At 54.9% G+C, this 230,686-nt stretch carries 200 protein-coding genes, 1 tRNA gene and 4 pseudogenes (2 of these 205 only partly in view); 139 read left to right on the top strand and 66 right to left on the bottom strand.

The annotated features are described in order from the left end of the window. Window positions 1–131 carry the 5' end (the start) of a methylated-DNA--[protein]-cysteine S-methyltransferase gene (locus CFI10_RS13225; protein WP_206835159.1) on the bottom strand. The gene continues 379 nt to the left of window position 1, outside the view, so only the first 131 of its 510 coding nucleotides appear in the window; its start codon is at window positions 129–131; its stop codon lies off the left edge, out of view. A 101-nt stretch (window positions 132–232) separates the two neighbouring features. Here CFI10_RS13225 and CFI10_RS13220 point away from each other — a divergent pair, with 101 nt between their 5' ends. From CFI10_RS13220 to CFI10_RS13200, 5 genes are all read left to right on the top strand, one after another. Next, on the top strand, window positions 233–478 hold the full coding sequence (locus CFI10_RS13220; protein ID WP_091825049.1) for an HP1242/YdcH family protein: 246 nt from the start codon (window positions 233–235) through the stop codon (window positions 476–478). Window positions 479–984: 506 nt separating this feature from the next. Then, window positions 985–2,391 (top strand): group II intron reverse transcriptase/maturase, encoded by a 1,407-nt coding sequence (ltrA, locus tag CFI10_RS13215; protein ID WP_242529989.1) that lies wholly within the window; start codon window positions 985–987, stop codon window positions 2,389–2,391. A gap of 125 nt (window positions 2,392–2,516) precedes the next feature. Continuing rightward, window positions 2,517–4,310 carry an ABC transporter ATP-binding protein gene (locus CFI10_RS13210; RefSeq protein ID WP_206835157.1) on the top strand — a complete coding sequence of 598 codons (1,794 nt, stop codon included), beginning with the start codon at window positions 2,517–2,519 and terminating at the stop codon, window positions 4,308–4,310. Window positions 4,311–4,324: 14 nt separating this feature from the next. Next, window positions 4,325–5,440: a phospholipase D-like domain-containing protein gene (locus CFI10_RS13205; protein WP_206835155.1), complete on the top strand. Its 1,116-nt coding sequence runs from the start codon at window positions 4,325–4,327 to the stop codon at window positions 5,438–5,440. An 11-nt stretch (window positions 5,441–5,451) separates the two neighbouring features. After that, window positions 5,452–5,916, top strand: a complete 465-nt coding sequence (locus CFI10_RS13200; RefSeq protein WP_091825056.1) for an outer membrane lipoprotein — start codon at window positions 5,452–5,454, stop codon at window positions 5,914–5,916. A 60-nt stretch (window positions 5,917–5,976) separates the two neighbouring features. On the opposite strand, the gene CFI10_RS13195 is transcribed toward CFI10_RS13200, so the two are convergent. Continuing rightward, window positions 5,977–6,558 (bottom strand): YecA/YgfB family protein, encoded by a 582-nt coding sequence (locus CFI10_RS13195; protein WP_206835153.1) that lies wholly within the window; start codon window positions 6,556–6,558, stop codon window positions 5,977–5,979. 109 nt (window positions 6,559–6,667) lie between these two features. Here CFI10_RS13195 and recQ point away from each other — a divergent pair, with 109 nt between their 5' ends. The 5 genes from recQ to CFI10_RS13170 all read left to right on the top strand — a co-directional run bounded on the left by recQ (window position 6,668) and on the right by CFI10_RS13170 (window position 12,343). Beyond that, window positions 6,668–8,806 carry a DNA helicase RecQ gene (gene recQ / locus CFI10_RS13190; RefSeq protein WP_206842143.1) on the top strand — a complete coding sequence of 713 codons (2,139 nt, stop codon included), beginning with the start codon at window positions 6,668–6,670 and terminating at the stop codon, window positions 8,804–8,806. After that, the gene (locus tag CFI10_RS13185; RefSeq protein ID WP_206835149.1) at window positions 8,803–9,228 is read left to right on the top strand and encodes a YqaA family protein; all 426 of its coding nucleotides are present in this window, start codon (window positions 8,803–8,805) and stop codon (window positions 9,226–9,228) included. The genes recQ and CFI10_RS13185 overlap by 4 nt, the downstream gene beginning before the upstream one ends. 7 nt (window positions 9,229–9,235) lie before the next feature. Then, window positions 9,236–10,036 (top strand): hypothetical protein, encoded by an 801-nt coding sequence (locus CFI10_RS13180; protein ID WP_206835146.1) that lies wholly within the window; start codon window positions 9,236–9,238, stop codon window positions 10,034–10,036. Between the two features lie 279 nt (window positions 10,037–10,315). Continuing rightward, window positions 10,316–11,647: a KamA family radical SAM protein gene (locus CFI10_RS13175; protein WP_206835144.1), complete on the top strand. Its 1,332-nt coding sequence runs from the start codon at window positions 10,316–10,318 to the stop codon at window positions 11,645–11,647. Between the two features lie 114 nt (window positions 11,648–11,761). After that, window positions 11,762–12,343 carry a PhnA domain-containing protein gene (locus CFI10_RS13170; RefSeq protein ID WP_206835142.1) on the top strand — a complete coding sequence of 194 codons (582 nt, stop codon included), beginning with the start codon at window positions 11,762–11,764 and terminating at the stop codon, window positions 12,341–12,343. A gap of 52 nt (window positions 12,344–12,395) precedes the next feature. Here the strand turns inward: CFI10_RS13170 and CFI10_RS13165 are convergent, their stop codons facing one another. After that, window positions 12,396–14,375 (bottom strand): methyl-accepting chemotaxis protein, encoded by a 1,980-nt coding sequence (locus CFI10_RS13165; protein WP_206835140.1) that lies wholly within the window; start codon window positions 14,373–14,375, stop codon window positions 12,396–12,398. Window positions 14,376–14,628: 253 nt separating this feature from the next. On the opposite strand from CFI10_RS13165, the gene CFI10_RS13160 reads away from it, so the two are divergent. Further along, window positions 14,629–16,614 carry a methyl-accepting chemotaxis protein gene (locus tag CFI10_RS13160; protein ID WP_206835138.1) on the top strand — a complete coding sequence of 662 codons (1,986 nt, stop codon included), beginning with the start codon at window positions 14,629–14,631 and terminating at the stop codon, window positions 16,612–16,614. 70 nt (window positions 16,615–16,684) lie between these two features. Here the strand turns inward: CFI10_RS13160 and CFI10_RS13155 are convergent, their stop codons facing one another. The 3 genes from CFI10_RS13155 to CFI10_RS13145 all read right to left on the bottom strand — a co-directional run bounded on the left by CFI10_RS13155 (window position 16,685) and on the right by CFI10_RS13145 (window position 21,376). Next, on the bottom strand, window positions 16,685–18,265 hold the full coding sequence (locus CFI10_RS13155; RefSeq protein WP_206835135.1) for a methyl-accepting chemotaxis protein: 1,581 nt from the start codon (window positions 18,263–18,265) through the stop codon (window positions 16,685–16,687). Between the two features lie 149 nt (window positions 18,266–18,414). Next, window positions 18,415–20,670 carry an arginine/lysine/ornithine decarboxylase gene (locus CFI10_RS13150; RefSeq protein WP_091825075.1) on the bottom strand — a complete coding sequence of 752 codons (2,256 nt, stop codon included), beginning with the start codon at window positions 20,668–20,670 and terminating at the stop codon, window positions 18,415–18,417. Window positions 20,671–20,752: 82 nt separating this feature from the next. After that, window positions 20,753–21,376: a glutathione S-transferase family protein gene (locus CFI10_RS13145; protein WP_206835133.1), complete on the bottom strand. Its 624-nt coding sequence runs from the start codon at window positions 21,374–21,376 to the stop codon at window positions 20,753–20,755. 150 nt (window positions 21,377–21,526) lie between these two features. On the opposite strand from CFI10_RS13145, the gene CFI10_RS13140 reads away from it, so the two are divergent. Further along, window positions 21,527–22,435, top strand: coding sequence for a bestrophin family protein (locus CFI10_RS13140; protein ID WP_206835131.1), 909 nt, complete (start codon window positions 21,527–21,529; stop codon window positions 22,433–22,435). 107 nt (window positions 22,436–22,542) lie between these two features. On the opposite strand, the gene CFI10_RS13135 is transcribed toward CFI10_RS13140, so the two are convergent. The 5 genes and pseudogenes from CFI10_RS13135 to CFI10_RS13115 form a co-directional block, all read right to left on the bottom strand. Continuing rightward, window positions 22,543–23,208, bottom strand: coding sequence for a porin (locus CFI10_RS13135; RefSeq protein WP_242529988.1), 666 nt, complete (start codon window positions 23,206–23,208; stop codon window positions 22,543–22,545). Beyond that, a pseudogene (gene tnpC / locus CFI10_RS13130) lies at window positions 23,162–24,649 on the bottom strand (IS66 family transposase); the annotation flags it as partial. The gene CFI10_RS13135 and the pseudogene tnpC (CFI10_RS13130), both read right to left, overlap by 47 nt. 223 nt (window positions 24,650–24,872) lie before the next feature. Then, a complete protein-coding gene (tnpB, locus tag CFI10_RS13125) occupies window positions 24,873–25,208 on the bottom strand; it encodes an IS66 family insertion sequence element accessory protein TnpB (RefSeq protein ID WP_206835047.1) in 336 nt (111 codons plus the stop codon). Window positions 25,209–25,240: 32 nt separating this feature from the next. After that, entirely contained in the window at window positions 25,241–25,558 is a 318-nt protein-coding gene (gene tnpA, locus CFI10_RS13120) for an IS66 family insertion sequence element accessory protein TnpA (RefSeq protein ID WP_206835049.1), read from the bottom strand. Then, entirely contained in the window at window positions 25,515–27,983 is a 2,469-nt protein-coding gene (locus CFI10_RS13115; RefSeq protein ID WP_206835125.1) for a Tn3 family transposase, read from the bottom strand. Before CFI10_RS13115 ends, tnpA (CFI10_RS13120) begins: the two co-directional genes overlap by 44 nt. A 96-nt stretch (window positions 27,984–28,079) precedes the next feature. Between CFI10_RS13115 and CFI10_RS13110 the strand changes: the two genes are divergently transcribed. Both CFI10_RS13110 and CFI10_RS13105 read left to right on the top strand, forming a co-directional pair. Next, a complete protein-coding gene (locus CFI10_RS13110) occupies window positions 28,080–28,388 on the top strand; it encodes a toxin-antitoxin system TumE family protein (RefSeq protein WP_206835124.1) in 309 nt (102 codons plus the stop codon). Continuing rightward, window positions 28,381–28,743, top strand: coding sequence for an HVO_A0114 family putative DNA-binding protein (locus tag CFI10_RS13105; RefSeq protein ID WP_035458177.1), 363 nt, complete (start codon window positions 28,381–28,383; stop codon window positions 28,741–28,743). Before CFI10_RS13110 ends, CFI10_RS13105 begins: the two co-directional genes overlap by 8 nt. A gap of 257 nt (window positions 28,744–29,000) precedes the next feature. On the opposite strand, the gene CFI10_RS13100 is transcribed toward CFI10_RS13105, so the two are convergent. Further along, window positions 29,001–29,198, bottom strand: a complete 198-nt coding sequence (locus tag CFI10_RS13100) for a hypothetical protein (protein ID WP_035458175.1) — start codon at window positions 29,196–29,198, stop codon at window positions 29,001–29,003. Window positions 29,199–29,414: 216 nt separating this feature from the next. Here CFI10_RS13100 and CFI10_RS13095 point away from each other — a divergent pair, with 216 nt between their 5' ends. The 6 genes from CFI10_RS13095 to CFI10_RS13070 all read left to right on the top strand — a co-directional run bounded on the left by CFI10_RS13095 (window position 29,415) and on the right by CFI10_RS13070 (window position 37,043). Then, a complete protein-coding gene (locus CFI10_RS13095; protein WP_035458174.1) occupies window positions 29,415–29,831 on the top strand; it encodes a hypothetical protein in 417 nt (138 codons plus the stop codon). Window positions 29,832–29,848: 17 nt separating this feature from the next. Beyond that, complete coding sequence (locus CFI10_RS13090) at window positions 29,849–31,087, top strand: TolC family protein (RefSeq protein WP_035458172.1); 1,239 nt, start codon at window positions 29,849–29,851, stop codon at window positions 31,085–31,087. A gap of 15 nt (window positions 31,088–31,102) precedes the next feature. Next, a complete protein-coding gene (locus CFI10_RS13085) occupies window positions 31,103–32,509 on the top strand; it encodes an efflux RND transporter periplasmic adaptor subunit (RefSeq protein ID WP_206835121.1) in 1,407 nt (468 codons plus the stop codon). A 15-nt stretch (window positions 32,510–32,524) separates the two neighbouring features. Further along, window positions 32,525–35,722 (top strand): efflux RND transporter permease subunit, encoded by a 3,198-nt coding sequence (locus CFI10_RS13080; protein WP_206835119.1) that lies wholly within the window; start codon window positions 32,525–32,527, stop codon window positions 35,720–35,722. Between the two features lie 62 nt (window positions 35,723–35,784). Beyond that, window positions 35,785–36,702 (top strand): cation diffusion facilitator family transporter, encoded by a 918-nt coding sequence (locus tag CFI10_RS13075; RefSeq protein WP_068435067.1) that lies wholly within the window; start codon window positions 35,785–35,787, stop codon window positions 36,700–36,702. A 14-nt stretch (window positions 36,703–36,716) separates the two neighbouring features. After that, window positions 36,717–37,043 carry a YnfA family protein gene (locus CFI10_RS13070; protein WP_020743634.1) on the top strand — a complete coding sequence of 109 codons (327 nt, stop codon included), beginning with the start codon at window positions 36,717–36,719 and terminating at the stop codon, window positions 37,041–37,043. A gap of 16 nt (window positions 37,044–37,059) precedes the next feature. Here CFI10_RS13070 and CFI10_RS13065 read toward each other — a convergent pair whose 3' ends face one another. Continuing rightward, on the bottom strand, window positions 37,060–38,085 hold the full coding sequence (locus tag CFI10_RS13065) for a tyrosine-type recombinase/integrase (protein ID WP_020743633.1): 1,026 nt from the start codon (window positions 38,083–38,085) through the stop codon (window positions 37,060–37,062). Between the two features lie 205 nt (window positions 38,086–38,290). Here CFI10_RS13065 and CFI10_RS13060 point away from each other — a divergent pair, with 205 nt between their 5' ends. Next, window positions 38,291–39,340 carry a DNA-binding protein gene (locus CFI10_RS13060; protein WP_114324239.1) on the top strand — a complete coding sequence of 350 codons (1,050 nt, stop codon included), beginning with the start codon at window positions 38,291–38,293 and terminating at the stop codon, window positions 39,338–39,340. A 421-nt stretch (window positions 39,341–39,761) separates the two neighbouring features. Here CFI10_RS13060 and CFI10_RS13055 read toward each other — a convergent pair whose 3' ends face one another. Next, complete coding sequence (locus tag CFI10_RS13055; protein ID WP_206835114.1) at window positions 39,762–39,995, bottom strand: hypothetical protein; 234 nt, start codon at window positions 39,993–39,995, stop codon at window positions 39,762–39,764. 34 nt (window positions 39,996–40,029) lie between these two features. Continuing rightward, entirely contained in the window at window positions 40,030–40,665 is a 636-nt protein-coding gene (parA, locus tag CFI10_RS13050; RefSeq protein WP_206835111.1) for a ParA family partition ATPase, read from the bottom strand. Window positions 40,666–40,841: 176 nt separating this feature from the next. Between parA and CFI10_RS13045 the strand changes: the two genes are divergently transcribed. After that, a complete protein-coding gene (locus CFI10_RS13045; protein WP_206835109.1) occupies window positions 40,842–41,132 on the top strand; it encodes a hypothetical protein in 291 nt (96 codons plus the stop codon). A 72-nt stretch (window positions 41,133–41,204) separates the two neighbouring features. Then, window positions 41,205–41,924 carry an HNH endonuclease family protein gene (locus CFI10_RS13040; RefSeq protein WP_206835106.1) on the top strand — a complete coding sequence of 240 codons (720 nt, stop codon included), beginning with the start codon at window positions 41,205–41,207 and terminating at the stop codon, window positions 41,922–41,924. 213 nt (window positions 41,925–42,137) lie between these two features. Here CFI10_RS13040 and CFI10_RS13035 read toward each other — a convergent pair whose 3' ends face one another. From CFI10_RS13035 to merR, 11 genes are all read right to left on the bottom strand, one after another. Continuing rightward, window positions 42,138–42,812 (bottom strand): NYN domain-containing protein, encoded by a 675-nt coding sequence (locus CFI10_RS13035; RefSeq protein WP_206835104.1) that lies wholly within the window; start codon window positions 42,810–42,812, stop codon window positions 42,138–42,140. A 257-nt stretch (window positions 42,813–43,069) separates the two neighbouring features. Beyond that, complete coding sequence (locus CFI10_RS13030; protein ID WP_206835101.1) at window positions 43,070–43,351, bottom strand: hypothetical protein; 282 nt, start codon at window positions 43,349–43,351, stop codon at window positions 43,070–43,072. A gap of 105 nt (window positions 43,352–43,456) precedes the next feature. Further along, window positions 43,457–43,672 (bottom strand): transposase, encoded by a 216-nt coding sequence (locus tag CFI10_RS13025; protein WP_206835098.1) that lies wholly within the window; start codon window positions 43,670–43,672, stop codon window positions 43,457–43,459. Window positions 43,673–43,847: 175 nt separating this feature from the next. Next, complete coding sequence (locus tag CFI10_RS13020) at window positions 43,848–47,003, bottom strand: type I restriction endonuclease subunit R (protein ID WP_206835096.1); 3,156 nt, start codon at window positions 47,001–47,003, stop codon at window positions 43,848–43,850. A gap of 25 nt (window positions 47,004–47,028) precedes the next feature. Then, entirely contained in the window at window positions 47,029–48,021 is a 993-nt protein-coding gene (locus CFI10_RS13015) for a virulence RhuM family protein/type II toxin-antitoxin system death-on-curing family toxin (RefSeq protein ID WP_206835094.1), read from the bottom strand. After that, window positions 48,008–49,552 carry a restriction endonuclease subunit S gene (locus CFI10_RS13010; RefSeq protein WP_206835091.1) on the bottom strand — a complete coding sequence of 515 codons (1,545 nt, stop codon included), beginning with the start codon at window positions 49,550–49,552 and terminating at the stop codon, window positions 48,008–48,010. Before CFI10_RS13010 ends, CFI10_RS13015 begins: the two co-directional genes overlap by 14 nt. After that, window positions 49,542–51,257, bottom strand: coding sequence for a class I SAM-dependent DNA methyltransferase (locus CFI10_RS13005; protein WP_206835090.1), 1,716 nt, complete (start codon window positions 51,255–51,257; stop codon window positions 49,542–49,544). Before CFI10_RS13005 ends, CFI10_RS13010 begins: the two co-directional genes overlap by 11 nt. Before the next feature lies 1 nt (window position 51,258). Then, window positions 51,259–52,950: a type I restriction-modification system subunit M/S gene (locus CFI10_RS13000; RefSeq protein ID WP_206835087.1), complete on the bottom strand. Its 1,692-nt coding sequence runs from the start codon at window positions 52,948–52,950 to the stop codon at window positions 51,259–51,261. Then, on the bottom strand, window positions 52,937–53,224 hold the full coding sequence (locus tag CFI10_RS12995; protein WP_206835086.1) for a hypothetical protein: 288 nt from the start codon (window positions 53,222–53,224) through the stop codon (window positions 52,937–52,939). The genes CFI10_RS13000 and CFI10_RS12995 overlap by 14 nt, the downstream gene beginning before the upstream one ends. A gap of 64 nt (window positions 53,225–53,288) precedes the next feature. Beyond that, window positions 53,289–53,843, bottom strand: coding sequence for a recombinase family protein (locus CFI10_RS12990; RefSeq protein WP_206835083.1), 555 nt, complete (start codon window positions 53,841–53,843; stop codon window positions 53,289–53,291). A 197-nt stretch (window positions 53,844–54,040) separates the two neighbouring features. Next, entirely contained in the window at window positions 54,041–54,475 is a 435-nt protein-coding gene (gene merR, locus CFI10_RS12985; protein ID WP_000429838.1) for an Hg(II)-responsive transcriptional regulator, read from the bottom strand. A 71-nt stretch (window positions 54,476–54,546) separates the two neighbouring features. Here merR and merT point away from each other — a divergent pair, with 71 nt between their 5' ends. The 6 genes from merT to merE are packed head-to-tail and all read left to right on the top strand — an operon-like array spanning window position 54,547 to window position 57,664. Further along, a complete protein-coding gene (merT, locus tag CFI10_RS12980; RefSeq protein ID WP_001294667.1) occupies window positions 54,547–54,897 on the top strand; it encodes a mercuric ion transporter MerT in 351 nt (116 codons plus the stop codon). 15 nt (window positions 54,898–54,912) lie between these two features. Then, window positions 54,913–55,188 (top strand): mercury resistance system periplasmic binding protein MerP, encoded by a 276-nt coding sequence (merP, locus tag CFI10_RS12975; protein WP_000735441.1) that lies wholly within the window; start codon window positions 54,913–54,915, stop codon window positions 55,186–55,188. A 2-nt stretch (window positions 55,189–55,190) separates the two neighbouring features. Beyond that, window positions 55,191–55,436 carry a mercury resistance system transport protein MerF gene (gene merF / locus CFI10_RS12970; RefSeq protein WP_023083081.1) on the top strand — a complete coding sequence of 82 codons (246 nt, stop codon included), beginning with the start codon at window positions 55,191–55,193 and terminating at the stop codon, window positions 55,434–55,436. Further along, on the top strand, window positions 55,433–57,079 hold the full coding sequence (gene merA / locus CFI10_RS12965) for a mercury(II) reductase (RefSeq protein ID WP_000136268.1): 1,647 nt from the start codon (window positions 55,433–55,435) through the stop codon (window positions 57,077–57,079). Before merF ends, merA begins: the two co-directional genes overlap by 4 nt. A 16-nt stretch (window positions 57,080–57,095) precedes the next feature. Continuing rightward, window positions 57,096–57,461 (top strand): mercury resistance co-regulator MerD, encoded by a 366-nt coding sequence (gene merD, locus CFI10_RS12960; RefSeq protein ID WP_003465059.1) that lies wholly within the window; start codon window positions 57,096–57,098, stop codon window positions 57,459–57,461. Then, on the top strand, window positions 57,458–57,664 hold the full coding sequence (gene merE / locus CFI10_RS12955) for a broad-spectrum mercury transporter MerE (protein WP_206835079.1): 207 nt from the start codon (window positions 57,458–57,460) through the stop codon (window positions 57,662–57,664). The genes merD and merE overlap by 4 nt, the downstream gene beginning before the upstream one ends. Window positions 57,665–57,746: 82 nt before the next feature. Here the strand turns inward: merE and CFI10_RS12950 are convergent, their stop codons facing one another. The 5 genes from CFI10_RS12950 to CFI10_RS12930 form a co-directional block, all read right to left on the bottom strand. Beyond that, complete coding sequence (locus CFI10_RS12950; protein ID WP_000904941.1) at window positions 57,747–58,361, bottom strand: recombinase family protein; 615 nt, start codon at window positions 58,359–58,361, stop codon at window positions 57,747–57,749. An 87-nt stretch (window positions 58,362–58,448) separates the two neighbouring features. Beyond that, window positions 58,449–59,639 carry a TniQ family protein gene (locus CFI10_RS12945; RefSeq protein WP_038612209.1) on the bottom strand — a complete coding sequence of 397 codons (1,191 nt, stop codon included), beginning with the start codon at window positions 59,637–59,639 and terminating at the stop codon, window positions 58,449–58,451. Then, on the bottom strand, window positions 59,636–60,544 hold the full coding sequence (locus CFI10_RS12940; RefSeq protein WP_038612208.1) for a TniB family NTP-binding protein: 909 nt from the start codon (window positions 60,542–60,544) through the stop codon (window positions 59,636–59,638). The genes CFI10_RS12945 and CFI10_RS12940 overlap by 4 nt, the downstream gene beginning before the upstream one ends. 2 nt (window positions 60,545–60,546) lie before the next feature. Further along, window positions 60,547–62,229: a Mu transposase C-terminal domain-containing protein gene (locus CFI10_RS12935; RefSeq protein ID WP_010791757.1), complete on the bottom strand. Its 1,683-nt coding sequence runs from the start codon at window positions 62,227–62,229 to the stop codon at window positions 60,547–60,549. Between the two features lie 494 nt (window positions 62,230–62,723). Continuing rightward, entirely contained in the window at window positions 62,724–64,028 is a 1,305-nt protein-coding gene (locus CFI10_RS12930) for an IS1380 family transposase (protein WP_206835077.1), read from the bottom strand. Window positions 64,029–64,121: 93 nt separating this feature from the next. On the opposite strand from CFI10_RS12930, the gene CFI10_RS12925 reads away from it, so the two are divergent. Together CFI10_RS12925 and CFI10_RS12920 are read left to right on the top strand one after the other, a co-directional pair. Then, on the top strand, window positions 64,122–64,409 hold the full coding sequence (locus CFI10_RS12925) for a hypothetical protein (RefSeq protein ID WP_206835074.1): 288 nt from the start codon (window positions 64,122–64,124) through the stop codon (window positions 64,407–64,409). A 91-nt stretch (window positions 64,410–64,500) separates the two neighbouring features. Beyond that, window positions 64,501–65,175 (top strand): class I SAM-dependent methyltransferase, encoded by a 675-nt coding sequence (locus CFI10_RS12920; protein WP_242529987.1) that lies wholly within the window; start codon window positions 64,501–64,503, stop codon window positions 65,173–65,175. Here CFI10_RS12920 and CFI10_RS12915 read toward each other — a convergent pair. Beyond that, window positions 65,141–66,880: a sensor domain-containing diguanylate cyclase gene (locus CFI10_RS12915; RefSeq protein WP_206835071.1), complete on the bottom strand. Its 1,740-nt coding sequence runs from the start codon at window positions 66,878–66,880 to the stop codon at window positions 65,141–65,143. The two genes, CFI10_RS12920 and CFI10_RS12915, sit on opposite strands and share 35 nt — an antisense overlap. Window positions 66,881–67,114: 234 nt before the next feature. Between CFI10_RS12915 and CFI10_RS12910 the strand changes: the two genes are divergently transcribed. The 5 genes from CFI10_RS12910 to CFI10_RS12890 all read left to right on the top strand — a co-directional run bounded on the left by CFI10_RS12910 (window position 67,115) and on the right by CFI10_RS12890 (window position 72,889). Beyond that, window positions 67,115–67,876, top strand: a complete 762-nt coding sequence (locus CFI10_RS12910) for an SDR family NAD(P)-dependent oxidoreductase (protein ID WP_206835068.1) — start codon at window positions 67,115–67,117, stop codon at window positions 67,874–67,876. 14 nt (window positions 67,877–67,890) lie between these two features. Beyond that, on the top strand, window positions 67,891–69,042 hold the full coding sequence (locus CFI10_RS12905; RefSeq protein WP_206835066.1) for an acyl-CoA dehydrogenase family protein: 1,152 nt from the start codon (window positions 67,891–67,893) through the stop codon (window positions 69,040–69,042). A 57-nt stretch (window positions 69,043–69,099) separates the two neighbouring features. Further along, complete coding sequence (locus tag CFI10_RS12900; protein ID WP_206835063.1) at window positions 69,100–70,281, top strand: thiolase family protein; 1,182 nt, start codon at window positions 69,100–69,102, stop codon at window positions 70,279–70,281. A 440-nt stretch (window positions 70,282–70,721) separates the two neighbouring features. Beyond that, window positions 70,722–72,005 carry an AAA family ATPase gene (locus tag CFI10_RS12895; protein ID WP_206835061.1) on the top strand — a complete coding sequence of 428 codons (1,284 nt, stop codon included), beginning with the start codon at window positions 70,722–70,724 and terminating at the stop codon, window positions 72,003–72,005. After that, window positions 72,005–72,889: a hypothetical protein gene (locus tag CFI10_RS12890; RefSeq protein WP_206835058.1), complete on the top strand. Its 885-nt coding sequence runs from the start codon at window positions 72,005–72,007 to the stop codon at window positions 72,887–72,889. The genes CFI10_RS12895 and CFI10_RS12890 overlap by 1 nt, the downstream gene beginning before the upstream one ends. 55 nt (window positions 72,890–72,944) lie before the next feature. Here CFI10_RS12890 and CFI10_RS12885 read toward each other — a convergent pair whose 3' ends face one another. Further along, window positions 72,945–74,150 (bottom strand): IS256 family transposase, encoded by a 1,206-nt coding sequence (locus tag CFI10_RS12885; RefSeq protein WP_206835055.1) that lies wholly within the window; start codon window positions 74,148–74,150, stop codon window positions 72,945–72,947. A gap of 217 nt (window positions 74,151–74,367) precedes the next feature. Here CFI10_RS12885 and CFI10_RS12880 point away from each other — a divergent pair, with 217 nt between their 5' ends. After that, window positions 74,368–75,084 (top strand): YebC/PmpR family DNA-binding transcriptional regulator, encoded by a 717-nt coding sequence (locus CFI10_RS12880; RefSeq protein WP_206835051.1) that lies wholly within the window; start codon window positions 74,368–74,370, stop codon window positions 75,082–75,084. A gap of 186 nt (window positions 75,085–75,270) precedes the next feature. Here the strand turns inward: CFI10_RS12880 and CFI10_RS12875 are convergent, their stop codons facing one another. Genes CFI10_RS12875 through CFI10_RS12855 form a run of 5 tightly spaced genes read right to left on the bottom strand, consistent with a single transcriptional unit; the run spans window position 75,271 to window position 78,941 of the window. Beyond that, window positions 75,271–75,996 (bottom strand): methyl-accepting chemotaxis protein, encoded by a 726-nt coding sequence (locus CFI10_RS12875; protein ID WP_242529986.1) that lies wholly within the window; start codon window positions 75,994–75,996, stop codon window positions 75,271–75,273. 59 nt (window positions 75,997–76,055) lie between these two features. Continuing rightward, window positions 76,056–77,678 (bottom strand): IS66 family transposase, encoded by a 1,623-nt coding sequence (tnpC, locus tag CFI10_RS12870; protein WP_206834804.1) that lies wholly within the window; start codon window positions 77,676–77,678, stop codon window positions 76,056–76,058. A 46-nt stretch (window positions 77,679–77,724) separates the two neighbouring features. Further along, the gene (gene tnpB, locus CFI10_RS12865) at window positions 77,725–78,060 is read right to left on the bottom strand and encodes an IS66 family insertion sequence element accessory protein TnpB (RefSeq protein ID WP_206834807.1); all 336 of its coding nucleotides are present in this window, start codon (window positions 78,058–78,060) and stop codon (window positions 77,725–77,727) included. A gap of 32 nt (window positions 78,061–78,092) precedes the next feature. Continuing rightward, complete coding sequence (tnpA, locus tag CFI10_RS12860) at window positions 78,093–78,410, bottom strand: IS66 family insertion sequence element accessory protein TnpA (protein ID WP_206834810.1); 318 nt, start codon at window positions 78,408–78,410, stop codon at window positions 78,093–78,095. 30 nt (window positions 78,411–78,440) lie between these two features. Beyond that, a complete protein-coding gene (locus tag CFI10_RS12855; protein ID WP_242529985.1) occupies window positions 78,441–78,941 on the bottom strand; it encodes a HAMP domain-containing protein in 501 nt (166 codons plus the stop codon). Between the two features lie 208 nt (window positions 78,942–79,149). Here CFI10_RS12855 and tnpA (CFI10_RS12850) point away from each other — a divergent pair, with 208 nt between their 5' ends. From tnpA (CFI10_RS12850) to tnpC (CFI10_RS12840), 3 genes and pseudogenes are all read left to right on the top strand, one after another. Next, a complete protein-coding gene (gene tnpA / locus CFI10_RS12850; RefSeq protein WP_206835049.1) occupies window positions 79,150–79,467 on the top strand; it encodes an IS66 family insertion sequence element accessory protein TnpA in 318 nt (105 codons plus the stop codon). Between the two features lie 32 nt (window positions 79,468–79,499). After that, window positions 79,500–79,835 (top strand): IS66 family insertion sequence element accessory protein TnpB, encoded by a 336-nt coding sequence (gene tnpB / locus CFI10_RS12845; protein ID WP_206835047.1) that lies wholly within the window; start codon window positions 79,500–79,502, stop codon window positions 79,833–79,835. A gap of 223 nt (window positions 79,836–80,058) precedes the next feature. Next, window positions 80,059–81,546 (top strand): annotated as a pseudogene (gene tnpC / locus CFI10_RS12840) (IS66 family transposase); the annotation flags it as partial. 16 nt (window positions 81,547–81,562) lie between these two features. Here tnpC (CFI10_RS12840) and CFI10_RS12835 read toward each other — a convergent pair. After that, entirely contained in the window at window positions 81,563–82,357 is a 795-nt protein-coding gene (locus tag CFI10_RS12835; RefSeq protein ID WP_206835044.1) for a cache domain-containing protein, read from the bottom strand. 148 nt (window positions 82,358–82,505) lie between these two features. Then, on the bottom strand, window positions 82,506–83,510 hold the full coding sequence (locus CFI10_RS12830) for an AraC family transcriptional regulator (RefSeq protein WP_206835041.1): 1,005 nt from the start codon (window positions 83,508–83,510) through the stop codon (window positions 82,506–82,508). A 241-nt stretch (window positions 83,511–83,751) separates the two neighbouring features. Between CFI10_RS12830 and CFI10_RS12825 the strand changes: the two genes are divergently transcribed. From CFI10_RS12825 to CFI10_RS12810, 4 genes are all read left to right on the top strand, one after another. Next, window positions 83,752–85,401 (top strand): AMP-binding protein, encoded by a 1,650-nt coding sequence (locus tag CFI10_RS12825; RefSeq protein ID WP_206835037.1) that lies wholly within the window; start codon window positions 83,752–83,754, stop codon window positions 85,399–85,401. Between the two features lie 65 nt (window positions 85,402–85,466). Then, window positions 85,467–86,219 carry an electron transfer flavoprotein subunit beta/FixA family protein gene (locus tag CFI10_RS12820; protein WP_206835033.1) on the top strand — a complete coding sequence of 251 codons (753 nt, stop codon included), beginning with the start codon at window positions 85,467–85,469 and terminating at the stop codon, window positions 86,217–86,219. After that, entirely contained in the window at window positions 86,216–87,145 is a 930-nt protein-coding gene (locus CFI10_RS12815) for an electron transfer flavoprotein subunit alpha/FixB family protein (RefSeq protein ID WP_206835030.1), read from the top strand. Before CFI10_RS12820 ends, CFI10_RS12815 begins: the two co-directional genes overlap by 4 nt. 49 nt (window positions 87,146–87,194) lie before the next feature. Continuing rightward, complete coding sequence (locus tag CFI10_RS12810) at window positions 87,195–88,046, top strand: M48 family metallopeptidase (RefSeq protein WP_242529984.1); 852 nt, start codon at window positions 87,195–87,197, stop codon at window positions 88,044–88,046. A gap of 68 nt (window positions 88,047–88,114) precedes the next feature. Here CFI10_RS12810 and CFI10_RS12805 read toward each other — a convergent pair whose 3' ends face one another. Next, entirely contained in the window at window positions 88,115–89,218 is a 1,104-nt protein-coding gene (locus CFI10_RS12805) for a phosphoribosylaminoimidazolesuccinocarboxamide synthase (RefSeq protein ID WP_206835025.1), read from the bottom strand. Between the two features lie 58 nt (window positions 89,219–89,276). Beyond that, a complete protein-coding gene (locus tag CFI10_RS12800) occupies window positions 89,277–89,840 on the bottom strand; it encodes a hypothetical protein (protein ID WP_206835023.1) in 564 nt (187 codons plus the stop codon). Window positions 89,841–90,132: 292 nt separating this feature from the next. Here CFI10_RS12800 and CFI10_RS12795 point away from each other — a divergent pair, with 292 nt between their 5' ends. From CFI10_RS12795 to CFI10_RS12785, 3 genes are all read left to right on the top strand, one after another. Then, window positions 90,133–90,699, top strand: a complete 567-nt coding sequence (locus CFI10_RS12795) for a TMEM165/GDT1 family protein (RefSeq protein ID WP_206835020.1) — start codon at window positions 90,133–90,135, stop codon at window positions 90,697–90,699. A 53-nt stretch (window positions 90,700–90,752) separates the two neighbouring features. Further along, a complete protein-coding gene (locus tag CFI10_RS12790) occupies window positions 90,753–91,193 on the top strand; it encodes a hypothetical protein (protein WP_206835017.1) in 441 nt (146 codons plus the stop codon). 128 nt (window positions 91,194–91,321) lie between these two features. Beyond that, window positions 91,322–93,061 carry a putative bifunctional diguanylate cyclase/phosphodiesterase gene (locus tag CFI10_RS12785; RefSeq protein ID WP_206835016.1) on the top strand — a complete coding sequence of 580 codons (1,740 nt, stop codon included), beginning with the start codon at window positions 91,322–91,324 and terminating at the stop codon, window positions 93,059–93,061. On the opposite strand, the gene CFI10_RS12780 is transcribed toward CFI10_RS12785, so the two are convergent. Both CFI10_RS12780 and CFI10_RS12775 read right to left on the bottom strand, forming a co-directional pair. Further along, window positions 93,046–99,408 carry an AAA family ATPase gene (locus CFI10_RS12780; protein WP_206835014.1) on the bottom strand — a complete coding sequence of 2,121 codons (6,363 nt, stop codon included), beginning with the start codon at window positions 99,406–99,408 and terminating at the stop codon, window positions 93,046–93,048. The genes CFI10_RS12785 and CFI10_RS12780 overlap by 16 nt on opposite strands. Next, window positions 99,405–100,139: a response regulator gene (locus CFI10_RS12775; RefSeq protein ID WP_091826713.1), complete on the bottom strand. Its 735-nt coding sequence runs from the start codon at window positions 100,137–100,139 to the stop codon at window positions 99,405–99,407. The genes CFI10_RS12780 and CFI10_RS12775 overlap by 4 nt, the downstream gene beginning before the upstream one ends. A gap of 229 nt (window positions 100,140–100,368) precedes the next feature. On the opposite strand from CFI10_RS12775, the gene peaA (CFI10_RS12770) reads away from it, so the two are divergent. The 9 genes from peaA (CFI10_RS12770) (at window position 100,369) to CFI10_RS12730 (ending at window position 110,483) form a co-directional block, all read left to right on the top strand. Further along, window positions 100,369–101,970 carry a quinohemoprotein amine dehydrogenase subunit alpha gene (gene peaA, locus CFI10_RS12770; protein WP_206835012.1) on the top strand — a complete coding sequence of 534 codons (1,602 nt, stop codon included), beginning with the start codon at window positions 100,369–100,371 and terminating at the stop codon, window positions 101,968–101,970. A 47-nt stretch (window positions 101,971–102,017) separates the two neighbouring features. Next, window positions 102,018–103,448, top strand: a complete 1,431-nt coding sequence (gene peaB, locus CFI10_RS12765; protein ID WP_091826709.1) for a quinohemoprotein amine dehydrogenase maturation protein — start codon at window positions 102,018–102,020, stop codon at window positions 103,446–103,448. Window position 103,449: 1 nt separating this feature from the next. Then, complete coding sequence (gene qhpC / locus CFI10_RS12760; protein ID WP_091826707.1) at window positions 103,450–103,773, top strand: quinohemoprotein amine dehydrogenase subunit gamma; 324 nt, start codon at window positions 103,450–103,452, stop codon at window positions 103,771–103,773. A 12-nt stretch (window positions 103,774–103,785) separates the two neighbouring features. Then, window positions 103,786–104,904 (top strand): quinohemoprotein amine dehydrogenase subunit beta, encoded by a 1,119-nt coding sequence (peaD, locus tag CFI10_RS12755; protein WP_091826705.1) that lies wholly within the window; start codon window positions 103,786–103,788, stop codon window positions 104,902–104,904. Window positions 104,905–105,002: 98 nt separating this feature from the next. Next, the gene (locus CFI10_RS12750; RefSeq protein WP_206835010.1) at window positions 105,003–106,730 is read left to right on the top strand and encodes an ABC transporter ATP-binding protein; all 1,728 of its coding nucleotides are present in this window, start codon (window positions 105,003–105,005) and stop codon (window positions 106,728–106,730) included. Further along, window positions 106,720–107,418: a subtilisin-like serine protease QhpE gene (qhpE, locus tag CFI10_RS12745; protein WP_091826701.1), complete on the top strand. Its 699-nt coding sequence runs from the start codon at window positions 106,720–106,722 to the stop codon at window positions 107,416–107,418. The genes CFI10_RS12750 and qhpE overlap by 11 nt, the downstream gene beginning before the upstream one ends. Next, window positions 107,411–108,766, top strand: coding sequence for a flavin-dependent monooxygenase QhpG (gene qhpG, locus CFI10_RS12740; protein WP_206835008.1), 1,356 nt, complete (start codon window positions 107,411–107,413; stop codon window positions 108,764–108,766). The genes qhpE and qhpG overlap by 8 nt, the downstream gene beginning before the upstream one ends. Next, the gene (gene sfsA, locus CFI10_RS12735) at window positions 108,756–109,478 is read left to right on the top strand and encodes a DNA/RNA nuclease SfsA (protein ID WP_206835006.1); all 723 of its coding nucleotides are present in this window, start codon (window positions 108,756–108,758) and stop codon (window positions 109,476–109,478) included. Before qhpG ends, sfsA begins: the two co-directional genes overlap by 11 nt. 48 nt (window positions 109,479–109,526) lie before the next feature. Beyond that, a complete protein-coding gene (locus CFI10_RS12730) occupies window positions 109,527–110,483 on the top strand; it encodes a sensor domain-containing diguanylate cyclase (protein ID WP_206835004.1) in 957 nt (318 codons plus the stop codon). Window positions 110,484–110,486: 3 nt separating this feature from the next. On the opposite strand, the gene CFI10_RS12725 is transcribed toward CFI10_RS12730, so the two are convergent. Then, entirely contained in the window at window positions 110,487–111,605 is a 1,119-nt protein-coding gene (locus CFI10_RS12725) for a GNAT family N-acetyltransferase/peptidase C39 family protein (protein WP_206835002.1), read from the bottom strand. 146 nt (window positions 111,606–111,751) lie between these two features. Between CFI10_RS12725 and CFI10_RS12720 the strand changes: the two genes are divergently transcribed. The 5 genes from CFI10_RS12720 to CFI10_RS12700 all read left to right on the top strand — a co-directional run bounded on the left by CFI10_RS12720 (window position 111,752) and on the right by CFI10_RS12700 (window position 117,187). Next, the gene (locus tag CFI10_RS12720) at window positions 111,752–113,251 is read left to right on the top strand and encodes a RimK family protein (RefSeq protein WP_206834999.1); all 1,500 of its coding nucleotides are present in this window, start codon (window positions 111,752–111,754) and stop codon (window positions 113,249–113,251) included. 15 nt (window positions 113,252–113,266) lie between these two features. Then, entirely contained in the window at window positions 113,267–113,680 is a 414-nt protein-coding gene (locus tag CFI10_RS12715) for a hemerythrin domain-containing protein (protein ID WP_206834997.1), read from the top strand. Further along, window positions 113,664–114,371, top strand: a complete 708-nt coding sequence (locus CFI10_RS12710; RefSeq protein ID WP_242529983.1) for a DUF2238 domain-containing protein — start codon at window positions 113,664–113,666, stop codon at window positions 114,369–114,371. The genes CFI10_RS12715 and CFI10_RS12710 overlap by 17 nt, the downstream gene beginning before the upstream one ends. A 93-nt stretch (window positions 114,372–114,464) precedes the next feature. Then, window positions 114,465–115,481, top strand: coding sequence for an amino acid ABC transporter substrate-binding protein (locus CFI10_RS12705; RefSeq protein WP_206834995.1), 1,017 nt, complete (start codon window positions 114,465–114,467; stop codon window positions 115,479–115,481). Between the two features lie 86 nt (window positions 115,482–115,567). After that, window positions 115,568–117,187: a GGDEF domain-containing protein gene (locus tag CFI10_RS12700; protein ID WP_206834993.1), complete on the top strand. Its 1,620-nt coding sequence runs from the start codon at window positions 115,568–115,570 to the stop codon at window positions 117,185–117,187. Window positions 117,188–117,249: 62 nt separating this feature from the next. Here the strand turns inward: CFI10_RS12700 and CFI10_RS12695 are convergent, their stop codons facing one another. Next, complete coding sequence (locus tag CFI10_RS12695; RefSeq protein WP_206834980.1) at window positions 117,250–117,801, bottom strand: cysteine hydrolase family protein; 552 nt, start codon at window positions 117,799–117,801, stop codon at window positions 117,250–117,252. Between the two features lie 93 nt (window positions 117,802–117,894). On the opposite strand from CFI10_RS12695, the gene CFI10_RS12690 reads away from it, so the two are divergent. After that, complete coding sequence (locus tag CFI10_RS12690) at window positions 117,895–118,872, top strand: GlxA family transcriptional regulator (protein WP_206834977.1); 978 nt, start codon at window positions 117,895–117,897, stop codon at window positions 118,870–118,872. Window positions 118,873–118,891: 19 nt separating this feature from the next. Here CFI10_RS12690 and CFI10_RS12685 read toward each other — a convergent pair whose 3' ends face one another. Next, entirely contained in the window at window positions 118,892–120,382 is a 1,491-nt protein-coding gene (locus CFI10_RS12685) for an aldehyde dehydrogenase family protein (RefSeq protein WP_206834974.1), read from the bottom strand. A 424-nt stretch (window positions 120,383–120,806) separates the two neighbouring features. On the opposite strand from CFI10_RS12685, the gene peaA (CFI10_RS12680) reads away from it, so the two are divergent. From peaA (CFI10_RS12680) to CFI10_RS12660, 5 genes are all read left to right on the top strand, one after another. After that, window positions 120,807–122,396, top strand: a complete 1,590-nt coding sequence (peaA, locus tag CFI10_RS12680; RefSeq protein ID WP_206834971.1) for a quinohemoprotein amine dehydrogenase subunit alpha — start codon at window positions 120,807–120,809, stop codon at window positions 122,394–122,396. A gap of 72 nt (window positions 122,397–122,468) precedes the next feature. Continuing rightward, a complete protein-coding gene (gene peaB, locus CFI10_RS12675; RefSeq protein ID WP_206834968.1) occupies window positions 122,469–123,899 on the top strand; it encodes a quinohemoprotein amine dehydrogenase maturation protein in 1,431 nt (476 codons plus the stop codon). Window position 123,900: 1 nt separating this feature from the next. After that, a complete protein-coding gene (qhpC, locus tag CFI10_RS12670; RefSeq protein ID WP_206834966.1) occupies window positions 123,901–124,227 on the top strand; it encodes a quinohemoprotein amine dehydrogenase subunit gamma in 327 nt (108 codons plus the stop codon). A gap of 18 nt (window positions 124,228–124,245) precedes the next feature. Continuing rightward, entirely contained in the window at window positions 124,246–125,370 is a 1,125-nt protein-coding gene (gene peaD, locus CFI10_RS12665) for a quinohemoprotein amine dehydrogenase subunit beta (protein WP_206834963.1), read from the top strand. 106 nt (window positions 125,371–125,476) lie between these two features. After that, window positions 125,477–126,805 carry an alginate export family protein gene (locus tag CFI10_RS12660; RefSeq protein WP_206834960.1) on the top strand — a complete coding sequence of 443 codons (1,329 nt, stop codon included), beginning with the start codon at window positions 125,477–125,479 and terminating at the stop codon, window positions 126,803–126,805. A gap of 56 nt (window positions 126,806–126,861) precedes the next feature. Here the strand turns inward: CFI10_RS12660 and CFI10_RS12655 are convergent, their stop codons facing one another. After that, window positions 126,862–127,374, bottom strand: a complete 513-nt coding sequence (locus CFI10_RS12655) for a Slp family lipoprotein (RefSeq protein WP_091826668.1) — start codon at window positions 127,372–127,374, stop codon at window positions 126,862–126,864. 104 nt (window positions 127,375–127,478) lie between these two features. Between CFI10_RS12655 and CFI10_RS12650 the strand changes: the two genes are divergently transcribed. The 3 genes from CFI10_RS12650 (at window position 127,479) to CFI10_RS12640 (ending at window position 132,401) form a co-directional block, all read left to right on the top strand. Beyond that, window positions 127,479–129,440, top strand: coding sequence for a sigma-54-dependent Fis family transcriptional regulator (locus CFI10_RS12650; RefSeq protein WP_206834957.1), 1,962 nt, complete (start codon window positions 127,479–127,481; stop codon window positions 129,438–129,440). 157 nt (window positions 129,441–129,597) lie between these two features. Further along, a complete protein-coding gene (locus CFI10_RS12645; protein WP_206834954.1) occupies window positions 129,598–130,911 on the top strand; it encodes an alginate export family protein in 1,314 nt (437 codons plus the stop codon). 74 nt (window positions 130,912–130,985) lie between these two features. Next, window positions 130,986–132,401 carry an aldehyde dehydrogenase family protein gene (locus CFI10_RS12640; protein ID WP_091826663.1) on the top strand — a complete coding sequence of 472 codons (1,416 nt, stop codon included), beginning with the start codon at window positions 130,986–130,988 and terminating at the stop codon, window positions 132,399–132,401. A 100-nt stretch (window positions 132,402–132,501) separates the two neighbouring features. Here CFI10_RS12640 and CFI10_RS12635 read toward each other — a convergent pair whose 3' ends face one another. The 4 genes from CFI10_RS12635 to CFI10_RS12620 all read right to left on the bottom strand — a co-directional run bounded on the left by CFI10_RS12635 (window position 132,502) and on the right by CFI10_RS12620 (window position 140,219). Beyond that, window positions 132,502–133,893, bottom strand: a complete 1,392-nt coding sequence (locus CFI10_RS12635) for an MFS transporter (RefSeq protein WP_206834951.1) — start codon at window positions 133,891–133,893, stop codon at window positions 132,502–132,504. A gap of 140 nt (window positions 133,894–134,033) precedes the next feature. Next, complete coding sequence (locus tag CFI10_RS12630; protein ID WP_206834948.1) at window positions 134,034–135,419, bottom strand: sodium-dependent transporter; 1,386 nt, start codon at window positions 135,417–135,419, stop codon at window positions 134,034–134,036. A 95-nt stretch (window positions 135,420–135,514) separates the two neighbouring features. Continuing rightward, the gene (locus tag CFI10_RS12625) at window positions 135,515–136,708 is read right to left on the bottom strand and encodes an amino acid aminotransferase (protein ID WP_206834945.1); all 1,194 of its coding nucleotides are present in this window, start codon (window positions 136,706–136,708) and stop codon (window positions 135,515–135,517) included. Further along, window positions 136,701–140,219: an indolepyruvate ferredoxin oxidoreductase family protein gene (locus CFI10_RS12620; protein ID WP_206834942.1), complete on the bottom strand. Its 3,519-nt coding sequence runs from the start codon at window positions 140,217–140,219 to the stop codon at window positions 136,701–136,703. The genes CFI10_RS12625 and CFI10_RS12620 overlap by 8 nt, the downstream gene beginning before the upstream one ends. Before the next feature lie 211 nt (window positions 140,220–140,430). On the opposite strand from CFI10_RS12620, the gene CFI10_RS12615 reads away from it, so the two are divergent. Together CFI10_RS12615 and CFI10_RS12610 are read left to right on the top strand one after the other, a co-directional pair. Next, a complete protein-coding gene (locus CFI10_RS12615) occupies window positions 140,431–140,898 on the top strand; it encodes an Lrp/AsnC family transcriptional regulator (protein ID WP_206834939.1) in 468 nt (155 codons plus the stop codon). Window positions 140,899–141,027: 129 nt separating this feature from the next. Further along, a complete protein-coding gene (locus tag CFI10_RS12610; protein WP_206834938.1) occupies window positions 141,028–143,883 on the top strand; it encodes a bifunctional diguanylate cyclase/phosphodiesterase in 2,856 nt (951 codons plus the stop codon). A 25-nt stretch (window positions 143,884–143,908) separates the two neighbouring features. Here CFI10_RS12610 and corA read toward each other — a convergent pair whose 3' ends face one another. Next, complete coding sequence (gene corA, locus CFI10_RS12605; protein ID WP_206834936.1) at window positions 143,909–144,853, bottom strand: magnesium/cobalt transporter CorA; 945 nt, start codon at window positions 144,851–144,853, stop codon at window positions 143,909–143,911. 13 nt (window positions 144,854–144,866) lie between these two features. Further along, the gene (locus CFI10_RS12600; protein WP_206834935.1) at window positions 144,867–145,847 is read right to left on the bottom strand and encodes a calcium/sodium antiporter; all 981 of its coding nucleotides are present in this window, start codon (window positions 145,845–145,847) and stop codon (window positions 144,867–144,869) included. Window positions 145,848–146,054: 207 nt separating this feature from the next. On the opposite strand from CFI10_RS12600, the gene CFI10_RS12595 reads away from it, so the two are divergent. From CFI10_RS12595 to CFI10_RS12550, 10 genes and pseudogenes are all read left to right on the top strand, one after another. After that, window positions 146,055–146,142, top strand: a tRNA-Ser gene (locus tag CFI10_RS12595). 100 nt (window positions 146,143–146,242) lie between these two features. Further along, window positions 146,243–146,368 (top strand): annotated as a pseudogene (locus tag CFI10_RS19465) (hypothetical protein); the annotation flags it as partial. Between the two features lie 234 nt (window positions 146,369–146,602). After that, a complete protein-coding gene (locus CFI10_RS12585) occupies window positions 146,603–148,318 on the top strand; it encodes a site-specific integrase (protein WP_206834931.1) in 1,716 nt (571 codons plus the stop codon). Between the two features lie 179 nt (window positions 148,319–148,497). Beyond that, window positions 148,498–149,889, top strand: a complete 1,392-nt coding sequence (locus CFI10_RS12580; protein WP_206834926.1) for a plasmid recombination protein — start codon at window positions 148,498–148,500, stop codon at window positions 149,887–149,889. A gap of 350 nt (window positions 149,890–150,239) precedes the next feature. Next, window positions 150,240–151,052, top strand: a complete 813-nt coding sequence (locus CFI10_RS12575) for a hypothetical protein (protein WP_206834923.1) — start codon at window positions 150,240–150,242, stop codon at window positions 151,050–151,052. 320 nt (window positions 151,053–151,372) lie between these two features. Next, a complete protein-coding gene (locus tag CFI10_RS12570; RefSeq protein ID WP_206834921.1) occupies window positions 151,373–151,648 on the top strand; it encodes a hypothetical protein in 276 nt (91 codons plus the stop codon). 460 nt (window positions 151,649–152,108) lie between these two features. Continuing rightward, window positions 152,109–154,280 (top strand): site-specific integrase, encoded by a 2,172-nt coding sequence (locus CFI10_RS12565; RefSeq protein ID WP_206834918.1) that lies wholly within the window; start codon window positions 152,109–152,111, stop codon window positions 154,278–154,280. A gap of 154 nt (window positions 154,281–154,434) precedes the next feature. Beyond that, window positions 154,435–155,835, top strand: coding sequence for a plasmid recombination protein (locus CFI10_RS12560; RefSeq protein ID WP_206834915.1), 1,401 nt, complete (start codon window positions 154,435–154,437; stop codon window positions 155,833–155,835). A 347-nt stretch (window positions 155,836–156,182) separates the two neighbouring features. Further along, window positions 156,183–157,313, top strand: a complete 1,131-nt coding sequence (locus tag CFI10_RS12555) for a hypothetical protein (protein ID WP_206834912.1) — start codon at window positions 156,183–156,185, stop codon at window positions 157,311–157,313. After that, window positions 157,310–158,374, top strand: coding sequence for a DNA cytosine methyltransferase (locus tag CFI10_RS12550; RefSeq protein ID WP_206834909.1), 1,065 nt, complete (start codon window positions 157,310–157,312; stop codon window positions 158,372–158,374). Before CFI10_RS12555 ends, CFI10_RS12550 begins: the two co-directional genes overlap by 4 nt. A gap of 126 nt (window positions 158,375–158,500) precedes the next feature. Here the strand turns inward: CFI10_RS12550 and CFI10_RS12545 are convergent, their stop codons facing one another. Continuing rightward, window positions 158,501–159,070, bottom strand: coding sequence for a recombinase family protein (locus CFI10_RS12545; protein WP_206834907.1), 570 nt, complete (start codon window positions 159,068–159,070; stop codon window positions 158,501–158,503). 231 nt (window positions 159,071–159,301) lie between these two features. Here CFI10_RS12545 and CFI10_RS12540 point away from each other — a divergent pair, with 231 nt between their 5' ends. Further along, window positions 159,302–160,183, top strand: coding sequence for a hypothetical protein (locus CFI10_RS12540; protein ID WP_206834904.1), 882 nt, complete (start codon window positions 159,302–159,304; stop codon window positions 160,181–160,183). Window positions 160,184–160,437: 254 nt separating this feature from the next. After that, window positions 160,438–161,880, top strand: a complete 1,443-nt coding sequence (gene tnpC, locus CFI10_RS12535) for an IS66 family transposase (RefSeq protein ID WP_206834310.1) — start codon at window positions 160,438–160,440, stop codon at window positions 161,878–161,880. 915 nt (window positions 161,881–162,795) lie between these two features. Here tnpC (CFI10_RS12535) and bfr (CFI10_RS12530) read toward each other — a convergent pair. After that, a complete protein-coding gene (gene bfr, locus CFI10_RS12530; RefSeq protein WP_091826643.1) occupies window positions 162,796–163,263 on the bottom strand; it encodes a bacterioferritin in 468 nt (155 codons plus the stop codon). Window positions 163,264–163,265: 2 nt separating this feature from the next. After that, window positions 163,266–163,739: a bacterioferritin gene (gene bfr, locus CFI10_RS12525; protein WP_206834902.1), complete on the bottom strand. Its 474-nt coding sequence runs from the start codon at window positions 163,737–163,739 to the stop codon at window positions 163,266–163,268. A gap of 214 nt (window positions 163,740–163,953) precedes the next feature. On the opposite strand from bfr (CFI10_RS12525), the gene CFI10_RS12520 reads away from it, so the two are divergent. The 4 genes from CFI10_RS12520 to CFI10_RS12505 all read left to right on the top strand — a co-directional run bounded on the left by CFI10_RS12520 (window position 163,954) and on the right by CFI10_RS12505 (window position 169,028). Continuing rightward, window positions 163,954–164,127: a hypothetical protein gene (locus CFI10_RS12520; RefSeq protein WP_206834890.1), complete on the top strand. Its 174-nt coding sequence runs from the start codon at window positions 163,954–163,956 to the stop codon at window positions 164,125–164,127. A 303-nt stretch (window positions 164,128–164,430) separates the two neighbouring features. Continuing rightward, window positions 164,431–164,856, top strand: coding sequence for a YccF domain-containing protein (locus CFI10_RS12515; RefSeq protein ID WP_242529982.1), 426 nt, complete (start codon window positions 164,431–164,433; stop codon window positions 164,854–164,856). A 96-nt stretch (window positions 164,857–164,952) separates the two neighbouring features. Further along, window positions 164,953–165,996 (top strand): efflux RND transporter periplasmic adaptor subunit, encoded by a 1,044-nt coding sequence (locus CFI10_RS12510; protein ID WP_206834888.1) that lies wholly within the window; start codon window positions 164,953–164,955, stop codon window positions 165,994–165,996. Then, window positions 165,993–169,028, top strand: coding sequence for an efflux RND transporter permease subunit (locus CFI10_RS12505; RefSeq protein WP_206834885.1), 3,036 nt, complete (start codon window positions 165,993–165,995; stop codon window positions 169,026–169,028). The genes CFI10_RS12510 and CFI10_RS12505 overlap by 4 nt, the downstream gene beginning before the upstream one ends. A gap of 176 nt (window positions 169,029–169,204) precedes the next feature. On the opposite strand, the gene CFI10_RS12500 is transcribed toward CFI10_RS12505, so the two are convergent. After that, window positions 169,205–169,780: an IPTL-CTERM sorting domain-containing protein gene (locus CFI10_RS12500; protein WP_206834882.1), complete on the bottom strand. Its 576-nt coding sequence runs from the start codon at window positions 169,778–169,780 to the stop codon at window positions 169,205–169,207. A gap of 103 nt (window positions 169,781–169,883) precedes the next feature. Here CFI10_RS12500 and qhpR point away from each other — a divergent pair, with 103 nt between their 5' ends. The 9 genes from qhpR (at window position 169,884) to CFI10_RS12455 (ending at window position 177,560) form a co-directional block, all read left to right on the top strand. Further along, entirely contained in the window at window positions 169,884–170,921 is a 1,038-nt protein-coding gene (gene qhpR, locus CFI10_RS12495; protein ID WP_206834879.1) for an AraC-like transcriptional regulator QhpR, read from the top strand. Between the two features lie 128 nt (window positions 170,922–171,049). Next, complete coding sequence (gene glnT, locus CFI10_RS12490; RefSeq protein ID WP_242529981.1) at window positions 171,050–172,432, top strand: type III glutamate--ammonia ligase; 1,383 nt, start codon at window positions 171,050–171,052, stop codon at window positions 172,430–172,432. Window positions 172,433–172,446: 14 nt separating this feature from the next. Then, the gene (locus tag CFI10_RS12485; RefSeq protein WP_206834877.1) at window positions 172,447–173,307 is read left to right on the top strand and encodes a phytanoyl-CoA dioxygenase family protein; all 861 of its coding nucleotides are present in this window, start codon (window positions 172,447–172,449) and stop codon (window positions 173,305–173,307) included. Then, the gene (locus CFI10_RS12480) at window positions 173,307–174,041 is read left to right on the top strand and encodes a type 1 glutamine amidotransferase (protein WP_206834875.1); all 735 of its coding nucleotides are present in this window, start codon (window positions 173,307–173,309) and stop codon (window positions 174,039–174,041) included. Before CFI10_RS12485 ends, CFI10_RS12480 begins: the two co-directional genes overlap by 1 nt. A gap of 215 nt (window positions 174,042–174,256) precedes the next feature. After that, on the top strand, window positions 174,257–175,180 hold the full coding sequence (locus CFI10_RS12475; RefSeq protein ID WP_206834873.1) for a LysR family transcriptional regulator: 924 nt from the start codon (window positions 174,257–174,259) through the stop codon (window positions 175,178–175,180). Between the two features lie 68 nt (window positions 175,181–175,248). Continuing rightward, window positions 175,249–175,581 carry a DUF7352 domain-containing protein gene (locus tag CFI10_RS12470; protein WP_091826629.1) on the top strand — a complete coding sequence of 111 codons (333 nt, stop codon included), beginning with the start codon at window positions 175,249–175,251 and terminating at the stop codon, window positions 175,579–175,581. A 102-nt stretch (window positions 175,582–175,683) separates the two neighbouring features. Then, entirely contained in the window at window positions 175,684–176,127 is a 444-nt protein-coding gene (locus CFI10_RS12465) for a phosphate-starvation-inducible PsiE family protein (RefSeq protein WP_091826627.1), read from the top strand. A 30-nt stretch (window positions 176,128–176,157) separates the two neighbouring features. Beyond that, window positions 176,158–177,006, top strand: coding sequence for an SDR family oxidoreductase (locus CFI10_RS12460; RefSeq protein WP_206834871.1), 849 nt, complete (start codon window positions 176,158–176,160; stop codon window positions 177,004–177,006). A 140-nt stretch (window positions 177,007–177,146) separates the two neighbouring features. Further along, a complete protein-coding gene (locus CFI10_RS12455; RefSeq protein ID WP_206834869.1) occupies window positions 177,147–177,560 on the top strand; it encodes a hypothetical protein in 414 nt (137 codons plus the stop codon). Here CFI10_RS12455 and CFI10_RS12450 read toward each other — a convergent pair. Continuing rightward, window positions 177,540–178,238, bottom strand: coding sequence for a cupin domain-containing protein (locus tag CFI10_RS12450; protein ID WP_425270397.1), 699 nt, complete (start codon window positions 178,236–178,238; stop codon window positions 177,540–177,542). The two genes, CFI10_RS12455 and CFI10_RS12450, sit on opposite strands and share 21 nt — an antisense overlap. 205 nt (window positions 178,239–178,443) lie before the next feature. Here CFI10_RS12450 and CFI10_RS12445 point away from each other — a divergent pair, with 205 nt between their 5' ends. The 40 genes and pseudogenes from CFI10_RS12445 to CFI10_RS12250 all read left to right on the top strand — a co-directional run bounded on the left by CFI10_RS12445 (window position 178,444) and on the right by CFI10_RS12250 (window position 222,971). Then, window positions 178,444–178,881 carry a DsrE family protein gene (locus CFI10_RS12445; protein ID WP_206834866.1) on the top strand — a complete coding sequence of 146 codons (438 nt, stop codon included), beginning with the start codon at window positions 178,444–178,446 and terminating at the stop codon, window positions 178,879–178,881. Window positions 178,882–178,894: 13 nt separating this feature from the next. Continuing rightward, window positions 178,895–179,455, top strand: coding sequence for a rhodanese-like domain-containing protein (locus CFI10_RS12440; RefSeq protein ID WP_206834863.1), 561 nt, complete (start codon window positions 178,895–178,897; stop codon window positions 179,453–179,455). Between the two features lie 96 nt (window positions 179,456–179,551). Further along, window positions 179,552–180,829, top strand: coding sequence for a hypothetical protein (locus CFI10_RS12435; RefSeq protein ID WP_206834860.1), 1,278 nt, complete (start codon window positions 179,552–179,554; stop codon window positions 180,827–180,829). A gap of 135 nt (window positions 180,830–180,964) precedes the next feature. After that, entirely contained in the window at window positions 180,965–182,263 is a 1,299-nt protein-coding gene (locus tag CFI10_RS12430) for an NAD(P)/FAD-dependent oxidoreductase (RefSeq protein WP_206834858.1), read from the top strand. A 4-nt stretch (window positions 182,264–182,267) separates the two neighbouring features. Continuing rightward, window positions 182,268–182,954, top strand: a complete 687-nt coding sequence (locus CFI10_RS12425) for a thiosulfate oxidation carrier protein SoxY (RefSeq protein WP_206834856.1) — start codon at window positions 182,268–182,270, stop codon at window positions 182,952–182,954. A 191-nt stretch (window positions 182,955–183,145) separates the two neighbouring features. Beyond that, entirely contained in the window at window positions 183,146–183,643 is a 498-nt protein-coding gene (locus tag CFI10_RS12420; RefSeq protein WP_206834854.1) for a Na+/H+ antiporter subunit E, read from the top strand. After that, entirely contained in the window at window positions 183,640–183,942 is a 303-nt protein-coding gene (locus CFI10_RS12415; RefSeq protein WP_206834852.1) for an MrpF/PhaF family protein, read from the top strand. The genes CFI10_RS12420 and CFI10_RS12415 overlap by 4 nt, the downstream gene beginning before the upstream one ends. Beyond that, window positions 183,935–184,255, top strand: a complete 321-nt coding sequence (locus CFI10_RS12410) for a cation:proton antiporter (protein WP_206834851.1) — start codon at window positions 183,935–183,937, stop codon at window positions 184,253–184,255. The genes CFI10_RS12415 and CFI10_RS12410 overlap by 8 nt, the downstream gene beginning before the upstream one ends. Beyond that, complete coding sequence (locus CFI10_RS12405) at window positions 184,248–184,526, top strand: Na(+)/H(+) antiporter subunit B (protein WP_206834848.1); 279 nt, start codon at window positions 184,248–184,250, stop codon at window positions 184,524–184,526. The genes CFI10_RS12410 and CFI10_RS12405 overlap by 8 nt, the downstream gene beginning before the upstream one ends. After that, complete coding sequence (locus CFI10_RS12400) at window positions 184,526–185,224, top strand: MnhB domain-containing protein (RefSeq protein ID WP_206834846.1); 699 nt, start codon at window positions 184,526–184,528, stop codon at window positions 185,222–185,224. Before CFI10_RS12405 ends, CFI10_RS12400 begins: the two co-directional genes overlap by 1 nt. Then, on the top strand, window positions 185,221–185,544 hold the full coding sequence (locus CFI10_RS12395) for an NADH-quinone oxidoreductase subunit K (protein WP_206834843.1): 324 nt from the start codon (window positions 185,221–185,223) through the stop codon (window positions 185,542–185,544). The genes CFI10_RS12400 and CFI10_RS12395 overlap by 4 nt, the downstream gene beginning before the upstream one ends. Beyond that, window positions 185,541–187,004 (top strand): complex I subunit 5 family protein, encoded by a 1,464-nt coding sequence (locus tag CFI10_RS12390; RefSeq protein ID WP_206834840.1) that lies wholly within the window; start codon window positions 185,541–185,543, stop codon window positions 187,002–187,004. Before CFI10_RS12395 ends, CFI10_RS12390 begins: the two co-directional genes overlap by 4 nt. Continuing rightward, complete coding sequence (locus CFI10_RS12385) at window positions 187,001–188,494, top strand: complex I subunit 5 family protein (protein WP_242529980.1); 1,494 nt, start codon at window positions 187,001–187,003, stop codon at window positions 188,492–188,494. The genes CFI10_RS12390 and CFI10_RS12385 overlap by 4 nt, the downstream gene beginning before the upstream one ends. Then, window positions 188,491–190,176, top strand: coding sequence for a complex I subunit 5 family protein (locus CFI10_RS12380; RefSeq protein ID WP_206834837.1), 1,686 nt, complete (start codon window positions 188,491–188,493; stop codon window positions 190,174–190,176). Before CFI10_RS12385 ends, CFI10_RS12380 begins: the two co-directional genes overlap by 4 nt. Before the next feature lie 126 nt (window positions 190,177–190,302). Further along, a complete protein-coding gene (locus CFI10_RS12375) occupies window positions 190,303–191,493 on the top strand; it encodes a response regulator (protein ID WP_206834834.1) in 1,191 nt (396 codons plus the stop codon). Window positions 191,494–191,701: 208 nt separating this feature from the next. Continuing rightward, window positions 191,702–195,286, top strand: coding sequence for a PAS domain S-box protein (locus CFI10_RS12370; protein ID WP_206834831.1), 3,585 nt, complete (start codon window positions 191,702–191,704; stop codon window positions 195,284–195,286). Window positions 195,287–195,385: 99 nt separating this feature from the next. Then, window positions 195,386–195,964, top strand: a complete 579-nt coding sequence (locus CFI10_RS12365) for a response regulator (RefSeq protein WP_206834828.1) — start codon at window positions 195,386–195,388, stop codon at window positions 195,962–195,964. A gap of 42 nt (window positions 195,965–196,006) precedes the next feature. Continuing rightward, the gene (locus CFI10_RS12360) at window positions 196,007–197,035 is read left to right on the top strand and encodes an HDOD domain-containing protein (RefSeq protein ID WP_206834825.1); all 1,029 of its coding nucleotides are present in this window, start codon (window positions 196,007–196,009) and stop codon (window positions 197,033–197,035) included. Continuing rightward, window positions 197,028–197,258 carry a histidine kinase dimerization/phospho-acceptor domain-containing protein gene (locus CFI10_RS12355; RefSeq protein ID WP_242529979.1) on the top strand — a complete coding sequence of 77 codons (231 nt, stop codon included), beginning with the start codon at window positions 197,028–197,030 and terminating at the stop codon, window positions 197,256–197,258. Before CFI10_RS12360 ends, CFI10_RS12355 begins: the two co-directional genes overlap by 8 nt. A 254-nt stretch (window positions 197,259–197,512) precedes the next feature. Next, window positions 197,513–198,955 carry an IS66 family transposase gene (tnpC, locus tag CFI10_RS12350; protein ID WP_206834310.1) on the top strand — a complete coding sequence of 481 codons (1,443 nt, stop codon included), beginning with the start codon at window positions 197,513–197,515 and terminating at the stop codon, window positions 198,953–198,955. A 58-nt stretch (window positions 198,956–199,013) separates the two neighbouring features. Then, window positions 199,014–199,610 carry a sensor histidine kinase gene (locus tag CFI10_RS12345; protein ID WP_206834816.1) on the top strand — a complete coding sequence of 199 codons (597 nt, stop codon included), beginning with the start codon at window positions 199,014–199,016 and terminating at the stop codon, window positions 199,608–199,610. A gap of 7 nt (window positions 199,611–199,617) precedes the next feature. Further along, on the top strand, window positions 199,618–201,912 hold the full coding sequence (locus CFI10_RS12340; RefSeq protein ID WP_206834813.1) for a sensor histidine kinase: 2,295 nt from the start codon (window positions 199,618–199,620) through the stop codon (window positions 201,910–201,912). A 30-nt stretch (window positions 201,913–201,942) separates the two neighbouring features. Continuing rightward, entirely contained in the window at window positions 201,943–202,260 is a 318-nt protein-coding gene (gene tnpA / locus CFI10_RS12335) for an IS66 family insertion sequence element accessory protein TnpA (RefSeq protein WP_206834810.1), read from the top strand. A gap of 32 nt (window positions 202,261–202,292) precedes the next feature. After that, complete coding sequence (gene tnpB, locus CFI10_RS12330; protein WP_206834807.1) at window positions 202,293–202,628, top strand: IS66 family insertion sequence element accessory protein TnpB; 336 nt, start codon at window positions 202,293–202,295, stop codon at window positions 202,626–202,628. Between the two features lie 46 nt (window positions 202,629–202,674). Next, the gene (gene tnpC, locus CFI10_RS12325) at window positions 202,675–204,297 is read left to right on the top strand and encodes an IS66 family transposase (protein ID WP_206834804.1); all 1,623 of its coding nucleotides are present in this window, start codon (window positions 202,675–202,677) and stop codon (window positions 204,295–204,297) included. A 348-nt stretch (window positions 204,298–204,645) separates the two neighbouring features. Beyond that, a complete protein-coding gene (locus CFI10_RS12320; protein WP_206834801.1) occupies window positions 204,646–205,554 on the top strand; it encodes a PhnD/SsuA/transferrin family substrate-binding protein in 909 nt (302 codons plus the stop codon). Beyond that, a complete protein-coding gene (locus CFI10_RS12315) occupies window positions 205,551–208,886 on the top strand; it encodes a response regulator (RefSeq protein WP_206834797.1) in 3,336 nt (1,111 codons plus the stop codon). The genes CFI10_RS12320 and CFI10_RS12315 overlap by 4 nt, the downstream gene beginning before the upstream one ends. A gap of 48 nt (window positions 208,887–208,934) precedes the next feature. Beyond that, window positions 208,935–210,290 (top strand): IS1182 family transposase, encoded by a 1,356-nt coding sequence (locus CFI10_RS12310; protein ID WP_206834794.1) that lies wholly within the window; start codon window positions 208,935–208,937, stop codon window positions 210,288–210,290. A gap of 156 nt (window positions 210,291–210,446) precedes the next feature. Further along, window positions 210,447–210,935 carry an Hpt domain-containing protein gene (locus CFI10_RS12305; protein WP_206834789.1) on the top strand — a complete coding sequence of 163 codons (489 nt, stop codon included), beginning with the start codon at window positions 210,447–210,449 and terminating at the stop codon, window positions 210,933–210,935. 107 nt (window positions 210,936–211,042) lie between these two features. After that, the gene (locus CFI10_RS12300; RefSeq protein WP_206834486.1) at window positions 211,043–212,128 is read left to right on the top strand and encodes an IS5 family transposase; all 1,086 of its coding nucleotides are present in this window, start codon (window positions 211,043–211,045) and stop codon (window positions 212,126–212,128) included. Window positions 212,129–212,271: 143 nt separating this feature from the next. After that, window positions 212,272–214,305 carry a putative bifunctional diguanylate cyclase/phosphodiesterase gene (locus CFI10_RS19370; protein WP_206834786.1) on the top strand — a complete coding sequence of 678 codons (2,034 nt, stop codon included), beginning with the start codon at window positions 212,272–212,274 and terminating at the stop codon, window positions 214,303–214,305. A gap of 28 nt (window positions 214,306–214,333) precedes the next feature. Further along, complete coding sequence (locus CFI10_RS12290) at window positions 214,334–215,428, top strand: methyl-accepting chemotaxis protein (protein ID WP_206834784.1); 1,095 nt, start codon at window positions 214,334–214,336, stop codon at window positions 215,426–215,428. 197 nt (window positions 215,429–215,625) lie between these two features. Then, complete coding sequence (locus CFI10_RS12285; RefSeq protein WP_341868554.1) at window positions 215,626–216,555, top strand: HDOD domain-containing protein; 930 nt, start codon at window positions 215,626–215,628, stop codon at window positions 216,553–216,555. A gap of 9 nt (window positions 216,556–216,564) precedes the next feature. After that, entirely contained in the window at window positions 216,565–216,921 is a 357-nt protein-coding gene (locus tag CFI10_RS12280; RefSeq protein WP_206834779.1) for a DUF3135 domain-containing protein, read from the top strand. Next, complete coding sequence (locus tag CFI10_RS12275; RefSeq protein ID WP_206834778.1) at window positions 216,914–217,243, top strand: protoglobin domain-containing protein; 330 nt, start codon at window positions 216,914–216,916, stop codon at window positions 217,241–217,243. Before CFI10_RS12280 ends, CFI10_RS12275 begins: the two co-directional genes overlap by 8 nt. Before the next feature lie 73 nt (window positions 217,244–217,316). Next, window positions 217,317–217,634, top strand: a complete 318-nt coding sequence (tnpA, locus tag CFI10_RS12270) for an IS66 family insertion sequence element accessory protein TnpA (RefSeq protein WP_206834776.1) — start codon at window positions 217,317–217,319, stop codon at window positions 217,632–217,634. 32 nt (window positions 217,635–217,666) lie between these two features. Continuing rightward, the gene (gene tnpB / locus CFI10_RS12265) at window positions 217,667–218,002 is read left to right on the top strand and encodes an IS66 family insertion sequence element accessory protein TnpB (RefSeq protein ID WP_206834773.1); all 336 of its coding nucleotides are present in this window, start codon (window positions 217,667–217,669) and stop codon (window positions 218,000–218,002) included. A 235-nt stretch (window positions 218,003–218,237) separates the two neighbouring features. Continuing rightward, window positions 218,238–219,734, top strand: a pseudogene (gene tnpC, locus CFI10_RS12260) (IS66 family transposase); the annotation flags it as partial. Then, a complete protein-coding gene (locus CFI10_RS12255; protein ID WP_341868532.1) occupies window positions 219,625–221,403 on the top strand; it encodes an EAL domain-containing protein in 1,779 nt (592 codons plus the stop codon). The pseudogene tnpC (CFI10_RS12260) and the gene CFI10_RS12255, both read left to right, overlap by 110 nt. A gap of 14 nt (window positions 221,404–221,417) precedes the next feature. After that, window positions 221,418–222,971, top strand: coding sequence for a methyl-accepting chemotaxis protein (locus CFI10_RS12250; protein WP_206834765.1), 1,554 nt, complete (start codon window positions 221,418–221,420; stop codon window positions 222,969–222,971). A 76-nt stretch (window positions 222,972–223,047) separates the two neighbouring features. On the opposite strand, the gene CFI10_RS12245 is transcribed toward CFI10_RS12250, so the two are convergent. From CFI10_RS12245 to CFI10_RS12230, 4 genes are all read right to left on the bottom strand, one after another. Further along, window positions 223,048–224,433 carry a dihydrolipoyl dehydrogenase gene (locus CFI10_RS12245; protein ID WP_206834761.1) on the bottom strand — a complete coding sequence of 462 codons (1,386 nt, stop codon included), beginning with the start codon at window positions 224,431–224,433 and terminating at the stop codon, window positions 223,048–223,050. A 38-nt stretch (window positions 224,434–224,471) separates the two neighbouring features. Next, a complete protein-coding gene (locus CFI10_RS12240; protein ID WP_206834757.1) occupies window positions 224,472–224,837 on the bottom strand; it encodes a hypothetical protein in 366 nt (121 codons plus the stop codon). 72 nt (window positions 224,838–224,909) lie between these two features. Continuing rightward, the gene (locus tag CFI10_RS12235) at window positions 224,910–225,239 is read right to left on the bottom strand and encodes a NifB/NifX family molybdenum-iron cluster-binding protein (RefSeq protein WP_206834754.1); all 330 of its coding nucleotides are present in this window, start codon (window positions 225,237–225,239) and stop codon (window positions 224,910–224,912) included. A gap of 206 nt (window positions 225,240–225,445) precedes the next feature. Continuing rightward, window positions 225,446–226,099 carry a peroxiredoxin gene (locus tag CFI10_RS12230; protein WP_206834752.1) on the bottom strand — a complete coding sequence of 218 codons (654 nt, stop codon included), beginning with the start codon at window positions 226,097–226,099 and terminating at the stop codon, window positions 225,446–225,448. 401 nt (window positions 226,100–226,500) lie between these two features. Here CFI10_RS12230 and ttcA point away from each other — a divergent pair, with 401 nt between their 5' ends. Together ttcA and CFI10_RS12220 are read left to right on the top strand one after the other, a co-directional pair. Then, window positions 226,501–227,424 carry a tRNA 2-thiocytidine(32) synthetase TtcA gene (gene ttcA / locus CFI10_RS12225; RefSeq protein WP_206834750.1) on the top strand — a complete coding sequence of 308 codons (924 nt, stop codon included), beginning with the start codon at window positions 226,501–226,503 and terminating at the stop codon, window positions 227,422–227,424. Between the two features lie 77 nt (window positions 227,425–227,501). Further along, entirely contained in the window at window positions 227,502–228,281 is a 780-nt protein-coding gene (locus tag CFI10_RS12220) for an enoyl-CoA hydratase (protein WP_206834748.1), read from the top strand. A 63-nt stretch (window positions 228,282–228,344) separates the two neighbouring features. Here CFI10_RS12220 and cydX read toward each other — a convergent pair whose 3' ends face one another. The 3 genes in view from cydX to CFI10_RS12205 are tightly spaced (at most 21 nt apart) and all read right to left on the bottom strand, a layout consistent with a single transcriptional unit that may run on beyond the window. Then, window positions 228,345–228,443: a cytochrome bd-I oxidase subunit CydX gene (gene cydX / locus CFI10_RS12215; RefSeq protein WP_206834746.1), complete on the bottom strand. Its 99-nt coding sequence runs from the start codon at window positions 228,441–228,443 to the stop codon at window positions 228,345–228,347. A gap of 13 nt (window positions 228,444–228,456) precedes the next feature. After that, window positions 228,457–229,599: a cytochrome d ubiquinol oxidase subunit II gene (gene cydB, locus CFI10_RS12210; RefSeq protein WP_091826563.1), complete on the bottom strand. Its 1,143-nt coding sequence runs from the start codon at window positions 229,597–229,599 to the stop codon at window positions 228,457–228,459. 21 nt (window positions 229,600–229,620) lie between these two features. Continuing rightward, a protein-coding gene (locus CFI10_RS12205) for a cytochrome ubiquinol oxidase subunit I (protein ID WP_206834744.1) crosses the window boundary here: on the bottom strand, window positions 229,621–230,686 show its 3' portion. 515 nt of this gene lie beyond the right edge of the window; the window shows 1,066 of its 1,581 coding nt (coding positions 516–1,581); its start codon lies beyond the right edge, outside the window — the gene reads right to left on this strand; it ends in the stop codon at window positions 229,621–229,623.

Genomic DNA, 230,686 nt, shown 5'->3' with positions numbered 1-230,686 from the left:
TGCAGGACAGGATGCTCAGGGTTTTGAGAGGTGCTGCGCTGACCAAAATCGACTCTGCACAGGCCTTTGGCATCGGCCTGCAGCGTCAGGGGCCCGACCGGGGTGTCAGCAAGGACAAGTGTGTGGATCATGTGGGCCCCCGCGAATAGCTATTGACGCCTGTCATGGAAAACCTATTATGCCTGAAGGATAGTGAAACTGTACCGTGACAACAACCTCAGGAAATATGTTGATGACTATTGAACACCATGATCTCGTCCATGAACTGCCCGAATACCGTGATCAGATTCACACTCTGAAGATGGAAAATGCGCATTTTGCCAAGCTGTTCGACGAATATCATGTGATCACCAAAGAAGTGGAACAGATGGAAGCAGAAACCCTTCCGGCTTCGACTCGCACGGAAGAAGAGTACAAGCTGAAGCGTCTGCAGTTGAAAGATCAGCTGTACGCAATGTTGAAAGACGCCGGCAACTGATAACGCCGGACCAGTCGCTGAAAACACCCGCTGATCGCGGGTGTTTTTCTTTGCGTGCGCCAGGCATGGCGCGTAGCGCCGTGACGGGCGCTGTTCCGATGCGCGTGGTGGCGGTCGGATGACTTGGAGGTGCAAGTCCTCTGTGGGCCCGGCAAGGGGAACCACTAGCCGAACGGCAAGGGTGTCCATCGCGAGGTGGAATCTGAAGGAAGCCGAAGGCAAAGCACTGACCTGACGAACAGAAATCGCATACGAGGCGGCAGCTGTGGGTGAGGAGTCTACTATCTTCAAAGCCCGGTACTTGCACGGAGCGGCGGTCGTAAATGCGGCAGGTATAAGTGTGAAGGTCGCGCGTCTTACCCTGGGAGGTCTGTTGTCCTGCCTTTGGCTACGGCTGTCGTGAGGCGGCCGGATGGGACCACAGAATTCAGCAGACGCCATAGTAGGTGACTTACCGGTCACTGAAGGGCTGAACATGATAAACGAATCGGGAGCCCTGCCCCTTGATGACCCTGAACAACACTGAACAGATGGCTGAGACGCCATCACTTGCCGAGGCGGTGACCGGGCAGAACCCGGTTGCGGTCCCGTGCGAGGTGTTGCCGGTTACAGCGGGCGCAGGATCACTGCCGAGCGAGGCTGACAGGGATCTGATGTCAGCGGTACTGGCCCGCAGCAACATGCTGCTGGCCTACGATCGGGTTCGTCGCAATAAAGGCGCGCCCGGGGTGGATGGGATGACAGTCGAGGCGCTCAAGCCTTACCTGAAAACCCATTGGCCCGAGATCAAACAGCAACTGTTGGAGGGGCGGTACACACCCCAGCCGGTGCGCAAGGTTGAAATCCCCAAGCCCGGGGGAGGCATCCGTATGCTGGGTATTCCCAGTGTTCTGGATCGCCTGATCCAACAGGCATTGCATCAAGTGCTTAGTCCACGCTTTGAACCCACGTTCTCTGATCACAGCTACGGCTTCCGACCGGGACGCAGTGCTGCTCAGGCGGTATTGCAGGCCCGGTCCTACATGGAAGAGGGGCGTCGCTGGGTGGTCGATATCGATCTGGAAGCGTTCTTTGACCGGGTCAACCACGACATCTTGATGTCGCGGTTGGCGCGCGGGATCACGGATACACGTGTCCTGAAACTGATCCGTGCCTATTTACAGGCCGGGATCATGGAGGGAGGTGTGGTGACGGTACGGCAGGAAGGCACGCCACAAGGCGGCCCTCTCTCGCCGCTGCTGTCCAATATCCTGTTGACGGATCTGGATCGAGAGCTGGAACGGCGGGGCCACCGGTTCTGCCGGTACGCGGACGACTGCAACATCTACGTGAAAAGCCGGAAGGCGGGAGAGCGTGTGCTTGCATCATTGACCGACTATCTTGAGCAACGACTCAAACTTCGCGTCAACCGGGGCAAGAGCGCGGTCGATCGACCCTGGAACAGGAGTTTTCTGGGCTATAGCGTGGATAACCGCAAGCGGAATATCCGGCTCAAAGTGGCAGACAAGTCTCTGAAACGGCTCAGAGCCACGATCAAGGGGGTGCTTCGCAGAGGTCGAGGACAGAGGATCTATCGGACGGTCGAGATACTGACCCCGAAACTGCGGGGCTGGATCAACTACTTCCGTTATAGCGATGTGAAAGGGAGCTTCGAGGCGCTGGATGGCTGGATTCGCCGGCATCTGCGCAAAATCCTCTGGCGTCAATGGAAACGGCCGTTCACCCGGGCCAAGATGCTGATGCGACTGGGGCTATCTGAAGGCAGGGCTTGGCGCAGTGCCACCAATGGGCGTGGTCCTTGGTGGAACTCATGCGCCTCGCACTTGAATCAGGCGCTGCCGAAGAAAGTGTTTGATCGAATCGGACTGGTATCGCTAATGGATCAATATCACCAGCTTAAATGTGTATCATGAACCGCCGTATGCGGAACCGCACGTACGGTGGTGTGAGAGGACGGAGGTCGCAAGACCTCCTCCTACTCGATGCGGACGGCGTACATTTGTAGTGCAACTACAGGTCTGTCGATAGGGAGTTTCGGGTGTCCGCCACTTCACCATCCAGTTATGACTGGCGCTACATCTTCAATATTGCATTGCGCCACCGCCGTGAGTTGATACTGGCCAATCTGATTGCCATCCTGGCGGCCACCTTGAGTGTGCCCTTGCCTCTGTTAATGCCACTTCTGGTTGATGAGGTGCTGCTGGAGCAGCCCGGAGTTGTGGTTGCCACCGTCAACAACCTGTTTTCTGAATCCTGGCAGGGACCACCCCTGTACATTGGGTCGGTTCTGGTCTTGACGGTCCTGCTGCGACTGCTCTCTCTGGGGCTTAACGTGCTGCAGGCACGCCAGTTTACGATCATCTCCAAGGATGTGATCTATCACATACGCGCCGGTTTGCTCGAACGGTTGCAGCGGATCTCCATGGCCGAGTACGAAACGCTGGGCAGCGGCAGCGTAGCATCCCACTTTGTCACGGACCTGGATACGGTTGATCGCTTTGTCGGCAGTTCGGTTAGCCGCTTTCTGGTAGCTGTGCTATCGATTATCGGTACCGCCGTGATTCTGCTCTGGATGCATTGGCAGCTGGCACTGTTTATTCTGTTTCTTAACCCCTTTGTCATCTGGCTGACGATGGCCGTAGGCAAACGGGTAAAGCATCTCAAGGCGCGGGAAAATTCAGCCTATGAGCTGTTTCAGGGGGCTCTGACCGAGACTCTGGATGCGATCCAGCAGATCCGTGCAGCCAATCGTGAGCAGCATTATCTGCAGCAGCTGATTGAGCGCGCCAGACAGGTGCGCAATCACTCCTCCAGTTTTGAATGGCGTTCTGATGCGGCTAACCGCTTCAGTTTCATGTTGTTCATGGTCGGGGTGGATCTGTTCCGTGCCGTTTCCATGCTGATGGTAGTATTTTCTGACCTGTCTGTGGGGCAGATGATGGCCGTGTTCGGTTATCTCTGGTTCATGATGGGGCCGGTGCAGGAAATTCTGGGCATGCAGTACGCCTGGTTTGGTGCGCGGGCAGCGCTGGAGCGGGTCAATCGATTGCTGGCTCTGAATCTGGAGCCGCGATATCCACAGCTAGAGAACCCCTTTGAGTCCCGCAAAACGGTTTCCATCAGTCTGCGTGATGTTCATTTCAGTTATTATCCGGGGCAGGAGGTGCTGCGCGGCATCAGCCTGGATATTCCGGCGGGGCAGAAGGTGGCGCTGGTCGGTGCCAGTGGTGGCGGCAAATCCACGCTGGTACAGGTGCTGCTTGGGTTGTATCCACCACAACAGGGTGATGTCTGTTTTGATGGGGTTTCGGTGCAACGGATCGGGTTGGAGCGGGTGCGTGAGCATGTCTCCACGGTACTGCAGCAGCCGGCTCTGTTTAACGGTTCTGTACGTGATAACCTGACGCTGGGGCGTGACATTTCAGATGATGCTCTATGGCAGGCGCTGGATGTTGCCCAGCTGAAAGACTTTGTCATCGGGCTGGAACAGGGGCTGCATACCATGGTGGGGCGTCAGGGAGTTCGGCTTTCCGGCGGCCAGCGCCAGCGTCTGGCGATTGCGCGTATGGTGCTGACCGATCCGGCGGTGGTCATTCTCGATGAGGCGACCTCGGCTCTGGATACCCAGACAGAGTTTGCCCTGCATCGGGCCATGTCCGAGTTTCTCAGTGGCCGTACCACCGTGATTGTGGCGCATCGCCTCAGTGCGGTACGTCAGGCGGATAAGGTCTATGTCTTTGAAGATGGAAAGGTTATCGAACAGGGCAGTCATGATGAACTGCTTGACCAACAAGGGCTGTATGCGAAGCTTTATGGTCAGCGCCAGCTCTGAAATGAGGAAGGTCGATGCGGCAGCGCTTTGAGTGGCGTGGTGGCAATCGGGTCTCGCTGATGGTGGATGGGGAGTGCTTTTTCCCACAGATGCTGGAGGCTATTGAACAGGCCCACTCCAGCCTGAGGCTGGAGTTCTATATGGTCAGCTCAGGCAAAATTCTGGATCGATTCATTCAGGCGCTCACTGATGCGGTGTTGCGGGGTGTTGATGTTCGCTTGTTGATCGATGGTTTTGGCGGTCGACATCTGGCCCGGGCTGACCGTGAGCGGCTCCGGGCAGGGGGTGTTCAACTGGTCCTGTACAATCCGTTGCAACTGTCTAAATGGACTCGCAACTTTGCTCGTGATCACCGCAAGCTGTTATTGGTGGATGAGCATAAGGCATTCATCGGTGGGGCCGGTCTGGCCGATGAATACTGGCTGTCTCAACGTACGGGCTGCCCCTGGCATGAGATCATGTGCGAGGTTCAGGGGCCAGTGGTCGAGGATCTGGCGTGCCTTTTCAACCGTCTTTGGTTGCGCTGCAGCGGCCAGGCGTTGTCTCCGCCGTCTGCTCAGCCTGAAGTGGGTGGCGCGCGTATGCGTGTGACCACTGTGCAAGGGCTGTATCAGCAGGATATTAAAGTTGCCTTTCTCAATCAGGTAAATGGTGCTCGACACCGTGTCTGGCTTGAAACCGCCTACTTTCTGCCCTCTTTGTCGATTCGCACGGCACTGCGTCGTGCGGCGCGACGAGGGGTGGATGTGCGCATGATCGTGGCGGGGCCTTACACAGATCAGTTCTGGGTCTATCATGCCTCAAAGCGTTACTACCGGCGTCTTCTCAATGCGGGTGTGCGAATTTACGAATATCAACCGCGCTTCCTGCATGCCAAGGTGGGGTTGGTTGATGACTGGGTATCATTGGGGTCCTGTAATCTCGATCATTGGAACCTGCGCTGGAATTTAGAGGCTAATATAGAGGTAGAGAACCCTGAGCTGACGGCTCAGGTGGAACAGCTGATCAATGTCGACATGGAGCAATGTCACGAAGTGACAGCTGAAGAGTGGTCACGTCGCCCATGGTATCGCAAGGCGAAAGAACTTGTCTGGGCACTGTTGAGTCAACTGGTATTGAAGATCAGATAACGGAGAGTGTCATGAATAAAGCCATTATTCTAACGACCGTGCTCACTGCCAGTCTTTTGAGCGGGTGCGCCCAGCAGGGGCTGTATGGCACAAGCTACAGTCGTGATCAGGTGCGTCAGGCTCAAACAGTTCAATATGGCACTATCGAGTCAGTGACGCCGGTGGTGATCGAAGGACGTGACGATGGCGTTGTGGGTGCCGGTACCGGTGCTGTTGTCGGCGGTATTGCCGGCAACCAGATCGGTGGCGGCAGTGGGCGGACTTTGGCCACGGTGGTCGGGGCTGTTGCCGGTGGTCTGGTGGGGCAAAGAATCGAAAAGTCGGCCACGACCCGGCAGGGACAGGAATTGACCATCCGCCTGGACTCAGGCCGTGTGGTCTCTGTCGTACAGGAAGTGGATAACGGACAGTTTTTCCGTCCGGGTGATCGTATCAGAGTGCTGGGGCAGGGCAGTTCACTGCGTGTGACCTACTGAAGCACAGGTAAATATGGCCGGGCGCTGCGCCCGGCCTGCCCGCGGATCAGTGAACCGAAATCATTTTTCCGGGGCGTGGAAATGCAGGTAGAGGTCGATCAGGACTTCAGGGATCTGCACGCACATCTCTTCACGTAGCGCTCGGTCCTGGCTGATGTCACGGATCTCTTCGTCTTCAAACAGGTCTGAGGCCACCATAATCGGCAACAGCAGGCCTGCTACGGTTTCTTCATCGGCACCGAACCACTGCTCTTCCTTCAGGAACACGCCCTCCATAAAGGACTGTGCCCAGATGGTCAGCTCGGTCATCTCTTCATCTTCTTCAGGCTCAAGACTCAGCTCACAGGGCAGCAGAATCTCCTGATCGTTGTACAGGTCGTTGCCGATGGTCTGGTACAGCTTGCGCAGCAGTGCCAGGATTTCGGTTTTTTCTTCAGCATTGGCCCATTCGGGTTCACCGTCGAACAGCTGCTCAAGCCACTCGGATTCGGCAACCGGCTCGGGGCTGATGTTCAGGGCACACAGAAAGCCGTGGGCGCCGATCAGGTCCAGGGCTTCGTCGGACACGGCATCGGAGAACAGAAATTCCTCCAGACGGTCCAATTCCTCTTCGGTAATCAGGGCAGGCATGTTCGCATTCATGGTTCACAGCATCCGCAAGTTCAGGTCAACGGATGATTCTACCCTGAAGCGTGCCCCGGGGGTATGGCTGTGGATGACTTCATGCCAGTGATCGCGGATAATGCCGGCCATGATAGAGCGCGCCCGACAAATACTGGCCGATGTATTCGGCTTCGAGTCCTTTCGCCACCCGCAGGAAGCTGTGGTTGAAACCCTGATAAATGGCCGCGATGCACTGGTGGTAATGCCCACGGGGGGCGGCAAGTCACTCTGCTATCAACTGCCGGCACTGGTACGCGAAGGCTGTGGGGTCGTGATTTCGCCCCTGATAGCCCTGATGCATGATCAGGTCAGCGCCCTGTCACAACTGGGCATACGTGCCGGCTGTCTCAATTCCGCCATGACCCTTGATGAGCTGCAGCAGACTGAAGCGGCTTTGCGTAGCGGTCAACTCGATCTGCTCTATGTTGCCCCCGAGCGCTTGCAGCAGCCGCGCACTCGTCAGCTGCTGAGTCAGTGTCGTGTGGCACTTTTTGCCATCGATGAAGCCCACTGCGTATCTCAGTGGGGGCATGACTTCCGTCCCGAGTACATGCAACTGAACGAATTGCGTGAACTGTTTCCCGGGGTGCCGCGCATTGCGCTGACGGCAACCGCTGATGCGCGTACTCGCCAGGAAATCATCGACCGGCTGGCATTGACCGACGCCGCTGCCTTTGTCTGCGGCTTTGACCGCCCTAACATTCGTTACCGTATCGGCCAAAAGGACCGGGCACGTGAGCAGTTACTGCGTTTTATCCGCGATGAACATCCGCAGGATGTGGGTGTGGTGTACTGCCTGTCGCGCAAGCGGGTAGAGGAAACCGCTGCCTGGCTGTGCGAACGTGGTTTCAATGCGTTGCCTTATCACGCCGGGCTGGACGCAAAACTGCGCCAGCATCACCAGCACCGCTTTCTGACTGAAGAGTCGATCATCATGGTGGCCACCATCGCCTTTGGCATGGGAATCGACAAGCCCAATGTGCGGTTTGTGGCGCATCTGGATCTGCCACGTTCAATTGAAGCCTACTACCAGGAAACCGGACGCGCCGGCCGGGATGGTCTGCCGGCGAATGCCTGGATGGTGTATGGGCTGCAGGATGTGATTTTTCTGCGCCAGATGCTGGAAGGTTCGCAGGCGGAAGCGGCCCAGAAGCAGGTCGAACGGCAGAAGCTGGAAGCGATGCTGGGGCTGTGTGAAATCACTACCTGTCGGCGTCAGGCTCTGTTGAGTTACTTTGGTGAACATGCGCACCAGCCTTGCGGCAACTGCGATACCTGTCTGGAGCCGGTACCGGTCTGGGATGGTACTGAAGCGGCACGTAAGGCCCTGTCGGCTGTGTACCGCAGCAGTCAGCAATATGGGGTCAACTATGTCATCGATATCCTGCGTGGCCAATCCAGTGACAAAACTCGCCAGCGCGGGCATGAGCAGTTGTCAGTATGGGGCATCGGCAAGGACCTGGATCAACAGCAGTGGCGTTCGGTATTTCGGCAGCTGGTGGCGCGGGGTTACCTGAATGTGGACCCGCAAGGGTTTGGTGTACTGCATTTGAGTGATCGTTGCCGACCGTTACTGAAAGGTGAGGAAACGCTGGAACTGCGCCGCGATTTGAAAGTGTCCAGTGCTGCCGGCAAGCGCACGGGTGGGAGCCGTTCCTCGGCCACGCAGCAGAAACTTGATCCGGCCGAGCATCGTCTCTGGGAAGCGTTGCGCGCTCTGCGGCGCCAATTGGCTCAGGAGCAGGATGTACCGCCCTATGTCATCTTTCATGATGCAACCCTGATGGAGATGGTGCTGTATCGACCGCTTACCGGCGAGCAGATGCGTCGTCTGAGCGGAGTGGGAGAACGCAAGCTGGACCTGTATGGTCAGCCCTTCCTGGAGTTGATCGCCGAATTTCAGGATGAGCCCTCCAATAGTCAACAGGCACAGGCGGAAGAGTCACTGCTGCTGTATCGCTCAGGCATGACTGTTGAGCAGGTGGCGCGGCAGCAGAAGCTTTCGATCAATGTCATCTATGGACACCTTGCCCATGCGATCCGCGAGCGCAAGATCAGCGTAGACGAAGTGGTTGAGCTGCCGGCCGGTGAGCGTGCTGAAATCGAGAAAACCATGCGTTTTTGTCAGCAACAGTTTGGTGATTCACTCAAGGCGGTACATGAGGCGCTGGCAGGGCAGTATGAGTACGGTCTTTTACGCTGTATTCGGCAAGGGCTGAGTATGTGAGCGATCTGCTGCTGAATCCGCTGGGACTGTTTCTCAGTGCGCTGATCTCATCCACTCTACTGCCCGGTGGTTCTGAAGCCCTGTTGGCCTGGCTGGTTGCTTCCGGCGAGCATCCATTGTGGTTACTGCTACTTATGGCAACCGTTGGCAATGTGCTGGGCAGCCTGATTACCTGGGGCATGGGGTACTGGGTAGCGCATCGTTTTCCTCTGCGTGCATTGGACAAGCCCGAGCATCAGCGTGCCAGACACTGGATTGAGCGCTATGGAGCGCTGGTGTTGCTGCTGGCTTGGCTGCCAGTGGTGGGTGACCCGCTTTGCTTCGTGGCCGGCTGGCTTAGGGTCAATCTGTTTGCCAGTCTTGTCGCCATTACACTGGGCAAGCTGCTGCGCTATGCTGTCATCATCGGAATTTTCAGTTGAGATTCGGATGAGCAAAACGTCACTGCTATATGGTATCCAGCTGTTTCTGTTGTTGATTCTCCTGCTGCTGTTGGCCAACGTCTGGTTCAGCCGCAGCAATGAAGTCTGGTGGCATCAACCGGTGCGCCTTGCCATCTATCCGGTCAATGCGGATGGCGAAGCCTTGACCCAGGCCTGGATTGATCAGCTGCGCGTTGAGCAGTTTCAGGATATCGAGCTGTTTTTCAATCGTGAAGCTTCTCGATACCGTTTGCCGCTGGAGCAACCGGTACGGGTGCAACTGGCGCCACAGGTTGAATCCATCCCCCCTCAGGTTCCTGAGCACCCCAGCATTCTGGATGCGATCTGGTGGTCGCTCAAAATGCAGCTTTGGGTCGTATTCAATGACACTCTGTCGGATGATGAGGTCGATGCCCGCGTCTTCATGAACTTTCACCTGCCGCATAACGAGGTTGGCATGCGCCATTCGTTGGGGCTTCAGCGTGGGCTGATAGGACTGGTGAACGGCTATGCGGGGGTTGACTACCAGGGGCGCAACAACCTGATTGCAACGCACGAATTCCTGCATACGCTGGGCGCCAGTGACAAGTACAATGCCGAAACGACCGAACCACTCTGGCCGGATGGCTATGCCGACCCCACCAAGGTGCCGCTGTTTCCACAAACCCGAGCCGAAATCATGGGCGGCAGGGTGCAGGTATCGCCGGGCTGGGCGTTGCTGCCACCCAGTCTGGAGCATGTGGTGGTGGGAGCGGCGACCGCGATTGAGATTAATTGGCTTGCGGCTCCGGCCGAGCCACGTTCTTGACCCCTGCAGTCCCCTGTAGGACAATCCATCTTCTGCATTCAGGATTTGGAGGATAATTAGCGGGTTTATCGCGGTTTTTGGCGTTTTTTTACGCCCTTTTTGCTGCTTTTCGTGTGTGCAATCTTTCTTGTGCAAATGCCCGTTACAACGGACCTTTGTCCTCTTGGTGGCTGGTGTCATGGCCACTGCTTCTGGATGCTCCCATTCATCTGTTTTACACACAGTTGCTTCAGGCTTTGAAGCTGACTGTTGAATCCTATCAAGCTTGCAAGGGAGCCCATGAATTCACAAACGCCTATCAACCTAATCCAGGCCACCGAGGCCGATATAGCCCCCGCTTTTAAAGTCTACACGGCCCGTCATCTGGCGCAGATTCCGCAGTTGCAACGACTTCCATCCCAACTCAGGCATGAGATGGAAGTGGTTGCATCCGTTCTGCCGTTTCGAGTCAATAACTATGTGATCGATCAACTTATCAACTGGGATGATGCGATCAACGACCCCATGTTTCAGCTAACCTTCCCTCAGCGCGGCATGCTCAAGCCCGAGCATTATGCGGCGGTGGAGGCGGCGCTGGAAGCAGGTGACAAGACCGAGATCAAGCGCGTGGTCGATGAGGTACGTCAGGCGTTGAATCCGCATCCGGCGGGTCAGCTGGAACAGAACATTCCACGAGTGAACGGCGAGCCGGTCAACGGCATCCAGCATAAGTATGGCCAGACCGTATTGTTCTTTCCCAGCTCCGGTCAGGTCTGTCACAGCTACTGCACTTTCTGTTTTCGCTGGGCGCAGTTTGTCGGTGATCAGTCGCTGAAGATTGCGGCCAAGGAGTCCGGTCAGCTGTGTGACTACCTGCGAGAACACCCTGAAGTGACCGATGTACTGATCACCGGTGGCGACCCCATGGTGATGAAAACCAAAAACCTGCGCGCCTATCTGGAGCCACTGCTGGAACCGGAATTTGACCATATCCGCACTATTCGTATCGGCTCCAAGGCACTGACCTTCTGGCCTTACCGCTTTGTCACGGATGAGGACAGCGATGATTTGATGACACTGTTCCGTGACATCATCGCCGCAGGAAAGCATCTGGCCTTCATGGCGCATTACAACCACTGGCGCGAGATGGAAACCGATATTCACCGTCAGGCGGTGGCACGCATCCGTGAAACCGGTGCACATATCCGCAGCCAGGGCCCACTGCTCAACCACATCAACACCGAAGCTGATGATTGGGCAAGAATGTGGCAGGCACAGGTAGAGATGGGTATTCAGCCGTACTACATGTTTGTCGAGCGTGACACCGGTGCTCAGCACTACTTCGAAGTACCGTTGGCACAGGCCTGGAACACCTACCGTGATGCCATGAAACAGGTCAGTGGTATCGCCCGTACCGCACGCGGCCCGTCCATGTCAGCGACACCGGGCAAAGTAGAGATTCAGGGCGTGACCGAAATCAACGGTGAGAAGGTGTTTGTGCTGCGCTTCATTCAGGGTCGCAATCCGGATTGGGTGCAGCGTCCGTTTTTCGCCGCCTACGATGAAAACGCCACCTGGTTGAACCATCTCAAGCCGGCGTTTGGTGAAGAGAAATTCTTCTTCGAAGAGTAATCGATCTGTTGTGAACATCAATAAAAGGCTGCCTACAGGCCTTTTACGTTCAAGGCCACAAAAACTGCGCGGTTTCTGGCATAATGCGCCGCTTCATTAACAGGAGGGTCGATCATGTCAATCGAACAGGCGCTGCAGGCTCGCAGCGAATCCAAGTGTGAACTTTGTGGCGCAACCGAAGATCTGGCGGTGTTTGCGCTTCCTCCATCCTCGGATAACAGTGTCGATCAGTCTGTCCTCCTGTGCGACACCTGCCGCAACCAGATCGACAATCCGGAGCAGATGGATGCCAACCACTGGCGCTGCCTCAACGACAGCATGTGGAGCCAGGTGCCGGCGGTACAGGTTCTGGCCTGGCGCATGCTCAACCGTCTGCGTGGTGAGGGTTGGCCGCAGGACCTGCTGGACATGATGTATCTGGATGACGAAACACTGAGCTGGGCTCAGGCGACAGGTGATCACTTGTCAGACGACGAAGTTGTACGTCATCTGGACAGCAATGGGGTGGTACTTGAGGCGGGTGATACCGTTACCCTGATCAAGGATCTGAACGTGAAGGGCTCAAGCCTGACGGCAAAACGTGGAACCGCGGTGCGCAACATCTCACTGGTCCCGGATAACCCCGAACACATCGAGGGGCGGGTTGAAGGTCAGCAAATCGTGATTTTGACCAAGTTTGTCAAGAAACAGAAGTAACCCGCCTGCACTGGACTCATCCGGACCACTCTGTCCGAATGAGTCCAGGGTTTCAGATCGAGAAGCGCTTCAGCAACTCTTGCTGTTCATGGGCGTAACTGAGTAGCTCACGACTGCTGCCGGACGCCTGACGCGCGCCTTCGGTTGTTTCGCTGGCGGTGGTATTCAGCCCGTTCAGCGTACGGCTGACTTCTTCGACTGCATCGGTTTGCTGGCGTGCTGCCTCTGTAATCTGTGTACTCAGGCTGCCAATATGGGCGATGGCGGCATTGAGAGAATCCAAAGAGGTTTGAGAGGCATGGGCGTGTTCTACACAGCTTTGCGTCTGGTGGTAGCTTGATTGCATCACGCTCACGACCTGCGTGATGTTTTTCTGCATATTTTCCACCATCTCCTGAATCCGCCCTGTGGAATTCTGGGTTCGACTGGCCAGCTCGCGCACTTCATCGGCGACTACCGCAAAGCCGCGACCATGCTCACCGGCCCTGGCAGCCTCGATGGCGGCGTTCAGTGCCAGCAGGTTGGTCTGTTCGGCGATATCCCGAATGGTAGACAGAATACTGTCAATCTCCGAGCCGTAGCTGGCAAGCTGATCACTGACGCTGACTGCCTGTTGGATACCACTGGCCTGCAGTTCGATGCTTTGTAGGGTTTCACGGACATTATCTGTCAAGCTGACACTAAGGGACTCGCATTCATTGACGGCATCCAGTGTGGTATGACTGTGATTGGCCACTTCGGCCACACTGCTGGAAATTTCGGTAGCGGCGGATGCCGTTTGATGCAACTGATCACTTTGATGAGCCATCGCCTGAGTGGTCTGCTCACTGATGGCTGAGTTCTGGCTGGCAACGGATGCAAGATGCTCAGAACCACGGGTAATAGTGGTGACGATTTCGCGCAGGCCCTTGACCACATCGTTGAGGGCTTCGCCCAGCTCACCGAACTCATCCTTGCGCTGATCATCAAAGCTGATACGCAGATCACCCTGACGCAGCCGCCCCAATTGCTGGCGGATCTCGGCCAGGGGTTTACGCAGCGCGTTAATGGTCAACAGCGCTATCACGATCGCCAGTACGATTGCGGCGGAGGCGATTATCAGGATAACCGTATTGCTCAAAATAATCGCCTGTTGTCCTTTCTGACGGGTATCGGCTGCCAGTGTACGCGCTGCCTCGACCATGCTGGCAGACTCTTTGCTGGACGCTTCCATCAAGGCTGACAACTGTTCCAGCGTTTGGGTCAGTTCAATATCAGCGGCGGTAAGCTGGTTATACAGCGACAGTACGCCATCATCACCGTAAAAAGCGGTTTCAAGATTTTGCACCAGCGGCTCGACCTGGTTGGCGCGGGGTTCAGCTTCAGCGAAAAACTTATGTGCCTGGACCAGGCTGGCTCGATTATCTTTGGCATCACTGCGCAAGCGTTCGATATCCTGATTGCGCTGGTAATTGAACAGCATGAATCGGTAGCTGTTGGCTGCGCGGGTGACGGAGCGGATGCGCAATATGCCTTCATCGCTGGTTGCTGTGGAAAGGTAGTTGCGTGCCCAGCTGGCAAGGGCATCATTCTGAGTCATGAACTTGACTGAGATGTCACTGACTGCCGCTTGCAGTCGCCGCTGTTCCTGGTGCAGTGCGAACAGTTTTTCCGACAAGCCTTTAAGCTCTACTGCATTATTGCGAATCCGCTTTACAATGGGGGCCAGTTCGGTGTGGTTATCAAGCCGAAGCTGGAGTTGATCCAGCTGCTTACTGAAACGGTCGAAGCTGGTGTTGAACATCTCTCGATAGCTTTCAAATCGCTCCGGCTGGCGCTGAGCCAGGGCACCGTAAAGATCCGTGGTTGAGTTACCCAAAGCAAGTGTCTGGGCGTAGCTGTCATCAACCAGTGGCAACACGTCTTCCGTGACGGCACTCAAGCCGGCACTGACTGTTCGGCTACCGTACAGTCCGCCAGCACCGACCAGCATGATGAAGACGACCAAGAGGCCGAAACCGATGGCAATACGTTGTGTTATATAGATTTTCATGCCGTGACCCAGATTCTTGTTATTGGTGGGTTTTTACTTAGGGTATTTGCTTATTTGGAAGCTGTAAACCTGTAAATTGTCTGTCACCAAATACAGTCATTGTGCAGCAGGTCAATAACCCTGTCTGAATACGTTTACACTGACTGTCAGGCACGATTTAATGACTGCTGGAGACAAAAACCGTTAAAGTCCGCGGTTCGTCAGGGTTAGCCCAACGATTCACCGATGCTGCCAGCCCCAGAGGAAGGTAAAGATGTTCAAATATTCTCCCGATACAAAATCGATGCGCTACCGCGCCGGCAAACTGCTGGAGCGGTTACTCGAGCTGGTTGGCATGCGCTCGCTCGATGCCCAGTTCATGTTTTCCTATGTGATCATCTTTGTGCTGACTGCAGTGATTGGCGCTGCCGTTTACCTTTCTGACAATACAGATGCATCCGCAATCAATGTGGCGGGCGCCCAACGCATGCTGAGCCAGAAAATGGCCAAGGAAGTGCTGCTGCTGTCTCAGGATGTCGGGGATCGCAGCGGAGTAACAAAGACCATGAATGCGTTTGAAAGCGCACACCAGGCATTGCTGAATGGCTCTGCCGAGCGAGGTATCAAGGCTGCGGAGGATGCAGAGATCCGTTCTCGGCTGGAGCAGGTGGGCACACTCTGGAACAGTTATCGTGCAACGCTGAACCAGTATCTGCAGCAACCGGATACTGCCTTGTTGCCAAAGCTGGAGCAGCAGTCACTGACACTGCTCAAGGAAATGAACAACACCGTTGGGTTGATGGAATCCAAAGCATTGGGACAGCAGAAATTGCTGCAGCAAATCGCGCTTTGGGTAACCGCTCTGGTGCTGCTGCTGATCGTGATGGGCCGTTCTTTTGGCCTGACAGTCATGTTTCGTCAGATCAAGAACCTGCGTGACCATCTGCGGGTACTGGCGCAGGGCAATTTCTCGATTCCGATTGAAATCGATAACCCGAGAAACGAGGTAGGTCAAAACTATACTGCCTACAACGAAATCATCCTCGAAATCGGCGAACTGTTGCATCAGGTAACTCAGACTGCAGGGCGTATCAGTACAGGGGTGGGGCAGGTGAACTCGGCGTTGTCGGACACCGACCGTGGTGTGACCAATCAGCAGTCGCAAATTGATCAGGTAGCGGCAGCGGTGACCGAAATGGCGTCCACGGTGCAGGAGGTGGCTCAGAGTGCATCCAGCGCCGCGTCCTCGGCCGAGGCGGCCAAAGACTCTGCCAAGGGTGGCCAGCAGCTGGTGGCACAGGTTAGCGATCAGATCGGTGGTGTGGCGGATCAGGTACGTCACTCCGGTGAGGTCATTCGTGAGCTGGCGAAAGACTCAGAAGAGGTCAGCCAGATTCTGGATGTGATTACCGGTATCGCCGAGCAGACCAACCTGCTGGCACTGAACGCCGCCATTGAGGCTGCTCGCGCCGGTGAGCAGGGGCGTGGTTTTGCCGTAGTGGCTGATGAGGTTCGTACGCTGGCTCAGCGTACCCAGGAATCAACTGAAAATATTGCACGTATCGTTGAGCGGTTGCAGAAACAGTCGACCTCAGCGGTACACTCAATTGAAACCAGTCAGCGTATGGCCGAAGAGAGTGTGGCGCAGGCTGAAGAGGCGCGCAGTGTCATTTTGAGAATCGTGGATGCGGTGGGCGTCATCACCGACATGAACACCCAGATCGCTACCGCTGCCGAAGAGCAGAGCCAGGTGGCACACGATATGGATCGCCATATTACCGGTATTGCGGATCAGGCGCGCAGAACCTCCGCGTATTCAAAGCAGTCGGTTGAAGTGACCAGCCAGATCAGTGGTTATGTGGAAAGTTTGTTGAAGGAAGTCAGTCGGTTTGAAACCAATGTACAGGGTATCGACCTGGGTGCTGCCAAGGCGGCCCACCTGTCCTGGAAAACACGGCTGCGCAGCTTTCTGGATGGCAAGTCAAGCCTGACAGAGAAAGAGGCCGTATCGCATATGGATTGTGCTTTCGGTAAGTGGTACTACTCGGAAGGCAAAGAGAAATATGGCAGCCTGCGCGAATTCACCAGCATTGAATCACCGCACGAGAAGCTGCATGCACAGGTGAAGGAAGCGATTCGGTATCGTCAGGCCAAAGAGTTTGATCGTGCTGAAAACTGCTACGATCAGGTTGCGGCCATCTCTGCCGAAATCGTACAAAAGCTGACGGCGCTGGAAGACAAGGTGCAGCAGCGTAAGTAATAGATAAACTTGGCTGAGGTGAAACGCCCCGCACTGCGGGGCGTTTACGTTCTGGAAAAGGGTTGCTCGCTCAGGCTTTCACAACCCAGAAATTGGTGGATAGTTGCTTCAGGTTGCGTGACAGTCCTGCCATCTCTTCGGCCGACAGCTGTGTCTGCCGGCCATCGCTGAGGTTGTTTTGTGCCACATCACGGATCAGTCCCACGTTGTGCTCGATCTCACCGCTGACACTGAGTTGCTGCTCCACGGCAGAGGCAATCTGCGTGTTCATGTCCGTAATCTGATTTACCGCTGCGGTAATCTCCTGCAGTGCGTCTGCAGCCTGCAGTGCCCTCTCAACGGTGTGGCGGGCCTTGCTCTGACTCTGACGCATGGCATCGGTCGCGTTGCGAGAGCCGAGCTGTAGACTTTCCAGCAGCGTTTGGATTTCACCGACCGACTCCTGGCTGCGTTGTGCCAGATTGCGAATCTCTTCGGCTACCACGGCAAAACCACGTCCATGTTCACCGGCGCGGGCGGCTTCGATGGCGGCGTTCAGTGCCAGCAGGTTGGTTTTTTCGGAGATGCCGGTGATGACTTCCAGAATGCCATGGATGTTATCGCTGCTGGTCGCCAACTGGTCAATAACGCCAGTGGCATTTTCGATTTCGTCAGTCAGAGACAGGATCGCTTCGCGTGCATCGGCCATGACGGCCTGACCGTTACTGGCGCAGGTATTGGAGCCCTCTGCACTGACCGCTGTCATCTGTGCATGACGTGCGACCTCCTCGATACTGGCGACCATCTGGGTGACGGCCGAAGCGATCTGTTCCGTTTCCGATTGCTGGTGGTTCAGTCCCTGGCTGCTGCGCTCAACGGCGGATGCCAGCCGTTCGGCATTCTGACCCAGCTGCTCGGCACAATCATTAATACGTCCGGCAATTGCACGGGCTTCTGAGCGCAGACGGAACAGAGCGAACTTTAGTTGGCCGGCTTCATCGTCGCGGCCGGTGTAGATACGCCGTGCCAGTGCATCATCAGAGACGCTTTTGCGTGTCTGCTCAATCACCTGGTGGATAGGCTGTATGATCAGCATAGACAGCAGGCTTGCCAACATGGCGGCAATCACAATCGCTGCAGTGCCATCGGTGCCGGCAACACCTGATTGGTGCAAACCCAGTGCCGCCAGTGTCGACAGTATACCGGCCCCCAGCAGTCGCCAAGGCAGCCGTATGCGGCTGGCCAGGCTGGGCTTGAACTCTTTTCCGGCCGACAGGCGAGCATATAGTTGACTGGCTCTGGCAATCTGTTCTGGCTCGGGACGGGTACGCACCGACTGGTATTCGATGACCTTGCCATCCTCGGTGATCGGCGTGACGTACGCGCTGACCCAGTAGTGATCACCGTTTTTGCAGCGGTTTTTCACAATTCCCATCCAGGAGTTACCTGTCTGCACCGTATCCCACAAGGACTGGAAAGCAGCCGGGGGCATGTCAGGGTGGCGTACGATGTTGTGGTTTTTGCCTAACAGCTCATCCTGGCGGAAGCCACATATCGTGATGAAGTCCTGATTCACGTAGGTCACCTGACCTTTAAGGTCGGTGGTGGAGAGGATGTTGGTGTTGTTGGGGAACTCAACCTCGCGGTCGGTAATGGGCAAATTCTTTTTCATGGCACCTGTTATCCTTATTATTGCCGTATGGTCCCTCACGAACCTCCGACTCAATATAGATTACCTACAAACTGTGTGCCAAATAATTCATGTATAAAAAAAGCGGCTTCTGTAAGCCGCTTCTGTACGTGCTGTTTGTTGTACGTTGATCAGTCTTTGACCACATCCACGAAGTACGCATCTCTGCCGTTTACCTGCTCACGTACGAGGCCATGAACATCGGTCTCGAAGCCAGGGAAGCGAGAGTTGAAATCGCGTGCAAACTGCAGATAGCGCACGATGGTCTTGTTGAAGCGTTCGCCCGGTACCAGCAGTGGGATGCCCGGTGGGTAGGGGGTCACCAGCATGGCAGTGACGCGGCCTTCGAGGGCGTCGATGGAAACCCGCTCTACCTCACGGTGCGCCATTTTGGCCCAGGCATCGGCCGGTGTCATGGCCGGTTCGATGTTGGACAGGTACATTTCGGTGGTGATGCGAGCCACATCATACTGCTTGTAGACGTTATGAATCTCGGTGCAGAGATCACGCAGGCCGACGCGCTCATAGGTGGGGTGACGCTGGGCAAATTCGGGCATCACACGCCACATGGGCAGGTTCTGGTCGTAGTCATCCTTGAACTGCTGAAGTTCGGTGACCATCGAGTTCCAGCGGCCCTTGGTGATGCCGATGGTGAACATGATGAAGAAGGAGTAGAGGCCGCTTTTCTCAATGATAATGCCGTGCTCGGCCAGATATTTGCTGACGATGGCGGCTGGAATGCCGACTTCGTCGAACTCACCCTCAAGATTTAGCCCCGGTGTGATGATGGTAGACTTGATCGGGTCCAGCATGTTGAAGCCTGAGTCGATCTTGCCAAAGCCGTGCCAATCATCGTTGTCATGGATGATCCAATTGTCACGGTCTCCCAGGCCTTCCTCAGCCTGTACATCCGGCCCCCAGACCTTGAACCACCAGTCGTCTTCACCAAACTCCTCATCCACCTTGTGCATGGCGCGGCGGAAATCGATCGCTTCCAGCAGTGACTCTTCGACCAACGCTTTGCCGCCCGGCGGCTCCATCATGGCGGCTGCCACGTCACAGGACGCAATGATCGCGTACTGCGGGCTGGTAGAAGAATGCATCAGGTAGGATTCGTTGAAACGGTGAGTATCCAGCTTTCGGCTGGTGCCGTCCTGTACCAGAATCTGGGAAGCCTGCGACAGCCCTGCCAGCAGCTTGTGAGTGGATTGGGTCGCAAATACCAGAGTTTCATCCGAGCGTGGACGATCCGGCCCGATGGCATGCATGTTGTGGTAGAACTCATGGAACGATGCGTGCGGCAGCCAGGCCTCATCGAAGTGCAGGGTGTCGATGGTATTGCCCAGCATCTCCTTGATCGTTTCCACGTTGTAAACGATGCCGTCGTAGGTGCTCTGGGTAATGGTCAAGATACGTGGCTTTTTGTTCTTCGCCTCGCGGGCAAAGGGGTTGGCCTCGATCTTCTTGCGGATGGTTTCAGGGTCGAATTCACTTTTGGGAATCGGACCAATGATGCCGTAGTTGTTGCGGGTCGGCATCAAGAACACTGGGATCGCACCGGTCATGATGATCGAGTGCAGAATCGACTTGTGGCAATTCCGGTCGACTACGACGATGTCACCCGGCGCTACGGTAGAGTGCCACACGACCTTATTGGAAGTGGACGTGCCGTTGGTGACAAAGAACAGATGATCGGCATTGAAGATGCGTGCGGCATTGGACTCACTGGCTGATACCGGGCCGGTGTGGTCCAGCAGTTGGCCCAGCTCTTCTACGGCGTTGCACACGTCGGCGCGCAGCATGTTTTCACCGAAGAACTGGTGAAACATCTGGCCTACAGGGCTTTTCAGAAAGGCAACACCGCCTGAATGGCCGGGGCAGTGCCAGGAGTAGGAGCTGTCACTGGCGTAGTCCATCAGCGCCTTGAAGAAAGGCGGGGCCAGGCTTTCCAGATACTTGGTCGCTTCGCGAATGATGTGGCGGGCCACGAACTCGGGTGTGTCCTCGAACATATGGATGAAACCATGCAGCTCGCGCAGGATATCGTTGGAGATATGGCGTGAGGTGCGGGTTTCACCGTAGAGGAACACCGGAATATCAGCGTTGCGCTTGCGCACCTCACCGATGAAGTCACGAATTGATTTCAACGCCTTATCCACATCTTCATCGGAGCCGGAACCGAACTCTTCGTCATCGATGGACAGGATAAAGCAGGAGGCCCGACTGGCCTGCTGTGCGAATGATGTCAGGTCACCGTAGCTGGTAAATCCGACCACTTCCATGCCTTCGCGACTGATCGCTTCAGCCAGATCCCGGATACCGGAACCTGAGATGTTTTCGGAGCGGAAATCTTCGTCGATGATGACGACGGGGAAACGAAACTTCATGCACACATCCTGCAGGTTGAGGGCGGTTCCTAAGAGTTCAGGTCAGCAATTGTAGCAGTGGCAGGGTCAGAGTAAAGCTACATCAACGGTCCTGCTGACCGGCAACTGAGGGACGCTTGGCCATCTGGCTAAGCCACTTTTGCAGGTTTGGCAAACTATCATCGACCTGTAGTTCCAACCGAGGCAGGAAGCGGCACAGGACCCAGAGCGTGATATCGGCGATACTGAAATGCTCTCCTGCAACCCATGAGTGGGTACTCAACTGCTGATCCACAACAGGCAGAAATGCGTTTACCCTTTTTTGTGATTCCTCTCCCCAGCTTTTGACACAGGTTTCCCGGTCACTGAAGAACCCTGTCAGGTTGCGAAATGCTTGAAAAGCGGGCACTAAACCCTGTAATTCTACTATCCGCTGCCACATTTCAACGCGGGCCTGCTCCAGTGGCGTATCGCCAAACAGAGCCTTGTCGTTGGGTGTAATGGCGTCAAAGTAGCGACAGATTGCAAGGCTTTCGCAGATACAGGTGCCATCATCGAGCTCCAGCACCGGAATCAGCCCATTGGGCGCTTTCTGTAAAAACGTCTTGGTACGGTTTTCGGCGCCTTTGGTATCAACCTGTTGGCGTTCCACTTCGACTCCCAATTCTTTGAGAAAAATGGCAACACGCAGAGCGCTCGGGGTGGCAGAGTTTTCAAGCAGTTTCATGTTGGGCCTCTGTATTGTTGTTATTCGGCAATAATTAAAACTGTTCACGACACGGGTTCTGGTCAACACTATCGCCCACATACAATTTATGCCAGATGCATTTTATTCAGGCGAGTCAAAATACAACTCGCTGTCGGGAGTTAATCTGAAATGATCGTTCGCAAGCGCCCGGGCGCCATCGGCCTGATGCTGGCCTGGAAAGGCTCGGTTGTACCTCATGTGTTGCCTCATATCATTCTGGTCGGGCTGTTCGCTCTTGCCGTTACCTGGGGCATGAGGCGGCATTATCTTGATGGGGTTGTCGAGTACAGCCTGTTGCCGTTTACGCTAATCGGTATTGCCCTGTCGATATTGCTGAGCGTGCGCAATACCGCAACCTATGACCGTTGGTGGGAGGCCAGAAAGCAGTGGGGGCACATGGTGTATGAAGTGCGCAGCCTGGCGCGTGCCAGTGGTATCTATTTGGCAGACGGGGAGCGTCGACACCTGCTGTCATGTGTACTGGCGCACAGTCACCTGTTGCGGGGTCAACTGCGTGGCGAAGATGTACGTGATGATCTGCCATCGGACCTGCCGGCTGAAGTGATCAATATGGCGCTTTCGAAACGCAATCCGGCGGAGTTCATGCTTCAGCAGGCGGGGTTACAGGTTGCTCAGTCGCTGCAGTCGGGACAGATCGATACCATCGCGGCGGCGGCCCTGGATCGTCACCTGCATGAGCTGGCAGGGATTCAGGCTGCATCTGAGCGGATTGCGCATACACCCTTGCCTTTTGCCTACACACTGTTGGCACATCGGACAGCCTATATTTACTGTTACCTTCTTCCGTTTGGGTTGGTCGGTGCCGCTGGCTGGTTTACCCCGGTGTTTTGCGCCATCGTGGCCTACACGTTTTTTGGGCTGGACCGACTATCCGAGCAACTGGAATTTCCTTTCGGGCGTGAAAGTAATGACCTGCCATTGGATGCAATATGCCGCATTCATGAAATCAGTATCGCAGAAGCGTTGGGAGAAACCGCACCTGAACTTCTGCAGCCCGTTGAGTTTCTGCTGCAGTAACCCCGGAACCAGGTCAACCAACGAAAAAGCCGGCTCAAGAGAGCCGGCAGTGAGCCGTGACCGTTCAGGCCCGAAGGGGGTAAGGCGTGAACGGCTACGCTAGTCCATTAGAATTTGACGCGCATACCTGCCAGGTAGCCCATGTCGGCGCCATCTTCGTCAGAGTCAGCGATTTCCGCAAACAGGCTAACGTTTTTCTGAGTCGGGAACTTGTAGGTTACGTTGGCGTACCATTCAGTGATGTCGTCTCCGGCATCAAAGTCTTCGTTAACCATACCGATAGCCATGCTGGTAGTGCTGGCGACCGGGAACGACACGGCAATGTTGTACAGGTCCGCGATGTCATCAGTGCTGCTGTAGTCAGCTGCGAAAGTAGCAAAGCCGGCGTCATAAGAGGCACTGACACCCCAGGTGTCATAAGAATCGGCACCGATCGCTTCCTTTGCGTTCTGATAGGCCGCTGCCAGTGTCAGATCACCAAGGTTGGTGGATGCGAAAAGATCGAAATACTCACCGTTTTCGCTGTCTTCACCTTCGGCATCCATCTCGTAGGACGCAACCAGATAAACATTCTCCAGCTCGATGTCCATACGGATAGTGTCATCACCGTCGGTAGACATGCCATCGAAGCGGTCTTCGCTTACGGTTTTCAGTTCGTAGGCTTCCTCGATACCGAACTCGTCAGATGCAAAGTTCGTATCCGCCGTTAAAACGACCCACTTGCCCTTAACTGTACTGCGCCACTTTTTTTGAAGTCCGCTCCAGTTCAACATTCCAGGGCAGCAGTCGCTCCAGCTTTTCCAGCGTGTCGGCATCGGCGATGCGCTCCAGTACATGCCGGATATAGGCCGAGGGTTCCAGGTCGTTGGCTTTGGCCGTTTCGATCAGGGAGTAACAGGTGGCACTGGCGTGAGCGCCCTGCGGAGTATCCGCGAACAACCAAGCTTTGCGCCCCACGGCGAACGGGCGGATGGCATTCTCGGCCAGTACGTTGCTGATGTGCAGGTCACCCCGCTCACAGTAGCCGATCAGGGTGGGCCACTGGTTCAGGGTGTATTCCATAGCTTTGCGAGTTAGCCCGCCTTTCATCACGCGATCCACGTTGGCGTCCAGCCAGGCCTTGAACGCTTCCAGTCGAGGCAGGCTCGACGCCTGACGGATCCGGTAGCGTTCGGCCACGCTCAGGTCCTTGATCTGACGTTCGATGGCATACAGTTTGTTGATGTGACTGAGTGCCACATCCGCTTTGGACAGCTTGGCCTGTTTGCCTTTACCCGCCGGCTTGGCCGCTTTGGTCGCTTCGATGAACTTGCGGCGGGCGTGATCCCAGCAGCCAATGCGGGTCAGCTCATTGGCTGAACAGATCTGCGCATAACCGGCGTAACCATCCGCCTGCAGCACACCCTTGAAGTCATCGAGCAGGCGCACGGGCACCGCTCCACTTCGAGAGGGATCATAGGCGAACAGGACGGAAGGTTGGCCGGGTGGTCCGCCTCGGGTCACCCACATCCATTTATCGGATTGGGCAGCCTTGCCATCCTCTTTGAGTACCTGGATCCGGGTTTCGTCAGCCTGCAGGTAGGCCGCACTGTTCTGCGACTCCCGCATCAGGTTGATCAGCGGTTTGAACACCTCATCCAGACGGATGATCCAGTGGGCCATGCTGGTGCGGCTCAGCTCATGGCCCAGACGCTTGAACATCTGCTCTTGCCGGTACAGCGGCAGACCATCGGCATATTTGGAGGTGATCAGGTAGGCCAGCAGGGCCGGGGTGGCGATGCATTTGCCCAGCGGGTGTGTCGGGCGAGCCGCGGCTACGATCCGCTCGTCGCCGTTCGTCTCGAACACGGCTTTTTCCTGCCAGTATTCCAGTACTTTGAGCTGAGCCGGGATATAGTCCAACTCTTCCTTCACCTTGGTGAAGAAGGTTTTGACGGCCCCGGCCTTCTCTTCATCACTCAGCAGCAGCTCGATGCGCTCACGCAGCAAGCTATCGGAGAAGCCGCGCTGACGGCGTTTGGGTGCAGGCGTGGCAGCGGGCGTCTCATCTTCAGCGACGTCAATATCATCCGGGAGCTGATCCCGCAGCTGATCGATCTCGGCTTCCAGTTCTGACTCATCGAAGAGGTGGATCTGGTGGGCCGTTTTCTCACTGCTGGCCGAGAACCGCTGGATGCGCTGCAAGCGCAGCATCTCTTCCAGCAACAGGATGTACTGCTCGCGCTGCTGGAGTTGCCGGTCACGCTCTTTGACGACCTGATCCCGCTGCTCAAGCTCATCCTCTTTCGAGGCCAGTTGCTGCTGCAGCCCGGCCACCATCGACAGCAAGTCAGCGGTCGATAAACTGCTGATATCAGGCGTCTTTGAGGTGGTTTTGGGCTGTGTTTTCATGGGCAAAATTATATCAAAAACAGCCAGTTGAAGCACCCAAAACCCGCTATCCAACAGCCTCATAATGCACGGTTTTATGGCCTTGCAGCAGGCTGATGTCATAACCATCGAGCAACCAGTTGATCTGTTCGCCGGTCAACGGCATGAGCTCATCAGCCGGGCTGGGCCACTTGAATTTCTCTTCGGCCAGCGCCTTGTAATAGAGGATAAAACCGTTGTCTTCCCACATCAGGCACTTGATCTTGTTACGCTGCCGGTTGGTGAAGGCATACAATGCACCGGTAAAGGGGCTATGTCCCAGCTCCTGCTCAACCAGCACCGCCAGACCATTGGCCTGCTTGCGAAAATCAATGGGCTCACGGTACAGATATATCTCCGGCATTGACCGAGAGGGACGAAGATACCGTGGCTTCATCAGAGCTGCCTCAGGATCGCACCGAGCAGATCGACATTACCGGCATGCAGCCCTGTAATGGCCATGCCACCCGGAAGCCTCAGGGTCAGATCACTCGACACCGGTGAAGCGGCCACCTGGGTGACGCGAGCAAAGCCAGATGTTGGTGAACGCTCGGTATCGGTCGCATCATCTGTACCTTCGAGCTTGCGGCGCCAATAAACAAACTGGTGATAGGACAGTGATTGCTGTTTGCAGAAAACAGCGCCGGATAGCCCGGTATCACGCCAGTGTTCAATGTGCTGTTGCCAGTGGCAAGTGCGCTCGGCTGAGTTCATGGTGGATTCCTCGCGTAGGTGACGATGGAATCAGTGTGCGGCGGTCAGTGGCTGGAAAAAAGGTGCTGATTCTCTGGCGCTTACGCTTGATGCCCAGCAGGTAAGCGAGCCCGAACACCGCTTCACTCTGGGATTGGGTATCTCCATGTATGGTATCGGGCTGAATGTCTGACTGATTTTTCAATAATCCATCGAGGATATACACGGCCTCATAAACACCACAGGGAATGAAGTGGCTGAATAACGCAATATAGGTATCAGACAAATGATAGTAGCCGAGGCCACCGGTACCCAAATACCGCAAATGGTGTTCACTCAAAAGATTTTGCTCGTAAAGATCCCATTTGGTGCCGTCGGCTGACGCCGTCTTGCCGGTACCCCAAATCTTCGGTAGGGAGAATCGATTGTAGGCATTGATGACCTTGGTAATGGCCTCATCGATCTTCTCCTCTGTCGAATGACGCAGGTTCAACCACGCAATCTGGCGACGGTTAATGCCCTCAATGGAACGGGAGGTTTGTGTGGGCCCCAGGTTGCAGCCGAAACAAAATAAGGTAACGATAAAGCGACGCTGATGATCGGTGAGTTTGGTTTCATGCCCCGATAATGGCTTGAAACCCTTGCTTAATCCCAGCCATTTTTCCATATCAATTAATACGTCGAGGATGCTGGTTTCCGACAGCCGGTCATCCAATGCACGATTGATTCTTTCCAGTGCGGCGGGAATGGGTTTGCGTTTAACGCGCTGAATGACCAACTCACCTTTTTCAATTCTGACCTGATCATTGCCCGGAAATTTTTTATCGGTTTCATTCGATGACTTTCTCAACCAACGTTTAAGTTCGGCAATAAGCGCTTTGGGGTCGGTAATGATGCCGGCCAGTTCACCGTACTCGGCGATCTGTTCGTGATACTCCTCCCAGCTCACCAACTGGTCTCTAAAATCGCCATATTTATCACTGCCCATGATCACCACGTCGCCAGACTTCAACTCCTGGGCCAGCGTTGTTAACAAGCAGAGTTCGAAATATTTTCGATGCACTTCCGTGTTGTTTCTGTTGCGGGTCGTTTTTCCAGTGACCAGTTTTAACCATTTATCGGGTATCCACGACAGATCAAGCGGCTCGCCCTTGGCATTCACGGCATCCAGAGTCGGCTTACGACTACGACGATGCCCCATGATTAAGGCCAGAGCATCGAGCGTCGATTGATCCTGAGTCGTCGATTGTAAATCCATGTGGGCAACGCAATCGAACAACAGAGCCCGCTTGCTCCGGTAGAGTGACAGCATAAAGGGCAGATAATTATTGTTGGCATAGGCCAACTGCTCGTCACAGCGCTTTTTAAGTTCGTCGGGTTCTCCCTGAAATGCCTGGGCAATCGCGTCGAGGCGCTCTATCTCGGTACCGGGAATCTGATACGCCTGGATAACATCCCGTAATGCCGCGATTAGAGCGTCAACCTGCTGAGTTTGTGAGAGCTGATGCTGTTTAAGGGCTTCATTGGCGTGATTGATCAGATTCTGGACGATACGGATAAAAATGTCGGCAATGTCATCAGAGGCTTTTCCTGTCTGGGCGCGAATGAAAAGTGCCGCCAAGGCATAGCGCTTATGCTCGGCCAACTCATTCATGTTGGCGACGTTGAGGGCTCTAGCTTCAATGACAAAGCGCTTGAGCTTGGGCGCGGGTAGCATCAGGTCTTTCGGCAGACAATCGTCAAAGGTTCTCAACCAGCGGAGGTGGTCTACAAACTCTTTCACGTTGCTGACCGTCGGCTTTCGTGGCTCCTGCTTGATGAGGTCCCAAAGGCTCTTGGATTGGCTCGTTTTCGTAGTGGGCGTCAGAACCTCTTGAATACGGGTTTTGGCGCTTTCAGACAGGTCATGGTATACAGCCTCGAACAACTCACGATTGACCTGTGCTCTCGCTGCTTTTGCCTCACGCACGAAGGTACCAAATGCTGGCAGTTCGTACCGGGCCTTTGCCATCGACTCCAGGCCCACGTTGATGATATCCGGGATCTCGTCTTTGGTGGTGGCCGCCTCACGCAAAGCAGACTTGAGAAACTCAAGAGTGGTGTCGCTAACCGGGGTAATACCCAGGAAGTCTCGGATCGACTTGAGATGCCGCTGACGAGTGCCGGAAGTATCGTAATTTTCCAGAGGAGCGGCCTGACTTTTGAGTTCCAGGCACGTCATCAGATGGTTCAGTATTGCCTCCGGCACTTCAGCAATGGGAACAAAATAGCCCAGACGCTGAAAGGTCTTTAGTAACACCATGAATCCCAAGCGAGCGGTAGGCTGGCGAGTCTGGGATCGAACCAGCTCAAGCTCTTCCTGGTTCGGCGTATAGACGGTAACCAGATCCTCAGGTGTCGGCTGAGACTTTAACCGCGGATAAGCGGTTTCATGTAAGGCGGTCATGATTATTCTAGATTTTTATAACGTCGGTTGCATTCCACAGAATTCGATACTATACACCACTATCACGCATATACGCCATATGGTATCATTAGCCATATGAAAGCAGAATTACTCTTCAGGGACAAGTACGTCTACCGGGACGGCGCCATCCGCGAAATGGTGATCTGGCGACTACCGGCTCCCGACGCGGAGCGACCACATGGGTTGAAATACCGGCTCTATTACGGCCAGTCCGGCCACTGCCTGGTCCGCTATGACAATGAGCGCGGCAAAGGGGATCACCGGCATTACGGAGACACTGGAGGACAAGAGCACGAAGAGAATTACACCTGGATCTCCGTACAACAACTTATCGCCGACTTTAAAGCCGACATCGAACGACTGCGAGGTGAACAACATGACTAAACAGCATATCCATATTGGCACTGAAAATCCTGACAAAGGGTTTGATCGCTTTGTGGATGCCTGGCAACGGGCAGAACGCGGCGAGAAAATCGATACAGAGGTTCACTTGAATTTCGAAGACCTCTCCATGCTTCTGGCGGTGATCACCCCTCGACGTCTGGAGGTGCTGAGGACGCTCCGCCAACAGGGCCCGATGAGTGTACGGGCGCTGGCAACCACATTGGCGCGTGACTACAAGAATGTTCATGCCGATACCCGCGCCCTGGAGGAAGCGGGTTTGTTGAAGCGGACGGAAACCGGCGCCTTGCAGGCCCCTTGGGATGTCATCGATGCCCACTTGAACCTGGTGGCATGATGGTTTGCGTTGTATACAATTGGATACTGTCTAATGCGGCAACCGTTAATGTCGAGACCCTCTGCTTCAGCTCCCACCTAAATGCAGGAGAAGCTGCTGTGGTGATTAATGCACGCTGTAGAACGGTCTACTCGGAAAAGACTGAAGAAACTTTTCTATAATATGATAGTCTTTAGCAGCTAGTGTTTTGAACCTGACAGCATAAGGGCTCCACATTCCACATGAACATCCGCCATTACTTAACTTGTCTACTGGCCTTACTGATTGCCCTGCAATCTGTGGCTGCCATGGCGGACGTTCACCAGCTTCATCAATCCGGGACGGAGCACCTGGAATTCGACCATTCGCATCAATCCACTGCCACTGATACCCACAACGACAATCTGCTCGCCAAGCAGACACCCGATCAGCCCGGACAGTCTGTATATGACTGCCACCATTGCTGCCATTGTCATGGCCACGGCTCTGTCGTTCTGATCGGAGCCACTTCACACTTAGCCGATTTATTCTCAGAAAACGGACAAGCCGACTATCAGGCCAACCTCACCTCTGGTATTCCCCCCTCTCTGTTTCGCCCTCCAATCGCCTGATCGCGCCTCAACAGCACGTCATCAGCCTCTGTAGCCTTGGGTTACAGCGAACAATTGGTATTTATTTTAGGGTGAAACATCATGAAACAGATCGCTATTGGGCTCGCGCTTGTCAATTCCGCTCAGGCCGAAAACAGCTTGCCTGAAATTGAAGTCGTCAATACCGACAACCAACGCTGGCATTTCCGCCAGGTGACCGTGAACCATACCGCCGCGGAGCTGACCGTCTTCGGACGGATGGATGCTCACCTGCGCTACGGCCTTCCCCGAGGCCATGTAGACATCGCAGCCTGGTCTGCTGATAACGAATTGATTGCGGAAACAACCACTGATTACTCACCGCGCCTTCTCACCAGACGCGCATCACGCAAGGGCGGCGTGCGTTTTTCTGCAAAGCTCCCCGCCTTGCCTGGTGATACCGTAATAAAGGTCGCCTTTCACCGGGATGAACCCCAACAACGGCAAAATCCGGTGCACGACCAAACCGTCGCACGCTGAATTTCAGGAGCATCAATATGAGACGATTTGACTGGCCCAGACGGGCCTTGCTGGGCGCGTGCGTGCTTTTTCTGCCCATGTTTGCTTACGCAGAGACATCGAGTTGGAGCGCCTGGCTCGCCTCCCAGATACAACAACACCCCGAGGTGCTTGCCGCCCGCGAGCAATTGCTGGGCTCCAACGCCAGCGCCGATGCGCTGGAGCAGCCGCTTTACAACCCGGAGCTGTCCACCGATTTGGAGCGTAATGGAGAGGAAGACAACTACCGGGTCGGCGTTCAGCAGACCATCGACTGGTGGGACAGACGGGGTGCAAGACGGCAGCAGGCGGGCTTTATGCGAAGCGCCGCCGAAGCGCTGTACCAGCAACAAGTGTTGGACAAAACCGCCGAGGCGCTTGCCGCACTGGTGGAGTGGCATGCCGCCAACCGCGCCGCCGCCATTGCCCAAGCGCAACAGCAGCAACTTAACGCCTTGCTCGAACAGGTGGATAAGCGCCAGCAGGCAGGTGATCTGGGCAGCATCGATGCCGAACTCACCTTTCTGTCCCTGTCACAGCAGCTGGCTCAGGTTGCCGAGGCCGAAGCCGCGATACAGAAAGCCGAAATCCGGGTTCGCGAGCTGCTGCCCGCATGGGCGCCCACGCGAGGCGGCATTCCTGATGATTTCTGGCCCTCCCAGCCAGACTTGACCTCGGATCAGGAGTTACTGCAACACCCGGCCGTAGCCAGCGCCCACGCCCGCTGGCAGTCGCTGAAGGAGGAAGCTGAAGTGACACGGCGTACCGCCAAGGCGGAGCCCACCTTTGGCGTCAATTCCGGTCGTGATGGTGGAGAGAGCGTTGTCGGGCTGACCTTCTCCATCCCGTTGAATGTCCGCAACAACTTCAGTGCAGAAACTCGCGCCACCGAACGCATAGCGCTGGAGGCCGAGGCTCGTTTTCAGGCTATCTACCGCAAGCAGCGCTTTGACTGGCAGGCTGCACAGGCCACCTGGCAGCGCTTTGAACAGCAATATCGCCGCTGGCAAGAGGTTGTTCAGGGTCGGGTCGAGAACAGCGCCGAACTGCTGAAACGGCAATGGCGCACGGGTGATCTGTCCACCACTAATTATCTGCTGGCCTTGAATCAACGCACCGAAAGCCTGCTGGCAGGCATTGAGCTGGAAAAGCAGACACGGCTTGCGCTCACCGAAGCACTTCAGCAATCGGGCCACCTGATCAACGCAATAAAGTCATCGACCGCGTCAACGAATTAAACAGGAATGATAAACATGAATAAAACACTGGTAGCCATCTTGGTGGCGGGTCTTGCGACCGCAACCGCCAGCCACGCCAAAGAATCTGAGTCTGAGCATGCACGTGAGCATGGGCAGGAAAAAGCGATAACGGCGGCACCCCATAGCGAACAGGATAATCATGACGATCATCGTGAGGAAAACCATGAAGAGCATGATGACCATAAGCCTGACACCGAGCACGGCCACGCGGAACACGGCGAGGACGTCAATAGTGATCACAAGGATGCGCACGATGATCATGGCGACGAAAATCATGATGAACACAGCGCCCACGACGAGCACAACTCCGGCTCAGAACACGGACATGAAGAGCATAGCGAGGGCGGTGACCACGGTGATCATGGTGGGCATGGAGGTCACCAAGAAGCTGCTTCTGCGTCACTGAACCCGGCGCAAATGACCCTGGCCGATATTCAGATCAACCCACTGACTCCCAGAAAGGTCGATTATCAGCTTTACGCACCGGGGGAGATCCTTTCCAACGGTTACACCAGTTACCGAGTATCGCCCCGGGTGCCTTCCGTGGTGCTGCGCCGCCATGTCGCCCTCGGCGATCACGTCGAACAGGGTCAGCCGCTGGTTACTCTGTTCAGTGAAGCCGTGGCGCAGGCACAAGCCAATTACCGCACGGCCTGGCCTGAATGGCAAAGAGTAGAGGAACTTGGGCGCAAAACCGTGGGTGAACAGCGTTACATCACGGCCAAAACCAGCCTGGAGGCAGCCCGGGCGACGCTGCTGGCCTACGGCCTTTCGGCCTCGGACTTGCAAGCGTTGGTCGCTCCTCAGCAATCTGTTGCATTAGGGGAGTATATCCTGCATGCCGAGATTGACGGCGCGGTGCTCAGCGATGATTTCGAGCAGGGGCAGCGCATCGAGGCGGGCGCGCCCTTGATTGCGTTGGCCGATGAAAAGCAACTCTGGGTGGAGGCCCACCTGCCCGCCGATCTCTCCCTGACGCTGGGCGCGGGAACAAGAGCGGAAGTGGTGGCTGGGGATGTCCGTGTAAACGCCAAGGTCACTCAGGAGGCGCACACCATTGACCCCATCACCCGTACCCGTACCGTGCGCCTGTTGGTCAATAACCCGGAACACCGCCTGCACCCCGGCCAGTTCGCCGAGGTGTATTTCCGATTCCAGACTAAAAGACCCGTGCTGGCGGTACCCGAAACCGCACTGATGCGCGGCGCAGACGGAGATTGGACGGTATTCGTGGAAGACCATCCTGGCGAATTCCAGCCAGTGGAGGTGAAGCTGGGTCGAGCGCTCGGGCCGCTACGTGAAATTAGCGGTGTCGGTCCGGGGGCTCGCATCGTCACTCAGGGCGCTTTCTTTGTTGCCTCTCAGATCGCCAAGGGCGGCTTTGACCCCCATAACCACTAAGCAGTAGGAGACCCCATGTTTAACCGAATTATCGATTGGGCGGTCATCAACCGATTGCTGGTGGTGATAGCCCTGATCACACTAACGGTCAGTGCCGTTTTTATTATTCCAAAACTGAATCTGGATGCTTTTCCGGATGTGACCAACGTGCAGGTATCTGTCAATACCGAAGCACCGGGGCTGGCTGCCGAAGAGGTGGAACAGCTTATTACCTATCCCATCGAAGCCGTGATGTACGCCTTACCGGATGTGGAAGAGGTGCGCTCCATTTCCAAAACCGGCCTGTCCGGCGTCACCGTAGTCTTTAAAGAAGGCACCGATATCTATTTTGCCCGGCAACTGGTATTTGAGCGGCTTCAGGCTGCCAAGGAGCTGATCCCCGATGGCGTCGGCACGCCGGAAATGGGCCCGAATACTTCCGGTCTGGGTCAGGTCTATCAGTATCTTCTCGTGGCCGAACCCGATGCCGGTTTCGATGCCATGGCATTGCGCAGTTTGAACGACTGGGTGGTGAAGCTGCTATTGATTCCGGCCGAGGGTGTGACCGATGTGCTATCGTTCGGCGGTGAGGTGCGTCAGTACCAGGTAAACCTGAACCCGTCCCGACTGTTGGCCTACGAGCTGACCCAGGACGAAGTCATGATGGCACTGGAGCGCAACAACACCAACGTCGGCGGCTGGTATATGAACCGGGGCCAGGAGCAACTGGTGATCCGGGGTACGGGTTGGCTGGATCATGGTGAGAAGGGTTTGGAACAGATCCGTCAGGTGCCACTGAAAACCGTGGACGGTACTACGATCACCGTGTCCGATGTGGCGCAAGTGGCGCTGGGCAGTGAGATCCGTCAGGGCGCGGTGACCATGACGCGCAAGAACGCCGACGACAAGGTGGAGAATCTCGGCGAGGTGGTGTCCGGCATCGTGCTCAAGCGAATGGGGGCCAACACCAAGGCCACCATTGATGGAGTCAGTGCGCGCATTGAGCGTATTAACCAGGCATTACCGGAAGGTGTTCGCTTCGAGGCATTTTACGATCAGGCGGATTTGATCACGCAGGCGGTGCAGACTGTGGTCAATGCCCTGCTGCTGGCGTTTATTTTCATCGTCGTGATCCTTGCGCTATTCCTGATGAACCTGCGCGCCACCTTTCTGGTGTTGATGTCCATCCCGATCTCCATTGGAATCGCTTTAATGGTGATGGCGTGGTTCGGATTGTCGGCCAATCTGATGTCGCTGGGGGGGATTGCGGTCGCCATTGGCATGTTGGTGGATGGCTCCGTAGTGATGGTGGAGAACATGTTTAAACATCTGACGCACCCGGATGCTGAACATGATACCAAGAGACAATCGCGGGTGGATTCCGATGACGTGGACCCTTTTGATGTGGCCCACGACCGTCATGGTATTGCCTTGCGCCTGCAGGAAGCCGGTAAGGAAGTCGCTCGCCCCATCTTTTTTGCCACGGCCATTATTCTGGTTGTCTTCATGCCGCTGTTTAGCTTTGAAGGTGTCGAAGCCAAACTGTTTCAGCCCATGGCCATCAGTATCATGCTGGCTATGCTCTCGGCAGTGTTAGTGGCCTTGATCATCGTACCTGCACTGGCCACCTACCTCTTTCGCAAGGGTGTGCGTCAACGCGATAGCTTTGTGTTGAAGCCGCTCGACAGGCTCTATCGTAAAGGATTAGCCTGGGCGATGGGGCACAGCAAAATGGTGGTGGGTGTTGCAGCCGTTATGGTGATAGCGGCTGCGCTGGTGCTGCCCCGCCTGGGTACGGAGTTCGTGCCCGAACTGGAGGAAGGTACCATCAATCTGCGTGTCACCCTGGCACCTTCTTCCAGTCTGGACACGGCCCTGGAAGTGGCCCCCAAACTGGAGGCCAAGTTGATGGAATTCCCGGAGGTAACCTATGCGCTGTCGCGCATTGGCCGGGCTGAAATCGGCGGCGATCCTGAGCCGGTGAATAACATCGAGATCTATATTGGCCTTAAACCGGTGCCGGAATGGACCAGTGCAGACAACCGATATGAACTCCAGTCATTGATGGAACAGAAACTGGAGCAACACCCGGGCTTACTGTTCAACTTCTCGCAACCCATCGCAACCCGTGTGGACGAGTTGCTCTCAGGTGTCAAAGCGCAGCTGGCCATCAAACTGTTTGGTCCCGATCTTGCCGTGCTGGCCAATAAGGGCCAGGCCATTGAGGCCGCAGTAAAAGAAATCGAAGGTGCCCGCGATGTGGCCATGGAGCAGATCGCCGGTGAATCTCAACTGGTCGTGAAACCGGATCGCAGAGCCTTGTCCCGTTACGGTCTGGCCGTGGGCGACGTGATGGAGCTGGTACGCGAAGGGCTGGGAGGTGCCAGTGCCGGCCAGATCATCAATGGCAACGAGCGTTACGACATCTACGTGCGGCTCGCTGAGCGGTTTCGCGAAGACCGTGAAACCATTGCCGACCTGCGTTTACAGGCCCCGTCAGGTGCCTGGGTTCGCCTAGGGGATGTGGCGGAAGTCAGTATCGCATCTGGTCCACCGCAGGTGCGTCGTGATGACGTGCAGCGTCGAGTGGTGATTCAGGCCAATGTTCATGGACGGGACATGGGTAGCGTGGTTGCTGATATTCGTCAGGTGATTGCCGAGCAAGTGGACCTGCCCACCGGTTATTCCGTCGATATCGGTGGCCAGTTTGAAAATCAGCAACGAGCGCAAAAGCGTTTATCCCTGGTGGTGCCGGTTTCGCTGGGATTAATTGCTTTGTTGCTTTATTTTGCCTTTGCCTCGGTTGGCCAGGCCATGCTGATTCTGGTGAATGTCCCGCTTGCGGTGATTGGTGGTGTGTTTTCACTCTGGATTTCCGGTCAGTATTTGTCGGTGCCCAGCTCAGTGGGCTTCATCACCTTGTTTGGGGTCGCTGTCCTGAATGGCGTTGTCATGGTGGAAAGCATCAATCAACGGATTGCGGATGGCTTGAAAGTATCGGATGCGGTGTTTGATGGAGCGGTTTCAAGGCTAAGGCCCGTGCTGATGACTGCTATTACCTCGGCACTGGGTCTGATCCCCATGCTGCTGTCGAATGGTGTCGGCGCAGAAATCCAAAAGCCTCTGGCGAGTGTGATCGTGGGCGGATTGGTAACCGCTACGTTCTTGACGCTGTTTGTATTGCCGGTGCTGTTTGCCTGGTTTTCAAAAGGCAAGTTAAGCGACATGGCATAAACGTTTTGCCTGCCCTTATCGTTACGGTCAGGGCAGGTACATTTATTGTGTAAGGGTTGCTTATGCATCAACACGATCATTCACACCACAAAGATGAAAGCGCAAGCCGCATAGCAATGGCGTTCTTTCTTAATGTGGGCTTTACCATCATCGAATTCATCGGCGGCTGGCTCACCAACAGCACGGCTATCATGGCCGATGCGGTGCACGATCTGGGTGACAGTCTGTCCATTGGCAGCGCCTGGCTCCTGAACCGGCTGGGACGTAAATCCGCCGACACCGAATTCACCTATGGCTACCGGCGGTTGTCCCTGTTCGGCGCCCTGATCAACGGCCTGGTATTGATTGCCGGATCGCTGTGGGTATTAAGCGAAGCAATTCCCCGACTGGCCAATCCAGTGATGCCCGTCACCGAGGGCATGTTAGCGCTGGCGATTCTGGGCGTCACCGTCAACGGTATTGCTGCTTATCGTCTTAGCAAGGGAAATACGCTGAACGAAAAGGTATTGAACTGGCATTTATTGGAAGATGTGCTGGGGTGGGTGGCAGTGCTGATTATCTCAATCGTTTTGCAGTTTGCCGACTGGCCTATTCTCGACCCATTGCTATCGGTGGGCTTTACTCTCTTTATTCTGTTTAATGTGTGTCGGAATCTTTGGGGAACCGGCAAGCTTTTCTTTCAGGCTGTTCCAGATAAGGCGCTTCACGAGGAGATCCGGCGAACACTAATTGGCATTGATGGCATCAGCGGAATTCATCACCAGCACCTCTGGTCCCTGGATGGTGAACAGCATGTACTGACGGCCCATATCGTAGTGGATCACGAGGGAGTTTTTGGTCCTGACGAATACTGCGCCATCAAACAATCCATTGCTATGGCGCTCGAACAATACCCGCTGGCTCACACCACAATTGAAATCGAGCTGACCGAAGAAGCTTGCCGGGATCAACCCGTGCCCAGCCAAACGGATCAGCACTAACAAGAGAACTTCGTATGTCCATACTTTCCACGCTCGGTTTGTTCATCATCACCGCTATTGCGGAAATAGTTGGCTGTTATCTTCCATACCTCTGGCTGAAGAAGTCGGCATCCGCATGGGTTTTGCTGCCGGCAGCGTTCAGCCTAGCGCTGTTTGCCTGGCTACTGTCTCTTCATCCAACCGCAGCGGGCCGGGTTTATGCGGCCTATGGCGGCGTCTATGTTTCGGTGGCCATACTGTGGTTGTGGGGTGTGGATGGGATTCGCCCGCATCTGTGGGATTTTGTAGGCGTGGCCATCACCTTGTTAGGGATGGGCATTATCATGTTTGCGCCGAGATGATTTCGATCCTGCGGATTTACTTTCCCTTTTTTAGGGATTCAGCGTTCAGCAACAAGCTCATTTTTTCCATCAGAATGATTGATGCGTTATTATTGAACTGCTGTCCTTCCTCAATGTACTCCCAAACGGTAGCATCACTTTTCCAGCCTCCTTGCTTTTTAATCAGTTCAAAGTCCACGCGCTCCCGTGCCGCCGAGGTAGAGAGGCCGCGACGAAAACTATGACTGCTTAAGTCGGGTGCAAAATCGAACTGGCAGGCCTTGCCCAAGGTTTTGAGAAGATCGTTTACCGCCCCTGGATTCAGCGCTCTTTCCTGAACATGGTCCCAGCGGTTGATGGGCCTGAAGAGGGGGCCCTCATTGATACCAGCTACTCTAATCCATGCTTCGATCGCTGTAGCCGGACAACAACTTTCAGCCCCAAAAGGTAAAGCACGAACCAACCCCGTTGATTGCTGATCGGTTTTGGAGCGAGGCAACCGAATGATCAGACCTTCCGGCTCCCAATTCACATCACTGGTTTGAATCGCAACCAGTTCGCTGCGGCGGAAAGCCCCAAAAAAGCCGGTTAATACCAGCGCAATGTCCCGGTGCTTTTTTTTGCTGTCTGGGAGTTGCCGCATGTGATTCACCATTTCGGCGATGTGCTCCAGACGCAGTGTCTTGGCTTTGCGCTTGGGCTGACCATGAGTGCGACGGATGCCTTCCATGGTTTTGCGGACCAACGGATCACTTATCGGATCAATGAGTCCTTGGTAATGGTGCCATTGGCTAATGGCGGTCAGGTGCAGATCCAGGGTCCGGGTGTTGAGCGATTCGGCTCTGCCCAGCAGGTACCGGACGACAGTATCCCGGTCTGTGGGCAGGCGACCACCCCATTTTTCAAATTGCCGAATGGCCGAACGGTAGGCTTTACGCGTGTTGTCGGACGTCGCTGCCTGGAGGTATTGCCGCAATGACTCGGATTCCTGGCGTTCAACCAGGGTCGAATCCTCATTACGTAATGACAAGTCGTTAGCCTGTTTTGGTGGTTTGTTGTTCATGAATAGGATTTCCTTCGATGTCACCCAAAAGGCGGCTATGTACCGGTGTTACAAGTCGAAAATTTATGGCTCAATCCATTAACCTACGATAATGAGCATTATCGTAGGTTAATATTATAAATTCAAACCGTCTTTAAAAGCTATATAATTATGTTATATTACGTGTTACGTAATACGGTATTAAATAATCTGAAAGGAAATTCCTATGGCCCGCGCCGGAGTCACATATCACGATGTCGCCAAAGCCGCCGAAGCCATCAAAGCTCAAGGCCAGGAGCCAACGGTGGATCGGGTTCGAGAACATTTGGGCACCGGCAGCAAAAGCACGATCGCGCCACTACTCAAGCGCTGGCGTTCCGATAACGGGGACGCGGCCGATACCAATGGACTCCCGAGCGACTTGGTGGAGGTCGTGAAATCTCTCCACGAACGAGTGCAGCAGATGGCCGACCACCGCATCGAGCAGGCCCGACAGGAGTTCAAAGGGCTGAATGAAGATCTCCGGAAAAAGCTCGACGACGCCAGCAACGCGATTACGCAGCTCACTGCCCGCCAGAAAGATTTAGAAATCCAGATCGGGCAACTTACCAACGAAGTAGACCAGAAAACTCAGGCTCTGGAAGATACACGCATCAACCTGACCAAGGCAGAGATGCAACGGGACGAGGCTATTGCCCGGACCGCCGATTTGAAAGAAACCGTCACGGAACTCAAGCAGGAAAACCGGGATATCCGTGACCATTTCGAGCATTACCAGCAGCGAACAGCCGAAGATCGTCAACAGGAGCGCGAACAATTTCGTTCGGTTAACCAGGGATTGAAAGACCAGATCCTGGATCTGCAACACCGGCTCACCCAGGCCGAGTCAAGATCGTCCGAGCTGTTGGATGCCAATGCGCAGTTAGAAAACAATGCCGATAAACTTGAACAGGCCAATGCAACGCTAAACAGGGACCTAAACGGAAAGGTAGATGATATCCAGAAGCTGAAACGCGACCTTGAAGACGCCATGACGAAGAACCGGAAAAACCAGCATAAAAATGAGCAATTGGCAGAAAAAATATCTGCTCTCACTGTTCAGAAAGCAGAAGTCGATAAGGAAGTGGCCGTGTTATCACAGGCTTTGGAGGCCACCAAAACCGAATTGAAAACCACACAGGATAAAGTGACGTATCTGACCGACGAGAACAAAGCAATTCTTCAGGAAAAGGCGGTGATCCAGGGGCAATTTAAACAGCTCCAGGGTTCGCTATAATTATGGTCAAACTTGTCAAATTTGGAGGTTCTTCCACAAGGAAAATGGCAGGTTAGCGCTTTTGTACGAAAACCTACACTTGCAAGGACTCAAGAGGACTGAAACCGCAGGATCTGATTCTGACCAATAAACGACCATCTGGCTGTTTAATGAAGTAATCGTTGCCGACCCTCTATTGTTGCGTTTAGAGAGACGGCACACGGCAACATCCATGACGTTTCTGCTATCACGGGTGCCCACGTCATACAGCTGAGGGATGAAAAAGTCTGCTTGGTGGTCACCAGGAGGGGGGGAGCGCATTGTTGATGTACACTTATGATCCGTCCCCTCCAGCTGTTCTCTCTCAAGAAAAGTTCCAATATCCTTATCGACTTGGTTTGCCATAAGTAAGCCTCATGAAATGTAAATTATGTGTATTAACTCATTTGAGTATATACTCATCATCAAGGTATCCCTGTATCAGCCTTACAATCGCCTCTTTCATTCCATTGATGTCCCCGCTTTGAGCAACTTTTACCTTAAGTGCAGTGTGCATTGATATCGGTATGTCACAGTTCAGCCGTTTAGTCGGCTCACGAGTAAGTTCATCCAGTGCTGCTACCTTCTGGCTTTTGGCTTCGCTGACGCCAGAAGTCTTTTTGATAGATAATGCCATAACTAAAACCTCAAATACTCATTTGAGTAACCACTCAAATACCTATAATGTTGCAGACTTCTGTGCGAATAGCACGTATTTCGTCAGAAGCAGCTGATGCTCCTGACAAAACGGTTTTACCTTCAGAGGCGGTAGAGGCGTATGCAACTCGTTGCGTAGTACCGCTATTGAGTACTGGTAGTTCATAGCCTTTTAGTACTTCAGCAACTTCACCGCTGAGTTTAGTGCCCTTGATTGCACGCGATACCAAAAAAGCGGCTCTTAGGTTGTCATCAATTGACATCCTCGTTTTAACCAGATCAACAAGGTCAGCGGCGGCCCACAGGTCATAGGGCGAAGGTTGGACGGGTATTAGAACTAGGTCACTCGTCTTAATAGCAGCAGCAGCCAACCGGGTAACTTGAGGGGCCCCATCAATGATAACGAGCTGATGGTCGCCAACGATGTGGGGAAGGTCTGTTGCCAATGTGTCGCGATCCAGACCGATAACAGGAAAGCCTGAGGTTCCTTCCGATGCTGCATGCCAATCTCGGGCGGAGCCTTGAGGGTCAGAGTCAACCAGCATGACTTTAACGCCTGCTTCGTGGAAAGCTCCCGCAAGATTTACAGACAGCGTGGTTTTTCCTACGCCACCCTTCTGGTTGAGCACAGATATCACGTAGCAACTCATGCTATCTTCTCTCCTAATGAGTTTTGAATCATTTAATCATTTAATCATTTACTCATTTAAGTGTAAACTTAAATATCAGAGTTATTTCGATCGTTTTAATCGGCACCTAGTGAGTACTAGACTTGGTGGAGTAACCGAAAACTTGTCAAAGAGTGAGCTTAGGTGATCGGCATAATATGCTAAACAAACGTATCAACCACGCATGCGGCGAAGCCTTGGAAAAGGTCATAATCAATGATATTGATCTCGTTCGAGCAGCAGACATCGACCAGTTACCTGAAGAGCTGCGGCAGGATTTCTGGGGCTGGATGGCAGGCCAGACGATGCCGCTGATTGATGGTGAGCCTTGGGTGTACGGTCACGACTGGCGTCGGTTTTTACGCTGGTACAGCGCAAAAACTAGCCGTAAACCTGGGCGCTTATCTGGCAAAATTCATATAGGAGATGACTTCGACGACCCTATTTGAACTTCAAAAACACAAATGAAGCTATGATCATTGCCTCATATGATCATAGCCGCATAGATTCAAGGAAGATTCATGCTCAAACGCTTTACATTGATACTGGCGGCGACCGCCGCAATAGCAACCACCAGCAATGCTTCCACCGTCAAACAATCCTCTTCCGGCATCTGTCACGATCAGAGCAGCTCCTATTATGAACGAACAAAACGCTTCAAACCGTTCAATTCCCTGGACGCTTGTCTTCGTGCCGGTGGCCGTTTGCCAAAGGGATACAGCAGCAGCTCAGCCTCATCCAGCAACGCACCGACGAGCGGTAGTGGCTACAGCCGCGAACAGTTCGGCAGAGGATGGGCCGACACGGACGGCGACTGCCAGAACTCAAGACATGAGGCACTGATCGCCCAATCGACCGGACAGGTGCGCTTCAAGACCGGACGTGAGTGCCGCGTGGTAGCAGGTCGCTGGATTTCACCCTTCACCGGTGCTGTCATCCATGACCCCAGTGCCATCGATATCGACCACGTAGTGCCATTGAAATGGGCATGGGATCGCGGCGCAGCTAACTGGTCACGTGCCCAGCGTGAACGCTTTGCGAATGACCCGGCAAACCTGCTGTCAGTCGAAGCCAGCCTAAACCGGCAGAAGGGCGCGAAAGGCCCCGATCAATGGCTACCGCCGGCAAACCAATGCCAGTACGTCCTGCGATTCACTCGCGTCATGAAAACCTACAAGTTGGAGCTATCACCAGCGGAAGAGCGCCGGCTGACGCAAACCCGCAGCAGGGTATGTAACTGAAATGGGATATGGACCGGATATAAAAACGACGAAGTCGCCTGATCAGGCGTCAGCCGCCTTCTCAGCACCAAGAAGATTGACGAACCTGAGATCGAATCGCTCCGACAAGAAATGAAGCAAGACGTACTCAAAATGCAGGAACACCTGAAGACAAACGGTGTGGCGGAAAGGCTACGCCATGAGCTGGAAGAGAAATGACCTTATTGATAGCTACTACCAGTAATCTGGTCGCTTGATGGGCTTCTTCCGGGTTGGTACCAGCTCAGGGAGCTGTGAGTTTTTCAGCTCTTCTTCCAAAATATAGCCTCTAACCCAGTTTGCGTACTTACCCAAAGACGCGGTAGGTGCCCGGTGATTGTCCTTACGCCTCGGCACTATTACTCCAATACTCACTGCGTCTCCGAAATCCTCTCGAATTGCTCGCAATGATGGCTCTATATCGGAGTCATTAGTGACAAACACAAGCTGTTGGGCCAGGTTCTTACTGACATCTCGATAGGCTTCAATCGCGATATTTACATCCGTTTGCTTCTCTTCTAACCGCCAGACAGTAACCCGGTCCGTCTTGTCTGGTGGAATCTTAAACACGGGAAGGTTAGCTCTTTCAAGGCTGTAGTAGCCTTTTATGATGTCAATTTTCCCAGGGTACAGGAGCTCAAGAGCCTTGTGGTAATTTTGCTGTGCAATCTGGGCTCTCTGTCCCTGTGATGCGACCTTCGCTTTTACATCAGCGGTGAAAAACTTGATCACTCCCAATTCAGCCTTTGGGTCTTGGGAGTGCAGGATATGGTCAACGAGGAGGGCTTTTTGATCAAGCCACTTGTAAGGAGTGTGTTTCAGACAGCCGTAATAGAGGTTGTACCCATCAACGTAGAAGTTTGTTCTCATGAAACGGTGCATCCTGCGGAGGAGAGACTGGCCTAAAATGAAAAAACCGCCACGAGGGCGGTTTTTTCGCCCCAAGCTAGTAGCAACCTAATGCTCCAGCAAGGGGTGAGTCGTGACTTAAATGTACGTATATTTTACAAAGTCGTCAACCAATATCACCACTGCCCTGGTGGCATCCAGCGGCACCGAAAACCACTCTTTCGGGTGATAGGCCTTGCCGTCCTTCCCGACCATGGTCCACACAGCCTACGCTTGCGTCAGCGCAGTAACGGGATATTGCCAGGCGCGAATTCACACATATGCAACCGCATCCGGCTGATACCCATGGTTCGGATCAAGCCGGCCGCTGCGTTGAGTGATTTGAAGGTGCGGGCACCGCCGCGTTTCTTTTCCAGCCGGTGGTCCGTACCATTGGTGGAGCGGGCGACGATATGGAACAGCCCATCCGGGTCTTCAACCAGGAACACATCAAGGATGGAGCCGGCATCGATCAGCGAAGCCAGGACGGGCTCAGAAACGTATTTGGTGGGTCGAGACACTATTAGGCTCCCAAAACTGACTTTTGGGAATCATACCGCTCACCCTGTCCAACCGCCATCGGCGCCCTGGTCGGGTGTATTTACCGTAACCGCCAATTATACGCATCAATGCGGATCTGTGTATGGCATCGGGAGCGGTGTATTGGCGCGTTCGGCTTCTCGCATCCAGCGCCGTACCATGTTGGCGTTAAGGCCATTATCCAGTGCAATCCGTGAAACGGATACGTTCGGCTGGCGGCATTGCGCCACGATCTCGGCCTTGAAAGCGGGCGAAAAATGACGGCGTGTACGTGGGGCTTGGGATACTCTTAATGAGGTCATTGCTAGTGTCCACTTAAAAATAAGTGGACACTATCGGATGGTCAGCCTGTTGAGCTCAAGATGGGTTCACCGGACGCTTACCCATCACCAGGCGTTTTGTCAGGTGTCCGGGCGTAATCGGGACAAAAAAGCCTGCCATAAGCGCCCAAATACCTGACATCAGCTGGAATAAAGCTCAATGCGTCCATTCATTCGATAGCACTTCCGCCTGCTTCAACACGAGCTCGACAGCGTCCGGTGCCTGATCGGGCGGGTACTTGTAGCGTTGCAGGGTGCGACGCACCAGAATACGCAGCTTGGCACGCACGCTTTCGCGTACCTGCCAGTCCACGGTGGTGGACCTGCGCAGTTTGTCAGTAATTTCGACGGCTATTTTCTTCAGAATGGCGTCTCCCAGCTCCCGAACGGCACTCTCGTTGTTGGCCAATGCGTCGTAGAAAGCAATCTCATCGCTATTTAGACCCAGTGCGGCTTCACGAGCCATCTCTTCCTGGAACTGTTTGGCCATGGCAATCAGCTCTTCGATTACTTGAGCCGTTTCGATAGCGCGGTTGTTGTACTTGCGCAACGTTTCCTGCAGCCGGTCGGCGTACTTCTTCTCCTGCACGACGTTATTGCTAGTTTTGGCCTTAATGTCATCCTTCAGCAACTTCTCCAGCAGCTCCACCGCGAGGTTCCGATATGGCATCTGACGCACGTCTTCCAGGAACTCATCAGACAATAGGCCGATGTTAGGCTTGTCTAAACCACATAGTGCGAACACATCGTCGACACCCTCCGCGATGATGGCGTTATCGAGTATCTGCTTCAGGGCCGAGTTCTTCTCTGCCTGGGTCAATTTACGATCAACACTTGTGCCTTTGGTAATGGCGGCCTTTACGGCGGATAGAAATGCCACTTCTTTCTGTAGCGCACGGGCTTCGTCCAGTGTGCCGCACAGTGAATACGCCTTGGTCATGGCCAGTACAGTATCGAGGAAGCGCTTCTTGCCGTCGGGCAGACCCAGTATGTAGTTAGCGGCACCGACCAGCAGTTTGTGGGCTTGGGTCTCGAACGCGCTGTAGTCGAAACCGTTGCCCTGAGGCCCCTTGGCGAACATGCCATGGATGATGTCCAGCTTCTCTATCAGGATGGAGTAGGCTTCTTCGGCGTTGTGTGTTGGTGCGCCCTTACCTTTGGAGTCGGTGTAGGTCTTCAGTGCCTGTTTCAGCTCGTTGGCTATGCCGATGTAGTCGACCACCAGCCCGCCAGGCTTGTCCTTAAACACTCGGTTCACGCGGGCAATCGCCTGCATCAGATTGTGCCCCTTCATCGGCTTGTCGACGTACATGGTGTGACAGCAGGGCGCATCAAACCCGGTCAGCCACATATCACGCACGATCACGAGCTTCAGCGGGTCGTTCACATCCTTGAAGCGTTTCTCCAGCCGCTTTTTCGTCTTCTTATTATGGATATGTGGCTGTAGTGCTGGTTTATCCGATGCAGAGCCAGTCATGACGATTTTGATCGCACCTTTCTCTGGATCATCATCATGCCATTCGGGGCGTATATCCACGATGGCATCATACAACTGAACACAGATATCACGACTCATCGCGACAATCATCGCCTTACCATCAATGGTAGCGGTACGGGCCTCAAAATGGTTGACCAGGTCTTCTGCAACCTGCAGTACACGAGGCTCAGCACCGACTAACTTCTCCAGGCGGCTCCACTCACCCTTTGTGCGCTCACGGGTACTGACATCTTCCTCGTCTTCAACCACCTCCTCCACCTGATCGGAGAGCTCTTCAATCTGGGCGTGGTTGATATCCAATTTTGCCAATCTGGATTCGTAATAGATGGGCACGGTAGCCCCATCGGCCACGGCGTCCTGAATGTCGTAGATCGACACGTAGTCGCCGAATACGGCGCGGGTGTCCTTATCGTCGCTTGAGATGGGGGTACCAGTAAACCCGATGAAGGAAGCGAAGGGCAATGCGTCACGCATGTGTTTGGCATAGCCGAACTTGTAACTGCCGTCCTGCTTCAGTGTGGCTTTCAAGCCGTACTGGCTGCGGTGGGCTTCGTCCGAGATCACCACGATGTTGTGACGGTCGTTCAGGACTGGGTGCCCGGATTCGCCTTCCAGCAGTGCGAACTTCTGCACAGTAGTGAAGATGATGCCACCGGACTCACGTTCAGCCAGCAGCTCACGCAGGGTATCGCGGTCTTCCGCTTGTACCGGTGTCTGTTTTAGCAGTTCCTTGGCAGCGCTGAAGGTAGCGAAAAGCTGGCCATCCAGATCGTTGCGGTCGGTGACGATCACCAGCGTGGGGTTATTCATCTGCGGCTGTTGCAGCAGCTTGCCTGCGTAGCAGCACATGGAGATGCTTTTGCCGGAACCCTGTGTGTGCCAGACAACCCCGGCTTTTTTACTACCTGGCACCACACGTTCATTTTCGGTAGCACGCTGACCACCGGATCCTTCAGGAGCCTCAGCAGCGATGACTGTGGCTCTAACGGCTTCGCGCACCGCATGGAACTGGTGATAACCGGCAATTTTCTTGATTAGGTGATCGGAATCCGTTTCAAAGAGAACGAAGTAGCGGATGTAATCCAGCAATAATTTACGATCAAAGAAACCACGTACCAGAGTCTCCAGCTGCCACTCCAACAACGGCTTGTCGTCTTCGTTCTTGATTGTCCGCCACGGCAAGTAGCGTTCCTGGTTGGCTGTCAGTGACCCCAAACGTGCCGTGTAACCATCACTGATCACCAAGGCTTCGTTGTATACAAACAGATCTGGCACTTCATCCTTATAGGTCTGGATCTGGTTGAAGGCGTCCCAGATGTCGGCGGTCTCGCTGCTTGGGCTTTTCAGCTCTAGCACCGCAATAGGAATACCATTAATGAAACACACCACATCAGGGCGGCGCAGCTGCTTACTGCCTTGAATAGTGAACTGGTTAATAGCACGGAAGCGGTTGGTATCTAACGATTCGTGCTCGAAATCAATCAGGAAGGCGTGATCGTGCACCGGCTTGTCGTCGCGCTTGTATTCGACAGGCACGCCTTCCAGCAGCAAACGGTGAAAGGTGCGATTGCTGGCCACTGGGTCCAAACTGCCGGGCTTGCTGACTTGCGCCATAGCTTGCTCAACCGCCGAGTCCGGCAGGTGTGGGTTGATGCGACGAATGGCCGCCTCCAGATCAGCAGGTAGCAACACTTGTCGGTAGTCCGGTCGCTCTGGCGTCGGGCCATCACAGGCGATGTCCGGCCCATGCGCAATCTCCCAGCCGTTGTCGGCAAACCATTCGAGACAGAGCTGTTCCAGTTGATCTTCATTCATCAGTCATTCCCTTGGTCGGTCATGCCTACTTGAGCAGGATAAAGTGCTCAATCAGGCGAATCATCAATTCTTTCTGGTCCGGTAGGCTCTCGGCAACCAGTAGGGCCAGTGCTACCAGTGTGTTGTCGTTGATTAGCTGTTCCACCGGGCGTGCCAGCAGGTGTTGGTTCAGGCGCAAATACCAGAGAAACAGAAAGGAACCGCTGCGCTTGTTGCCGTCGGCCAGCGGGTGGTTCTTGATCACGAAGTACAGCAGGTGGGCAGCGCGGCTGGCCACGTTGGGGTAGAACAGCTCATCGCCGAAGCCTTGTTCGATGGTGGCCAGCGCCGATGCCAGCCCGTCACCGCGCAGCTTGCCGAACAGTTCCGTGGCTTCGTCTTTGGCGATCAGCGTCTGCTTAAGCGCAGCAATCGCGTCCAGCACGTCATCCAGTGCCAGCGGCTGCATGCTGTCCTGACGCACACCAACGTCGCTCAGGCTCTGCTCGTCATACCCTTGCAGCAGGCTCCACGAACGGGCGTAGTCGCTGATCACTTGTACAACAGCCTCACCGGATGGGGCGATCAGCTGCTGGTTGCTGAGCGTGCGTGACAGCAGTGCTACCGCCTGTTCAAACTCGACGCCTCGCTCGGCCAGCCGCTTCTGGTTCAGCGTATAGCCCTGCACCAGATACTGTTTGAGCACGCTGGTAGCCCATTGGCGGAACTGGGTGGCGCGCAGTGAGTTGACGCGATACCCCACCGAGATGATGGCGTCCAAGTTGTAGTGCTTGGTACGGTAGCGCTGACCGTGTTCGGCCATGTGTTCCAAAATGGAACACGTGGTCTGCTGGTCTAGTTCACCGCTTTTGTAGATGTTGCTCAAGTGCTTGGTGATGGCTGGGCGCTTGGTGCCAAACAGCTCGGCCATCTGTGCCTGACTGAGCCAGACGGTTTCCTGATCCAGTGCGACTTCAAGCTGAGCTTGGCCGTCCTGTGAGATGAACAGGTGAACCTGTTGCTGGTTAGACTGCGGCATTGGCAACGTCCTGTAGCTCGGCTTGAGTGACTTCGGTGTAGGGCAGGGTCAGCTCGCCGGACAGTAGTTTGGGAAGGATAGCGTCTCTAACCTGCCCTAAGAGGCGGTTTTGAGCTTGGTTGGTCGTTATCTGGCGGAGCACCGAACCCAACGCTTCCTTACTTCGCCTGACCAATGCCTCTGTTGGCATTATGACTTGAATGTCTTTGAGGTTGGCTAAGCTAGCGTTAGCTTGAACACCTTGGACAACCTTCGAGGCAATATCATCTTGGACTCGTTGAGACTTTAACGTCTGCCAAATAAGCGGTAAGTGGGCTGCCTTGTCATTGAGTCGAATGATTCCCACCGCTTGGTTTGTGTTGCAATCATGTAGCTCAGCATCAACTATGGCAACTCGACCTATAGTCCCCGCAATCGAGAATAGAACGTCATCAGTCTCAAGAATCGAGCGCTTGAGCGGGGCGGTGTGGATGGACCGTGGAATGAGTTCTAAGCCCTCTCGTAAGATTTCACCATTATCAGCAATGTCCTTTACCTTGATGAATAGGACCGTGGCCGAATCTTCAGCAGCTGCTATTTCTGGTTTTCGGGGGGTTGTCCCTTTGGTCACTGTGTCGGTCAGAGAGGCGAGACGTACAACCTCCCACCCCTCCGGTATATCACCCAGCTCACTGTCCTGCATGGCGGAGGGGAAGAGTTTGGCTGTAGCGCGCAGTTCGGCGTACCGCTCCGGCTGTTCGGCCTGCATCTGGGTCAGCTGGCCAGCGTCCTTACCGGAGATTACCTGCATGGCGGCGAGGTTCATGTAGGTGTCTAGGTCAACGGTGATGAGCTCACCTTTCAGTTCACCTGCATAGCAGACGGGCGAAGCGGACTCGTTCTCGGGTTGCAGGGCATGCCAACGCTCACGGGCCGCAATCTTGGCCTTGACCGGCTCGAAGTCGACGAACCAGCTTCTGAATATCGCCTGCGCCATCTGTTCGAGGGTCTGGTTGATCCGGTGGTTGAGCTGGATTTTGTCGTCAATGGCTTTCAGGCACGTTGCGATTGAACCTTGCTCTTGCAGGGACGGAATCGGTAACAGCACCTTGCGTAATTCGCTTTGCTTGATTCCCTTGACGGTAGAGCCAGATGCTCTCGATTCGAGTTGTCCTTGGACATAACTGCCTTGCATCGCATAACGCAGGTAGTCATTGAGCAGAAGGCCTTTAGCTCCCCGAAGGGTAACTATTCTTTGGGCAAGTGCAACATTAGCATCTGTTAATTGGGCAACTTCTCCAAGTGGTGCCTCCGTGGTAACTACGACATCTCCGACTTCAGGCAAGCCTCGAACCATCCATGACTCATAGTTTTCTTCCGCGATGTATTCCGTCGCCGGTGACAAGGTGCCGCCTTTGACGATTTTCGCTGTAACCAAAGGAATTCCGCTATCGGTCTTCTTGGGTGTCTTGCCACGGTAATCAATGAGAGCCTCAACTGCCTCAGCTAACGGCATCACTTGCCAGTGAGCAGGGAACGTATTAGAGCTCATACCCCAACCCTCCCAGATTCCGCTTGATCTCAGCCTCCAGCCGTTCACTCTCAGCAAACTGCACCCGCAGCTGTTCGGTCAGCCGTGCCATCTTCTCCGCGAAGGGCTCGCCGTCGTCTTCCTGATCGGGCGCACCGACGTAGCGACCCGGTGTTAGCACGAAGTCGTGTTTTTCGATCTGCTGGAAGTCGACTGTTGCACAGTAACCGGCAACGTCTTCGTACGCTTCACCACGCTGCCACGCATGGAAGGTGTCGGCCACCTTGCGGATGTCGTCAGCGGTGAAGTCACGCAGTACGCGGTCACGCATGTAGCCGAGGTTGCGGGCGTCGATGAACAGCACCTCGTCGCGGCGGTCACGCTTTTTACCGTCTTTACCGGACTTGTCCTTGGTCAGAAACCAGATACAGGCGGGGATCTGGGTGTTGGTGAACAACTGCCCCGGCAGGGCGACCATGCACTCGACAAGGTCTTCTTTGATCAGGCGCTTGCGAATCTCGCCCTCGTTGTTGGTGTTGGAACTCATGGAACCGTTGGCCAATAGCAGTGCCATGCTGCCGGTGGGGGCAAGGTGGTGCAGCATGTGCTGCATCCATGCGAAGTTGGCGTTGCTCTTGGGCGGTGTGCCATACTTCCAGCGTGCATCTTCGGCCAGTGACTCGCTCCACCAGTCTTTCGTGTTGAACGGCGGGTTGGCCATTACGAAGTCGGCACGCAGATCTGGGTGTTGATCACCAGTAAAGGTGTCATCGTTCTTTTTGCCGAAGTTGAAGTCGATGCCCCGAATCGCCATGTTCATGGCGGCCAGCTTCCATGTGGTGGGGTTGGACTCCTGCCCGTAGACGGAGATGTGTTTCTTCTGCTCGGCGGCGTCGTAATGCTGCTCCTTGGCGTGCTCCTCAATGAACTTGTCGCTGGAGACGAAGAAACCGCCAGAGCCCATGGCCGGGTCGTAGACACGCCCGCTGTAAGGCTCCAGCATCTCGACGATCAGGGTCACGATGCTCTTGGGGGTGTAATACTGGCCACCTTGCTTGCCCTCTGCCAGTGCGAACTGGCCAAGGAAGTACTCATACACATGGCCGAGGATGTCCTTGCTGTGCAGGCTCAGCGACTTGCCGTTGTACAACGGCTTGGTGAACGACGTGTCGGAGAAGGTGTTGATCAGTCCCAGTAGCTTGTCGTTGTCCAGCTGGTACTGACTGATACGGTTCAGGATGCCCTTGAGTTTGGCGTTGCTGCGCTCAATCTCTTCCAGTGCATTGTCGACCAACCACGATATAGAGCTCAGCTTCACGTCTTTACCGGCATCGTTCTGCCAGAGCACTGTCCCCATCGGCAGTACCGCTTTCTCCTTTAGCGTGCTCCAGCGAGCCGCTTTGGGCACCCAGAACACGTTGGCTTCACGATAGTAGTCCAGCACTTCCAGCTCGTCGCGCAGCGCCTGCTGGTAATCCTCATCGCTGTCGAAGTCGTCACGGGGGAGGTAGTAGATGTTGTCGTCGGCGTCGGTCTTGAACAGCTCCAGCAGAGACTCCTGACGCTCCTCGAAGGCATCGGAGACGTACTTGAGGAAGATCAGTCCCAGTACCACGTGCTTGTAGTTTGCGGCATCCAGGTTGGAGCGCAGCTTATCAGCAGCCTTCCACAGCTTGGCATCCAGGTCATTCAGGAATTGCTGTTCATGATTAGAAGATGTAGTCACGTTATGACGCTCCCTGTTCTGTGTTCAATGTCCAGTATTCGGACTTCAAGCGACGGATTGTGTCGTAATGCTCATGTATAGCGGCATATTCGTCTTGAATAGCCCGGTAATTCCGCTCGACCTGGGCCTGGGTGCTTGCACTCATCAAAGGTATAGGTATATCAGCCACATCTGCAGCCTTCAGCATCTTCATAGCCACACCTGTTGCCCGCTCAGCGAGATATTGCTGCACTAGGTCTGAAGACAAGAAGCGATACAGGTAGATGCCTGAGACTGTTTTCTTCGGACGAATGATCACGAAGGCCTGTCCAGCAATCCAATTAGTGCCGCAGTTGTCCCCGATCAGAGCAACGCGGCCGACTGTACCTTTGATGGCCAGCAATATATCGCCTGCCTTTAATCGTTGACTGTTAACCCGCTTCTGTTGCTTCTGATCGACCTTGATGCACTTGTCAGGTGAACAAAGCTGCCCCGATTCATCAATGTCCTTTATCGCAACTTCTATATATGAATCCGGTTCACTTGGCTGTGCTGGCTCTGACTTCAGGCTCTGTGCTCGGATGATATCGGCAACGCCATCTAGTGAAACCGTATCTTCCAATGCATCGATGGCCGCGGTTGCATCGTCTAAGAAGTAACGATTCACAGTCAGGTCATAGCTTTTTTCACGAACCTGATCCAGTGTTCCTAAGACTCCGTGGCTACCTGGTGCACGATCATGCACGGCAGCGACTAAATCACGGTATTTTTCAGAGGTAAGTATCGTGTCCAGCCCGTAAAACTGGATTGGATCACCCTTCTCACGGTGCTTATCAAGGACCAGCAAGACAGGTGGAGCAGCTGCAAAATCCAACTGACCTTTCGGAAAACCAATGACAGCTTCGAGCAGATTATCTTCAATCAGCAGTTCACGGATCGCTGATGATGAGCGCTGGAATAAAAAGCTCGGCGGGACCAGAACAACCGCTCGACTTTCCATTTCCTTCGCTGCACGATAAACCCCTGCCTCGTGGGAGAAACGATAGGAATCACTTTCTATAGCAGCTCCCAAAGGAGGTACTGAAATAATGTAACTGGCTGAGTCAGAAGCCGAGTTGTACACGCTGCTTACCTCCTCCAGAGGAGTTTCCAACAGGGCGCAGACTGCAACATGAAACGGACTGGCTTCTTTCACACGCACAAGAATTGAGCCGGTTCCCTTCAGGTTTGGCAAGGCAGCCAAGCTCATGCCGTGGTAAAGAGCAGTTGTACAAACGCGATCAGAGGCAATGACTGGCCGAACGAGATCTGCCATTAGGGAGCCCAGTGCATCAGAGAGTAAGTAGTACGGTTCATCTGGTTCAAATTCACGCACGACTTCTAGCAGGTATTCGATACACTCTAAACTGTCTGCCCAGTCCAGCATGTTCAGCCGCTCTACAACCTGGTTAATAAGGGGGGTAGGACATACTTCATATAGGCGTGATTGAGTAAAGACGTGTCCAGCAGGGTAACGATTGGACATGTCTTTGTAGGCATACTGTATGTCTGGCTGCTGCTCATGGAACGCAACATCCCCAAACTGCTTATACGACCAGCACGCCCAAGTCGCTAAAAGGGATACTTCAACAATAATCTGAGCGCGATTAACGAAAGACTGAGCTCCTAAAAGCTGCGCGACTGCACGCAACTGATTTTTGTTAGTGTGCTGCATGACAACCTCCTGTTGCGCGACGTGAGTAGCTATCAAGTGCGTAAGTCGTGATTTGAACACCGTTCTGCTCAACAACCACAACACCACCTTTTGCCTGAATGGCCAGTAAGTCCTGACGCATGGCATCCATTGCCTTCAGTAAGGCTTCGGTGTTTTTGCGATCCAGAACAACCTTATCGCCATTATCGACGCCGTAACGAGATACCAAATCGATCAGACGACCACTGATGCCACGCTGTGACATCCGCTGATGAATATGCCGAGTGCGAGCCATGCCAAACCCCTAATGTCTTAATCATTAAGTGTAGTTTGGATCAAACTCAAAATTCATGCAACAACTATTTTGTTTTGTTTAGATGTGCATTCAGCGTTGTCCGACTTACAGAGAAGTGCCGAGCAACTTCTGCTTTGGTCATGGTGGGATCCGATAGCATGGCCTTAGCCTTCCTCACATCATGACTGGACATTGATGCAGGGCGGCCTCCCTTCCGGCCCCGAGCCCGTGCCGCTGCCAATCCTGCCTTCGTTCGCTCCAGGATCAAACTGTGCTCAAACTCAGCCAGCGCACCAAAAATGTGAAAAACGAGCTTCCCGCTGGCACTGGTCGTATCAATGGATTCAGTCAACGACCGGAATCCAATTTCACGCTTGTGAAGGTCTTCAATGATCTCAACCAAATCCTTCAACGAGCGAGCCAACCGATCCATCCGCCAAACCACCAGAGTATCGCCCTTTCGGAGTGTACGCAGGCATAGCGACAGTTCAGGTCGCTCCCGAAGGGTGCCGGTCATTTTTTCCTGGAAAATCTGTTCGCACCCGGCCTGATCGAGTGCATCGAGCTGGAGTTCAGGATGCTGGTCATGGGTACTGACCCGTGCGTAGCCAATAATCATCAGAAAACGTACCTTTTATGTTCGTAGATTATTAGACGGGTTTATGGTCACCAAAGCAAGGCAAAAAGGCAGGTTCGGATGTCACTTTCAGAAGGCGACAGCACGAAATATCAAAAGTCGACCGCACGGTCTTTTCTGACGTTGGAGTCGCCTCAGAAAACGGAAAATAAAGCACGCTAAGGCGTAGTTCCCTCGGGCTACACCGCGTCCGCACTGCGCGGTTCTTTCTTCCCTTGCAGTGACGCAATCAGCGGGCAGGAAACGTTCCCCTTCCGCGCATGGCAGGCGCACACCAAATCAGACAGCACGGCCTCCATGCGCGCCAGGTCAGCCATCCTCTCGCGCACGTCCTTGAGCTTGTGCTCGGCCAGGCTGCTGGCTTCCTCGCAATGGGTGCCATCCTCCAGCCGCAGCAGCTCGGCGATCTCATCCAGGCTGAAGCCCAACCGCTGGGCTGATTTCACGAAGCGCACCCGCGTTACATCCGTCTCGCCATAGCGGCGAATGCTGCCGTAAGGCTTGTCCGGTTCCGGGAGCAAGCCCTTGCGCTGATAGAACCGGATGGTCTCCACATTGACCCCGGCCGTCCTGGCGAAAACGCCAATGGTCAGGTTCTCCAAATTGTTTTCCATATCGCTTGACTCCGTACATAACTACGGAAGTAAGCTTAAGCTATCCAATTCAGATTCGAAAGGACAAACGTATGTCTGAACCTCAAAACGGGCGCGGCGCGCTCTTCACTGGCGGGCTGGCCGCCATCCTCGCCTCGGCTTGCTGCCTCGGGCCGCTGGTTCTGATCGCCTTGGGGTTCAGCGGCGCTTGGATCGGCAACTTGACGGTGTTGGAACCCTATCGCCCCATCTTTATCGGCGTGGCGCTGGTGGCGTTGTTCTTCGCCTGGCGGCGCATCTACCGGCCGTCAGCCGCCTGCAAACCGGGTGAGGTTTGCGCGATTCCCCAAGTGCGAGCTACTTACAAGCTCATTTTCTGGGGCGTGGCCGTGCTGGTTTTGGTCGCGCTCGGATTTCCCTACGTCGTGCCATTTTTCTATTGATCACAGGAGTTCACCATGAAAAAGCTGCTTTCCGCCCTTGCCCTCGCTGCCGTTGTTGCCCCCGTGTGGGCCGCCACCCAGACCGTTACGCTGTCCGTACCGGGCATGACCTGCTCGGCCTGTCCGATCACTGTCAAGAAGGCGATTTCCAAGGTCGATGGCGTCAGTAAAGTTGACGTGACCTTCGAGACGCGCGAAGCGGTGGTCACCTTCGATGATGCCAAGACCAGCGTGCAGAAACTGACCAAGGCTACCGAGGATGCGGGCTACCCATCATCAGTCAAGAACTGATCATGAAAGACCCGAAGACACTGCTGCGGGTCAGCATCATTGGCACAACCCTCGTGGCGCTGTGTTGCTTCACCCCTGTTCTGGTCATTTTGCTCGGTGTGGTCAGCTTGTCCGCGCTGACCGGCTATCTGGACTATGTGCTGCTGCCTGCGCTGGCGATTTTCATCGGCTTGACCATCTACGCCATCCAACGAAAACGCCAAGCCGATGCCTGCTGCACCCCGAAATTCAATGGAGTAAAAAAATGACCGAAATCACCGTGAATGGCATGACCTGCACATCCTGCGCCACCCATGTCAAAGATGCTTTGGAAAAGATTCCCGGCGTGAATGCCGCTGTGGTGTCCTATCCAGAAAGCCGCGCGCAAGTCATGGCAGACACCGCCGTGAGCCACAACCAACTGCTGGCCGCCATCGCCGCATTGGGTTATCAAGGCTCGATCCGGGTTGGTGATTTCAAAGATGAACCAAAAATCCGTGATGCACTTGAGGGCGCCGGTTTGCATATCGCCATCATTGGCAGCGGCGGGGCCGCGATGGCGGCGGCGCTGAAGGCCGTCGAGCAAGGCGCGACGGTCACGCTGATCGAACGCGGCACCATCGGCGGCACCTGCGTCAATATCGGCTGTGTGCCGTCCAAGATCATGATCCGCGCTGCCCATATTGCCCATCTGCGCCGGGAAAGTCCGTTCGACGGCGGTATTGCGGCAACTGTGCCTGCGATTGACCGCAGCAAACTGCTGGCCCAGCAGCAGGCCCGTGTCGATGAACTGCGGCACGCCAAATACGAAGGCATCCTGGACGGCAATCCAGCCATCACCGTTTTGCACGGTGAAGCGCGTTTCAAGGACGACCAGAGCCTGGTCGTCCGTTTGAACGAGGGTGGCGAGCGCGAGGTAACGTTCGACCGCTGCCTGGTCGCCACCGGTGCCAGTCCGGCCGTGCCGCCGATTCCGGGCCTGAAAGAGTCACCCTACTGGACTTCCACCGAAGCGCTTGTCAGCGACACCATTCCCGCACGCCTGGCCGTGATCGGTTCGTCGGTGGTGGCGTTGGAACTGGCGCAAGCCTTTGCCCGGCTCGGCAGCCAGGTCACGATCCTGGCACGCAGCACCTTGTTCTTCCGGGAAGACCCGGCCATCGGCGAGGCCGTGACAGCCGCTTTCCGCGCCGAGGGCATCGAGGTGCTGGAGCACACGCAAGCCAGCCAGGTCGCCCATGTGAACGGCGAATTCGTGCTGACCACCGGACACGGTGAATTGCGCGCTGACAAGTTGCTGGTTGCCACCGGTCGGGCACCGAATACGCGCAGCCTCGCGCTGGACGCGGCGGGGGTCACTGTCAATGCGCAAGGGGCCATCGTTATCGACCAAGGCATGCGCACGAGCAACCCGAACATCTACGCGGCCGGCGACTGCACCGACCAGCCGCAGTTCGTCTACGTGGCAGCGGCCGCCGGCACCCGTGCCGCGATCAACATGACCGGCGGCGACGCAGCCCTCAATCTGACCGCGATGCCGGCAGTGGTGTTCACCGACCCGCAAGTCGCCACCGTGGGCTACAGCGAGGCGGAAGCGCACCACGATGGCATCGAGACCGACAGTCGCACGCTGACACTCGACAACGTTCCGCGAGCGCTTGCCAACTTCGACACACGCGGCTTCATCAAGCTGGTCATCGAGGAAGGTAGCGGACGGCTCATCGGCGTGCAGGCGGTGGCCCCGGAAGCGGGCGAACTGATCCAGACGGCGGTGCTCGCCATCCGCAACCGCATGACGGTGCAGGAACTGGCCGACCAGTTGTTCCCCTACCTGACAATGGTCGAGGGGTTGAAGCTTGCGGCGCAGACCTTCAACAAGGACGTGAAGCAGCTTTCCTGCTGCGCTGGATAAAAAAAGGAGGTTTTCAATGAGCGCCTACACCGTGTCCCGGCTGGCCCTTGATGCCGGGGTGAGCGTGCATATCGTGCGCGACTACCTGCTGCGCGGATTGCTGCGTCCGGTGGCGTGCACCCCGGGCGGCTATGGCCTGTTCGATGATGCCGCCTTGCAACGGCTGTGCTTCGTGCGGGCGGCCTTCGAGGCGGGCATCGGCCTGGACGCGCTGGCGCGGCTGTGCCGGGCGCTGGATGCTGCGGACGGCGATGAAGCGGCCGCGCAGCTTGCCGTTCTGCGCCAGTTCGTCGAGCGTCGGCGCGAAGCGTTGGCCGATCTGGAGGTGCAGTTGGCCACCATGCCGACCGAGCCGGCACAGCACGCGGAGAGTCTGCCATGAACAGCCCCGAGCGCTTGCCGTCCGAGACGCACAAACCGATCACCGGCTACCTGTGGGGCGCGCTGGCCGTGCTCACCTGTCCCTGCCATTTGCCGATTCTCGCCATTGTGCTGGCCGGCACGACGGCCGGCGCGTTCATCGGAGAGTACTGGGGTATCGCAGCCCTCACGCTGACCGGTTTGTTCGTCCTGTCTGTGACATGACTGCTGCGGGCCTTCAAAGATCGATCATGAGCGCTTCCCATTGAGACAAACCACGCTGTCGCTACGTTGCCTCATGCCGGCATCAAATTCGGCTGAGTAGCTTCTCGCCATCTGGACGTAGCTCACCCTTGGGTGAAACATGCCGATACAGGGTCTGCCGCGTGACGCCAAGTTCCTGGCACAGGTCGCCGACCTTGGTCTCTGGCTGACCCATTGCCGCCATCGCCAGCCGCAGCTTGGCGGCGGTCATCTTGAACGGCCGGCCGCCTTTCCGCCCGCGCGCGCGGGCCGAGGCTAGGCCGGCAATCGTGCGCTCCGCGATCAACTCGCGCTCGAACTCGGCCAGGGCGGCGAAGATGCCAAAGACCAGCTTGCCGGCGGCGGTCGTGGTGTCGATGGCCGCGCCGTGCCCGGTTAATACCTTCAAGCCGATGCCGCGCCCAGTCAGGTCGTGCACGGTGTTGATGAGATGTCGCAGGTCGCGTCCGAGCCGATCCAGTTTCCACACGACCAGTGTGTCGCCAGTTCGCAACGCCTTCAGGCAGCTCGTCAAGCCGGGCCGATCCTCGCGCATGCCGGATGCCTGGTCCTCGTAAAGATGTACTGGATCGACCCCGGCGGCAATCAGCGCGTCGCGCTGCAAATCGGTAGCCTGGGAGCCGTCCGCCTTCGATACCCGCATGTAGCCTATCAGCATGTCGTACCTGTCACATATACGTTCGATTATGTGACAGTGTGCGCCGGAAAGTTCTGGTCGTCAAAATTTGTCACTTAACCCGTCACTCTATCTAAGACATGCAAAGGGTCCATCAGGCTCGTAATGTGACAGAAATTCCGGAGGGATGCCTTCCTTTGCAAAGGTGGCGCGCAACTGTTCCTGGGAAGCGGGGTCGCGCCGACCATAGGAAGCCAACGCGAACAGCGAGCGAGCCGTCTCGGGGTTGTGCCGCGCTTCAATGATCGCCTCATTGATAGCCTGGACCGCCCGTTGCCAGTGATCGACGGGTTCGGGCTTCGGCGTTTTCGCCGACAGGCCACTGGTGAAACCGGTTTGGGGTTCGGACCAGAACAGCTTTGCATGCTCGCCCGGCGGGCTTATATCCCTCACCTCAATCAAGCTGATTGCCGTTGCCGCCGCCTCCAGCATCTGCAACCGTACTGCCGGGTTCAGGGTTTCATACGGTCGCCACAGACTTTGCCCAGCACGCAGCGGATGCCCGCAGCCTTCCCAGACTTGGCGGAGATACCCCGCGCAGGTTCCGCACGTCGAAAGCGGGGTGTTCAGCTCATCGAGCAGCGTGCGTAGTAGCCGAAACCACAATCCAGCGTGGATGCGTCGGCGCGGCAGCTCCACATGGCCGGTCGTCAGTGCCTGCCAGGTGCGCCGGTCCATCACCGCAATCGCGTCGCTGGCGGTGCGCGGCGCAGTGTCGGCGTTCTCCCAGCCGAGAAACCGCCCAGGCACGCCCCAATAGGATTCCAGCCAGCAGCCATGCAGCGGGCAGCTCAGCATCAGGGGCAGCTTCCATGCAAGCAGTACGGCTTGGTTTGCCGGGTCGTTCAGACAGAGCGGGCAGGCGCGATGTATCGGCTGGCTGGGCAGCCAGGCACGCCAGCTCGTGATGGATCGCGTCCTACGGCGGAGTTTCGGCAGCAGCACCGAGAGCTGGAACGCATAGGTTTCCAATGCGTCTGGAATCTGATCATCAAGGCTGTCCAGTAGCCAAGGCACCCAGCCGGCGAAACTCATGCAACGCAGCCGGTCCGGCTCGATGCCGCTCCGCTGGGAGAGCATCGCCAGCAGCGCCAGTGGTGGCGCGGTGTCCAGGTCATCAACCTGGCCGTGACCAAGATCGTGCTCCAGCAGCTCGGACACCTCCATGTGATAGCAAAGGGCCACGCGGTTGAGCCACGAAGACAAGGCTTCGCCTTCCCTGGGAGCCGGATGCAGTGGCCAGTGTGGCGCTGGCTTCACATCAGTTCCCGCTCGAATTGCCGCCGCCGCTCGCTGGGACCGGTGTAATCGGCCATGCTGAGCGTGCGATGGTTGATCGCTTCCTCACCGCTCTCCACGGCAGCGACGGCCGCCGCCATCAACAGGTGCGCCAGCTCGCCGATGGTGCCCTCGCTGCGCGTGAGCAGGTAGCGGGCCATATCCAGCGTGGCAATCGACGAGGGTCGCCGCAGCGGGAGTGAAGCCGCGAAGCTGGCCAGCAGTGAGCAGCAATCGTCGTTGGCCTCCCACACCGGCAGCATCATCGGCTCGAAGCGGTTTTCCAACTGGTCGTCCGAGCGGATCGCCAAGTAGGCATCGCGTGTGCCGACCCCGACCAGCGGGATGCGCAGCTCGTTGCCGAGGAAACGCAACAGATTGAGGAATTCCCGGCGGTTGACGCTGTTGCCGGCCAGGACGTTGTGCAACTCGTCGATCACCAGCATGCGCACGCCGACCTTGCGCAGCAGTGCCAGCGCCAATTGCTCCATTTCCGGCAGCCGTGGGCGCGGGCGCAATGGCGCGCCCATCGCGGCAAGTAGCGCGATGTAGAAGCGGATCACCGACGGCTCGGACGGCATCTGCACAACCAACACTGGGATGTGCTCCTGGTCGGCGTCGGAGCTGGCCGGATGGGTGCGGCGGAATTTCTCGACGATCATCGACTTGCCGTTGTTGGTTGGACCGACCAACAGCAGGTTGGGCATGCGTTGTTTGTTCGGCCACGCATACAGGGCTTCCAGCCGATTCAGCGCCTCGACTGCTCGCGGATAGCCGATCCAGCGGTCAGCGCGAAGGCGATGGATGCGTTCGTCCGCCGGAAGACGGGCCAAGCCCTGGGCCACCGGCATCAGGTGGGACAAGTCGATGATGGGATATTCTTCCACGGCTACCACTCCTCAATCTGGTCGAACGGTTTGGCAGGTGGCTGGTTGTCTGCCTGCGGGTCAGCCATGTCCGCGTCCGGTGGTGGCGTGGTTTTGAAAAGAACTGCCGTTGCCTTGAGATGCTGGCGTCGATCCGCGTCGCGCCGCGCCTTGCGCGTAGCTTTCTGCGCGGTGGACACGATTTCGCGCATCTGGCCGATCATGCGAAACAGCGCCGACTCATCCACCTGTTCGCGCCCTTGCTGCCGCAATTTCGCCAGCGCCTGTCGTTGTTCCCAGAGGGTGACAGCCGGGTGCGACAAGGTGCGGTATGGAATTTCCAGATAGTGCTGCCCCTCCGGCTCCAGCACCCAAATGCGGCTGATGTCGCGCGGGTCGCGCCGGATCAGGAACGCAGGCAAGCGGTCGCGCCGAGCTATCCACGGCTTGAGCGCATCGGCGTAGTAATGGATGTGGTCGATGACGAAGCCGGTGCGGGTCAGCGTGCGGCGGATGATGGGCAGAAAATCGACCAGAAAAGCCGTGGTGCGAGTGATGACGGTTGGCACGCCGGTCCGCGCGATAGCTTCGGCCCAGCGCGCTGCCGGCGGCTGGAGCAGGCCGTTGTGCACGGAGCCGTGGTAGGTGCCGACCGCCAATGTGAGCCAGCGCTCCAGCTCACGCAGCGTCAGGGCGGCCTTGTTTTCGGAATCGTAGTCGCCGCGCTGGTCAGGGTTGGAGAAGGTCGTCCCTGGCAATTCGTCGTGGATCATCTGCATCGCCGTGCCGATGATCCGTTCCACGATGCCGCCGTAGTGCGGCTGCCCGAGCGGGCGATAGTCAAGCCGGATGCCATGCTGCTCGCAGCCTCGGCGTAGCGCTTCGCTCTTGAACTCGGCCGCGTTGTCTAGGTAGAGCAGCCTGGGCTTGCCGCTCATCGGCCACTCCATTTCTATGTTCAGACCCTCCAGCCAGGGACGCTTGTCGCAGGCGACATGCACAAGGCACAGGCCGACCGAAACAGATGACGGCGCTTCCAGCGTGACGACCATGCCGAGCACGCAGCGGGTAAACACGTCGATGGCGATGGTCAGATACGGACGGCCAATCGGTTGCCGGTCGCGCTCGTCCACCACGATCAGGTCGATGACCGTGTGATCAATCTGCACTTGTTCCAGTGGCGCGGTCACGGCGGGAGGCTCACCACCGACACCTTGCAGGCTGCGGGACGCATCCTGACCTTCCCGGCGGCGAGTGGCCTTGAGCGGATCGAGGCCGGCGATCCGCAGAGCCACGGTGTTGCGCGCCGGCGCCCGCAGCTTTTGCGCTTTGCAAGCCTGCGCGACCTCGCGGTGGAACGCTGCCAGGCTACGCTTCTGCTTGGTCAGGAAGCGCTTTTGCAGCAACTCGCGGATGATGCGCTCAACTGATTCCGGCAAGCGTCCCTTGCCTTTTCCGCCGCCGGATCGGCTGCGAGCCAGGTCCGTCACAAGCCCAGCACCTTGCCGGGCACGGCGGATTAGGACATACACCTGCCGCCTGGACAGGCCAAGCGCGTGAGCAGCGGCATCGGCGGCTTCATGCCCGACCACATCAAGCGCTGCCAGCGGCCCGATGATTTCCGCCCGTTGCCGGGCCTGCGCCCAAGCCGCATCGGGCAGGGTGGCCACGCCTTGCTCGGCAATCAATGATGTGTCTGACGCCATGCTCACACCTCGCTTTGGTGCACACGAGTATTGAGCATAGTCGAGATTGGTGCAGATGACTTCTGATATTGCGTTGTCAGGAGTCGCCTGCACATCTGGCGTTACGCCCCGTCAATTGGTGCAGTCGTCTTCTGAAAATGACACAGGAGGGCGGTATCAGCACCGTCCAACAAACGGTGGTTTATTATTGCTATCTAAAGGGTTAGGATATTTTCAACCGCGCTAAGCTCAACGAATACGGCTCAACTAATCGTTATGGCACAATAAGTCTTTCCTGAATCAGTGACTTCATACGCAGATTCAGCTCTGCTGGGCTGAACTCGCGAAGCCTCTTCAGCCAGGTGCTTTCGTCCACCGTACACCGGTGTTTAAGCGCGCCGCCGGTCTGTCCATGGTACTTTACCTGTATGTTTTATAACCAGCTCCATTGGTGTGGCCACACCCGATCCTGCCATACCTGGCACTTGCTGGATGTGTCGATGCCTGGTGACGGATCAGGCAGATCCATACACCCGACTGAACGCTTTGAACCCCGGACAGTTACGACCAAAGCGCAGGCTAAGCTGACGACCGCTACTGATCAGGCGGCAGGCCATATACATCAGTTCCTGCATGACCGTGCGCAGCCGCCGGCGCTTGGCTGAATGACGGACCGGCGCATCCGGCCCCAGTAGTGCCCGCTGACCCATCCAGCGCAGGATGTTGTACCCCAATACGGCGAACGCCATGATCAGATCGTTGGTATCGAATTTACCGGATGGCAGGCGTTCCAGGTCGAGGTCGGTTTTGAATTCACTATGAAACTGTTCGCTGGTGGCATGATCGCAATACAGCGCCATGACGGTTGCCTCATCCGCGATCTCGGATGAGAGTGAGGTGGTCCAGCCTTCAAGGCTGACCTCAGGTTCCAGAAACATCTGCCCCTTGGCGTCACTCTGGCGCACCGTGACTTTGACGATCAGACGGTCGCCAGTGCCATCCAGCGGTTCGCTCACCAACGTTTCCATTTTTCCGGGTCGGACATGACACCAGAGTGCACCAGCCGCATGAGCCTTGTCCATCCACGCCAGTCCGTCTTGCGAACGGGGGTTCCACTTGATCAGATAGTCCACCCCATGGGCACGAAAGTACGCACGGTTGTCGGCGGCATCGTGCGCGCTGTCGAGTCTCACCAGCAGGGGTGCCTCTGTCAGGTGTCGAGCCCGTGGCAGTACGCGGTCGAGGGTGTGAATAAACTCTTTGTTGGCGTGCTGGTTGCCGGGTCGCAGTTCACAGCCCAGACACCAGCCTTCAGTGCCCAGGTAGGCGGCAATGGGCGCGTAGCCATCATGCCCTTTGTAGGTATAGGCCACGCCCTCTTTTTTACTGTTGCTGTTGTCCATGGGGAATACGTCGATGTCCAGCGGCACATGGCCCGTGACGAGAGTACCGACAGATATTGAAGCGTTGTGCAGGAACTCGACGCTGGCCTCATCCAGCAATGGAATCAGTGCCTGGGCATCCTCATCGAATCGCTGACGCAGTCGGGCGGATGAAGGTGATTGCTTGATTCCCATCGCGGCTTTGAAGAAGTCATCATGGCGTGTCTGCTCAACGGCTTCGAAGTCGCTCTTGCCCAGACAGATCAGCCCCAAATAGGTACGGATGAGATCGATGTTAGAGATACCGTGGCGTTTGACGAGGGTGCGCGAGGTCTTGGCCAGAGAGGTCATCGTATTGAGACTATATCCGACGACGGCAAGGCCGCCGTGAGGTGTAATGACCTCGGTTTTGGACTGTTCGAGCTTGAAGGTACGCATGGTCAGAGTTCACTGTCTGGGTGAATCGATAGCGAGCTTCATTTTATCGTTACACCCCCCATGATTACAGGGCTACAAGGAATCAGTGAGGGTTTGAAGTCACGGATTCAGGTTAAAGACATTAACCGTCACATCCGCAAATATAACCTGATTACATTGCCAGCCACGCTGGTCATTGGGTTTGGCATCTACCTTCTGTTTACCGGCAATGGTGGCCAGTTTCACCCCTTGCTGGCGGAGCAATCGTTTGTGATCAAGATGATGCTGGCGGCAGGGGTCATTGAATTGCTGGCCATGAATCGGTTGGCAAAACTGAACAAGCTTAAGCATGTTATTCTCAGCAACCACAAGCTGGATCGTCGCCACAAAGCCTTTCACTGAGAGTCCTGTCAGCAAACAGGGGGCTCGAATATGGTGCGCAGGTCAGTCATATGACATTATCCGCCTGTTTTAACTTGAGCGGAGCTGGCGCGTGCTGCAGACAGAAAACCCCACTGGGTGTTGCCCTTTGTGCGGCAGTGATGACCTTTACCCGCTGTCGTGTAAAGAACGACTATATTACCGTTGTCGAACCTGTGAGCTGGTGCATTTGGAACCTGCGCAGAGGTTGTCTGAGCAGGCTGAAAAGGCTGTTTATGACGATCATGAAAATACGGTTGATGATCCCGGGTATCGCCGTTTTCTGTCACGCGCATTTGATCAGGTCAGGCAGCAACAGCCACCACCCGCCAAGGGGCTCGATTTTGGCTGTGGCCCGGGGCCTGCTCTGGTTGAGATGGCGCGTGAAGCCGGCTACGAGATGTCACTGTATGACAAGTATTACCATCCTGACTTGGCATCTCTGCAGCAACCGTACGATTTTATTACCTGTACCGAAGTGGTCGAGCACCTGGCCGACCCCCTGACTGTTCTGGATCAACTCTGGTCATTGCTGACTCCGAACGGGCTGCTGGTGCTGCAGACCAAGCGGGTGCTGGATGACGAGCGCTTTCGCAGCTGGCACTATCGCAATGACCCTACCCATATCACCTTTTTCGCTGAAACCAGCTTCCGCTGGCTGGCGCAGCACTGGCAAGCGAGCGTTAGTTTTCCCCATGCAGATGTGGCCTGTTTCAGCCCGTTGATTCGTGGATCAACACCTCGCTGAACTGATCGTTTCCATCCGTGCCAATCTGCTGTCGAAAAATGCGGTTGCGCCCCTGGTGCTTGGCTTCATACAGCGCCTGATCAGCACGGCCGATCAGATCGTCGAGGCTGCGATCCTGTTCTGACTGCTCTGCAATCCCGATGCTGGCCGTAACCTCGATCAGTCGGCCGTTCAGAGTCAGCTGTGTAAGGCGGATCTGCTCAAGCAGTCGGGCAGCAAAACGACCTGCATCTTCCAGGTCAGTATCAGGCAACAAAATCAGAAACTCTTCACCGCCCCAGCGTGCCGCCAGGTCACCCTCGCGTACCGTATTCAAAATGCACTGGCCCAACTGACATAACACCCGGTCACCGGCTGCGTGACCGTGCGTGTCATTGCACTGCTTGAAATGATCGATATCCAGCACTACGGCACTGAGTGGGCGCCGCCGGCGGTTTCCGGTTTGCCAGTGGCTCTCGGCCAGACGATAAAGCGCACGACGGTTATTGAGCAGCGTTAAAGGGTCGGTATTGGCGGCATGCTCCGCCCGAATCTGTTCACGATGTACATGACGTATGCGCGCCGCAAGCGCCAGTGCCAGTAGGGTGGCTTCGGCCAGCATGCCGATTTCGGCGGCGCGAAAGCTCCACTCCCCCAAGGGCAGGCGCCCTAATACGGCCAGTGTGGTAATGACGGTGCCACAGGTGCCGGAGATAACGGCCAGCAGGTAAAAACGAGCACTGACACTGCCTTGTGTGACTCGGCACAGCCCCATCAGCAGCATAAGGCTGGTGAAAACCAGCATGAACATAAAAGCGGCGCTCAGTGCGACCAGTTGTGAGTCTATCAGCCAGCCTGCAGTGAGGCTGAGAAGGGCCAGAGCGGCTGCAAGCTGTACCACCCGATAGCCACGAGAGCAGTACTGACGTATATGCAGAAAGCTGGTGGCAAACAGGAGTCCGCAACAGCCGAACAGGATCATCAGTGTTGGTGGTGCCCAGCGTTGCCATTCGGTGGCCTCACTCCAAAACCAGGCCAGGCCATGGCCCGAGTAGGCCAGGTTAACCAGCAGGAATGAGCCCAAATAGAGCGCATATAACAGGTGGTGACGGTCTCGAATACCGAAGAACAGCGCCGTATTGTAGAAGATCAATGCCAGCAGAAAGCCATAACTCAAGCCGTAGCTGGTCAAGCGTTGCAGCGGGAGGTGTTCCAGCTGTTCGTCATCCAGCAGGCGCAACGGTAACAGCATCGGGTCGGGTGTACTGATTCGCAGCAGCACAAGGTGCTCACCCGGGCTCAGCTCCAGTGGAAACAGAAACCCGGTCAGTAATGGGTTGCGATTGGCAAATGGCTGCAGATCTCCCGCCACAACCTGGTGGTGTAACCGTGGGCCGCGGTACTGGTACAGCCGTATCTCATCCAGCCAGGCAGTATCCAGCAGAAGGCTGCGCTCCAGTTGACTGCCGGTGTCATTGTGCAACTTCAGGGCAATCCAGACCGGTTTGCTGCCCAACCCGAGCGCCAGTGTGTCGGCATAGGGTGTGAATTGCCCCTTGTGCCAAAGTTCTGCAGCCGTGGAAGGGTTCAAGCGGGGTCCTGTTTCGATCAGAAAAGCCGTGGTCAATTCAACTGTGGCGGTATCCGCTGAATGGGCAGCAATAGCATGTGTGCTCAGTGAAATGGGCAGGCAGAAGCAGAGCAGCAGTACAGCCTTGGACCACATATTGCACCCGAAGAATTGGAACGGGAGTTTGATTATAGGCGAAAAATCGGAAATTGCAGTTGAAGAGAGACATTATTTTGCCTGTATGGGGTGGTATTCAGTTGTCTTTTTTTAACAAATTTGCTGCCGGAAATTGTCATGGCGGAGCATCGCCTGCTGATCCAAACTAAGGTCATTCCCTTATTGGTCAGCCACGACAGGTGGCACTAACCCTACAAGCGACAGGTGAGAGCAATGGATTTCAAAAACGTACCCGCAGTTGTTACCGGTGGTGCATCCGGTCTGGGTGAAGGTTCGGCCCGTGCACTGGCGGCCGCTGGCGCCAAGGTTGCGATTTTCGACCTGAATGAAGAGCGCGGTCGCCAGATCGCTGAAGAACTGGGTGGCATCTTTGTACGTTGTGACGTGTCTTCGGCTGAAAGCGCGGAAGCGGCGTTTGCGGCGGCGAGTGAAGCGCATGGCCCCTGCGGTATTGCCGTCAACTGTGCCGGTATCGCCCCGGCCGGCAAGATCGTCGGCAAGGAAGGCCCGATGCCGCTGGAGGCGTTCAACAAAGTCATTCAGGTCAACCTGGTGGGCAGCTTCAACATCATACGCCTGGCCGCCGCCGAAATGGCTACCCGTGAAGCCAACGATGACGGCGAACGTGGCGTGATCATCTCCACCGCATCCATCGCTGCCTACGAAGGCCAGATCGGGCAGGTCGCCTACAGTGCATCAAAGGGCGGCGTGGTGGCCATGACGCTGCAGGCGGCCCGTGAGCTGGCGCGCAGTGGCATTCGCGTGAACACCATCGCACCCGGCATTTTCATGACGCCGATGATGGCCGGTTTCCCGCAGGAAGTGCAGGACAGCCTGGCCGCAACCCTGCCGTTCCCGCAGCGTTTGGGTCGTCCTGAAGAGTACGGCATGCTGGTGGAGCAGATCGTGAAAAACCCGCTGCTGAACGGCGAAACCATTCGTCTCGACTGCGCGCTGCGCATGGCACCGAAGTAAGCGAGGATCGAGTGATGAATGCAGCCGTAATCGATACCGAAGAGCTGGACCTGTTCCGCGAGATGGTGCTGCGCGCACTGGAACGTGAAGTCGCGCCGCATTATGAACAGTGGGAACGCGAGGGCATTACGCCGCGTGCGCTCTGGAATACGCTGGGCGAAGCGGGTCTGCTGTGCGTGGACGCGCCCGAAGACCACGGCGGTTGTGGTGTGCCCTTTGAGTATTCGGTCATGCTGGTCACCGAAATGGCCCGACTGGGCTACGGTGCCCTGGCCACCAATGTAATGGTGCACTCCGATATCGTCGCCCCCTACATCGCCCACATCGGCAATGACGAGCAGAAAAACCGCTGGCTGCCGGGCATGGTGTCCGGTGACGTGGTTGGCGCCATCGCCATGACTGAGCCGGGGGCCGGCAGTGATCTGGCGGCGTTGCGCACCACGGCGGTACTGGACGGTGACGAGTATGTGATCAACGGCTCAAAAACCTTCATCACCAACGGTCAGCACGCCGACATGGTGATTGTCGCTGCCAAGACCGATCCAGCGGCCGGCGCCAAGGGTGTCAGCCTGTTCCTGGTCGACACCACGCTGCCGGGCTACGGCAAGGGCCGCAATCTGGAGAAGATCGGTCAGCACAGCGGCGATACCTCGGAGCTGTTCTTCGAGAACATGCGTGTACCCAAATCGGCCCTGCTGGGCGAAGAGGGCAAGGGCTTCATGTACCTGATGAAGGAACTGCCCCGTGAACGTCTGGTGATCGGCGCCATCGGTGTCGGTGCAGCCCGCGGCTCGCTGGATATGACCATCCAGTATGCCGACGAACGCACCCTGTTTGGCCAGAAGCTGAAAGAACTGCAGAACACCCGCTTCCGCATCGCCGAGATGGAGACCGACTACCGCGTCAACAAGGCGTTCATTGATCAGTGCATCAGTGAGTACTCCCGCGGCGAGCTGGATGCGGCCACAGCGTCCATGGCCAAGTACACCGCCACCGAAATGCAGTGCCGCGTGGCCGATGGCTGCCTGCAGCTGTTCGGCGGTTACGGTTACACCACTGAATACCCGATCTCACGCGCCTTTATCGACGCCCGTGTGCAGCGCATCTACGGCGGCACATCCGAGGTGATGAAGGAAGTCATCGCGCGCTCGGTGCTGGGGCGGTAACGCAACGGCCAGCCGAATAACGGATCAGAATATTAGCGACTTAACAGGAGCAACAAGATGTCAGACAACAGCATTGTGATTCTGGGTGCGGCCCGTACCCCCATGGGCGGCATGATGGGCGCATTGAGCGACGTGCGTTCACCGGACCTGGGTGCAGTGGCCATCGAAGCGGCCATCGAACGTGCCGGCCTGCAGCCGAGCGATATTGATGAAGTGATCATGGGCTGTGTACTGCCCGGTGCGCTGGGTCAGGCCCCGGCTCGTCAGGCGTCTCGCAAGGCCGGCATCCCGGATGCGGCCGGTGCTACCACCATCAACAAGATGTGCGGCTCTGGCATGAAAGCCGTCATGCAGGCCCACGACCAGATCAAGGCGGGCAGCGCCAGTATCATGATCGCCGGCGGCATGGAAAACATGAGCCAGGCGCCCTACATGCTGCCGAAAGCCCGCTCGGGCATGCGTATGGGCCACGGCCAGGTACTGGACTCCATGTTCTTCGACGGACTGGAAGACGCCTACGAAGGCGGCCTGATGGGTGTATTCGCCCAGCGCTCTGCTGATGACTTCAATATCACTCGTGAAGCGATGGATGAGTTTGCCATCGGCTCACTGACCAAGGCACTGGCCGCCATCGAGAACGGCTGGTTTAAGGACGAGATCGCCCCGGTTACCATCAAGGGCCGTGCGGGTGACACCGTTGTCGACACCGACGAACAGCCGGGCAACGCCCGCCCGGACAAAATCCCGCAGCTGAAGCCGGCGTTCAAGAAGGACGGCACGGTGACCGCGGCCAACTCCAGCTCCATCAGCGACGGCGGTTCCGCCCTGGTGCTGGCCACTCAGGCCGAAGCCGACAAGCGCGGCGTCAAGTCGCTGGCGCGTATCGTGGCGCATTCCACCCACGCCCAGCTGCCGGCCGAGTTCACCATCGCCCCGATCGGCGCCATCCAGAAGGTGCTCGACAAGGCGGGCTGGACTAAGGACGAGGTGGATCTGTACGAGATCAACGAAGCCTTCGCCGTGGTTTCCCTGCTGGCGATCAACGAACTGGGTCTGGATGCCGACAAGGTCAACGTCTACGGCGGCGCCTGCGCCCTGGGGCACCCGATCGGTTCCTCCGGCTCACGCATTCTTGTCACGCTGCTCAACGCCCTTAAGCAGCGCGGCCTGAAGAAAGGGGTTGCATCCCTCTGTATCGGTGGTGGCGAAGCGACAGCCGTGGCTGTTGAGCTGCTCTAATCAGTATTTGCATGGATTACATCTCTGCCCTTGGCTCTTGAATGAGAGTAGGCCACCTTTGGGTGGCCTTTTTTTGTGTGGTGTTCAGGTGTGACCGTATTAGCCTTTTTGGGTGTTGCTTTGACGCTACATATTGGTAAAGTCTAAAAATCCACCAGCAGGACGTCGGTGGCCGCAATGACAGGGAAAAGGGGATGGGTTGATGGCAGGGATGGTTAGTAGTTCTGTTGCTTTTAAACTTTTCAATTGGTTCCTTCAAGTTATTTTCTACTATATTGCGTGGTGGTGAAATAGCTAATTTACAAGTTATTACGTGGAAGTGTTTTTAAAGCATTTAATGCTTTGATTTTTCATGTGAGGTTAAATTGATGATTAATGATGTTTATTAGGCCTTATTCTTAATTTTTGAAATTTTATTATATTGAAATAATGGAATAAAAATGAATTTTGTTGAGAGTGTTACAGTCGAAGGATTTTGGGGTGAACGCATCTTGAGCTTTGATTTTCATGATGATGTAAATTTTGTTATTGGAATCAATGGTTCAGGAAAAACTACAGCAATAAATATCATTGTTGCAGCGCTTAAAGCAGATTTTTCTGAATTAGATAGGCTAGAATTTTCTAAAATATTCATCAAGCTAAAGTCTAACTCGAGCAGAAAAAAGCCATCAGTAGTTATTACAAAGACTCCAAGCACAGAAACACCATTCTCTTCTATTGTATATGAAATTAAAGAATCAGCTAGTGAGAAACCTTTAAAGCTATCATTAGACGATTTTGAAGAGCAAATGATGTTGCGTCGCTATCCTCGTAACTTTTTTGAAAGAGAAGTATATCGACGGCATGGTCGGAAGAGCCTTAATCACTCCCTTGAAGGATTAGTGAATGTCAGCTGGTTGTCTGTGAATAGGTCTAGTGCAAATCAAGACGATTATGATGAAGAGAATATTTCTACTGTTGATCGAAAGCTAAAGGAATTAGTAAATAGACTTGTCAGATATTTTTCAACATTGGGCAAAGCTGGTTCTGAGCAGTTCGAAAACTTTCAAAAAGAAGTCTTTTTGTCACTACTCTATAGAAGGTCAGGGAAACCATTTTTCTCAAATGCAAAAAATATAAATATTGAAGAAGAAAAGAAAGCGTTAATTGGGATTTTTAACCAGTTTAAAGTTAAGCCAAAGGAATTTGGCCAACGGATTGATAGTCACTTTGATATATTGGCTAAAGCAAAAGAAAAGCTATCATCTGAAGAAAACTCGCCACTTAATACGACCGATATATCAGTTTTGATTGGTACTGAAAGAATCGATTATATTGTCGAAGAGTGGAATAAGTCGATTGAAAAAAGAAAAGTTATTTTTGAGCCTAGAGATACATTTCTTAAAATAATAAATTCTATGATGCAAAGAAAAGAATTCTCTATTAATGCTCAAAATGAATTGCAAATAATTACTCAGTCTGGGAAAGACCTCCCTCTTCATAGATTATCATCAGGTGAAAAACAATTATTAATTGTTCTGGGAGAAGCTCTTTTACAAGAGAAGCAGCCTTGGGTTTATATTGCGGATGAGCCTGAATTATCTTTGCATGTGAAGTGGCAAGAAAGTTTGGTTGAAAATCTTAGGGCAATAAACCCTAATTCTCAAATTATTTTTGCCACTCACTCTCCTGATGTTGTTAGTATTTTTGGTGATAAGGTTTTTGACATGGAGAAAATGTTTTAATGTCATTCACTAGAACAAATTCTGGATTGTCCAATGGCCATCTTTTCTTTGATACTGAATTGATTATATATACAGAAGGTGGCGATAGAAGCTTTTCTATTGATGATGTGGAAAATGGGAGGTTTGGTACAAAGTCAATAGATATTAAATTTTGGAAGGGATTGTTTGATGCGGCTAAATTTAGAAGAAAAGTTCAGTTTAGGTCATTAGGGTCAAAAACTGCCTCTAAGCAAATCAGAGATAAAATAATCACAAAAGAAATTAAAAATGTAGCTTTGGTGCTTGATAGAGATCTTGACTTTATTACTAATCCCCCTGTGGAGTCACCATTTATATTGCATACAAAGGGGTATAGCTGGGAAAACGATGTTTATACAGAAATCAATACAATTAATCAAATAAAATCAATTCTATTAGATCAAGAACTACCAAAAGAAATAAAAGAAGAAGTTAGTTCTGCATACGCTGATTTTTTGAGAATTAGCAGACGTTTGTTAAGAGTAGAGGTTATATTTAGATCGCAAGGAATAAAATTCATAACAGAAATAAAAGGTGATAGGTTTTTTGATAATAAAAGATCTTCAAAGATAAATAAGATTCAAGTTATTAATTTCATAAAAAAGCAAAAGGTTAATTTGAAAAATAGACCGGTGAATATGAATTTTGATTTAGATGGAGTTTGTCCTATAAATAATAATTACGGCAAGCTTTTAGCTGCTCTTTCTGTAACGGTAATAAATTTTATAGTAAAAAGAAATTCTAGTTTGACATCTATTCCAACTGGTTTATTAGAATCGGCCATGTTAGAAAGATATATAAATAAACAAATTAGTTCATGTGATTCTTATTATGAGAAGATAATAAGCCAGCTGGAATCGGCATAAGTTAAAAGTTACGGAAAAATGAGGGTGTTCAAAACTCTGTGTCAGCCAACCAGCCTTATAGGCTGATGTGATGTTCCAAGCGCCCTGGGAAGTGGATGGCCATCTGTGACAGCGTCAAGTTCCAGTTCTGCACGGGGTGCGTCCAGCGCTCAGAGGACTTGAGTATACCGGCATAGAGTAGCTTGAGTAAGCTGTTCTCATTGGCGAAGCCGCCCTTGGTCTTGGTGAGCTTGCGGAACTGGCGGTGTACGGCTTCCACCGCGTTGGTGGTGTAAATCGCCTTGCGCACGTAATCGGGGTATTTGAAGTAGGCTGAGAGCGTGGGCCACTTTTCCCGCCAAGACTTGATGACCATGGGATATTTATCGCCCCACTTGGCTTCCAGGTCATCAAGCGCAAGTTCGGCGGCATTGAGTGTGGCAGCCTTGTAGACGGCTTTCAGGTCGGCCATAAAGGCCTTCTGGTTTTTCGAGGCAACGTACTTCATCGAGTTCCGGATCTGGTGAATGATACAGTGCTGGATCTCGGTGTCGGGGTAAATCGACTCAATGGCTTCGGGGAAGCCCTTCAGTCCATCGATACAGGCAATCAGGATATCTTTGACGCCCCGGTTGTAGAGGTCCGTGAGTACACTGAGCCAGTGGTGAGCACCTTCCTGGTCCGAGAGGTAGAGGCCGAGTAGTTCTTTCTTGCCCTCGATGTTCAGGCCAAGGAGCGTATAGATCGCCTTGCTGACGTAGCGCCCATTCTCTTTGATTTTGTAGTGAATGGCATCGAGCCAGACAATGGGGTAAATAGCTTCCAGGTCACGCTCACGCCAGGCTTGCAGCTCCGGTAGCAGTTTGTCGGTGACGGCGTTGATAGTGCCGTTGGAGAGCGAAACACCATACAGCTCGGCGATGTGCGTACGGATGTCCTGATAGCTGTTACCGAGTGCGAACAGGGCGATGATTTTACGTTCCAGTTCGTCAGTGAGGTAGGTCTGGTGCTTCTTGACGATCTGGGGCTCGAAGGAGCCGGTCCGGTCTCTTGGTGCGTCCAGCTCAAAGCTGCCAGTCGGACCTTTCATGGTCTTGCGACTGGAACCGTTCTTGCGGTTGGCCGTGTCCTCCGAGGCTAGATGGGCCTCCAGCTCACCTTGCATGGCGGCTTCGGTGAGTTGCTTGATCAACGGGGTCAGGATACCGTCTTTGCCGGTGAGGTCTTTGCCCTCACGCAGGGCTTGAAGTGCGGCATCCATATCGAATGTAGGTTTGGTCATGAGTCATCTCTTTTCGGTTCAGTCTAAAGAAATGACACAGAATTCTGAACACTACCAAAAATTGGGGTATGCATATTTGGCCAACTTAATTCTCTTGCAATCGGTCTGGTATGACCACCCATGGGGGGGCGTACAACGCCTGAAATGCGCAGTATCCAGCCCGCGCGTATCGCAGTAAAATCGCCAGCTTTAACGATCACTATCGGAGTAACCACCCATGGGCAGAGCGTATCAGAACCGCAAAGAGTCGATGGCCAAAACATCAGACATGAAGGCCAAGCTCTACAGCCGTTACGGGCGCGAAATCTATGTCACGGCCAAATCGGGTGGGGTCGACCCCGATGGTAATCTGGCGCTGCGTGGCTTGATTGATCGAGCGAAAAAGGAGCAGGTTCCAGGGCACGTGATCGAGAAGGCGCTCGACAAAGCCAAGGGGGCTGGCGGCGAAGACTACTCCCCGGCGCGTTACGAAGGTTACGGCCCCGGTGGCAGCATGGCCATCATCGAATGCCTGACCGATAACCCCAACCGCACCTTCGGCGACGTGCGCCAGGCCTTCACCAAGACCAAAAGCAAGATCGGTACTCAGGGCAGTGTCAGCCACATGTTCGATCACTGTGCCATCTTTGTCTTTGCTGGCGATGATGAAGAAGCGGTGCTTGAAGCCCTGATGGAAGGGGATGTTGACGTTACCGATATCGAGCTTGAAGACGGCAAAATTACCGTCTTCGCGCCGAACACTGAATATTTCAAGGCCAAGACCGCACTGATCGAGCGCTTTGGCGATCTTGATTTCGACGTTGATGAGATTCAGTTCATCCCGCAAAGCTATACCAGCCTCAGTGGTGACGATGTGGCGATGTTTGAGAAGTTTCTGGCTATGCTGAACGATCTGGACGATGTACAGCAGGTGTACCATAACGTCGAGTTCTGAAAGGACTGCCCCAGGCCAAAAACCGTCCCGTAGTGAATAGAAAGAGGCCAGCCTACTGAGCGATCAGGCCGAGCAGGAGGGCCTGACGTAAAAGCGGTTATCGCCATATGCAGAGCTGCCTTGGCGCTCGCCATGAATGATCATGTTGAGCGCCAAGGCATTTGCCGGTGTCGGGCCGGCGTGTACTTACACTTTGAAACGACCCAGTTGCTGGTCAAGGCGAGCGGCGCTGGTTGATACCTCTTTACCCAGTGCCGTGACCTGTGCGGCAGCCTGCGCCAGTACATCGGCCGAATCGCCGATGCTGGTGATGTTGCGGTTGATCTCTTCGTTCACCATGCTCTGTTCCTCGGCAGCAGTCGCGACCTGAGTGGTGTTTTCAGAAATGGCCGTGATGCGTGAAGAGACGCCTTCCAGTCGCTGATAGCTGGAGTGACTCTGCTCGACGGTCTGAGCGGCCATGCCACGGCAGTGCTGCATGCGACCGACACTGTCATCCACATCGCGTTTCAGGGCTGAAATGAGTGTGTCGATATCGCCGGTAGCGTCCTGCGTGCGGCTGGCAAGGTTTCGGACTTCATCAGCAACCACCGCGAAGCCACGTCCCTGATCACCTGCGCGCGCGGCTTCTATTGCGGCGTTCAGGGCCAGCAGGTTGGTCTGTTCGGCGATATTCCGTATGGTCTCGATAATCTTATAGATTTCGTCACTGCGGCTGGCAACCTGACCAATACTCTCTGAAGCGTCATCCAGTGCACCGGACATGTTGCCGATTTCGTCAACGGTCGACTTGAGGGTATTGCGGGTGGCGCTGACTTCATGCTCGGAGCTGCCGGCGTTCTGGGCCGTTTGACCGGCCAAGTTGGCCACCTGGGTGGCGGTGGCGGCCATCTCGTTGGCGGCTGCAGCCACGCTTTGCAGCTGTTTCTGCTGTTCTTCAGGTACACGCCGTTAAAACGACCCACTTGCCCTTAACTGTACTGCGCCACTTTTTTTGAAGTCCGCTCCAGTTCAACATTCCAGGGCAGCAGTCGCTCCAGCTTTTCCAGTGTGTCGGCGTTGGCGATACGCTCCAGCACATGCCGGATGTACGCCGAGGGTTCCAGGTCGTTGGCTTTGGCCGTTTCGATCAGGGAGTAGCAGGTGGCGCTGGCGTGAGCGCCCTGCGGGGTATCCGCGAACAACCAGGCCTTGCGACCCACGGCGAACGGACGGATGGCATTCTCGGCCAGCACGTTGCTGATGTGCAGGTCACCCCGCTCACAGTAGCCGATCAGGGTGGGCCACTGGTTCAGGGTGTATTCCATAGCTTTGCGAGTTAACCCGCCTTTCATCACGCGACCCACGTTGGCGTCCAGCCAGGCCTTGAACGCTTCCAGTCGAGGCAGGCTCGATGCCTGACGGATCTGATAGCGTTCGGCAATGCTCAGGTCCTTGATCTGACGTTCGATGGCATACAGTTTGTTGATGTGACTGAGTGCCACATCCGCTTTGGACAGCTTGGCCTGTTTGCCTTTACCCGCCGGCTTGGCCGCTTTGGTCGCTTCGATGAACTTGCGGCGGGCGTGATCCCAGCAGCCAATGCGGGTCAGCTTATTGGCTGAACAGATCGGTTCATAACCGGAGTAACCATCCGCCTGCAGCACACCCTTGAAGTCATCGAGCAGGCGCACGGGCACCGCTCCACTTCGGGAGGGATCATAGGCGAACAGGACGGACGGTTGGCCCGGCGGTCCGCCTCGGGTCACCCACATCCATTTATCGGATTGGGCAGCTTTGCCATCCTCTTTGAGTACCTGGATGCGGGTTTCGTCGGCCTGCAGGTAGGCCGCACTGTTCTGCGCTTCCCGCATCAGGTTGATCAGCGGTTTGAACACCTCATCCAGACGGATGATCCAGTGGGCCATGCTGGTGCGACTCAGCTCATGGCCCAGACGCTTGAACATCTGCTCCTGACGGTAGAGCGGCAAGCCATCGGCATATTTGGAGGTGATCAGGTAAGCCAGCAGGGCCGGAGTAGCGATGCATTTGCCCAGCGGGTGTGTCGGGCGAGCCGCGGCCAGGATACGCTCATCACCGTCCTGCTCGAACACCGCTTTTTCCTGCCAGTATTCCAGCACTTTGAGCTGAGCCGGGATGTATTCCAGCTCTTCCTTGACCTTGGTGAAGAAGGTTTTCACTGCCCCAGCTTTTTCCTCATCGCTGAGGCACAGCTCGATGCGCTCACGCAGCAGATTATCAGAGAAGCCACGCTGACGGCGTTTGGGTGTAGACGCGGCAGCAGGAGTATCGTCTTCAGCAACTTCAATATCATCCGGGAGCTGATCCCGCAGCTGATCGATCTCGGCTTCCAGCTCGGACTCATCGAAGAGGTGGATCTGGTGGACCGTTTTTTCACTGCTGGCCGCGAACCGCTGGATGCGCTGCAAGCGCAGCATCTCTTCCAGCAGCAGGATGTATTGCTCGCGCTTCTGGATATGCTGCTCTTGATGTTGGAGTTGCTGCTGTAGACCAGCCACCATCGACAGCAAGTCAGCGGTCGATAAACCGCTGAGTTCAGGCATCTTTGAGGTGGTTTCGGGCTGTGTTTTCATGGGCAAAATTATATCAAAAACAGCCAGTTGAAGCACCCAAAACCCGCTATCCAACGGCCTCATAATGTACGGTTTTATGGCCTTGCAGCAGACTGATGTCATAACCATCGAGCAACCAGTTGATCTGCTCGCCGGTCAGCGGCATCAGCTCATCAGCCGGGCTGGGCCACTTGAATTTCTCTTCGGCCAGCGCCTTGTAATAGAGGATAAAACCGTTGTCTTCCCACATCAGGCACTTGATCTTGTTACGCTGCCGGTTGGTGAACGCATACAGGGCACCAGTGAAGGGGCTACGCCCTAACTCCTGCTCAATCAGCACCGCCAGGCCATTGGCTTGCTTGCGAAAATCAATGGGCTCACGGTACAGATAGATCTCGGGCATGGACCGAGAGGGACGCAGATACCGTGGCTTCATCAGAGCTGCCTCAGGATTGCACCGAGCAGGTCAACATTACCGGCATGCAGGCCTGTAATGGCCATGCCACCCGGAAGCCTCAGGGTCAGATCATCCGATAGCGGTGAAGCGGCCACCTGGGTGACGCGAGCAAAGCCGGGTGTTGGTGAGCGCTCGGTATCGGTCGCATCATCTGTACCTTCGAGCTTGCGGCGCCAATAGACAAACTGGTGATAGGACAGCGATTGCTGTTTGCAGAAGGCAGCGCCGGATAGCCCAGTATCACGCCAGTGTTCAATGTGCTGTTGCCAGTGGTAAGTGCGCTCGGCTGAGTTCATGCTGGATTCCTCGCGTAGGTGACGATGGAATCAGTGTGCGGCGGTTAGTGGCTGGAAAAAAGGGGCTGATTTATGGGCGGATACTTCTTCAGTGGATTCTCGGGTCTGTTGAGCATTGTCTGCCAGGGCCTTGGCATTCTGCTGCAGCTGTGCCGACAGGCTGATCAACTCGTGAATGACGGTGCGGATCTTGCGGGTAAAGCTGTTGAACCCATCCGAAACGGCGTTCAGTTCAGCATGACGGAAATGCTCCAGCTCCTGTGTCAGGTCGCCCTCAGAGCCTCCCAGTGCCTGCATGCGTTCGCCGAGTTGAGCCAGCGGTTTTGTAATGCCGGATATGAACAGATTCACCACCGCCAGGGTGATCAGCAGAATGACGCCTGCGGTGATCAGCAAATCCCAGATGGTGCTGCTGCGGTTATCTTCCATATCGGCCTGTAACTGGTTCAGTTCTGCCAGGGCGGCGGCCTTGGGAACTTCCACAATCAAACGCCAGCGGGTATTGGCGACGGACAGTTCCTCAGTCACCATAATGATATCGTTGCTGTTTTCAGGGTTGTTGATGCGTTGCAGGAAGTCTGGATCAACGGATTGAACGGTCTTACCGGCGGCTTGGGTAAAGCGGCTGGATGCGATAACACGATTCTGCTGGCTGGTAAGCGCCAGAGAATCAGCACCTTTTTTCCAGCCACTGACCGCCGCACACTGATTCCATCGTCACCTACGCGAGGAATCCACCATGAACTCAGCCGAGCGCACTTGCCACTGGCAACAGCACATTGAACACTGGCGTGATACCGGGCTATCCGGCGCTGTTTTCTGCAAACAGCAATCACTGTCCTATCACCAGTTTGTTTATTGGCGCCGCAAGCTCGAAGGTACAGATGATGCGACCGATACCGAGCGTTCACCAACATCTGGCTTTGCTCGCGTCACCCAGGTGGCCGCTTCACCGGTGTCGAGTGATCTGACCCTGAGGCTTCCGGGTGGCATGGCCATTACAGGGCTGCATGCCGGTAATGTCGATCTGCTCGGTGCGATCCTGAGGCAGCTCTGATGAAGCCACGGTATCTTCGTCCCTCTCGGTCAATGCCGGAGATATATCTGTACCGTGAGCCCATTGATTTTCGCAAGCAGGCCAATGGTCTGGCGGTGCTGGTTGAGCAGGAGCTGGGACATAGCCCCTTTACCGGTGCATTGTATGCCTTCACCAACCGGCAGCGTAACAAGATCAAGTGCCTGATGTGGGAAGACAACGGTTTTATCCTCTATTACAAGGCGCTGGCCGAAGAGAAATTCAAGTGGCCCAGCCCGGCTGATGAGCTCATGCCGTTGACCGGCGAACAGATCAACTGGTTGCTCGATGGTTATGACATCAGCCTGCTGCAAGGCCATAAAACCGTGCATTATGAGGCTGTTGGATAGCGGGTTTTGGGTGCTTCAACTGGCTGTTTTTGATATAATTTTGCCCATGAAAACACAGCCCAAAACCACCTCAAAGACGCCTGATATCAGCAGTTTATCGACCGCTGACTTGCTGTCGATGGTGGCCGGGCTGCAGCAGCAACTGGCCTCGAAAGAGGATGAGCTTGAGCAGCGGGATCAGGTCGTCAAAGAGCGTGACCGGCAACTCCAGCAGCGCGAGCAGTACATCCTGTTGCTGGAAGAGATGCTGCGCTTGCAGCGCATCCAGCGGTTCTCGGCCAGCAGTGAGAAAACGGCCCACCAGATCCACCTCTTCGATGAGTCAGAACTGGAAGCCGAGATCGATCAGCTGCGGGATCAGCTCCCGGATGATATTGACGTCGCTGAAGATGAGACGCCCGCTGCCACGCCTGCACCCAAACGCCGTCAGCGCGGCTTCTCCGATAGCTTGCTGCGTGAGCGCATCGAGCTGCTGCTGAGTGATGAAGAGAAGGCCGGGGCCGTCAAAACCTTCTTCACCAAGGTGAAGGAAGAGTTGGACTATATCCCGGCTCAGCTCAAAGTACTGGAATACTGGCAGGAAAAAGCCGTGTTCGAGACGAACGGCGACGAGCGGATCGTAGCCGCGGCTCGCCCGACACACCCGCTGGGCAAATGCATCGCCACCCCGGCCCTGCTGGCCTACCTGATCACCTCCAAATATGCCGATGGTCTGCCGCTGTACCGGCAAGAGCAGATGTTCAAGCGTCTGGGCCATGAGCTGAGCCGCACCAGCATGGCCCACTGGATCATCCGTCTGGATGAGGTGTTCAAACCGCTGATCAACCTGATGCGGGAGTCGCAGAACAGTGCGGCCTACCTGCAGGCTGACGAAACCCGGATCCAGGTACTCAAAGAGGATGGCAAGGCTGCCCAATCCGATAAATGGATGTGGGTGACCCGAGGCGGACCACCCGGCCAACCTTCCGTCCTGTTCGCCTATGATCCCTCTCGAAGTGGAGCGGTGCCCGTGCGCCTGCTCGATGACTTCAAGGGTGTGCTGCAGGCGGATGGTTACGCCGGTTATGCGCAGATCTGTTCAGCCAATGAGCTGACCCGCATTGGCTGCTGGGATCACGCCCGCCGCAAGTTCATCGAAGCGACCAAAGCGGCCAAGCCGGCGGGTAAAGGCAAACAGGCCAAGCTGTCCAAAGCGGATGTGGCACTCAGTCACATCAACAAACTGTATGCCATCGAACGTCAGATCAAGGACCTGAGCGTGGCCGAACGCTACCGGATCCGTCAGGCGTCGAGCCTGCCTCGACTGGAAGCGTTCAAGGCCTGGCTGGACGCCAACGTGGATCGCGTGATGAAAGGCGGGCTAACTCGCAAAGCTATGGAATACACCCTGAACCAGTGGCCCACCCTGATCGGCTACTGTGAGCGGGGTGACCTGCACATCAGCAACGTACTGGCCGAGAATGCCATCCGCCCGTTCGCCGTGGGGCGCAAAGCTTGGTTGTTCGCGGATACTCCGCAGGGCGCTCACGCCAGTGCCACCTGTTACTCCCTGATCGAAACGGCCAAAGCCAACGACCTGGAACCCTCGGCCTATATCCGGCATGTACTGGAGCGCATCGCCGATGCCGACACGCTGGAAAAGCTGGAGCGACTGCTGCCCTGGAATGTTGAACTGGAGCGGACTTCAAAAAAAGTGGCGCAGTACAGTTAAGGGCAAGTGGGTCGTTTTAACGGCGGATACGCTGGCTGAGCAGTGTAATACTGGCTTCGCCGTCATAGAGGCTCTGTGACAGTTTTTCAGTCAGTTGCTGCAGCACCGGCAGGTTGATGTCGGTGCCGGCAACCCCGATCACCTTTTTGTCGTGCATGATGGGTACGGTGAGGGACGTCATCAGTACCGAATTGCCCGGCTCGATCTCGTACAGGTAGGGCTCTACCATACAGGGTGAGGCTGTTTCGCGTGGGCACAGATACCATTCGGATTCACGCATGCCGTTTGCGTTCAGTGTGGCGTCCAGTTTGCGGTTCGAGTCTTCGGTAGGATAAAACGTGAGTGAATCACCTTCTCTTACCCAGTAGATTTCAAGGTTGCCCTGTTTCGAGCTGTGCTCCAAATCTCCCTTGTACAGGTTGTCGAAGTTGTCATAGCCATTGGGTTCGAACTGGGCATACATGGAGCTGACTTCTTCGTTGGCCAGCAAGTGCGCCCGGACCAGTTGCTTGGCCGCATGGCGTGAAACCAGCTGATCGGTCCAGGCGGTTGCGCCCATGAAAGTCGCCAGGGCGGTTGCCGAGTCGAAACCGCGCTCAAGGCGCTGGCGAATATCAACCGATATCTGTCCAGCGGTCAGGTGCAATTGGTCATTCACGTTCTCGGTAATGATGCCTGTGGTGTCGTCCACAGCCTTGTCGATGGATGATTGATAAGCCCCGAGCGCAAGAAAAATGACAATTCCGAGTGAGACGAGGATGGCAAGTGCTGAGCCGACCAGCAGTTTGAAGCGGATGGACAGGTTGGTCATATAGTCCGTTCCTCAGGAGAAGTTGTGTGGGCATGTCACGCGGGCAGGCGCGACAAATAGTCCGCAGAGCGCATAGTTGCCTGAAAACTCCTTCTTTCAGAATGGTTATAACAGCTTTATAAGAACTTGGTGAGCGTTGTCGAGCCGATTAACCCTCCTGCTTGCGATAGGCCAGTGGGCTGACACCGGTCCAGTGTTTGAATGCCCTTGAGAACGCGCCTGGCTCGGCGAACCCCAGTTGGCTTGAAATATCCCCGATGCTCAAATTTTGCCGGGTCAGCATCATGATCGCCTGGTCTCGGCGCAGGTTGTCCTTGATCTTCTGGTAGGAGGTACCTTCGGCCTTCAATTTGCGTGATAGCGTATAAGAGGTGGTGTGCAGCTGCTCCGAGACCCAATCAAGATTGGGCAGGCCACCTTCTTCAAACCCTTCCAGCAGGCCGCGTACCCGGGTGCTCAGGCTATCGTCTTCGTCGGTCCAGATCAGCAGGTCGCGCGGTGAACTGAGAATGAACTCGTCCAGCTCCCGTGTGGTGCGCGTTACCGGCATGCTGAGGTAGTTTTTGCTGAAGAAAATACTGCTGCGGGGTTGCTCGAACAGGCATTTGCAGGGGTAGATGAAGCGATACTCATCGAAGTGAGAGGGAAGCGGGTGGGTAAAGCTGGCATGGCTGAGTACGATCTTGCGCCCAATCAGCCATCCGATCAGGCGATGCCAGACCATCAGCAGCCACTCCACCAGAAAATTATCCGGGTCCAGCTCAGGGTGGTGATGAGTAAGGCTCAGTTCGACCTCGTCGCCCTCCAGTCTCAGGCTGATCTCGATATCATCCGAGAACAGGCGGTAACAGCGGATGCTTTGCCGCATTACGTCTTCAAGATTGGTGCTGTGCACCACCAATGATCCCATCAGATGAAAGTGCCCAACCCGACAGGGGGATGATGTAAGCCCCATGAACTCGTCGTCCAGCTCGCGCCAGATACGGCGAAACAGCTGGATGAACTGACCGGTGCGCAGTCGTGCCTTGGTTTGGTTGATCAGGTCTGGATCGATATCACAGCTGGCCAGCAAGCGCTCCACATCACGCCCCTGAGCGCGATAGCCCTGCAGCATGGCGCGAGCATAGTGGGACGAGAAGGTCAGGTTCTTCATAGGTCAGGGCTGGGCTCTGTACGGGCTGATTGATATCAACCGCTTGTTTTTGATGACGAATCAGTGGTGCAAAAAATGTCAATTTATCTGTCGAAAGTTGTCATTCTGTTGCCACGGGCGATTGCATTACTCTGCGTTCATACAGAAGGAATAGGTATTTTCCCTTATTCATGCCCGGTTTGGCCAGTGTGGTCTGTCCGGGTAATGGTGAACCTCATTAGAACAATAAGCAGGTTTCAGTATGGACAAGATCAGCTACAACGATTTCATCAAGGATTTCACGCCGGAATCGATCATACAGAACTTCGTGGGCGATTTTAACGCGGGGATCAATGTCTGCGAGGAGATCTGTGACCGTTGGGCCGACGACCCTGAAAAGGTTGCACTGCGCTATGAGCTTGCGGATGGCAGCGGCGGTGAAATGACCTTCCGCGAACTGATGCAGCGTTCTGCTCAGTTTGCCAACTTCCTGAAGTCTCAGGGGATTGGCAAGGGTGATCGCATCTCGGCCCTGCTGACCCGTACCCCCGAGTTGATGGTTGCTGTTCTGGGTGCACTGCGCGCCGGTGCCGTTTATCAGCCCATGTTTACCGCTTTTGGCTCGGGTGCCATTGAGTACCGGGTACAGAAAGCCGACACCAAACTGATTATTACCAATCCCGAACAGTGGTCGAAGCTGGCAGATGTGAAGGGGCTGCCCACCACCATGCTGGTGGCTGAAACCGGTCATCCGCTGGAAGGGGAGGCGGACTTCCTGTTCCAGTCGACACTGGATCAACAGTCGGACCAGTTTGAACCAGTGAAAATAGGCCCGGAAGATCCCTTCCTGCAGATGTTTACCTCCGGCACCACCGGCAAGTCGAAAGGGGTGACGGTTCCGGCCAAGGCGCTGTCGGCGTTCTATGTCTACATGCGCTATGCCATCGGTCTGCGTGATACCGACAACTTCTGGAACGTGGCTGACCCGGGCTGGGCGTATGGACTGTACTACGCCGTGGTGGGGCCGCTTTTGCTGGGTTGCACCACCCACTTCAATGAAGCCGGCTTTACCGCCGAGAACACATTCGAGTTTCTGCGCAGGCACCGCATCACCAACCTGGCGGCCGCGCCCACGGCCTACCGCATGCTGAAGGCCAACGACAAGCTGTTGAAAGACTACCCCGAGATCGACCTCCGGGTGGCCAACAGCGCCGGTGAGCCTCTGAACCCTGAAATCGTGAGCTGGGTACAGCGTGCCTTCGGCTGCCTGGTCTGCGACCAGTATGGTCAGACCGAGACCGGCATGACCTCTGCCAATTTCCATGAACTGGAACATCAGCTGCGCGATGCCAGCATGGGCTATCAGTTGCCGGGCTACCGTCTGGTGGCGCTGGATGCCAACTTTAATGAGGTGGGGCCGGGCGAAAGTGGCGAGCTGGCCATCGACATGGAAAACTCCCCTCTGTATTTCTTCCAGGGGTATACCTGGGGTGAAAAAAGCCCGTACCACGGCAAGTACTACCTGACCGGTGACGTGGTGATCAACAACGGTGATGGTTCGCATTCCTACACCGGACGTGATGACGACATCATCGCCTCTGCCGGCTATCGCATCGGGCCTGCCGATGTGGAAAGTACGCTGCTGGAGCATGAGGCAGTGGTCGAGAGTGCCGTGGTGGGCAAGCCCGACGACAGTCGTGGTTTCATCGTTAAGGCCTATGTGGTGACACACCCGCATGTTGATGCCGATGATGCGCTGGCTGAAACCCTGAAGCAGCATGTGCGCAATCGGCTTTCCACCCACGCCTTCCCGCGTGAAATCGAATTTGTGAATGATCTGCCCAAGACTTCAAGCGGCAAGATCCAACGTTTCCTTCTGCGTAAGCAGGCAGCTGAGGAAGTGGCTTCTTAGTGAGCATTGAGGCCTTCGGGCCTCCTTTTTCCCCTTTTGCTGCTGATCGATAAAGGTACTGAGATATGAAAATACTGGTCGCTGTAAAGCGTGTGATTGATTACAACGTCAAGGTACGGGTCAAGTCCGACCGTTCGGATGTAGACCTGGCCAATGTCAAAATGTCCCTCAACCCATTTTGCGAAATCGCGGTGGAAGAGGCGGTACGCCTGAAAGAGGCCGGCAAGGCAGATGAAATCGTAGTCGTCTCTATTGGCAGCAAGGCCTGCCAGGAGCAGCTGCGTACTGCACTTGCACTGGGTGCTGATCGTGCCGTTCAGGTCGAGGCGCCGGATCAGCTGGACTCCCTGTCGGTGGCGCGCATTCTGCAGAAGCTGGCGGAAGAAGAATCAGCCGACCTGATTCTGCTGGGCAAGCAGGCGATCGACTCCGACAACAACCAGACCGGTCAGATGCTGGCCGCGCTGATGGATCGTCCGCAGGCAACCTTTGCGTCCGAAGTGGTGGTTGAAGGCGACAGCCTGAAAGTGACCCGCGAAATAGACGGCGGTCTGCAAACCCTGAGTCTGAAACTGCCCGCAGTTGTGACCACTGACCTGCGTTTGAACGAGCCGCGCTATGCATCCCTGCCCAATATCATGAAGGCCAAGAAAAAGCCGCTGGATGTGAAAACTCCTGAAGAGCTGGGTGCACAGCTGGCTGCCGGTGTGCAGCTGATGAGCGTTGAGCCGCCGGCTGAGCGTCAGGCCGGTATCAAGGTTGGCTCGGTGGAAGAGCTGGTAGACAAACTGCGTAACGAAGCAAAGGTGGTCGCATGAGCATTCTGATCCTGATCGAACACGATAACCAGTCCCTCAAGCCGGTTACCCTGAGCCTGGTAACAGCCGCTCAGCAGATCGGGGGTGATATCGACCTGCTGGTAGCGGGTGAAAACTGTCAGGCTGTGGCCGATGCCGCAGCGGCCATTGCCGGTGTGCGCAAGGTGATCGTGGCGGATAATGCCGCTTATGCGCACCAGTTGGCTGAGAACGTCAGTAAACTGATGGCTGAGATCGCTGATGGTTACAGCCATATTCTGGCGCCGGGCACGACGACCGGTAAAAACATAGCGCCCCGCGTGGCGGCATTGCTGGGCGTGAACCAGCTGTCGGACATCATTGCGGTTGGGTCGCCCGATACCTTCAAGCGTCCGATCTATGCCGGCAACGCCATTGCAACCGTGAAGTCAGCGGATGCAGTCAAGGTGATGACGGTGCGCGGTACCGCGTTCGATGCAGCGCAAGCCACGGGCGGCAGTGCAGCCATTGAGAGCTGCGGTGCCGTACATCAGCATGCTGACGTGAGCTTTGTCGGCGAAGAGCTGGCCAAGTCGGATCGTCCTGAGCTGACCGCTGCATCCGTGGTCATCTCCGGTGGTCGTGGTATGGCCAACGGTGACAACTTTGAGCTGCTGTACAAGGTCGCGGACAAGCTGGGTGCCGCGGTCGGTGCGTCCCGTGCCGCCGTCGATGCCGGTTTTGCGCCCAACGACATGCAGGTAGGGCAGACCGGCAAGATGGTTGCGCCAGAACTGTACATCGCGGTGGGCATTTCCGGCGCCATTCAGCACCTGGCCGGTATGAAGGATTCCAAGATCATCGTGGCGATCAACAAGGACGAAGAGGCGCCGATCTTCCAGGTGGCCGACTATGGTCTGGTCGGTGATCTGTTTGAAGCGATGCCTGAACTGGAGAGCCGGCTCTGATCAGAGTATTCTTGCGGGAAAGTTGATCCGTTCAAGGAGATATGGACCCATGCTCTGCTTCATGAAACAGCGGTGCCGCCCCGGATGGTTGGCATCGCTTGCATTGACTGCAACCCTCGGCTTGACCGGCTGTGCTGTTTCCCCTACCGGTGAGCGAACCCTGCTGCTCAACTCCTCTACACAGATGAATGAGCTTGGCTCCCAGTCTTTTGAGCAGATGAAAGAGAAAATCCCGATCGAGACCGATGCGCGCACCAACCGTTATGTGGAGTGTGTATCCGATGCAATCGTGATGCAGGTGCCTCGTAAATATGGCTACGCGCCACAGGATTGGGAGCTGGTGGTGTTCAAGGATGAGGCCGTTAATGCCTTTGCGCTGCCAGGCGGCAAAATCGGTGTTTACACCGGCATGCTTCAGGTGGCCAATACCCAGCATCAACTGGCATCGGTGATCGGACATGAGGTGGCTCATGTGCTGGCACAGCACGGCAATGCGCGCATGAGTCAGCAACAGCTGACCCAGTTGGGGATAGTGGCAACCAGTATAGCTCTGGCGGACCGGGTGGACTCAAGAACTCAGCAGGCCGCGGTCATGGCGCTGGGGCTTGGGGCTCAGTACGGCATTCTGCTGCCCTATAGTCGTAAACACGAATCAGAAGCGGATATGCTGGGGCAGGAACTGATGGCCCAGGCCGGTTTTGACCCTCGTGAAGCGGTTAGCCTGTGGCAGAAGATGGCGCAGAAGGGGGGCGCTGCACCACCGGAGCTGTTGTCTACCCACCCGGCACCTGGCACGCGTATCCGGCAACTGGATAGTCAGGTAAGCAAGTACATGCCGCTGTATCAGCAGGCATTGGCAGCCGGCCGAAAGCCTGACTGTGACCGGCTGAGGCCGCGCTGACACCAGGGTCACTGTACAAAAAAGGCCGCCTGCTGGAATGACAGGCGGCCTTTTTTATGTCTGTTCTGTCAGTCGATCAGCCCATACTGGTCGCGCAGAATCGCGATGATTTCGGCTTTTGGGTTGTCCGACAGTTCGATGGGGTGGCCGACAACCTTCTCGGCAATGTCCAGATAGGTGCGGGATACGTCCATCAACACTTCGGTAGGCAGGGCGTTGTCCCGTGCCAGCGCTTCACGCTCCGGCATGCGATCCTTGTTCAGCAGGATGTCCGGGTCGGGGAAATGGTTCAGCAGCAGCTGGCGGAAACCTTCCTTGGATTTCTCGATCACCTTGCCCTGACGGTAGGCGGCGCCGTCCCAGATGCGGGAGGAGTCCGGTGTGCCCACCTCATCCATGTAGATCAATTTCTCATTGCCGGCGGCATCGGTGACATAGCCGAACTCAAACTTGGTATCGACGAATACCTGATCCAGCTCGGCCAGCGCATTGCTGATGACGGCAAAGCCTTCCTTCAACAGCTTCTCGTACTGGTCCACATCGGCCGCAGAGCGGAAGCCAAAGGCTTCGTAGTTGTCGACGATGTTGGCGCGGGTGATGTTAACGTCGTCCGCTTCAGGAACGCCCGGAATACCGCGCAGGATGCCCTTGGTGGAGGGTGTCATCAGCAGTTCGGGCAGTTTCTGGTCCTTCTGCAGTCCCTCCGGCAGGGTGATGCCGCAGAATTCACGCTCGCCCTTGCTGTAGGCGCGCCACATGGAGCCGGTGATGTACTGGCGGCAGATTGCTTCGATCATCACGGGACGGGCTTTCTGCACGATCCAGACGAAGGGGTGCGGGATATCCAGAATATGGCTGTCGGCCAGACCCTGTTCACGGAACAGACGGAACCAGTGGTTGGAGATGCTGTTAAGCGCCGCGCCCTTGCCGGGTACACCGTTGAGGCCACCTTCACCGTGCCAGATACAGTCGAATGCCGAGATGCGATCGCTGATCACCATGATAGCCAGTGGTGCGTCAGGCGCCACGTTGTAGCCTTTCTCTTCGATCAGACGGCGGCTGTCGGCTTCGGTCAACCAGTAAACGGAGCGCACCTTACCGCTGTGAACGGGTCGGTCGGTACGGATCGGCAGGTCGTTGTTCACGGCCAGAACGGATTGGGCAAGGCTCATGGTGGCACAGGTCCTGTTAACGGTTGAAAAACGTGGGCAATTCTAGCACAAAGCCGGCTTACTCGATCACGATCAACCGGCGCAGATCTTCAAGTTCTTCAATACGCTTTCGCGTCTCGGCAATGAATGCCTGACCGGCCGTGTAACGGGCGATCTCACCATCCTGATCGACTAAAAATGCCTGAGTCATGACCTGCTGGCGCTGATCCAGCCATCGGTTCTGCACGTCGACTTCATGCTTCTGCGCCCGTGGGGGCAGGTAGTCCAGCGTGTCCTTGAACAGGAGATAGAGCTCCGCATCGTAGAGATAGGCGATATTGGACAGGGTTTCGTTGATTGCCAGCTGAGAGCTGCCATCTTCCTGTTGCCGCGTTAGCTGTGCTTCCAGCTGTGCCAAAGGGGCCTCCAGAGACGGCTCCCAGTTCAGGTCGGTGGCCGCCGGCAGCGCCTGTGGCGGCAAGGGTTTGGGATCGGTCGGGGTCGACTCGGTGATGACAGGCTCGGTACGGGGTGGTTTCGGGCTGACAGCCTGTGGTGCAAACGGTGTCGGCAGGCTCTCGCAGCCACTCAGACTCAGTCCGGTGATCAGCAGCAGGGTGGCAGAGATGGAACGGGCGCTCATTCGGTCAGCCTCTGGCAGTTCAGACAATAAAAAGGGGTCATTCTACCCTACATTGACGGTGAGACCAGTCCGTTTGCCGAAGCGAGAAGAGACTGTTAATATGTGCGCCACTCTTGGGGGAGTAATCTTCTGTATGGCCCTGGCCATCAGAGTGGCTGTCAACATAATTGAGCCTCACGCTCATGGCAGTCACGTCCTGTACGGGATTGATGAGACCTGAGACACAACGCACTGTCCTGGCGGGCCGGTGTGCGGTGTCTTATGGAATCAACAGCCCGCCGGATGATATTTTATGGAAGCTTTTCTGCCCTCGACCCTCGCGGTTGCCATCGCCGAAATCGGTGATAAAACCCAGTTGCTGACCCTCTTTCTTGCTGCCCGTTTCGCCCATCGTGGTGCGATTGTGATGGGTATTCTGGTTGCTACCCTACTGAATCATGCGCTGTCTGCCTGGCTGGGTGCCTGGCTGGTACAGTGGATTCCCGACCAGTGGGTGCCCTGGATTATTGGCTTGAGCTTCATCGCCGTGGGGCTTTGGGTTCTGATTCCCGACAAGGATGATGAAGACGGTGGCGCGGTGCTCAAGTACGGTGCCTTTGTCGCAACCTGTATTCTGTTTTTTCTGGCCGAAATCGGTGACAAGACTCAAATCGCCACGGTTATTCTGGCGGCACGCTATGACAGCCTGTTCTGGGTAGTGGTCGGTACGACGTTGGGCATGTTGCTGGCCAACGTGCCGGTGGCGTACGCCGGTAGCTGGCTGATGCAAAAAATACCGCTTAACGTTGCCCGCTGGGCCGCGTGTCTTCTGTTTGTGGGGCTTGGAGTCGCGACCCTGTTAACCTTAGACTCATTTTAATGTTCTATACTGCACGCACATTACCCACGACTGAAGTAAAAGGAGTGACTGATATGAGTTGGCACAAACTGATTGCCCCGGCGGTATTGGCATCGGCCGTTGTCCTGACAGGTTGCAGCGATGACAGCGCATCTGATGAGAAGATAAACGGTGCGGCACCCGCCAGCCAGCAAGGCTCCACCGCAATGGATGAACTGAAGAAGGAAGCGGGTGAAACCATGGATGCAGCGGGCAAAGTAGCCTCTGAAGCTGGGGAAGAGGTTCGCAGCACAACCTCTGAAATGATGGACAAGGCCGCTGACGTGAGCGAGCAGGTAGAAGAAAAGGCCAAAGAGACCTATGATCAGGTCAAGTCCGAGGCTGAAGAAATGGGCGAAAAGGCCGCTGAAACCACTGAAGAGATGACCGAAGCGGCGCGTCAGAAAATGGAAGAGATGCAGCAGGAAGAAGCGCCTGATGCCGACGCCAAAATGGACAGCTCTGAATCCAACTGATTAATGCCCCCCGGCTTTGGCCGGGGGTGTCATACTGCTGTCATCTTTCTCTGCTAGCGTTGCTGCCGGGTGTCTCCCTATACCAACAGGGAGATTTTCAATCTGTTGCAGGCTAGCAGGGATCTGTCTTGAGCCTTCCTCCGTCCGAGTCACACGTTACGCCCTCGATGCTGCCGCGCGTTGGTATTGCCGGTTTTGCATTGCTGCTGGTGCTGGCTGTCTGGCTGCTCACGGTCTGGCAACTGGATGAGCTGGAGCGCCTCTATCAAATGCTTGAACAGGCCTGCCGGTCAGAGCCTGATCTCATGCTGAATTATCGTGAGCAGCGTGATCTGTTTCTGGCGACCGTACTGGGGCTTACCCTGATTGCCGTAAGTGGGCTGGGTTGGCTGCTATGGACGCTGCGCAGGCGTGATGAGTATCTGCAGGCGCTGCAACGCTCGGAAACTCGAAATCTCAAGCTGCTTAACTCCCTGCGTAACGAACATCAGCATATTCTGGAAGCGGCATCCCGCGATCATCTGACAGGGCTGTATAATCGTCGCCTCTTTATGGAGTTGGCACATTCACATCTGCTGGGCTCAAAACGGCAGGGTCGATTTGCTGCCGTCTGCTTTATTGACCTGGACCGCTTCAAACTGATCAATGACACCTTGGGCCATAAGGTGGGTGATCTGCTGTTGCAAGAGGTTGCCAGACGGCTGGATACAGGGTTGCGAGAGAGCGACATCGTGAGCCGCTTCGGTGGAGACGAGTTTGTGGTGATGTTGACCGAAGTTCGCCGACATGAAGATGTGGAGACCTGTGCTCGGCATCTGGTAGAGGCCCTGTCAGCGCCCTATGCCGATTTGGAAAGTCATGGGCTCAGTACAAGTCCGAGTATCGGTGTCGCCGTGTCACCCCGCGACGGGGTGGATATCGAAACCTTGGTAAAGCACGCTGATATGGCGATGTATCGTGCCAAGCATTCAGGCCGGGGGCAGTTTGCGTTCTATGATCCGCGGCAGGGCAATGAATCGGGCAGCAAACCCGACCTGTCGCTGTTGTCGCTGCAGGCACTGCAGCATCAACTGCGCGTACACTACCAGCCTTGCATCAGCCTGCGTGGCTATATGACGACCGGGTTTGAAGCGTTGGTGCGCTGGGATTGCCCAGGACATGGGCTGATTGAGCCCGATGGTTTTCTCGATGTTGCAAAGGCTCGGGGGCTGATGCCCGAGCTTGGCTACCGGGTGTTGGAGCAGGTGGTGCACCAGCTGAGCCAATGGCAGGAGCAAGGACTCGAGTTGCTGCCGGTTTCGGTCAACCTGGGTCTGGCTCAGCTGCAGAACCCTGAACTGGTTGACTGGTTACGGGAGCGGCTCAACCACTACCGAGTGGCTCCTGGCCTGATTCAGATTGAGATCAATGACCAGTTTCTGGATCAGCTTGGACCGATCGAGATACGTCTGCTTGAAGCACTCTATGGCCTTGGGCTGGAGCTGGTGATTGATGACTTTGGTTGCAGTGAAATCGGGCTGGAACATGACCGGCTGGAGGGTGTGCACTTTAGCCGTATCAAGATCGAGCGCAGCTTCATACAAAGTATCCGCAACAGTTATGACGACAACGTGATACTGACTTCCATTGCGGCGGTGGCTCGACGCAAGGGAATGCAGGTGGCAGCCAAGGGGGTCGAGACACCGGACCAGCTGGTGTGCCTGAAGTTATCCGGTTGTGATGAAGTACAGGGTTTCTTTTTCAGCCGTGCTCTCAGTGCTGAAGACGTCAGCCGCTATCTGATCAATCCTCGGTTCAGCGTCCCCTTTGCAGACGTGGATGCTGAGAGGCCCGATCAGGAAGAGGCTTTGCTTCAGCCTCTATCCTGATCAGGCACCGCCTCCCGCAGCCCCAGCTCTGAGCAGCTGTACAGAGCCTTCAGACTGTTACGTGTAAGCTGATCCAACTGTTGCAGGTTCTCTTGTGTTACGGCTTGTTGCTCCAGGTCTCGGCTAAGTCGAGCGGCCTGCTGCAGACCGAAGTTGCTCAGTGTTCCGGCCAGTTTATGCAGTAATATCGGGCGCATTTCCGAATCGGCTGCATCGAGCTGCTGCAGCAGTTCAAGACACTGCTCCTGCATTTGTTGGCACAGGGCGGTGAAGCGATCGCTGCCCAGCATCTGACGATGTTGCTGCAGCAGGCCAAGGTTGAGTAAGGGATCTTCGCTGTCGCGACTGAGTGCGGGTAACTGATCCCTGGTCGGCGTATCCCGAAGCAAGCGGTTAAGTTCATCGAACTGCAGCGGCTTGCTGACAACAGCGTCCATACCCGCCTGTTGGTAGAGCCGCATTTCGGCGGGTGTGACCGATGCGGTCAGGGCGATGATGCGTACGGCTGCACGGGAAGGCTCAGGGTGGTTGCGCATCCGGCGTGTGGTTTCGATACCGTCCATATCCGGCAGGTGGATATCCATCAGCACCAGGTCATAGTCATGATCATTGTGCATCGACAGGGCGGTGTAGCCATCGTCCGCCACACTGACGCTGTGTCCTTCTGACTCAAGCAGGCCAACCGTGACCTGCTGATTGATTGGGGTGTCCTCCACCAGCAGAATATCCAGTCGTGCCTTCTCTTCCAGCGTCCCAGCAGGTTCGATACTTGGCGGCGGGAGTGCGCTGCCGCTGGTGACGGTATATTCCAACTCAGCCCAGAAGCGGCTGCCTTGACCGGCGTGGCTGTCAAAACCGATCTGGCCTGCCTGCAGCTCGACCAACCGTTTGCAGATCGACAGCCCCAGTCCGGTGCCGCCAAAACGGCGTGTAATTGAGCTGTCCGCCTGGCTGAAATGCATGAAGATGCGAGAGTGAGCCGACTCAGGGATGCCGATGCCGGTGTCCTCCACTTCAAACCGCAAACGGCAGTGTTCCTGCTGTTTATCAAGGACACGCACCTTAATCAGGACATAGCCTTCCTGGGTGAATTTGAGGGCGTTGGTACATAGGTTCAACAGGATCTGGTTGAGGGCGCGGGCATCACCGATGACACGCTCCGGCAGGTCCTGTTCCAGACGCAGAATCAGATCGAGCTGCTTTTCCTGCGCCATAGGCAACAGCAGCTGGCGCAGTTGCTCCAGCTGTTCTACCAGGTTAAAAGGCGTCCGTTCCAGCTCCATCTGTCCGGCTTCGATTTTAGTGAAGTCGAGCACATCGTTGAGGATGGTCAGCAGAGACTGTCCCGAGCGATAGATGGAATCGACCTGTTGCTGCTGCGCCGGGCTCAGACCTGAGCGCATCAGCAACTGAGCCATACCGAGAATGCCATTCATCGGGGTGCGAATTTCATGACTCATGGTGGCGAGGAAATGGCTCTTGGCCTCGCTGGCCGCTTCGGCCTTCTCGCGCGCAATCTCCGCCTGCTCTTTGGCCTTGCGCTCACTGATATCGGTCAGTGAGCCTTCGTAATATTTCAGCTGACCCTGCTCATCGGTAATGCGATGGGCCGAGATGGAGATATAAACCTCGGAGCGATCACGCCGGCGCCAGCGCGTCTCGAAGCGCAGCACTCGCTCCTGTCGATTGAGCAGGGCAAGAAATCGACGGCAGTCCTCACGGTCGATGAAGCAGTCACGAATGACATCGGTGACCGAGTTCAAAAACTGGGAGGCGCTGTCATATCCCAGCAACCTCACCAGTGCCGGGTTGGCGGAGATGAAGCGGCCACGCCGATCGATTCTGAAAATGCCCTCGCTGGAGTTTTCGAACAGTGAGCGGTACTCCCGCTCGGACTGTTCCAGGCTCTGGTACAGTTTGGCGTTTTCAATCGAGATGGCGGCCTGCGCCGCCAGTATCTGCAGAGTCTTGAGTCGGTCGCGGTTGAAGATGTCACGGCTCTGTGAATGCTCCAGATAGAGAATTGCGGTCAGTTCACCGTGGTACAGAATCGGGATGGCCAGCAGCGATTTGGGCAGGTGGTGGCGGATATAGCTGTCCTGCTGGAACATCTGATGCTCAACCGCGTTGCCCAGCACGACGTCATCCTTGGTGCGTGCAACATAGTTGATGATGCTCAGTGGCAGCAGGCTGCCGCTCTGTTCCAGTGGCAGAACGTTAAACAGCGTTGGTGGCTGATTAAGACAGATTTCCGCTTCCAGGTAGAGGTTCTGTTGCCGGCGCAGAATCAGAATTGCCCGCTGGGCACCGGCATTCTGCAGTGCGAGCCGCATCAGTCGTTCGAGCAACCGTTCCAGTACAATTTCATCTGAAATCGCCTGCGAGGCATGAATCACGGAGGTGATGTCGAAAGCCTGATTGTCCAGCGACTGCCCGTTGTCGGAACGGCTGCTGAACGGTTCGGGACGCACCTGGCGCAGCGGCCGTTCGGGTTCAAACGCGTAGCGCCTGAGCATCTGCTCCAGCTTGGCACGTCCGCCCCAGTCGGCATAACGCTCCCAGGCATCCTGCAGGTACGAGCGGGCCACGCCAGGTTTGTCCCACTCAAGATAGAATTGTCCGGCGAGTTCACAGGCGAGCGCTTCTTCCAGCAGAAAGCCTTGCTGACGAGCATGCTCAATCGCCTGCTCGTACAGATCCATCGCCTTGCTGTACTGTTTTTGGCTGCGATACATTTCTGCCTGCAGCAGGTCGACGTGGTGACGCTGGTTTTCCGGCGCGTGACGCGCCAGTTTGCGCAGACGCTTGAGGGTCTTGTTCACTTTCTGCAACCGTGCCGGCTGCTGCAGGATGCTGGTGCGTGGCAGCAGCGCCAGAATGCTCAGTGAGTTCAGCAATGACAGCCAGGGCGCGGTAAATGTCCCGCTGATGGATGAGCGCAGGGCATCACCGGCTTCGCTGTGGGTATAGGCCAGCTCGTACTCGCCGAACAGGTAGCAGAGCAGTGCCTTGTAGAAATGGTGCAGGCTGATGGCAGTACGGTGGTTTTCCCGTTCCAGCTCGGCCAAGTCGCGTTCTTCCTGATAGAAATGGCCATCGAGCCGCGTCGGGTCACTGTTCTGGCCGCGCAGGTTTTCCATGGTCTGAAGCGTAAACAGGGAGTACTGCAGCGACTGCTGCTGTCCCGACTGCTCAAGCCAGCGAGCATACTGTTCCAGCCGTGGCTGCAGTTCGTCCAAGTTGCGGCACAGCGGGAAGGCGTACTGGATGTAGGCGGCCAGTGCGTAGGCCCCCCATTCCATATCGCCACAGTCCAGTGCCAGCTGATGCGCTTTGAGCAGCGACTCCATGCAATGCTGCAACGGTTCGCGGTAGTGGCGAATATAACAATCAAACAGCGACAGAGTGCGGTGGTGAGTGGGCGTGGAGGGCAGTTGTGCATCCAGTTCCAGTGCCATCTGGCCGAGTCGGTAACCCTGCTCAATCGCCTGGAGCTGGCCACACAGCACGCCACCGTACCCGGCAAAGGCAAGCGAGGAAGAGGGGCTAAGGCCATGTTTGAGTGTCAGTTCAACCTGACGCGCCATCACCAGCGGGCGCAGCTCGGAGCTTGAGAACTTGATTGCACCGAACATGCTGGCCAGTATCGGCATGGCGGCCAGCAGCTGTGGGGACTCCATGGCCGGCAGCTGAACAACCTTTTCAGGTGGCTGTCGGCGCAGTAGCCACTGGGTGCGTGCCACCGCCCTGAGCAACTGGCCGGTGCCGGGACGAGAAGGAATCCGCACACCCAGTTGGTTGAGCAGCTCCAGCGCGGTTTCCAGCGCCATGTGAAAGCGATTGCTGGCGACCTGTGATTGGATACGAATCTCGAATACCCGTACCCGGTCCAGCAGTGTCCGTGCATGTGTCTCGACCGCATTGATCAGTTGTTGCATCCGCTCCTGCTGCCCCTTGATGTGGGCAATACCGGCAGCGGAGGTGTGCAGCTCAAGCGTCAGGCTGTAGCTTTCCTGCCAAGCGTTTTCCGGCAACAGCTCCAGTCCTGTGCTGAGGTAGTCGAGTGCGGAATCGAAGGCAGCGGCTTCCCGGGCGCGAAGCCCTGCGCGCAGGTTGAGGTTGGCCAGTCGTATGCGTTGGGTCGGTGTATCCAGAAGACGTCGTGCCTGATTCAGATGGTTGCTGATTTCAAAAATGCGAGCATCGATCTCGTCGGGTCGCAGGCTGTTTTCCAGCTGGCGGCCAATCTGAAGGTGCAGGGCTTCCAGCTCATCATCGTGAATCAGGGAGTAGGCCGCCTGCTGGACACGGTCATGCACGAAGCGATAGCGGGTGCGGCCTGGGTCCATGTTTTGGAACAGGCGGTAGCTGTCATCCTGCGGCACGATGAGGCCTTCGGTGAGCGCAGGCCAGAGTTGGTCGGCGGCCTGACGCGGTTCGAGGCCGCTGACCACCACCAGTGTACGCAGATTGAAGCTGCTGCCGATACAGGCCGCCAGCGGCAAGACAGCCTGAGTATTCGCGGGCAGTCGCTGAATTTTACTGACCATCAACTGGATGACGTTATCGGTCATCTCCTGAGACCGGATCGCCTGCTCATCCCACTGCCAACGCTGTTCACGGAAGCAGATCAGGCCGTCCTGGTGCAGGGAGTGCAGAAACTGGCTCAGAAAGAAGGGATTACCCTGGGTCTTTTCACTGCACGCTTCTGCCAGTGAGCGACACCCATTCAGATCGGCCCGCAGTGTATCGGCAATCAACTGATTGACCTGGTCCGGACTCAGGGGTTCCAGTGCCAGCTCGACCGGCGGTAATATGGAGTTGTGCAGCCGCTCAAGGCTGGTGCGCAGCGGATGAGTGGCGCCCAGTTCATGGTCGCGAAAGCTGCCGATGAGCAAAAGTCTGGGCGGGTCGATTACGCCTGCCAGGGTCTCGATCAGATGCAGAGAGGCCAGATCAGCCCAATGGAGGTCATCCAGAAACAGCACCAGAGGTCGTTCGGGGGAAGCAAAAACGCGCAACATCTGGATGAAGATGCGGGAAAAACGGTTTTGTTCTTCAGCTGCCGACAAGGGCGGTGCGTCCGGCTGACTGCCGATGATCAACTCCAGTTCGGGGATCAGCTTCAACAAAATCTGGGCATGGTTGCCGACACTGTCCAGCAACTGTTCACGCCAGCGTGCAATGCGAATCTCGGGTTCTGTCAGTAGCTGGCGTACCAGCCCCTGCAGTGCCTGGAAAATGGCGAAGTAGGGGCGGTTACGTCGAAACTGATCGAATTTACCACTGCTGAAACTGCCACCCTTCTGGTTGACGTACTGGCGCAGCTCGTGCACCAGACTGGTCTTGCCTACGCCTGCATAGCCCGTGATCAATACCAGCGGGCTTTGTCCATCACGGCAACCATCATACAGACGGTGCAGCTGTTCCAGCACCGCTTCGCGGCCATAGAGCCGCTGTGGAATTTGGAACCTGGCTGAAAGATCCTGCTCGCCTGGTGTGAAATCCAGCTCATGCTCGCCACGCTGGTGTGCCTGCAGGCAGAAGCGCAGGTCATGCACCAGGCCGACGCTGGATTGATAGCGCTGGGCGGCGTCCTTGGACAGCAGTTTGAGAATGACCTGCGACAGCATCTGCGGCAGCTGCGGGTTGATCTCATGCGGCGGTGCAGGTTGCTTGGCGATATGATCATGCACCAGTGCCATGCCATCGTCGCTGACAAAGGGCGGGCGCCCGGTCATCAGCTCGTACAGTGTGGCGCCGAGACTGTAATAGTCGCTGCGGTAGTCGATATTGCGGTTGATACGTCCGCTCTGCTCCGGAGCGATATAGGCAAGGCCGCCGTCACCGAGTTCCGGTGTGTTCCAGCTGGCCTGCTCGCGGCTGAGGCCAGTGCTGAGAGAAAAACCGATCAACTCGACCAGGCCGGTGTCGGGGTTGAACAGTAGGTGATCAGGATTCACCTGCTTATGAATAACGCCTGCTTCGTGCAGCTTTCCCAGCAGGGTACTAATGCGGATCGCCACTGACAGCCACTGGGACCAGTTGAGCTGCTGCTCAGCCAGCAGTTGGCGCAGTGAAGCCGAGCCAGAGTCGGTAAAAAGGGCCGCGGGTCCGGCTTCCAGCTGGATCAGCTCAAGCGGACGCACAATGCCGATAATGTCCAGCCGTGACAGCATCTCGAACTCATGCTGCAACCGGCTCAGGCGTTCGCGGCTGCAGTGGCTGCGGTACAGTTGCTTGATTACCACCGCTGCACCGTCTTTAAGCCGGACGGCGCGGCTGACGGTGCAGCCCGGGCTCTGGTGCAATCGGCGCAGAACCCGGTAGCCTTCAGGGACACTCATGGGCTGATGTCACCGGCAAACATGTAGCCGGCACCGTGGGCGGTCAGAATCAATTGAGGGTTGGATGGATTGTCACCGAGCTTGCGTCGCAACCGCCCGATCAACACATCAACCGAGCGATCATTGGGGGTCCACTCACGGTCGTGAATTGCATCCATTAACTGATCCCTGGACAGCACTTGCCCGGGGTGGTTGATCAGAGCCTGCAGCAGCTTGAACTCGCCTTCGGGCAGGCGCTCATGTTCACCTTCAGGGCTGGTCAGCTGGCGCTTGTGCGGGTCCAACACCCAGCCCTCGAACTGGTAGCCGGCCGGGCCTCGTCGGTCACTGGCGCCACTGCCGCCGCGGGCGCTGAAAATGCGCCACAGAAGGTTTTTCGCGCGTACCAATAATTCACGCGGGTTGAACGGCTTGGTCACATAATCATCAGCGCCCAGCTCGAGCCCGACGATGCGGTCGATCTCATCCCCCTTGCTGGTAACCAGAATGATTCCGACACTGGAGCTGGCCCGTAACTCACGCGTGACTGTGAGTCCATCCTTGCCGGGCAGGCTGATATCCAGCAGCACCAGATCGATCTGCTCCTGCACCACACGTTCGCAGAGATCATCAGCCTGGTCGGACTCGGACACATGGTAGCCTTCATTTTCGAAGTAGCTCACCAACAGTGACCGTGAGGCAATATCATCTTCGACAATCAGGATATGTGCGTGGGATGGGGCTATATTCATGGGTGTTGGGCATCTCTGGGCAAACTCGACAGGTGCAATATCAACTGCAGCACAGAAAAGTAAAAGGGCTTTTTACATCCTGTTACATCTGTGCACAACTTAACACAAATCCTCAGAATTTCATTTACATGACGGGGTTAGTTTAGCTACACGCACTGAAGCAGCCTGGCGACAATTGACGTTTTGACTGCTCCGGCGAAAACAGGATCCCATCTCAAGTGAGGGAGTGATGGCATTGAGTAATAATAATTCCAAGCGTGCGGTACTCGGCACCGGTGCTCTGGCCCTGGCGGGACTGGTCAGTATGCCGTTGCAGGCCGCAGACGCAGAGCAGATAATCAGGGACCGTTGCCTGGCTTGTCATACCGAGTCAGGTGATTCAGCGGCACCGACCTTCTCCCGTATCAGTGAGCAGCGCAAAACGCCGGAAGGCTGGCAGATGACGCTGAACCGTATGATCCACCTGCGTGATCTTGAAATCAGCGCAGAGGAAAAACGGGTGCTGATCAAATACCTGTCTGACAAGCAGGGGCTGGCCCCGTCCGAAGCAGCCCCCTATCGCTATTTGCTGGAGCAGGATACCAACCTGGTGGAAGCCGGCGCGGATCAACATCTGGTCGAAACCTGTGCCCGCTGTCACTCCGAAGCGCGCTCGGGACTGCAGCGTCGTGCCAAGGATGAGTGGAAGATGCTGGTCGACTTCCATATGGCCCAGTTCCCTGGGATTGAGCTGCACGCCGGCTCACGTGACCGTCCCTGGTATCAGATTGCCACCACTCAGACCGTCGATACCCTGTTCGAGAAGTATCCGCTGGTTACCGAAGAGTGGAACAACTGGAAGAAAGCCGATAAGGCCGACGTCATGGGGCGCTGGCGTGTGACTGGTTACATTCCCGAGAAGGGCGAGTTTGACGCCTGGATGAGTGCTGTCAAAACCGGCGATGGTCGATATGACCTGACGCTGGAAGGTCACTATGCTGATGGCACCGTGCTCAGCGGTACGGGCAAAGCGACAGTTTACACCGGTTACGAATGGCGTGCCTCCGTCACCATTGATGATGTGAAAATGCGTCAGGTGATGGCGCTGGACGCGAATGGTCAGATGGAAGGTCGCATGTTCCTCGCTACCGAACGGGAGATCGGCGGGGCACTCAATGCCGTGAAGGATCAGGGCATGGGTCAACTGGTTGCGGTTCAGCCTTCCTATCTGCGCAGCGGCGAAAGCGCCGAGCTGACACTGATTGGTGCCGGCCTCAAGGGTGATATCGATCTTGGCGAAGGCGTCACTGTCGAGAAAATCGTTGCCCGCAGCGATGACCGCATCACGCTGGTAGCCAAGGCAACCGGGGCGGAAGGTCCACGTACCATTAAGGTCGGCAAGGCGATCAATAACGCTGCCCTGAATGTCTACAGCACGCTGGCGCGTGTTGACGTGACGCCGGCCAATGCGGTCACCCGTATCGGTGGCGCCGGCAGTGAGATGGAAAAGGTGCGTGCCACCTATCGTGCCGTGGGCTACAGCGCCGGTGCTGATGGTAAGCCTGGCACCGAAGACGATCTGCGCCTGGGCTACATGCCGGCCAGCTGGTCGATCCTGCCGGCCGATGAAGTGGCTGAGCATGACAAGGATCACCTCTATGCGGGTCAGATCAATGCGGCCGGTATCTTTGTACCCGGTGACGCAGGGCCAAACCCTGAGCGCAAGATGTCGGCCAACAACGTGGGTCGCCTGAAAGTGGTGGCAACGGTGAACGATGGCGCCAGTAAAGTCGATGGTGAAGGCAGCATGCTGGTTGCCGTGCCTGACTTTGTTCGTCGCGTGCTCGACTGAGCCAAAAGCCGGAACAGCCACCGAGATACGATAATAAAGAGGTGATTATGGGTGCCATGACGCTGGTGAAACCGAATCTGCACAGGGTTGATGTTGATGCCCGTCAGATGCTGTTTCATATTCCAAGCAGCAGCATTTTTGAGCTTGATGGCTTGAGTCGAGAGCTGCTGGCGCTGTTCGACAGCCATGACCAGGTGACTCCCGAATACCTGGCCCCGCTGTGTGAGCGCTACTCTCAGCAGGAGGTGTCTGAGGCTCTGGAGGAACTGCTGACGCTGGAGGTGATCTCCGAGTCAGGAGCGGTAGCCAGAATCAACCCTGAACCGCAGAAGGTCAGCAAGTTCCCGCTGACCACCGTTGTGCTCAACGTCAACACCGGTTGCAACCTGAGCTGCACCTACTGTTACAAGGAAGATCTGACTACCCCATCCAAGGGGGAAAAGATGGCCCTTGAAACCGCGATTCAATCAGTAGAAATGCTGCTGCGAGAATCGCCGGATCAGCGCAACTACAACGTGGTGTTCTTCGGCGGTGAGCCGCTCTCCAACATGCCACTGATACGTGAGATGGTGGCGTACTGCGAGAAGCGTTTCGCCGAGCACGGTGCCACGGTGGATTTCACCATGACCACCAACGCGACCCTGCTGACCGAAGAGCTGGTTGACTGGTTCAACGAGCACCGCTTTGGCCTGACCATCTCTATGGATGGGCCCAAGGCGATGCACGACAAGAACCGCATAACGGTTGGCGGTCAGGGCACCTACGATGTGGTGCGGCGCAAGGTGGAGATGCTGCTCAAGCGCTATACCGCGCGCCCGATCGGTTGCCGCGTCACATTGACGCGTGGCATTACCGATGTGGAGCGGATCTATGATCACCTCAGCGGCGAGCTGGGCTTCTTCGAGGTGGGCTTTGGCCCGGTTACCTCAGGCGATATTGCCGAATTCAACCTGACCGGTGAAGAGCTGGTCGAAGTGTTTGCCGGCATGAAGCGACTGGGGCAGCGTTACCTCGAAGCAGCGCTGCGCAATGAGAACTTCGGCTACGGCAACATGCACCAGCTGATTACCGACATGTACGAGGGCAACAAGAAACTGGTGCCCTGTGGTGCCGGGCTCAAGTTGCTGGCGGTGGACAAGGATGGCGGGCTTAACCTCTGTCATCGATTCACCGGCTCTGACCTGCCCACGTTCGGTGATGTCGAGAAAGGGATTGACCGTGCTGCGCTGGGCCAGTTCATCGAGCAGCGTCTGGACCGTACCGACACCGGTTGCTCGACCTGCCGCATCCGTAACCTCTGTTCCGGTGGCTGTTATCACGAAAGCTATGCCAAATATGGAGATCCGACGCATCCTTCCTACCACTACTGTGACCTGATGCGAGACTGGGTCGATTTCGGCGTGGAAGTGTATTCGCGGATCATGCTCGAGAACCCCGGGTTCTTCGAAGCATACGTCTCTCCGAGGAGGAGTGCCTGATATGAAACATTTGAAGTCTCTGAACAAAAAAGCACAGCTGATCAACCAGTCCGTGAGCCCGGACGAGGTCGAAGACGTTGTAGCCATGCAAACGGTAGTGGGCTGTACTGCTACCACTGACCCGGGCTGGGAACTGGATCCCTTCGGTGGACTGGGTTCGCTCTGTCAGCCGATGGAAGCGGATCTGTATGGATGTGCTGATGCCTGCTGGTGGCCGGCTCAGGTACCCGACACCATGAACACCTATCCGGACTGGAACAAGGATGTGGCGAAGGCCACGCAGGACTGGCGCAAGCTGGACGGTATCTTTGAGGATGGTGAATAAGGGAGCCTGGCAATGAAAATAAGTAAACTGTTCAAATCGACCGCTCTGGCCGGCTCTTTGGGTACGGCAGCCCTGCTCAGTGCAGTGGCGCCGGCGGCCGCGGCTGCGCAGGAATACCTGCTGACCGTGACCCGTCCGGGTCATCTGCATGTGATCGACATGAAAACCAACAAAGTCGAGCGCACCTGCGACATTCCGGGCAACTTCGGCTCTGGCTCCATTGCCCCGTCACCGGACGGCAAGATCGCCTACGTGCTCAGCAATGGCATGGAGGATGTGTACGGGTTCGATATTCGTACCTGTGAGATCACCTTCCATGCGGCTCAGTCCACGCCGACGCTGAAAGTGAAAAGCTTCCAGTCACTGGCAGTCAGTGCTGACGGAAAGGAAGTGTATACGGTTCAGAACCCGTTTGGGCTGAAACGTGACCGATTCACCGTTGAGCAACCTCGCCTGGCGGTGTTTAACGTGGCGGATGGTGTGGGTGCCAAACCGGTGCGGACATTCCCCGTTGAGCGACGTATCACCAAAATTGCAGCCACTGCAAAGGGTGAGGTCATTCTGGGTGGGGCTGATGTAAAAGCGATCGACCCGAAAACCGGCGATATTCGTATGGTGACTCCGCTGCAGAATTGGGAGAAAGGGCCCCTGTGGCTGCCGCCCGATGCCTTTGCAATGCACTCTCAGGGTGAGCAGAGCAACGAATACATCATGCCGTACTCGACAGCCAAGTTCGATTCCGAAGAATGGAACTTCGAAACGGCCGAATGGTGGTGGGGCATGAGCCGCGTTAATCTGGAAACGGGGGAAGCTACGCGTCAGGAGATATTCCCGTTTGAGTTCATCATCTTTAACTTCATCTCTGATCCGCGTGATCCGAACATCCTTTACGGGTCATTTAACACGTTGTCCAAACATGATCTGCGCACGGGAGAAACGTTGGCGCTGCATGAAATGGAGCACACCTACTACAACCTGAACATCTCCGCGGATGGTAAAACCATCTACGTAGGTGGAACAGCGAATGACATCTCGATCCATGATTCAGAAACACTGGATAAGATCGGCTCCATTGAACTCAGTGGTGACATGACCACCTCTGACCTGCGTGTGGCCACCATCAGAGACTGATATCTGATCAGGCCCTCAATCAGGTATAGTCAACGGGAGGCGCCGATAACGGTCCTCCCGTTTTTCGTTTATAAACAGGATGCAAGGAAAGGCTCACCATGCTGAATTGGCTGGTACGCGCCATCCACGCTCCGGACAAAAGCCGTCTGGAGCAGGGGTTTCGCTGGTTGTACAGCTTCGTCAAACCACAGCAGAAGGCAATTGCCGGCCTGTTGCTGTTGTCTTTTGTTGGTTCGGCGCTGGTGCTGCTGCAGCCTTGGCTGACCAAGCTATTGATTGATGACGGTCTGCTGGCCAAGGACTATGGCATGCTGGTCAAGCTGGCCGTGGCCATGATTCTGGTCGGCATTTTCGGCACCGCACTGTCCGGTCTGAACCGTTACCTGCACACGCGCCTGTCCGGGCGTATCCTGTTTGCCCTGCGGACCGACCTCTATGCTCACCTGCAGCGGCTTTCGCCCACCTTTTTTGGTCAACGCCGCATCGGTGATCTGATGTCCCGTATCGACGGGGATGTGGCCGAAATCCAGCGTTTTGCCGTCGATAGTCTGTTCTCGGCGGTGAGCAGTATCATCGGTTTGATCGGTGCGCTTGCTCTGCTGGTAACACTGTCCTGGAAGCTGTCATTACTGGTATTGATACTGATTCCGCTGGAGGTACTTTGGCTGCGTTGGATGCGGCGCAAAGTGGAGGTTAACACCCGCGAGTTGCGCGAGCGCTCGGCGGATCTATCCAGCTTTCTGGTGGAAACCATGCCGGCGATGAAATTCATCCAGTCCAGTGGCCAGGAAAATCGTGAGCGCACCCGACTCGGAGGTCTGAACGATGGCTATCTCAGCCAGTTGCTGCGGCTGCAGATTACCGAATTCTTTACTCAGGCGATTCCCAATACACTGACCTCCATGACCCGTGCCGCGGCTTTTCTGGTTGGTGGTTGGTGGGTGATTCAGGGGCAGTGGCAGCTGGGTTCGCTGATCGCTTTTTCCACCTATCTGGGGATGGCCACGGGGCCGGTAAACAGTCTGCTGGGCCTGTATGTTGCGATTCAGCGCATGAGCGTCAGCCTTAACCGCGTGAGCGAGCTGCGCCAGGCTGAGGCCGAAATTGAATCGCCACAGAGCCCGCGCGCGCTGCCACAGCCGCTGCGGGGCGAGCTTGAGCTTGAGCAGGTCTGCTTTGCCTACACTGGCCGAGATCCAGTGCTGGATAATGTGAGCGCCCGTCTGCAGGCGGGCAAAAAAATCGCGCTGGCGGGGGCCTCGGGAGCGGGCAAGTCCACTCTGATCGACCTGCTGCAGCGCCACTACGACCCACTACAGGGACGGGTATTGCTCGATGGCGTTGATATCCGCGAGCTCAGCCTGTCGGATCTTCGACGCACTGTTGCAGTGGTGTCGCAGGAAATTACGCTGTTCAGAGGCTCGCTCGCGGACAATCTGCGCTACGCCTGCCCGGAGGCCAGTGATGAACAGGTACGTGATGCAGCCCGTGAGGCTCAACTTGATGAGCTGATTGAACGTCTGCCGCAGGGGTTGGACACTCCGCTCGGCGAGCGCGGCCAGCAGCTGTCAGGAGGCCAGAAACAGCGCATCGCCATCGCGCGTGCGCTGCTGCAGCAGCCTGCTGTGCTGGTGCTGGATGAGGCAACGTCAGCGGTGGATGAAGCCACCGAACAGCAGGTCATTGCGGCTGTGGACCGGCTGTTTGCCGACCGCACACGTATTTTGATCAGTCACCGTCCCTCTACGCTGGCAGGAGCCGATCTGCGGTTGTTGCTGCAAAACGGCCATCTGAGTGAGATTGAAGAGGTGGTGGATGTCGGTTGAGCCGATTCGTATCGGGGTTGTGGATTCCGGCTATTCAGAGCAGCAAGCGGTGACGTCCAGTGCCGCCTTTGTGCTGCAGGATGGTCAACTCTGGCTGACGGAAGCGGAGCCTGATCAGTTGGGGCATGGCACTCGCATCATTGAAATCATCCAGCACCTGATGCCCGAGGCAACACTGTTCAGTGCGCAGGTATTCAGTGATCGATTGTCCACCACGGCTGCACAGGTGGCGGCTGCCATCGACTGGCTCGTGGAGCAGGGGGTACAGGTGATCAACCTGAGTCTGGGTTTAAGACAGGACCGAGCAGTGCTGAGGGAAGCCTGTGAGCGGGCCCTGAAACAGGGGGTTTTTCTCTGTGCGGCCAGCCCGGCCCGAGGGGAACCAGTCTATCCGTCTGCCTATCCCGGGGTGTTTCGCATGACGGGTGATGCCCGCTGTGATCGTGAACAGATCTCCCACCTGGACACCGAGTTTGCTGATTTTGGTGGCTGTGTCCGGCCTCTGGATAACAGTCGTGGGCAGTCGGGGGCCAGTATGGGGTGTGCTCACTTGAGCGCGTGGGTGGCACGTTGTCTCCAACGGAATGCTGTCAGCCTCAGCGAAGTGAGGGACTGGCTGGTCCAACAATCCAGCTACCAGGGCCCTGAACAGCGCAGAGGTGTCTATACAGGAGCAGAGGATGAATAAGTCACAGGTGCTGGTGTTGGGCGGTGGTCCTGCAGGGGGTGCGGTTGCGATTGGTCTTGTCAGATTGGGCTACTCGGTCACGCTGGTGAGCGAGCCGCGCCCCTTTGATGCGGTTGAGGGTATCTCCGATCGTGTGGTGCAGGGGCTGCAGGGTGCCGGATTTAATCTGGCACTGGAGCAGATGGCTGAACCTTCACCGCGGCGGGTAACCTGGAACGGTATCACCAGTGCCGCCAATACCGAGCGTCTGATTCCGCGTCAAGCCTTCGATCTGGCACTGCTGGATGATCTGAAGGCGCAGGGCATTCACGTGATTCAGGGACGTGTCACCGGCATTCAGCCCAATGCAACCGGGCATGTGGCCGAAGCCAGTCTGGTCAGTGGAGAGCAGCTGCAGTTGCAAGGCGATTTTCTGGTAGAAGCCCGCGGGCGAGCGGCCCCGGCAGCCGGCGTGCCCCGCGTGAAAGGATCGCAGACCGTATCCTTGCTGCAGTATTGGCAGGGGCCGGCGGATACACCCTGTTCGGCGGTACAAAGCTTTGCCGATGGATGGGCCTGGATGGCCCTGCGAGCCGATGGGCGCCGCTACCTGCAGCTGACACTGGATGTGGCCAGTGCCGATCTGCCGCCCAAGCGAGAACTGGGCGACTGGTGTCAGGCGCGCCTGAGTAAGCTTGAGCAGGCTCAGCCTTTTATGGCCGGCGCCGAACCGGCTGGCGAAGTCTATGCGCGTACCAGTACACCGGTTTTGTGTGAGCACAGTGTTGGTAATGACTGGATTCGAGTGGGCGATGCCGCAATGGCGGTGGACCCGCTCTCGGGCAACGGCATTTTTCAGGCACTGTCATCGGCCTTGCAGGCCCCGGCAGTGATCAACACGCTGATTAATCACCCGGAGCGGGCAGGTCTTGCCAAGCAGTTCCATGAGGCCCGGATTGAAGGGCTTTTTTACCGTTTTGCGCGCATAGGACGTGACTTTTATGCGCAGGAATCCCAGTGGCCGACCAACCCGTTCTGGCAGGGACGCAGCCAATGGCCGGATCAGGTCCCGCTGCATCTGGACGTGACGCCCGATCAGGTCAGCACTGGCGTGCGGCCTGTGGTGCAGGATGGGCTGATTCGTGAAGCGCAGGTGGTGATTACCCCCGACCAACCTTTGGGCATCTGGCATCTCAATGGGCTGGAGTTGGCTCCTTTACTTGAACAGGTCAGAGCACGACCCGATCTGACGCCTGCCGAGTTGCTGTCACGCACGCATGGCGCGGTGATGGGGGAGCGTTTGGCGCTGTGGATGTATCAGCAGGGCTGGGTTGACGACCCGAAAGGACAGTGTGAACATGAAGTTTGATCCTCCGCTTGAAGCCGTGACTCTGCTGCGCCGTTACAAGCGTTTTCTGGCGGATGTGCGCCGTGCCGATGGCAGTGAAATGACGGTGCATTGCCCCAATACCGGCTCAATGAAAAACTGTGTGTTGCCGGGTGTCGAGCAGCTTGCACTGATTTCCGACAGCGGCAACAGCAAACGCAAGTATCGTCACACGCTGGAGGCACTTCAGGTCGCGCACGGTCACTGGGCAGGCGTGAATACCAGCCGCACCAATGCATTGGTGGAAGAGGCGGTGCGTGCAGGTCGGATTCCCGAGTTGTCGCCGCTGACCGGTGTTGAGCGAGAAGTGACCTTCGGTGACAGCCGCTTCGATCTGGCGCTGGGAGAGCGCAAGCAACCGCATACCTTTATTGAGGTGAAAAATGTCACCCTGGGGCCGGGGCCTGATGATCCCGATGATGGCATCATCGCTTTTCCCGACTCAGTCACCGAGCGTGGCCAGAAACACCTGCTAACGCTGATGCAAGTCGTGGCGCAGGGCCATAGAGCCGTGCTGTTTTTCTGCGTGCAGCACACAGGGGCTGTAGTGGCCCGGCCGGCGGACGAGGTCGATGGTCGCTATGGAGAACTGCTGCGCATGGCGATCTCGCGGGGGGTTGAAGTGCTGGTCTGGCGCGTCAGCCTGTCAGCCGAGACCTTTATACTGGAACATTCCCTACCGTTGCAGGTATAAGGTAGAGTCGATTATCGTGATGAAACCTGAATTCTGTTGGAGATTGCCATGTCAGTAGCGGATGACTCAGCTGGCCAGGCGCTGGAAACGGACGCCAGTATCTACAAGACTCTACTGGAATCAACTCGGGCAATCCCCTGGAAAATCGACTGGAAAACCCTGCAGTTTGCCTATATCGGCCCTCAGATAGAGCCTCTGCTGGGCTGGAGTCAGGAAAGCTGGGTCAGCGTTGACGACTGGGCAACACGGATGCATCCGGATGATTGTGAATGGGTGGTCAACTTCTGTGTATCACAGTCACAGAGTGGCGTTGACCATGAGGCGGACTACCGGGCTCTGACAGCCTCGGGTGATTATGTCTGGATTCGTGATGTGGTGCATGTGGTGCGCGATGAAGCCGGAGAAGTAGAAGCCCTTGTCGGTTTCATGTTCGATATCAGTGAACGCAAGCGTACCGAGCAGGAATTGCTGCGCCTGCAGAAAGAACTGGAAGAGCTCTCACTGCGTGACGGCCTGACCGGCGTGGCCAATCGTCGCCATCTGGATCAGATTCTGGAACAGGAATGGGAACGGGCACAGCGTCACAACCAGCCGCTGTCATTGGCAATTTTCGATATCGATTACTTCAAGCAATACAATGACTGCTATGGTCATCTTCAGGGAGATGAGTGCCTGAAGCAGGTGGCGCAGTTGTTACAGGCTGCCATTCGCAGTGGTGATTTTCTGGCTCGCTTTGGAGGCGAGGAATTTGTCCTGGTTCTGCCGCAGACTGACCGTGTGGCGGCGCAGAGAGTGATACAGCGCTGTTATGAGCAGCTGGCCAAGGCAGGTATTGCGCACAGTGACTCCCCGATTTCCGAGCAGTTGACCTTCAGTTGTGGTTTGGGCAGTTGCCTGCCCGGTGCGATTGAAACCCTTGAAGCCTTTGTTGAACGAGTCGATCGCTCCCTCTATGAGGCCAAGCATCGCAATCGTAACGCGCTGGTGATCGCCGATACGGACTGAGTCTCACCTCGTGGCCTGTTTTGAAATGATCACCGCCGTTCGCAGCCCTTCCTTGCCAAAGCGCGCCATGCGCCAGAAATGATTGCGGGGCACCGGCACGTTCTGGATATCCAGCCGCGTTTTGTCATCCTCTTCATCCACTTCCGGATCATGCAGATACACGTAGTGGTTGTCGATGCCGGTCAGCACCACCCAGTGCGGGCTCTTTTGCCGACTGAAACGCCAGCTGCTGATCAGCATCAGAACAAAACGACCGGCTGACAGTGCCTGCTCGATGGCCTCCAGGCTGACCTCTTCTGCATGCTCGATGATGCCAGCCGTTTCGGTTTGCTGTTTGAAGTCCTGATGCACCAGCTCAAGGACTTCCTTTTTCAGTTCGGTTCGGACCCCGTGAATGAACAGGGGGCCTTCGCGGTTGATATACAGTTCCGCTCCGAAGCCACGTCGCCAAGCCGCCAGTGCCAGCCCTCGCGGGCCGCAGCCGCCGTGACCGGTTGTCATGAAAATGGATGTAGCTTCGCGCCAAATCTGAAGCTCCTGACGTCGGTCCATTACGATGGCCGGGTCGAGAGCCTTCATCGCCATCAACAACGAGGCCGGGCCGCAGGTAAAGGGCAGGGTCTGGCCATACCAGGGCACCATCCCCGGTGAGCGGGTAGTCAGGGCCAGTAGGCGCTTCTGGAGCCGGAGCGCAGGGGCGTGATCCTCGTAATAGTCTTCATACAGTCCAAACTGGCGGTAGCCCAGCTTTTCATACAACTGGATGGCACTGGCATTGTCGGTACGCACCTCCAACCGCAAGGCAAGACAGTCATGCTCCAGTGCGGCCTGCTCCGCCGCCTGCATCAGCTGACGGGCGATACCCTGTCCACGCATGCGATCGTCTACAGCCAGCGAATAAATACGTCCGAGCGAGGTGCCGCGGTGAAACAGGACCAGCACATATCCCACAAGGCCAATCGTTTCAGTACTGGCGGTAATCAGAGCACAGTGACCGCGCTTGAGCATCCAGCGAAACTGACGTCGGCTGATGCGATCTTCGCTGAAGGTCTGGTTTTCCAGCGCAACCAGTGCCGGCAGATCCTGCAGGCTGGCTGGGCGTAACTGAACACTGTCTGACATGGCTCTTACCACTCAAGGGAATGCCTCTAGCCTACTGCTGGAGCTGCCTGTAGAGCCAGTGGCAAGCAGAAATATTATTTGTCCCTGATTGCGCAACCGGACAATGCATTCCATAGTGACACTCAGGTTTACGTGCAGGGAATACCATGACCAAACTGAAAATTGTTGTAGACAAAAAAGAGGACTGGCAGGCGTTCTATCCCGCCGAGCAGTTGATGAGTGCCCATGAGTACCTGGCGCAAGGCAGTCGAAAGGACCGCACACCGGTTCAGATCATCAACCTGTGCCGCAACTATCGCTATCTGAGTTACGGCTACTACACCTCGCTGCTGGCTGAAGCGCGCGGCCACAAAGTGATTCCATCGATTCAGACCATTAATGACTTGGGGCGCAAGTCTGTCTACGGCCTGAACATGAAGAACCTGAACGAGCTGCTGGGCAAGCTGGTCAGTAAAGATGCGGTGCTGCGTCAGCAACTGGAAGCTGATCGACAGCTGGAAGTGACCATCTGCTTCGGGCAGACCCTGTTTGCCCCCTTGCAGGATCTGGCGCGGCAGATTTTCGAGCATTTTCCTTGCCCCATCCTGCATCTGACCTTCCGCAAGGGGGAAAGCTGGCAGATCGAAACATTGAAGGCGGGTAGTCTGAAACAGCTTAACAGTGCTGAAGAGGATCTGTTTGCCACTGCCATCGATACGTTCAGTCGCAAACTGTGGCGCAAGCCCACGGCACGTCGCAAATACCGGTATGATCTGGCGATTCTAGTGGATCGTGAAGAGGTGTTGCCACCTTCCGATCCCATGGCGATCAAACGTTTTATCCGTGCCGGGCGTCAGTTGGGCATCGATGTCAGCCTGATCGGCAAGAAAGATTTCAGCCATTTGGCTGAATATGATGGCCTGTTCATCCGTGAAACCACTTCAATCAGCAACCACACCTATCGCTTTGCCAAAAAGGCCGAACATGAAGGGCTGGTGGTATTTGATGACCCCACTTCGATTCTGCGCTGCTGCAACAAGGTGTATCTGTCAGACTTGCTGGCCACCAATGGCGTTGCGATGCCGGAGACCCACTTCCTGTTCAAGGACAGTAAAAAGGAGGTGCAGGCACTGGCCGAGTCTCTGACCTATCCGCGGGTGCTGAAGATCCCCGATGGGGCTTTTTCAAAGGGAGTGGTCAAAGTCAGTTCGCCGGAGGAGTTGCTGCGTCAGGCCGATGAGTATTTCAAACAGTCGGCCATTGTGCTGGTACAGGAATACATGTACACGGAATACGACTGGCGTATCGGCATTCTCAACAACAGGCCACTCTATGCCTGCAAGTACCTGATGACCCGTGGTCACTGGCAGATCTATAACCACAGCAGCGGCCAGGCCGAATCGGGTGGCTTCGAGACCCTGCCGGTGCATGAGGCGCCGGCGAAGGTGGTCAGAGCTGCGCTGAAGGCAACCAAATTGATAGGTGATGGCCTGTATGGGGTGGACCTGAAACAGTCCGGTGATAAGGTGGTGGTGATCGAAGTGAACGATAATCCCAGTATCGATTCCGGGGTAGAGGACCTCTATCTCAAGGACAGCCTCTATCGCATGATCATGGAAGAATTTCTGCGCAGAATGGAACGGCGCCGTCTCGGAATCGGTCATTGATTTGACAGGTGCGTTATGAAACGAGCCGAAGAGCTGAAATCCCTTTCCCGCGATCATCACCACGGGCTGGTGTTGGCAAAACGGGCCATGCAGGCTGCGAAAGAGTACAAGCCGGCGAAAATGGTTTGGGCAGAAGTGACCATGCACTTCAGTGACGTGCTGGAACCGCACTTCAAAATCGAGGAAGAAACACTGGTTGAGCCACTAAGAGAAGCCGGTGAAACCTCTCTGGTAGACCGGCTGGAAAGAGAGCACGCGCAGCTGCGTGACTTCTTTCAGCCGGGACAGACGCGTGGCTATGAAGAGTTGAAGGCCTTTGGTGAATTGCTCCAGGCACATATTCACTTCGAGGAACGCGAGCTGTTTGAAGTCGCGCAGAAGACACTCAGCCAGGAGCAGTTGGCCCAGGTGGATGCGGCCTGCCATTGACGCCATCGGCGGCACTGACTGGATGAACAGGTTGTATCTGGCTGACAAGGAGAGTGGGATGTCGCATGTTCACCAATCATCAGGCAGGCGGGGGCCCGCGCTCTGGGCGCTGGTGTTCTTGCCGGTCTTGTTCTGGTCGGCGTGGGAGCCGGCTGATCGCATTACCTGGGCGCTGGAAGTCCTGCCGGCCGTTGTTGGCGCCCTCATTTTGCTGTGTACGCGTCGTCGATTCCCCCTTACGCCGCTGTTGTACAGTCTGATTTTGTTCCACTGCATCATTTTGATGGTCGGTGGGCACTACACCTATGCCAAGGTGCCGCTCTTCGACCTGCTCAGAGAAATGTTCGACTGGCAACGGAATAACTATGACAAGGTGGGCCATCTGGTGCAGGGCCTAGTGCCGGCAATGATTGCACGTGAGCTGTTGATCCGGCTGAAGGTGATCCCGTCAGCGGCATGGCGCAACTTTTTTATCGTGTGCTTTTGTCTGGCGTTCAGTGCGTTCTACGAGTTGATCGAGTGGTGGGTAGCCCTGATCTCGGAGGAGGGTGCCGAGGCGTTTCTCGGTACTCAGGGCTATGTCTGGGATACCCAGTCCGATATGGCTTGGGCGTTGGCTGGCGCAATACTGGCGTTGGTGCTGATGAACCGATTGCATGACAGGCAGTTGCGGTCACTGGAGCCCCTGTAGACGAACGGCGGTGACACTTTTGCTGGTGCTGCTGAACTCTGCAGGTAGAATGACCTGCATCGCTGTTATGCGCCAAACGCCAAGGGTTCATGTATGCCGATTCTTCGCCGGTTTTGTTGTTATCTGATCGTGATGGCCATGAATGTCATGCTTCTGTCATCGGTGCATGCCGATACGTTGGATGAAGTCATGCGTCATGGTGATATTCGCTGTGGTGTTTTTCCGGATGACCCCGGTCGCAGTTCCATTGACACGGACGGAACCTGGAAAGGTTTTTATGTTGATTTTTGCCGCGCCACGGCGGCTGCGCTGTTCGGTGATCCCGAACGGGTGCAGTATGTGGAAGTTGATGCCACGACACGGTTTACCACTCTGCAGCAGCGCCAGACGGATGTGGTGATGTACAGCACGACCTGGACATTGGGTCGAGAAAACCGCTATCAGGTTGTGTTCCCGGCGGTATATCTCTTTGACAGCCAGGGCGTAATGGTCCGTGCCAACAGTGGCATTTCAATGCTGTCAGACCTGCAGGGCAAAACGGTCTGCGTGACTGAAAACACATCAACTCACAAAAACCTTGTTAATGCACTCGAACAGCAAGGTATTGACGCGCAAGTTCAGTTTTCCAATGGCGACAGCTTCTTTCGAGGTCATTGCGATGCGTACAGTGCCGATCGAATGAACCTGGCAACCAACCGCGCCAACCGTGCGGACAACCCGGCACACTATATTATCCTGCCTGAAACACTGTCTCGTGAACCTATAGGCCCAATGGTGCGGAACGATGAAACCCGCTGGGCGCGTGTTATCCGTTCCGTGGTCAACGCCACCATTCTGGCCGATCAAAAGGGCATAACCCAAAGCAACCTTGATCAGGTCTTGAACAGCACGGAGGATCAAGAAATTCTTAATCTGCTGGGGCAGCAAGGTGATCTGGCAAGCCAGTTGGGGTTGTCAAATGACTGGGCGCGCAAGGTGATAGCCAGTGTTGGTAACTACAGTGAAATCTACCAGCGTCACTATGGTCCTGATACGGCTATCGGGATGGAGCAGGGAGTGAACAAGCCTTGGTCGCGTGGTGGCTTGTTGTTTGCTCCCCTGTTTCTGTGAGCTCCAGCGCCGTTATGCAACAACCGCACACAAGCATAGGTACTCGACTGACACTGATCATCGGTACAATTTTCGGATTGTATCTGATGGCTGTATCAGCTGTTGGTTATGTGATGTTCCAGCAATACCAGGGGTTCAGTAACCTGGCAGATCGTGAGTTTGGCCGTGCCATGGCGGCCGCTGAACTTACCCGAGATGCAGAGATCATTGCTGCTGAAGTGTTTGAAATGATGGTGGGTAGCCGTCGCTCCATCAGTGCGGGCAGTCAGCGGACAGAGAATCTGGCTGGCCTTTACCGCTCTGCACGTGACCGACTGCAGCAGTTGTCGTCGTCAGCCGATGCCGATAGGGCAGCAAACAGAGAGCTTGATCGTTGGCAGGAGCCGTTTTTCCTGAGCCTGGGGCAGCTGGATCAGCGCCTTGAACTGGAAAAACAACTACAAACCGAGCATCTTCAGTTAATCGACACACTATTCATATTACAGCAACGGTTACCGCTGAGTGACTTCGGTGCGCAGTCTCCTAACCAGCAGCGTTTTATCAGTCATGCGCTGACCGCACTGGTTGCCGCTTCGTCAGCATTGAGTGCTGAACGTCCGGGGCATGTAGCACAACTGGAACGCGCTTGTGAGCAAGCGTTACAGAAACTGGCATTATTGCCACTTGAAGATGAAGAACTGCTCGAGCTGAGGCGTCAGCTTACCGAAGTATTGCCTGAAGCGTTCAGGAGCCGAGGACCGTTATTGAAGGCGTCGCGGGCAAGTTTGGCAACGGCGCGGGAAACCCGGGTACTGGCCCAAAAGCTGACAGGGGCAAGTTTCAGCTACCATCTGCAGCTGAAAGCGTCGGCTCAACAGGCCATTACAGACCACCAGAAGCTGATTCGCAGTTCGTTGTTTGGACTGTTGCTGGCATCATTGACTCTGCTCGCCATAACGTTCGGTGCCATTATGTATATCCGGCGCCATATCGTACTCCGGATAAATCGTCTCAATGCTGCAATGCAGGCACATCTGCAGGGTAAGCAGGTGCCTGTTCCTGAATCAGGCAGTGATGAAATCAGCACGATGGGGGCCAGCTTTGCGGTTTTCGTCGATGCTCGTCGCCAGGCAGAGCAGCAGCTGGAGCAGGCGAACATGCATTTGCAAAAGATGAATGCCGAGTTGGAGCGTTTGAGTACAACCGATGCCCTGACCGGCATACCCAACCGTCGCTCATTCGATCAACAGCTTGAACATGAGTGGCGACGGGCATTACGCGACGGCACTAGGCTGGCCATCGTGATGGCTGATGTCGATGTTTTCAAGCGCTTTAACGATACTTATGGGCACCAGGCGGGTGATGATTGCCTGCGTCAGGTGGCACAAGTGATGTCAGATCAGCTGAAGCGCAGCGGTGACATGATTGCGCGTTACGGGGGCGAAGAGTTCATCGTTCTTTTGCCGGGGCTGGATCTTTCCCACGCGAAACAGCTCGCCGAGCAATTAAGGGCTGCTGTGGCGGGGTTGAGGATTCCACACGCTCACGGGCCGACAGGACATGTCAGCATCAGTCTTGGCGTGGCCTCAAACAGGCCACACCTCAACATGCGCGTTGAAACCCTTATACACCACGCAGACAGTGCGCTCTATACGGCGAAAAGGCTGGGACGCAACCGGGTCTGTACAACGCCCGAAGATCCGCTTGAACAAGACACGGGCATATGAACGTTTGAGTATGCTCTTACCGCACTGACTTTAGATCGGTTTTGATGACACACATTGGATAATCAACGGTTCGACAACAATGCCTCGGTACTGACCACTTCAGCGTAGGCAAACGCCAGCGCGGCCATGAAGGTTGCGTGTACATGTTTGGCAGGAACATGTACCCCGTTGAACTCGGCATCCAGAGTGGCGCAGGCATCATGTACCACTGTATTGCTGTAGCCCAAATCGGAAGCGGCGCGGGTGATGGCATCGATACACATGTGGCTCATGGCACCGGTAATCACAAGCTCAGTAATGTTTTCACGCTGCAGCAACTGATGCAGTTCGGTGCCCTTGAAGCTGTTGACCTCGTTTTTCAGAATCTGGAATTCGCCGGTGATCGGCTGCAGACTCTTATGAGTCTTGGCCCCCTCACTGCCGGGCACGAAGAAGGGGGCTTCGGTTGACGGAAATTCATGTCGCACATGAACCACCGGCAACCCGCGCTGGCGAAAGTCCTCCAGGATGCGGGCAGTATTGGCAGCGGCGGCCTCTATTCCTTCCAGAGTCCACTTACCTTCGGGAAAATAATCATTCTGCATATCGACGATGATCAGTGCTGTGTTGCTCATGTGTGTTTCCTGTTGAATGGTTGTCGCCCATCCTAACCCTGTCTGTTAACCTGCACGGGTGGCATAACTGACAATAACAGGGTAAAAACTGACATGTCTCAGACCATTCTTGTCGCGATTGTGGTGATTCCCGGTACTGCACGTTCGGCGGTCTATGGCCTGATCGACCTGTTCCAGTCCGCCAATCGTATTCTTGCCGAACTGCAGCAGGCGCCGGACATCGCTTTCCAGACGGTATGCTGGCAGATCGAGCAGGACCCGCTGGCAACCCCGGAAATCATGGATATTCCGCCGTCTCTGATTATTGTGCCGCCGGTACTGGAAGGGCAGGCGTACCTTGAGCCACAGCCGGTTGTCTGCTCCTTTTTGCAGAACTGGCATCGACAGGGAACCGTGATCAGTTCTGCCTGTGCCGGGGCTTTTCTGCTTGCACAGGCCGGATTGCTTGAGGGGCGTAAGGCAACCACTCATTGGCAGCTGGAAGGTGCGTTCCGATATCAGTATCCATCTGTGGAACTGGATACCGATGCCATGCTGTTGGCCGATTCCGACCTGGTGACCGCCGGCGGCGTCATGTCCTGGATGGATCTTGGTTTGTACCTGATCGGACGCTATGTTCCACCCACCGTAGTGCAGGCACTGGGGCGATTCTTGTTGGTTGATACCGGCGCTCGCCAGCAGAGCTATTACCGCAGTTTCATACCGGTACTGGATCACAGCGATCGGGTAATACTGGGTGTCCAGCACCATATTCACCGCGAATATGCACAGCCACTAAGCGTCATTCAGATGGCGGAACTGGCCCACCTCACTGAGCGAACCTTTATCCGCCGTTTTCATAAGGCGACCGGGCTAAAACCGGGTGAGTATCTGCAGCAGCAGAGACTGCACAAGGCACGAGAGCTGCTGGAAAATACCGAGACAACAATAGAGCGGGTGGCCTGGCGGGTGGGATATGAGGATGTCAGTGCCTTTCGGCGCATGTTCCAAAAACGGACCGGGCTGACGCCAAGCCAGTTCAGAGAGCGGTTTTCCAACAGGGCAATAGATGGTGTGAAGGGAGCCGGATGAGATCAGGCTCCCGGTCTGATTAAACCTTCATCAGCACCGACTTGAGCTCGGTGTAATGCTCGATGCAGGCAGCTCCCATTTCACGGCCAAGGCCGGATTGCTTGAAACCGCCAAACGGCAGGGACGGGTCCAGTGCCGTGTGACAGTTGACCCACACGCTGCCGGACTTGATACGGGGAATCATGCGATGGACCGCCGACAGATTATTCGACCAGATGCTGGCCCCCAGGCCATACTGGCTGTCATTGGCAATTCTGACTGCCTCGTCGATGTCATCAAACGGCATGGCCACCAGTACCGGGCCGAAGATCTCCTCCTGTACCAGTGTTGAACGCTGATCCACATCCACCACCACCGTGGGCTGGATGAAGAAGCCGGGGCCCTGACGGTCACCACCGGTGGTGATTCTGGCACCCTCGGCCAGCCCTTTCTCGATAAAGCCGTGCACTCGCTGCTGCTGCACGGCGGAGACCAGCGGCCCCATTTCGGTGTTCGGGTCCAGTCCGTTACCCAGACGAATCCGGCCTGCGATATCGGTGATATCTGCCACCAGATTGTCGAACAGCTTGCGCTGCACATACAGGCGCGAACCGGCACAGCACACCTGTCCCTGATTGAAGAAGATCGCATTGGCGGCCCCTGCGGCGGCCTCCTGCGGATCGGCGTCTTCCAGCACGATGGTGGGTGACTTGCCGCCCAGCTCAAGGGTCACCCGTGTCATGTGGTCCATGGCGGCCTTGCCGATCAGCTTGCCGACACCGGTCGACCCCGTAAAGGTCAGTTTGTCCACATCGGGATGTGATGACAGGGCTGCACCGGCATCACCGCCCAGGCCCGGGACAACGTTCAACACCCCGGGCGGATAGCCCGCTTCCAGCGCCAGTTCACCCAGTCGCAACGCGGTCAGGGGGGTATCTTCAGCCGGCTTCAGTACGACGGTACACCCTGTCGCCAGCGCCGGGCCGAGCTTCCAGCAGGCCAACAGCAACGGGAAGTTCCAGGCCACGATAGCACCCACCACCCCGACCGGCTCACGCCGGGTGTAACCGTGGAATTGGGCGCCGGGCATGAAGGGAACCGATGGCTGTACACAACTGCCCTCGATTTTGGTTGCCCAGCCGGCCATGTAGCGAAGGAAATTGACGGCCAGCTGGATATCGACTCCCTTGGCGATGGCGACGCTCTTGCCATTGTCGAGACACTCGATCTCGGCCAGCGAGTCGGCGTTGGCGTCGATCAGATCGGCAAAACGCCACAGCAGGCGTTCGCGCTCGACCGGTGTCATGCGGCTCCAGCTGGAGTCCTCGAATGTCTGGCGCGCCGTTGCGACGGCCTGATCAACATCAGCGGCAGTCCCACAGGCTACCTTGGTGAAACACTCTCCGGTGGCGGGGTTGATCACATCAATCTCCCTGCCTTCGGAACCTGCAGGGCGCTGATCGCCAATCAGCAGAGGGTGGCGGCGGCTGATGAAGGCCTGAGTATCAGAGTGAAGGGCAAACTCCGTCATGGTGAACCTCTTATCGTTGTCGTTGAGTCTGTCTCCCCTGTATCGCAATGGCTGTGCCAGTTTTGATTAAATCCTAACTTAATGAAATTGAATGGTTTTCTATGTGTGTACCTATGTTCTTGCTGTTTTGGCCTGTCGCAGAATGAGACAGCTGTCTGAATCTGATTCAGCCCGCTACTCCGGCGTCAGGCCCCGAAAATGGGCGTCTGTCTCAGGATGAAACAGGTGTCGCGATATTAAACAGATGACGCTGCCTGGCTGGCGGGGTCGAAAGTCGTAATATTTCACTCAAGTGACTGTTTTGTTTTGAAAAGATGAACTTGGCACAGGCTGTGCTAGCTCCTTTGTGACTCAACATTGACCTGGATCTCGACGGGCGTCCCGACAGATGCCCCTTGCAATGACCACAGAAGGAGGTCGGACCTTGAATACAACAACTCTGAAACCGCTGGGCGGGGGGCTGCTGGCATTGGCGCTGGCGGTGAGTGCTCAGACGGCCATGGCCAACGACAGTGCCGAGCAGATTATCAGCAGCAAGTGTCTGGCGTGCCACACCCAGGAGGCTGACCAGCAGTGGAGCCGTATCAGCCATCAACGCAAAACGCCGGAAGGTTGGTTGATGACAATTGCCCGCATGCAGATCATGCATGGCCTGCAGATCAGCGATGAAAACCGGCGCACGCTGGTGAAATATCTGGCAGACCGGCAGGGGCTGGCACCGGAAGAAACCGAAGGAGCCCGCTATGCACTTGAGCGTCGTCTGAATACATCCGAAGCGTTCGATTCACAGGAATTTACCGAGATGTGTGCCCGCTGTCACTCAGGAGCACGTGTGCTGCTGCAGCGTCGGCCCGCTGAAGAGTGGGAGCATCTGGTTCACTTCCATCTGGGCCAGTGGCCTACAACCGAATTTCAGGCGCTGGCGCGTGATCGGGATTGGTTCGAGCTTGCGCTGAATCAGATGGTGCCGCATCTGGCTGAAGCCTTGCCCATGGAATCCGCAGCCTGGGATCAATGGCAGCAGCAGTCGGCAGCGCCGGTCAGCGGTGGTTGGACGCTGGTGGGCCACATGCCGGGTCGTGGCGCCTTCCATGCCGAGATGAAGGTCATGCCCGCAGAGGGTCAGGATCAGTATCAAGTCAGCCTCAGTGGCCAGTATGACGACGGCGCTCCCATTCAGGGGCAGGGCATGGCGGTGGTGTATACCGGCTATGAGTGGCGTGCGGATCTTGAGATCGATGGGCGCGCCATGCGACAGGTGTTTGCGCTGCGTAATGGGCAGCTGGAAGGTCGCATGTTCCTGCGTGATCACGATGAAGTGGGGGCTGATGTGGTAGCGGCGCGTGCCGATGGCAACAGCCGGGTACTGGCACTGCAGCCGGCTTACATCAGGGCGGGCAACGAAGCTGAGGTCAGCATTATCGGTACAGGTCTTAAGGGCATGCCGGTATTGGGCCAGGGCATTGATGTTATCGAGGTGATCAGTGAAAGCGACAGCCTGATCAAGGTACGTGCCAGAGCATCCGAGGCCGCCTCGGGCATTCATGAGGTGAGTGTGGGCGACGCTCAGGGCGGGCGCTTTGCTGTCTATGATCGCATCGCTCAGGTGAAAGTGGTGCCGGAGTTTGCCGTGGCCCGTGTGGGTGGTAATGGCAGCTCAACACCGAAAGTGGAGGCTCGTTTTGAAGCTGAAGCCTGGGCCGTTGGGCCGGACGGCAAGCCCGGTACCGACGATGACTACCGCATCGGCATGATGCCTGCGCAATGGGCAGTGGCGCCATTTGATGAAGTGGCCGAGGCTGATGGGGATGTTCGCTTTACCGGCCAGATGAACCCGGATACTGGTGTATTCACGCCAGCCGCTGCGGGTCCCAATCCTGAGCGACGCATGATGACCAACAACGCCGGTAACCTGAAAGTACAGGCAACGGTGATGGATGGCGGTGACACACACAATGCCGAAGGGCAGATGATTGTGACGGTGCAGCGCTGGAACAACCCTCCGATCCCCTGACAAATGCCTGATGGCAGAGAAGGGGGGATGCCTGCAGGCATCCGGATGGCAACCTAACAGGGGAGAACAGACATGGGCGCTGTACTCAATCTGGTGGAACACAACCTGCATGAAGTGCAGGTCGGGGATACCCGCATGTTGTTCCACATACCGTCCAGTTCGCTGTTTGCGCTGGACAACCTGACGTCGGACATTCTCGATCGGCTGCGCGGACAGGAACACTCCGCCGAAGCGCTGGTGGCCGAGCTGAGCAACCGTTTCACGGAGCAGGAGATTACCGAAACGGTGCGAGAGCTGCTGGCGCTGGAGCTGGTCAATGATGGCCGGCCGCTGACGGATGAAATCGGTACCCGCCGGGTTGATCAGTTTCCACTCACAACCGTGGTACTGAACGTCAATACTGGCTGCAACCTCAGCTGTACCTACTGCTACAAGGAAGACCTGGATATCCCGTCCGCCGGTCGCAAGATGGAGCTGCAGACTGCAATTGATTCGGTGGAGATGCTGCTGCGCGAATCACCCGACGAAGAACGCTACACGGTGGTGTTCTTTGGCGGTGAGCCGCTGAGCAACCGGCCGCTGATTGAAGCGATGGTGGACTACTGCGAGCGCCGCTTTGCCGAACTGGGCAAACAGCTCGATTTCGTCATGACCACCAATGCCACACTGCTGACCGATGAGATCATCGACTGGCTCAATGCCCATCGTTTCGGTCTGTCGGTCAGCATGGATGGCCCCAAGGCGATTCATGACAAAAACCGTATCACCGTGGGTGGCCAGGGTACTTACGATGTTGTGCGTCGCAAGGCGTTGAGGCTGCTGGAGCGGTACGACTCACGTCCCATCGGAGCGCGTGTCACGCTGACCCGTGGCACCACAGAGGTGGAGCGGATCTGGGATCACCTGTTCAACGAGATGGGCTTTTCCGAGGTGGGCTTTGCACCGGTTACCTCTGGCGACATCAGCAGCTATAACCTCAGTTCAGAAGAGTTGATCGAAGTGTTTGCCGGCATGAAACGCCTTGGTCAGCGCTATCTCGATGCGGCACTGGAGCACCGCAATATCGGTTTCTCCAACATGCATCAGCTAATCACCGACCTGCACGAAGGCCATAAAAAGGCCCTGCCCTGTGGCGCCGGCCTGAAAATGCTGGCGGTGGATCATGAGGGGGAACTCAATCTTTGCCATCGGTTCACCGGGTCCGACATGCCGACGTTTGGCAATGTGAAAACCGGTGTCCAGCAAGTGGAGCTGGGGGACTTTCTCTCCAAGCGGCTCGATCGAACCGATACCGGCTGTGCCAGCTGCCGTATTCGCAACCTGTGTTCAGGCGGCTGCTATCACGAAAGCTATGCCCGCTACGGGGATCCCACTCATCCAACCTATCACTACTGCGACCTGATGCGAGACTGGGTCGACTTCGGCATCGAAGTCTACAGCCGCATCATGGCGGCCAACCCCGCCTTCATAGACCAGTACATCTCGCCGCGGAGGGCGCACTGATATGAAACATCTCAAAGCGATCAACAACAAGGCCCAGCTACTCACTCAGGCCGTGGCCGACGACAGTGTGGAAGAGGTCGTGGCCATGAGTTCACTGGCAGGCTGTACCGCCACTACCGACCCGGGCTGGGAGATCGATGCCTTTGGCGGCGTAACCTCGCTGTGCCAGCCGATGGAAGCCGATTTGTATGGCTGTGCAGACCCCTGCTGGTGGCCTGCACAGGTGCCGGACATGATGAATACCTACCCGGATTGGAACAAGGACGCCATGAACTCGAAAGACGACTGGCGCAACCTGGGTACCGTGTTCCCGAAAGACAAGAACTAAGCCGAGGGTGACCTGATAATGGACAACAAGCGATTTACATCTCTGATCCCGGCGGCGGCACTGGTGTTGGGCACCACGCTGTCCGGTGCCGTGCTGGCCAAGGGGCCGGCACTCAAGGAAGGCAACGAATACATGATCGTGGCCAACTACCCCAACAACATGCATGTGATCGACCTGCAGAGCGACAGCCTCTACAAGAGCTGCGATCTGCCGGATGCATTTGGCCCTGGCGTGACTCAGATGGCCCCGGATGGAAAAACAGCCTATATCCTCAACAACCGCTATGAGGATATCTATGGCATTAATCTGGACAACTGTGACATTACCTTCCATGCCAAAATGTCATTGCAGAAGAACGAACGTACCAAGTCGATCTTCTCGTTTACATTGAGCCCGGATGGTTCGGAGCTGTATGCAGTACAGAACCCCACCATGCTGAACCGCGACCACTATCGCGTTCAGCCGGCTCGCCTGGCGGTGTACGACACCAGTGCGGGGCTTGATGCCAAACCGGTTCGTACCTTTCCGTCACCGCGACAGGTGACCGTAATGCAGACCGGTGCCGATGGTACGCTCTACATGGCCGGGGCCGACATCTACAAGGTGGATGTGAACACCGGTGAGGTCGGAGTTGCCATTCCCAGCCGCAATTGGGAGCGTCCGCTCTATGCACCACCGGATGTCCTGAACGCTTGGCCGATACAGGCCCCGTCCAAGGATTTCACCATCCTCTACACCACTGCGAAGTTTCAGGATGAAAGCTACAACCTGGACACGGCTGACTGGATCTATGGTTTCATGAATATCAACCTTGAAACCGGTGAGACCGAGACAACGGATTTTGGTCCGATCACCGAGATCTATTTCAGTGGCGTACGCTCGCCCAAGGACCCGAACCTGGTGTTTGGCGTACTTAACCGTCTGGCCAAATATGACATCGAGAAAAAGGAGCTGATCGCCGCCGCCGAGCTGGATCATTCCTACTACTGTGTTGCCATCAACCACGAAGGTTCCAAGATCTATCTGGGCGGCACATTCAATGACGTAGCAATCTACGATGCCGACAGCATGGAAAAGCTGGGCAACATCCAGCTGCCCGGTGGCGATATGGCGATCTCCACTTCACAGGTTTTCATCCGCTGATTTCATCATTCCCCTGTCTGCACTCATGGCCTGACCGGGTTTGCCCGGACGCAAGTCCGGGCCCTTTTCCGGTGCCAAAAGACAGGAGTATCAGGAGTACTGCAGAATGACAAAGACGATCCTCGCGGCCACGGTGGCTGCACTGATGTCGGCGCACGCGTCGGCCTACACGCTTCACAGTGAAAATGGCACTGAGCTGAACCTTGATATTGAAGCGGTGTTCGGTGTCTTCACCAGTGAAGAAAACTATGGGCTGGGTGCCAAAACTGAAGGCGGCGGCTCCGACTGGCAGGAAGGCTACATCAAGTATGGTTTCTCCGGCAGCCATGCCTACCCGTCAGGGGTCAGTGTTTATGGAGGCCTCAATCTGGTGAGTTCAGGCACCTGGGGTGACGGTGATGCCGGCGGCTTTACCACGGGCAATGAAAGCGAAACGGATCTCGAAGATGCCTATGTGGGCTGGCGCTCCGGCAGTCTGATCTCGGCATTGGGTGATGATGGTCTGGAGTTCTCATTCGGCCGCCAGAACTTCTCCATTGGCGATGGTTTCCTGATCAATGGCGATGCCCTGAACCTGGGTGATGCGCTTAATGGCGGTGGCTACGATTTTGACCGAGGTGGCGCGTACTGGCTGGCAGCGCGCAAGGCGTTTGATCGCACTGCTATCGCGCGTATCGGTGGTGCCGAAGGCTTGCGTGCCGACCTGTTCTGGATTAAGTCAGACAACCCGGCGCAGGCGATGACCGAGCTGGCCGGTATCAACGCCGAGTATGTGATGCCTGAAGGCACCGTGGGCGTGGCTTATATTGAAGGCTTGGGGGTCAATGACAAGTATGCTCAGGCACTGGGTTATACCCACCGTGACGGTCAGCAGACCCTGAGCCTGCGCTATCAGGGCAATGCGGGTGTCGAGAACCTGTTTTTATCCGGTGAGCTCGTGACTCAGGATCAGGGCGACAATACGCGCAAGGATGGCGATGCATGGTATGTGGAAGCGGGCTGGACCTTTGCCGACATGCCTTGGTCACCCAGCGTGAACTACCGTTACGCCACTTTTGACGAAGGCTTTGATCCGCTGTTCTTCGGTTTCAACCGAGGTTACGGCACCTGGTTCCAGGGTGAAGTGGCTGCCAACTATGCAGGCCCCTTCAATTCGGATACCGATGTCCATCATATCGGGATAAAAGCCAGTCCAACCGAGATGCTGAGTCTTGGCGCACTGTTTTTTGATTTCAGTGATACCGCTGGGGGCTCCGGAGCCCTGGACGGACAGGAACTGGATCTTTATGCCGAGTGGGTGGTCACACCCAACCTGGTCATAAGCCCGCTGATCGGTTTCTACACGCCTGATAACAGCAGCGCCAATGGCGGCAGCCAGATCGGCACAGACGACACCAATGTCTACGGCCAGGTGATTGCAATCGTACCGTTCTGATCGAGGTTGGGAACGGATGCAGCTGAAGGGCAGGGCGGGAAACCGCCCTGCCTGAGCTACTTTGCAGGCACGACAATAATGGGCCGCATCATGAAGGGGCTGCTGAAAAACGGATCACAGTCACAATGCACCGGCGGATCCTTGATTTCGGGCCAAAGGTGTATCTGTTCTGATTCCAGTGTCGGGAACGCATACTCCTGCTCGCCGACCTTGCCCTGCTTGATGCCGGTAAAGGTGCCCAGCGCGGTTACCAATCTGCCGGGCGCATAAATGGCTGGGTCGATAAAGCCTGGTACCAGAATTCTGAAGCGACCACCGCTTTTATCCGTTTTCAGCGGACGACCGCTGGCATTGAGTGAAAACTGAACCACCTCCAGCTGGCTACCCTGCTGCAGGTTGCTGACATGGGCAATCTCGCCACCCCAGCGGGCGGCTTGGCCATGAGTTATTACGGTAGAGGCCTCAGAAAACGGCAATAGAGCCTGATCAGGCCCTGAGCGCAAATCGGATGGGACCGTCGCGCAGCCATTGATGAAAAGGACGATAAAGACAAGCATTAAACGGTTCATGGGGGCTCCTGTGAACACTGGCCTGTATATTGCTTTGTGACAGTAAGAGAGCGGCGAGAGGTTTGCGCCTCGACTGTCTTTGGCGTATACAGGAGTGACAATTTATGTCGATAGTATATCCGGAAAATAACAATAAAGAGGCCGGAAACATGGCACCCCGTTTACGTCAGGATCTGATCAGTGATCCCGTTCATGCCGCCCGCGTTGCCCGTGAGCGGCTGCAGCAGGAGGGAGAACTCCCCTGTGGTTATCTGCGTGATGAAATTGAAGCTTCTTGGCGGCGCAGCCTTGATGCAGGGCTGACCAACTCCAGTCAGTCGCAGCAGTTGATTGACGAGGTCAACGACCTGAAAAGATTTCGTCAGCAACACGAGCTGCTTATTCATGCAGCCATGCCCGAAATAGAGCAGCTGGCGCACCAGTTTGGTGATCAGGGGCTGATCATGCTGGCCAATTCGGATGCTCGCATTCTGGCGCTTGAAGGCAGTGATGACATCATCACACCCTCAAGGCAGCTGGCGTTGCGTCAGGGCGTTTCCTGGAGTGAAACACACCGAGGAACCAACGCCATCGGTACCGCCGTCATAGAACGTCGTCCCATCCTAATCAACGAGGAAGAGCACTTTCTCGATACGGTATCTCATTTTTCCTGCACGTCTTCCCCTCTGATTGATGCGAGCGGTCAACTGATTGGTGTATTGGATCTGACACGCATCGGTCGCAACAGCCAGCCTCAGGATACACTGGGAGTCGTACAGCTGGCTGCCCGCAGCATCGAGGGGCGTTTGTTCGCGGGTCAGTACCAGAATCAGATCGTACTGGCTTTTCATACCCGCCAGCAGTATTTGCGCTCGGCATGGCAGGGATTGGTGGCGCTGGATGAGGAAGGTCGCCTGCTGGCCATCAACGAGCAGGGCTGTCAATTGTTGGGCCGCAGCCGTGAACAGATCGTCAACCGGACGCTGGATGAGCTGGTGGGAGAAAAGATCGGTGTTCTGCTTAACACCTGTATGCGCCAACGTATCGCCTCTTTGCAAACCCGGGCGGGTGAGCTGTTCTGTGAGCTGCTGCAGTTTCCCAAGCGTCTGACCGGGTTGGCCCCCAACCTCAAACCCGGCACTGCTCCTGCAGCAGATAGACAGCCCCGTCCGCTGGAGTGCTTTGCGGCCGGTGAGCCCAGGCTGCAGCGCTCCATGACCATGGCTGTAAAGGCGCTGGATCAGGATATCCCGGTGCTTCTCAGTGGCGAGACAGGCAGTGGCAAGGAGGTGGCAGCACAGGCCTTACACCGTAGCAGTGCCCGCGCAGGAGAGCCCTTTGTAGCGGTCAATTGTGCCGCTATTCCTGAAGGGCTGATTGAATCCGAGCTGTTCGGCTATCGGGAAGGGGCGTTTACGGGCTCTCGCAAGGGTGGCATGGTTGGGCGCTTCCAGCAGGCGAATGGCGGGACTCTGTTTCTGGACGAGATCGGGGATATGCCGCTGTCACTGCAGGCTCGCCTGCTGAGAGTGCTGCAGGAGCGTAAGGTGGCTCCATTGGGTGGTGCCGAGGAAGTGGTACTGGATATTGCGTTGATCGGCGCGACGCACCGTAATTTAAAACAGATGGTGGCAGAAGGCAGTTTCCGTGAGGATCTGTACTACCGTCTGAACGGTGTCTGTGTTCGGCTGCCGGCACTGCGTGAGCGTAGTGATTTTAAAGGTCTGTGTGAACGTTTGCTGAGTCAGTTGGGTCGATCCGAAGTTGGCATTGAGCCGCAGCTGCTGCAGCAACTGTCCGAATATCACTGGCCGGGTAACGTGCGCCAACTGGAAATGGTACTGAAAGTGGCGTTGGCCTTTATGGAGCCTGAAGAAACCCGCCTGAGTGAAGATCACTTGAGTGATGAGTTCCTGGATGAACTGGTGCACGCTCCCGCTCCTTGTGGCACATTGCAGGAAACTCAGGAGGCGCTGATTCGTCAGGCATTGGAGCAGCAGCAAGGCAACGTCACGGCGGCCGCCACCGAGTTGGGGATCAGTCGTGCCACGTTGTATCGACGCATGAAATCCCTGGGTCTGGCCTGATATTTACAACTTGTTACAAAAGGGTACAAGTTCACACAATAAACACGAAACTGGTTTACAGCGGCGTTCTACGCTTAGTGTCGTTAACAATAATACACAGCGTAGACACGGTAGCTGGACGTCCGGCTATCGGACATGTTCCCAAGGAATCACGCCCATGAAAAATCAGATCTTCCGTCGCACTTCCGGATACCTGCTGACGGCTGCCGTTGCGGCAGGCCTGTCAGCTTCTGCTTCTGCCTATACCCTTCACAGTGAAAACGGCACCGAACTGAACCTCGATATCGAGGCGGTGTTCGGCGTTTTTACCAGCAAAGAGAGCTATGGTTTGGGTGCTAAAACCGACCCGGGTCGTTCCAGCTGGCAGGAAGGTTATATCAAGTATGGTCTGTCCGGCAGCCATGCCTACAGCTCCGGTGCCAGTGTATTTGGTGGTTTGAATCTGGTCAGCTCGGCAACCTGGGGCGATGGTGATGCCGGTGGTTTCACATCAGGTGATGAAAGTGAAACGGATCTTGAAGATGCATACGTGGGCTGGCGCTCCGGTAGCCTGATCCCGGCATTGGGTGAAGATGGTCTGGAGTTTTCTTTTGGCCGTCAGAATTTCTCCATTGGTGACGGCTTCCTGATCAATGGCGATGCGCTGAACTTCGGTGATGCACTTGGACCAGAGCTGGATCGTGGCGGCGCCTACTGGCTGGCCGCACGCAAGGCGTTTGACCGTACTGCCATCGTGCGTGTCGGCGGTGCCGAAGGAATGCGTGCCGACCTGTTCTGGCTGGAGTCTGACAACGTAGCTCAGTCCAAAATGGAACTCGCGGGTATTAATGCCGAGTATGTGATGCCGGAAGGCACCTTTGGTGTGGCCTACATTGAGGGCCTGGACGTCATGAATGGTGGCGCGACACATCGTGACGGACAGCAGACATTGAGCTTGCGCTATCAGGGCAACGCCGGTGTTGAAAACCTGTTCCTTTCCGGTGAAATCGTCACCCAGGATCAGGGCGACAATTCTCAGGCAGATGGTGATGCCTGGTATGTAGAAGCAGGCTGGACCTTTGCCGACATGCCCTGGTCGCCGAGCGTAAACTACCGCTATTCCAGCTTCGACGAAGGCTTTGATCCGTTGTTCTTCGGCTTCAACCGTGGTTACGGCACCTGGTTCCAGGGTGAAGTGGCGGCCAACTATGCCGGTCCGTTCAACACAGGAACTGATGTTCACCATGTAGGTGTGAAAGCCAACCCCACAGAGATGCTGAGTGTCGGCGCCCTGTACTTCAATTTCAGCGATACCGATGCAGGTTTCATGGACGGTCAGGAACTGGATCTCTATGCCGAATGGGTGGTGACACCAAATCTGATCGTGAGCCCGCTGGTCGGCTTCTACAAGCCTGACAGCAGCGCCGGATCACAATTGGGTGGTAACGACACCAACGTCTACGGTCAGGTGATTGCGATCGTTCCGTTCTGATTTATGCCAGGCATTTGAACAACACACAGCCGGTGCCTGCATCGGCTGTGTCATCTGTAGACAAAGGATTTTTTATGCAGACTACATTTTCACTCTTCATCAACGGTCAGGCGGTACAGGGTGACCGTGATGCCTTCCCGGTGATCAATCCGGCGACCGAAGAGGCCTTTGCGGATTGTCCGGCTGCTTCGCCGGAGCAGGTGGATCAGGCGGTTGCGGCGGCTGCTGAAGCGTTCAAGACTTACCAGCACACGCCCGATGCCGAGCGAAAGGCGATGCTGCACAAGATTGCCGATCTGATCGAGGCCAATGCAGAAGAACTGGCACGGTTGGTGACCCTTGAGCAGGGCAAGCCCCTGGCACTGGCGCAGATGGAAGTCGGCGGCGCCATCGGCTGGACTCGTTATACGGCTGATCTGGATATCCCGGTCAAACTGATCGAAGACAGTCCTGAGCGTCTTGTTGAATTGCACCGCAAGCCGCTGGGTGTGGTGGGGTCGATCACCCCCTGGAACTGGCCGCTGATGATTGCGGTTTGGCACCTGATGCCAGCGCTTCGTACCGGTAACACCTTCGTGTCCAAGCCGTCCTCATTTACGCCGTTCAGCACACTGAAACTGGTTGAGCTGATCAATCAAGTCGTGCCCGCGGGCGTGGCCAACATTGTTACTGGCGAGGGCGGTATCGGCCGAGCCATGACATCTCATCCCAACATTCAGAAGATTGTCTTTACCGGCTCCACCCCGACTGGTCAGGACATCATGCGCAAGGCGGCCGATAACCTGAAGCGCCTGACGCTTGAACTGGGTGGCAATGATGCCGGTATCGTGTTGCCGGATGCCGACCTGGACAAGGTGGCGCCTGCCATCTTCCAGACTGCATTCCTCAACATGGGACAGACCTGCGCCGCGCTCAAGCGTCTGTACGTGCATGAATCTCAGTATGACGATCTGTGTCAGCGTCTGGCCAAAATCGCATCCGAGCAGAAAGTTGGCCCAGGGCTGGACGAGGGTGTGACCTTTGGTCCGGTACAGAACAAGGCACAGTTCGACCTGGTGTCTGAGCTGGTCGAAGATGCCAAGGCGCAGGGTGGACAGATTCTGTCTGGTGGTGCTCCACTGGCTGGTGCCGGTTACTTCTACCCGCCAACCATCGTTGCAGGCCTGAGTGATGGCGTGCGTCTGGTGGATGAAGAACAGTTTGGCCCGGTACTGCCGGTGGTTCGCTACAGCGATATCGACGATGCAGTGGCCCGTGCCAACAATAACGTCAACGGTTTGGGTGGCTCTGTTTGGGGCACCGATATCGAGGCGGCACGCAAGGTGGCATCACGGCTTGAGTGTGGTACTGCCTGGATCAACAACCATGCTGAAGTCTTGCCCCACTGCCCCTTCGGTGGCTGCAAGATGTCCGGTTTTGGTCTGGAGTTTGGCGAAGAAGGACTTTTGGAATACACGGCTCCGCAACTGCTCAACATCAGCCGCGGCTGATTTTTTCATCATCTCACTTCAAAGTTCAACGCTACGGAAGTGCTTCCGGGGGCCTCGGCCCCCGGCTTTTTCCCTTCATTGACCTCGCTTCTACCAGCTTCTACCTGACCTTGCCACGTGACCAGGACCGCCATCCGGCCATCAAGGCATAGCCACAGCACAATACAAACGCCAGCTTCAACAGATTCATCAAGGCCGGATACTGCTCCGGTGTAATCCTTTCATTGCCAAGCATAATGTTGAACAGGAATACCACAACGGCCATCCCCAACATGTTGCCCAGCGTGCGGGAGATATTCAGCAGTGAGGAGCCGATGCTGAGCTTTTCAGTGGGTACCGCACTGAGGGCGCTGTTGTTATTGGGCGACGAGAACAGACCAAAGCCGGTACCCATGACCAGCAGCGCAATGATGACGTGCATATTGCCACTGTCCTGATCCAGCATAGCCAGTATAAGAAAGCCAGCTGCAAACATCAGGCAGCCCAGAGTGGCCGGTATTCGAGGTTCAAAATGGTCCGAAAGGCGACCGGCAAAAGGTGCCAGCAGCGCCATCATCATCGCCTGCAGCAGCATCAGCTGACCGGCCTCGGCCGGCGACAGTCCGCGGATATACTGCAGATACAGACTGAGCAGGAACTGCAGCGGATAGTTGGCGGCATACATGAAGAAGCAGGCCTGAATGGAGCGGAAAAAGATCTTGTTCTGCACCATGCGCCGCAGACGAATCAGTGGGTGAGGTGAGTGTTCCTGCTGATACACAAACCCGGCCAGCAACAGCAGGCCACACAGTGCCAGCAGGCCGCCATTGATGGTGGGCAGCTCTGCCAGGCCAACAAAAAACAGGCTTGAGGCCGCGATAAACAGCAGGCTGCCGATCCAGTCCAGCCGCTCATCCACCTGCCGCTCGGTTTCACTCACATGACGCCAGACCAGAAGGGCACAGATCACGGCAAGCGGCAGTGGTGCCAGAAACACGGCGTGCCAGTCCCACCATTCTGTCAGCCAGCCGCCGATGGGTGGCCCGCAGGTCAGCCCCAGATAGACCGATGTGGACGTTAACCCCAGGGCCATACCGCGACCGTGATTAGCAAAGACCTGTGACACAATAGCCATACCGGTGCCGAAAATCATGGCACCAGAGATCCCCTGCAGCAGACGCACCAACAGCAACCATCCGATGCTGTCGATGATGATTACCGCCAGTGAGCTGAGAGTAAACAGCAGCAGTCCGCTCAGGAATACCCGCTTGCGTCCGATCATGTCAGCGATACGACCCGCCGGGAGCTGCAGGGCGATGGCACCGAGCAAATTCATGGTTGGAATCCAGCTGACCAGTACCGCATCAGCGCTCAGATCCGCGGCAATGGCCGGAAGAGCGACGTTGACGGAGGACATGTTCAACGGCATCAGAAACGTTGCGACACAGATGCTGATCAGCGTGAGCCAGCGCACTGAGGCTGACTCATACGCAGAGGGTTGAGACGCGGTCATCGAGAGTTCCTGTTCTTCATGGACAACAGCTTTATTCTAATCTGCCCATGCCTGGTCTGTAACGGTTGTTACATCTTTGCACAAAGAAAAGCCGGCGGGTCAGAAACCGGCCGGCTTGGGTGACGCAAGGTGATCCAGTATCAGATCAGATTATACAGGAACACCACCGCAATCCCTGCCGGAGTCAGGAAACGCAGTACGAACATGAATGCGCTGTAAACACCGCCTTTCAAGCCGATCTCCTGATCCAGTCCCTGGCGCTTCATGGCCCAACCGGCAAACAGCGCGATGGCGAGACCGCCCAGCGGCATCATCAGGTTGGAGACCAGGAAGTCGAGCAGGTCAAAAATGGTTTTGCCTTCAAAGAACGGGATGAAGGCCAGTGGATGGAAATCAGCCAAGTTGTTGAATGACAGTACGGTACCGATACCGACCAGCCAGATTGCCAGGCCACCGCCCAAAGCGCTCTTGGCACGGCTGATGCCCTTGTGTTCTTCGAGCCATTCAACCACGGGCTCCAGCATGGAGATGGCGGATGTCAGTGCGGCCACCAGCAACAGGGCGAAGAACAGGGTGCCGAAGATTACACCGCCGCTCATCTGGCCAAATGCCAGCGGCAGGGTGACAAAGATCAGACCGGGGCCTGCGCCGGGTTCCAGCCCGTTGGCAAACACCAGCGGGAAAATGGCCAGGCCTGCCATCAGGGCGACACCTGTATCCAATACCGCAATGGTCATGGCAGTACGCGCAATATTGACCTTCTGTGGCAAGTAGGAGCCGTAGGCCATCATAACGCCAATACCGATGCTCAGGGTAAAGGCCGCGTGGCCCAGCGCGGTGAGCACCCCTTCAGTGGTGAGTTTGCTGAAGTCGGGCGAGAACATGAAGCTGACCGCTTCACCGAACTTGCCGGTGGTCATGGCGTAGCCCACCATGATGAACAGCAGTACGAACAGCAGTGGCATCAGGGTGTTGATCGCTCTTTCCATGCCGGAGCGAATACCGCGACCCACAATGAAAATCACGATCGCCATGAACACGCTGTGCCAAAGCAACAGATCTGTTGCGCTGGCGAGCATGCCGCCAAATGTGCCGCCGATGGCATCAGCATCGGCACCGGTAAACATGCCTGATGCAGCCTTAAAGACGTAGACCAGTGCCCAGCCACCGATGACGGAATAGAAGGACAGGACAAGGAAGGAGGCCACAATGCCGTTCCAGCCGATCAACCGCCAGCCTTTCCGAGTGCCCTCGGTGGTGGTCAGCTCGCGCATGCTCGCCACCGGACTTTGACCGCCGCGACGGCCGATCATCACTTCCGCGATCAGGACGGGAATGCCAACGATGGCGATGCAGGCAAGGTACACCAGAACAAAGGCGCCGCCGCCGTTTTCGCCGGTGATGTAGGGGAATTTCCAGATGTTGCCAAGGCCAACGGCCGAGCCGACGGCGGCCAGAATAAAGGCCATGCGGGACGACCAGAGGCTGCCCGCCTGCTGGTGTGCTTTGGATGTTGCTTGACTCATGGTGTGAGTTCTCCGGTTTCGTTATTGTTATCGGTCAGAGGCCGGTGCTGACTGAAAGGCCCCGCTGTTGTTGCAGCGAGGCCCGGTAAAACAAATTAGGCAGTGCGTCCACTTACCTCCCTGATCGCTTCGCTGACGCGGGGCAGGGTGGTGGCGGACAGACCGGCAATATTGATCCGACTGGAATCCAGCATGTAGATGCCAAACTCCTCGCGCAGGATCTGAACCTGTTGTGGCGTAATCCCCAGGAAGGAGAACATGCCGCGCTGCCGTTCGATAAAGCTGAAGTCACCTGCCGGGGCCAGTGCCTTGCTGAAGGCGGCGCGCAGATCCAGGATGCGATCACACATCGCGCCCAGTTCTGTTTGCCACTGGTGTGCCAGCTCGGGTGAGTCGAGGATCAGCTCGACCACCGCTGCGCCATGCGAAGGCGGCATGGAGTAGTGCGACCGGATCGCACTCAGCAGCTGACTGGCCGCCGCCTTGCCCTGTGCGGGCGTGGCGGCAATCAGCATCAGGGCACCGGTACGTTCCCGGTACAGGCCAAAGTTCTTGGAGCAGGACGAGGCCACGATCACCTCAGGCAGCCGCTCTGCCATCAGGCGAACGCCTTGTGCGTCCTGTTCCAGCCCTTCACCCAGGCCTTGATAGGCCATATCGATAAACGGCAGCAGTCCCTTGCGCTCGATCAGGTCCGTGATAGCGGCCCACTGATCGGCGTCCAGATCTGCGCCGGACGGATTATGACAGCAGCCGTGCAGGAGCACCACATCGCCGCTATCGGCTTGCTCCAGGCACGAGATCATGGCATCGAAATCGACACTTAAGGTGGTGCGGTCCAGATAGGGATATTCGCGAATAGTCAGGCCAGCCCCGCCCAGCAGCGGTATATGGTTGGCCCAGGTTGGGGTGCTGACCCAGACAGTGGTGTCCGGTCGGCACAATTTGAGAAACTCGGCCGCCATCCGCAGGGCGCCACAGCCACCGGGTGTCTGTACCACGGTGGCGCGGCCATCACGCAGAGCGTTATGGCCAGCCCCCAGCATCAGCTGACCGATCAGCTGATTGAAGCCTTCGGAACCTGCCGGGCCGATGTAGGCCTTGGTGGTTTCCGTTCCGAGCAGACGCCGTTCGGCAGCCTGTACAGCAGTCATGATCGGTGTTTGACCGGCCTCGTCCCGGTACACGCCCACTCCAAGGTCTACCTTGTCGGTTCTCGGGTCTTCACGAAAGGCCTTCATCAGCCCCAGAATCGGGTCCTGTGGCAGGGTTTTCAGCTGTTCAAACATGGGCTTCCTCCTCGGTTTTGGCCAGCTTGATCAGCGTAGCCTGTCCGGTCTCGAATGCTTTCATCAGCAGCGTGCGCTTCTGGGCGACACCCTCGGCTGCCTGCTCGCGCACGGGGCCGTAGCCGCGGATTTCGGACGGCAGTTCTGCCAGCTCAAGGGCAAAACTGTAGTTGGATGCGTTCAGCTCCTTGGCAAAACGGCCAAGCAGCTCTCTGTATTCCGCCAGCAGGGCACGATCCAGCTTGCGATCGGCGGAAAAACGGAAGGGGTCGAACGCTGTGTTACGAAGCCCCTTCAAAGGTGCGAGAACGTTCATGGCTCTCAGCATCCACGGACCGAACTGGCGTTTTGCTGGACGACCACGAGCATCCTTCTTCCGGCTCAGCAGTGGGGGTGCCAGGTGGAGGTGGATACGGTAGTCGCCATCAAAAGTCTGCTCGATCTCTCGCAGGAAATCGGTTTGGGTGAACAGTCGTGCAACTTCATACTCGTCCTTGTACGACATCAGCCGGAACAGCTGCTGGGCCACGCTGCGGGTCAGGGGCAGATCTGCCTGTCCCAACGCCGTTTCGGCCAGGCGGACCTGTTCAACCTGTACACGATACTGTTCGGCCCAGTCGGCGTTCTGGTACGCCGTCAGGTGTTTCATGCGACGCTCGATCAATTGCTCCAGCGTCTCTTTTTCAGGCGTGATCGTCTTTTCGCGGGCTTCTTCACTGAGCAGCGACATTACGTAGTCACGATCAGTTACCGCCAGACGTCCCCAGCCAAATGCCTGTTTGTTGCGCTCGATCGCCACGCCATTGAGTTCGATGGCCCGCATCAGGGCGTCCAGTGATACAGGCACCAAGCCTTTCTGCCAGGCGAAGCCAAGCATCATCACGTTAGAGAACACGGTATCGCCCAGCAGTTTTTCGGCGATCAGGTTGGCATTCAGCTGATCGAAAGCGTCCTGACCCACGGCATCCTGCAGCAGCTTCAGGCGTTTATCGGCCTGCATGTCGGCATCGCGGTAGAGCACGTAGTCGGCCGTGGCCAGCTCGGCTTCATTGGCGACGATACGGGTGTGGTTCGGGCGCAGCACGTTCAGCGCTTTCTGCGAGGTGGCCACGACCATGTCGCAGGCGACCATGGCATCGGCCTGACCGTTCTCGATTCGCACCTGATGCAGGCTGTCCGGTGATGGTGCAAGGCGCACATAGCTCAGCACGGTGCCGCCTTTCTGGGCAAAGCCCATGAAGTCGAGTACCGAGGCGCCCTTGGATTCCAGGTGTGCCGCCATGGTGATCAACTGACCCACAGTGACCACACCGGTGCCGCCGACGCCGCCGACCAGCAGGTCATAGCTGCCTTGCAGTGCGGGAACCGCGGGCTGAGAGATGTTATGCAGTCGCTGCTCCAGTTCGGCACCCAGATCCAGTCCCTTGGATTTGCGCAGCTGGCCGCCTTCGATGGTCACGAAGCTTGGGCAAAAACCGGTGACGCAGGAGAAGTCCTTGTTGCAGGAGGACTGGTCGATCTTGCGCTTGCGGCCCAGCTCGGTCTCGCGCGGAATCACGGACAGGCAGTTGGACTGAGTGGAGCAGTCGCCACAGCCTTCACAGACGTGATGGTTGATGAAGGCACGTTTGGCCGGGTCCGGGAACTGGCCACGCTTGCGGCGACGGCGTTTCTCGGCGGCACAGGTCTGATCGTAGATCAGCACTGTACAGCCGGGAATCTCGCGCAGCTCGCGCTGCACGGCATCCAGCTCGGAACGGTCGTGGAAGGTCACACCCTGCGGGAACAGGGACTCATGGCCCTTGTATTTTTCCTGCTCGTCGCTCAGGACGACCACGCGCTTGGCACCTTCGGCCGATACCTGCTTGGCGATGGCGTCCACAGTGATCTGGCCGTCTACCGGCTGACCGCCGGTCATGGCGACGGCGTCGTTGAACAGGATCTTGTAGGTGATGTTGATCCCGGCCGCAATCGCCTGACGGATCGCCATGGAACCGGAGTGGAAGTAGGTGCCTTCGCCCAGGTTCTGGAACACGTGCGGGTTGCCGGTGTAACGGCTCTTGCCGATCCAGTTGACGCCTTCACCGCCCATCTGAATCAGGGATTCGGTGTCGCGTCCCATCCAGGAGGCCATGAAGTGACAGCCGATACCGGCCAGCGCCTTGCTGCCCTCGGGGACCTTGGTAGAGGAGTTGTGCGGGCAGCCGGAGCAGAAGTACGGCATGCGACGCACGCCCCCCGGGTCGGTAATGCCCAGCGAGCAGTTGATCTGCTCCAGTCCGTTGCTGAATGTGGCCCCGAAGAAGCGATCCAAACGGGCGGCCAGATAGCCGGCCAGCAGTTTCGGGCTCAGCTCGCCCACGTAGGGGATCAGCGGCTCACCGTTCTGATCCTGCTTGCCGGTAATCAGGACTTCACCCGGGCGGTCGGGCTCGGACATGTACTCCTTGATCTGGCTTTCGATGATGCCGCGCTTCTCTTCGATCACCAGCACCTCTTCCTTGCCGTGAACGAAATCGAGAATGCCCTTGCGCTCCAGCGGCCAGACCATACCGACCTTATAAATATCGAGACCGAGCGTTTTGGCACGTGCTGCATCGATACCCAGCAGCTGCAGCGCTTCCATCAGATCCAGGTATGCCTTGCCGGTGGTCACGATACCGAAGCGTGCATTGTCGGTGTTGAAGATGCGACGGTCGATGGGGTTGGCGCGAGCAAAGGCCTGAACTGCTGCCATCTTGTGTTCGATACGGGTTTCCAGCTGAGGCCCGGGCAGGTCCGGCCAACGGTAGTGCAAGCCATCCGCCGGCGGTGTGAAGTCGGTTGGCGTTACAAAGGTTGGCAGCGGCTTGAGTTCGACAGAGGCCGCACTTTCGACGGTTTCGGAGATCGCCTTGAAACCCACCCAGCAGCCGCTGAAGCGCGACAGGGCGTAGCCCCAGAGACCAAACTCCATATATTCGGAAAGGTTGGCCGGATTGATAGTCGGCATGAACCAGGCCATGAATGCTACATCGGACTGGTGCGGCATGGAGGAGGATACACAGCCGTGGTCATCACCGGCGACGACCAGTACGCCGCCATGGGGCGAGCTGCCGTAGGTGGTGCCGTGTTTGAGTGCATCCCCGGCGCGATCGACGCCCGGACCCTTGCCGTACCAAAGACCGAACACGCCTTCGACCTGCTTGTCGGCATCAGTCTCGACCTGCTGGCTGCCCAGAATAATGGTGGCCGCCAGATCTTCGTTGATGGCGGGTACGAAATCGATGCGGTGTTCATCCAACAGCTTTTTGGTCTGCCAGAGTGCCTGGTCGTAGGCGCCCAGCGGTGAGCCACGATATCCGCTGATCAGGCCAGCGGTGTTGAGGCCGTTCTGCCTGTCGAGGCGTGCCTGCATCAATGGAATGCGAACCAGCGCCTGAGTGCCGGTGAGAAACACGCGACCGGTGTCGCGCAGATAGCGATCCTCGAGACGATAGTCATCGAGCGTGGGGGCATCATTGACAGACATACCCGGTACCTCTCTGTGTTGGATCTTGTTGTTATCCGGGGACGCCGCCGGATGGCAGAGCGGACGAGCCCGTATTCATGGCTGTAAATTGTAGGGACAAGGCGGGTAAAGGTGCTTGCTATTTGAACAACGGTTTCACTGGATTTGGAAAAATTATTTCTTTATTTGGCTATATGAGAAATAATCTTTGAAAAAAATAGAGTGTTACCAAATGAAACAGGTTGAATTGGACAGTTTTGATCGCCGGATACTTGATCATCTGCAACAGGACGGACGTATCAGCAATCAACAGTTGGCTGAAGAGGTGGGGCTGTCACCGGCGGCCTGCTGGCGCCGGGTACGGGCACTGGAAGAACAGGGCGCGATTGCAGGGTACAGTGCGCGCCTGAATCCCGAGGCCTTGGGGCAGGTGCTGAGCGTGTTCGCTCTGGTTTCGCTGCAACGGCACAACATCGACAGTACAGCTGAGTTCGAGCAACAGGTGATGACCTATCCCGAGGTGCTGCAGTGTTTCGCCGTAACCGGTAATGCTGATTTTGTATTGCGAGTAGTGGTACCGGACATGCCATCATACGATCGCTTTCTGAATGAAAAGATCTTTACACTTCAAGGCATTGCCCAAGTGCACTCCAATTTTGCCTTGCGTGAGATCAAGAACACCCAGAATCTTCCGCTTTAGCCATGTTGTCGGTTTGCTACTGTGCGGACTCAATGTTATAAAACATGAAATTTCAATAACTTCTCAGCAGGCGGCAGGGAGCTGAATCTGTACTGAGTTTGCCCAGATGTAGATGGGCCAGATGAAACCATGCCCCTGACGATTGATTCAAAAACGCTTCCGCGCTATCAGACCCGTGCCTTCATCGGTACCGTGCTTGTACTCATGCTGCTGGTGTCGGCCTTCTTTGTTGTGACGGCTTGGCAGAATGGCCATGAACGGCTGCGCCAGCAACGCCTTTCGCTGCAGCAAAGCAGTCAGGAAAAGCTGCGCCAGGAAGTGGATGCCACTCTCGATTACATCAATTTTACTCGCCAGCAAACCGAAGCTGTTCTGCGTGACAATATCCAGGCTCAGGTGCGTCAGGCGATGCAGCTGGCCCAGTCGATCTATGACATGGAAATTCTACTGCATGGCGATGGTGCCAATGCGCAGGTCGGTCAACTGATTCGGGAAGCCCTGCGTGACCTGCGTTTCTTCGATGGGCGTGGCTATATTTTCATCGACACGCTTGAAGGGGAGTGCATACTGCTGCCGATCAGTCCTGACATTGAAGGTAAATCCCTGCTCGAGAACCAGGATGATACCGGTCACTACATAATGCGTGGGCTGATTGAGGCAGTGCAAAACCCGAATCAGGCCGGTTTTTCGCGCTACCGCTGGTATGCACCGGATTACCCGGATGAAATGCGGGAAAAAATCGCTTATGTGGAACTGTTTGAGCCGCTTAATTGGATTATCGGTACCGGCGATTACCTTTACCAGGTCGAGAATGATCTCAAACAGCAGGCACTGAATCGACTTGAAGCGCTGACGTTTGGAGATGAGGGCTACATCGCGGTATTGCATAAAAGTGGACAGGTGCTGCTTTCGCCAACGCGCCCCGGCTCATCCGGAAAGCTGGTGAATCAACTCGACTCTGAACACCGCAAGATGGTCAACTGGCTGCTTGAACAGGCAACGCCCGAGGGGCGCTTTGTTGAGTATGACTGGTACAAACCGGGTGCTGAAGGAATTCACCATAAACTGTCGCTGGTGCAGGAAGTCCCCGAATGGGACTGGGTGCTCATTGCCGGGATTTATCAGGAAAGCATGGACGAAGTGCTGGCAATGCAAAAAACCAAGCTGGAGCAGGAACTGCAGAATGACCTGCAGTGGCTGATTCTGGTGTTGCTGTTTGCCATGGCGGCCGCCATTCTGGTGGCCTGGATTATTTCACGCTGGCTGCGCACATTGATGCGCCGTTACCAGCAGGAGATCGACCAGCGCCAGGTTGAACTTGAGCGTACGGCGGATGAATTGAAACTGTCGGCACAGGTGTTTGAGTCAGCCAGTGAGGGCGCAATGATCAGTGATGCCGACAACCGCATCATGGCGGTCAATCCTGCGTTCACCCGTATCACAGGCTACCCGGAAGCAGAGGTACTGGGTAAAACGCCGGCGTTATTGGCCTCGGGACGTCACAGTCCGGCTTTCTTCGAGCGGATGTGGCAGACCTTGCAGGAACAGGGTACCTGGCAAGGTGAAGTATGGAACCGGCGACGCAGTGGCGAGATATACCCACAGTGGCTGTCGATCAGCCTGGTTCGGGGTGAGGCGGGTGTGGTGCGCAATCACGTCGCCATGCTGACCGACATGACCGAGCGCAAAGAGGCTGAAGACCAACTGCGTTACCTCTCTGACTTCGACCCGCTCACGGACCTGCCCAACCGTCGCCTGTTGCGTGATCGAACCATTCAGGCTATTGCTCGTGCACGCAGACGCCATGAGCAGGCAGCACTGTTGATTATTGACCTGGATCGGTTCAAGAATATCAATGATTCGCTGGGTCACGGCAGTGGTGACGCGGTATTGAAAATCGTTGCAGCTCGGCTTTCCGAGCAGGCGCGTGACAGCGACACGATCAGTCGTCTGGGTGGGGATGAATTCGTAATCCTGCTGCCGGATCTGGATGAACAGGCGGACCTGTCAGGCCTGGCTTCACGCTACCTGCAGCTGATCGCGGAGCCTTTACAGGTTGAAGATCATACGATGGTTACCACAGCCAGTATCGGTTTGGCACTTTATCCCGGTGATGGTGAAGACTTTGATACGTTGCTCAAGAATGCTGATACGGCGCTGTATCACGCCAAAGGGCAGGGGCGTAACAACTTCCAGTTCTTCACTGAGGCGATGAACCAGCAGGTCTCCGAACGTCTGTTGATGGAAACGCGATTACGAGATGCGCTGGGCCGTGATGAGCTTGAACTCTACTATCAGCCGCAATATGACTTTTCCAGTAACCGACTCACTGGCTGTGAAGCCCTGCTGCGGTGGAACAGTAGCCAGGGTCTGGTGATGCCGGATCGTTTTATTCCACTGGCGGAAGAGACTGGTCTGATCATTCCAATTGGTGCCTGGGTACTGCAACAAGCCTGTAACCAGGCAGTTGAATGGGATCGTATCCATGGCAAGCCGCTGACCATGGCGGTAAATGTGTCAGCGGTACAGTTCCGACCTGAGCTGGTTGATGAGGTGAAGGCTGCGCTGTCAGAAAGCGGCTTCCCGGCCGATCAATTGGTGCTCGAGGTCACTGAAAGTGTGCTGATGAGTGATGTAGAAGGCTCAATCAGCCTGCTGCATCAGCTGCGCGAACTGGGCGTTCGTATCGCGCTGGATGATTTTGGTACCGGTTACGCAAGTCTGGCCTACCTGAAACGGTTTGCACTGGACAAGCTCAAGATCGATCGAACCTTCATTATGGGCATCCCGGACGATGAGGATGATGTGGCGATCACCTCATCCATTATCGATATTGCGCGACATCTGCGGCTGAAAACAGTAGCGGAGGGTGTCGAGACCGAAGCGCATTGTGAGTTTCTGCGTCGAGCAGGCTGCCATATTGCACAAGGCTACTTTTACGCCCGTCCGTTGCCCGCCAGTGAGTTTGAGCTGAAGCTGAAATGAAGGGAGGAGGCTGAAAGCGGTGGCTTCAGAGCCACCCTTTGTGCTTGAAAAACAGGTAGGGTGAGATGGCTGAAATGATCATCAGCCCCAACGCCATAGGATAGCCGAAAATCCACTCCAGCTCTGGCATCATCTCAAAGTTCATGCCGTAAACAGTGCCTACCAGTGTGGGGGGCAGAAACACCACCGCCGCAATGGAAAAGATCTTGATGATCTGGTTCTGGCGGATGTTGATAAAACCCTGGGCGGCATTCATCAGGAAGTTGATTTTCTCGAACACGAAGGTGGCATGTGCCATTAGCGTGTCCAGGTCTCGCAGAATCTCGCGGAAGGTTTTAACCTCACGTTTCTGGTCGCGGATGTGTCGCAGCAGAAACGAGGTCGAGCGTTGCGTGTCCATCAGACAGAGACGAATCTGGCCGTTGCTGTCCTCCAGCTTGGCCAGTCGATCCAATTGGTCACCAAGCTCCGCTTCTCGGTTCTCCAGTATTTCGACGCTGAGCTGTTCCAGGTCCCGATGCAGGTCTTCAAGCTGGTCAGCCAGGTTGTCCACCTTCTGCTCAAACAGTGCGGTCAGGATCTGCAGTGGGGACGTGGCTTCAACCCATCCGCGCCGTGCTCGCAGGCGGGTCAGACGAAAGTCAGGCAGCTCCACGTCACGGGTACTGATCAACCGCTCCGGTTGCAGGGTGAATGCCACTGTTGCGGTTTTGAAGCGCCCCTCGCTCTGGTACAGAAAAAGGGAATGGACATGCAGGTCATTGCCTTCGACAAAGTAGCGTGCGCTGGACTCTATCTCTTCGACTTCATCCGCATCCGGCAAGCTTTCCGGAAACAATTGCTCCACATTGGCCCGCTCGACTTCATCCGCATCTTGCAGGTCAATCCAGCTGGCAGTGGTCAATCCATCACTGGCCAGCTGTTCCTGCTCACGCAGCTTGCCGTGTTCTAGCGTGAATGTGCGGATCATGCGTGTCTCCCTATCAGGCCTGTGTGGCGATTACACCGAAGATCAGCCACGTGGTATAGCCAGCAAAGACCGCTACCAGCAAGCCACCTTCAATGCGATTGATTCGGCCCTTGCCTCTGAAGCCATAGCCCAGAATAAACAACGACAGTGTCAGGCCCGCCATTACGACCCAGTCTCGGGTAAGGACTTCGGGACTGAACGACATCGGGTGAATGGCGCCGGCGATACCGACAACCGCCAAGGTGTTGAACATGTTCGAGCCGATCACATTGCCCAAAGCCAGGTCATGTTCGTTCTTGCGTACAGCGATAATAGAGGACGCCAGCTCCGGCAGGGAGGTGCCGATTGCCACTACAGTCAAACCAATAATCAGATCACTGACGCCAAGCGCACTGGCAATGTCCACAGCGCCCCACACCAGGACTCTGGAACTCACGATCAGCAATACCAGCCCCAGCAGCAGCCAGAAGATGGCTTTGCCCAGTGTCATGGCTGGCTCGCTTTCCAGCTCATGTTCCATATCGTTGCCGAGGGTGTCGCCTCGCTGGCGTATGCCTTGCATGACTGACCAGCCCATCATGGCAAAGAACACAATCAGCAGTACCACTGCTTCAGCGCGCGTAATCTGTCCATCGAGCAACTGGTAACCCGCGAGAAAAGTGAACACAGTTAGCAGCGGCAGCTCTTTGCGCAAAATCTGGGAATGAACCGCAATAGGGCTGAGCAGGGCGGTCAGACCCAGAATAAGTGCGATATTGGCAATATTGGAGCCATAGCCGTTCCCCAGTGCCAGGTTAGGGTTGCCCTGGACCGAAGCAAAAGCCGAAACGACCATTTCGGGGGCAGAGGTACCAAAACCTATGATTACCATGCCGATGAGTAAAGGTGGCATCCCGGCAAAACGCGCGGTTGCTGCCGCTCCGTCAATAAAACGGTCAGCACTCCACACCAGTAGAGCCAGACCTCCAACCACGGCCAAAATTGGCATTAACATCTGTAACAGAACTCCCTGAATAGTCGAACGGTTTGTGCAATAGCGGCATGATACCCCGCCAAATGGCCCACGTCTTGGTCTGGATACAGGCACCGACAAAAAAAGTAGGGCCAGATGTTGTGCTTTGAAATCAGTCTGCTAGAATGCGCACCTCAATTGATGAGGCGGTCGCCATGACAGCCAAAAACAGCATCAATTGCACAATGCGGTCAGGTGTCCGAGTGGCTGAAGGAGCACGCCTGGAAAGTGTGTATACGGCAACGTATCGAGGGTTCGAATCCCTCCCTGACCGCCATTTTTCCTTTGAAATCAAGGAATTATGGAAAATCTGAAAAGTAGTGTTTTCAGGCATCAGCGAGTGTGTCAATTGCACCTGACACCGCGAGGCCTGCCTCATGCCAGCACACATCCCCCATACTTATCGCTCGTCCACCGGTACTTACTTCTTCCGTTACGTCTTCCCTGCGCGTTTGCGTGAACTCTATCCGTGCCTTGGTCGCGATATCCGTCTTAGCCTCAAAACCAAGCTTCATGCTGAAGCGAAACTGCTCGTATACCAGTACGCCACCAATGTCAACAAGTGTGTTGACATTCTCGAAACTTATTATCATAATGCCCGGTTAGGTCGAGCACCCTTATTCCAAAAAGTGATGCTAGATCGCTATGATATCGATATAAGTGATATCGCCTTATTTACACTCAATGGAGATGAGTCATGCAATTCGCCGCATGCAGGAAGGAAAAAGGACTTTTATATGCTAATGGAACTGGTAAAGCACACACACATCGACGGTAGTATCACCACATTCAGCGCAGACTCGATTGAAGGCAATCTGGAGGCGCTGGCGTTCCTGAAAGCCAAGGAACACTACTACACCCATCGCCTGCTCAAGCAGTACGGTGCGGCAATTCCACTGTTGGGCGCATCCTTTGATGAAGCCTTCATTCCTGACGATCTGCACACCATCGAGAGTTTCGGCGCTGAGCCTGCGCCTGAAATACCGGATGACGTCTGGGATTACCTGATCTCGAATCAGACTCAAGCCTGCAATGATGTCGATATCACAACCAATATTGAGAGTGGGCTGGCACCCGCCAGTGATGCTCTGGTGGTTGAACCTGAGCCGACACCCGAGCCAGCACCGGAGCCTGTAAAAGCGTTAACTTTACAGGGGGAGAAAACACATGTTGAGGTCGAGTCAGCATCCGATCAGCCGATGACAATCACCTTTGCCGCACTGGCGGAGCGCTACTTTGCCGATGCCGTAATTGAAGGCACCTACAAAGAAGACAGCGCAACGCTGAACAAATACCGCGGTTACATGAAAAACATCGTTGAGGTCATCGGTGAGGACACATTGGTGCACACCTTGACCCCTGCCAAAATCATGGAAATCAGGAACACGATTCTGGTCTATCCCAAGTACCGCAACTCGGGTGCAAGAAAGAACCGTTCTCTGGATGATCTGCTGGCTGATCCTTCCGTTGCTCGGTTGAAGAAAGACACTTCCTCTGAATACTTTGACCGTCTTAAAAACGTGCTGGATCATGGCTATATCTTGGGCTATCTGACCACCAACCCGGCGGACAAGGTCAAGATCAGGAAGGTGAAGGGTCGTTGCGGTACGGGTGAAGAGGACGATCAGGTGAGCCGCAATCCGTTCACCGATGAAGACCTGATCGACTTGCTGAACGGCTACATCTACCACGGGTCTTACAACGTGGCTAAACGCAAGCTATACGATGCCCATTTCTGGGTGCCGCTGATCGCCATGTATACCGGCATGCGTGTGGGTGAAATCTGCCAGCTGCAAATCAGTGATATCCACGTTGATGGCAAGCGCTGGCATGGCCGTGTGTTCGATCAACCTTATATTCAGGTGTGTGCCGAACACCGCAGTCAGAACGTGAAGAACAAGAATGCAGTGCGCAAGGTGCCGATCCATCCGCGCCTGATCGAAATCGGCTTCCTTGATTATGTGGAGCTGCGCCGCCGTGAAGCCGGTGGCCGAGACGGTATTCGTCTGTTCCGTCATATGAAATGGGAACTGAAGTCTAAGTGGGGGCGCATCATCAGTCGCTGGTTCAATGGTGATGGTGAGGCCAAGCAGGATGGCTACAAGCACAAGGTACTCAACCCCAACGAGCTGGACGGCAAGGTGTTCCACAGCTTCCGCCATACCGCGATTGATATTTTGCGCAGCACGCTCGGCCCCAAGTGCAAGCCGGTCATCTCGGCCCTTATGGGGCATGAGGAAACCGGCAGCAGTGCAAGCTATGGCGAAGGCTACCAGCTGGATCAGCTGTCGGAGGCGCTGTACACGCTGCGGTATTCCGATGAGGTGGAAGCGCTGGTGAGCAGCCTGAAGTTTGATGACTTCGTGCAGAAGCAGATCGACTTCGGCATGAACGGCTCCGAGCGGCGGACACCCATCAATTGGGACAAGATGGTGCCGAAGGCCGCCGCCTGATGCACACCGGATAGTGTGCAGGAGGTGGTGCTTTTGGGGGTTCCAAGGGGGCTTGCCCCCATGGCCGACGTCTTATGGAAATCGCCAGATTTCCATAAGACATAGTCGGTCACTTGGTCTTTGACCAAATTTTTATTTTAAACAAAACAAGGACTTGAAAAGATGAAAAGGAATTCAATATGGCTGGATATCAATTTATTCATTATGAAGCATACGCTCGCAATGGCAATGAGAAGAAGCGCAGTCTGATATCGATTGCAGAGGAAGCAGACCGCGCACCCGGCAGTCACCCTCACGTTATTAATCCACTTCCCCCGGAGACGTTGCTGGGCAGCTCCTTCGTGGATGCTGCCCGTCAGATCGTTTCTGCGGCTGATGAGAGTCGCGTCAACCACGGCGGCAAGAAGCGCAAGCTGCGTAAAGACGCCAACGTTGGCATCGGCCTGATCGCCAGTCACCCCACGTCATTAAATGATATACACGCACTGCCCGAACCTGAACGTCAACGGATGATTGACGATGTCAGAGACTGGGCCGAGGATGTGGTCATGTTCGCGCAGGCTGAGTTTCCGGGGCAGGTGAGGGTTGCGGCCCTGCACTGGGACGAAACACACCCACATATCCATATCCTGATTGGCAACACCGATCCAACGGATGATTTTGAGGTCATCCATAAGGGTGAGCAGGCCCGCAGGCGTGCACAGGGCAATGACCGCTCGGCACAGGGCAAGAAAGCCGGTAATGACGCCTATACACGCGAGATGCGCAGGTTTCAGGATCGATACCATGCCGAGGTCAGCCTGCATCATGGTCAAGCGAGATTAGGGCCCGGACGCCGCCGGTTGACCCGTTCGGAATGGCGAAAGGAGCAGGCCCAAGCCGAAGCACTGGCACATTCAAAGCGCTTGGCGGATGAGGTTCAATCCAGAATCGAGAATGATTTGGCTGATGCCGCCATGCAGGCGCAGGTCATCGTTGATGCGTCACAACAGGAAGCCAAGCACCAGCGCAAAAAGGCAGAGCAGGATAGGGTGCAGGCTGAACGGGAACGCCAGCAGGCTGAGGTACTAAAACAGCAGGCCGCAGAAGAGGCGCGTCAGGCAGCGGAACTGAAGGCTCAGGCCCAACAGATCAAGTCTGTACTGGATGAGCGTGTGAAGGAACTGTCAAAGTATGATGGTATGTTCGGTCGTGTACTTGGGTGGCTTGGTATCCGCCAGCGGATCGAACGCAATGCTGAGGCTAAGTTCCAGCAGCAGATTGCAGGGCTGAAGAAGCAGGTTGATAGTCTTCGTGCGCGGATTGACCGTGATGATGCGGTCAAGAAGCAGCACGATCACGCTGTTGGGGCTTTAAATGCCCTTCAGAGAGCGCTTTCGGTTTCGGTTGAGGATTACCCCAAGCTCAATGAAAAGGGTGCGTTTCTGGATCATTTTGAGTACATTCAAGGGATTATGGAGAAGAACTATCATGCTGACAGATTGGAAGAGGAATTGAGTGAGCACATGGATAGCCTGCGTTTAAGTCAGTATCCATCCTCCCCTAATTCCATCAAAAAACTGAAATACTGATTTGACTTGACAGGGGGCGCTGCTTGATTCCAGATTCAGGATCAAACTTTATGTGCGCTGATAATGTAAGTATGAGTGCCCTAAATGAAGCTCTGTTTACGAAGGGCTATTATCAATAGTTCTGGCTCAAATATGGTATATAGTTTAGGTGTGCTTATCGGTTTTTTTTGTTGATTGTGTTTTTATGATTATTTTAGAAAGGTTCGAAATTAAATTACAGTGGTTTTATTTTTTAAATTTCACTACTTAAATGTTAAGATTGATTTTATGATGGAATACTTGGCATTATAGTTAAAGTATTATTTTATTAATATAAACTAAATTGTATTAAATTTATTGGTTTTTATTTTATGAAAACAAAAATACAAGTTGTATTGTTTTGGATAGTTCTTTTATTAATTTTTCTTTACATTACCCAGCCTCTGGGGTTGTTCATAATATTTTCAAGCATTGTTATCATACCCTTTTCATTCGCTTATATGATAAGAAGAAAAAAAGACTTGGAGATTAAGAGGAAAGAGGATGAAGATATAATAGATAAGATGAATGAAGCAGAAAAAAAGGAAAAAGAGAGGCTTTTGCGTGAGGAGATGATAAATAAGGAGAAGGAAGATTATGAATGTTATAAAGATGACTTGTATTTTTCTTTTTTGAAAAATAAAGGAGCATCAACACCACATCTTGATAGAAGAAATTCAATGATTCGGCTTTGCAATTGTGATTCTGATATTGACGGCCTTGTGAGAGTCATATGTAAAGCGCATGGTGTGTATAGAACATGTCAAGATATTTTTAAAATAAGAAAGGCTTTTGATATTGTTGACAATGATGTAATTAAGTTCCTAGAAAAGAATAATATAAAGACAGATAAGCATAATCATAATAATTATGACAAGGTTAAAGAGATTATATTGGCGTTATTGGATGAAAAAACTGTTGTAATAGATATAAACTCACATTTGATTTCTAGAAATATAGTTGATATCGATTATGATGGTATCAACTACGATACTATGGCATGGGTTATGGGTATTGAAGTAGATAAGGAAGGTAAGATTAAATTTCACTTATTTGTCCCTTATATTAAAAGAGAGTCGGCTTTTATTTTAGATGTTGAGCATTTTTCAAAAATAACATCGAAACGCTTTTATGCTGTTTCTTGATAGGTGAAATTAGTGTTTTTGGAGTTGTCTTTAAAATTATATTGCGTTGGTTAATTGGTCATTAAAATTGGCATGGAATGAGAACCCAATAGCATTGGGTTAGGCTTTTTAGTAGTCACCCTAATTAAGAATTTTTATATTTTTTGGGATATTATCATGGTTAAACTATTTTGGAATGATAATCTTGTTTTTTGACGGGGAAAGAGTCAGATTACCGTGATTTATATGAGTAGAATCGAATACAAGACTTGGTTTTGTCAGAGATAAGTCATGGCGATTTCGATACGGAGTTGGTTAGCGAATGTAAAGAAAATAATAGAATGAGTAATGGTAAATTTAATGGTGTAGAGGCGAAAAAGGAATATATTAATCGACGAGCGAGAATGCTTCAAGCATTATCAGATTATGATTTTTCTAAAAAGAACTATGATGATGGATATCAGAATTATTATGAGCTTGCTGAGGCTGAGCTAGAGTGTGGTTTTATAGACAGGGATTTGTTGGCTTTCGCAAAAATGCGTGCTGAAAATGACCAAAGTAGAGCAAAAGCTATATATATTAATAATAGAGCAAGAATACTTATGGAAAATCAATGACCTGCAATGTCACCCTAGGTGATCAGCAGGTGATTTCGTCTAAATTTATTTTGGAGGAGGGTAAAGAAATTTCTATACCGCATTATTCAGCCAAACTTAAGTCTACTAAGCTGCTACCTCTCCCTATGAACCGGCCGGGTATTCGATCACGACTGAGAAAAGCTTTCTTCATATGTACCTGTATTCATTTCGTTGATTTGCTTGTTCATCTTATCAGGAAGGTTAAGAGCTCAGCTTGACGCTTTCAGGATCAGTGGCTATTATGACTTTCAGTAACTGCACTTGCCGGTCTGAAAGTGCACCGCTTTCCAGTTTCAGGAAGGGTGTTTTTTGATCTTAAGATAATCCCTCCCTGACCGCCATTACCTTTAAAATCAAGGGGTAATGTGCAGAATCTTCCGAAGTAGACCCACACAGACGCGGTGTGACACTTAACGGTGACACTCGGAGCGGGTCGATCATGCCAGCACAGATTCCTCATACCTTCCGAAAATCCTCCGGTATCTATTACATCCGTTACGTCTTGCCGCTTGCGGTTCGGGAACAGTTTCCGGGGTTGGGGCGCGATATTCGTTTTTCGCTTAAAACACGAAACCATGCGGATGCTAAATTAAAAACCTATCAAAACCTGAATTTAATCCACAAAGTTATTGATATTTTCTTGAGGTATGGATATTATGCTGGGTTAGGTTTTGATGTGTCTTTAAAAGACGTTCTGGAAGGGCGTTTGGACGATCAAAATATATCAGAAAACTCAGGAGAAAGGAAATGCTCTGCGCAGCCTTTAGTAAAAAAGGATTTTTACATGATCATGGAACAGATCACACATTTTCACCCCGATGGCGGCATCACCTTATTTAATTCGGAACGTATTGAGGACAGCATTGAAGCCCTTGCCATGCTGCGCGTGCGCGAAAAGCACTATAGCCGCGTGCATGGTCTGTCCACTGTCGATTGCCCAACCCTGACCTCGCGGCAGCCCTTCACACCCCCACAGCCCGTCTACGGCAACGATTTTATGCATGCTGGATGTATTGATGGGTACTGTGAGCCTGTTCCCGATATGCCCGATGAGGCATGGGATCATATCATTGCACGACAGACTGAATCCCCTGATGCCACCGAGCCTTTGGCTGATGCCGCTCAGTCTGATATCACTGATCCTGACGAGGCTGAAGTGAATAATCAGGGCGCAGCCCCTGATCTGGATGATCATTTTGAAGGTCAATCAAAAGATTCAATATCTGAATTAAAAGCGGTTCCTTTACAGGGGGAAGAAATAGCACATCAAAATAATAAGATATCATCTAACCGCGCAGACACTCTGCATAAAGATATGGCTTTTCAGGATTTGGTGGATGATTATTTTGCTCAAGCCGTGCGTGATAAGCGGTTTGAGTGTGGTAGTGCTACTTATGATAAATATACGGGGTATTTGCAAAGTGTGGTGGAAATAGCAGGGGCCGATACACCGGTCTCTGCAATGACGCCTCTACGTGTACAAGACATCAAGAATACTCTCTTGTGTTATCCGTTAAATCGTCGGACGGGCTACAGGAAACACCGCTCATTGGATGATTTGATCGCAGACCCTAAGGTGCCCAAGCTCAAGCCTGATACGGCATCAGAATGTTTTGACCGGCTCAGAGACGTGCTCAATCATGCCTGCTTGTTGGAGATTCTGCCTTCCAACCCTGCTGCGTTGATGAAAATCTACAAGAAGAAAGGCCGTACAGGCACTCAAGTCGAGGCAGAGCGGGAAAGTACCCGCCTCCCTTACAGCGATGAAGAACTGATCAGCCTGCTGAATGGGTATGTTTACCAATGCAACTATCAAGGCACAAAGCGAAATTTGACAGATGCGCATTACTGGGCGCCGTTGATCGCGATGTATACCGGTATGCGCATCAATGAAATTTGCCAGCTGCACATCACTGATATCAAGCTTGATGGGGTTCGCTGGCACGGTCGTGTGTTCAACCACCCGTATATCAAAGTCTGTGCTGATCATCCGACACAGGAGCTGAAAAACAAGAATGCGTTCCGGGATATTCCTATCCACGATACGCTGATCGAAATCGGGTTTCTTGATTACGTCAAACGGCGCTTGAGTGAGTCGGATGACCCTGTTAACGAGAAGTTGTTTGAGGGCTTGAAGCCTGATGGCCGTTCAAAGTGGGCGCGTGATCTTGGTCGCTGGTTTAACGGTGAGCCGAAAAAGAAAAAACTACCGGATGGCACATATGTAGAGGATATGGTGGTTGGCTACAAACATCTGTGTCTCGGGATGGAAAACTGCCAAGGCAAGGTATTCCACAGCTACCGCCACACTTTCACAGATATGCTGCGTAATGTACTGGATGTACGCACAAAATCTGAGCCACTGTCAGCCAGCATACTTGGGCATGATCACGACACTTCAACCGCACATTACGGAGAGGGCTATCAGATTGGCATCAAGGCTGGGGCCATCAATCAGATCCGCTATTCCGATGAAGTGGAGCGCTTGGTTCGGGCAGCCAGCTTCGATGACTTTGAGGTCATGAAGTGGCGTATTGCCCGTGCCGATAGCTACCTGCACGGTGGCGGCCATAAGCAGCGGTACGAAGCATGGAGAGCTAAAGTGGCATGATACTGCTTTTGGGGGCTCCAAGGGGGCTTGCCCCCATGGCCGACGTCTTATGAAAATCGGAGATTTTTCATAAGACATAGTCGGTCACTTGGTCTTTGACCAAATCTTTATTTTAAACAAAACAAGGACTTGAAAAGATGAAAAGGAATTCAATATGGCTGGATATCAATTTATTCATTATGAAGCATACGCTCGCAATGGCAATGAGAAGAAGCGCAGTCTGATCTCGATTGCGGAAGAGGCTGACCGTGCACCCGGCAGTCACCCGCACGTTCTTAATCCACTACCCCCTGAGACGTTGTTGGGCAACTCCTTCGTGGATGCTGCCCGTCAGCTCGTTTCGGCGGCTGATGAGAGTCGTGTTAATCACGGCGGTAAAAAGCGCAAGCTGCGTAAAGACGCCAATGTCGGCATCGGCCTGATTGCCAGTCACCCTACGTCATTAAATGATATACACGCACTGCCCGAGCCTGATCGTCAGCGCATGATTGATGATGTCAGGGACTGGGCCGAAGATGTGATCATGTTCGCGCAGGCTGAGTTTCCGGATCTGGTGAGGGTTGCGGCCCTGCACTGGGATGAAACACACCCGCATATTCATATCCTGATCGGCAACACCGACCCCACTGAAGACTTCGAGGTCAACCATAAAGGCGAGCAGGCCCGCAGGCGGGCACAGGGCAATGACCGGTCGGCACATGGCAAGAAAGCAGGCAATGATGCCTACATCCGTGAGATGCGCAGGTTTCAGGATCGATACCATCATGAAGTCGCTATGCACCACGGACAGGCAAGACTGGGGCCGGGGCGGCGCCGGTTGACCCGTGCTCAGTGGCAAAAGGAGCAAGCCCAAGCCGATGCGCTGGCACATTCAAAGCGCTTGGCGGATGAGGTTCAATCCAAAATTGAGAATGATCTAGCTGATGCCGCCATGCAGGCGCAGGTCATTGTTGATGCGTCACAGCAGGAAGCCAAGCATCAACGCAAGAAGTCGGAGCAGGAGAGGGTGCAGGCTGAACAGGAACGTCAGCAGGCTGAGGCGCTGAAACAGCAGGCAGCCGAAGAAGCCCGTCAGGCATCGGAGCTGAAGGCACAGACCGAACAGGTCAAGTCGGCGCTGGATGAGCGTGTACGTGAACTATCCAAGTACGATGGTATGTTTGGTAAGGTACTCGGATGGCTTGGTATCCGTCAGCGAATCGAACGGAAGGCAGAGGCCAAGTTTCAGAAGCAGATCGCAGGGCTGAAGAAGGAGGTCGATAGTCTCAGTGCACGCATTGATCGTGATGATGCGGTGAAGAAGCAGCATGATCACGCTGTTGGGGCTTTAAATGCCCTTCAGAAGGTGCTTTCTGTGTCGGTTGAAGATTACCCTTCCTTGAAGGAAAAGGGTGCCTTAGAAGCCCATTTTGAGTACATTCAGAAGATCATAGATATGAATCTGCCTGTTGGCAGGCTGGAAGAGGAATTGAATGAGCGCATGGATAGTCTGCGTTTAAGCCAGCATCAATCGTGCTCACTAGCCACATCACCATCATCAAAAATGAGCTACTGATTTGGCTTGATAAGGGGGGGGCTGGCTAACGATGTGAGGCTCATGTTTTGTGAAGATTAAATTAACCAGATTCTCTATATCTAAAAGAATGCAATTAGCAATCAAAATTTCTTTTGAAGATAGGGAGTTTTGGCGAAATATTTTTGGTGGGCTGGGTTCTGGAAGCTATAGACTAGATATTTATAAACACTATTAATTTATTTTTGTCAGTACCCCTTAAAGTATGGTTATTATATTCAGGGGAGTGGTTTGAAGATATCCATATCATGAATTATAGATCATTAATAAAATAAGTTTTTGAGCTCAAAAACAAAGTGTTTCGCAGATCAATTAAAGCTGAGGATAAAATGGAAGTTAAATTAGAAGATATTTTGGGAAGAGAACCGCTTGTTGATTACCCATGGCGTTATGAGGTTGATAGGTTAATAGAATGGCTTATTGATAAGGACTCTCATATAAGATCATTTTGTTTTGATTTAATCATGTCATCTGCATATATTGATGCTACATCAGGAATTGAAAAATCTATTGAGCAGTGTAAAGAAGTCGAAAATTATAATTCTCACCTAGGTTTTATTAACCTTTGTTCTCCATGTTATATCAAAAAAGATAAGTGGACTTATCAGAAAGCCGTTAAACCTCAATCTGGAGCGTTAGGTAAACTGAGTAGTGAGATTATATTGAGATTTGTTGAAAAGCTTTACCCACAAATTGAGGAAGTAATTTCAGTTGGTGGAACGGAAGTTGCCGATGCAAAAATTAAACATCAAAACGGTATGGTAATTCTTGCTGAAGTAAAGTCAGCCCCACTATTAACATACCCGTTTCTTTTCAATGTGCCTGAAAGTTGCTTAAAAGGACATCATGAGAAAATTATCATTACAAATTCTCAGTTGAGGGCCTGTGATTCAGCAATATTTTTTCATGGAATTGGAGCTATCAGCTTAGGAAATGTAGGTGGCGATTTATGGCCCTTCAAACCATTAGTTGATTTTTTAATCGATGATAGAAACTCACAGTTTATTCAAGTATGTATTGATGACTGGCTATCCGCAAGAGAAGCGTACTCTGAAAAAGATCGGAGTAACAAAATGTACTACCTAGCCAATGCTAGCGGTAACCCGCCTAAAATTGCAAAGGAAAGAGACGGGTGGCCCGAAAAAATGTCGATTAGTGATAGTAAGACTAGTGCCGGAATGGATCGTACTGATGATATCAAGAAGGGCATATATCAAACCTTAAAGATAGGAACAGAACTAAAGAGTGACCCTTTCATAAAAACGGCTATAATATCGAACCTTCCAGCATACAGGCATGGTGATGAATATGTTGATCCATTTGTCAATATGTTTTGGGGGCTTGATGATGATATTTTGGACTTGAACGGCCAGAAAGCTATCCTTTACGAAGATCTTCGACGAGCTTTCGACTTCATCATTACCTTAGAAGACCCTATATTACGCGACATTGAGTTATGAAAATACCAAATCATGAGACTAGAGAGTACACAGGCATAGTTCTTGAAAGAATGAAGCATCTTCCACCGGGTGGGAAAATGGGAGATCTTCCAGAGCACCTTCAACATGAGAGTTTTGTGCGCAAGGGCGAAAAAAAAACTGGCGGTCCAAATATGCGTCTATTGCGGCTTGAAAAAGATAAGCCGTCACTCACTATAACTGCATATATATTTAATAAGTTTGTGCACCCAGAAGAAGATAGATATATTACACCTAGAGAAGCAGCAGTATTACAGGATTTTCCTATTGACTATGAGTTTAAAGGCACACTTGGACAAGTACAAAAACAGATAGGTAATGCAGTACCGGTTGGGCTTGCAAGAGCCTTAGCAAAGGAGGTTGCTAAATACTTTGAACGTTTGAATAAAGGTGGAGAAATAAGCATTGCTTCTTATTTCACGGGCGCTGGAGGTTTGGATTTAGGTTTTGAGCAAGCATCTGATAACTTAGTTCAATTTAAAACAGAGTTTGCAACCGATATAGAAAAATGGGCTGAAGCTACAGTCAAGTATAATCGCCCAGAGTGGAATTTTCATCGAGAAGATATCACAAAACTAGATCCTAAAACAGTCGTTCAGGTTATTGGGAAAAAACCTGACGTTATCATTGGTGGGCCTCCATGTCAGCCATTTAGTGTTGCAGGTAAACAAAAGGCAACCAAAGACCCACTTGGAGTACTCTATAGAGATTATATTAGGCATGTTGATGCACTTCAGCCAGAAATTGTTGTAATGGAAAATGTTTATGGTTTGGCGCAGGTAAAAAGTGCCAACATGATCGAAGAGATTTATAAATCTTTTGAGGATATTGGGTATGAGGTGACACACCGAGAGCTTATGGCTGCTGATTATGGTGTGCCTCAAAAAAGGCGCAGGTTATTTTTTGTGGCAGCTAAAAATTTACATTACTTTCAGTACCCACAACCAACTCATTGTGAAACTGAAAATCTTTTGGGGTTACCTCTTTACAGAGGTGCTGGTGAAGCAATATCAAAATTACCCCAAGCAAGTATACGAAAATAATTTGATTGGCTGTATTGATCAATATGGTTAATTCAATTAATGAAATGGATTTTAAATTATTACAATCCATTTCATTAACGTGCTTTGCTTTTTCAATACGATCAAAAAGGCAAAGCACGCTCGGATTTATTTATTCCAGTGTCGCTTGACAGTTGATAAACTAAACCCCGATTCAATAGATACTTGGCTTTGACTGAGCCCCTCTTTTTTTAATTTCTGAATGGCTATGGCTGTAGTTTTTGCAACTGGTCTACCGAGCTTTTTTCCTTCACGCTTAGCTCTTTCTAATCCATGCTTTGTGCGTTCTATTATCCTATTTCTTTCGAACTCGGAAAATGCTGTAAACATTTGTAAGATTAGTTTACCTTCTGCTGATGTTAGGTCTTTCGAAGGTAAATCTAATGAAATAACTTGTATATTACGAGACATCAACATATTTATTGTTTTCTGTACATCAATATTATCACGACCTAATCTGTCTAGCTTTAATACGATAAGTATATCACCAGACTCAAGCTTATGATTAACTAAAGATGAAAACTTTGGCCTTTTCATGGCTTCGACCGAACCTGAAATTGTTTCCTCTATAACACGATGATCTTCTACTTCATGTCCAGCTTGAATGATTGCTTGGACTTGGTTTCTTGTATTTTGTTCTGTAGTGCTTACACGACAATAAGCAAAAACTCTACTCATTTTAAATCCTCCCTGATTGGTGTCATAAAAACCATTATCATTAAATTAAAGGTTTCATAAATAATAACGCTATTTTTATGATACCAATATTTCTTATTTTTAATGGCATCATAAAATGAACGATTAATGATACTAGTTTTATTCTAGCTAAAATATATATTTATTTCAAAATAATATTGTGATTATAATATCACAACGGATTGAAAAAATGTTTTTTGGAATTGCTACCTCATGGATAGAGACTACATTTCGCCATATTCGGACGACTTTATCAATTTAATGATCGTTAGAATAATGGCGCTACCCACAAGTGAACGATCTGCTGCGATCGAAAAGATCGAGTTTTCAGAAAGAATCTTTGATTTTCCAATTAAAGATAAACTTGTTCATTCTGAAAGGCAGGTTAGGTCTATACTAGTTCGCATAAGTGGCGTCGCTCATGATATTCATTTTAAAGCAATTCACTCAAAAAACACCTCCATCTCAAATCATGTATCCCCCAAGAACAGAAGTTACTATAAGTCATCTATTAATAGACGTGAATCTTATAGAGCAAGACATGCGGGCTCTAATAAAAAATCGTATTACGATGTAAAGAAGGCAAAGTATTGGTGTGATGCATACGTGTTGAATGCTTTGGCATATAGTCTTGGTTTCAGATGTGCACTAATAACTATTACGGCTCTCAAAGAACACCATGAGTCTGGCCTTATTAGTACTGCTGAGATAGTGAGGATTTTAAACAAGGCATTTAAAAAGTTTACTTCAACCCTTAGAAGAAAATATAAGAATAAAGGATTTGGCTTCAAAGTCATACAGCTACATGAAAATGGAATCCCTCACCTACATGCGGCTATTTTTTATGATGCCTCTTACGAGGCTGAGATCAAGAAAGCCTTGCATGCTTCACTAAAGAGTGAGCCAGTTGGTTTCCATCAATTTAAGACGTCAGAAGAGGGGTATGAAAAGGATCACAATAAAGTAATCAGTTATCTATCTAGAGATGTCGCAGATGAGAATTCTGATGCTGCATTAAGTAAATTTAATGGCTGTGCTTCACGTTCGTTTGAGATCTTCGGAAAGAATCTAAAGACAGCTCTATTTGATATGTAACTATTCAGCTCAAGTTCCTGCAAAAAGTTCTTGACAGGTTTTTTGTCAAAATATCTCCCAGTCCAGTGACAGTCGGTATTTCGCTTTAAAGCCTGCCTCAAGGTGCCGTACCGCCACTCTGTGGCGTCTGGCGGAGCTCTATGTCTCGGAGCGTGGGAGCAATGTAAAAGTTGCTCAGATCCGCACACAAAGCGAAAAATTTGACCTGAAAAAGTCGTGCGATAATAGGCCATCAATCGACGATACTCAGGCTCATGAAGATCAGCAATATGGATGTCGACGCCATCTTGGCGAACGTCAGACAACAGCTCCAGGACGACAAGACACTCTCGCCATCTCTGCGCGCAGCCATTGAGATGATGATGGTGCTGATCCAGATGATGACCGGCCGGCTCAACACGAACAGTACCAACAGCAGTACGCCGCCCTCCCAGGATCCGAACCGGCCCAAGAAGAGCCGCAGTAAAGGTGAGCGTAAACCGGGCGGACAGCCTGGCCGTATTGGCAAGACGCTGCAACGGGTCGAGGAGCCGGATGCGATCAAGACCGTGAAGGTCGACCGGCGCACCCTGCCTAAGGGCAGCGCATTCCGCGTGGTCGGCTATGAAAAGCGTCAGGTCTTCGATCTGGATATCAGCCGCTTCGTGACCGAGTACCAGGCCGAGATCCTGGAGAACGAACAGGGGCAACGCGTCACAGCGCCATTCCCGGCCGGTGTTGATCGTCCGGTGCAGTATGGTCCCCGCTTGAAAGCGCATGCGGTGTATCTGTCGCAGTACCAGCTGCTGCCCTACGAACGTGTCCGCGAATACTTTGAGGATCAGGTTGGTATCCCGCTCAGCGCAGGGTCGCTGTTCAACTTCAACCAAGACGCTTTCGACAAAGCTGAGGGCTTCGAGCACTGGGTTAAGGACCGTCTGGCCGAGTCGGTGCTGATTCACGCCGATGAAACCAGCATCAACATCGGTGGCCAACGCCGCTGGCTGCATTGCGCCTCGAATGATGACCTGACCTGGCTGGCGCCCCATGCTCACCGGGGTCACGAGGCGATGGAGGCCATCGGTATCCTGCCGCGCTTCCACGGCGTGCTTTGTCATGACCACTGGAAACCGTACTACCGCTATCAGTGCCGGCATGCGCTCTGTAATGCCCACCATCTGCGCGAGCTTCAGCGCGCCTGGGAGCAGGACAAACAGACCTGGGCGCAGCGCATGCAAACCCTGTTGTGCACCATGGAGGATGCCGTTAAGAGTGCGGGCGGCAGCCTGCCGCCTGAAAAGGCAGAAGGGTGGCGAAAGGCCTACCGGCAATGCCTCAAAAAAGCGGAAGACGAGTGTCCGCCACCGGATGAAAACCAACGGCAGGGCAAGCGTGGTCGGCTCAAACGCTCTCGGGCGCGCAACCTGCTGGAGCGGTTGCGCGACTATGAGGCAGATGTTTTGCGCTTTCTGGACGATCCGGCGGTCCCCTTTACGAACAACCAAGGCGAGCGTGATATCCGTATGCTCAAGGTGCAGCAGAAGATCTCTGGCTGCTTCCGCTCGATGGATGGGGCACAGATCTTCTGTCGTGTGCGCAGCTATCTGTCGACGGCGCGCAAGCAAAACCTGAGTGGTTCCGAGGCGTTGACACTGTTGTTCGAAGGACGTTTGCCGACCTTCATGGCAGCGCCAAGCGATAATCCGAAAACTTTTTAAATCAAGCCAACTGAATAGTTACTTTGATATTTTGATTAGTAAAAGGCAGAGTCTTTATAATAAAGATGGGGTTTTCAGGGAGATATACGATCTTTTATCATCAAAAGAATTAACCTCTATCAAGAAATATAATTTTTTTATAGGGCTTTCAACTAAAATAGAACCGATAAAGATTAAAATAATTTCTTGTAATGGAATATCAAGAAATGAAATAGTTGGTATCAGATGTGTCATTACAGGTCAAAAGGTCATATGGAATTGGGATAATGGTTCGCATGAAGAATCTGATACTAAAACGAGTAAAGTTGATAATTCTTTAGTCATTAATGGGCGTGCAGATTTCACAGTTAATGTAAGTCTGACAAGTATACAGAATTCATCGATCTGTTCTGTTCTAACCAATCGTTTTTTACAGCTTTGCCTTGTTTTGGTTTTATCATGCTATGCATATCTTTCCGAGGGGAGTGCCAGAGGCCCACCATTAGTATCAACGGATTTTGGCGCATAAACGCTAAGGCTATGATACAGAGGTTGATGCCCACTGAGTCGGCACCTTTGCAAGCTGTTTGAATGGTATACTGGTTGACCAACTGCCGTTGAGGGTCTAGAGTGACATTTTACATGGACATCGTGTCGTTGCAGGTGTCTACGAGCGGAACGTAAGGGCTTGAATACTGGTCATCTATACAGTGTCCCTCCCTGACCGCCATTTCCCATGTTTAAACTCAAGCAGATCAGCATCGTTGAATCAATACAGGGTCTCTTGTTGATTGGCAGCGCCTGTCGGACGGTTCTGAAGAGCTTCGGTGGATTTACCGAGACCTATAATGCTAGCTCCCTCTTCGATCACACACTGTGGGCCGGATGTTAAAACAGAGGGGATGACCGACCGCGCTTGGAGGTCGGTCCCCAAAATTACATCTGTGACTGCAGGTAGTTCTGCAGGCCAACACGGTTGATTAGCCCCAGCTGCTTTTCGAGCCAGTAGGCATGGTCTTCCTCGGTATCGGCCAGTTGCTGACGCAGCATTTCTCGGGTCTGGTAATCCTGTTCCTGTTCACACAGCGCAATGACCTGTTTAAGGTTATGCACGACCTGATATTCGGTGTTCAGGTCATTCTGCAGCATTTCCGGGACGGTTTTGCCGACATGAATGGGCTCGCGTGTTACCAGGTCCGGTGTGCCACCCAGGAACAATATGCGCTCAATCATCAATTTGGCGTGACCCTTTTCATCATCAAACTCGTGCGCGATGCGCTCATAGAGCTTGTTGAACCCCCAGTCGGCATACATTTCCGAATGGATAAAATACTGATCCATGGCGGCCAGTTCGCCGGCCAGTAGCTTGTTCAGTGCGTCAATGACATTTTGCTTGCCTTGCATAATCAATCCTCCTCAATGGCCGATTGCAGGTAGTTCTGAATACCTACTTCGCGGATCAGATGCTGCTGGGTTTCAATCCAGTCCAGGTGTTCCTCTTCTTCTTCCAGAATGTCGACCAGCATCTTGCGGCTGACATAATCACCACCGGCTTCGCACTGGGCGATCACATCACGCAGCAGCGCAATCTGGTCAGTCTCAAGGCTCAGGTCCCCCTGCAGCATCTCTTCGGTATCTTCACCGATGCGCAGGCGCTCCAGGTGCTGCAGGTTGGGTAGCCCTTCCAGAAACAGAATGCGCTCAATCAACCGGTCGGCCTGCTTCATGTCAAGAATCGATTTCTTGTAGGCCTTGTGATTTAGCCGTTCCAATCCCCAGTTCCTGAAGATGCGAGCATGCAGGAAATACTGGTTGATGGATGTAAGCTCGAGCGTCAGTACCCTGTTCAGTTGCTGCACCAGCGTGTCGTCGTGCTTCATTATTGTTCCCCTTAGATCGGATGTTTCGGCCGACCTCGATGATTTGAATGCGGTTGCACGTTTAAGCTGGTCACCAGTTTAGCAAAGATGTGAATAGGTCTGCCTCTTGTTATGGCGGTTTGACCCTGTCGCTGTCAGCTGCTATGGTTTGCTTTGTATATACATATGATTGTCAGTCGATAGTCGCTGCAGGCAGCTTTGGGGGGGGCTTTTAATGAGTGTTAAAAAGAAAAGCAGGCCCAAAAACAGCCAGCTGGTTATCCGGATTAATAATGAAGATCGCGATCAGTTTGTCGCGCTTTGTGATGAACTGGATACCAGTGCAGCACGTGAAATTCGACGTTTTATTCGCAGCTTCGTAGCCGAACATGCTTCGCTACAGAAATAGTCTGCTCATTAGATGGAGAGAACGACCATGGCGAACAAAGTAAAGACCAAAGCTGTTAAGAAAGAGATCAAGGCACGCAAGGCCAAAATTGCCAAGCACGAAGGCAAGCTGAAAGGTCTGAAAAAACTGCTCAAGAAAGCCAAGTAATCTCTGGCTTACCCGTAAAAAGCCGGGCCCCGTGAGGGGCTCGGCTTTTTTGTATGTATTAAGGGAGAGAACATCCCTTGTCTTGCCTCTCGCTCTACTGGATAAATAGTGGAACAATGGCTCGAACTTTATTTGCATATGTGAGGGATCATTCAAATGCTGCGTGTACTGGGTAATATTCTCTGGTTCGTGTTGGGTGGTGTGCTGATGGGGTTGGCCTGGTGGCTGGCCGGCTTGCTGGCGTTAATCACCATTGTGGGTATCCCTTGGGCGCGTTCATGCTTCGTAATAGGCAGTTTTGCCTTTTTCCCGTTCGGCAAGGAACCGGTCAACCGTCGCGACTTGACGGGTCGTGACGATATTGGCACTGGGGTTTTGGGGCTGATTGGCAACATCATCTGGTTCATTTTCGCCGGTATATGGCTGGCAATTGGTCATTTAATGTCGGCACTGGCCTGCTTTATCACCATCATTGGCATTCCTTTCGGCATTCAGCACCTCAAACTAGCGATGATTGCGCTGGCTCCGGTGGGGCAGACAGTGGTCCGCAGTGATACTCGTTTCAACACCCCGCTTGAGTAACCAGCCAGTATTCAATACGTTGCGAATATATATTTGTTGTCTCTAATATTTTACGATTGGGTCAACTGAATCGACGCGACCATCGGGTATATTGCCATGCGACTGACACTTCCTCTGATTCTGCTTTCTCTGCTGCTGGTCGGGTGCAGCGGTGACAAATCCGCTTCGCCAGAGACGACACCGGCTCCCTGGGTCAGAACAGTGGCAGTGCAGAGTCATGACAGTGCGTGGTTGAAACTGTCGGGTACGGTTAAGGGGCGCCATGAAATTCCTGTCTCGTTTCAGGTCCCCGGTCGCATTCTGGAACGCCATGTCGATGCTGGGCAGCGAGTGGTGGCCGGGCAGCTGCTGTTTCAGCTTGATACACGCGACCTGATGGCAACGGTTCGAGTGGCGGAAGCCGAGGTCAAAACCGCTGAAGCGGCTTTGGCGATTGCCCGCAGCGAGTTAAAGCGTCAACAGCAACTGGTTGAACGTGATTTTGTAAGCCGGCAGACACTGGATCGTTTTGAGCTGGCTTTGCGTGAAGCGGAAAGCCATCGTGATGCCGCACTGGCGGTGCTGGCACAGGCGCACAACGGCCTTGGTTACGCCAAACTTGCAGCTGACAGGTCGGGTGTGCTGACCGAGGTCAGTGCAGAGCCGGGCCAGGTGGTGGCCGTGGGGCAGCCATTGGCGGTGCTGGTTGAAGATGGTCCACTGGAGGTTGAGGTATATCTTGCCGAAGGTGTGCGTCCCCCCGAAGGTGGCAAGCTGCAACTGGAAGACAGGATGCTACCACTGAGCTTACGTGAGGTTGCCGGTGCGGCGGACCCGCAAAGCCGCAGTTGGCGTGCGCGTTACCGCATTGAACAGCCTTCTGACGCCCTGAGCCTGGGTACGGTGGTGCAGGTACTGCTGAACCAGGATCAGCAGGGTGTCACGCTGAGTGTGCCGCTGGGGGCGTTGGATGAGCGCAGCGGCGGCCCGCAGGTGTGGCAGGTGTTGGAGGGCAAGGCACAGCCTGTTCCGGTTGAGGTTCTGTCACTGGAAAGCGAGCAGGCCAGAATTCGCGCTTCACTGGTCGAGGGCAGCCGCATTATTGCCTTGGGCACCCATCTGTTGACGCCGGGAATGGATGTGAGGGAGCAGGCACAATGAGCTTTCCCAACCTGTCGGCGCTTGCGGTACGTGAGCGCTCCGTCACGCTGTTTTTCATCATTCTGTCCGTGTGTGCCGGTGTGTATGCATTCCTGTCACTGGGGCGGGCTGAAGATCCTGCCTTCACCGTTCGCGTGATGGTGGTGTCGGTGGTTTGGCCCGGAGCAACCCCGCAAGAGCTGCAGAATCAGGTCGTTGATCGACTGGAGAAGCGCATTCAGGAAGTGGAATATCTGAACAAGGCTGAAACCACTGTACGTCCGGGACGTGCGGACCTGCAGGTGGAGTTTGAAGATTTTTCGCCCAGCGAGGTGGTACCCGATCTGTTTTATGAAGTGCGCAAGCGGATGCAGGATGAGGCCGCCAGCCTGCCCGCCGGTGTGATCGGCCCCATTGTGAATGATGATTTTTCGGATGTGTACTTCTCGCTGATCGCCCTGACGGCCCCGGGCATGCCGATGCGCGAACTGACACGTGAAGCCGAGTCGATTCGTGATCGTTTGCAGCGTCTGCCGGGTCTGCAAAAGGCGCTGGTGCTGGGTGAACGCCCTGAGCGTGTATATATCGAATTTGACATGAATCGGCTCAACAATCTCGGCCTGACCCCAGAGCAGATATTTGCTGCCATCGAAGCCAGCAACAGGATGGTGGCCTCGGGGTTTGTGGATCTGGACGGTCCGCGAGCCTATCTACGCATTGAGGCGGACCTGGCCGACCCTGAACAGTTGGCGGCGGTGCCGCTGAGAGTAGGAGGGCAGCTCATCAAGCTGTCTGACTTGGCTGAAGTGCGACGAGGGTATGAAGATCCACCGAGCTATCTGGTACGAGCCAATGGTAAGGACGCCATTTTGCTGGGTGTCGTGATGCAATCCGGTCAGAACGGGCTCGAATTTGGTGAGCGTCTTGAAGCCTTCATCGCAGACGAGCAGTCGCGCTTGCCTCTGGGCATGTCGTTGCAGATGCTGACCAATCAAACCGAGGCGATCAGTCAGGCAGTCAACCTGTTTCAGGTCAAGTTTCTGGCCGCGGTTCTGGTAGTGATGGCAGTGAGTATTCTGGCGATCGGTTTTCGTGCCGGCCTTGTGGTCGGGATCGCGATTCCGGTCACCATCGGCCTGACGTTCCTGTTGATGAAAATGGCCGGCATCAATCTTGACCGCATCACACTGGGGGCATTGATCATCGCACTGGGACTGCTGGTGGATGATGCGATCATCGCGATCGAGATGATGATCGTGAAGATGGAGGAAGGCTGGGACCGCGTACAGGCAGCCAGCCATGCCTGGAATGTCACGGCGGCACCGATGCTGTTTGGCACCCTGGTTACGGTGGTGGGGTTTGTGCCGATCGGTTTTGCCCAGTCCGGCGTGGGCGAGTATGCGGGCAATATTTTTTGGGTGCTGGCATTCGCGCTGTTGATCTCCTGGCTAGTCGCAGTGACCTTTACGCCCTATCTGGGTGTAAAGCTGCTGCCGGACTATCATCAGCACACCCCCGGTGATCTGTATCAAACGGCACTGTATCGTCGTCTGCGTGCCTTGATTGGCGCCTGTGTACGCTTTCGCAAGACGGTGGTGGCCGCAACGATAGGCGTGCTTGTACTGAGTGTGATCGGCATGGCTACACAGGTACAGAAGCAGTTCTTCCCCAGTTCGGACCGCCCGGAGGTACTGGTTTCGGTCTACCTGCCACAGGGCAGTGCCATCGGCACAACGGATGCAACCGTGCGCAAGCTGGAAGCGATTCTGTCACAGATGGAAGAGGTCAAAAGCCTTTCGGCCTATGTGGGAGCCGGTGCCCCTCGGTTCTTTATTTCGGCCAATCCCGAACAGCCTGACCCTGCCTTCGCCAAAATCATTGCGATAGGGGAGGATGCCGCGGCCCGTGATCGCATTATGGCTGAGCTGGATCGGCATATTGCCGCAGGCGAGTTCTCCGAGGCGCGGGTGCGGGTGACACGACTGCTGTTTGGACCGCCCGTGGTCTGGCCTGTCAGCTTTCGCGTTATGGGGCCCGATGCCAATGAGTTGCGACGTATTGCACATCAGATACGTGAACGGATGGAAGCACACCCCAATACCGTGATTCCGCACCTGGAGTGGGACGAGCGGGCACCGAGTTACCATCTGAATATGGACCCTGAACGCCTGCGCCTGATGGGGCTGACGCCGAACGAGGTGGCGAGACAGCTTCAGTTGCAGCTGAATGGACTTGCTGTTACCGAGGTACGGCAGGATATCCGCAGTGTGCAGGTGGTGGCGCGCAGTGCGCGTGATGGTGTTTTGCTGCCGGAAGCGCTCGAAATCAAGACTGCAGAAGGCCGAAAGTTGTCGCTGCAGCAGCTGGGTGAGCTTGAAATCCGCTATGAAGATCCGGTGATCAAGCGCTACAACCGAGAGCCTTTCCTGGCGGTGCAGGCAGACGTGCAGGGGGCACAGGCACCGGATGTGACCCAGGCCATCTGGCAGCAGATGGCACAGCTGCGGGCCGGGCTGCCACCGGGCTATCACATCGACATCGGAGGTTCTGTTGAGCAGTCCGGCAAGGCGGATGCCTCCATTCAGAAGTTGCAGCCGGTGATGCTGGCGCTGATGCTGATCTTCATCATGCTGCAGATGCGCTCCTTCTCGGGCACTTTCATGGTGGTGGCTACGGCTCCGCTTGGGCTGGTGGGAGCCGTGGCAGCACTGCTCCTGTTCCAGCAGCCATTTGGCTTTACGGCGCTGCTGGGTCTGATCGGCCTTGGGGGGATTCTGATGCGCAACACCATGATTCTGACCCAGCAGGTGCAGGACAATTTCGACACCGGCATGGCGGTGCGTGACGCCGTCATTGAAGCAGCGGTGCAGCGGGCACGCCCCGTGATTCTGACAGCACTGGCTGCAATGCTGGCCTTCATCCCGCTGACGCTGGATCTGTTCTGGGGGCCTCTGGCCTATGTACTGATCGGTGGCGTGGCGGTGGGTACGCTGATTACCCTGCTGTTTGTACCTGCGTTGTACGCGCTCTGGTTCAAGGTCAGCAAGACCTGATACGGCTGCATGCTGCCGACATTACGCGACAGACAATTTGACCAATAGTGCGCCAGGGTTCTGGCTGCACAGTTGCTGTGACTGGTACGAGAGCACTCGCTCTTTCAGTGAGGGGTTACACGACGGGACAAAAGCCCGGCAGATGTGCTGCCGGGCTTCATGGTTGCACTGGTCTATTACGCCTTGGTCTTGCGCATTCCAAACATGCCAAACAGGCCAAGCAGGCCACTCAGAGCGAGTATGCCGAAAAGGGGCAAGGTCGGAACAGGTGTTACCTGTGCTGGTGCTGGCGGTGGCGCGGCCACATCGTTATCAAGGGCCACGCCATTGATATCACTCAAATTCTGTCCGGAATAACTGGGATCAGCGCTGACAGCCGGGTCTACCACCACGGTAAATGGCTGATCACCGTCTATGTTCGTATCATCAACTGCTGTTACATTGAACGTTGCCTCGTAGCCATTACCAGCGGTAAGGATTACCGTTGCGGGCGTCACCGTTGCTTCGGCCCCGGCGATACTTACATCAATAGAGATATCATTTGTGGGCGCGCCAGTCACTGATACGGTTACAGTCTGCGATGTTCCCTCGGTTAGATAAAATGCGCCGCCACTGGCAGGGTCCATGACAATGGTACTGATGCCTTCGCTGTTTCGATTGGTGGCGTTGATAACGCTTGAAGAGGGCACGCCCTGATTTGTGGCAGGGTGTTCAGGCGTGCCCCACCCGGGGGCGGAATCGGACGGTTTCATGTTGTCATGGAACCCGTTGCGGTGTCTGTTACCGGACTATGCTCTGCAATGGCCTGCTTGTTGCATCCGTTCTGTGTACGAATAACAGATCAGGGTCTGCATCATGTTGTTGAATACCAAACGAGGCCCTGCCAGCAACCATGTACCCTCTAGTGTGCTGGCATCCGTCACGCTGGGATTGGAAGAGTTCATTGAGGCACAGGGCGGACACAGTGCAGAAGTTCTGGCACGCTCTGGCTTGAAATCCGGCCTCTATGAGAAGCCTAATCGCCACATTCCACTGAAACATTATTGTAACTCCATGCATGAGGCTGCGCGCTCTACCCATAACGAGCATTTTGGGCTCTGGTTCGGTGAGCAGTTCGACCCTGAAGGGCTGGGGCTGTTCGGTTTTCATGCGATCACCTCGCCAGACTTGCGGGCGGCTATCCACAGCATGCAGGAGTACTTTCCGGTATTTCAGCGTAACAGTCTGCTTCAAATGACAGTCAGGAATGGCATCTGCCAGCTTGAATATCGTCTGTTGTATGGCGATATCATGGATCGGCGTCAAGATGCTGAATTGACAGTAGGCATGCTCAATAATGTACTGCGCCGTGCCATGGGAGATCAGTGGTCACCGCTCGAAGTACACTTTCAACATCCGGCGCTGGTTGATGCGGGGCAGCATCGTGAAGCGTTTCAGTGTGATATTCGGTTTCGGCAAGAGAGCAATTTGATCTTGTTCCGTGAGTCCTGTCTGAATCAGCCGATGCCTGATGCAAATGCAATGCTGAACAATGTTACGCGTGGCTCCATTCTGGAGTTGGCTGGTGTGGTGCAACAGAATCTGAGCACGGTGCAGCGCACCAAGAGTGAAATTATCGAGCTGTTGCCCAGTGGAGAGGTCAGCCTGGATCGGGTCGCCAGCCGGCTCAACCTGTCATCGCGCACGCTGCAACGTCTGCTGTCAGCGGAACAACAGTCGTTCAAGGGGGTTATCGATGAAGTGCGTGAGGAGCTGGCCATTTGTTACCTTGGCTATGAGCGCCTCAGCATTTCCGAAGTGGCCTACCGTCTGGGTTACTCTGAGGTCAGCGCGTTCACTCGTGCCTTCATCCGCTGGAAAAACATGAGTCCCAGTGACTGGCGGGTGCGGTAATTTCCCTCTTTGATATCCGGTGCCAACGAAATGGCGCCAGAAGTCAAAACTTCAGTTTCTGCGGTCAACTGCTTTTCCCACCCCCTCTGAGATACTGAAACCGTCCAACACTTACGAGGATGGTTTCCATGTCACAGATGTCAAATGTTCTGCCTTCTGTATGGGTTTGCCCACCAGAGAACGCGCTTGACGAAGCCTGTCTTTTTCTGGAGCGTCATAACGTCAAATATATATTGGCTCAGTTTGTCGACCTGCATGGCGGCATCAAGAGCAAAGCGGTTCCTGTCCATTGCCTGAAAGGTCTGTCTGAAACCGGTGCAGGTTTTGCCGGTGGTCCAATTCTCGGTTTCGATATGACACCGCAAGACCCTGAATTCATGATGGTCGCTGACCTGTCCACGTTGGCATTGTTGCCCTGGTTGCCCGGTTACGCCTGTATTCGTGGTACCGGTATGGTTGGCGATGCGCCTTATCCGCTGGACCCGCGCAATGTATTGGCGGCACAGACCGCACGCTTGAAAGCGCGTGGCCTGCGTTTCATGACCGGTCTTGAACCGGAGTTCTATCTGCTCAAGCGAGATCAGGAGGGCAGAGTGGTTCCGTTTGATTCCACTGATACCCTCGACAGGCCAACGTATGACTATCAAGGGTTGACTCGCAACGCCGCATTCCTTGAAGGGCTGTACGACGCGCTGACGGTGATAGGGCTTGATGTCTATCAGATTGACCATGAGGATGCCAACGGCCAGTTTGAGCTCAACTTTAAATACGATGAAGCGTTGCAGTCGGCGGACAACATGCAGTTCTTCAAAATGGCGGCGAAAGAGGTTGCCAATGATTTGGGGGCGATTTGCAGTTTCCTGCCCAAGCTATCCGCCACCACCACCGGTAATGGCATGCACGTACATTGCTCGCTGGTGGATGAAGCCGACAATAACATTTTCCATGATGCTAATGATCCCAGCGGCATGGGGCTATCGAAAACGGCCTATCAGTTCATCGCCGGTGTCATGGAACACGCGCCAGCACTGGCTGCATTGCTGTGTCCGTCGGTCAACTCATACAAGCGCCTGATCACGGGCACACCGCAAAGCCCAAGCTGGGCACCCGTTTTCATCGCGTATGGCGATAACAACCGCTCCGCCATGCTGCGTATTCCCTATGGTCGGATTGAAGTGCGTATCGGCGATAGCAGCATGAACCCCTACCTGGCTACGGCTGCCATCATAGCGGCCGGTTTGGATGGGATTGATCGTGAGCTTGAGGTCCCAGAAGCTCATTCCATCAACTTCTACGACCTGACTCCCGAGCAGGTAGATGAACTTGGTGTTGCCCGCTTGCCTGAAAACCTGAATGAAGCCTTGAAAGCACTGGCTGAAGATACCTTTCTTGCCGAAGCGTTGGGCGAACGTCTGATCGACAGTTTCCTGCGATTGAAGCGGCAAGAGTGGCATGAATACCATCGCGCCGTTTCCGAGTGGGAAATCAACCGCTATCTGACTTTTTACTGATTGGAGCATCCAACATGATCACACTGACTCAAGCGCAGATCGCCCAATTTCGTGAAGACGGGTTCCTGATCGTCGACAAGATCATTGAACCGGAAGCCGCTGCCGAGATTCTGGAAAATTTTGAAGGGGTTTTTGAAGGACACTATCAAACGGGCATCAAACCGGATGAAGTGAATCTGCCACTGGGTGAGCCGCCCTTTACCAAGCAGATCTGTAATGCGTGGAAATCAGACCTTTCCGTTGCCCGCCACATCCTGTCCGAGAATCTCGGCAAGGCATGTGCAGAGCTGGGCGGATGGGATGGTGTCCGGCTGATGATCGACAATCTGTTGTGGAAGCCGGTGAACGGTCGCTCAATCGACTTCCATCAGGACAGTATGTACTCGCTCTGGATCGACAAGCCTGAGTTGGTAAGCTGCTGGGTAGCGCTGGATAAGACGACGGCTGATGGTGGCACGCTGGTGTATATCAAAGGGTCACACAAATGGGGTGAAGCCAAACCGATCATGCAATTTCATGGCCCCGAAGATGACCTGAAAGAGGTGCGAGAGTGGGCCAAAATCCATGGTTTTGAGCTGGAATTGGTACCGATTGTTGTGCCTCCGGGAGGCGGTGCTTTCCACGATGGCTGGCTCTGGCATGGTTCTCGGGTCAATAAGGCTGATGTGCCGAGACGCGCATTGGCAGCACACTTCTTCCAGCATGATATTCAGTTCAATCCGGAACGGATAAGCATCGGAAATGGCCCGATCTATGGCAAGTACAAGAAGTTGGGCTCCAACGAAGTCGATGAAGGCTATTTCCCGATCACCTACCGCGAAGACGGTTATCGCACACCGGGTCTTGACGAGTATCTGGAGAAAGGAGTCGTCTGATGAGAATTGTCGCCATTATGGCTAGCGGGATGAACGGGCCCGCAGAATCGGGTCGTATAGGCGAAGTCGTCGCAGAGCGTGGGGGAACCCTGCACTGGTTTTATCGCCGCAAGGGTGATGTGCTGCCGCTGGATATTGACGCGTTTGATGGCCTGATCGTCTTTGGTGGTGAGGTCAGTGTCCATGACCCGTTGCTTCAGCCCTATTTCGATGACTTGGCTGATCTGATTCGTCGGTTCGCTTCCGCTCGCAAGCCGGTGCTGGGATCTTGTCTGGGGTGTCAGTCAATTGCCTATGCCTTTGGTGCGGCAGTTAAGCCACAGGGCTTTCTGGAGTACGGTTTTACGTCATTGCAACTGACTGAAGCGGGGCAAGACGACCCGCTGTTGAAAGGAACTGAGTTACAGCCGAAGCTGTTCGAAATGCATTCGGACACGTTTGACCTGCCTGAAGGTGCTACGTTACTGATGAGCGGTAAGGCGGTCAAAAATCAGGCCTATCGTCTGGGCGATCTGATCTATGCCTTCCAATGCCACTTTGAAGTGACGCCGGAGATCGTGGATACCTGGAACCGCCGCGAGTTGCTTGGCGATCCTGCCCAGGATCAAGCTCACATAGCGGAACTTATCGCACAGGCACAACAGGACTTTACGCAGTACCAAACGGCGCAGACGGACTTTGCCCGCACGCTGGTTAACCGTTGGCTGGACTTGATCGACACCACTCAGGTTTAGAGGAAAACGCATTGGCAACCAGGATTAAAAATATCCTCGCCTTGGCGATGATTCTGCCGGTGTTCTATCTGGATACTGATAAAAAATCCTGATTCGGTCGTACCACGACACGCCACCTTCGGGTGGCGTTTTTGGGTTCTGCACTCTGAATGAGGTTTTGTGTGACTGAGGTTGAGGTAGACTCTAACCCTGACAGTCAAGAATTGAGCTCTGCCATGTTGAATAGACTGAACTTCCGGCACCTGTATCACTTTTGGGTTGTGGCCCGAGAAGGCAGTATGGCGCGTGCTGGCCAGATCCTGGAGTTGACACCGCAAACGCTGAGTAGCCAGGTCGCTGCGCTTGAAAGCGAAATGGGTGGGCTTCTGTTTCGTCGAGAGGGCCGGGGGTTGCGCTTAACGGATCTGGGGCTCAGGGTTCAGTCCCATGCCGATGAGATATTTGAAGCGGCTGAAGCGCTTGAGCAGGCTATGGAGGTACCGCTGGAATCACGCCCTATGCGCTTGGCTGTGGGCGTTTCCGCATCCATTCACAAGCTTATTGCCTGGCGCCTGCTGGAGCCTGCGCTGCAGCTGGAGCGTGAAGTGAATGTGGTGTGTGAAACGGGGCGCACACGGTATCTGTTGTCCGATCTGGGCAAGCGTCATCTGGATGTGGTGCTTACGGACCACCCGCCGGTGTTGGCGCATGATTCGGGCTTTCGTCTGCATGAGTTGGGCAGTTCTTCGATGATGCTGTTTGCTGCGCCCCAATTGGCCAATACGTTAAAAGGACCTTTTCCAGCAAACCTTGAGGGGCAGCCGTTTCTGGTGAATGCCGTGGATGCGCCGCATGTCAGTCAGTTGATGCAGTGGTTCAATGATCAGGGGATTCGAGTCTCAGTCCGGGGCCAAGTGGATGACAGTGCGTTGATCAAGGTGTTTGGTCATCATGGTATGGGCGTGTTTGCAGCGCCTGCCATGATTGCCGATGAAGTCTGCCGTCAGTACGAAGTGGAATGTTTGGGTGAGGTGGAGGCAGTTCAGGATCGCTTGTTCGCCGTGACGCGCTCAAGTCGAATCCATAACCCCGCTGTTGAGGCTATTTGTGCCCGTGGTACCCAAGACCATCAGATTAAATCTGATGAGAGAGACGAATAAATCTGCTTTTTTCTTTCGTGATGCTTGGCCAATATGAATCCGTAAGCAATCAGAAGAGGGCCACGGCCATGAAAGCAATTCACAAATACCATCTGGATGCGTCCGATTCACTGACCACACTGCGCCTGCGTGAAGGTTTCCGCATTGTACGCTTCGAGTATCTGGTGGCTGAAAAAGGCTTGTTCCTCTGGGCTGAAGAGCCGCTGAGGGCCGACGTTCCTTACGTCGATGCGAGCTTCAAGGTTACCATGACCGGAAAGCCGGTGGCGATGCATTATGAATACATGGATACGGCGCTGGACCCCTTCGGGCCAGAGGCCTACCACCTGTTCAGGGTGGAAGAGAGCGCGGCGCCTCAGTCACCCCATACGCCGCCGCATCTTCGCAACGTAGCGGCCTGACCCAGCTGCTAATTGACACCCCCTGGGCCGGATAGCAGTAGCTATCCGGCCCTTTTTCGTTCAGTATGATTTTCAGCCTGCTCAACCGATCAGGAGTCAGAAATGGATTATAAAGACAATGATGCCCGGTTAATGGATTTCCTTAATCGGCTGATCAAGTGGTCTGTTCGGCTGTTGGCCATTTTGATGGTTTTCGTGATCATTATGGGCGTTGTTGACGTGGGCTGGACGCTATATGAGAAGCTGCTGGCCGCTCCCAAATACATCCTCACCATTTCCGACATGCTGGCCACCTTTGGTGCCTTTATGGCGGTACTGATCGCCATCGAAATCTTTATCAATATCACGATCTATCTGCGTGACAACGTTATCCATGTCAAAATCGTCATTGCGACCGCTCTGATGGCCATTGCCCGAAAGGTGATTATTCTTGACCTGGATACCACGCCGGCTGAATACCTCTGGGGCATGGCACTGATAGTGGTTGCCATGAGTGTGGCCTATTGGGTGGTACAGCGTTATGGCAGTGAGGAAGGCGGGCACTGACCGCCCGCGAGGAATATTGAAGGAATATACGTGGAGAAAACGATTCTGGTTACCGGTTGCTCAACCGGTATAGGGCGTCACTGTGCGCTTGAACTGAAAAAAGCGGGATGGCGCGTACTGGCAACGGTCCGCAGCTCGGAAGATATTGCCTCGCTGGAGGCACTGGGCCTGGAAAGCTTCGTGCTGGATCTGGATTCATCTGAGTCTGTTCGGGCCGGGTTTGAGCAGGCCATGATGTTGACGGACGGCCGTCTGGATGTGCTGTTCAATAACGGTGCCTACGGCCAGCCCGGGGCCGTTGAGGATTTGAGCCGTGAGGTATTACGAGCCCAGTTCGAAACCAACCTGTTTGGCTGGGTTGAGCTGACGAACCTCGTGATTCCCGTAATGCGTCGGCAACAGAGGGGGCGAATTGTCATGAATTCGTCGGTTCTGGGGCTGGTCGCGATGAAGTACCGTGGCGCCTATAACGCCTCCAAGTTTGCTCTGGAAGGGATCACCGATACCTACCGTCAGGAACTGCATGGCAGTGGTATTCATATTTCACTGATTGAACCGGGGCCCATCACCAGTGCCTTCCGGGAAAATGCCCTGGTCGCCTTCAAGCGCAACATTGATACCGCGCACAGTGCACATGCGGATACCTACCGGGGCGTTCTGAATCGGCTGGAAGCGGGTGAGCAGGAGGGCTCAGCCTTTACTCTTCCGCCGGAAGCCGTGTTCAAGGCGCTGCAGTCCGCGTTGACCGCTCGGTCGCCCAGGGCGCGGTACTATGTGACCTTTCCCACCTATTTGCTGGGGTATCTCCGGCGCGTGTTGCCGGCCCGGTGGCTGGATACGGTGCTGCGTCGTGCAGCGGAGAAGGAGAATACTGCCTGAGTATAGTCAAGGGATTCCCATCCCGGTCGGTCATCTCTACACTCCCGGTTTCTGTCAGTCATCAAGAGTAGTAACCCGTGTTGTCGTACCGCATTTCAACCCGATATTACCGGACCCAAACAGCCCGCCATCTGCTCTGGATGCTCGGGCTCGTAATTGCCGTTGTGATCAGTATCTACTATCTGTTTCAGGCATCGGCAGTGGCTGATTTCTTGGTTCCGGCTTTGGGTATAGCGGCCTGCTCGGCCTATTTCATCAAGCTGTTTCAGCATGTACGACAGGGGCGCACGGCGTACCCAGAAATCGAGCTGGATAATCAGGCGAAAACCCTCACCCTGGTTCAGGGTGATAACCGAATTAAGGTCGATATCAGTCATATTCTCGACCTGCGCCTCAAATACCGTAGTTATCATCTGGAGCAGATCCAGATGACGACTCAGGAGGGAGAGGTACTACGGCTGGAAGGTTATGATGAGCTGGAAGATTTGGGGGCCGAGCTTGAACTGCTGACACCCAGCCATAACGTCAAACGGTCAAAGATCCGTATCCGGTAATTGAGATTGTGAGTTCAGTGGTAAATGGCCTGTTTTCACAAATATCACGGTTTCCTGCTCAACCCATGGGAAATGTTCGCTCAAGTGCGGGCTACGTAGCCAGGTGCCGGCGGGATATACGCCGTGCTCATCCCGAAACTCACCGGACAGCACCAGAATTTCTTCTCCGCCAAAATGACGATGGGGCTGAAAGCGTTCGCCGGCTGGCCATCGAACCAGTGCGGTATGCTCGGTTTCGAAGTGGTGCAGCGGCATCACCTCAAGCCCTCCCTGTCCCGGCTGCCATGGTGCACTCTGGGTGTCGATACGTACCTGTGCCAGATCGTTCGGGCTAAAGTGATTCAGTTTCACGAACAGCGTGCATCCCTGTCGGCTGAAGGGTGCGTGTTGGCTACCGGGTGGATTTCGGATGTAACTGCCGGCCGGGTAGTCCCCACTCTCGTCTGAAAACACACCCTCCAGTACCAGAATTTCTTCACCCAGCGGGTGAGGGTGGCTTGCAAACGCGGAGTCGGGCAGATACTGCACAATACTGGTGGTGTGGCCGGACTCTTTGGCTTCCCGTTCCAGGGGCTTGCGCAACACCCCCGCCGCAGGGCTGGTGATCCAATCCATGTTGGCTGTTTCAATCACAACGTGCTGACTGAAGTCCATGTTGAGCATTGTCGGTATCATCATTGTTCCTGCAGGAAAGTTTTCTGTTTAATCATAAGCCTGTGCATTGTAGTACGTTGGCTGTCGCATAACAGTTTGACCTTTAACCGGCTCGGGCGGAGGGAATCGGCTTTACAGTGGCGGGGGAGTGGTGTAGTTTGCCTTGTTAATTAGATTATTCGCATTTAAAAGAACTATATTCTTAAATTGCATAACAAAGGTGGTATTCATGAAAGCAGGCAAACTTACCGCATTGCTGTTGGGGGCCAGTTTGATGGCTCCGCTGGCGGCTCAGGCTGACGGCCAACAGGTCGAAAAGGCGCTGATTCTGGTCAACAGTGGGTCGCTGCAGACTCAGGGCATGGCGATGGTGCTGGGCAACGCCATGCAGCAGCAGGGTACTCAAGTTGATGTACTGTTGTGCGACAAGGCAGGGGACCTGGCCCTCAGCGAAACCGCCAATGAACCCCTCAAGCCACGTGATGTGACCCCTGAACAGTTGCTGATGAAGCTGCAGAAAGGTGGTGCCAATGTAAACGTGTGTGCGCTTTATCTGCCCAATGGCGGTCATGACAAAGCAGCCCTGCGAGAAGGTGTTGGGGTGGCGACACCGCCTGCCATTGCCAAACAGATGACGTCTGAAGAGACGCGTGTATTCAGCTTCTAAGGAGAATGGCTTAATGAAAAAACTGCTGACACCGCTGCTGCTCAGTGCAGCTCTGGCAATGCCGATGGCGGCTGCACAGGCGAATGATGAAATAGGCATTACGCCTGAAGCGACCTATGAGTTGGTACAGGAAAAGCGTGATGAGGTGCTGTTCATCGATGTGCGTGATCCGGTTGAGATCATGTTCATCGGTTTCACCGACGAGGTGGATCTGAACATTCCCTACCTGATGGTGGACCGTAGCCAGTGGGATGCGCAGAAAAACCGCTTCCGCCTGTATCAGAACCCTGACTTTGCCGCTCAGGTAGAGCAGGCACTGATACAGCGTGGTCTGGACAAGAATGCGACTGTCATCACCATGTGCCGTTCGGGCAGCGAGCGTGGCCTGCCCAGTGCCGAATTTCTGCGCGAGAACGGCTTTCCTAATGCGACCTATGTAATTAACGGTTTTCAGGGTGACAGCATCAAGGCTGGAGACAATGCCGGGTTCCGCATCCAGAACGGCTGGCAGAACTCTGGTTTGCCCTGGGGCAGCAAGCCAAATCCTGAAAAAATCTACCGTATCGACCGCTAATACTCCCGTGGTGGGGCCTACAGGTCCCGCTCTTGCGCCTGTCGGCTTTTCGGCAGGCGTGCTATTCTCGCCGCCTCGTTTTTTCGCCCGAGGTGCATGTTGTTTCTATCAGGCTACCTGTTGATCGGGATGGCATTTGCCGCTGTCCTGAACGCATTTTTTTCGGTTCTTCCCGGCTATCTTATAGGTGTTCCTGTCTGGATCTCGGCCCTGCTGCTCTGGCCGCGACTCAAGCCGGCGCAGCGCAAGCAAACCGCTGTTCTTCTGCTGACAGGTGCCCCGCTGCTTCTGTTTGGTACGGTCTATGGTAATGACCCACAATATTTGCTCAAGGCGCTGGAGGCCAACTATCTGGTGCTTGCCATGCTGGTTGGGGTCAGCTTTCTGCGCCTTGTCGCCATGCAGGGGGTACACAGTGATGAGCAGCTGCCGCGTGGCCGAACGGCACTGTGGCAGACCCTTCTGGGGGCGCACCTGATCGGTTCGGTGATCAATATTTCATCGGTACTGATTGTGGGTGATCGGCTGTCTGCTCGTCAGCCACTGCAACCGGTTCAGGCACTGGTATTGCTGCGCAGTTTCAGCATCTGTGCCTTCTGGTCACCGTTTTTTGCAGCCATGGGGCTAACACTGGTAAGCGCCCCCGGGGCGGAACTGAAAACTTTGGTGCTGTTTGGCTTGCCGGTCGCGCTGGCAGGTCTGTTATTCAGCATGTGGGAAGTGGCGCGAGCACCTGCTGTTGAGCAGGCGCGCGGCTATCCCATGCACCTGAAGGCATTATGGATGCCGCTTGTGCTGGCCGTTCTGGTGGTGATCTGTCATGAGATATGGCCTGCGATCAGTGTGCTGACGCTGGTGACACTGATCTCCATTCTGTTTGCCGTCAGTTGGCTGCTGTTGCGTCAAAAACGACAGGGTGGTCGACGTCTGCTGAACCATATTCATGAAGGCCTGCCGGGCCTGGCAGGAGAGGTGATGCTGTTTCTGGCCGCTGCAGTATTGGCGGCTGGCGTGGCGTCCAGCTTGAGCGCGTTTGATCTGGCGCTTGCACCGGAACACTATGGTGCTCTGGAAGCCTGTATCACACTGTTGGTACTCATATTGCTCGCCTTTGCTGGCATGCACCCGGTGACCAGTGTCGTACTGGTGGGCAGTATTCTCGCACCGAGCGTGAGTGACCCGAACCTGCTCGGGCTGACCATGCTGATGGGGTGGGCACTGGGTGTGGGACTGTCCCCTCTGTCGGGAGTTCAGCTCAGCCTGCGGGCGCGCTATTCCATACCGGCTGTCCAGTTGATGCGGCTTAATCGACTCTATGCGCCGGTGATGTTGCTGGTGTGCTGGGCCATGTTGTGGCTGTTTACTCGGATTTGAAGTTTTTTCATCTGGGCGACTGCCATTCCTTGAATGCAGAACAGTTTCAGGCCGGATAAAGAGTTCTAAAGTACTGCTTTCAGGCGCTGCTCTCTTTGCTAGTCTCAAACCGCAATGGTCCAGACGGGAAGGGATATGAAGCAGAGAAACATCTCCGCTGTTTCAAGACGCACGCTGCTGGCAGGCCTGATGCTGAGCCCACTGCTGCTGAGCGGGTGTCAGCGTATGCTGTCAGGCCGCCCGTCCGAAGGCCGGGTGGTGATTGTCGGTGGCGGCTTTGGCGGTGCCACGGCGGCGCGCTTGCTAAGGCAGCAGGCACCGCAGCTGGATGTCACTCTGGTTGAACCCGCCAGTCGTTTCTATACCTGTCCCTTTTCCAATCTTGTACTGGCCGGCCTGCTGCCGCTAAAGGCCATCGAGCAGGATTATGCCGCCCTGATACAGGCAGGGGTAAGCCATCGGCGTCAGCAGGCGCTGGATATTGATCCGATTCGCAAACAGGTCATTCTGGACGATGGCACCCGGATTGAATATGACCGCCTGATTGTCTCGCCCGGTATTGATCTGCGCTGGGATGCGATAGAGGGTTACGATGCAGCGGCCGCCGAGCGGGTGCCCCATGCCTGGAAGGCGGGGCCGCAAACGCTGCTGTTGCGGCGTCAGCTCGAAGCGATGCCGGATGGTGGCAGTGTCATCATCACTGTGCCCGGTAACCCCTACCGTTGCCCGCCGGGCCCCTATGAGCGTGCCAGCCTGATTGCGTACTATCTCAGTCGGCACAAACCGCGCTCAAAACTGTTGATACTGGACAGCAAGGACCGTTTTTCGAAGCAGGCCCTGTTCATGTCGGCGTGGAAAGATCTCTACGGTGACCGAGTTGAATGGGTTGGGCTGTCGGATGATGGCAAAGTGATGCGTGTGGATCCGCAGCGGCGTGAGGTGGAAACCGATTTTTCCACCCGCCACCGTGCCGCAGTGCTCAATGTGATTCCACCGCAGCAAGCCGGTCGCATTGCGGCAACGGCCGGACTGATCGATGCCAGTGGCTGGGTACCGGTTGACCCGGGTACATTTGAATCTCGCCATGCTGCGGGTATTCATGTGATAGGGGATGCCTGTATTGCGGCCCCCATGCCCAAATCCGGCTTTGCCGCTGGTATGCAGGCACGCGTGGCAGTGGCGCATATCATCAGCGAGCTGACAGGGCAGGATGTTGTCACGCCGCAACTGTCCAATATCTGTTACAGCCTGGTAGAGCCGGGCTATGCCATTTCGGTGGCGGGTCAGTATGAAGTGGATCAGGGGGCTCTGGTGCTCAGGCCCGGAACCGATCATCTGAGCCCGTTGGAGGCTTCACCTCGTTTGCGTCAGTCTGAAGCTCGGTCGGCTGAGGGCTGGTATCGTGCCACCACCGCTGATATCTGGGGCGGCTGATTCGATGCGCCGCTGGGTTGCGTTGTTGTTGCTACTGGCCAACCCGGCGCTGGGGGGCGAGCCTGTGCTTCTGCAAGGGCTGCAGGTGCAACTGCCCGCCGTGATTGAGGATGGTGCGCAGGTGCCGTTGCGGATCACATTTGATGAGCGGCTTGATCCCGGTGAATATCTGAAAATGATACAGGTGCAAGCTCCCCTTAACCCCGAGCCGGATGTGATCAGTTTTGAATTCCTGCAGGCTGTGGCCCCGATCAGGTTGGCAACCCGGATACGGTTGAGTGAGTCTCAGCCGGTTGTCATTCGTGCTCAAAGCAATACAGGGCGGCAATGGCAAACAGAAGTTAAGGTCCGTGTTGCGCTAAGTGGCTGCCTGACAGGGCCAGCCCCTGCTGCCGAGGTAATGACGATGCACACCCCGCGGGTCGCCATACCGGATGCAGGCAGAGCGGGGGAGGTCAGGGCTCAGGTTCGCCACCCGATGGAGAACGGTTTCCGCAATGGGGTGCGTGATCATGCAATCACGCCGAACAGGGTGCAGACCCTGAGTATCTCACGGGCCTCATCACCGTTGGCAGTGGTGCAGTTCCACGCAGGAACGGCTGCCAACCCCTATGTCAGTCTCTGGCTGAGCGATAGCCGAGACCTGACGTTCAGCTGGCAGGATCTACAGGGGCTGGAGCTGCACCACTGAGTGTTGTAAACCCCTCCGAGTTGAGTTGGCTGGTCATTTCTCCGGGACCAGGGCTTGCCGGCCCTGCTTGAAATCTTTGCGTACTGGATTGATAAACGAGGCTGCGCGGGCTTTCTTGTTCTGTGTTAGGCTGAACCTAACCGCTTGATTCGTGGTCAGTTCAGAATTGATACAAACGAGCAGGAGGCCCCATGTCCCGACTCCCGACGCTAGTACTGCGGTGGCTGATGTTTTCGCTGGTCTGGTGGGCATTGACCGACGGTGATGCGTCCGGTCTTGTGTTCGGTGTGGCTGTCAGTTTTCTGGTTGCCTGGATCTCGCTGCTGCTGTTTCCTCCGTCGCGTTACCTCATCCGTCTGCAGGCATTGCCCGGATTCGTGCTGTTTTTCCTGAGTCGCTCATTGCTTGCTGCATTCGATGTCTCTCGACGTTTGCTTTCACCTTCTTTACCAGTGACCCCCGGCTATTTGCGTGCCGTACTGGCGCTGCCGGAAGGTGTTCCCCGCTGGGTCCTGGCCAATACTGTGTCACTGTTGCCCGGCACTTTGAGTGTAACCCTGGAGGGGAATGAGATTGAGCTGCATTGCCTGGATCTGACTCAGCCGGTCCGACAGGACCTTGAATACACGCAAGCCCGTGTTGCAGCACTGTTTGGGCTGACGCCAGACCAGCTGGAGGGGGGCGGATGACACTGGTATTGCACCTTGTGGCCCTGTTTCTTCTGCTGACGCTGATACTGGGGTTTGTCCGCATCTGGCGCGGGCCCACGGCGGTCGACCGGATGCTTGCCTCGCAGCTGTTTGGTACCACGGGTGTTGCGTTGCTGTTAGTACTGGCTGAGGCACAACAGATGCCGTCCCTGAGGGACGTGGCGCTGATCCTGGCGGTATTGGCCGTGTTTTCAGTTGCTGCTTTTGTGACGCGTGTTGTGCGGATCGAAAGTGCCCGATCGGATCGGCATGCCGTCAAGGGGAATGGAGATGAGTGATTGGCTGTTGCATGTCCTGCAGGTGCTGCTGTTGGTCAGCGGTTGTATTTTCTTTGCTTTGGGAACGCTGGGGCTGTTTCGGTTCGACGATACCCTGTGTCGGATTCATGCATTGACCAAAATCGATAATCTGGGGCTGGGGCTGATTACCCTGGCCTTACTGATGATGACGCCATCGTTGGCCAGTAGCTTGAAAACGCTGTTGATCTGGTGGGTTGCACTTGCGGCCAGTGCAACCTCGGCGCATCTGGTGGCAAGAGCCGTTCGCATGCATGAGCGCCCGCTGCAGCAACGGGAGCGGTGTGATGATTGAATGGCTGCTGGATCTGTTGCTGGCACTGGCGCTGGTATTGACCGCTGCCGCTGCACTACTGTCGCGTGATCTGTTCCGTGCAGTGGTGGTGTTTATTGCCTTTGGTCTGCTGATGGCCGTGTGTTGGGTAAGGCTGCAGGCGCCGGATCTTGCCCTTGCTGAAGCCGCCATCGGTGCCGGACTCACCGGCGTATTGCTGCTGGATGCGGTGAGTCACTTTCGTCGTGGCAACGGCCATGGCTCGAAAAGCCAGGCCGAGGAGGAAAGCTGATGCGCTCACCCACTGCACATGTGTCGGTCCTGCTGTTGGTCATCATGCTGACGGCACTGCTGGGGCGGGCGGTCTGGCAATTGGCAGCGTTTGACTCGGGCTCAGAACTGCCTCGCTTGCTGCAGAACAACCTTGCTGCAAGCGGGGTAGAACACCCGGTAACCGCCGTACTGCTGAATTTTCGCAGTTACGATACCCTGCTTGAAATTGCGGTGCTGGTGATTGCGGCGATGGTGGGGATCTCCATGGCGCGGACTCGCTCGCTGGAGGATCCGGAGCTGCGTACCGCTGATGCCCTGCTCAGGGCGTTGTTGCGCTGGCTTGTACCCTTGATGCTGTTATTGGCGGCCTACCTGCTTTGGGCCGGAGCGGACCGGCCCGGCGGTGCGTTTCAGGCCGGTGCGATGCTGGCGGCAACCGGTGTGCTGATGCGGCTGACCGGCATGCCGCTCGATTTCCTGCGTCCGGGCCTGTTGCTGAGGATAGGGCTGGTGCTCGGATTTGCCCTTTTCCTGCTGGTGGGGCTGGCGAGTGCCATCGCGGGTGAGGCGTTTCTGGCCTATCCGCCGGGACTCAGCAAAGCACTGATTCTGTCAATCGAAACCTTGTTGACGCTGTCGATCGGCATGATTCTGTTGGCTCTGTTTGTTTCGGCGCCGGTGAATAACGCCAGTGAGCCTGAGGAAGGTGAGCAATGAGCACACCTTTGCTGTATGCCCTGACAGGCGTTGTGCTCTGGGGAATCGGCCTACTGGGACTGGTTGGCCTGCGGCATCTGCTACGCAAGTTATTGGCGCTGAATCTGATTGGCTCATCCACCTTTTTGATCCTGGTGGGTCTGGCGCAGCACCATAATGGGCCTGACCCTGTTCCTCAAGCACTGGTGCTGACCGGTATTGTCGTATCCATAGCCGCCACTGCTCTGGGGGTAGTGCTGATACGACGTTACTTCCATCTGACCGGATGCACAGAACTGGGTGACGGTGCTGAGGGCTCGAAGGAGGACAGAGCCCCATGAGCAACTGGTTAATGGCAGGGCTGCTGTTTACACCGCTGGCGCTGGCTACCACCTCGTTGCTGCTGGATTTCAGGCAGGGGCGTGCTCTGGCCTGGCTGGGTATGGTGTTACAACTGCTGGTGTCGGTCGGACTCTGGGGGCTGGTGAAGCAGGAAGGAGGTTTCTACTACAGTCTGGCCGGCTGGGATGCTCCCCTTGGCATTGAGTTACGCGTAGATGGCCTTGCCGTAACCTTCCTGCTTCTGACGACACTGGTGGCCAGTGGCTGTGGCATTCATGCCGGTATCTATTTGAAGCCTGACAAGCCCTGGCAGCGCTATTTCTGGCCGCTGTACTGGTTTCTGTGGGCCGGACTGAATACGGTTTGGATCGGTGGTGATCTGTTCAACCTCTATGTCGGACTGGAGCTGATCAGTCTGGCAGCGGTTGGACTGGTGGCTCTGGGTGGACAGGCGGAGGCGCTGCGGGCAGCACTGCGCTATTTGCTCGCTGCATTGTTGGGCTCCATGGTCTATTTGTTGGGTGTGGCGCTGATCTATGGTCAGTTTGGTACGCTTTCGCTGGCCGAAGTGGCGCATCAGGTCAGACTGATGGATCAGGCGGAGCTGATGCGTCCCGCATTGGTACTGATGTTGGTGGGGCTGGCGCTCAAGACGGCGCTGTTCCCTTTGCACGGCTGGCTGCCGCCTGCGCACGGCATTGCGAAGTCACCGGTCAGTGCTCTGCTGTCAGCACTGGTGGTCAAGGCATCGTTCTATATTGCAGCACGAATCTGGCTGGAGGCAGGGGAGGTGGTCGCCACCCAATGGATGGCTCAGCTTATTGGAACGCTGGGAGCCGCTGCCGTTATATGGGGAAGCTGGCTGGCCTGGCGTCAACCAAGGCTGAAACAGGTGGTGGCCTATTCCTCGGTTGCGCAGATCGGTTATCTGTTCCTGCTGTTTCCGTTGACGTTCGGGGTTGATGCATCCACATCATTGCAGGCACAGCAGGGGATTACCTTGCAGGTTATCAGTCATGCCCTGGCCAAGTCGGCCATGTTTCTGGCAGCAGGTAACCTGATTCTGGCGGTGGGCAGCAATCGTGTGGATGCGCTGGCAGGTGTCAGCCACTTTCTGCCGTTTTCACTGTTTTCCTTTGGTCTGGCTGGCGTCTCCCTGATGGGGCTGCCTCCTTCGGGTGGTTTTGCGGCCAAATGGATGCTGCTACAGGCCAGTATGGCGTCGGGCCAGTGGTGGTGGATACTGGTGCTGGTGGGTGGCGGTCTGCTGTCGGCGGCTTATGTGTTTCGCATCTATCGCGCATCGTTTCTGGAAAGGGATGAAAAGGATCATTTTTACCATCCGGATCGCCGGCTTGAAGTGGTGGCAATGTTGTTGGCAGTGGCCTCGTTGGGGCTGGGCCTGGCGGGCAGCCAGGTCCTGTCGGTGATGGCGCTGCCGTTCGAGGAGGTGCAATGACCCATCTGGTTATGATCCCGATACTGGCGCTGCTCAGTTCAATGCTTGCAGCGGTGATCATCTTTGCACTGCCGGAGCAGCGGCACCGCTTGCGTACCGGTATCAACCTGCTGGCAGCCCTGATCAAGGTGGTATTGGTGGGGGTAATGACCTGGGGGGTTATTCATCAGCTGGATTATGGCATGAGCTACGAAATCCTGCCTGGTGTCAGCTTTGAGCTGCAGGCCGATGCGCTGGCGATGATGTTTGCTGGTCTGTCGGCGGTGCTGTGGCTGTTGACCACCATTTATGCAGTGGGCTACCTCGAAGACTCGCCGAATCGCAGCCGCTTTTTCGGATTTTTCAGTCTCTGCGTGGCCAGTACCATGGGGATTGCACTGGCGGGCAACCTCTTCACCTTCTTCCTGTTCTACGAGATGTTGACACTCTCTACCTATCCACTGGTGGTACATCGGGGAACGGAGAAAGCATTACAGGCCGGGCGTAACTACATTATTTATACGCTCAGTGGCGGGGCTGCGTTGCTGCTGGGCATGATCTGGCTTCAGGGGCTGGCAGGTGATCTATCGTTTCAGGAAACCGGCCAACTGGTTAATCTCAATGCAGAATTGCACCCTCAGCTGATTATGATTTTTGCTCTGCTGGTGGCTGGGCTCGGCGTCAAAGCCGCTCTGTTTCCACTGCATGGCTGGCTGCCACAGGCCATGGTGGCACCTGCGCCTGTCAGTGCGCTGTTGCATGCAGTGGCGGTGGTCAAGGCGGGTGCCTTCGGTATCGTCAGGGTTGTGTATGACCTGTACGGCATTGAGTTTGCTGCCCTGTTGGGTGTTCTGGAACCTTTGGGTTGGCTGGCGGCGTTTACGATTATATATGGCTCTGTCCGGGCGCTGGCTCAGACGGACCTGAAGCGGCGGCTGGCTTTTTCCACCGTCAGCCAGGTGTCCTATATCGTGCTGGGCACTGCAGTATTCGGCCCCGTGGGAACAGTGGGTGGTCTGGTCCATCTGTTGCATCAAGGGATTATGAAAATCACGCTGTTTTTCTGTGCCGGTAATTATGCCGAGACACTTGGCATTCACAAAATCCATGAGTTGAATGGAGCTGGAAAGCGCATGCCCCTGACGTCAACCGCTTTCACGCTGGCGGCCTTTGGCATGATCGGTGTTCCACCATTGGCAGGCTTTATTACCAAATGGACCCTGGGAACAGGGGCACTTAATGTCCAGATGGAGTGGGTTATAGGAGTGCTGCTGATCAGCAGTCTGCTGAATGCCGCCTACTTTTTGCCTGTGATTCACCGCCTCTGGTTTCAACCGGAATATGATTGGTCAGAGCAGCGGCGCTGGGGGAAACTGGAGACCCATAGCTGGCTGCTTTGGCCTCCGCTGGTAACCGCCGTATTGACTCTATTGGTGGGCCTGTTTGCTGCTCTGCCCCTTAGTCCTCTGAGCTGGGCTAAGCTGATCGCCGCACGGGAGTACCTGCCATGACCTTTTGGATTCTGAGCGCTGTTGCAATACCGCTGTGCGTGTTGCTGTTGGTGCCGAGCCGAGCAACACGGTCACTGCTGTGGCCTGTGCTTCCCTTGTTGCCACTGCCTGCGCTGGGGTTGGCTCTGATGGGGCCCGGGAATTGGCAACTGGAGCTGCCCGGGTTGTTGCTTGGAGCCAGTTGGCAACTTGATGAGCTGCGCCAGCCGTTCCTTTTATTGACGGCACTGCTGTGGAGCTTTGCGGGACTGTTTGCATCCGGCTATATAACAACGCGGCGAACCAGTTTTGCCCTGTACTGGGGGCTGACCCTCAGCGGTAATCTGGGGTTGGTACTGGCGGGGGATCTGGTCAGTTTCTATACCTTTTTTGCGCTGATGACCTTTGCCGGCTATGGGCTGGTTGTACATGAGCGCAAGCCTGATGCATTCAGGGCGGGACGGTTATACCTGATCATGGCGGTGTTCGGTGAGATGGCGCTGCTGGCAGGACTGATTCTGGCGGCAGGTGCCGCTGACAGCTTGCTGCTGGCTGAGCTGCCCGGTGCGATCGCGGCATCAGCCGATACTGTGCTGATTATGGCGCTTCTGCTGTGTGGCTTTGGTGTAAAAGCTGGGCTTCCACTGCTGCATATGTGGTTGCCATTGGCTCACCCGGTTGCGCCGACGCCGGCCAGTGCCGTGCTCAGCGGTGCCATGATCAAGGCGGGCTTGCTGGGATGGCTACTGACCCTGCCGCTGGGGCTGGCGAGCTATCAACTTCCGGGTACGGTGCTTGCACTCACCGGTGTTGTGGCATCGCTCGGCGCTGCGCTGATCGGTGTCTGTCAGCAGCAGGCGAAGGCGGTGCTGGCCTATTCCAGCATCAGCCAGATGGGGTTGATGACGCTGATGCTGGGAGTCGCGCTGGCCGAGCCTGAACGCGCCCATTGGTTACTGCCACTGATTGGCCTGTACGCACTGCATCATGGCCTGGCCAAAGGGGCGATGTTTCTGTCGGTGGGCATATCATCGCCATGTGCTTCTGTTCCGCGAGGGCTGTATTGGCTGCTGCTTGCATTGCCGGGGCTGTCACTGGCCGGCTTGCCCTTTACCAGTGGAGCCCATGCCAAGCTGGCCATGAAGCAGGCGCTGGCGCCAGAAGGGCTGTCCCTTTGGCTCGCGCCCTGGCTGAGTAGCTTGCTCAGTGCTGGCGCCGTTGCAACTATGGTGCTGGTGTTGAGGTTCCTCTGGCTGCAATGGCAGCACACAAACAAGGATGGAACTGATCCGCGCAGAGCAGTGGGCTGGCTGCTGACGCTGGTGACCAGTCTGGTACTGTTCCCCTTGCTTGCACCCGGTCTGCCGCTGGCAATTGAGTCAGTGCCGGTCGACCAACTCAATGCATTGCCGACACTGTTATGGCCGATACTGCTGGCTTTTCTGCTGGGTGGGATATCCCTTAAAGTTCATTTGCGTGCCCCCAGAGTACCGGCGGGTGATCTGGTTGCTCCCTTGGAAGTGCTTTGCAAGCGATTAACGCTTCCTTACCAAATGCAGCCCATAGTCTACACTGAATTGATAAGACCTTTGTGCAGCAGTCTGAGAAGAATATTACCTTGGGCTCAAAGGTTTGAGCCTTGGATGTCTGCACAAAGCGCTTGGCTTCTGATTATCGTGTCACTGGTGTTATTGCTGGCATAAAGCAGAGGTAGAAAAGCCTGTCACAACTGTCGCATTTTTGTCATTTGTCTATAAAATAGTCATATATAAAATAGGTCAAGGCCTTCTCTGGGCTGATCCTGCCGGTGCTTGAAGGTAACCCCGCTTATGACTGGACACGATGTGCATGAACTTCCCGCTGATTCCGGCCGCCAAACAATCCTGATCGTGGATGATGCCCCGGAAAATCTGATGCTGCTGGGTGAGTTGTTGCAGAGCGAGTACCGCGTTCGTGCCGCCAACTCGGGCGCGCGTGCACTGCGGGTAGCAGGCAGTGAGCCGCGTCCGGATCTGGTATTGCTGGATGTAATGATGCCGGAAATGGATGGCTACGAGGTGATCCAGCGCTTGAAGGCCCAAGAGCAGACACGGGACATCCCCGTGATTTTTATCACAGCGATGACTGCGGTGGCAGACGAAGAAAAGGGGCTTGGGCTGGGGGCGGTAGATTACATTACCAAACCCTTCAGCCCGGCGATTGTTCTGGCAAGGGTACGTGCCCAGCTGGAGCTGAAAACCGCCCGTGATCGCCTGAGCAATCAAAATCAGTGGCTGGAGCATGAAGTTGCCCGCCGAATGCAGGAAAATGCACGTATTCGTGATCTGAGTGTACAGGCCTTGGCCTGTCTGGCCGAGGTGCGAGACAAGGAGACAGGGCTGCATATTGTCAGAACCCAGTCCTATGTTGAAATCCTGGGCCGAAAGCTTGAAACGCACCCCAGGTTTGCACCAGCTCTTGCTGATGGCCGACTGCAGGAGATCATTCGTGCAGCCCCGTTGCACGATATCGGAAAAATAGGTATTCCGGATGCCATTTTGCTGAAGCCTGGCAACCTGACCGATGAAGAGTTTGAAGTAATGAAGACTCACTCGGCCATCGGAGGTGAGGCGATTCATAATGCGATAGAGCAGGCCGTGATGAGTGCCGGTGATGAACATGCACGAGAGGCATTTGATTTCCTCAATGTGGCCAGTGAAATTGCCTACTATCACCATGAAAAGTGGGATGGCAGTGGCTATCCGGATGGGCTCAAGGGTGACGATATTCCCGTATCTGCACGGCTGATGGCGCTGGCGGATGTGTTCGATGCCCTCAGTTGTAGCCGGGTATACAAAGAGCCCTACAGCATGGAAGAGACATTCAGGATCATTTTGGAAGGGCGGGGTACGCATTTCGATCCCGATGTGGTCGATGCTTTTACCGCCTGTCGAGAAGAGTTTATCGCCGTAGCCAAGGAGCTGGCAGACAAGGAAAGCGAAGCCGGACACTGCGTCCCCAGTCTCTGCCCATCTAAGTAATTTGCAGCAGAAGGGCAGCTGGAAAAGGTGGAAGGATCGGCACGGCACTTCCTGTCTTTGATCAATAACTTGCTGGGTCTGTCTCGAATTGAGGCCGGGCAGTTCATGCCCAAACAAAGGTACTGCTGTACTTTATGAGGAATGTGGTCAAATTTCCGCCGCAGGGACGGGCTTCACTTAGGGTCAATGCCGTAGCACAGGATACCCAATGCAAATAACGCACAGCGGAAAGACGTGGCTTGGACTCTTCGTGATTGCCCTGATGGGTACTGGACTTCTGTTTGTTTCTTTTGCGAACAGGGCTTCAGACCTGCCGCCAATCAAGGTGGTATTGATGGATGAGTTTCCGCCGCTGATCTATTCCGAGGAAAGCGGTGCGGTACGTGGTCTGATTCCGGATCGATGGACCTTGTGGCAGGAAAAGACCGGTCGCCGAACTGAAGTAACAACCATGCAGTGGGCCGAGGCGCTGGTAGCTTTCCGGGCCGGTCAGTTTGACGTTATTGATGCTATCACCACAACACCCGAGCGGCAGCGAACACTCCTGTTTTCGACCCCTTGGATCACCCTGGATGTGGTGCTGTACTACCGTGACAACATTCGTGGGGTAACCGACCTGAGTTCGGTCCGCGGATTCCAGATCGGGGCGGTCAAGGGTGATGCCTGTGTCGATCTGCTCCAGAGCAAGGGCATAGATAATCTGGCGCTCTTTGCAACCTATCCAGACGTGGTAGACGCGGCAGTCAGGGGAGGAGTGTCCGTATTTTGTGGTCACAAGTTGATGACCAACTATTACCTGGCGCAACGTGGTAGCAGCGATGCCTTTTTGCATACCGACCCGCTCTACAATGCACCTGGCCATTGGGCTGTCCTGAAAGGCAATCAAGCGCTCTATGAAGAGATTACTCAAGGCTTCCAACTGATCACGGACACAGAAGACAAGGCGTTGCGTGATAAATGGCTGGGGCAGCCCCTGTTCGAGCCTGCAGCACCTGTCTGGGTCAAATGGGTGCTATATGGCGCATTGGCGCTGCTGGGAGTGTTACTGTTGGTGCTGGTCTGGATACGAATGCTGCGACGCGAAGTGGAGCACCGGACCTTTGCGCTGGCAGAAAGCGAAGAGCGTTTTCGCATGTTATTCGAGAACACCCGCCAGCCAATCGCTATGGTGGAAAACGGACATTTTATCGCTGCCAACAAGGCCACGCTGGACATGTTTTATATGCGTGATCCGGGTGAATTGATCGGTAAAACACCACTGGATATTTCTCCCGAAACGCAACCGAGTGGAGAGCGCTCTGCGGTTGTCCTGCTCGGTGTGATGGGCAAGGCATTCTCCAGAGGCAGTACCCGCACTGAGTGGGAACATTTAAAGGCCACGGGCGAAGTATTCACCGCTGAGGTGATGCTGACTGCGATCAGACGTGATGAGCGTGAAATACTGCATGTGGTATGGAACGACATCACGGCCCGCAAGCAAGCTGAGCGTGAGCTTGAGGAATACCAGAACCACCTTGAAGAGCTGGTACAGGCGCGTACGGAAGAGCTGAGCCATATCACGTGTGAGCTGCGCGATGCCAGTCAGGAGCAGCAGGCACTTTTCGATGCGGCGATGGCCGGGATAGTGTTTGTGCGTGACCGACGAATCCTGCGCTGCAACCGTTATCTGGAGCAGATGTTGGGCTATGCGCAGGGGGAACTGCTGGGCCAGACGACACGCTGTTGGTATCCCGATGAAGCCACGTTTTTCGAGGTGGGTGAGCGGATCATTACCGCCCAAGCCGAGCAGGGCTTCTACAGTGAAGAGCGTGAACTGCAACGCAAGGACGGCAGTCGCTTCTGGGCACGGATGCAGGCGCAGCCAGTGGACTCTGAGGATCTCAGTAAGGGGATCGCCGGGATGGTGATTGATATCACCGCCGAGCACGAAGCGCTGGAACAACTGCAGCAGGCACGCCAGCTGGCGGAGGACGCCGCACGCACCAAAGCTGATTTTTTGGCCAATATGAGTCACGAAATCAGAACGCCCATGAACGCCATTATGGGCATGACACACTTGGTGCTGCAGACCGACCTGAATGAGCGCCAGCGGGATTTCCTGCAGAAAATCCAGCGCTCGAGCAGACACCTGCTGGGCATCATTAACGATGTGCTGGACTTTTCCAAGATGGAGGCAGGAAAGCTCTCGCTGGAACATATCGAGTTCAACCTGCCCACGCTGATCTCCGACCTCACCAGTGTGCTCGAGACCAAAACCACCGAAAAGGAACTGACGCTGATCACCCATGTGGATGAGCGTTTACCGGAGCAACTTAAGGGTGACCCTTTACGGCTGCAGCAGATACTACTAAATTTCGCCAACAATGCGGTCAAGTTTACCGAGTCAGGGGAGATTGAGATCCGAGTGGACCTCGTTGGTACAGAGGCAGACAAAACCCTGCTCAAATTCAGTGTGCGCGATACCGGTATTGGCCTGAACCCCGCTCAGCAGCGACGCCTGTTTCGCAGCTTTGAGCAGGCGGATGGCTCTACAACACGCAAATATGGAGGCAGTGGTTTGGGCCTTGCGATTTCCCGTCGTTTGGCTGAATTGATGGGCGGTGAGGTTGGGGTTGTCAGTCAGCCGGGTGAGGGCTCGACCTTCTGGTTCAAGGTGGCGCTTGATTTAGGTTCGGGCTCAGCCGATATGTCTATGGGCGCCGGCAAGGATGTTACCGAATTACAGGCTTCAGAACTCAGCCTGAAACAGATCAAACGCCAGCTGCAAGGGGCCCGGGTGCTGTTGGTTGAAGACAACCCTCTGAATCAGGAGGTGGCCAGTGAGCTGCTCAGCCAGATGGGTGTTGTCGTCGAGATCGCCAATAATGGTGCCGAAGCCTTGCAGAAGCTGGAGGCAGCGGCGTTTGATCTGGTACTGATGGATATGCAGATGCCGGTCATGGACGGGCTGACCGCCACGCGAAAAATACGGCAACATGACCGCTTGAAACAACTGCCCGTGTTGGCCATGACGGCCAGCGCCTTGCCATCCGACCGTTCCCAGTGTCTGCAGGCGGGCATGAATGATTTTCTGGCCAAGCCAATCGAACCTGAGACACTGTGGCGAGAGCTGTCGCGCTGGATCAAGCCTGCTCAACGATCCAAGGCCCCGGCCAAACCTGAGCCAGACGCACCAACGCGAGTAGATGTACCAGTAATCGCCGGGCTGGATACTCAGGCGGGGATCAAGCTTGCCCTCAATGATCAGGCACTCTATCGGCGCCTGTTGACGAGCTTTGTCAGCAGCCATGAAGCGTTCAGGCAGCAACTGCAACAGGCCTTGCACGAGAATGATCTAGAACTGTCTGTGCGACTGGTACATACCCTGAAGGGCAGTGCCGCCCAAATCGGAGCAACTGAGCTGGCCTCCCAGGCACAGGCGTTTGAGCACCGCTTGCGACAGGCTCAGGGTGAGTCTGCCGTCATGCCTGAGCCGCCGGACTTTCTGCTGGCAGGCGTTGATGGGTTATTACGCGCCTTGTCAGACTGGTTGGAAAATAGTGCAAAGCCTGCTCAGGACAAAGAGGCCAAAACGGCATCACGCCAGTGGTCAGAGCATGAGCAGTCGCTCTATGACAGCCTCCAGGTATTGCTGACTACCGATGATTTTAATGCGACTCAACTCTTTAGCCGGGAGTCGGTCGCTTTTCGCAAAATGCTCGGTAAAGACTATGAGCGAATAGTGTCGGCACTGGGCATGTTTGATTTCGAACGTGCTGCGAGAATTCTTCATAAGGCAGGCAGGACGGATTAAATCCCGCTCGCGGGACTTGTGTCGATTTGTCGCAAATGTCATATTGCGCACATGTGCTAATACTGTATTTAGCCGCTGAACAACCAGGTCGGGAATGAAATGAAAACACTCACCACGGGTGACATTGCTAAGATGTGCGACGTGAATCTGCGAACGGTCATTCGCTGGATCGATCGTGGTGCACTCAAGGGGTTCAAGCTTCCCGGGCGAGGTAACAATCGCGTACGTGTTGAAGACTTCATCCGGTTTCTGCACGAGCATGAGATGCCCATTCCTGCTGAGCTGGCGGCTGATGACAACCGGCGTGTACTGATAATCGATGATGAAGCGGCAGTAGCCCGCTCCATTGCCCGTATTTTAAGAGCTGCCGATTATGAGACCGAAACCGCTTTGGATGGCTTTCAGGGCGGCAGCCTGCTGATCAAGTACCAGCCAGCACTGGTGACGCTGGATCTGCGCATGCCCGGTGTCAGTGGCTATGATGTGCTGAGGTTCATCCGCTCCACCCCCGAAACCGAACATATCAAGGTCGTCGTGATTTCAGCGCTTGATCAGCAGTCACTCCAGCGTGCACGGGATGAAGGTGCCGATGCCGTGCTGTCCAAGCCGTTTGATAATGAAGCACTCACCACAACGGTTGAGCGCCTGTTGCCGTTACAGGCGTCCAAGTTGGCCTGATGTGAAAGACTCGTTTTTTATTTGCAGTGAAAGGGACGGCACATGAATGCGCCTTGCATAGTCTTTGTTGATAACGAACCCGGTGTGCTCAATGCGCTGCGGCGCCTGTTGCGCCTGAGTCATCGTGACTGGGAGATGTTTTTTTTCAGCTCGCCCAAGGAAGCGCTGGAACAGTTGAAGACATTAAGGCCCTGGGTCCTGGTTGTGGATCGGCATATGGCCGAAATGGACGGCATTGAACTGCTGGGGCAGGCCGCGCATACGGTGCCGGATACCATTCGCGTACTCCTGAGCGGCGATGCTCAGATGGAGAGTGCGCTCAAGGCAACGGCTGCAGCGCATCTGGTCATCCGCAAGCCCTTTGAGCGTGAGGTTATTGATGACTTGCTGACACGGGCGCGTGTACTGCATCAACTGCCCTTGAGTGACGGTTTGCGCAGCCGCCTTGGCCGACAGGATAGCCTCCCTGTACTGCCGGAGGTGTATCAACAGATCACCCAAGTTCTGGAGCAGCAGGAGCCCAGCGTGGCTGAAGTGGCCGAGCTCATTCGGCACGATCAGGTGTTGTTGAGTCGTGTGCTGCAACTGGTAAATTCCCCCTTCTTTGGTTTCAACTCACGTACCCATGATGTTGAAGTGGCCGTGATGCGGCTGGGGCTGCAGACCATCCATAATCTGGTTTTGATCATAGAGCTGTACCAGCACGACAGTCAGGTCCCGCGAGCATTGGGCGATCGTTTGATGCGAGAGGCGATGCTGTTGGCCGAGCAGGTGGGGGCATTATGTGATAGCCGTGGTGTCAACAAGACTGTACGTAATCTGGCCGTGGTGAGTGCGCTGCTGCATAACATTGGTATGCTGGTGCTGGGTGATGATCCTCAAGAATACAGTCTGGCCAGTGCCTATCTACTGGAGTTGTGGGGGTTTGAGTCGGACGTGATTGAGGCCGTTCAACACCAACTTGACCCGGAACCGCCTGCTGATTGTGAGCCCGCCACTGAGATTTTGAATATGGCACTCAAGTTGCGCAGTGGTAGTATGAATGATGCCAAGGAGGCGGAAGATGAGTAAGAAGCCTCTCGAGCATCCGGATTATCATGCCGAACTGCATAGTAGGCAGCAGCAGCTGATTCAGTCGGAAAAAATGGCCACGCTGGGGCGTTTGGTGGCCGGCGTAGCGCATGAGATCAATAACCCGGTCTGCTATGTCAAAACCAACCTGCAGACATTGCGACAGTATGTGGCCGAATTTGATCAGCTGTTGGATAGTGTGCTGGTATTAGCTGAATCGTAACTATTCAGCTCAAGTTCCTGCAAAAAGTTCTTGACAGGTTTTTTGTCAAAATATCTCCCAGTCCAGTGACAGTCGGTATTTCGCTTTAAAGCCTGCCTCAAGGTGCCGTACCGCCACTCTGTGGCGTCTGGCGGAGCTCTATGTCTCGGAGCGTGGGAGCAATGTAAAAGTTGCTCAGATCCGCACACAAAGCGAAAAATTTGACCTGAAAAAGTCGTGCGATAATAGGCCATCAATCGACGATACTCAGGCTCATGAAGATCAGCAATATGGATGTCGACGCCATCTTGGCGAACGTCAGACAACAGCTCCAGGACGACAAGACACTCTCGCCATCTCTGCGCGCAGCCATTGAGATGATGATGGTGCTGATCCAGATGATGACCGGCCGGCTCAACACGAACAGTACCAACAGCAGTACGCCGCCCTCCCAGGATCCGAACCGGCCCAAGAAGAGCCGCAGTAAAGGTGAGCGTAAACCGGGCGGACAGCCTGGCCGTATTGGCAAGACGCTGCAACGGGTCGAGGAGCCGGATGCGATCAAGACCGTGAAGGTCGACCGGCGCACCCTGCCTAAGGGCAGCGCATTCCGCGTGGTCGGCTATGAAAAGCGTCAGGTCTTCGATCTGGATATCAGCCGCTTCGTGACCGAGTACCAGGCCGAGATCCTGGAGAACGAACAGGGGCAACGCGTCACAGCGCCATTCCCGGCCGGTGTTGATCGTCCGGTGCAGTATGGTCCCCGCTTGAAAGCGCATGCGGTGTATCTGTCGCAGTACCAGCTGCTGCCCTACGAACGTGTCCGCGAATACTTTGAGGATCAGGTTGGTATCCCGCTCAGCGCAGGGTCGCTGTTCAACTTCAACCAAGACGCTTTCGACAAAGCTGAGGGCTTCGAGCACTGGGTTAAGGACCGTCTGGCCGAGTCGGTGCTGATTCACGCCGATGAAACCAGCATCAACATCGGTGGCCAACGCCGCTGGCTGCATTGCGCCTCGAATGATGACCTGACCTGGCTGGCGCCCCATGCTCACCGGGGTCACGAGGCGATGGAGGCCATCGGTATCCTGCCGCGCTTCCACGGCGTGCTTTGTCATGACCACTGGAAACCGTACTACCGCTATCAGTGCCGGCATGCGCTCTGTAATGCCCACCATCTGCGCGAGCTTCAGCGCGCCTGGGAGCAGGACAAACAGACCTGGGCGCAGCGCATGCAAACCCTGTTGTGCACCATGGAGGATGCCGTTAAGAGTGCGGGCGGCAGCCTGCCGCCTGAAAAGGCAGAAGGGTGGCGAAAGGCCTACCGGCAATGCCTCAAAAAAGCGGAAGACGAGTGTCCGCCACCGGATGAAAACCAACGGCAGGGCAAGCGTGGTCGGCTCAAACGCTCTCGGGCGCGCAACCTGCTGGAGCGGTTGCGCGACTATGAGGCAGATGTTTTGCGCTTTCTGGACGATCCGGCGGTCCCCTTTACGAACAACCAAGGCGAGCGTGATATCCGTATGCTCAAGGTGCAGCAGAAGATCTCTGGCTGCTTCCGCTCGATGGATGGGGCACAGATCTTCTGTCGTGTGCGCAGCTATCTGTCGACGGCGCGCAAGCAAAACCTGAGTGGTTCCGAGGCGTTGACACTGTTGTTCGAAGGACGTTTGCCGACCTTCATGGCAGCGCCAAGCGATAATCCGAAAACTTTTTAAATCAAGCCAACTGAATAGTTACGCTGAATCGAAGAATGATTCAGGTCTTGCAACAGCTTTGGCGACACTGAAAAAGCGGCATGACTACGACTATCTCCACACCGAACTGCCCATTCTGCTGGATGAAACCAGCGAGGGGGTACACCGCATTGAAGGGATTGTTGCCACGCTTAGAAACTACGCCCACGATGACGCGCAGCAGGGACAGCCGGTGTGTTTGAAAGAACTGGTTGAAACGTCGTTACGACTGGTACACCACGAGCTTAAGTATGTGGTCCGTCAGGTTAACCGTGAATATGTGGATATACCGGAGGTCTGGTGTCGTCCGGCACAGATTTCTCAGGTGTTGGTTAACCTGCTGGTCAATGCCGCGCAGGCTATGCCAGAGGGAGGTGATATCAGTATCCGCTTGAATCAGCTGGGTGAACGTTACGTTGAGCTCAGTGTATGTGATCAAGGCCAGGGTATTGCAGATGAACTGATGCCACGCCTGTTTGAGTCGTTCGTGACTAGCAAGCCCGCGGGCAAGGGAACGGGGCTCGGTCTGCCCATTTGCCATGACATCATGATTAGCCATGGTGGTGAGATCCGTGCCGAAAATCGCCCAGGTGGAGGCGCCTGCTTCACCCTGATCTTGCCGATTCATCAGAGTTGAGCCTGGCATGAGTACACAGCAGAGCACGCGAGAACACAACGTCTTTCGGGTACTTTGGAATACCTATATTCGCAACGCTCTGATTCCGATCATCTTCATCGAACTGGCGCTTATCGCGGCCTATCTGGCTACCAACTACATCATTCGCGATGAAAACATCGCCACCATGCAACGCAGTGCGCAGGAATCTCTGCTTGAAACGGCTCGCATCGAGTCGGATGTGATCGCCAGTCAGCTCAATGGCGTTGCCGAAATGACGGATCTGTTCGCAGCGCTCATTACCCAGGCCTATGACACGCCCCATGATGCCAGCGAGGCTGAAAAATCCCGCTATACCCTGAGTGAAAACGGTGTCTGGCATACCCGGGCCGATACACCGGGAGCCGCCATGTTCTACTCATCCATTGCCCCTGTGGGTGAGGCTGAAAAGCGCAAGGCCTGGCAGTTGGTGCAGATCGATCCATTGATGAAGCAACTGGTTTACAGCAGCTCGCTCGTTACCCAGGCCTATTTCAACACCCACGATTCCATGAACCGCATCTATCCGCCGTTTGACGTATTGGAGCAGTATCCGTTCGATCTTGATGTGCGTGACTACAACTTCTATTACGAAGCCGACGCCGAGCATAATCCCAAGCGTAAGGTGGCATGGACCGATGTTTACATCGATCCCGCCGGACAGGGCTGGATGGCATCGGCCATTGCACCGGTCTATCGCCGCAATACTGATTTTCTTGAAGGCGTTGCCGGTCTCGATATCCGCGTTTCAGAAATCATCCGTCAGGTATTGGCATTAAACCTGCCATGGGACAGCTATGCCCTGTTGGTGGACAGCAGCGGTACCATTCTGGCGATGCCCGAGGCGGCTGAACAGGATTGGCAACTGCAGGAGCTGACTGAGCATGACTACGCGACTGCAATTAAACAGGACACCTTCAAGCCCGAAGCTTTCAATCTATTCAAGCGTACAGACAGCCAGCTGTTGGCAGAGGGGATCGGCAGAGTCAGTGATGGCGTGGTCGCTTTGGAGCTGGCGGGGGCGCCCAAGCTAGCGGCCTGGTCCTTGATCCCGGGTGCTGACTGGCACTTGCTCGTCGTGGCTGATCAGGCGCACCTGTATGCTGATGCCAACGCCCTCAAGGCAAGAGTGGATCAGATCGCCATCGGCATGATCCTGGGGTTGCTGGCCTTTTACGTGCTTTTCATGCTGTATCTGTACCGCAAGTCTCTACAGGTCAGTTTGAGACTGTCCCAGCCCATGCGCGGCCTGCGCCGCATGATCGGTGCCATCGGCCAGGGACGCTACCGGCCTGAGCCGGTTGCCACTGATATTGCCGAGTTGAACTCGGTATCGGATGGCCTGCTCGAAATGGGTAAAACCATCGAGCATAGCCGTTCAGAGCTGGATGAAGCCAACCGGCGCCTGGCGCGCCTCAATCAGCTGCTGGAGGCCCGAGTGGAAGAACGCACGCGAGAGCTACGCCAGACCAACGTGGACCTGCAGCATGAGCGGGAAGAGCTGAACCGGCTGATCACTGAGCTTAAGGCGACTCAGGCACAGTTGGTGCAGTCCGAAAAGATGGCGTCTGTTGGTGTCCTGGCGACTGGGGTGGCTCATGAGATCAACAACCCGCTGGCGTTTGTCAGTGCCAATGTCACTATTTTGAATGACTATGTGCCATCGCTCATGCGGCTTTATGAAAGAGCGGTTGAATTGGTGCCGGAGCCTGATGCCAGACATCTGAGCGAGGTTGAGCGGCAGGAACATTATGCTGACATCACGGACAATATCAGCGACCTCTTGGCGGATTCCATTGAAGGTGTGCGACGCATCCAGCACATAACCGAAAGTCTGCTGGAGTTTTCGCACTCAGGTGATACCGCTTGGCAGGACTGTGATCTGAATCACTGTGTCGAAACCACCCTGGTGATTTGCCGCTACGAATATAAATACAAGGCACAGATCGAAACGGACCTGGATGCTGAACTGCCTCTGATTCAGGCAGTGCCAGCGCAGCTGAACCAGGTGATTATGGCGCTGATCGTGAATGCGGCTCAGGCGATACAGCACGAAGGTGTGATTCGCATCACAACTCGTCAGTCCGATGATGATGTCATTCTGGAAGTCTGCGATACCGGCATGGGTATCACGCCGGAAAACCTGAGCCATATATTTGAACCCTTCTTTACCACCAAACAACCGGGTGAAGGCACCGGGCTTGGGCTGGCAGTTGCCTACGGTATTATCGTATCCGCCCATAAATCAGCCCCTTTTTTCCAGCCACTAACCGCCGCACACTGATTCCATCGTCACCTACGCGAGGAATCCAGCATGAACTCAGCCGAGCGCACTTACCACTGGCAACAGCACATTGAACACTGGCGTGATACTGGGCTATCCGGCGCTGCCTTCTGCAAACAGCAATCGCTGTCCTATCACCAGTTTGTCTATTGGCGCCGCAAGCTCGAAGGTACAGATGATGCGACCGATACCGAGCGCTCACCAACACCCGGCTTTGCTCGCGTCACCCAGGTGGCCGCTTCACCGCTATCGGATGATCTGACCCTGAGGCTTCCGGGTGGCATGGCCATTACAGGCCTGCATGCCGGTAATGTTGACCTGCTCGGTGCAATCCTGAGGCAGCTCTGATGAAGCCACGGTATCTGCGTCCCTCTCGGTCCATGCCCGAGATCTATCTGTACCGTGAGCCCATTGATTTTCGCAAGCAAGCCAATGGCCTGGCGGTGCTGATTGAGCAGGAGTTAGGGCGTAGCCCCTTCACTGGTGCCCTGTATGCGTTCACCAACCGGCAGCGTAACAAGATCAAGTGCCTGATGTGGGAAGACAACGGTTTTATCCTCTATTACAAGGCGCTGGCCGAAGAGAAATTCAAGTGGCCCAGCCCGGCTGATGAGCTGATGCCGCTGACCGGCGAGCAGATCAACTGGTTGCTCGATGGTTATGACATCAGTCTGCTGCAAGGCCATAAAACCGTACATTATGAGGCCGTTGGATAGCGGGTTTTGGGTGCTTCAACTGGCTGTTTTTGATATAATTTTGCCCATGAAAACACAGCCCGAAACCACCTCAAAGATGCCTGAACTCAGCGGTTTATCGACCGCTGACTTGCTGTCGATGGTGGCTGGTCTACAGCAGCAACTCCAACATCAAGAGCAGCATATCCAGAAGCGCGAGCAATACATCCTGCTGCTGGAAGAGATGCTGCGCTTGCAGCGCATCCAGCGGTTCGCGGCCAGCAGTGAAAAAACGGTCCACCAGATCCACCTCTTCGATGAGTCCGAGCTGGAAGCCGAGATCGATCAGCTGCGGGATCAGCTCCCGGATGATATTGAAGTTGCTGAAGACGATACTCCTGCTGCCGCGTCTACACCCAAACGCCGTCAGCGTGGCTTCTCTGATAATCTGCTGCGTGAGCGCATCGAGCTGTGCCTCAGCGATGAGGAAAAAGCTGGGGCAGTGAAAACCTTCTTCACCAAGGTCAAGGAAGAGCTGGAATACATCCCGGCTCAGCTCAAAGTGCTGGAATACTGGCAGGAAAAAGCGGTGTTCGAGCAGGACGGTGATGAGCGTATCCTGGCCGCGGCTCGCCCGACACACCCGCTGGGCAAATGCATCGCTACTCCGGCCCTGCTGGCTTACCTGATCACCTCCAAATATGCCGATGGCTTGCCGCTCTACCGTCAGGAGCAGATGTTCAAGCGTCTGGGCCATGAGCTGAGTCGCACCAGCATGGCCCACTGGATCATCCGTCTGGATGAGGTGTTCAAACCGCTGATCAACCTGATGCGGGAAGCGCAGAACAGTGCGGCCTACCTGCAGGCCGACGAAACCCGCATCCAGGTACTCAAAGAGGATGGCAAAGCTGCCCAATCCGATAAATGGATGTGGGTGACCCGAGGCGGACCGCCGGGCCAACCGTCCGTCCTGTTCGCCTATGATCCCTCCCGAAGTGGAGCGGTGCCCGTGCGCCTGCTCGATGACTTCAAGGGTGTGCTGCAGGCGGATGGTTACTCCGGTTATGAACCGATCTGTTCAGCCAATAAGCTGACCCGCATTGGCTGCTGGGATCACGCCCGCCGCAAGTTCATCGAAGCGACCAAAGCGGCCAAGCCGGCGGGTAAAGGCAAACAGGCCAAGCTGTCCAAAGCGGATGTGGCACTCAGTCACATCAACAAACTGTATGCCATCGAACGTCAGATCAAGGACCTGAGCATTGCCGAACGCTATCAGATCCGTCAGGCATCGAGCCTGCCTCGACTGGAAGCGTTCAAGGCCTGGCTGGACGCCAACGTGGGTCGCGTGATGAAAGGCGGGTTAACTCGCAAAGCTATGGAATACACCCTGAACCAGTGGCCCACCCTGATCGGCTACTGTGAGCGGGGTGACCTGCACATCAGCAACGTGCTGGCCGAGAATGCCATCCGTCCGTTCGCCGTGGGTCGCAAGGCCTGGTTGTTCGCGGATACCCCGCAGGGCGCTCACGCCAGCGCCACCTGCTACTCCCTGATCGAAACGGCCAAAGCCAACGACCTGGAACCCTCGGCGTACATCCGGCATGTGCTGGAGCGTATCGCCAACGCCGACACACTGGAAAAGCTGGAGCGACTGCTGCCCTGGAATGTTGAACTGGAGCGGACTTCAAAAAAAGTGGCGCAGTACAGTTAAGGGCAAGTGGGTCGTTTTAACGGCGTGTACGTATTATCAACGCACATGAAGGACGTATTGAAGTAGAGAGTGCGTTGGGTGAGGGGAGCTGCTTCAGAGTAATATTGCCGAAAATCAATGACAGTCGTGATTCCGCTTGACAGTCTTGTTGTGTCGCTGTGTTAGAAAAGCCAAGTGCCTGTGTGAAAGCTGGCTCTTTGTTGCAAAAGCTTGTAAGTTGGTTTTAAAACAATGGTTTAATCCCGTTGTTTTTACATGGCCAATGCCATTAGATACAAGTTGCAACGCGTTATTTGCGTAGTGTCAATAAATCCGACATTTTCAGATGTTGTCTTATAGCGACATTGGATGGAAGATTTAACTCAAACCTTGAGATGGAATTTCCGTGTGAGAATGTCACGCCTGGTATCGGTATTGTTCTGGTTATGTGCCCTCTCTCCTGTTTGCGCTGCTGGAACGATCAGGTTTGCCCCCCTGCCGATGGCAAGCCTTGAGCATATGACTCGTGAATATCTACCGTTTCTGGATTATTTGGAGAAACAGACGGGGCAGACCTTCGAGCTTGCTTACCACGCTTCATACGAAACCCTACTGGACGCTTTGTCTGCCGGGCAGGTGGATCTAGCCTACCTTGGACCGCTTCCGTATGTGGCGCTTACCGAGCGAAGCCATAACATGCAACCGGTGGTGCAATTCTTGGATGCACAGGGGGAGTCCAACTATACCTGTGCATTAGTGCACTTTGCGGATCAACCTCTGACTTTGATTCACCCAGATCGAATACAACGATTTGCCCTGACGCAACCTCTTTCAACCTGTGGCTACCTCATGGTCGAAGCGTATCTACAGGCACAGGGAGAAAGTCTAGAAAACGAACAGCACGAATACACCTATGTAGGCAGTCATGAAGATGTTGCGCTCAAGGTGATATTGGGGCAGTACGATGTGGGTGGGCTTAAGACACAAATTGCACAGAGATATCATCACCTTGGGCTCAGAGTTATAGATGAGACACCACCCATGCCCGGATTTGTGCTGGTTGCCAATACCGACACATTGGACAGCGCAATAACAGATCAAATCCGGATGGCTTTGCTTGAACTTAAGCCGCTTGAAAACCCAAGTGATGCGGAAGTGGTGAGAGGCTGGAGCGCAAATCTCAAATATGGCGCGATTAGAGTAGATGAAGGCCTATTTGACCCGGTTCGTCAGCAATGGCGCCAGCTCAAGGTTGACTTGGTAGGAGCCGGGCAATGAATCGCAGAGTTCTTCTGACAGCTTTAACCGGGTTTGTGACCAGTGTGCTGATCGGTATTGGCTTTATACAGTTGCTGGTTGATCTCGAGGTCCGTAACCAGCTTGACTCGCGCCTGCAGCAGGAGGCTGTTGCGTATCGGTCGGTTGTGCGTGGACTTGGGCAGGTTGCGCGCACCCTGTTTGACGAAACCATCAACAAGCCAGAGGTAACAGCCTTGGTCAAGGAGGTGATTGAATCACGTGGGGACCAGCGTGACATCGCACGAGGCCTTCTGTTTCGTGAACTCTACCCCTCTTATTTGCGCTTGAAAGCGCGTGGAGTTCGGCAGCTTCATTTCCATACCCCTGACGGGCTCAGTATGCTTCGGTTTCACAGCCCACTTAAATATGGTGACTCGCTGTTCGAGGTGCGTGAGTCCGTGAGGCTGGCGAACACGGAATTGGTACCGGTAGAAGGTTTTGAGGCGGGTAAACTGTTTCACGGCTTTCGATTTGTATTTCCGCTGTTTCATGAAGGGCAGCACATAGGCAGTGTTGAAAGCAGTGTCTCATTCAAAACCGTAGAAGCAAATCTCAGGGCGTTGGTACCAAATGAACTGTTTGAATTTGTCCTGAACCGTGACCGTGTGTTTTCAATGCTCTATCCCAGTGAGCGCTCCATTTATGAGTCGTTCCGTTTGAATGATGAGTATGTTATCGAAGATGTTGGCGCCAAGCTGGGTCAGCCACGCGATATACCGGCGCTTCAACAGGCACTTGAAGCAGCACTGGCATCCGAGCATGGGCTGATTCGCAGCAAAATGATTTCGGGTGAAGCATTTGGTCTGACGCGAAAGCTCGAGGGCAGGCGCTATGCAGCGCTTTTCATGCCGGTCCACAGTGTTTCAGATCAGGTTGATGCCTATATCCTGACGTTTACTCAAGTACCAGATATTGAGAGCCTGTATCGCAATGGGCTCTGGGTACAGTTGTTCTTTATGGCGCTGATGGCCAGCCTTTCAGTTGGTTACTATCGTCGTCAAACCGCTAATCAGGCTATCGCAACCGAGCGTGAAAAGCTCAAGGCGATAACCGAGCGTATGGCAGAGGGTTTGTTTGTTCAGGACACGCAGGGCCGAATCACATTTTTGAACGAAGCCGCTGAACGTATTCTGGGTATATCCCAGTCTGATGCGACGGGACTGATTGCCCACGATTTGTTTCATGTCCATTACGATGACAGGGGAGCGCCAGTATCGCTGGATCAGTGCCCGATCCGCTCAGTAACTCGCAAAGGCGAGGTATATGAAAGCGAAGACGAGTTTTTTCGCCGTGTGTCGGATCAAACACTTGTTCCGGTTCAGGTCACCAGTGCACGCTTCAGTGTGGCGAATGAGGAAAACGGATCCATCACGATTTTTCGTGACATCACACAACGCAAAACGGACGAAGAGCAACTGCGGTTAGCCGCTATCGTGTTCAGTCATACGGTCGATGGGGTTGTGATTACTGGACCGGATCTACATGTATTGGCCTGCAATGATGCGTTCGTTGAAATTACCGGTTACAGCCGAGATGAATGGCTTGGGCAGCATATCCGTCGCCTTCGCTCGGGAATGCACGATGAAGATTTTTACCGTCAGATGTGGGCTGAGATCAATCAGGATGGTTTCTGGGAAGGTGAGGTTTGGAACAGACGAAAGGATGGTGCTTTGTATCCCCAGGCTCAGACTATAAGTGTGGTGTGCAACAATGCCGGGCAGATCACGCACTATGTTTCGGTGATGTCCGATATAACTGAACGAAAGCAGTATGAAGACGAGTTGAAGCGCGCCCGTGAAGAGGCGCTTGAAAGTGCACATGCAAAGTCACAGTTCTTGGCCAACATGAGTCATGAAATCAGGACGCCGATGAACGGCATGCTCGGTATGCTTGAGCTACTGATGGATACTGAGTTGACTCCAGAGCAGAAAGATTTTTTGAAGATTGCTCAAGGCTCCGGCAAGACGCTGCTGTCATTACTGAATAGTATCCTGGACCTCTCGAAGTACGAGGCGGGACGGGTTGAGCTTGAGCAGATTGATTTCGGCTTGCGCTCCATTTTGGAGGATACGGTCAAACTTTTTGCTCCTCAGGCGCAGGGTAAAGGGTTGGAAATTGCGGTATTGCTTGATTCGAGTGTGCCTGAGTTTGTCTCGGGTGATCCGACGCGGTTGAGGCAGGTGATCACCAATCTGCTCGGTAATGCGATCAAGTTTACGGATCATGGCGAAGTCATATTGAGCGCTAAGCTTGAGGTGTCAGAGCCGGGTGCGCTGATGCTGCATATTGCCATTCGTGATACCGGGATTGGCATTCCTCATGAAGTGCAGGAGCGCATTTTTGAGAGTTTCAGCCAGGCTGATGGATCAACGACCCGGAAATATGGCGGTACTGGGTTGGGTTTGACCCTTAGTCGAGAAATTGTGACCCATATGGGGGGCAAATTGTGGCTTGAGTCTGAGCCTGGCCAAGGCAGCACCTTTCACTTTTGTGTAGTACTCCAGCCTGCGCAGGATCCCGGCAGTCTATTTGTGCCCAGCGAAGAGTTGCAAGGTCTTGGCGCATTGATAGTAGACGATAATGCGACTAACCGTTTGATCCTCGAACACTATTGCGATAGCTGGAAAATCAGTCATCAAAGTGCCGATAGTGGACAGCAGGCGCTGGAATTGCTTGAGCAAAACTGGCGGCAAGGAAAGCAGCCATTTGACCTTGTTCTGACCGACATGATGATGCCCGACATGGATGGTGTCACGCTGGCCAAGCAGTTGAAAAGTGATGACCGCTTCAGCAGCTGTAAACTAATTTTGATCACTTCGTATACAGGGCGGGCGCTCAACCAGCAGGCTGAGAAGGCCGGCTTTGAGTGTCTGTTGGCCAAGCCACTTGGGCGTAATGAACTGCATGATGCGATTGAAAGAGCTCTCTATTCTCACAGGGATGTTACTGATGAAGTATCCATTAGAACAACCACCGAACCTAGACTGGCAGGACTCAGGGTACTTTTGGCTGAGGATAATGATGTAAATCGTATGGTAGCGTTGGCAAATCTGGAGCGTTTGGGGTGCCATGCAGTCAGTGCCGAGAATGGCCGCGAGGCCTTGGAATGGGTACATCGGCAGCGTTTTGATGTTGTTTTGATGGACTGTCAGATGCCGGTGATGGATGGGCTCACTGCCACCCGTGAGTTGAGGATGCTCGAAGAGCAGCACGGTTGGTCTCGTTTACCGGTTATAGCAATGACGGCCTTTGTTACTCCAGTAGAGATTCAACGGTGTTTGGATGCTAGCAGTCTGTCGGGTTTTCGATAGCCCTGTGAGATAATCCACCTGTTATCGAGCCATGACCGGAGCGTCATCATGAGTCGCTTTATTCCAGTAGACCGCCAGACCGACTACCTGCTGCCACCTTCGGTTGATGAGTGGTTGCCTGATGAGCACCTGGCGCGCTTTGTCGTCGATGTGGTCGAACAGCTGGACTTGTCTGCGTTGACACAGCAGTACGCTGGCCGAGGCCACAAGGCGCATCATCCTGCGGTATTGCTGAGCCTGCTGATCTACGGCTACGCCACTGGCGTGATCTCCAGCCGCAAGATCGAACGCGCCACCTACGACTCGATTGCCTTCCGCTACCTGGCCGCGAACACCCACCCCGACCACGATACGCTGGCCACTTTCCGCCGTCGCTTTTTACCTGAGCTGGAACAACTGTTTGTTCAGGTACTGTTGCTGGCACGTGAGATGAAACTGCTCAAGTTCGGCACCATCGCCCTCGATGGCACCAAGGTTAAAGCCAATGCCAGCAAGCACAAGGCGCTGTCCTATGGACATGCCAAGAAGCTGGAGGCTCAGCTCAAGACCGAGGTAAACGCCTTGATTCAACGGGCCGAGGCGGCCGACAACGATGTCGCGACCGATGGTATGGACATTCCGGCCGAAATCGCGCGGCGTGAAGCCCGTTTGGCGGCCATTGCAGAGGCAAAGCTCAAAATCGAAGCCCGTGCGCAAGAACGGGATGCCGCAGAACAAACCGCTTACCAGGATAAAACAGCCAATCGCGATGCGCAGCGAAAGGCAGGCAAAAAGCCGCGTGGGCGTGACCCCAAGCCCCCGATGGGTGGTCCACGCGATAAGGATCAGGCGAACCTCACGGATCCGCAGTCACGCATCATGCCGATCACGGGTAAGGGCTTTGATCAGTGCTATAACGCCCAGGCAGCGGTGGATACTGAGAGCATGTTGGTCACCTCTGTCCACGTCACGCAGGCGACGAATGACAAGCAACAAGTCATGCCGCTACTGAACGCATTGACCGCCTTGCCAGCCTCATTAGGCAAGGTGACCCATCTGCTGGCGGATACCGGTTACTTCAGTGCGGAGAATGTTAAGGTGTGCGCTCAGCAAGGTATTGAGCCTCTTATTGCCATGAAACGAGACGTTCACCACCTGCCGCTCCTTGAGCGCTTTGCAGCCGAGCCGGTGGCACCGGACAGTGATGACCCCGTTGAGCAGATGGCCTATCGTCTGAAAACACAGGCGGGACGGGCCCGTTATGCCCTGCGCAAACATACTGTGGAACCCGTGTTCGGCATCCTCAAACACGTTATGGGGTTCAGGCAGTTCTCACTCAGAGGGCTGGACAACGTCAGTGGTGAGTGGCGTTTGGCGACCTTGGCATGGAATATCAAGCGTATGCATCGCTTAGTAGTGAGCTGACAGACACTGCTGGAAATGAGCGCCTGTGACAGCCGCATAGGGGGTCGAACAGCGGTAAAGCGAATGCACAGGTCATGATGGCTGTTTGGCGATCATTGAAAGCGATAAAGGGCTCTGTCACTCCGACGAGCCACGTTAATCCGACAGACTGCTAGTATGGATGGACACCTTGGTAAGCCTTTTGAGCCTGAGCAGCTTAGACAAATTCTGATGGAGCATGCACGTGGTGTAGTCTCAGATATATCAGAGCCTGACTCAACAGCCTTGCATGAAGAAGATGGTGATAACACAACTCAGGTCTTGAGTCTCGATACCCTGCGGCAGTTGGAAGAGCTGTTGGGTGGCGATATTGTGATGATACTGGAAGCCTTTCTTGAGCAACTGCCTGACCTTGTCCAAGGAGTCATCGAGGGTCTTGAAACCGATAAACAAGAGTTGGCGTATAGGGCAGCACACACTCTCAAAAGCAGTGCTGCCAATGTAGGGGGCATGAGTGTGTCTGAGCAGTCAGCTGAAATTGAACGCAATATCAAAACTCTAGACAAATCGGAGCTGTTTAGTCTCGCCCAGCGGCTATCCACAGAATCAGATAAGCTGGCATGCGCACTGCAAGAATTTCTGAAGTCGTGCCCGCATCAGGAGTAAAGATTGGTCGAATTTAATATAAGCTCTAACAGGCTGTTGATTTTCTACCCCACAAAATGGGGCCTTGGTAGACTATCCGCATCAATAACCGACTGACACGACCCAATATGCGCGGCGAAGACATCATTCAGGAGTCATTGTTCACGACCGTCCATCTGGACACCTTCGTTCCCAGTGAACACCCATTACGACCGATTCGGCAACTGATCGATGAGGCCATGAAGCGGCTCAACTGGCTATTTGATCAGATCTACGCCGAAGGTGGCCGTCAGTCGATCCCGCCTGAGCGTCTGATTCGTGCACAGCTGTTGCAAGTCCTGTTCTCGATTCGCAGTGAACGGCAGCTGGTAGAACAGATCAGCTACAACCTGCTGTACCGCTGGTTCGTTGGGCTGACCATTGATGACCTGGTATGGCACCACTCAAGTTTCAGCACCAACCGGGATCGACTGCTGGAGCATGATGTCGTTACTCATCTGTTTGAAGAGGTGGTCAGTCTGGCACGGGAGCGCAGTCTGCTTTCAGACGAGCATTTCAGCGTCGATGGGACGCTGATCCAGGCCTGGGCATCACAGAAGAGCTTTCGCCGTAAGGACGGTACGGGCAATACAGATGACGATGGTCCTGCCGGACGCAATGCTGAACGCAACTTCAGGGGTGAGAAGCGCAGTAATGAGACCCACGCATCTACCACAGATCCAGAGGCTCGACTGGCCAAGAAGTCGCGGGGTAGTGAGTCACGCATGGCGTACATGGGGCACACGGTCATGGAAAATCGCAATGGCCTGATTGTGAAGGCGGCGGCCAGCCTCGCAACAGGTACGGCTGAACGCGATGTTGCAGCTGAACTGCTGGCCAGGCTGCAGGGCAGTCATCGCAAAACGGTGGGGGCTGACAAAAACTACGATACCCAGGGCTTTGTTTCGGCTTGTCGAAAGATGAAGATAACGCCCCATGTGGCACGAAATGAAAGCCGACCTGGGGGCTCCGCGATTGATGGGCGTACCAGTCGCCATGCGGGTTACACAATCAGCATGCGTCAACGAAAGCGGGTAGAAGAACCCTTTGGCTGGGGTAAAACCATTGGACCCATCCGGCAAGTGATGATGCGCGGTCGGGAGAAGGTTCACAGCCTGTTCCAGTTCACGATGATGGGTTGGAACCTGGTCCGCATGCGCAATCTACAGGGATAGTCCTCTTGAAGGCCCGGAATGGCTGCTGAGCACCGAATATATAGTCCAAAATGGCTAAAAACACGATTCAGCGGCGCCAAAATTGATCAAAAAACAAACATGGCTGTTGAAGTCTGTCAGATTTTCAACAGCCTGCTAAAGATGTGAGCCGTATTCTAGTGGTTGATGATGATCTGACCACACGGCTGACACTGACTAAGATACTCCAGAAAGAAGGTTATGAGGTCGCCCAGGCAGTGAGTGGGCAGTCAGCGGTAGAATGGCTTGCAATCCATTCCGTTCCCGATCTTGTTCTGCTGGATGTGGTGATGCCAGGTATGGACGGCTTTGAGGTCTGTGAGCACATTCGCAGACTGGACACGCGAGTGCCGGTTGTGATGCTGACTGGGCTGGATGATGTGATCGCAATCGACAAAGCCTTTGCACAGGGCGCCACCGATTTCATAACCAAGCCCATCAATTGGGCGCTTCTGATCCGACGTGTTCGATATTCTTTGCGAACCTATCGCATGACCTGTGCACTGGATCAGGTACGGGTCATGCAAAACGAGGCGCAAGAGGTTGCGCAGTTAGGTTTTTTTGAGTGGCATCCAAAGACCGATACTCTTTATTGGGCCTCTGGGTTGATTGAGCTGTTCCAGCTGCCTGAAACCGTGTCTCAGATGGGGCTGGATGGGTATTTACAGCGCGTCGAGTCCAGTCAGCGAGAGCATGTCCGGCAACAGCTGGAAAAATTGCTTACGGATGAGCATGAGCGGGCAATGTTAGGGCATGGTTTTAGGGCAGGAGATGGTGAACGGCATGTTCGCATGATTGCACGCAAAACGGCTGACAATAGCATTCTATGCGTGTTGCAGGACGTGACAGATTTTTGGCAAGCACGACAGACGATCGAGTTTCAGCGCCACCATGACAGTTTGACACAGATGTCGAACCGTAATGCTTTCCAGGCGCTACTTGCGCAGCAATTGGATGATCCCCACCCCTGTGCCGTTGTTACGCTTGATATTGATCGTTTTCATATGATCAATGACTCCTTTGGTCAGGTGGAGGGCGACAAGCTGCTGCAGTTATTTTCCCTGCGTTTGCAAAGCGCGACCCGGGGACTATACCAAATGGCCAGACTTGGAGCAGACGAGTTTGCCATTCTCATACCTGATCTGGATGATCAAGAGGTGCTGGTAAATTGGATAGCCGATCTACAGCTGCGCTTAGGGTCGGCGTATGAGTTGAATGGTCAGCCTGTATTTATTGAAACCAGTGTGGGAGTTGCCATTAGCCCTGAAAATGGTAATGAGCCTAACCAGCTGATCAGTGCTGCAATTCAGGCCAGACTCGTTGCCAAAAGGGCAGGAGGCAGTCGCTTTAAAATTTATGATGAGACTTGCCAAGCTGACTATGCAAAGCGCCTATATATTGAGTCTGAACTCAGGCACGCGCTCGAACGGCATGAGTTCAAGCTTTTCTATCAGCCCCAGCTGGATGTGAAGTCCGGTCGTATTGTGGGGGTTGAAGCACTGATTCGTTGGGACCACCCAGATATGGGGTTGGTCTCACCCGTTGAGTTCATTCCGATCGCAGAGCAGATGGAGCTGATTCACAGTCTCGGCTACTGGGTAGCAGAAGAGGCCATTCGGCAGGCGTACGCATGGTATCAAGAAGGGCTTGGGCTACGGGTCGGCATTAACCTCTCAGGTCGTCAGTTCATGGATAGTGATCTGGCCAGCAAGCTTGGTCGAATGATCAACACGTCAGGTTTGCCTTCGGAGCTGCTGGATCTGGAAATTACTGAAAGCGTGGCCATGGATAATCCTGAGCAGGCCCTTTACTTACTGAATGAATTAAAACAGCTGGGTGTCACCTTGGCCATTGATGACTTTGGCACTGGTTACTCCTCGCTTGAATATCTTCAGAAATTCTGTGTCGACTTCATCAAGGTGGACAGGGCGTTTGTCAAAAACCTGGTTCACAACTCGGCCGATCAGGGGATCGTTAAGGCCGTAATGGGCATTGCTGAGAGCCTGAAAATGAGAGTAATTGCCGAAGGTGTCGAAACTGAGGAGGAGCTGGCACTGCTGACTGCTCTGGGCTGTGATGAAATCCAAGGGTACTTTATCAGCAAACCGGTACCACCTGCTGATATCCCCGGCGTAATAAAACACTATCGTTCCGAATAAATTATCTGCTGTGATACTTGAGGCACATATGTTTGTACTTGGACGTAAGCAACATAAAAAAGAAGAAGAATTCAAAGCACAGCTGCAAGCCCTGCAAGCCGAGCATTTGAAAGAAAAACAGAGCCTGCAAGCGTTGCTGGCAGAGAAAGAGGATCAGCTGCGCCAGCTGCAACAACAGGGGGATAGTGAGGCGGCGGTTATGTCCTGGCAGCTGAAAGGGGTCGATATGCTACTCAGCATTCGTGAGGGGTTGGCGGATACTGCTGAGGAGCTTATCAATGAGCGGAAGGCTCTCAAGCAGCTGGATGCCGTTTTTGATCATACCCGCGAAGCACTCAATAAGCTTGGGCAACGCGCTGGTTTGATTAATGATCAGGCCAGTGCGAGTATGAATGCCGCCACGGTGCTTGATACAACCGCCCACTCAATTTCACAGCTGGTATCCAGCATTCAGGAAATCTCGGACCAAACGAATTTACTGGCATTGAATGCGGCCATTGAGGCTGCTCGTGCAGGTGAAGCTGGACGTGGGTTTGCTGTCGTGGCTGATGAGGTGCGTGCTTTGGCAGGTAAGGCGCACGTCGCCAGCCAAGAAATTGAGCGGTTGGTGGCTCTAGTGATTGATCAGACCAGTTCAATTAAGTCTGTGGTCAACCAGAACCAAGAGGTTGCGTCCGATGTGGCGGCCTCTTCGACCCAGATTGACTCAGTGGTCGGAGATGTTATAAGCCGCTCTGATCATATGCAGCGTGTGATTCGCATTGCCACAACCGCCTCGTTCCTCAATACGGTCAAGCTTGACCATGCGGTCTGGAAAAACCAGATTTACAGTCTCATTGAGCGTGGCGAGTTTTCAGAGGGGGCCAACAGTCACACGGAGTGTCGCTTGGGGCACTGGTACTATGATGGCTATGGTGGCCGTAAATACGCAGGCTTGAACAGTTTCAAGGCGCTGGAAAGCCCACACCGTCAGGTACATGATTCAGGTCGTGCTGCCTTGGCCTATGGTGCACAAAAAGATTACAAAGGCATGCTGCAACAACTCGAGCAGATGGAAAAGGCCAGTCTTAGTGTGGTGCGGTGTATTGACAGCTTGATGCGTGAGGTTTCGCAAAAGGTTTGATCTGAACCCCCTGACCTCTACTGCAAAACACCCTCCCTACCGACTCCCGCCATATTTCTATTTCTGATGTTGAGGTGCGACAAAAAGTCGCACCTTAGGGATTGGTTACGCTCGTTAGTTTGTGTCATAATTGTCACAAAGGACTTAACTTGCGGGTTTGTTGTGCTGTGATTTCCCAATCTCGACTGGAAGTTCACATGCAGAAGGAGAGGATCATGAGCAGTGTTGAATTCAGTGTGATTTCTCTTGAAGAAATCGAAGAACGTCTTGAGCAGCTACCCCTGTTGCCAAGTGTGATGTTTGAACTGATGAAGTCAGACCCGGACAGCGATACCTTTTTTGATGATATGGTACGACTCGCAAAGGCTGATCCGCCACTGGCAAGTTTGATCATCGGTTATGCCAACTCGGCTGCCTGTATTGGGAGTACATCTGTTGACAGCATCGAGGCAGCCTTGGCTCGGGTTGGCTCTAACACCATCCTGCAACTGTTAATGGCTATCTCTGTAGCACGTGTGTTTGTGCCTGCAAAGGATGAGCAACGCAATATATGGAGACATTCGCTTGAGGTCGCCCATATCGCGTTGTTCATGGCCCGTACTGCATATTTCTCTACAGTAAAACCAGAAACAGCCTATATGGCAGGCCTGTTGCATGACCTTGGGCGCTTCGTCATGTTGCAGGTCGCCCCAGATGTTTTGAAAGATACTGATGTACGCGGCTGGGGGGCGGCCGAAGAGCTTATCTCGACTGAGCAGAGTGTCCTGGGGTTCACACATACAGTTGTTGGGCAGATGGCCTGCAAAAAAATGCACTTGCCGGCTTTAATCAGCAATATTGTCCGCTATCACCACCATCCTGAGGTGGTACGCCACCCGAAAGTTCACAAAGAGCTGCGTGATCTGCTAATCATTATTCAGTTTGCCGATGCATTGAGTTTCTATCTGGCGGCCAATCCTGGCTGGAGTGCTGAGCCTGAAGCGGTTCTGAAACAACAGATTGAAAGTACAGTGGTTTCTCACGCCTGGGGTGGTGCGAGGCTCCCCTTGGGTGAGCTGGTACATGCCTTACCCATAATTTATGCGGAATGTGATAACGCATGCAACCTGTTGGGCATCAGAAAGTAAGGAAGTGTTATGAAAATGATGGGGGTTGAGTTACCAAGTTTTGATGAGCTTGCTCGCTTGGCGGCAGATGACCCAGCGGCGCTGGAAGCATTGCGGCAAGATCTGGTAGCCCAACATATTGCCAGCAGGCCTGAGGCAAAGCATCAAAAGCTTGAGCGTTTGCAATTCAGAATTAATGGGGTGCTTCGGCGTGCCGGAAACCCACTCCATGCCTGTGTATTGTTGAATCAATTGATGCTGGACAGTACAGCCAATCTATTGAATGAGATGAGGCTGCTGCCACATACGGAGATCGATGGGCCTTCACAGATAGCTATGAGCTCAAAAAAGCCACATCTAATACTGGTTTCCAAAAATCATGGCTGAAATGAGCATGAAATATCCATCAACAGCTGAAGTGGCTACCGCTATAGAGCTTAGCGCGGAGAGTTTTGAACAGCGAAAAGCATTGCTTACTTTTACGGCCGCAGATGCGCAACTGCTCAAACAGATCCAGCCGCGGATGTCGGTTTATGCTGAGCAGTTGATAGATTCTTTTTACAATCACTTGATGCAGTTTGAAGCGGTTGCAGATCTTCTGAAAAATGACTCAACTCGATCACGGCTGAAAGACACTCAACGAGGTTACTTTGAGCGTTTGTTGTCAGGGCGGTATGACTACGACTACGCCCTTGATCGTAAGCGCTAGAGAATCAGCACCTTTTTTCCAGCCACTAACCGCCGCACACTGATTCCATCGTCACCTACGCGAGGAATCAGTTATGAACTCAGCCGAGCGCACACACTACTGGCAACAGTACATTGAACACTGGCGCGATACCGGGCTATCCGGCGCTGCTTTCTGCAAACAGCAATCGCTGTCCTATCACCAGTTTGTCTATTGGCGCCGCAAGCTCGAAGGTACAGATGATGCGACCGATACCGAGCGCTCACCAACACCCGGCTTTGCTCGCGTCACCCAGGTGGCCGCTTCACCGCTATCGGATGATCTGACCCTGAGGCTTCCGGGTGGCATGGCCATTACAGGCCTGCATGCCGGTAATGTTGACCTGCTCGGTGCAATCCTGAGGCAGCTCTGATGAAACCGCGGTATCTGCGTCCCTCTCGGTCCATGCCCGAGATCTATCTGTACCGTGAGCCCATTGATTTTCGCAAGCAAGCCAATGGCCTGGCGGTGCTGATTGAGCAGGAGTTAGGGCGTAGCCCCTTCACTGGTGCCCTGTATGCGTTCACCAACCGGCAGCGTAACAAGATCAAGTGCCTGATGTGGGAAGACAACGGTTTTATCCTCTATTACAAGGCGCTGGCCGAAGAGAAATTCAAGTGGCCCAGCCCGGCTGATGAGCTCATGCCGTTGACCGGCGAACAGATCAACTGGTTGCTCGATGGTTATGACATCAGCCTGCTGCAAGGCCATAAAACCTTGCATTATGAGGCCGTTGGATAGCGGGTTTTGGGTGCTTCAACTGGCTGTTTTTGATATAATTTTGCCCATGAAAACACAGCCCAAAACCACCTCAAAGACGCCTGATATCAGCAGTTTATCGACCGCTGACTTGCTGTCGATGGTGGCCGGGCTGCAGCAGCAACTGGCCTCGAAAGAGGACGAGCTTGAGCAGCAAAACCAGGTGCTTGAGCAGCGGGATCAGGTCGTCAAAGAGCGCGACCGGCAACTCCAGCAGCGCGAGCAATACATCCTGTTGCTGGAAGAGATGCTGCGTTTGCAGCGCATCCAGCGCTTCGCGGCCAGCAGTGAGAAAACGGCCCACCAGATCCACCTGTTCGATGAGTCCGAGCTGGAAGCCGAGATCGATCAGCTGCGGGATCAGCTCCCGGACGATATTGAAGTCGCTGAAGACGATACCCCTGCTGCCGCGTCTACACCCAAACGCCGTCAGCGCGGCTTCTCCGATAGCTTGCTGCGTGAGCGCATCGAGCTGCGGCTGAGTGATGAAGAGAAGGCCGGGGCCGTCAAAACCTTCTTCACCAAGGTGAAGGAAGAGTTGGACTATATCCCGGCTCAGCTCAAAGTACTGGAATACTGGCAGGAAAAAGCCGTGTTCGAGACGAACGGCGACGAGCGGATCGTAGCCGCGGCTCGCCCGACACACCCGCTGGGCAAATGCATCGCCACCCCGGCCCTGCTGGCCTACCTGATCACCTCCAAATATGCCGATGGTCTGCCGCTGTATCGTCAGGAGCAGATGTTCAAGCGTCTGGGCCATGAGCTGAGCCGCACCAGCATGGCGCACTGGATCATCCGTCTGGATGAGGTGTTCAAACCCCTGTTCAACCTGATGCGGGAGGCGCAGAACAGTGCGGCCTACCTGCAGGCCGACGAAACCCGGATCCAGGTACTCAAAGAGGACGGCAAGGCTGCCCAATCCGATAAATGGATGTGGGTGACCCGGGGCGGACCACCCAGCCAACCATCAGTCCTGTTCGCCTATGATCCTTCCCGAAGCGGAGCGGTACCCGTACGCCTGCTCGATGACTTCAAGGGTGTCCTGCAGGCCGATGGTTACTCCGGTTATGCGCAGATCTGTTCAGCCAATAAGCTGACCCGCATCGGCTGCTGGGATCACGCCCGCCGCAAGTTCATCGAAGCGACCAAAGCGGCCAAGCCGGCGGGTAAAGGCAAACAGGCCAAGCTGTCCAAAGCGGATGTGGCACTCAGTCACATCAACAAACTGTATGCCATCGAACGTCAGATCAAGGACCTGAGCATTGCCGAACGCTATCAGATCCGTCAGGCATCGAGCCTGCCTCGACTGGAAGCGTTCAAGGCCTGGCTGGACGCCAACGTGGGTCGCGTGATGAAAGGCGGGTTAACTCGCAAAGCTATGGAATACACCCTGAACCAGTGGCCCACCCTGATCGGCTACTGTGAGCGGGGTGACCTGCACATCAGCAACGTGCTGGCCGAGAATGCCATCCGTCCGTTCGCCGTGGGTCGCAAGGCCTGGTTGTTCGCGGATACCCCGCAGGGCGCTCACGCCAGCGCCACCTGCTACTCCCTGATCGAAACGGCCAAAGCCAACGACCTGGAACCCTCGGCGTACATCCGGCATGTGCTGGAGCGTATCGCCAACGCCGACACACTGGAAAAGCTGGAGCGACTGCTGCCCTGGAATGTTGAACTGGAGCGGACTTCAAAAAAAGTGGCGCAGTACAGTTAAGGGCAAGTGGGTCGTTTTAACGGCGTGTACCCTTGATCGTCTTGCCGTTGGTGTTACACATGAACGTGTCGGCTTGCAACCAGAGTGGTATACAGGCGCCTTTGGCTGCTATCTGCATCACTTCAGCTTGGCCCTTCAGCATGAACTGCGTTATGCACCCGAGAAGGTAGGTCAAGTGTTAACAGCTTTGAATAAGCTGGTGCTGCTGGATGTGACACTTGCGCTCGATGCCTACAGTTATGCCGGTCAATGCGCCATCGTTAATGCCCGAGACGATGTGCAGCATCTGTATGACGAACAGACCCGACACATTCAGCAGCTCGCCTTTTACGACAGCTTGACCGGTTTGCCAAATCGCAATCTGCTGGGCGAGCAGGTCGAACAACTGCTGGCCATTGCGCGCCGAGAGGGTCGCACGCTCAGTCTCATCTACATGGATATCATTAATCTCAAAGAGATCAATGACACTCTGGGGCATGAAGTGGGGGATGCGTTGCTCAAGGCGGTCAGTCTGAGGTTGCTCCAGACAATCCGCGAAATGGACCTGCTGGGGCTGCCTGAACAGGCCTCCGGTGGAACTCTGGCTCGCATTACCGGTGACGAGTTTGCCCTGGCCTGTTTTGTGCCGGACGGGGATGCGGTGCTGTCACTGGTATCGCGCATCAACAAGGCATTCGCCGAGCCATTTCGGGTTGACGGCGCCGAAGTGACTGTGCGCAAGCGCTATGGCGTTGTGTTGGCACCTCACGATGGCGACAGCTACGAAATTCTGCTCCGGCACGCCGATATTGCACTGCATCAGGCCAAGGCGCGCACTGATCAGGTGTGCTTTTACGATGCGCTGCTGGGTTTGAAAATCAGAGAAAGAGCCTATCTCGCCCGTCGGCTTGAGGCTGCACTGGTTCAGGGTAAAGGGCTGGAGTTGCGCTTTCAGCCGCAGGTGTGCCTTGCCACGGGTCGGCTCTGTGGCGCCGAGGTGTTGTTGCGCTGGTTTGATGCCGAACTGGGGTGGGTCAGTCCCAACCAGTTCATACCGCTGGCGGAGGAGCGAGGCTTGATCGACATGATCACCCGCAAGGTGCTGAAAATGGCAGGGCACCAGCGCCGTGTATGGCAGGAGCAGGGCCTGCTGGTGCCGGGTCGGATTCAGATAAAACTGGCGGTGAATGTGTCGGCGCGTGATCTGGATGACAGCCGCTTTGCCAATGACCTGTTGCTGTTACTGGCGGAGGAAGGTGTTTCACCGAGCGATTTTGAGCTGGAGCTGACCGAAACCGGTCTGATGCGTGACCCCGAGGATGCCATCAATATGCTGCATCACCTCAAGGAAAAAGGTTTTGCTCTGGCCATTGATGACTTTGGAACCGGTCACTCATCGTTGAATTATCTGAAAGACATAGATGCGGATCTGTTGAAAATCGATATGTCGTTTGTACGTAACCTGGATCGTGATGCTGCCAACCGGGCGATCGTGCAAACCATCATCGCCACTGCACATATTTTCGGTATGAAAACCCTCGCGGAAGGGATTGAAAATGAAGCGATCGCGGACGAGTTGAAGCGGATGGGCTGTGATTACGGGCAAGGCTACTGCTTTGCTCGTCCCCTGACAGCAACAGAATTTGAACAGCGCTGGCTCTGTAGCCAGGCAGCAGATGTTATGGCGTAATCGAGGTAGTCGAGATGAAAAACAATGGCCCCGTGACTCAGCGTGAACAGCACTTTGATGCGCATGTTAAGCTGATCTCATCAACCGATCTGTCGGGTGTGATCACTCACTGTAATGATGCCTTTCAGAAAATCAGCGGTTACGCCCGCGAAGAGCTGATTGGGCAGAATCATAACCTGGTGCGGCATTCGGATATGCCGGCGGAAGCGTTCGAGGTGATGTGGAACCACCTCAAGGCGGGTCGCCCCTGGATGGGGCTGGTCAAAAACCGTTGCAAAAACGGCGATCACTATTGGGTCAGCGCCTATGTGACCCCCGTGACCGAAGCAGGTAAGGTAGTGGGTTATGAGTCCGTTCGCTCCTGTCCTGCGCGCAAGGATGTAGAGCGTGCGGAGAAACTGTACGCCCGTATTAATCGCAAGCGCCGTCAGTTGCAATTACCGCGCTATCTGCAGCAATTCCTGATTGCGCTGGCCTTTATCGTACCGGCGGTAGCGCTGGCCTATTGGCTATCACCACTGGCCAGTACCCTCTGGTTGATCGCTGCCCTGTTGATCTTCGGTGGTATTCAGTACCTGCACCACAAACATGACCTTGACCTGATCAGCAAAGAGTTGCACGGGGTATTTATGCACCCTCTTGCGGCCAATACCTACACCAATCAGCATGGTTTGACCGGTAATATTATGGTGGGTGTGATGAGTTTGCGTGCACATCTGGATGCGGTGTTGACCCGTATTGAGGACGCATCTCGAGAGGTGGCGGAGCAGTCACGCCGAGGACTAGAATTATCTGAAACCGCGCGCGAGGAAATTCAGGCTCAGACTCATCAAACCGAGCTGGTAGCGACCGCCATGCACGAGATGTCGCTGGCGATTCACGAAATCTCGCACAACGTGCAGAAAACAGCGGGTCAGGCCGAGTATTCCAGAGAGCTGGCCGGGCAGGGTGGCGAGATTGCCCGCATCACCTGTACCTCGATTGAAGAGCTGCGCAACACCGTATCTGAGATCGGTCAGGCGGTGCAGTTACTGGCTGAGCAGACCAGTGAGATTGCTCATGCTGCCCAGTCTATCGAAGATATCTCCGATCAAACCAACCTGCTGGCACTGAACGCGGCGATTGAGGCGGCCCGTGCCGGTGATCATGGTCGCGGCTTCTCGGTTGTGGCGGATGAAGTGCGTGTACTGGCGGGCAATACCCGAGAGTCGGCGCAGAACATCCGTAAAATCGTCGAAGGGTTGACAGGTCAGGCCCACTCTTCGGTTGCCGTGGCCAAAGAGGGCGCGGAGGATGCAGAGACCGGTCTGCAGCGGGTTATTGAGTCGGAATCCATGCTGCAGGGGATTGCCGAGGCGGTGAATCAGATTTCGGCGATGTCCGAGCAGATGGCCGCGGCGGTTGAGGAGCAGGCGCTGGTATCGGAGGAGGTGAACCGTCAGGTGAAAGAGATTTCCGAGCTGGCCGAACGCAGCCTGGCCAGAACAGAAGAAAGCGCTGAAAGTATTCGCCAGTCACAGCGGGTATCCGACCAGTTGCATGAGCTGGTCAACCGTTTCAAGCAATAATGTTGCAGGCGCTGTCAGTACTGGGGTCTGAACAGCGCCATCAATTCCAGGCAGCCACTTGGATCGTCTGCTGACTTCAAAGGCGTGTCTGCAGATCACGCAATAGGCTGCGAAGCCCTTCTTCCAGCACCGGGTGATAGTAGGGCATCGCCAAAAGATCGCTAACGCTCAACTGTTGCTGCATGGCCCAGGCCAGCAGGTGGGCTAGATGCTCAGCGTCAGGCCCGAGAATTTCGGCCCCGAGCAGGGTTCCGCTGCCGGTTTCAGCCCATACCTTCATCAAGCCTCTGTCTCTGCCCAGTACCTTGGCGCGGGCCTGATCAGCGAAGTCATACGCGGCTTCTGCAAAGCGGCCGGAAAACTGCTCGTGGATATCGGCAGGGCGCATGCCGATCGTCGCAATTTGCGGATCGGAAAACACAACGGCCAACGGGACTGTGCGATCTCCCGGCTGCAGATCGGGCAGCAGGGCGGCATTACGGCCTGCAATGCCACCTTCATCCGCAGCCTCATGGAGCAGGGGCAGATGGTTGTTGGCATCACCGGCGATGAATATGTGTTCGACCGAACACTGCAACGTGTGTGGATCGAAAACAGGCACACCACGGTCATCCAGCTGCAGATGAGTCTGATCAAGTCCCAGTTGATCCACGTTGGGCCGCCGCCCGGTTGCCGCAAGCAGGTAGTCAAAGTGCTCGGTCAGAGGCTTTTCATCGGTATGTATGAAAGTGACTTCGACAGCCCTGTCCGTTTCACGGATCTCTTTTACCTGGGCATCGGGATCAAGCGGGAATTCAGCGCTGAAACATTCAACAGCTGCTTGGCGAATCTCATCATCACCGATTGGTCCTACGGCTCCACCAACGCCGAACATGCGCACCCGTACCCCAAGGCGGAGCAGGGCCTGCCCCAGTTCCAGTCCGATCACACCAGGACCGAACACGGCAACGGACTCTGGCAGGGTGTCCAGCTCAAACAGATCATCATTGAGCAGCAGCCGCTTGCCGGCTTTCTGCAAGAATTCGGGTACTGCAGGGCGAGAGCCGGTGGCGATCACTACTCTGGCCGCCTCAATGAGCTCTCCATCCGCCGTTTCCAGCATGTGGTCAGAGATGAAACGCACGGGTTTATGCAGCATGTCCTGTTCCGGAATTGACTCCATTCCTTCCAGTACCTTGCCGACAAAACGATCGCGCATCCGGCGGACACGCTGCATCACTTTGTGGCCATCCACTTGAATGTCGGCCGCACTCACGCCGAACATATCCGAGTGGCGCATATGCCAGGCGGTATCGGCCGCGGCAATCAACAACTTGCTGGGCATGCAGCCGACACGGGCACAGGTGGTGCCCAGCGGACCTGGATCGATAAGTAGTACCGAGTCCGTATGCTTTCGGGCTGCCCTATAGGCGGTTAGGCCGGCAGTTCCGGCACCAATAACGGCAACTGTTACCTTGCGCATGTTAACTCCTTGTCAATTGCGAACAGGTGATTAGAAATTCATGGCCGTAAATCCAGCCTTGGCTGAGTACGCTCATCTCCGCGCAACGCGCAGAACTCCTGCTTACGACCATTACTGTAGCTGACCTGCACGTTGAAGCCCATTCCGGGACCGTGGTTCAGCGCCAGGGTGCGTACTTCCCCCGGCGCAATGCGAAAAGTCTGAATACTGGATTGGGTATCGGCACTGCCAAAATCCAGCTGTATGGATTCGATAGTCACATCGCTGACGTTGCGAAAACTGACTTCCAGGCCCAGTACTGGTGCTGTAAGCCGACCCATCAACCAACCGCCTGCCAGTGCGAGCAAAACGCTGAAAACGAGTATCCGGCGAACAAAAGGCGTCAAAAGAGGTGAAGGGGTCATTCCTGCTCCTTGTCGATCACAGCGCCATACCTGGACAGACCAGACTAAAACCTACCGGATGACGTCTTAATATCAGTCATCTTCCTGTTCAGTCCGGCTATCAAGATAATGTTGGATGGCTTTATCAGGCTCAGTCTGGGTTGTTACTTTTGCCACTATCGCCTTGCGCGCCAGACGCTGGACCAGACCACTACCCATGCCGCCGGTCAGCAGTACATCAACCCCATCCAGCGGATGAGGTACATTGCTGTCACTGTCATGAAAAGACTCTTCCTTGCTCAACTCGAGCAGGTTCTTGTTGGTAATGACACCGTTTTCGACGGTGTAGATCCAGAATCGCCGGCAGCGTCCGGCATGTTCAGTAACGGTCTTGCGGTTTTGACTGGTAACGGCAATTTTCATATCGTGAACCTGTCTGTTTGTGGTTTTCAGAAATACAGGCCAGTATTTATGCAGGTGCTGCCAGACAGGCATGGGGAAACCCGGAGAGGCACACCGCCAACCGACCTGCCTCGTCAGGGGCAGGCCGGAATCAGCACCAATGTATATCAGAGCTGTTGAGTACTATTGTTTCGAGCATAGTGTTCGAGCAATAGTGACAGCCGGAATTAAGACGGCTGTTTAGTGGTACGCAGGTACGGCAGTTTGACGTCGATATCGCCGAACTTGGCCTTGGCTTCTTCGTCGTTCAGCGACAAAGCCACGATCACGTCATCACCCACTTCCCAGTTGGCGCCGGTTGCGATCGGCACCTTGTAGGTTGCCTGCAGCGCATCCAGAGCACGTACGACTTCAGCGAAGTTACGGCCGATGGACATCGGGTAGGTCATGGACAGCTGCAGCTTCTTGTCCGGGCTGAAGATGAACACGACACGTACGCTGGCGGAGTCAGCTGCGGTACGGCCATCCGGCAGGTAGGCATCAGCCGGCAGCATGTCCAGAGCCTTGGCAACAGCCATGTCTTCGTCAGCGATGATCGGGAACTTGGCCGGTGCGCCGGCGTATTTCTCGATATCGGCTTTCCATTCAACGTGCTCGTCCACGCCATCAACGGACAGGCCGATCACCTTGGTGCCGCGTTTTTCCCACTCGGCAGCCAGCTGTGCTACAGCACCGAATTCGGTGGTGCAGACCGGGGTGAAGTCCTTCGGGTGGCTGAACAGGATCGCCCAGCTGTCACCGATGAAGTCGTGCAGTTTGAAGTCGCCCAGATCGGTTTTCAGATCAAGGTTAGGTACGGTGTCATTAATGCGAAGTGCCATTTTATTTCTCCTGTTGTCATTCATTTGGCGCTGCTGCGCCCCTACTGAGAACACATTATTATAAGCTTATAACAAAATGAAATTTAACATGGCAATGGGGGCAATAGTAGAAGTTTATTGCACTGTCCCAACTGCACGCCGAGGCCCAGCCTCAGTCGAGTGGCCGCTTCATTGTCATGGAAGTACGGGTAGATCAGCTGCACGGTTAACCCAGAACTGCGCCACGTTGATGTTGGAGTTCAGCCAAAAAGCATAGCCCTTAGGGCATGAAGGTTCCATTAAATTAGAGGTTTTTTATTTAATGGATCAGGGCTGCATTAAAATATCGGGTTTATTATCCGCAGCGCTATTCATGTATAATCTGCGCTCAATTTTTAACCCGTCATCAGTAGTAACTAACCATGCAGACCGACAGCCTCGATAAGCAGAAGAAAACCCGCCTCAATAAGCTGCAAAAGCGGCTGCGCCGTGAAATGGGGCAGGCGATCGAAGCCTTCAACATGATTGAAGGTGGCGACAAGGTGATGGTCTGTCTGTCTGGTGGCAAGGACTCCTTTGCCATGCTGGATATTCTGATGAACCTGCAGAAAAGCGCGCCGATCCGGTTTGAGCTGGTGGCGGTCAATCTGGATCAGAAGCAGCCTGGCTTCCCCGAAGAGGTACTGCCGGCCTACCTTGAGTCTCTGGGTGTGCCGTTTCATATCGTTGAACGAGATACCTACTCCATCGTCAAATCGGTGGTACCTGAAGGCAAAACCACCTGTGGTCTTTGTTCACGCTTGCGCCGCGGCACGCTGTATAGCTTTGCCGATGAGATCGGGGCCAACAAAATTGCGCTCGGTCATCACCGTGATGACATTCTGGAAACCTTCTTTCTCAACATGTTCTTCGGTGGCAAGTTGAAGTCGATGCCGCCCAAGTTGGTGTCCGATGACGGCAAAAACATGGTGATCCGCCCGCTCGCCTATGCCCGTGAAAAGGACATCATGGAATACGCCGAGTTGCGTGAATTCCCGATCATACCGTGCAACCTGTGCGGCTCGCAGGAGAACCTGCAGCGTCAGGTGATCAAGGAGATGCTGCAGGGCTGGGATAAATCCCATCCTGGCAGGATTGAGACCATGTTCCGTGCCCTGTGCAATGTGGTGCCCTCCCATCTGGCCGATCCACAACTGTTTGATTTCAAAAACCTGCAGCTGGGCTTTCCGCACGGTATTGGCCCGGCCATGCAGGCCATGGCAGGCCCACTAGGTGAAGATGATGAAGCTACAGCTGGTGGGTCGGGTGTACAGGTGATGGAGAAGATCGATATTCTCTCGGTCTGAAAAACCGGCTTGACCTGCTGCTCCTTTTTGACCGATATTCGGGTAAACCCGAATAACAACAAAAAGGGAGTAACCGCATGACTCATTCATTACTGCAGCGTCAGGACCACGAAGGCGTGGCCACCTTGATGCTTTCCCGTCCCGACGCCTACAACAGCCTTTCCATGGAGTTGATGCAGGCATTGCATGCTGAGCTTGATGCCATTGCTGATGACCTCACCATTCGCTGTGTGGTGATCAAGGGGTCAGGCAAAGGTTTCTGTGCTGGCCATGATCTCAAGCAAATGCTGGGTGAGGGCGAAGAAGACTACTACCGTTGTACCTTCCAGACCTGCGCCGGGCTTATGCAGCGCATCGTCAGCCTCCCTGTACCGGTGATCGCTCAGGTTCACGGCGTGGCGACGGCCGCAGGTTGTCAGCTGGTTGCCACGGCGGATCTGGCAGTGGCGGCGGATAATGCCCGTTTTGCTACCCCTGGTGTCAATATCGGCCTGTTCTGTTCGACCCCGATGGTGGCGCTGAGTCGTGCGGTTCAACCCAAACATGCGATGGAGTTGTTGCTGACCGGTGAGTTGGTCAATGCACAACGCGCCTACGAGATCGGTCTGGTGAATCGTCTGGTGCCTGAGCCCGATCTGGATCAGGCGGTCGCTGAACTGGCCGGCAAGATAGCATCCAAATCACGTCGCACGCTGCAGATCGGCAAGCAGGCGTTCCAGCGCCAGCGTGAGCTGCCGCTGGCGGATGCCTATGCGGCCTGCAGTGAGGTGATGGTGGAAAACATGCTGACGGCAGATGCACAGGAAGGCATTGATGCGTTCATCAACAAGCGCAAACCGGAATGGACGCACCGTTGATCAGACGATAAAAAGGCGCCTGTGCGGGCGCCTTTGGGGAGAGATGATCATAGCGTCAGCGAATCATTCGCTGTCGATATCTTCGGCCTCAAGCCACATCACGTTGATGATGCCGAATGCGCAGGCCAGAAGCACACCGAGAATCCAGGCGAAATACCACATGGCTGAATCTCCTTTAGTAGGATGAGTAATCGTTGTCCTGAATGTATTCCACCGAAATCTTGGCCCACAGGGAGCGGTAGCACCACAGAGTGTAGCCCAGAACGGTTGGTACGAAGATGATGGCGGCGATGGTCATCACATTCAGGGTCAGGTGACTGGAGGCAGCGTCCCACAGGGTGAGGCTGGAGTTCGGGCTCAGGCTTGATGGCATCACGAACGGGAACATGGAAACCCCCGCAGTGGCAATGATACCGGCCAATGCCAGTGCGCTGAACAGGAATGACCATCCTGTGCGCCCACGTCCTGCCATGAGGAAGACGCCAATCAGACCGGTGAAACCGGTGATGGGTGCCAGCATGCTGAGCGGGTAGAGGCTGTAGTTGCTCAGCCAGGCGCCGGCTGCGACTTCAACTTCCTTGGCCAGCGGGTTGGGCAGTGCATCCAGTGCGGGCTGGCTGATGATGCGATAACCATCGATGCCCATGCTGAGCCAGATGCCGGCCAGCGCAAAGGCCACCAGTGTCACCACGGACAGTAACTGGGCATAACGCTGGGCGCGCAGTTCTACCACGCCGTGACTGCGCAGCTGTACCCAGACGGCGCCGTGCATTGAGAGCATTGCGAGGCTCACAACACCGCAAAGCAGGCCGAAGGGGTTGAGCAAACCGAACAGGTTGCCAGAGTAGCTTGGGCGTAAAAGCTCGTCATGCTGAAAGGGCACGCCCAGCAGCAGGTTGCCAAAGGCCACACCGAAAACCAGTGAGGGAACGACACCTCCGGCAATCAGCCCCATATCCCAGGCTTTGCGCCATTTGGTATTGGTCAGTTTGGAGCGGTAGTCAAAACCGACCGGGCGGAAAAACAGGGCAAACAGCACCAGCAGCATCGCCCAGTAGAAGCCCGAGAAGGCCGCGGCATAAACCGCAGGCCAGGCAGCGAACAATGCGCCACCAGCGGTAACAAACCAGACCTGGTTGCCTTCCCAGTGTGGGCCTACCGTGTTGATTACCACACGGCGTTCGTCATCCGTCTTGCCCAAAAAAGGCAGCAGGGCACAGGCCCCCATATCGAAGCCGTCTGTAATGGCGAAGCCGACCAGCAACACGCCAACCAGCACCCACCAGATCAGTTTCAGTGTTTCATAATCGAATAGCATCGTATCTCTCCTCTTGCCTGATCAGGCCTTGGCCGGCTCGGAAGCGGATTGCTCATCCTGCTCGTGGTGGTAGCGGCCGGTTTGCAGGCTGCTGGGGCCGATGCGCGAGAATCTCACCATCAGGTAGATCTCAACAATCGCCAGCAGGGTGTACAGCACGATAAAGGCGGCCAGACTGCCCAGCAGGTCAGCTTTGGTCAGTACCGATGGTGCAACGAAGGTGGGAAGAATCTCACCGATTGCCCATGGCTGACGGCCATACTCGGCAACAAACCAGCCCATCTCGTTGGCGATCCAGGGGGCTGGAATGGAGAACAATGCCGCTTTGAGCAACCAGCGTTTGGTAAAGGCTGTGCGCTTGGCAGTGAAATAGAATGCGAGTGCAAATACCAGCAACATCCAGAAGCCACTGGCGACCATGATGCGGAAGGCCCAGAACATCGGTGCAACACTTGGGATTGTATCCCGGGCGGCTGCCTGAATCTGTTCTTCAGTGGCATCGACCACGTTTTCGGTATACCGCTTGAGCAGCAAACCGTAACCCAGATCGACTTTGACGCGATCAAATTCGGCCTCAAGCTCTTCGGTCACTTCACCATTGCGCAGTTTCTGCAGTACCTCGTAAGCGTAGATGCCGCGGCGGATACGGGCTTCATGCTCAACAATCAAGTCACGGATGCCAGTGACCTCTTCATCAAGCGACCGAGTCGCAATGATACCCATCACATAAGGAATCTTGACGGCGTAATCGGTTTCCATGGTCTCATCATTCGGCATGCCGAACAGGGTAAAGGCTGCCGGTGCCGCTTCGGTATGCCATTCAGCTTCGATTGCGGCCAGCTTGGTTTTCTGTACGTCACCCAGCTCATAACCGGACTCGTCGCCCAGCAGGATCACCGACAGAATAGAGGCCAGACCGAAAGCGGATGCGATCGCAAATGAGCGGCGTGCAAAAGCAAGGTCGCGCCCCTTAAGCAGGTAATAGGCACTGATACCCAGCACGAACATGGCTGCGGTGACATACCCTGCTGAAACAGTATGGACGAATTTCACCTGCGCTACCGGGTTGAGGAACACTTCGGCGAAG

The organism is Marinobacterium iners (genome assembly GCF_017310015.1).
Taxonomy (GTDB): Bacteria; Pseudomonadota; Gammaproteobacteria; order Pseudomonadales; family Balneatricaceae; genus Marinobacterium; species Marinobacterium iners.
The sequence above is the reverse complement of the archived record's forward strand: the minus strand, read 5'-3'. Positions and strand labels throughout refer to the sequence as shown.

Excerpts from the sequence above, each read along its gene's own strand:
- CFI10_RS12285 (WP_341868554.1), top strand. The coding sequence starts at position 215,626 with ATGCAGAAGGAGAGGATCATGAGCAGTGTTGAATTCAGTGTGATTTCT.
- CFI10_RS12255 (WP_341868532.1), top strand. The coding sequence starts at position 219,625 with ATGTGCTGGAGCGTATCGCCAACGCCGACACACTGGAAAAGCTGGAGC.
- CFI10_RS13200 (WP_091825056.1), top strand. The coding sequence starts at position 5,452 with ATGAATAAAGCCATTATTCTAACGACCGTGCTCACTGCCAGTCTTTTG.
- CFI10_RS12545 (WP_206834907.1), bottom strand. The coding sequence starts at position 159,070 with ATGAGTAGAGTTTTTGCTTATTGTCGTGTAAGCACTACAGAACAAAAT.
- CFI10_RS12250 (WP_206834765.1), top strand. The coding sequence starts at position 221,418 with ATGAAAAACAATGGCCCCGTGACTCAGCGTGAACAGCACTTTGATGCG.
- CFI10_RS13015 (WP_206835094.1), bottom strand. The coding sequence starts at position 48,021 with ATGCCGCAGTCTAACCAGCAACAGGTTCACCTGTTCATCTCACAGGAC.
- CFI10_RS12950 (WP_000904941.1), bottom strand. The coding sequence starts at position 58,361 with ATGCTGATAGGCTACATGCGGGTATCGAAGGCGGACGGCTCCCAGGCT.
- CFI10_RS12600 (WP_206834935.1), bottom strand. The coding sequence starts at position 145,847 with ATGTTAATGCCAATTTTGGCCGTGGTTGGAGGTCTGGCTCTACTGGTG.
- CFI10_RS12445 (WP_206834866.1), top strand. The coding sequence starts at position 178,444 with ATGAAAGCAGGCAAACTTACCGCATTGCTGTTGGGGGCCAGTTTGATG.
- CFI10_RS12390 (WP_206834840.1), top strand. The coding sequence starts at position 185,541 with ATGAGCAACTGGTTAATGGCAGGGCTGCTGTTTACACCGCTGGCGCTG.
- CFI10_RS12235 (WP_206834754.1), bottom strand. The coding sequence starts at position 225,239 with ATGAAAATTGCCGTTACCAGTCAAAACCGCAAGACCGTTACTGAACAT.
- CFI10_RS12720 (WP_206834999.1), top strand. The coding sequence starts at position 111,752 with ATGACCAAACTGAAAATTGTTGTAGACAAAAAAGAGGACTGGCAGGCG.
- glnT (WP_242529981.1), top strand. The coding sequence starts at position 171,050 with ATGTCACAGATGTCAAATGTTCTGCCTTCTGTATGGGTTTGCCCACCA.
- CFI10_RS12705 (WP_206834995.1), top strand. The coding sequence starts at position 114,465 with ATGCCGATTCTTCGCCGGTTTTGTTGTTATCTGATCGTGATGGCCATG.
- CFI10_RS12750 (WP_206835010.1), top strand. The coding sequence starts at position 105,003 with ATGCTGAATTGGCTGGTACGCGCCATCCACGCTCCGGACAAAAGCCGT.
- CFI10_RS12615 (WP_206834939.1), top strand. The coding sequence starts at position 140,431 with ATGAAACAGGTTGAATTGGACAGTTTTGATCGCCGGATACTTGATCAT.
- CFI10_RS12500 (WP_206834882.1), bottom strand. The coding sequence starts at position 169,780 with ATGAAACCGTCCGATTCCGCCCCCGGGTGGGGCACGCCTGAACACCCT.
- recQ (WP_206842143.1), top strand. The coding sequence starts at position 6,668 with ATGATAGAGCGCGCCCGACAAATACTGGCCGATGTATTCGGCTTCGAG.
- CFI10_RS12780 (WP_206835014.1), bottom strand. The coding sequence starts at position 99,408 with ATGAGTGTCCCTGAAGGCTACCGGGTTCTGCGCCGATTGCACCAGAGC.
- CFI10_RS12555 (WP_206834912.1), top strand. The coding sequence starts at position 156,183 with ATGGAAGTTAAATTAGAAGATATTTTGGGAAGAGAACCGCTTGTTGAT.
- CFI10_RS12505 (WP_206834885.1), top strand. The coding sequence starts at position 165,993 with ATGAGCTTTCCCAACCTGTCGGCGCTTGCGGTACGTGAGCGCTCCGTC.
- peaD (WP_206834963.1), top strand. The coding sequence starts at position 124,246 with ATGGACAACAAGCGATTTACATCTCTGATCCCGGCGGCGGCACTGGTG.
- CFI10_RS12560 (WP_206834915.1), top strand. The coding sequence starts at position 154,435 with ATGGCTGGATATCAATTTATTCATTATGAAGCATACGCTCGCAATGGC.
- tnpC (WP_206834804.1), bottom strand. The coding sequence starts at position 77,678 with ATGAAAACACAGCCCGAAACCACCTCAAAGATGCCTGAACTCAGCGGT.
- ltrA (WP_242529989.1), top strand. The coding sequence starts at position 985 with ATGACCCTGAACAACACTGAACAGATGGCTGAGACGCCATCACTTGCC.
- CFI10_RS12340 (WP_206834813.1), top strand. The coding sequence starts at position 199,618 with ATGAGTACACAGCAGAGCACGCGAGAACACAACGTCTTTCGGGTACTT.
- CFI10_RS12315 (WP_206834797.1), top strand. The coding sequence starts at position 205,551 with ATGAATCGCAGAGTTCTTCTGACAGCTTTAACCGGGTTTGTGACCAGT.
- CFI10_RS13040 (WP_206835106.1), top strand. The coding sequence starts at position 41,205 with ATGCTCAAACGCTTTACATTGATACTGGCGGCGACCGCCGCAATAGCA.
- CFI10_RS12655 (WP_091826668.1), bottom strand. The coding sequence starts at position 127,374 with ATGAACCGTTTAATGCTTGTCTTTATCGTCCTTTTCATCAATGGCTGC.
- tnpA (WP_206835049.1), bottom strand. The coding sequence starts at position 25,558 with ATGAACTCAGCCGAGCGCACTTGCCACTGGCAACAGCACATTGAACAC.
- tnpB (WP_206834807.1), top strand. The coding sequence starts at position 202,293 with ATGCCCGAGATCTATCTGTACCGTGAGCCCATTGATTTTCGCAAGCAA.
- merE (WP_206835079.1), top strand. The coding sequence starts at position 57,458 with ATGAACAGCCCCGAGCGCTTGCCGTCCGAGACGCACAAACCGATCACC.
- CFI10_RS12900 (WP_206835063.1), top strand. The coding sequence starts at position 69,100 with ATGTCAGACAACAGCATTGTGATTCTGGGTGCGGCCCGTACCCCCATG.
- CFI10_RS13205 (WP_206835155.1), top strand. The coding sequence starts at position 4,325 with ATGCGGCAGCGCTTTGAGTGGCGTGGTGGCAATCGGGTCTCGCTGATG.
- peaB (WP_091826709.1), top strand. The coding sequence starts at position 102,018 with ATGGGTGCCATGACGCTGGTGAAACCGAATCTGCACAGGGTTGATGTT.
- CFI10_RS12375 (WP_206834834.1), top strand. The coding sequence starts at position 190,303 with ATGACTGGACACGATGTGCATGAACTTCCCGCTGATTCCGGCCGCCAA.
- parA (WP_206835111.1), bottom strand. The coding sequence starts at position 40,665 with ATGAGTTGCTACGTGATATCTGTGCTCAACCAGAAGGGTGGCGTAGGA.
- qhpE (WP_091826701.1), top strand. The coding sequence starts at position 106,720 with ATGTCGGTTGAGCCGATTCGTATCGGGGTTGTGGATTCCGGCTATTCA.
- CFI10_RS12510 (WP_206834888.1), top strand. The coding sequence starts at position 164,953 with ATGCGACTGACACTTCCTCTGATTCTGCTTTCTCTGCTGCTGGTCGGG.
- tnpB (WP_206834773.1), top strand. The coding sequence starts at position 217,667 with ATGCCCGAGATCTATCTGTACCGTGAGCCCATTGATTTTCGCAAGCAA.
- CFI10_RS12320 (WP_206834801.1), top strand. The coding sequence starts at position 204,646 with ATGGAAGATTTAACTCAAACCTTGAGATGGAATTTCCGTGTGAGAATG.
- CFI10_RS13085 (WP_206835121.1), top strand. The coding sequence starts at position 31,103 with ATGAATAAAACACTGGTAGCCATCTTGGTGGCGGGTCTTGCGACCGCA.
- tnpA (WP_206834776.1), top strand. The coding sequence starts at position 217,317 with ATGAACTCAGCCGAGCGCACACACTACTGGCAACAGTACATTGAACAC.
- bfr (WP_091826643.1), bottom strand. The coding sequence starts at position 163,263 with ATGCAAGGCAAGCAAAATGTCATTGACGCACTGAACAAGCTACTGGCC.
- CFI10_RS12690 (WP_206834977.1), top strand. The coding sequence starts at position 117,895 with ATGTCTCAGACCATTCTTGTCGCGATTGTGGTGATTCCCGGTACTGCA.
- CFI10_RS12430 (WP_206834858.1), top strand. The coding sequence starts at position 180,965 with ATGAAGCAGAGAAACATCTCCGCTGTTTCAAGACGCACGCTGCTGGCA.
- CFI10_RS12575 (WP_206834923.1), top strand. The coding sequence starts at position 150,240 with ATGAAAACAAAAATACAAGTTGTATTGTTTTGGATAGTTCTTTTATTA.
- CFI10_RS13025 (WP_206835098.1), bottom strand. The coding sequence starts at position 43,672 with ATGACCTCATTAAGAGTATCCCAAGCCCCACGTACACGCCGTCATTTT.
- CFI10_RS13095 (WP_035458174.1), top strand. The coding sequence starts at position 29,415 with ATGAAACAGATCGCTATTGGGCTCGCGCTTGTCAATTCCGCTCAGGCC.
- CFI10_RS13180 (WP_206835146.1), top strand. The coding sequence starts at position 9,236 with ATGAGCAAAACGTCACTGCTATATGGTATCCAGCTGTTTCTGTTGTTG.
- qhpC (WP_091826707.1), top strand. The coding sequence starts at position 103,450 with ATGAAACATTTGAAGTCTCTGAACAAAAAAGCACAGCTGATCAACCAG.
- tnpB (WP_206834807.1), bottom strand. The coding sequence starts at position 78,060 with ATGCCCGAGATCTATCTGTACCGTGAGCCCATTGATTTTCGCAAGCAA.
- CFI10_RS12570 (WP_206834921.1), top strand. The coding sequence starts at position 151,373 with ATGAGTAATGGTAAATTTAATGGTGTAGAGGCGAAAAAGGAATATATT.
- CFI10_RS12580 (WP_206834926.1), top strand. The coding sequence starts at position 148,498 with ATGGCTGGATATCAATTTATTCATTATGAAGCATACGCTCGCAATGGC.
- CFI10_RS13045 (WP_206835109.1), top strand. The coding sequence starts at position 40,842 with ATGCTAAACAAACGTATCAACCACGCATGCGGCGAAGCCTTGGAAAAG.
- CFI10_RS12630 (WP_206834948.1), bottom strand. The coding sequence starts at position 135,419 with ATGAGTCAAGCAACATCCAAAGCACACCAGCAGGCGGGCAGCCTCTGG.
- qhpC (WP_206834966.1), top strand. The coding sequence starts at position 123,901 with ATGAAACATCTCAAAGCGATCAACAACAAGGCCCAGCTACTCACTCAG.
- CFI10_RS12715 (WP_206834997.1), top strand. The coding sequence starts at position 113,267 with ATGAAACGAGCCGAAGAGCTGAAATCCCTTTCCCGCGATCATCACCAC.
- CFI10_RS12415 (WP_206834852.1), top strand. The coding sequence starts at position 183,640 with ATGACACTGGTATTGCACCTTGTGGCCCTGTTTCTTCTGCTGACGCTG.
- corA (WP_206834936.1), bottom strand. The coding sequence starts at position 144,853 with ATGATCCGCACATTCACGCTAGAACACGGCAAGCTGCGTGAGCAGGAA.
- CFI10_RS12880 (WP_206835051.1), top strand. The coding sequence starts at position 74,368 with ATGGGCAGAGCGTATCAGAACCGCAAAGAGTCGATGGCCAAAACATCA.
- tnpC (WP_206834804.1), top strand. The coding sequence starts at position 202,675 with ATGAAAACACAGCCCGAAACCACCTCAAAGATGCCTGAACTCAGCGGT.
- CFI10_RS12405 (WP_206834848.1), top strand. The coding sequence starts at position 184,248 with ATGATTGAATGGCTGCTGGATCTGTTGCTGGCACTGGCGCTGGTATTG.
- cydX (WP_206834746.1), bottom strand. The coding sequence starts at position 228,443 with ATGTGGTATTTCGCCTGGATTCTCGGTGTGCTTCTGGCCTGCGCATTC.
- CFI10_RS12905 (WP_206835066.1), top strand. The coding sequence starts at position 67,891 with ATGAATGCAGCCGTAATCGATACCGAAGAGCTGGACCTGTTCCGCGAG.
- CFI10_RS12830 (WP_206835041.1), bottom strand. The coding sequence starts at position 83,510 with ATGAAGAACCTGACCTTCTCGTCCCACTATGCTCGCGCCATGCTGCAG.
- peaD (WP_091826705.1), top strand. The coding sequence starts at position 103,786 with ATGAAAATAAGTAAACTGTTCAAATCGACCGCTCTGGCCGGCTCTTTG.
- CFI10_RS13035 (WP_206835104.1), bottom strand. The coding sequence starts at position 42,812 with ATGAGAACAAACTTCTACGTTGATGGGTACAACCTCTATTACGGCTGT.
- CFI10_RS13070 (WP_020743634.1), top strand. The coding sequence starts at position 36,717 with ATGTCCATACTTTCCACGCTCGGTTTGTTCATCATCACCGCTATTGCG.
- CFI10_RS13075 (WP_068435067.1), top strand. The coding sequence starts at position 35,785 with ATGCATCAACACGATCATTCACACCACAAAGATGAAAGCGCAAGCCGC.
- CFI10_RS12475 (WP_206834873.1), top strand. The coding sequence starts at position 174,257 with ATGTTGAATAGACTGAACTTCCGGCACCTGTATCACTTTTGGGTTGTG.
- CFI10_RS12790 (WP_206835017.1), top strand. The coding sequence starts at position 90,753 with ATGAGTTGGCACAAACTGATTGCCCCGGCGGTATTGGCATCGGCCGTT.
- CFI10_RS12360 (WP_206834825.1), top strand. The coding sequence starts at position 196,007 with ATGAATGCGCCTTGCATAGTCTTTGTTGATAACGAACCCGGTGTGCTC.
- CFI10_RS12230 (WP_206834752.1), bottom strand. The coding sequence starts at position 226,099 with ATGGCACTTCGCATTAATGACACCGTACCTAACCTTGATCTGAAAACC.
- CFI10_RS12280 (WP_206834779.1), top strand. The coding sequence starts at position 216,565 with ATGAAAATGATGGGGGTTGAGTTACCAAGTTTTGATGAGCTTGCTCGC.
- CFI10_RS12725 (WP_206835002.1), bottom strand. The coding sequence starts at position 111,605 with ATGTCAGACAGTGTTCAGTTACGCCCAGCCAGCCTGCAGGATCTGCCG.
- tnpC (WP_206834310.1), top strand. The coding sequence starts at position 197,513 with ATGAAGATCAGCAATATGGATGTCGACGCCATCTTGGCGAACGTCAGA.
- CFI10_RS13000 (WP_206835087.1), bottom strand. The coding sequence starts at position 52,950 with ATGCAGCACACTAACAAAAATCAGTTGCGTGCAGTCGCGCAGCTTTTA.
- CFI10_RS12520 (WP_206834890.1), top strand. The coding sequence starts at position 163,954 with ATGAGTGTTAAAAAGAAAAGCAGGCCCAAAAACAGCCAGCTGGTTATC.
- peaB (WP_206834968.1), top strand. The coding sequence starts at position 122,469 with ATGGGCGCTGTACTCAATCTGGTGGAACACAACCTGCATGAAGTGCAG.
- CFI10_RS12710 (WP_242529983.1), top strand. The coding sequence starts at position 113,664 with ATGCGGCCTGCCATTGACGCCATCGGCGGCACTGACTGGATGAACAGG.
- bfr (WP_206834902.1), bottom strand. The coding sequence starts at position 163,739 with ATGAAGCACGACGACACGCTGGTGCAGCAACTGAACAGGGTACTGACG.
- CFI10_RS13220 (WP_091825049.1), top strand. The coding sequence starts at position 233 with ATGACTATTGAACACCATGATCTCGTCCATGAACTGCCCGAATACCGT.
- CFI10_RS12565 (WP_206834918.1), top strand. The coding sequence starts at position 152,109 with ATGCCAGCACAGATTCCTCATACCTTCCGAAAATCCTCCGGTATCTAT.
- CFI10_RS12470 (WP_091826629.1), top strand. The coding sequence starts at position 175,249 with ATGAAAGCAATTCACAAATACCATCTGGATGCGTCCGATTCACTGACC.
- CFI10_RS12775 (WP_091826713.1), bottom strand. The coding sequence starts at position 100,139 with ATGAATATAGCCCCATCCCACGCACATATCCTGATTGTCGAAGATGAT.
- CFI10_RS12485 (WP_206834877.1), top strand. The coding sequence starts at position 172,447 with ATGATCACACTGACTCAAGCGCAGATCGCCCAATTTCGTGAAGACGGG.
- tnpA (WP_206835049.1), top strand. The coding sequence starts at position 79,150 with ATGAACTCAGCCGAGCGCACTTGCCACTGGCAACAGCACATTGAACAC.
- CFI10_RS12370 (WP_206834831.1), top strand. The coding sequence starts at position 191,702 with ATGCAAATAACGCACAGCGGAAAGACGTGGCTTGGACTCTTCGTGATT.
- tnpB (WP_206835047.1), top strand. The coding sequence starts at position 79,500 with ATGCCGGAGATATATCTGTACCGTGAGCCCATTGATTTTCGCAAGCAG.
- CFI10_RS13105 (WP_035458177.1), top strand. The coding sequence starts at position 28,381 with ATGACTAAACAGCATATCCATATTGGCACTGAAAATCCTGACAAAGGG.
- CFI10_RS12385 (WP_242529980.1), top strand. The coding sequence starts at position 187,001 with ATGACCCATCTGGTTATGATCCCGATACTGGCGCTGCTCAGTTCAATG.
- CFI10_RS12935 (WP_010791757.1), bottom strand. The coding sequence starts at position 62,229 with ATGGCGTCAGACACATCATTGATTGCCGAGCAAGGCGTGGCCACCCTG.
- CFI10_RS12995 (WP_206835086.1), bottom strand. The coding sequence starts at position 53,224 with ATGGCTCGCACTCGGCATATTCATCAGCGGATGTCACAGCGTGGCATC.
- CFI10_RS12540 (WP_206834904.1), top strand. The coding sequence starts at position 159,302 with ATGGATAGAGACTACATTTCGCCATATTCGGACGACTTTATCAATTTA.
- CFI10_RS12930 (WP_206835077.1), bottom strand. The coding sequence starts at position 64,028 with ATGCGTACCTTCAAGCTCGAACAGTCCAAAACCGAGGTCATTACACCT.
- CFI10_RS12890 (WP_206835058.1), top strand. The coding sequence starts at position 72,005 with ATGTCATTCACTAGAACAAATTCTGGATTGTCCAATGGCCATCTTTTC.
- CFI10_RS13065 (WP_020743633.1), bottom strand. The coding sequence starts at position 38,085 with ATGAACAACAAACCACCAAAACAGGCTAACGACTTGTCATTACGTAAT.
- CFI10_RS13170 (WP_206835142.1), top strand. The coding sequence starts at position 11,762 with ATGTCAATCGAACAGGCGCTGCAGGCTCGCAGCGAATCCAAGTGTGAA.
- CFI10_RS12820 (WP_206835033.1), top strand. The coding sequence starts at position 85,467 with ATGAAAATACTGGTCGCTGTAAAGCGTGTGATTGATTACAACGTCAAG.
- CFI10_RS12220 (WP_206834748.1), top strand. The coding sequence starts at position 227,502 with ATGACTCATTCATTACTGCAGCGTCAGGACCACGAAGGCGTGGCCACC.
- CFI10_RS12245 (WP_206834761.1), bottom strand. The coding sequence starts at position 224,433 with ATGCGCAAGGTAACAGTTGCCGTTATTGGTGCCGGAACTGCCGGCCTA.
- CFI10_RS12910 (WP_206835068.1), top strand. The coding sequence starts at position 67,115 with ATGGATTTCAAAAACGTACCCGCAGTTGTTACCGGTGGTGCATCCGGT.
- CFI10_RS12800 (WP_206835023.1), bottom strand. The coding sequence starts at position 89,840 with ATGAGCGCCCGTTCCATCTCTGCCACCCTGCTGCTGATCACCGGACTG.
- CFI10_RS13155 (WP_206835135.1), bottom strand. The coding sequence starts at position 18,265 with ATGAAAAAGAATTTGCCCATTACCGACCGCGAGGTTGAGTTCCCCAAC.
- CFI10_RS12885 (WP_206835055.1), bottom strand. The coding sequence starts at position 74,150 with ATGACCAAACCTACATTCGATATGGATGCCGCACTTCAAGCCCTGCGT.
- CFI10_RS12915 (WP_206835071.1), bottom strand. The coding sequence starts at position 66,880 with ATGTGGTCCAAGGCTGTACTGCTGCTCTGCTTCTGCCTGCCCATTTCA.
- CFI10_RS12610 (WP_206834938.1), top strand. The coding sequence starts at position 141,028 with ATGCCCCTGACGATTGATTCAAAAACGCTTCCGCGCTATCAGACCCGT.
- CFI10_RS12440 (WP_206834863.1), top strand. The coding sequence starts at position 178,895 with ATGAAAAAACTGCTGACACCGCTGCTGCTCAGTGCAGCTCTGGCAATG.
- CFI10_RS12310 (WP_206834794.1), top strand. The coding sequence starts at position 208,935 with ATGAGTCGCTTTATTCCAGTAGACCGCCAGACCGACTACCTGCTGCCA.
- CFI10_RS12355 (WP_242529979.1), top strand. The coding sequence starts at position 197,028 with ATGAGTAAGAAGCCTCTCGAGCATCCGGATTATCATGCCGAACTGCAT.
- CFI10_RS13150 (WP_091825075.1), bottom strand. The coding sequence starts at position 20,670 with ATGAAGTTTCGTTTCCCCGTCGTCATCATCGACGAAGATTTCCGCTCC.
- CFI10_RS12300 (WP_206834486.1), top strand. The coding sequence starts at position 211,043 with ATGCGCGGCGAAGACATCATTCAGGAGTCATTGTTCACGACCGTCCAT.
- tnpA (WP_206834810.1), bottom strand. The coding sequence starts at position 78,410 with ATGAACTCAGCCGAGCGCACTTACCACTGGCAACAGCACATTGAACAC.
- CFI10_RS13080 (WP_206835119.1), top strand. The coding sequence starts at position 32,525 with ATGTTTAACCGAATTATCGATTGGGCGGTCATCAACCGATTGCTGGTG.
- cydB (WP_091826563.1), bottom strand. The coding sequence starts at position 229,599 with ATGCTATTCGATTATGAAACACTGAAACTGATCTGGTGGGTGCTGGTT.
- CFI10_RS13160 (WP_206835138.1), top strand. The coding sequence starts at position 14,629 with ATGTTCAAATATTCTCCCGATACAAAATCGATGCGCTACCGCGCCGGC.
- CFI10_RS13145 (WP_206835133.1), bottom strand. The coding sequence starts at position 21,376 with ATGAAACTGCTTGAAAACTCTGCCACCCCGAGCGCTCTGCGTGTTGCC.
- merP (WP_000735441.1), top strand. The coding sequence starts at position 54,913 with ATGAAAAAGCTGCTTTCCGCCCTTGCCCTCGCTGCCGTTGTTGCCCCC.
- CFI10_RS13175 (WP_206835144.1), top strand. The coding sequence starts at position 10,316 with ATGAATTCACAAACGCCTATCAACCTAATCCAGGCCACCGAGGCCGAT.
- merD (WP_003465059.1), top strand. The coding sequence starts at position 57,096 with ATGAGCGCCTACACCGTGTCCCGGCTGGCCCTTGATGCCGGGGTGAGC.
- CFI10_RS12585 (WP_206834931.1), top strand. The coding sequence starts at position 146,603 with ATGCTAATGGAACTGGTAAAGCACACACACATCGACGGTAGTATCACC.
- CFI10_RS13020 (WP_206835096.1), bottom strand. The coding sequence starts at position 47,003 with ATGAATGAAGATCAACTGGAACAGCTCTGTCTCGAATGGTTTGCCGAC.
- CFI10_RS12795 (WP_206835020.1), top strand. The coding sequence starts at position 90,133 with ATGGAAGCTTTTCTGCCCTCGACCCTCGCGGTTGCCATCGCCGAAATC.
- CFI10_RS12400 (WP_206834846.1), top strand. The coding sequence starts at position 184,526 with ATGCGCTCACCCACTGCACATGTGTCGGTCCTGCTGTTGGTCATCATG.
- CFI10_RS12420 (WP_206834854.1), top strand. The coding sequence starts at position 183,146 with ATGTCCCGACTCCCGACGCTAGTACTGCGGTGGCTGATGTTTTCGCTG.
- ttcA (WP_206834750.1), top strand. The coding sequence starts at position 226,501 with ATGCAGACCGACAGCCTCGATAAGCAGAAGAAAACCCGCCTCAATAAG.
- CFI10_RS12515 (WP_242529982.1), top strand. The coding sequence starts at position 164,431 with ATGCTGCGTGTACTGGGTAATATTCTCTGGTTCGTGTTGGGTGGTGTG.
- CFI10_RS12640 (WP_091826663.1), top strand. The coding sequence starts at position 130,986 with ATGCAGACTACATTTTCACTCTTCATCAACGGTCAGGCGGTACAGGGT.
- peaA (WP_206835012.1), top strand. The coding sequence starts at position 100,369 with ATGGCATTGAGTAATAATAATTCCAAGCGTGCGGTACTCGGCACCGGT.
- CFI10_RS12660 (WP_206834960.1), top strand. The coding sequence starts at position 125,477 with ATGACAAAGACGATCCTCGCGGCCACGGTGGCTGCACTGATGTCGGCG.
- CFI10_RS13135 (WP_242529988.1), bottom strand. The coding sequence starts at position 23,208 with ATGTTGAACTGGAGCGGACTTCAAAAAAAGTGGCGCAGTACAGTTAAG.
- CFI10_RS12425 (WP_206834856.1), top strand. The coding sequence starts at position 182,268 with ATGCGCCGCTGGGTTGCGTTGTTGTTGCTACTGGCCAACCCGGCGCTG.
- CFI10_RS13195 (WP_206835153.1), bottom strand. The coding sequence starts at position 6,558 with ATGAATGCGAACATGCCTGCCCTGATTACCGAAGAGGAATTGGACCGT.
- CFI10_RS13055 (WP_206835114.1), bottom strand. The coding sequence starts at position 39,995 with ATGGCATTATCTATCAAAAAGACTTCTGGCGTCAGCGAAGCCAAAAGC.
- CFI10_RS12650 (WP_206834957.1), top strand. The coding sequence starts at position 127,479 with ATGTCGATAGTATATCCGGAAAATAACAATAAAGAGGCCGGAAACATG.
- CFI10_RS12815 (WP_206835030.1), top strand. The coding sequence starts at position 86,216 with ATGAGCATTCTGATCCTGATCGAACACGATAACCAGTCCCTCAAGCCG.
- CFI10_RS12635 (WP_206834951.1), bottom strand. The coding sequence starts at position 133,893 with ATGACCGCGTCTCAACCCTCTGCGTATGAGTCAGCCTCAGTGCGCTGG.
- CFI10_RS12465 (WP_091826627.1), top strand. The coding sequence starts at position 175,684 with ATGGATTATAAAGACAATGATGCCCGGTTAATGGATTTCCTTAATCGG.
- CFI10_RS12275 (WP_206834778.1), top strand. The coding sequence starts at position 216,914 with ATGGCTGAAATGAGCATGAAATATCCATCAACAGCTGAAGTGGCTACC.
- CFI10_RS13110 (WP_206835124.1), top strand. The coding sequence starts at position 28,080 with ATGAAAGCAGAATTACTCTTCAGGGACAAGTACGTCTACCGGGACGGC.
- CFI10_RS12550 (WP_206834909.1), top strand. The coding sequence starts at position 157,310 with ATGAAAATACCAAATCATGAGACTAGAGAGTACACAGGCATAGTTCTT.
- CFI10_RS13140 (WP_206835131.1), top strand. The coding sequence starts at position 21,527 with ATGATCGTTCGCAAGCGCCCGGGCGCCATCGGCCTGATGCTGGCCTGG.
- merR (WP_000429838.1), bottom strand. The coding sequence starts at position 54,475 with ATGGAAAACAATTTGGAGAACCTGACCATTGGCGTTTTCGCCAGGACG.
- CFI10_RS12685 (WP_206834974.1), bottom strand. The coding sequence starts at position 120,382 with ATGACGGAGTTTGCCCTTCACTCTGATACTCAGGCCTTCATCAGCCGC.
- CFI10_RS12395 (WP_206834843.1), top strand. The coding sequence starts at position 185,221 with ATGAGCACACCTTTGCTGTATGCCCTGACAGGCGTTGTGCTCTGGGGA.
- CFI10_RS12695 (WP_206834980.1), bottom strand. The coding sequence starts at position 117,801 with ATGAGCAACACAGCACTGATCATCGTCGATATGCAGAATGATTATTTT.
- CFI10_RS13090 (WP_035458172.1), top strand. The coding sequence starts at position 29,849 with ATGAGACGATTTGACTGGCCCAGACGGGCCTTGCTGGGCGCGTGCGTG.
- CFI10_RS12450 (WP_425270397.1), bottom strand. The coding sequence starts at position 178,238 with ATGATGATACCGACAATGCTCAACATGGACTTCAGTCAGCACGTTGTG.
- tnpC (WP_206834310.1), top strand. The coding sequence starts at position 160,438 with ATGAAGATCAGCAATATGGATGTCGACGCCATCTTGGCGAACGTCAGA.
- CFI10_RS13060 (WP_114324239.1), top strand. The coding sequence starts at position 38,291 with ATGGCCCGCGCCGGAGTCACATATCACGATGTCGCCAAAGCCGCCGAA.
- merA (WP_000136268.1), top strand. The coding sequence starts at position 55,433 with ATGACCGAAATCACCGTGAATGGCATGACCTGCACATCCTGCGCCACC.
- CFI10_RS12895 (WP_206835061.1), top strand. The coding sequence starts at position 70,722 with ATGAATTTTGTTGAGAGTGTTACAGTCGAAGGATTTTGGGGTGAACGC.
- CFI10_RS12455 (WP_206834869.1), top strand. The coding sequence starts at position 177,147 with ATGCTCGGGCTCGTAATTGCCGTTGTGATCAGTATCTACTATCTGTTT.
- CFI10_RS12620 (WP_206834942.1), bottom strand. The coding sequence starts at position 140,219 with ATGTCTGTCAATGATGCCCCCACGCTCGATGACTATCGTCTCGAGGAT.
- CFI10_RS12410 (WP_206834851.1), top strand. The coding sequence starts at position 183,935 with ATGAGTGATTGGCTGTTGCATGTCCTGCAGGTGCTGCTGTTGGTCAGC.
- CFI10_RS12825 (WP_206835037.1), top strand. The coding sequence starts at position 83,752 with ATGGACAAGATCAGCTACAACGATTTCATCAAGGATTTCACGCCGGAA.
- CFI10_RS12835 (WP_206835044.1), bottom strand. The coding sequence starts at position 82,357 with ATGACCAACCTGTCCATCCGCTTCAAACTGCTGGTCGGCTCAGCACTT.
- CFI10_RS12240 (WP_206834757.1), bottom strand. The coding sequence starts at position 224,837 with ATGACCCCTTCACCTCTTTTGACGCCTTTTGTTCGCCGGATACTCGTT.
- CFI10_RS13115 (WP_206835125.1), bottom strand. The coding sequence starts at position 27,983 with ATGACCGCCTTACATGAAACCGCTTATCCGCGGTTAAAGTCTCAGCCG.
- qhpR (WP_206834879.1), top strand. The coding sequence starts at position 169,884 with ATGTTGTTGAATACCAAACGAGGCCCTGCCAGCAACCATGTACCCTCT.
- merT (WP_001294667.1), top strand. The coding sequence starts at position 54,547 with ATGTCTGAACCTCAAAACGGGCGCGGCGCGCTCTTCACTGGCGGGCTG.
- CFI10_RS13010 (WP_206835091.1), bottom strand. The coding sequence starts at position 49,552 with ATGAGCTCTAATACGTTCCCTGCTCACTGGCAAGTGATGCCGTTAGCT.
- CFI10_RS12645 (WP_206834954.1), top strand. The coding sequence starts at position 129,598 with ATGAAAAATCAGATCTTCCGTCGCACTTCCGGATACCTGCTGACGGCT.
- CFI10_RS12435 (WP_206834860.1), top strand. The coding sequence starts at position 179,552 with ATGTTGTTTCTATCAGGCTACCTGTTGATCGGGATGGCATTTGCCGCT.
- tnpB (WP_206835047.1), bottom strand. The coding sequence starts at position 25,208 with ATGCCGGAGATATATCTGTACCGTGAGCCCATTGATTTTCGCAAGCAG.
- qhpG (WP_206835008.1), top strand. The coding sequence starts at position 107,411 with ATGAATAAGTCACAGGTGCTGGTGTTGGGCGGTGGTCCTGCAGGGGGT.
- CFI10_RS12625 (WP_206834945.1), bottom strand. The coding sequence starts at position 136,708 with ATGTTTGAACAGCTGAAAACCCTGCCACAGGACCCGATTCTGGGGCTG.
- CFI10_RS12855 (WP_242529985.1), bottom strand. The coding sequence starts at position 78,941 with ATGGTGACTGAGGAACTGTCCGTCGCCAATACCCGCTGGCGTTTGATT.
- CFI10_RS12365 (WP_206834828.1), top strand. The coding sequence starts at position 195,386 with ATGAAAACACTCACCACGGGTGACATTGCTAAGATGTGCGACGTGAAT.
- CFI10_RS12730 (WP_206835004.1), top strand. The coding sequence starts at position 109,527 with ATGTCAGTAGCGGATGACTCAGCTGGCCAGGCGCTGGAAACGGACGCC.
- CFI10_RS12480 (WP_206834875.1), top strand. The coding sequence starts at position 173,307 with ATGAGAATTGTCGCCATTATGGCTAGCGGGATGAACGGGCCCGCAGAA.
- CFI10_RS12700 (WP_206834993.1), top strand. The coding sequence starts at position 115,568 with ATGGCTGTATCAGCTGTTGGTTATGTGATGTTCCAGCAATACCAGGGG.
- CFI10_RS13165 (WP_206835140.1), bottom strand. The coding sequence starts at position 14,375 with ATGAAAATCTATATAACACAACGTATTGCCATCGGTTTCGGCCTCTTG.
- CFI10_RS12805 (WP_206835025.1), bottom strand. The coding sequence starts at position 89,218 with ATGAGCCTTGCCCAATCCGTTCTGGCCGTGAACAACGACCTGCCGATC.
- CFI10_RS12810 (WP_242529984.1), top strand. The coding sequence starts at position 87,195 with ATGCTCTGCTTCATGAAACAGCGGTGCCGCCCCGGATGGTTGGCATCG.
- tnpA (WP_206834810.1), top strand. The coding sequence starts at position 201,943 with ATGAACTCAGCCGAGCGCACTTACCACTGGCAACAGCACATTGAACAC.
- CFI10_RS12990 (WP_206835083.1), bottom strand. The coding sequence starts at position 53,843 with ATGATTATTGGCTACGCACGGGTCAGTACCCATGACCAGCATCCTGAA.
- CFI10_RS12290 (WP_206834784.1), top strand. The coding sequence starts at position 214,334 with ATGTTTGTACTTGGACGTAAGCAACATAAAAAAGAAGAAGAATTCAAA.
- CFI10_RS12380 (WP_206834837.1), top strand. The coding sequence starts at position 188,491 with ATGACCTTTTGGATTCTGAGCGCTGTTGCAATACCGCTGTGCGTGTTG.
- CFI10_RS12305 (WP_206834789.1), top strand. The coding sequence starts at position 210,447 with ATGGATGGACACCTTGGTAAGCCTTTTGAGCCTGAGCAGCTTAGACAA.
- CFI10_RS13100 (WP_035458175.1), bottom strand. The coding sequence starts at position 29,198 with ATGACAATGGCAGCAATGGTGGCAGTCATATACAGACTGTCCGGGCTG.
- merF (WP_023083081.1), top strand. The coding sequence starts at position 55,191 with ATGAAAGACCCGAAGACACTGCTGCGGGTCAGCATCATTGGCACAACC.
- sfsA (WP_206835006.1), top strand. The coding sequence starts at position 108,756 with ATGAAGTTTGATCCTCCGCTTGAAGCCGTGACTCTGCTGCGCCGTTAC.